A 230,686-nucleotide genomic window follows, 5' to 3' on the forward strand; every position below is an offset into this window, starting at 1 on the left:
TTTACTGTCACTATCTTTAACTCATTGTTTGCTCTTAAAAAATACTACTTGTTCTAATCTTCTTTATTATAACCTATCTTAAGTAGATTGTAAAAATATCTTCTTACTATATTATTTATCTCCTTTATCCATAGATTTTATTAAACTGCGTTTCCTTTATACTCTTATGCTTTAAAGAATTGGTTCGTAAAACTTCGAGGCACTTAATAGGCTGTGCGTGATAATTCAGCAAGCTTGATACAAGTAAGTTTTGTAGGATTCGCCTGTGCTTACGTATTTTATTTTTATATACTGTATAGATTCACCTTTAGATTCATCAAATCTTCCACTTTCTAAATTATGCTGTATATTATTATAAACTTAAAAAGTCTTATTAATTTTTACTAAACAATCTCTCTAATTATAACTTAAAATAATTTTGTTAATAGTCACATATACCCTTGATACTTGCTTATCTCTGGGTCATCAAATTTCTTAGCAATACCAAATTTAACTGCAGAATTTAGTTCTTTTTACTTTACATATGTCATCTTAGGATTATAAATCAATTGTTATTAGCAAAACTGAAAGATTAAGAAGGTTTAGGCAAAATTAATTGTTGCTGCATTGCTTGGGAGTCAAGACATTAAATGTCGTAGATAAAAAACGCGGAAATGATGCTCTATATTTGGTAATTTTAGATAGTTCTGAAAATGATACTGAACTTATTACCTGTCTAATAAAAAATGGCATTAATATTAATCATCACAATTCTTTAGGTAATACGGCTTTATTGACTTCAGGTTATTTATCAGTCGTAAGAATTTTATTAGAAAACGGTGCGGATATAAATATTAAAAATAACGAAAATATCACTTCAGCAATTTTGCTTCAGAATGAAATGTTTAGATACACAATCTTTTTATTAATAGACTTATTACTTTGATTAATAAAAATAGTCTTGCTGTGAAAAAGATATATGAGAAGATAAATAATAAAATTACTAAAGAATTAGCAGAGGCATTAATAAAAAAATATGAAGTTTTTAAATAAACAACAGTATAGAACATATAGGAGAAAATAATGAAAGCTATAGTTTGCTTTAAGTGATGAATAAGGGAAATACTTCTATAGTAAAAAGCGCGGATATAAGTAAAAAAGATTATTATATAAGTAGTACTGACTTTAAAGGACATATTGCAAATTGAGATGTTCAAGAGGTTATATGTTGAAAAATAAGTATTATATCAACTATTACTGGACTCGTTAATAAAGAGTAAGAATTTCCTGAAACACATATGTTGAATTAATACCCTTGAATGATTGTATTAATAAATTTGCTAAGCAGCTTCATAACAAACATAATGCAGAAAATATTTATATTCTTTTGTAATATGCTAACAAGGGTGTCGAATATTGTATAGATTAGTATAGGTATAGATGATTATGGTAATACTAATATCATGTATTAAAGAAAGTAGGTCGCAAGGGTGATCTACTATCTAGACCGTGAATGTTTATTTTTGCTAATATTCATATGTTTTAAAATCTCCACAAATAACTCAAAATAAAGCATCTAAGGAGCTGTTAGATACGTGTTACTCCGAGATGTAGATTCAAAATCATAAATTTTCGCAGTTTAAGCTAGCAAGAAATCTAGATGCAGTACTTTGATTGTAATTGAACAAAATAGTATTATTAAAATTTTCTCGTGGTTTACTATATTCTTGCTACTACCCACTTTAATAGCCAGTATTTACAGTATGAATCTTGCTGCAATGCTTGAATTTAAATCACCGTATGGGTTTTTCTATAGCCTTGTTTTAATGCTATTATCTATAAATTTTTTAAGAAAAAGAACTAATTATAAATTTTTGCTGATAATATATAGTTTTATATGATTTTTCTTTTTTAAATACCTATATAGATATCAATTATTTCTTGACTCTTTTTAAAGATTACCATATTATGCAGTACCGTAAAAATAGTAATTAAATTTATTGTATAGGGATATGCAAAAGATATTGCTTAAAGGCCGTAATGTAAATATAAAAAATCCAAATCCTAATATTAAGGAAATAAAAACCTTAGCTGAATTACCTTCAGGTACAGGTCATGAATATTTTATAAATTCACATGGATTAGAAATTAAATCATTTTTGAAGAAAGACTATTCTTTCTTATACATAACTGGCTTGTCTGCTGAAGATGGAACTAAAATTAGCATTTTAGATATTACGCTGCTTAATAACATACAAAATGGTATCCATGCAGATCAATGTAATATCGTTCATATATACTCTTGTTATTCAGGGGCCGCTCAACATCATTTAAATTGTATACATGGCAATATTGTGTTATGCACTTATAATAAAGCCAGTGATGTAAATGTTATACTATTAGCTCAAAGTAATTATGATGCTAGAATAAAAAATGACTCTTCATTGATCGAATATATAAGAGATAATTTTCATTTATTAGCAGCATCAGATTTTAGTATAAGCTATAAATTAGACGATCAAATTTATAATTTTTCTTTAAGTGCTGATGAAATTAAAAAGATGAAAAGCATTGAGGAGTTGCCAGCTTTTCTACATAAAAAATATGATGCTTTTGTAAAATTTTATACAAAGATTTATGCAGAATATCATGAATCATATCCTGAAATATTTAACTTAAAGATAGAACCAGAGCCGAAAGCACTAACGCAAGCTGACTTAATCAGAGTATTTAATAGAGTTGTAGTCTTAGAAGTCTATAATTTCAATAAATCTTCTCTAAGCAATATCAAGACGATGTTAAATCAGGAAGGATTAAATATTAACATTTGTATAGATAGAGCTATACGGCAAGGGAATTGTGAATTATTAATTTGTTTACTTAATTATTATAATACTAAAGAAGTAGAGCCTTATATTCTTGATAAAGCTATAGAGAGAGGTGATATTAATATTTTAAAAGCTATACTTGAACATAGTACTACCAAAATAGGGTCTTATACTCTTAATCAAGTCATAGAGAGAGGTGATGTAAATATTTTAAAAGCTATACTTGAACATAGTACTACCAAAATAGAGTCTTATACTCTTAATCAAGTCATAGAGAGAGGTGATGTAAATATTTTAAAAGCTATACTTGAACATAGTACTACACAAATGGATTTTTATACTCTTGCTCAAGTCATAAAGAAAGGTGATGTAAATATTTTAAAAGTTGTACTTGAACATAATACTAAAGAAGTAGAGTTTTGTAGTCTTTTTTTGATATATCAAGCTATAGAGAGAGGTGATGTAAATATTTTAAAAGCTATACTTGAACATAGTACTACCAAAATAGGGTCTTATACTCTTAATCAAGTCATAGAGAGAGGTGATGTAAATATTTTAAAAGCTATACTTGAACATAGTACTACACAAATAGAGTCTTATAATCTTGCTAAAGTCGTAGAGAAAGGTGATGTAAATATTTTAAAAGCTGTACTTGAACATAATACTAAAGAAGTAGAGTTTTGTACTCTTTTTTTGATATATAAAGCTATAGAGAGAGGCGATGTAAATATTTTAAAAGCTATACTTGAACATAATACTAAAGAAGTAGATTCTTATAATTTTAATCTAGAAATTCTATTTAATGATCCTACGGTCAATAGCTATAATAATACAGCAGAAGAGACTAATGATGTGGAAAATACTTCTACTATAAATACCATGCTTAATGTAGTAGAAGAAGTAACAATATTAGGAGAGTCGTCAGAATAATCGGTGTAAGTAATAAAAAGTAAACAAAGACTGGATTCTGTAATAATGCCTATAAGTGAGATATAATATTAAATATTTTTTAAGATTATGTTGCTTAATTCATCATTCAAGTGTGAGAAGTTTATCTCTTCAAATCCTTTTCTTGGAATAATAATCATGGCAAGCTTTATAGCCTTAAGCTTAGAATCACTAACGTTCATTCTAATTAGATGTCTTATACGCCTTTTAATTTTATTGCGAACTACAGCCTTTTTATTTAACTTTTTGCTAACTTTGATTCCTAAAAAGATGTTATATTTTGTTTCAAGGAAGATCTTTGGAAGATTTTTGGCTATTACCAAAATAAAATATCTCTCATGGAACTTCTTTCCAAGCTTATTTATAAGTTCAAACTCTTTTTGATTTTTTAAAGAGGTAATAGACAATTTGATAAGTCAGATTATTTTAAGCAGATAATTTATGCCTACCTTTAGCACGGCGTCTTCTTAAAATTGCTCTTCCAGATGGAGTAGCCATTCTAGCTCTAAAACCATGTCTTCTTTTTCTAACTAAATTGCTAGGTTGAAATGTACGTTTCATAATATTTATACCGAACAAAAATAAAAATTAATCATTTATAATAAAAATATAGAGATTTTATCAACTATACACATCATGATTACTGGATTGCTTCATCAAAACTTACAGCTTTTCCTCACAATGACGTGACCTTAAATATGTGCTTTTGCTTTTTCTACAATACTTGCAAATCCGTCACTGTTATTTACGGCAAGTTCTGCAAGTACTTTACGATCTATATCAATTCCTGCTTTTTTTAGAGTTCCCATAAACTGAGAGTAAATAAGCCCATGTGTTCTTACTGCTGCATTTATTCTTTGAATCCATAAACCTCTAAAATTACGTTTACGGTTTCTGCGATCTCTATAAGCATACTGGAGAGCTTTTTCTACTTTTGCAATAGCTACTCTAAAACAGCTATTAGCTCTACCTCTATAGCCTTTTGCTAATTTGAGAATTTTTTTATGTCGATTTTTGGAAATTTTTCCTGATTTTGCACGTGTCATTGCTTTAGCTCCTGATTAATTTGTACCGTACGGTAGAAAATATTTTTTAATATTATATCCTTCTTGATTGCAAAGAATTGTAGTCCCGCGAAGGTTACGAATTTGAGCTTTAGTGCGACGACGCATGAAATGTTTTTTTCCTGCTTGAGATGCAATCACATTGCCGCTTGCAGTAAGTTTAAAACGTTTTTTTGCGGCAGATTTTGTTTTTAATTTAGGCATAATATTCCTTATAAATTGGTATTTCTAGATTTGCCGGTAATATTTAGGCATACCAAAGCCATGTTACCGATGAAACTAGATAATAGTTTTTTTTATTAGTTATTGCAAGATTTTTTTATAATAATGTATTATAATGTGTTTTAGCTGCAAATTATAGAAAAAATGTCATACTGTGGCTTGTTGCGGTATCCAGAAATAATAAAGACTGAATCCTGTGATCAAGTTAACTAGATAACAATTATTTAATTAAAATGACACAGAACCTAATTAATAAGCAAATTTAAAAATGTTCGGACAAAATCCTAAAAGAAGTATATTAAATGGTGACGGTACTAAATTAGAGGTAAAGTCTATTTTTAAGACTATACAAGGTGAGGGAATTTTTGTAGGTAGTCCTGCTATATTTGTAAGGCTTGGGGGCTGTAATCTTGCTTGTCATTTTTGTGATACGGAGTTTGAAGATTTTGATTTAGTAGATATAACTGAGATTTTGAATAAAGTAGAAAGTTTAGCATTAAATTCTAAAAATGAAAAATCAGTGAATTTAGTAGTAATAACCGGTGGTGAGCCGATGCGTCAACCTATAGCATTATTATGTCAGAAGTTACTAGACCGGGATTTTAAAGTCCAAATAGAGACTAACGGTACGTTATATCGTTCTTTGCCAAATGAAGTGTCTATAATTTGTTCGCCGAAAGCAGGACAAACCGGTTATAGTAAAATAAGAGAAGATTTATTGTCTCAAATTAGTGCAGTGAAATTTATCGTTGCTAAAAATATTTTAGAATATAGTTTCATACCGGAAGTAGGACAAACAGCTTATAATATACCGGTTTTTGTACAACCTATGGATCAAAACAATCCAAAGCTTAATGACGAAAATAATGCGTTAGCAGTAAAATTAGCACTAGAAAGCGGGTCGAAGTTATCTTTGCAAACTCACAAATTTTTAGGGATAGATTGAGTAAAGTATATTACAAATATGTCTTGATTTTGTTATTATTCACAACTATTATAACCTATTTAATGTTAGAGTATTTATAGAAATGAGTAAAATATTAGAACTTGAAGCGCAATCCCGCACAGAATTCGGTACGGGAGCAGCAAGAGCATTAAGAAGAGAAGGACGTGTTCCAGCTATTATTTATGGAGCTGGTAAAACACCTGTTAGTATTTCTTTAGAAGAAAAGGAAATAACTAAATATTATAGAAAGCCAGCTTTTATCTCTCAGTTAATTAATTTAACAATTGATAAGAAACAATATAAAGTGTTACCGAAAGCTGTGGAGTTACACCCTGTGACGGATATAGTACGCCATGTTGATTTTGTCTTTTTAGAAGAAAAAAAACAAAAAATGGAAGTACCTGTAGTATATGAAGGGAAAGAACGAGCTTTAGGTGTTAAAAGAGGCGGATACTTTAATATAGTAAAAAGAAGAGTTACGCTGTTATGTGATGTTAATAATATCCCAAGAAATGTAACTATTGACGTTACTAATATGCCTATTGCTACTTCACTAAACTCTTCAAAAATAGTATTGCCAAAAGGATGTAGTTTTGCTTCAAAAAAAGAATTTGTCCTTGCAACTATTATAGGACGTAGAGGAGTCAAAACTGAAGCTGAAGGGGAACAACAAGCAGCTGCTGAAGCAGGAAAGTAGTTATACAGCGTTGGTTGTCTACTCGTGGCATGACCATACAGTATCCGTATCCAGTAAAAATACTAAATTTTTAAAATTTTTAGATCCCGTGATCACGTCACGGGGTGGTATCTGTTTCTGAATTCTGTTTCCGCGGGAATGACATTGTTGTACACTTCTTCCAAATCAATATTTCTTCAAAAATTTTCCATTACATTTATTTTAGGTAAATTATTATGATTTTTGTTATTGGTCTTGGTAATCCAGGAAAAGAGTATCAATATACAAGGCATAATATCGGTTTTATTGTTATAGAGAAAATAGCAAACCAATATAATTTATCATTTAGTACAAAGAAGAAATTCAATTGCGAAATTGTTGAAAGTAGCGTAGAAAAGCAAAAGCTTATTTTTATAAAACCTACTACTTACATGAATTTATCCGGTAAATCAGTGATATCAGTGAAAACATATTATAATATTTGCTCCGAAAAAATTTTTGTTATTCATGATGATATTGATTTAGAAACAGGTAGAATAAAGTTTAAAACCGGTGGTGGTAACGGTGGGCATAACGGTTTAAAATCAATTGACAGGGTTATAGGCAATAACTATAACCGCATTAGAATTGGAGTCGGTAGACCGCAAAATAATCAGGATGTAGCAGATTACGTACTTAATAATTTCCCTAGATCGGAATATGAAATAGTAATTCAATCTATAGATAAAATTACTAATAACTTTGATTTAATATTAGAAAATAAATTAGAAGAATTTAAGAATAAGATTGGATAATGTATAATATCATTCTGGCGAAGGCGTTATTATGTGGGTAAGTTTTTTGTTGTCATCCTACGACTTGATCACGGTATCCAGTAAAAATACTAAATTATTAGTATTCTAAGCTGTGTGTGTGGGGATGCCGTGGTCAAGCCACGGCATTGACACTGAGGGTGCTTTATAAGCGCACAACAATTTTAATTAAAAGAAATATTGATGAAGCAAGACTTTGAAATTGTTTATGACGATGAAATGAATAAACTCATAAATCTATAATTATTGAGGCTTTAAATAAAGATGTTAGAGCAAAAAAATGGGGTAGTAGGAGATGTTGACTTTTTTTCATTTTCCTGTTTCGATCAAAATAAAAATTTTGTTGCAGGCATTAGAGGTATGAATTCTTGGGGTGGATTTGATTCACTCTTTGTTAATCAAAATATAAGAAACCAAAATTATGGTACTTTACTAATTTAAAAGGCTAAGGATTCAGCGCATGAACGAGGCGGTAATTTTATTCATCTTGTTGCTATGGCTTTTCAAGTAAAAACGTTTTATGAAAGGCTAGGTTATAAATTAAATTTGTTATATACGGTTACGATAAAGATTCTATAATGTATTATTTACGGCAAGATTTATGACACTAAAATTAGGAATTGTGGGGTTACCGAATGTCGGTAAGTCAACATTATTTAATGCTTTAACGGCAAGTCAGGCTGCGGATGCCGCTAATTATCCATTTTGTACTATTGAGCCTAATAGTAGTAAAGTTTCAGTACCGGATAAGCGTTTGCATAAACTTGCAAGTTTAACTGGAAGCAGAAAAATTATTTCGTCTTATATTGATTTTGTTGATATTGCAGGGCTTGTTAAAGGAGCAAGTAAAGGGGAGGGACTAGGTAATAAGTTCTTATCTCATATTAGAGAAGTCGATGCAATACTGCACGTACTGCGTTGCTTTGAAGATGAAGATATAATGCATGTACATAATAAAGTCGATCCACTTCATGACCTAGAGATTATTGAAACGGAATTAATACTTGCCGATATAGAATTAGTTGAGAAGCGTTTAGCTACAAGTGAAAAACGCTTAAAGTCAGGCGATAAAACAATGGCAGCGCAGATAGAACTATTAAAAGAGGTTTATAAATGGCTGGCAGACGGTAAACCTGCAAGAGTGTTAAATGAAATTTTAGGACTTGATAAGTTAAAGCAATTGCAGTTAATTACTTTTAAGCCCGTTTTATATGTATGTAACGTTCTTGAACAAGATGCTGTAGACGGCAATGAATTGACAAAATTAGTAGTGGAAAGAGCAAAGAAAGAAAATGCTAAAAGCGTTGTAGTCTCTTCAAAAATAGAAGCCGATATTGCTTTACTTGAAAGTATAGAAGAAAAAGAAGAGTTTTTAAAAGATATTGGCTTAGATGAAACAGGGCTTAGTAAAGTAATTAAAGAAGGATATAATTTATTAAACTTAAAAAGCTTTTTTACCATAGGTCCTAAAGAAGTCCATAGTTGGACTTTTAAAGACGGCACGCTTGCATCTGCCGCTGCCGGTATTATTCATACCGATTTTGAAAAAGGCTTTATTAGAGCAGAGGTTATTGGCTATGAAGATTACATAAGTCTTGGTAGTGAAGCAAAAGCCAAGGCAGTAGGCAAAATGCGTTTAGAGGGTAAAGAATATAAAATGCAAGATGGGGATATAGTACATTTTAGGTTTAACGTTTAAATAATAATCAACTATGAAAACAATTTTACCTAAATGGTCGCTTGAAGTTCAAGATAGGCTTGATTATATAGTGCAGCAAATTTTGACTGGTGCCAAGGATAAAATTGCCATGATTATCTTGTATGGCTCGTATGCTAGAGGTGATTGGGTTAAAGATATGTATAAGGAAGGATCATATTACTTATGTTATATAAGTGCTTTTGACTGTTTAATAGTATTAAAAAAGTAAATTTAAGGAGCATGCTATTTTAAGGGTAGAATCTAATATAGAAAGAAGATTAGAACAAACAGATTTAAGAAAAGCCAAGGTTTTTTTACTAGAACTTGGATATCTATAATATGTGAATCTATAAGTGAGGTAAATGACAAGCTTGAAAAATGGCGTTATTTTTATACTGGATAGCAGTGAATTTTAAAAGATTTACCTTGATAGGAAGTAAGAGAGTTTGTAAAAGAAGATTATGGGCAGTGTTTTTGTAGAGGTGAAGGTTTTCTTTTTGGTACTCCATATATAGAAATCAATGAGTATGCTATAGCGGCTTTTTTGCTCCATCAGGCCTTACCGACAGTTTTTAAATTTTATTAGTTTTCTCTCGTTACAAACTAAAAATATACGATATAAGAAAGCTAGGTGTATATTGTACAAATTATAGCACTGCACTACTTAAAGTATTTTTGCAATCGTCTCCTGAGCAAGAAGAATGCTTGAAATTACTTGAAGAAGCATATGTTAAGGCAAGATATAATAAAAATTATCAAATTAGTAAAGAGTAGTTACTTTACCTGATTGAGAGAGTAGAAAAATTAAAAATGATAACCGCAAATGTTTGGTGACACTAGACAATTCAGAGAATTTGTTGGAAGCGGCTTAATTAATAAAACTCGATGAACCGAAATAAACAAATCATTTATGAAAATTATTAAGCAAATTCCGGCATGGATTCTTCTATGCTTATTTATTTTATCCCCGACTACAGAAACAATTTATACTTCAGGATTGCCGAGTGTCACCAAATATTTTGGCATTGACGGCGGTATTACTCAAATTACCTCTACATTATATTTTTTAGGATTTGCTTTTGGTATATTATCACTTGGGAGATTATCGGATATTTATGGCAGAAGACCTATAGTTTTATTAGGGCTTGTTATTTATGTTATATCTTCAATTATTAGCATTTTTGCAGTTAATATAGAAATGTTGATGATAGCTCGTTTTACTCAAGCTTTCGGTGTAAGTGTTGGGTCGGTTATCGGTCAGGCTATGGCTAGAGACTCCTATCAAGGTTCGGAATTATCATATGTTTATGCTAGCTTATCCCCGTGGCTTTTATTTATTCCTGCTGTAGGTTCATCTATAGGTGGCTATATTATAGAGTATTTAAACTGGCATTATGTTTTTGTATTTTTCAGTCTTACGGGTACTATATTATTAGCTTTATATTATAAAGTACTACCTGAAACAAATTCTTATATCAATTTTTCTCAAAGCAGTAAATATTGTGAGGTTTTGCAGGTAATTATTAAAGATAAAATTCTTTGGTTATATGCTTTTATTATTGGTGCATTTAATGGTATATATTATGGTTTTTATATAGAAGCCCCTTTTATTTTTATTGATAAAATGAAAGTGGCACCTTCCTTTTACGGTAAATTAGCTTTTTTATTATCTTTTGCTGGTATTGTTGGAGGGTTTTTAGGGGGGTATTTGATAAAAAAATGCCACATACACGATAAAAAAGTTATGGGTTTAGGATGTATTTTTAGTCTGTGTGGTTGTATATTATTTGCAATAAATGCTTTTATGTTGGAAGCCGTTCAAACAAGTAAAAACCTTACAATTATTATAATATTTGTGCCTATGATGACGCATATGTTAGGGCATAATTTACTTATTCCTATGACGCTTCGTTATGCACTGGAGGATTATGCTAAAGTAACAGGTACTGCTGGTTCAATATTTGGTGCAATATATTATGTACTAATTGCAGTTATAACATATATAGTGGCTCAGATACATGCTGAAACAATAAGCAATTTTGCTTTATTATGTGTAGCTTTAAGTATTAGCTCTGCTGCTGCATTTTACTATATTTGGCGTTTATATAAGAAAAAGCAATATAGAAAAGTTATATATTAGTTATATCTTATTGCACTCACGCCTTTTTTATTACCTCTCGGCATAGGGTTAGGAGGTGCCACAGGGGGGAGTAGTATTAACCTGTGAATTTTTTGTCAAACTTTCTTGTATTCGAGTTGCCTGCGTTACGACCTTATAACTTGATTTCTCTTCTTCTTTAGAAAAATTAACATAGCGATTATTATTTTTTGTAATCTCAACCTTCATCTAGTCATACTTACTTTGAGTTAGAAGTAGTGTATAGATTTTACCGTCATGTTCTACATAACATAACGCATCTTTGTCTTTACTCTTACTTGTAAACTTGAGAGCCTAGTATAGGCGAGCTTATTTCTTTAAGTACAAAGTGAGCAGTAAAATATAGCTGTACTAGCTGTTGGTTTATTGCCGTTCTCATCCAATGCAACAATAGATAAATCCATTGAACCTACAGCTTTATCAGGCTTTATAGGAAAATCAGTAGTTCTATAAGAATTCACTGTGGCTTCAGTGTCATCTTGCTTAAGTTATATGGTAAAAGGCTGTATTTATGGGTTATTTTAGCTAATGTATAAATTGCTTTAACAGCATCATTTCTAATAATATTTTCTCTAATATTCTCTTAACTTTCCCATTTTAGGTTGTATCTGGTCTCTGCATTTTTCATGAATCTTTTTATAGCCTGATATCTCAATCTTTTCTAACTCTGCTTTTGTTGTTTGCATAGCTTATTCTATTAAAGCTTTATTAGCACGATTTTCTAAACATAATTGTAATTTTAATTATTATTAAGTCTATCTGGAAAATGTGTTTCTAAATATTGTTGCAATATGTCTCTTTGTTGTTTTAAAAGCTCTATTCTGACACGCTAATTATATTTGCTTTAACTTCTTCTCCTGTACATTATTAAGAGAGAGGGAAGCAATAAGCACCGTTTACTACTTCCGGTTCCTTTAGAGCTAGTGAACAGGAATTAGCTTGCACTTTTTTAAAGCCTGCTTTATCAATTTTTCTTTATAGTTATGGTCTTTTTTAATAGGATTTGTGGGTAATTTAAAACTATCGGCTATTTGTTCTACAAATTTTAAGTGTTCTGTGGTCGGGTCGGTGTGACTCCTTCTTCACATACCGATTGTATTTTTACAGTAGTTTCTTTGCCCAATAATTGTAAGGTAAAATGTGGTTTATTAAATTCAATTCTAACTTTATTTCCATTCTGATTAGAAACTTCTGGTGTATCATCCTTAGAAAACTTGCCAGAAGTAATTTCATTTAGTAAACTTACGTCACTAGTGCTTTTATCTGTTAATGTCTTATTGACTACCTCATAACCAATTACAGCATATGCTATTTGCAAAGACTTATTTTTTGATATTATAAATTTCTTCTAAAATTTGTTTATTCTCTTTAGGATTTTTGTATTTGTAATAATTATTACTAAAAGCTTCAACTAATTTAGTTATTTTTTCAACACCTTGCGGAAAATTAAAAGTCTTTAAATAATTATCTAGGTATCGTGTCAATAAAGGTTTCTTATTTGTCTTCTTGTTCAGGCTCTTTATTTATTATTCTAGTAGATATTTCTAAGTGTACTTGAGTAAGCAATAGTTTTAGTACATCTGCATTATCAGCAAGGTACTTTCTAACAAAATCTAAATCTGTTTTTGTTGTTTCGCATAAATTTTGAAAAAAATGAGCAACTCCTTTCGTGCCTTTGTATATATAGTTTGGAGTGTCCATAGAAAATGCCGAACTCACTCTAATACTTTCTATAGTTTTTTAAGGCTCTTTCTTAAAATCTTTTCTTGGTTGTTTTGATGGGCTTCTAGTTGATTATTAATTAATTCTTAATTTTTTATTGCACGTTGCTCTCGTTGAAGCTGTGTTCTGAGTTCAGATTTATTCGTTCCTTATGCTATAATCTCATGATTTAATACTTCATCGTCTATCCCTTCAAGGTTCATTTCTTCCTTTAAGGCTTCCATACTACAGCTACTGAATACATCATGTTTCTTTTGCTCGGCTTGCCATTTTAAACTAGCTTGTTCAAAACTGACAATACATTCTTTAATTTCATTTAATGTATAATTTTCTGCTGTTTGTAAAAAGTTATCTATATCGTTTTTTAATGTCGGATTCTGTTCACTAAATGCATTTAAAAATTTCTTAATACCGGTTAATAATTCTTCTTTTTCATATTCTGTATCTTCTTCAAAGCCTTCATCATCAGGTTCTAGAGCTTGAGTTATCGGTTTATTAATTGTCTCTTGATTATTTTCTATATTCTCTTCTTCTTCAAAGCCTTCATCATCAGGTTCTAGAGCTTGAGTTATCGGTTTATTAATTGTCTCTTGATTATTTTCTATATTCTCTTCTTCTTCAAAGCCTTCATCATCAGGTTCTAGAGCTTGAGTTATCGGTTTATTAATTGTCTCTTGATTATTTTCTATATTCTCTTCTTCTTCAAAGCCTTCATCATCAGGTTCTAGAGCTTGAGTTATCGGTTTATTAATTGTCTCTTGATTATTTTCTATATTCTCTTCTTCTTCAAAGCCTTCATCATCAGGTTCTAGAGCTTGAGTTATCGGTTTATTAATTGTCTCTTGATTATTTTCTATATTCTCTTCTTCTGCAAAACATCCATCTATCAAATCTACAGTTTGATTAGCTGCTTGTTCTTTATTTAAATTATCAAGTAAGTTATCACATAATTTTTGAATTAATTCGTTATTCTCTTGCACATATTTATATCCTATTTCTTCTAATCTTTCAATATTTTTAGGACTTGCATTATCTAAGCTTTTAGTTTCTTTTGTAATAGGTAATCCTACTTCAAAAAATTCATCTTTTCCAGATAAATCATTTTTAACCTCAGTAGTGGAAGAATTTTCCATATTGTGCATAAGTCTGCTTATTAATTTTCCTTTCACAAGCCAACCTATTATTCCGTCAGAGCCGATTTTAGGTATGGAATTTGTAGGTTCGATATTATTACTGAAATTGAATGCACAAACCATAGTATGGTCTAATATCTCTTTTTGTTCTTCACGTGTGAGGTTTTTATCTATGCGTGTATGATTTTGTTCTTTATGTATATAACCTTTTTTAAGCAACTTTAAAACTTCGCTTGCCGGTCTATTCGCATTGAGTCCTCCATCTGCATATGCATAAGGAGTGCCCGAAGCATAATTATATTCCTGTATGGCCGCTTTATCCATAATAGGTTTAAAATAAGTAGGTGCCGCTGTTGTTGCAAGTAATACGTCTTTTACTCTAACATGAGGACTATAACCGTGAAAACTATCAAAAACTTCTAATTTTCCACCGTTAGCAGTTAAATCATTTACCGGAATAACAAGGCGAGAAGTAGTACTGTCCATTCTATTATCACCTAAATATTTTTCTAATAATTCTTTTAAAGGTTTTTGACTATATTTGTGAGTAAATATTTGTTTAACTGAACCTAGAAAGTTATCAGGAAATATATAATTTGCATTTGTTTTAAATATCTCCAAGGCCTCTCTAGCACTATATTTTGCTTCTTTTGCACCTAGTTCTTTTGGAATTGTTAATAAGGCAGCTATAAGACCACCGACACTAGTACCGGAAATAATAGGAAATAGCTCAGAAATAGATTTTCCTGTTTTTTCCTCAATTGCTATAAGCACTATTAATTCGGATATACCTTTAACTCCACCGCCGGACAGTGCAAGTACTCTATTAGTTTTTATATTCGCAATTTTCCCTGTCATCGCAATACCGTAAAGATTTATATTATGCGCAGTATATAATAAAAGTTAATTATTGTCAATAAAACCATCTAGAAATCTTAATTAAGATTTTACTTGTGCAATATAGTAATTATTAGAAAAGATACTTGATTCATGATAATATTTTAGTGTATCGTTAATATTATAACTATTATGTTATAAGATATGTTAGTTGTTAATCCCAGTAATATAGATAGATCCTAAGTTATTAGCTCGAGAAATAAATACAATGATGCCCTTAGTAAGGCAAGATTTAGCTGAGGTTGAAAGATATGATAACTTATGGCAAAGCACAATGACTTAAATTTGTTAAAGATAAGGAAATGATGCAAGCCTTAGCATTTATTATAGATTGCTTTGAGTAGAATACTGGAGAAACTTAAATATTAAAGAATTAAGTACTATAAATAATTTATCATATAGAGAGATAACTTCAGTACTCTTACAGCAACACTAGATACTTTAACTCCTCTCATAGGAATATTTTTTTCTGAATAATAAATTAAATAATAATGCTAAAATACTAGAACTTTGATCGCTCTTCTGATGAAGAGTTAAAAGAAAATTATTTTTACCTCAATACCTTAATTTTTTATTAAGGAATATACTAGAGGTTAATTATATATATAATAACTCTGAAGATTTTGAACTTAAACTAGGTTTAATATTATATAATGTAGCTGATAGATTTTTTAAATATTCTACTATTAGAGTTACTTAATAAAAAAATGGTATGACATTGATGCCCCTGAATATACCAAGGGTGTACCACAAGATATTACCGCATAATTTAACCAAACTACTTCTCCTACCTTGTCTAAAAAGATATTAACACTTTCCTTGTCTACAAAAAGAAATATATATAATGAAAATGATGATAGTAATCAAACTTTGGATGTAAAAACAACTGATATAGACAAGAATATTTTAAACTAATGGGAGAAGTTATATACGATTAAACACAGTATTAATATTATAGTCTTTTTGAGGTCCTAGCAATTGGTAGCGAAGAGTAAAAGAATCAATATTTTAAAATATATAGGTAGCATCATATTGATCTTTATCGCATAAATGGCTACCTATAGCTTTTACATTATCTATAAAATAGATAAAATAAGCTATTTTTATGAGCAATAAAATATTTTGTAACATTACTATTCTTAAAAAGATATCTATATTCTTTATTAGCAGAGATTTGATGATCGTAGTCGTGATAATGAATTTTTAACTCCTCTTTATATATTAATTCATTTAAACTTTCAGGTAGAAAATACGCTACCCACTTACCGTAACCATGATTATCTATAATTCTTTTAATCTGGTACTGTCCAGATAATCTTAAAACGAGTTCTTTTACGAAATAGTTTTTTGAAGGCATTTGGTATAATACCTATGTCCATTCCAGCGTAAGCGGGAATCCAGTAAAACATATAAATTAATTCCTGGGAATGACATTAATACGTTACTGAATGACAACTAAATTTTATTAATTCTGTAATATTTTCATTAGTAAATTTATCTCTTCACGAAGTTCTATATCATTTTCTAGTAATTCTTCTACTTTTTTAATAGCATGCATAACCGTCGTATGGTCTTTTTTACCGAATTTTTTACCGATATCAGCAAGGCTTTTCGGCGTTAATGTTTTACTAAGATACATAGCTATTTGACGCGGTCTTGCAACTTCTCGTAATCTCCGTGACGATGACATATCGGATAATTTAATATTATAACGACTAGCCACTTTTTTCTGAATATCTTCAACGGTAATTATTCTTTCATTAGAACGTAATAAATCTCTTAAAATATTTTGTGTATTTTCAAGCGTAATTTCTTTTAAAGTAAAATTAGAATGAGCAATCACCTTATTTAAAGCCCCTTCAAGTTCTCTAACGTTTGAAACGATTTTAGATGCTAAAAAATCAATTACGTTTTTTGGTATTTTAACATTCATTTGCTCAATCTTAGATTCTAGAATACCTAAACGCAGCTCATAAGTGGTACTATGAACGTCGGCAACTAAGCCCCATCCAAGGCGGGATTTTATCCGATCTTCAATATTATCTAAATCTGAAGGCGACCTATCACAAGAAATAACTATTTGACGGTTATTATCAATCAACGTATTAAAAGTATGGAAAAATTCTTCTTGAGTACTATCTTTGCCGCAAATAAATTGAATATCATCAATCATTAACACATCAACCGAACGAAATTTCTCTTTAAATGAGATTACTTCTTTGTTACGCAGAGCTTTCACAAACTGATACATGAATTTCTCTGCTGACATATATATCACTTTGCGGTTTGGGTTATTCTGCTTTATATACCAACCAATTGCATGCATTAAATGCGTTTTGCCAAGCCCTACGCCACCATATAGAAAAAGTGGATTAGATTCAGAAACTGCATCCGTTGATTCTGCAACCGCTCTTGCAGCAGCATAAGCTAGCTCATTTGGTACTCCAACCACAAAATTATCAAAAGTAAAACGTACGTCAAGAGTTGAAAAGATATTTTCCGCATTAAGCTCACTGCTGCCAATATCGGCAAAAGTTTTAGTAGGTAGTTCTATAACTGTTTTGCTTGTTCCAGGTAACTCTTTAGTAATTATTTCAACCGACTTAATAGTATTATTATAATGTTGAAATAGTTGCAATATGACCATAGAGTACTTGGATTTTATCCAATCTCTAACAAAGTTAGTAGGGGCACAAAGAATAACAGTATTTAATGAAGATTCTATAAAATTGACTTTACTAAACCAGCTATTATATAGAGTTTCACCATAATGATTGTAAAGATCTTGAGCCACATGACTCCAGACATTTAAATAATTATCCCCTTGATCTGTTAAAATTATTTGATTAGTACTCACTTAAAACTGCCACGGTAAGTTATTTTATTTCTAGCCTTTATTTTGATTGTTTCCTTCAAAAAGGTCACTAATATTATAACAATTTTTATAACCTATATTAGTTATAAAATTTGCTGCCGTAAATGACCTATATCCTGAACGAAACAGTAAAAATATCATTGCATGAATTTTATCGTTAATGATAGATAAAAAATTATCTTCAAAATCTTTATTCAATTGCCAACTTAGAAAGATCACCTTATGAGGTATTCCTACTTGTTTCCATTCTTCTCTAGTCCTAACATCTACAAGAAAAACATTATCATTTGAAACCAGTATATTATAAGCTTTTGTACAACAGATATTTTGAACCGACATATTTACGTTTTTTTGCTGTTATTGATAATAAAAATTAATAGAATTACCCATGTAGAATATGGATTTATTAGAGTGCTTATAGCATGTTCAATAAAGTTAATTTAAAACTAATTAAGTTCTTTTTTGCTGCAAATTATAAGATTTTTTTTGAAATATGAGTAACTATTCTTCGAAGAATCTTATTAATTTTCGCTAAAAATCTCTTTAATTATTAATTGAAATAACTTGATTGACCATGCTATATTTAAAGCATTTTTAAAATGATCTTGGTATTTGATAGTTTTAATAATATTATTATAAAAATTTTTTGCAAGGCTTTATATCATGAATAAATTAAATAAAAATTCTTTACAAAAAAAACTTCTTTATCTTAGTAAAAATCGCGGCTGTAAAGAAATGGATTATATACTTGGTAGCTTTACCGAAAAGTATCTATCTTTGATGGATGAGAAAAAACTTGAAAGCTATGCTTTGATACTTGATCAAAATGATAATGATCTTTATAATTGGATTAATAATAAATCTTCTGCTCCTTCTTATCTAGATATTGAAATAATTGATAAATTACGCAAAATAGCTAAAGTATAAATTCCTACCGTAATGTTACAACAAAAATTTCCGGCGGCTGCCAAATCTTTTTTTGCAATTGATAATTTGACTAAGAATCTTAAGCAAGATTTAATCTTGAGTGTAAGCAATGAAGAAGATGTATTACAATTATATAAGCAAGCCTTATTTTTTTCTTCTAATGAAAGTATTTATTATTTTCCGAGTTATGATACTGTACCATATGATCATGCATCTCCAAGCCCTAGTATTGTATCTAAACGTGCAGAAACATTAACTAAGCTAACAACAAATAATAGTAACAGCAAACTACTTATCACTCATGCAGCAAACTTATTAAACAAATTACCCCCGAAAGATTTTTTTTCTAAGTACTTTTTAAAATTATTCCCTAAAATGAAATTTACTACAGATGAACTTGCTATGTTTTTAGTAGAAAATAGTTTTACAAGAAATACGAGTAGTGTTGATGTTGGGGAATTTGTAGTTAGAGGTGAAATCATTGATATAATATTGCCCGGTCCTAAAGCTTATAGAATTAATTTTAGTTGGGATTATATTGAATCGATTAAAGAATTTGATATTGATACACAAATTTCGACTAAATCCTGCACGGAGTTAGTTATTACTCCTGTAAATGAGATAGTTTTAAACAGTGAAACTATAGGTAATTTTAAGAATAATTATTTACGAAATTTTGGAGTTAACTATACTGATAATCCTTTATATGAGGCGGTAACATCGGGAAGAAAATTTTCAGGATATGAACAATTACTTCCGTTATTTTATAATTCCTGCTCTAACTTAGTAGATTACCTAAACGATCCTATTATCATATTTGATAATTTATCAAAACAAGCTATTTTAGAGTTTGAACGTAGTTATAACGATTTTTATTCGGCAAGATCAGAGGCAAATAAATTTAATAGGTTTTATCCTACTCTTGCACCGACTAGGTTATATTTTACCATCTCCGAAATAATGGAATTACTTGAACAAAAAAATAATATATTAATTAGTTATGATAATTCCGAGCAAGCCACTCTAATTGAAAATATTAGATCTACAAGTTTTATAGAAAAGAAAATAGTTTTTGATAAATTATTTGAGATTATTAAAGCTCATTCTTCTAAAAAAATTGTGATAGGTGTAGCTTCTTTAAGCGGTCTTGAGAGAGTGAAAAGCATTATCCAAAATTATGAATATACATATAATGAAATAAATAAATTAGATGAGGCTAAAATAGGCATAATAAATATTGCCATACTACCTTTAAATCAAAGTTTTGATACTAAAGAATATTTATTTATTACGGTAAGCGAACTATTAGAAGAAAAACCTAGTTCTATAAACACTAACAAAAAACTTAAAAATATTTTGCTAGAGCTTGATAATTTAGCTGAAGGAGAATTTGTTGTTCACAAAGATCATGGGATAGGTAAATTTTTAAAGCTGGAAGCTTTAGAAATTAAAGGAAAACTGCATGATTTCTTAAAAATTTTATATGCCGGAAATGATAAATTATATATACCAGTTGAAAATATAGAGGTAATAAAGAAATACGGCAATGATAATGCAGAGCTTGATAAGCTTGGCAGCGTCTCATGGCAAAGAAGTAAGGCAAAACTTAAAAACCGTATAAAAGAGATAGCACTGCATTTAATACAAATAGCAGCGCAAAGAAAACTTAATACTAATGCTTCCATTGAATTTGACCTTGAAGAATATGATAAATTTTGTGCTCATTTTCCTTTTAGTGAAACAGAAGACCAATTAACTGCTATAAACGATATTAGAGAAGATCTAAGAAGTGGTATGTTAATGGATAGGTTAATATGCGGTGATGTAGGTTTTGGTAAAACAGAGGTAGCCATGCGTGCCGTCTTTATGGTAGCAAAATCTCTAAATGAATATTCACCTCAAGTAGCCGTAGTTGTACCGACAACTATTTTATGTAGTCAACATGTTTCAAGATTTACAGAAAGGTTCAAGGGTTTTGGTTTAAATATCAAACAATTATCCAGTATTATTAGTCCTAAAGAAGCAAAGATTATAAGATCGGAACTTGAAAGTGGTAAAATAAATATAATAATAGGTACTCATTCTTTATTACATAAAAATACAAAATTCTTTAATTTGAAATTGTTAATAATCGATGAAGAACAACATTTCGGTGTTAGTCAAAAAGAATTTTTAAAACAATTAAAATCTTCCTCTCACGTACTTGCAATGTCGGCAACACCAATTCCTCGAACACTGCAAATGTCAATGACCGGTCTAAAAGAACTAAGCATTATTGCAACGCCGCCTTTAAACAGGCTAGAAGTTCGTACATCTGTTATGCCTTTTAATCCTGTTATTATTAGAGATGCATTATTACGTGAACATTTTAGAGGCGGCAGAAGCTTTTATGTGGTTCCAAGAATTAACGATATCCTTGATATTGAGAAACAGCTAAAACAAATTGTACCAGAATTAAGCTATAAAATAGTTCACAGAAAAATGCCGTATAATAAAATTGATGAGGTTATGAGCGAGTTTTATGCTGGCAAATTTGATATACTAGTCTCAACTACTATTATAGAATCAGGAATTGATATACAAGGTGCAAATACCATGATTATACATAAAGCCGATATGCTTGGTCTTAGTCAGCTATATCAGTTGCGTGGTCGAATAGGTCGAGGTAAAATGCGAGGCTATGCTTATCTAATAGTAGAAAGTCATAAAAAAATGACTGCGCACTCCTTAAGGCGCTTAGAGATAATACAAAATAGTTGTGCTTTAGGTTCAGGTTTTACTATTGCAAGCCATGATATGGATTTACGAGGTTTTGGTAATTTGATCGGTGAAGAACAATCAGGACAAATTAGAGAAGTAGGTACGGAACTCTACCAAGAAATGTTGGAAGAACAAATAGCTCTTTTTAAAGATGAACCGGTTGTCTCAGAACAACCGTTTATTCCGACTATTAATTTAGGATTATCCGTCTTTATCCCGGATCACTATGTATCTGATTCAGCTCTCAAAATTGGGATATATAGAAGAATAGGTAATTTAAGTAATGAGATAGAAGTAGAGAAATTTAAAGATGAGATGATTGATAGATTCGGCTCACTACCGACTGAATTTAATAATTTACTTGATATTGTAAAGATAAAGCTATTATGCTTTAAGTTAAATATTGAAAATCTAGATTCAGGAGATAATGGGTTTGTGATTAAATTTTATAAAAATGCCGATATGGCTGACAAAATTTTAAAATTCGTGAGTACTTATCATTCTCAAGCTAAAATAAAACCTGATAATAGGTTAGTATTTATCAAGAAATTAGTAGGTAAAAATGTAATTGTTGAGGCAAATCAATTACTTTGGAATTTAGCGGAGATTTGAAGACATTATCATCCCGTGGCGTGCCTCTCTACTGTATGAACATTTAGGATGTCATTCCTGCTTTCGCAGGAATGACATCGAAAATTATAAAACGGCATTTATTAAATTGAAACTATATGCTCTTCAATCTAAAACAATTATTCCAACAACATAACATAAAAGGTTTGTCGACTAACTCCAAAAATATTAAGGAAGGTGAGGTCTTTTTTGCTGTAAAAGGACGAACTGTTGATGGAAATGATTTTATAAATGATGCTTTAAATAAAGGTGCAGTATTAGTAATTACAGATAATGAAAAAAATACTGCTATAAATAAAGTAATTTATGTAGAAGATTTACAAAAAGCTTTATATGAAGTTATAGAAATCTTTTACCCTAAGAAACCAAAGCATCTGATAGCCGTAACAGGTACTAATGGCAAAAGCTCTGTAATATCTTATATAGCTCAATTATATTCATTACTTGGAGAGAAAGCTGCATCTATAGGTACGATAGGCGTAGAAATTTTTGGCTGTGATAACTTTATAAATGATGTACCGGAATTAACCACATTCGATTATTTAAGCTTTAGAAAAATTGCACATAATTTAGCTGAAATAGGTATAGAATATTTAGCTTTTGAAGCTTCTAGTCATGGTCTTGATCAAACAAGACTTGGGGAAAACAAAGTAAATATAGCATGTTTTACTAGCTTTAGTCACGATCATCTAGATTATCACCATACAAAAGAAAATTATTTACTTGCTAAACTAAAATTATTTACCAATCATTTATTACCGAATGCTATTTCCATATTAAATTCTGATATAGAAGAAATAGAGTTTATTAAAGCTTATTTAAATAAGCATAATATTAAATTTATAACCGTGGGAATAAAGGGAGATTTACAAATAACTAGAATTAATAGTTCTTTAAAAGGACAAAATATTGATTTTACATTTAATAATAGAAAATATAGTTTTAATACGCCAATAATCGGTAGTTTTCAGGCTAGCAATTTATTAATTGCTGCTCTTAGTGAGTATTATACCGGTGTTGCTTTTGATGAAGTTATAGGTTCTTTAGTAGATGTTAAACCGGTAAAAGGCAGAATGCAGCAAATAGAAAACACTAATATTTTTGTTGATTATTCCCATACTCCCGATGCTCTTGAAAAAGCTTTACTAGAGCTGAAAAATATTCAAGTACTAGGCAGTAAGTTAAATGTAATTTTTGGCTGTGGCGGCAATCGTGATAAAAAAAAGAGAAGTCTTATGGGGCAAATAGCTGCAAAACTTGCTGATAACGTCATAATTACAGATGATAATCCACGTCTTGAAGATCCAAAGCTTATTAGAGCTGAAATCATAAGCGGTATAGATAAAGCAAATTATATAGAAATAGAAAATAGAGAAAAAGCTATTAAATATGGTATTAATAATTTAAATCAAGATGATATATTATTAATTGCTGGCAAAGGTCATGAAAATTACCAAATTATAGGCAATAAAAAAATACCTTTTGATGATGCTGAAATTGTGAAGAAGTATATAAAGTATCATGCTGTTACTTGATCACGTGAATCAGCTTAAAATACTAATAATTATTAGTATTTTAAATTGTTGTTCTGGATTCCATGGTCGTAAGCCATGGAGTGACAGACTAAAGCCAATAATGCCGAAATATAATAATATATATAATAATATTAATATAAACTAACATATGATTTGGAACTCTGAAACACTAAGTAAAGCACTAGGTATAACAATATCTAATTCTATCAATTGCAATGAAGTACAATTTAACTCCAAAGACGTTAAAAAAGGTGATTTATTTATAGCACTGAAAGGTAATGGCGACGGTCATGATTATGTTCTAGATGCAATAGATAAAGGAGCAAATGCTATTATCGTTAGCAAGCACATAGATATAGTAGACAAAAACAAAATTATCTTAGTCGATGATTGTTTTGAAGCTCTACAAAAAATGGCTTTGTATAAACGCGGCTCTTCAAAAGCTAAATTTATAGCTATTACTGGTAGTGTCGGCAAAACCTCCACTAAAGGAGCTTTAAAAACCTTACTAACTGAGACTAGTGATAAATCATTACACCTCTTATATAACGAAGCTAATAAAGAGGAATTTGAAGGAAACACGGAATATAGCACCACAGAGTACAAAAAAGTATGTGATGCTGCAAGTACTCGATTAACGTACAAATTACCTTTAGAAGTAAGTTATATAAAAGGTCTGGTTTTTGCTAGCCGAGGTAACTTCAATAACCATTTGGGGTTACTTATTAATCTTGCTTCAATGTCTGATGATACGGAATATGCTATTTTTGAGCTTGGTATGAACCATAAAGGTGAAATAAGGGAGCTAGTTCAAATATTAAAGCCGAATATTGCCATGATTACCAATGTTTCAGAAGCTCATTTAGAGTTTTTTAACTCGTTGGAGGATATAGCTGAAGCTAAATGTGAGATTTTTGAAAATTTTAGTAAAAATGATATTGCTGTTATTAATGCCAATACTAATTGCTATAACAAAATATTATCAATATTAAAAAATCTATCTATTGATAAAATATATAATTTCGGTGCATCGTATAATACATCTGCAGAATTAACCTTATATGCAAATCTAGGAAAGCAAGTTCATTTAAAATATAAGATAAATAATAAGACCATAGAGATAACTATACCTTTCATTCCTAGGCATTTTGCCGAAAATTATATAGGTGTACTTTTAATTATCAATATACTAGGTAAAAATTTAGATATTGCTGCAAATCACTTAGCAAATATTTCTCCTACTAAAGGAAGAGGGGAAATGATCAATATACAAAATTGTTGTGTAATTTGTGATTACTATAACGCAAGCCCGCAGTCAATGAAAGCTGCATTAGAATATTTAAAACAAGTACCTGCTGAAAATAAAACCGCTATAATAGGTGATATGCTAGAGCTTGGGCAAAATTCAGAAGCATTACATAAAGAGTTAGTACCTTATATATTAGATGCAGATTGCTCTAAAGTTTTTTTAGTAGGAAAAAATACTAAATATATTTATAATTTACTACCTTTCAAAATAGCTAAAAAATATTTTAAAAATGTTGATGAATTAATTACACATATAACGGTAACAGATTTATTTAAGAATAATGAACTTATCTTAATAAAAGGTTCAAGAGGTATAAAGCTTGATAAGATTGTTGATTGTTATAAATAAATATACTAGGATGTTTCTAGTGCATTTTAAGCCACGCGACAATATCTTTGCAAGCATGACATCAAAATATACTTGGGAATTTAAATCTACAAATGTTATACAATCTTTTACTTCCTCATATTCATAATTCACATATAGCTAATTTATTTCACTATATTACTTTTCGTAGTGGTCTTGCTATTATTATCACTCTAAGCCTTAGCTTTGTCACAGGTCCGATATTGATAAAATTTTTACGGACTCTTCAAAAAAATGGTCAGCCTATACGTTTAGACGGACCTGAATCACATCAAACAAAAGCAGGTACTCCGACTATGGGGGGTATTATGATTATTTTATCTAGTTGTCTTGCTACTTTATTACTTGCTGATTTAACTAATAAATATATTTGGATTACATTATTTGGTTTTATTAGTTTCGGTATTATAGGATTTATGGATGATTATGCTAAGGTAACTAAAAATAACCATTATGGGGTAAGAGGCAAAAGTAAACTTTTACTGCAAGGAATTATTAGTTTAATCATATGTATTTTACTAGAATATACTGACAAAAATCCAAGTCATTTGCTTAATATACCGTTTTTTAAAAATTTAAGCTTGGATCTTGGTTATTTTTATATAGTTTTTGCTATATTTGTTATAGTTGGATCTTCTAATGCTGTGAATCTAACGGATGGGCTTGACGGTCTCGCTACCGTTCCTATTGCCTTTACTGCTGGTTCTTTTGCTTTAATAAGTTATTTAGTAGGAAATCTCATTTACTCGAACTATTTGCAGCTAACTTATATACCGAATACTGGAGAATTAACGGTGTTATGTGCGGGTTTAGTCGGTAGCTGCCTTGGATTTTTATGGTTTAATGCACAGCCTGCAGAAGTTTTTATGGGTGATACCGGTAGTTTAAGTCTTGGTAGTATACTTGGCATTATTAGTGTTATTACTAAGCATGAAGTAGTTTTAAGCATAGTTGGTGGCTTATTCGTTGTGGAAACGACATCCGTAATTTTACAGGTATATTATTTTAAAGCTACTAAAGGAAAAAGAATATTTAAAATGGCTCCATTGCATCATCATTTTGAAAAGCATGGTTGGGAAGAATCAAAAGTCGTAATAAGATTTTGGATTATTTCAGTTATATTTGCTCTGATCGGCTTATCATCTCTAAAATTACGTTAACGATACTCGTTTAATTTGAAACATCTTGCTCTGTTCCAAATTAAACTTCGTCTATCTACTTTTTATGTATCAAGAATAAATATAATATAAATTCACTTTCTATTTGCTTTTGTATAAGAAATGTACTATATAAATAGTAGAATTAATTTATAGTAAGTGTGGATAATGGCAAAAGAAACAAAAGAAACAAAAGAAACAAAAGAAACAAAAGAAACAGATATAAATAAATTATTAACTCAAGAAAATAATGCTTTAAATACGATACTAAGACAAGTAAACGAATTATGCGAACAAAATCAGAAGTTGCAAGGTGTACTCGAAATACAAAATGAAGCTAAAGAGCTAGAAAAAGAACATAACAGATCACTGCCTTGGTTTAAAAAATTTGTAAAAACAGTTTCTAATGTAAAGTATATTTTTATAAAAAGTGAAGAGCAGTTAACACATGAAGCAATAAAGCATAATACCAAGATATTAAAAGATATTGATAATAAGATATATAATATAGTGGCAAAATCTGCACCTTTAAAGCAAGCATTACAAGAAGAAATCAAAAAAAATTTTGAGGATTTAACAAAGAAAGATTTATCTAAAGATCAAAGAGAAAGATTAGCAGAATTATTCTTTAGTTATAAGGATAAACCTGAAAGATTCTCAGCTCTACGTATGACACATCCCTTACAATTTACTAATGCTGCAGTACTAGAGAATCAATATAATGCTTTAAATACTACAAAACAAAACATCCGAAATTTAATATCTGAAAATTCCAATATTAAAGAACTTAAAGAAATACAAAAACAAGTTGCTGAAATTAGGGAAGAAATACCTCATACATTTTTTGAAAAATTAAATAGTATTTGGCAAAATGTTAAAAATGTTTTTATAAATAACAGTGAACAGGTTTTGGCCAAAAACAAAGAAAGTAATACTAGAGCAATTAGAAAGATTGAGGAACAATTATATAGCACAAAGCATCAATTTGAGAAATTAATTGAAAATCAAGAAAAAAATATTAATGATATAATTGGGAAGTTACCGGACAATGAGAAGTTACAAAAGATAGTAAGTAACCTTGCAGATCATATGACTGCAAAAAAGGAACCAATATTAACAACCTCGTCCCTAACTAAACCTTTGGAAAATAATATGCCACCGCCACCGCCGCCGCCACCTTTACCGCAAAATAATATGCCACCGCCACCGCCGCCGCCACCTTTACCGCAAAATAATATGCCACCGCCACCGCCGCCACCACCTTTACCGCAAAATAATATGCCACCGCCGCCGCCACCACCACCGCCTTTACCGCAAAATAATATGCCACCGCCGCCACCACCTATGCCTACTATGGCTCCAGCTCAGACTGAGACATTATTGAAGTCTATAGAAGCTACTACAGTTAAAAACCCGGAAAATCAATCACATCCTTCTATAGATACTTCTGATTTAATGAAAGAAATAGTAGGACCAAGAAATCTAAAAGAAGTTAAAAAAATTGATGCTAAGGCACAAGATCCTAGAGATTTACTACTGCAGTCCATAAGGGGTGAACACAAACTAAAAAAAGTTGAATTTGACCCTAATGGGCGCCCGGTTGCACATTCGCGTAGTAAGCCTGCTCAGAATGTTAACAAATCTAATGAAATTGTAGAAATTTTAGCACGAAGAGTTGCTATGGAGATGAGTAGCAGTGGCAGTGAAAGCGATAGCGATAGCGGTAACTGGAGTGATGTTAGTACTAAATCAAAGGTTCTAAAAACTAAAGGAGAACGAGATGCTAGAAAGGGTATGAATTCTAAACAAGTTGGAAGAAACAGCAAATCATCATTTGTTAGAAGTTAATTAAGACACTTTTTTTTAAAGAGTACTTGTGTTGCATGCTTTCTATCATTCCTGCTTCCGCAGGAATGACATAGTATGCCATACTGTTTTAGATCACCTTGGCTCTTGGGTAGGAGTAATATTAGGGGAGGGTTTATAGTTAGATTGAGTCATAAGCCCTGACCAGTTAACTCCTAGTCAATTATTGTCAGGTTTATTTTATTTTTTGTATAATAGAAACATTTGCTCCTGTTGCTTTTATACACTTTATTTCTTTAGCTACTTTTATGGTATGCTGTATCCACTATAATATACGATGACTACTTTTACCATTTTATTCTCCATATTATAAATTAACTATATACTCAGCTTCGGTTTTAGATCTTATTTCTTCAATAGTAACATTGTCGGCTTTTCGCATGCATACCATTTCATCTTTATTAATATCAAAAATTCCAAGATCGGTAATTATTCTATTAACTACTTTTTTGCCTGTTAACGGAAAGCTGTACTCTTTTCATAATTTAGCTCTGCTGTCCTTTGCGTTATGTTCCATTATTACTACTAGTCTTTTGGTTGTTAGTGGCTAAATCCATAGCTCCTTCCATATCCTTAACCATTTTGCCTGGGAGATAGTTCCAGTTTGGCAAGATCGCCTTTTTGTGAGACTGCATAGCCCCTAAAAGAGTTAAATCAATAGTAGGCATACCTATACTAGATTGATATATAAGCCGTCTTTGAGTTCCTTGCAGTTATTTGGTAAATTTCTTCTTTGCTCCAAGTAATAGTTTATTGTTCTCTTATGGTTAACTGCTCAATACGTTTCTCATATTTTGTACCTACTATTAATCGCTGTATGAAAATATTAGGTGTGTGAATATTATTAGGGTAAAGCTCTCCTACCTCAACTATTGTCTCTACTTCACAAACCGTGACTTTAGCAGCACCTGCCATTACTGCATAAAAATTTCTTACTGTTTTATTATAAATTACATTGCTGCTTTATCCGCTTTCAGCCTTTAATAATAGCAAGGTCAGCTTGAAGTGCTGTGTTTCTATTCTATTATATATTTCTCGCAATTAAATTCCTTTTTTCTTTACCTTCCTCTACAATTGTACCTATACCGATTTTAGTATAAAAAGGTGGGATTCCCATGCAAGCTGCTCTAATTCGCTCATCTAAAGTGCCTTGCGGTTTTAGTTCAAGTTCTAAGATTTTATCAAGATATTGTTGTTCACAAATCTTATTTTCTCCAATATACGAAGAAATCATTTTATAGAGCAGTCCTTCAAGAGCAGTTTCAGCTGAAGGATATATTTTATTTATGAATTTTAAATTATTTAATATTTCTGTTTTAAGAAATTAGAGGGATTTTCAAAAGAAACCAAAGACATACACAAGTTTAGTATATGTACAAATTTAAAGTACTATATATTATGGTTACTTGTGATTAACAAAAATTAATGATTCTATGAAATTAAATAAATTAAATTTAACCATTGCTGTTTGTCTTTTATATTTATAATCAGTATTAACTGCATCAAAATATTGATAATGATATAAAAATTCAAGAAAATTCTAAAAAGGTTATAGCTATGTAGTTACTTATGGTAAAGATATGTCATCAAGGGTAAGTCGCGATGTTGCTATATCATTGATTGAAGGTTACCGTCAATTTGGATGATGCTATATTTGTCGATTCAGATAACTATAAATATATTAAACTATATTACAAGATTTACTGTTACATATTGGCTTATGGTGGTTAATCATAAAATAATGGTTAGTGGTGTGCAGAGAATTTGACTTAAAAGTAATAAAATATGAGTTAGATCCTTTTAAGGACATATTTTAAAGCTAAAGATTTTAATTCTTTGTCATACACCAAATTGCTATAGATACAGGTGGTAATTCAAGCAAGCTATTTGCTATCTGAAAATATTAAAAATTAGATATATGGCAAGTAACAAAATTAATCCTACTTATAGCATAGGTTATTTATGACAAGACTAGGATCAAGTAGGATATATGTTTAGTACTAAATTTAATGATAAAGATAAAAACGGTAATGATATAAATGCATATGTAAAAGTGATGAGCTCCATATACGGTTATATTACTAAAAATAAAATTTGTTCATATGCTTATTTAGATTTATTTGATTCGTTTTTATTCTATTCAGGATATTCATTTATAATGAATACTAACATTAATAATATTACAATGTTTAAGTTGGAAAAATATTTACTGTCTACTAGAGTGATGCTTGCTCCATATGGTTTAGAGTATAGTTTAGTTAACCATTTTTGTTGTGGATAATAAGTTAATATTAATTACAGAAAAAATCAGAAATTTAAGTTTTACAGTGTTGGAATTAAAGCAAATAAATTATAATCGAATTTGATTTTGTCGGTTTAGCTTTAGAAGTGGCATTTTGGAATCAGCCTAAAATATTAACTGCTACTCATTTAAAAGAGAGTTGTAGACAAGGTAGACTTGGGGTAGTTAATTTTGAGCTTAGCTTAAATAAAACATTTAAAATTTTTGGCTCAGGCGGTTATAAAACAGCCGAATTTATAGAAGGTATGACTTTAAAATCTTCAGCTATTCTTAGAGCATGGTTTAAATTAGATTAATTTTAGTCTATTGCTTTTAATAATATATAGTCATATATATACGATAATGATGTATGGCTATATATGTTAACTATTCTAGAAAAATTCTTATTCTCTTCTGTAAAAACGTTTATCAATATACGTGAAGATACCGTATCTGCTCTTAAAAGGCTTGGTATTAATAATATTCGTGATTTATTATTTTATATACCTGTTTCATATCAAAATAAAACATTATCGCCTAATTTAACCAAAGTTAGAGACGGTGAAATAATCCAAACGGAAATTGTAATTGAGAGCATTAGTTTACCAAAAAACAGTAATCAGCCTCTTAAAATTACGGCTCGCAATGATACTGGTTCTTTGTTATTAGTATTTTTTCATAGACCACCTCCATTTATTTTTAATAAGTTAAAGGTTGGTACTTCTCATATTATCAGCGGTAAAGTACAATTTTTTGATCATCATTTACAGATTTCACATCCTGAATTTATTGTGAATCCTACACTCGCAAAAGAAATAGAGCCTATTTATTCTTTAACATATCTCCTTAGTAATAAACAGCTGTATTCATATATCATAAAAGCAATGGATATATTTGAAAGGAAATGCAAGGGGCTAGAAGATAAAGAGGTAAAGGATTATTTAGATTCCATATTGCAGAATTTGAAGGTGTTGCATTCTTTATGTCATTTACGCAAAAGTAGGAATTCAGAAAAAATGGATATCATGGTCAAGTCGTGGGATGATACGAGAGTGTGTTTAAATAATGCCAAAAAACACCTAGCAGCTAAAGAACTAATCGCCAATCAAATATCTCTTTTTAATGTACGTACGCAAATAAGTAGAAGACAAGGTAATATTTTCCCTAAAGCTGCAGGTCCTCAAGTCAATATATTAAATGAGCTAGGATTTGAATTAACACCATATCAAAAGCAAGTTATAGAGGAAATAGAACTTGATCAAAGCGATAAAGTAGAAATGATGAGATTGTTGCAAGGAGATGTTGGTTCAGGTAAAACTTTAGTAGCTCTGCTTACTATGGTAAATGTGGCAGTCGCTGGATTTCAAGCAACGCTTATGGCTCCAACCGATTTGCTTGCCAATCAGCATTACGAGTTTTTTGTTAAAGCTTTAAAAAATACTAATATAAGAGTTGGATTACTTACAGGTAAGATACTAGGGCTAGCACGTAAAAATATAATGATTCAGCTTGAAAATGGTGAAATTGAAATATTGCTTGGTACTCATGCTTTATTTCAAGAAAAAGTAAGTTTTAAAAAACTAGGTTATATAGTTATTGATGAGCAGCATAGATTTGGAGTGCAGCAGCGTTTGAATTTAATAAATAAAGGGGTAAATCCCGATGTTCTAGTTATGACTGCAACGCCGATTCCAAGAAGTTTAGCACTTACCATGTTTGGAGATATGACTATTTCTAAACTTCAAGGTAAACCAAAAAATCGTCTACCTATTGCAACGAATATTATGTCGACTAATAAAATAGAACATGTTATAGAAGCGATAAATAAGAAGCTTATTCTAGGCGAGAGGATATATTGGATATGTCCATTGATAGAGAGGGGAAAGCAAGAGGAGCAAGAAGATGATAGTGTATTAATGGATGTGATGAATCGTTTTAACTCTATAGAAAATATCTATCAAGGTTATACTGGTATTATTCACGGTAAGATGAAGAATGAGCAGAAAGATATCATAATGAAGCAATTTAAGGAAGGTGAAATTAAGATATTAGTTGCCACAACCGTTATTGAAGTCGGAATAGATGTACCGGAAGCCACTTTGATCATTATTGAAAATGCTGAGCAGTTTGGCCTTGCTCAACTTCATCAGCTTAGAGGTAGAGTAGGGCGAGGGAATTTACAGTCATATTGTATATTGTTATATAATCCTAAGCGACTCGGACAAGTTGCACGAGGCAGGTTTGAGATAATGCAACAAACTAATGATGGGTTTTATATCGCTGAACAGGATTTAAAACTTCGAGGTAGCGGTGAGATTTTAGGAGTAAAACAAAGTGGCGAAATCGAATTTTTCTTCGCCGATTTAGCAGAGCATTATGACTTGCTTCTTAAAGCTAATAAATTTGCGGAAATAGGCTCAAAAGGTAATTTGGATTTTATTGACTTTCAGATAAAACTCTTTGCTAAATCGCAAGTAAGCGAGTTTGGTTTAGTTTAAATATGTCATTCCCATTATTATTGGCTTTGTTGCATGGATACCACATAGTCATTGTTAGTGACTAAATGAACGTAATCCATAAAAAATAATAAAAAAATTCTGATTTACAAAATTTTTTTATTGGCTTGCTTAGTCAATTGCTGTGCACATTCATTGCAATGGCAGAAAAACTGATCCATGCAACAATGCCTCCGCAGGAATGACATAAAATGAAAATCTAGAATACTTAAGAATAAAGCTAATCCTGTGTGATTTCAGCAATCCTAGTACACAGAGCTTCAATTATATCCCAGCTTTTTTGAATAGCGAGTAAAGAAGAATTATTAATATTTATTTGTTTTAATAAATCTATAGCGATTTGTTCATGTTCCGGATCAAGAAGCATATGTATTTTGAAATGTTTTTCTGCTTTATGATTAAAAAATATTGAGCCTAATTTTTCATAAAATATTCTTAGCACAAGAGTCTATTACTATACTTCAGCATTAGTAAATTGTAAGGGATGTGTCATACGTAATGGACAAGGACGGTCCGCTCACTATCTCCAAACGTCATCATTGTCTAGATTTTGTGATAATTCTACATATGTGTCCAAATTCAGCGGTGAGATGCTTCCATGCCAGTTGTTTAAATTCTTTTGTTTCCGAAAATACTACTCTTGCTAATATCATTTTCTAAAATTTGTCTGATCAAATCCAAAAATATTTAAGAAATTTATTTTTTTGCATGGTACTATCTAATTGAATTTCACAGAGTTTGTTTTTTCTAAATTGCTCTTTATATTGAGTATTATCTGAAATTAGATAACATATAAGTAATATCAATATTATCTAAATATATTAATCTAGAACCACTGTCACTAAATTTATTAACGGTTACTTACCAATTTTTAAAACTATATGTGTATTTATATATAAATTGTAAAATCATACTGTGTATGCAGTAAATATATAAAATATTTCGACTTATCCATTTTAAATTTATAGCTATTTTTTGTGAATAATCACTTATGATCATTAATATATAGGTAACTGTTAAGATGGTGAGGTTTAAAATTAAATCAGTATTTGAAAAATTAAAATCACTCATGGGAATTGCAAGAGTAAAAAGAGTTGAATGCATGCACGTAATAAAAATGGCTATAAAACAACTAAGTTTTAAATTTGCCTGTTCATGTTGTGCAATAAATCCAAGGATCATTATAGCAATTACAATAGTACCGTAGTCAACTAAATACCAACTAATATGAAATAATATTGCCATTATAATTACATGACAATAACCGCTATAGAAGAAGTGAATTAAAGACTTACGAAAATAGTAAATATAACATTGTCCTAAATAGATTGGTATTAGAATATTTGTAGTAATAAACTGTTTAAATAACACAGTAGTATATATTTGTAACAAAATGCCAGCTATTATTATTTTAGTTTTTGGTTTATCATGAAAATTATAACCGGTAAAAAAGCAAAACACCGGCATGACAGTACGACCGATAACCCGCATAATCGTTAATTCAGGATATAGATATAAACCCATATGATCAATGATCATGGCTATAATAGCTAAGGTTTTTAGCAAATCCTGATAATTTGATTGGTGCTTATTTCTTGTTATTATCATAAAACCACTTTTAATAAATATGCCGTGCCGAAAAATGATCCTATTCCAACTGCAATTGTACTGCCTAGCATGCAGACTTTAATCAGTAAATATTCCGAATAAAAATATTCTAAACAATAATGTTTTATTAAAGCAATTATAACAGACATTATTATGCAGCATAATAAAATTTTACCGCAAAAAAGTTTTATATTGGCTTCTATATGTAGCTTATTTTGTTTTGTAGTATAGCTATATAATAAACCTAGATTATACCAAGCTGCGATAGATGTGCCGACGGCAATACCGATATGTTTTAAAGAATCCATTAGTAGCAAATTTATACCGGTATTAATTATTATTGAAAATAAGGTTATTTTGAGCGGTGTTTTAGTATCTCCATTAGCATAAAAAATAGGGGTTAAAATTTTTGCCAAAATAAAAGCAGGAAGCCCAAGGGCAAATGCAGAAATAGCCTCGGCGGTATTTGTAGTATCTTGGCTTGTGAATACTCCTCTTTCATATATTATGTTAATGATCGGATGAGATAGTATTATAATACCGAATGTAGCAGGTAGTGATAATAATAATCCCATTCTAATAGCATTATTCTGTATTTTTTTTGCAGATACTAGATCATTTGATTTATAGATTTTTGATAGCGTAGGTAGCAATATAGTAGAGAAGCTAGTACCTATTATTGATAAAGGAAATTGATAAATCCGATCAGCATAAGCTAATATTGAAATAGCACCTTCAATAAAGCTAGCAATAGATTGCGATATAAAAAGATTCAATTGTTGAACGCCGGAGCTAATGATCGCAGGTCCCATATTAATTAGAAGCTTTTTTACATCGGGATCGCTTGGGTTAAAAATTATTGGAAAGTTTAAATCCGCTCTCTTAACACAGACAAACATAAACGAAACTTGTAATATTCCAGCAATTATTAAAGATAGACTGATTGAAATGGTAGATTCTATGTAATCATCTAGCATTAAAGTACAGATTATTACGCATACGCTTAAAATCACCGGTGAGAAAGCAAACGCGGTAAATTTTTTTATGGAATTTAATATTCCGCCAAGTAAAGCAGTTAATGAAACAAATATTAAATAAGGTATAGTAATTCGGCATAAAAAGATGGTAAGCTCAAACTTTTCCTTTTTACCATGAAAACCAGGGGCAATAAACAGCATTAATTGTGGCATAAAAATTTGCATTAATGCTATTATGATTATTAATGTCAGAAGTAGAAGAGTAAAAACCGTACCTGAAAAATTATTAGCAGCTCTTTTAGAGATCAGCATTTTTTCATTATAAATAGGAATAAATATGCTTGATAATGCTCCTTCTGCAAAAATTCTTCTAAATAGATTTGGTAGTTTAAAAGCAACATTAATGCTATCGCCCATAGGTGTAGAGCCAAATAGTGATGCGATAAATTGTTCACGCACGAGGCCAAATATGCGAGAAATTAATGTGCAAAAAGCTACTACGACCCCTGAACGAAATAATGTCACTGTTTATTTTTGTGTCCTATTTTTAAAATCGATTGATGTCATTCCCTGTAGATATGACATTGTTGCATGGATACCACATTATCATTGCAAGCGACTGTAGAGAGTATGGCAAAGCCAGAGGAAAGTAATAAAAATATGCTATATAAATTAGCATTTTTTACTGGATTGCTTCGTGAATGACTTTGTAATTTTCCTTGCAATGACGAAAAAATCGATCTACGCAACAAAATGCTACGCGAGAATGATATTGAAAGTCATGTGAGCAACGCCATAAATTCTTACTCCTGACTAGCTCTATCTATACCTTCATTGATTAAAGTGTCTGCTTTTGCTTTATTTCCCCATCCGGTAACTTTAACCCATTTACCTTTTTCTAAATCTTTATAATGTTCAAAGAAATGCACGATACGTTTTCTAAGCATTTCACATAGGTTATCTAGCTCTTTAATATGATCGAAAGTAATATCAAGCCTTGAGGTTGGTACTGCGATTATTTTCTCATCAAGTCCTGATTCATCTTCCATCATTAATACGCCGATGGTTCTACACTTAATAACAGAACCAGGTACTACAGCATGATGAGATACAACTAGTACGTCTACTGGATCACCATCATTTGAAAGAGTATGAGGAATAAAACCGTAATTACATGGATAACTCATAGTGGTTTGCATAAAGCGATCAACAAACACCGCTCCTGATTCTTTGTCAAATTCATATTTAATTGGACCACTATTCATTGGAATTTCAATAATTACGTTTATTTCGTCATTATTTGCTTTTGCTTTTATTTTATCTATAAACATGTTTTTATTTGGTTGGTTGTAATTTTATATAGCTTTGATATTATTCTACATCTGTTTTATTTCGTGCCAGGAGGCATTGTTACATAGATCAGTTTTTCTAGTGTCATCATACAACTTGATCACCGGATCCAAAAAAACAACTTAAAGTGCTATCATAATTTTAGTATTTTAAACTGGACCCCTGTGGTCAAGCTACGTGGGGTAACACAGTCATGATTCATGGCCAGGACACAGAGCTATGAAAATATGGTCACCTCGTAGGTCTGTAATTCTCGTCATGCTTTGTAAGCAATTGTCTTGCCATAAATTTCCCATCCGATAATTGCCCGATGGCGATAATTCCTTGTCCTTCACGAAATAGGGCAGGGAGTATACCTTGGTATAATATCTCTAAATCCTTAATATTATCGGTAATAATAAAACTTATCTTATCAGCAGCAATTTTATTTATTGAGCTTGTTTTAACAAGTCCGCCGACTCTTAACTCTTTGTCTTGTTCTATTGCATTAATTTTTGACGGCGGCAAAAAAAATACTATATTATTCTCTAAATTATAAAGTATTATACCAATTCCTAAAAATGCTGAGCAGAAACAAATAATTATTGTTATTAACCTATTTCTTACTCTCTTTTGCATCCAATTCTTCTTGTTTTTTCAGTGACTTGTAATTTACAAAACTTACGATTAGCAATCTTGCTAAGACCAAAAAGGTAAATAAATATGCTACGGATATATAATTATTCATTTCTTAAAAATTCTATAATTTCCTTAGGCGAAGAATCTAAATAGAAATGTTTCAGATATTTCCCGTTCGTATCCATTAAATAGATAAAAGATGAATGGTCAAACATATAGTTTGGGTCATCATCGTCATTATTTACACGAGCATAGAAAACCTTGAATTTATTAGTTATATCTTTTATCTGTTGCTCGTTACCGGTAAGACCTATAAATTTCGGATGAAAATGTTTTAGATATTCTTTAAGTACTATAGGAGTATCACGCTTTGAATCAATAGTGATAAAAAGAGGTATAATATCTATGTTATGTTTATTTAACATTTCTACAATCTCTGTCATTTTATTTAGAGAGGTCGGACATATATCGGGACAACGAGTAAATCCAAAGTAAATGAGACTTAAGTTGCCTTTTAACTCATCACTATTAAATATCTCCCCATTTTGGTCTATTAACTCAAAATCACCGCCAATTTTTACGTTATCTTCATAGATATTAACTTGACCGGCAAGTGGTTTTGCAGGCGTTCTTAAAGATAGCAATAAATATAATGCTCCCACTCCTATTAGTAAGCTGATTATTATAATTATTTTTATAACATTTGATTGCATTTTCATAGTTTTTACACTAGACCTAACTTTTTAGATTTAAAATATTTTACCCAAATATCTATTAATAATTTAGTAATGATAATCGCTGAAAACATTGAGGATATGATCCCGATCGTTAATGTAATGGCAAAACCTTTGATTGCCCCTACTCCAAATATATAAAGTAAAGAAGCAACGATTAGAGTAGTGAGGTTAGAATCAAGAATAGTAGCAAACGCAGATGCAAAACCGGTTCTAATAGCATAAAGATTAGAAACTCCTTTATGTAGTTCCTCCTTAATTCTTTCGTAAATCAATACATTAGCATCAACAGCCATACCAATAGTTAATATTATTCCTGCAATTCCGGGCAAAGTTAAAGTCGCTTGAAAAAGTGAAAGTAAAGCTAGAATATATAATAATGCAAGGCTTAAGGCTATATTGGCAAATAAACCAAGTACACCGTAAGACCAAATCATAAATATACACACTGCTATAAACCCTATAAGTCCTGCTTTTTTGCCAGACTCTATAGAATCAGCTCCCAAATTTGGACCTATACTTCTTTCTTCAATAATATTAAGTGGGGCAGGAAGAGAACCAGCTCGCAATAATAGTGCAAGCTCATGTGCCGACTCCACGGTAAAATTTCCTGTTATTATACCGCTTCCGCCCATAATTGCTCCATTTATCATTGGGGCACTTAGTAATTTATTGTCTAACACTATAGCAAGGCGTTTACCAGTATTATTTTTAGTTATTTCACCGAATATTTTACTACCTAAATTGTTAAAAGAAAAAGTAACTACTGCTTGTGAATTTTGGTCAAAAGAAACTGAAGCCGTGGTCAGTTGATCCCCACCTAAAACAACTTTTTTCTTTATAACTACATAATACTCTCCATGACTTTCGCTATCTCCCTTAATTAGCATTGAACCTACCGGTACATGTCCTTTTACTGCTTCTTCGATATTAGCATTTTCATCAACTAAATGAAAAGTTAGCTTAGCAGTTTTACCTAATATATTCTTTAGATAAGAAGGATTTTCTTCACCTGGCACTTGCAGTAATATATGCTTATCGCCTTGTTTTTGTAGTGTCGGCTCTTTAGTACCGGTACTATCAACTCTCATGCGAACGATCTCAATAGATTGGTCTACTACCTTGTTAAGTAAGTCATTTAATCTAGAATCGCTGTATCTAAGCTTTATTTTATTTTCATTAACTTCAACTATAATTTCAGAATCGATTTTGTTAATTATTTTCTTTAACTGTTTTAATTCTTTTGATGTTCTTAATTCTAATTGAATGCTATTTTGATTTTGGTTAACTAACAGATTTTTATAGCCGATTTTATCCTCACGAAAATTTTTACGTAAAGTGTCGGCAAGATTTTCCATTGAATCATTTAAGTAGCTCTCAAAATCAACATCGAGTAATAAATGGGCCCCCCCTCTAAGATCAAGCCCTAGATTTACTGAATCATGAGGTAGAAACTTAGAGTTTACCTGCATGAAATTAGGTAAGGCACAAATCGTTGCAAAAACCGTACATATAATTGAAAGAAAAATTTTCCACTTAGGAAGATTTGGCACTGCTTACCTTCTTATCTTTTTTATTATTTTTATTGTTTTCTTTTTTAACCGGAACTTCCTTAGAGTGGCTGGTTATATCGATAATAGTACTTTTTAAAATTTTAATATGTACATCCTTAGCAATTTCAATCTCAATATTAGGATCATTTGCACTAACTTTAGATACAATACCGTAAATGCCGCTATTTGTTAGCACTTCTTCACCTTTTTTAACTTTGTTTGCTAATTTTTCTCTTTCTTTGCGACGTTTTTCTTGTGGGCGTAATAGTAAGAAATAAAAGATGGCAAAAATTAAAATCATCGGTATTAAGCTTGTTAACCCCGATTGTAGAGAATTTGTTTCTACAGGCACTACCTCTGTTTCCTGTATTTCTATAGTGTCATTATGATTTGCCTGATTATCTTGCGTAATTGCTGACATATATAATTTCCTAATTGTTGCAATAAAATAAAAATAGCTGCCTAACGCTTTTAATGCAAGGGTAAAAATAAAAATATAAAGTTAATCAAAGGAATACATTTACTAGTAGTTATAACTGTAATAAAAATAGCCATTTTTCATTAATGCATATTAACATTAAATACATTTAATGTATTACAGTTGATTAACTTTAATTTCTAATGAATTATACTTTCTTATTCTATGCTAAGGGAATCGATAGACCAAAGATTTTAAGAAAAAATATAGTTTGGGAGATTGCATTGACCATAAAATCCATAGCTTAATTGATCTTGTTGCATAGCTTAAAAATTATGATAAACTTACCGATGTCATTCTTGTTGGAAGCAGGAATCTAGAAAAAATAACCTTAATTTTGGTACAAAATACATATTTAAATAAGCATATAAAAATTGTTTTTTATATGCTTTACTGGATTTTTACTTTCGTGGGAATGACATTTTTTAGTATGAAAAGTAATTGGAGCGGGTGAAGGGATTCGAACCCTCGACTTCGACCTTGGCAAGGTCGCGCTCTACCCCTGAGCTACACCCGCTTAAATAAAATAACGGCGTTTTAATATAAAAAGTTTAAGTGGATCCAAATTAATTACATTAAACTGCTTTAGTGTTTTTTAATCTAAGTGAACCTGAATATAAGTAATTATAAGACAAATTGCAAGTATTAAATTAGAAATTTATTGGTATTGCACATAAAGATAGATACTGTCATTGCGAGCAGTAATAATAGGCTAAAATCAAGCCATATTTGGAGTAAAAAATCAATAAAACAACAGCAATAGTTTGCTTTTTATACACTGTGGAGCACCGTTATAGTTTTATATTGTTTATATTTATTGTGGTAATATACTAAAAACTTATTTGTTGATTTATAGTGCTGCTCAATTAATTCATCGAAATTTTATTGTTTGTGGTACAAAATTACAATAATTGTTACTTATTTGGTTTGTATAATAGATCATTTAAAAGTCCTTAAAGTAATAATATTTTTTCCCTATCTTACTAATAATATCTCAATTACTATCGAATTACTTTTATTCCAACTATTTATGTAGTATTTGCACCTACTACTTTTTCGGTAGGTGCAGTGTTTATGCAAGATTTTTGGTATTAAAACGTTTTACATGTGGCAGTTTTATATTTGCTTTATCAAGAGCTTTAATGTTTGCAGTTTCTTCTTTTGAAACAATTTACTGATTATTTTAATCACTGGCGATTATTATTCTTGATTATTCCAATTCTAATTGGTTATACATTTGGAGTAAATCAGTTTGTAAAGTTAGAGGCGGAAATAGCAAGTTATTATTAAAAAAGTTTTGTATCTTTCAAGTTCAATATTAAAGCCTTTAAGACATAATTCAGCAAACTCTTTGTTCTAATTTATATTAGCAGCAACCAAAAGAAAATTTATTAAAGTCTCTTTAATAATTTTCTAGCCTTTTTAGGTGATTTAACTCATCAAGTGTGCACATTATGCATTCGGTCAAATAATTTTATTAATGCTGTATTGTATCTTCTCTCTTTAATTAATAAGTTTAGGTTTTCGCTGCTACTTATTTCCATAAGGTTTAATTCTAGTTAGACCTTCTATGTGTTTTACTACTTCCGGTCCAAAATCGCGGTAATTACTTCTTCAGCTACAAATTCAGCAAGCCTAATTGCTACCTCAATCTGGTACGAATAATAAGGACCCCCTAATTGACGCATTTGAGAACCATTATCTTTACAGGCATAGGTAGATACTTTTTTGATTTTAAGGATATCTATAGGATTTTCTACTTTTCAATATTCGAGTTTATCAAGTAGTTTTTTACTATAAACACAAATTTCAAACTTTATATCTTCCATAAAAGTTATTGTGTATCTTATTACAATTTGTGGCCTATAATTAAAATGAAACTTAAAAATTGCAATGATAAATAGTTTTTAAGTTTAATTATATTAATAAATATTAATAACCTTTGTTTGTCTTGTATTTAGAGGAAACTAAGATTAAACGATAAATAAGAAAACATCATATATAAAGTACATCAATTAAAGATTATATTATTATTGTATATTAGACTTCTTGCAAATGACCCTTAATAAAGAGTAATTCTTCTGGAAACACTACACCTCCACACCGCAGGGTAGTTAACCATACGTGAGGATGAGGCATTAGAATTGATGTTTGACGTACAAATACCTTTAGAAGCAAATTATCCAAGAAGTATTATTTTATCCTAAAGGCAAAATGTAACTATGTCAAATCGTAATAGTTTATATTATGCACACGCTACCTGCTTAAATAATACTAACCTAACTGTGTCACAGGGTGCGTTAATACTTGCTGTTGCAAATTGATTGTTCAAAGAGTCGAATATTAATAATAATCAGAATCAGAATATACATAATAACTCATCTTATGAGAATAACATTACCGACTTTGAAAATTGGGATACAAAGTTGTGGTATATGTAACTATCTTGGAGTTATAGCTACTGCTTGTTGTAATATGTACGTATATTTGAATAAACACTAAATTTACACTAAAAAAATATGAGCAAGGCTTAAGAAAGTTAAGAAACCTAAAGCATCGGTTATGGTTGTTAGAAATACACCGGAGCCTGCAGCGGGGTCTATATCAAAATAATGCAGTATTATAGGAATAGCAGAGCCAAATAATCCGGCTACTAAGAAATTTAAAATAACTGCAATAGCAAAAATTACACTAAGATTTAAGTCAAGTAACATTATAAAGCTAAGCCCTGCTCCGATAATTGCAAGTACAAAACCATTAAAAGCTGATACGGCTATTTCTTTTAATATAACTTTATTGACATTATTATAATGAATATCCTTATTAGCAAGGGCTCTAACCGTAACGGTCATGACTTGTGTTCCAGCATTACCGCCCATCGAGGCTACGATAGGCATAGTGGCTGCAAGCGTTACAAGTTTTGCAATAGTGTCGTTAAAATGGTTAATGATAAGTGAGGTCATGCAGGCAGTGATTAAATTAACAAAGAGCCAAGGAAAACGATGTTTAACAGTATACAATACATTGAAGAAAGTATCTTGAGTATGTACCCCGCTTAATGATAATATATCTTTTCCAGCTTGTTCTTCGATGATATAAATTATATTATCGATTGAAACGCTACCTACTAACTTACCGCTTTTATTTACTACCGGTACAATAGTTAAAGCATATTGTCTAAAAATAAAGCTTAATTCATTTAAGTCGGTAAAAGCATCTGCAAGCTTAAAATCTTTGCTCATCAAATCTTTTATTAATTCATTTTTTTTGCCTTTAATTAGCGTGCTGAGAGAAATAATACCGATAGGACGCAATTTATTATCAGTGACGATCGCAGCATAAAAGTCGTTTTTTACGTTCTTGATAAAATTTAATGATTCCTCTACCGTCCAGTTTTCTTGAAGATTAATAAAATCTCGTTCAATTACTCTACCTACCGTATTTTCGGGGTATGTACAACCTACAGTAATTTGGTGTTTTTTTTCTTTAGTAAGATTACTTAAGATAAGATCTTTTATATCATCGTCTAGATCAATTACTACTTCAATAGCGTCTTCTATAACTAGCTTATTGATTAATTCTGCAGATTTTTTTATACCTAAAGTTTCTATTATTAGAGGCTTACTATAAGCGTTTAACGATACTAACGTTTCAGGCTTAATTTTATCCTGTAATAAAGGAATAATTATTTTATATATTTTATTATTAAGATTATCTAAGAAATCTGCTAAATCGGCATAATGAAGCTCGGCTAGCCTGTTTGCCGCAGCATCATAATTATGATCTTCAAGCAAATCATTAATTTGATCGAAAATCTCGGCAAATTGATCGTGATGATCAGGTAAGATGCGTTTAAATATATTGAAATTAGGCATAACCTATTTATCTAATAGTTTATTATAGACTTAGTTAATTATAATTATTTAAAACTGATTTAGCTAGGTTTGACGCAAGGTGGTGTACAATTTGCTAGTCAATATAAATCATAAAGTACAAATAAGCAATAGTTTTTTATTGGATAATATTGACATAATCATATCTTTACTAGTACTTATAATTATATTAGGGGGACAATTTATACATAATAAGCAAGGATTGTTGATTACTGCAATTGAGGATGAGAATCTAGAAGAGGTCAAAAGTTATTGCAGCAGTGGTTGATCCTAATAATATATTTATTAGATGTGCAAAGTCTTGTATTTACTCTGTTATAATAAATCAATCACTGTCATCTAAGAGATGAAAGTTTGTCTATAGCGACTAGAAGTCGCTGAATCAAGCTAAAGCTTATTCCAGTCTTATATTAGTAGTCATTGCTGGTTCATGAGCATCAGTATGTCTATTAATATATTCATTAATCATGTCATCAGTCACATTACCACTAGTCGCACTAAAGTATTCTCTTACCACCCATAAATGTCTACCCCAATACTTTTTTCTTAATATTGGAAATTCTTCTTGTATTTTTTTGATGATCTCCCTTTGGCTTTTTGCACAAATTCACTCACTTTAATATGAGGTGGTATATTGGCAAATATATGTATATGATCGCTTGATATTACTCCATTTTCTATTTTAACATTGAGTTCTTCTACAACTACTGCAATAATTTCTCTCACTCGCTTTTTGATGTCATAGGTTAATACCTTGTATCGATATTTTGTAATCCACACTATATGTGGATATCGATGATAGTAAACGGTGCGTGATTTGTTGCTATATTGAGTCATGGGGCTTATGATGCTAACACATCATGGCTCAACATGGCAAGCTAAAGCTTTCCCATCTGGAAGATGGAGGTTTTAACCACCAAAGGGACTATAAAAATTTAGATATAGTGATAGTGACAACATTATTAGAATGTGGGTCTGAGCAAAATAAATGCATTGGACGTAGAGTGATATGCTATAATTGTAGGATTGTAGGACAGACATTTGGTAATAAAAGAAAGTTAGAAGTAAAAATAAAATCTAAAGTGCCAAAACAAAAAAAATTTAGAGTAATGGTCTCAGAACAAAGATAAAGAGACAACTAAAGAAAGAGGTTGCTAGTTGACCTTATGAAAAACCGGCAAATGGTGCGGTCGAGAAGACTTGAACTTCCAATCTTGTTACAGAACAGCACCCTCAATGCTGCGCGTTTACCAATTTCGCCACAACCGCTTAAGTTTTACTCTATAACAGATTATGCGTATAATATCAATAGAGTTGTTGTATTTGTCATTCCATGACTTGAGATCACGGGATCCAGAAAAAATAAAATAAAGACTGGCCCTCATGGTCGTCACAAGCTACGGTGTGACATTAAGGATTACTGGATTCTCGCCTATGCCATTAGTATTATGACGTAATCACGATAAACTCAACATAAAATTAGGCATAATCGATTGTTTGATAGCAGATTTCGTTAAACTATCCAGTTTTTCATCAATATTATCAAAATTAATATGATATGCCCTAGAATTTCCGGTTAACACTAGGGCAGAGTCTATACCGAGGCGATTTGCTGCAAGTATATCAGTGTAAAAAGTGTCTCCAATCATTAAAATACGATTCTTAGGTGTATTATGGCATTCTTTAAAAATTTTACTATATATTTCTTCGTACGGCTTGCCGCTATAAATTATTTCCCCACCAAGTTGTTTTATTTTTTCAGCATAATAGCCGCTACAATATCTATAAACACCGTGTTGATTTATTCCAAGATCGGGATTAGCACAGATATTGACCATTTTACGTTCTACAACAATTTTAAATAATTCATCGAACTCGTTTAAGTCTAAATTTTCATTTTCGTCCCTGTAAATAGTCATTAAGAAAATATTAGCTTTTTTAATATCATCGGTGGTAGAATATTGGATTCCGTTTATTATATCATTTTCTAAATGTCCTAAATGATATATTACAGGTTTTTCTATACCGAATCGCTCTTTACTTTCTAGGATCATTTGCACTGCTATTTCACCTGAGCTAATGATCATTTCCGGTTCTGCATTTAATCCCCAAGATTTAATTGTTTGATGCAGTGAAAAAATATTTTGTGGAGCATTAGTGACAAAATATACTTTTTTTCGTTCAATAATTTTATTAATATTTTGTACAACATTTTGGTAGGTATGTCCCCCTTCGATTATTACACCCCAAAGATCAAATAAAAACACGTCATAATTATCAATTATGTCGAAAATATTTTTTAACTTTAATATATTCATATTATCTCGCTAATTTTCAATCAAGAAACTTTACTATTTTAATAAGTTACGTTATAGTAATTTTTATTGTTTCTAGCAACAAATAATAGAGCAAAATATAAAATATTATGTCGGAAATTGAAGAAAATTTTAACAAATCATCATATGGTGCTGATTCTATAAAGGTTTTAAAAGGTCTTGAAGCTGTAAGAAAAAGACCAGGAATGTATATCGGGGATGTTGGAAATGGATCGGGTCTACATCATATGATTTATGAAGTAGTCGACAACGCTATCGACGAGTCGCTCGCTGGTTATTGTGATTTAGTCCAGGTAATATTAAATAAAAACGGTTCAGTAACCGTGTCCGATAACGGGCGAGGTATACCAGTCGAAATTCATGAAGAGGAAGGAATATCGGCAGCTGAAGTTATTATGACACAGCTTCATGCCGGTGGTAAGTTTGATCAGAACTCCTATAAAGTTTCAGGTGGTCTACACGGTGTCGGTGTATCGGTGGTAAATGCTCTTTCTGAGTGGCTTGAGCTGCGTATATGGCGTAATAATAAGGAGTATTTAATTAGATTTAATAACGGTATAACGGAAGCTCCGCTTGCGGTTGTCAAAGAAAATATTGATAAAAAAGGTACAGAAGTTACTTTTTTCCCGTCTGTAGAAACATTTACTAATATAGAATTTGATTTCGGCACTATAGAGCATCGTCTTCGTGAGCTTGCTTTTTTAAATTCAGGCATAAAAATTTTATTAGTAGATAATCGCTTCGAAGAAGCTAAGGAAGCAGAGTTTTATTATACAGGTGGTATAGAAGCTTATGTGAAATATATAGATAGAGCGAAGCACGCTATCCACCCATGTATAATAGTCAATGTAGATAATGCTGAGTCCGGTATAAACCTTGAGCTTGCAATGCACTGGAATGATTCGTATTATGAAAATATTTTATGCTTTACTAATAATATTAGGCAGCGTGATGGCGGAACCCACCTTAGTGCTTTTAAATCAGCTATAACACGTGTTATTACTTCTTATCTTGATACTACGGGTCTTAATAAAAAAGTTAAAAATGACTTTAGTGGTGAAGATACTAGGGAAGGGTTATGTTGTGTACTTTCTGTTAAAGTGCCCGATCCTAAATTTTCCTCTCAGACAAAAGACAAACTAGTTAGTTCTGAGGTAAGACCTGTTGTTGAAAATATTGTTTATACAAAGGTTCTTGAGTGGTTTGAAGAGCATCCGGCGGAAGCAAGGGCAATTATATCTAAGATTATGGAAGCGGCGAATGCTCGTGAAGCTGCTAGAAAAGCAAGGGAGTTCACTAGAAGAAAATCAGCTTTAGAGATCTCGAACTTACCTGGTAAACTTGCAGATTGCCATGCAAAAGATCCTGCAATTTCAGAATTGTTTATAGTAGAGGGTGATTCGGCGGGTGGTACTGCAAAGCAGGGTAGGGACAGTAAGATTCAGGCTATATTACCTCTGCGTGGTAAAATTTTAAATGTTGAGCGAGCAAGATTTGATAAAATGCTTGGTTCTGATCAAATCGGTACGTTAATTACGGCTCTTGGAACCGGTGTTGATAACCAAGAATTTTCTCTTGAAAAGCTTAGATACCATAAAGTTATTATTATGACCGATGCCGATGTTGATGGCTCGCATATTAGAACTTTATTGCTCACGTTTTTCTATCGTAATATGCCGGAGCTAATAAATAAAGGGTATCTATATATAGCCCAGCCCCCACTTTATAAGGTAAAAAAAGGAGCAGCCGAGTTTTATTTAAAGAATGAGCAAGCTTTGCAAGATTATTTGATAAAATCAACTATCAATGATGCAACCTTAATTCTAGACGGTAAAGAGCAGTTAGTAGATGGTAATTTAGAAGAGCTCATTAATACAGTAGTTAAGTTTAACGGGTGTCTTGATCATGCTAGCAAAAAATTTAATCGTTCAATTACTGAAATTCTTGCGATTAATGACTTACTTAATAACAAAATATTTGAGGCTGAAAGTGATTTAAGGTGTAAAAAAGCTTTAGATGTTTTAAATAGCTTAGAAGAGTCGCCTGATAAAACTAATTGGGAAGTTTTAAAACATGAAAATAAAATAGAGTTTTTCCGTTTTAACAGAGGTTTAAAAGAAAGTAAAATATTGTTGAAAGAGCAGTTGGAATCATTTGAGTTTGTACAAATATCAAAGCTTGCTTTAACGATTTTTGATATATTTTGTAAGCAATTAAAGCTTATAGTGAAAAGTCAGGAATGTGATATTTTAACACCAAGTCAGTTGTTAAATACCATTATAGCATGTGGAAAAAAAGGTATAAATATTCAGCGTTTTAAAGGTCTCGGTGAGATGAATTCTAATCAGCTATGGGAAACTACTCTTGACCCCGAAAAAAGAACTTTGCTTCAGGTCAGAGTTGCAGAAGTCGATGAAGCAGAGGGCATTTTCTCTACTTTAATGGGTGATGTTGTCGAACCTCGTAGATTATTTATCCAAGCAAATGCTTTGAATGTTGTGAATTTAGATGTGTAGCTTTTTTGATATTATTCTTGTGATGAGCTTGCTGGATCAGTTATTCTATTGTCATCCGGCTGCAACTTGATCGCGGGATCCAGTCTTTTTAATTTTTTTCTGGATACTACTGTGCTCAAGCCACGGTATGACACCGAGCGTGCTTTCTAATCCATGCAACAATACTTCTAGTTAAGAATGACCTCAATATTTTTATAAAAATTTATGCAGAAATTAATTATTTATGGCGGTAAACCTCTCAGGGGTAGTATTAATATTAGTGGTGCTAAAAATGCCGTGCTCCCTATTATGGCTGCGTCTATTCTTACCGATAAACTGCACATTACTAATGTTCCAAAATTAACAGATGTTAGTACTATGAAAGGTTTGCTAAGAAGTCACGGAGCAGATATTGAAACAATAGAACACCAAGATGAGTTTGAACTTATAATTAATACTAGAAATATAAATAACTTTACCGCAGATTATGACATAGTTCGTAAAATGAGAGCATCGATTTGGGTGCTTGGTCCTTTGCTTACCAAATACGGTAAAGCAAAAGTATCCCTTCCAGGCGGGTGTGCTATTGGGGCAAGGCAAGTAGATCTACATATTGCAGTATTAAAAGCTATGGGGGCTATGATTGAAATTGAAGGTGGTTATATTAACGCTTCAAGTAAAGGACGTTTAAAAGGTACACATTTTATTTTTGATAAAGTTTCCGTCGGTGCTACGATTAATGCAATACTTGCAGCTGTTTTAGCAGAAGGTGAAACACTGCTTTTTAATTGTGGCCGAGAGCCGGAAATAGTTGATTTATGTAATTGCCTTATTAAAATGGGTGCTGATATTATAGGTGTCGGTACTAGTGAAATAACAATTAAAGGTAAAGATGCTTTAAATAAAGTGAGCTATAAAGTACTATCTGATCGTATTGAAGCCGGTACTTATATGTTGGCAGCAGCTATTACTAAAGGTGATGTAAAAATTTGTGGTATTGATTATCATATTATAGAAAATTTAGCTTTAAAACTCATTGAAACAGGTATAAAAGTTGTGCCTATCGATAATGGCGTACAGGTAATTTATGAAGGAAAGTTAAATGCAGTTAATTTAGAAACCAATCCATATCCTGGGTTTGCTACAGATTTACAAGCACAATTTATGAGTCTTATGACGCTTAGTAGTGGTGTTTCAATGATTACCGAGAATATTTTTGAAAACCGTTTTATGCATGTTCCTGAATTATGTAGAATGGGAGCAGATATATTGGTACGAGGTAATAAGGCTATTGTTCGAGGTGTAGAAATGTTAAAAGGAGCAGAGGTTATGGCAAGTGACCTTAGAGCTTCGGTATCACTAATCTTAGCAGGTCTTAGTACTAATAGCAAAACTGTATTACACCGAATATACCACTTAGATCGTGGATTCCAAGATTTAGAAAAAAAATTAAGTAATTGCGGTGCAGATATAAAAAGGGTATAATATACTTGATAAACTTCAAAAATTGGCGTTGTCCGTTCTACAAGAGCTACGGTATTTACACGCGCTCCGTTTCCTCGCTTTGTAAACTCCTAGCTCTTTTTGAAATGGATTTTCGTATACTCATTCCCTATTTATTTGTAGTATAATATTTTAAACGGAGAAGAATTATGGCAAGAGTTACGGCAGAAGATTGTAATAAAATCATACCAGATAGGTTTCGGCTTGTTGTCCTAGCAACAAGATATGCTAAATTATTAAATTATAAAGTAGAAACTAGTTACAGCAAAAAAGAAAAGCGTGATAAGCCTCCTGTTATCGCATTACGTAGAATTGCTGCTGGAAAAGTATCGGTAGCTCAGTTAGAACAAGACTTGATAAACAGTCTATGTACGAGAAATATAATAGAGCCGCTTGCTAATCAAGATGACTTGGAAGATGTAGAAGAAAAATTTGATTATTTACCTGAAGTTTATGTCGGGGAAGATTATTCTGATTTAGATGATCAAATCTTTATTGATGAGAACGGCGAATATGATGAAAGAGATAAGTAAATGCTTGTCGGTATCGGTACTGATATAGTACAAATTCCTAGAATTGAAAAAATATTGCATTTATATCCGCAACTTTTTGCTAAAAAAATTCTAACTTTAAAGGAATTAAAACAATTTGCTTTATTGGATAAAACAAACCGTGCTACTTTTGTAGCAAAGCATTTTGCTGCTAAAGAAGCTGTTAGTAAAGCCTTTGGAGTTGGTATAGGTCAAGGTATAAATTTTAAAGATATTACTATACTAAATGATGATTTAGGCAAGCCTATAGCAGAAGTTAGTTCAAACTATACGAAAAAATACTCTTTTTTAAATATTCACCTTTCTCTTTCTGATGATTATCCTGTATGTGTAGCATTTGCCGTAGTTGAAGGTGGTTATAATGTCATTCCAGTGTAAGCGGGTATTGTTATGTGCATCAGAAAACATATTTGATGTTATATCGTGGCTTGACCAAGGTATCCAAAAAACAATTTAAGGTACTAATGATTTTAGTATTTTGAACTAGATCCCTCGATCAAGTTAGCTAGGATAACCACTATAGGTTACTATATTCTCACTGTTGTTAGAATGACATTAACAATGTTTTCTGATCCAATACACCAAAGCCAGCTTTTTTTTGCAGGAATGATATTAAATGTAATTACTCTCCATCTTTGCTACCTGCTTTAGGTAACATGATTTTTAAATCGGCTTTAGCTTCTAAATCAGAAATATATTGCTTTAGTATTGCTGCAGCTAATATATTATCAATAGTTACTTTTGCGTCTTCTTTTGTTGGTATAGGTACAGGTTTTTTCTCAAGTACTTTGATAATATGCCAACCGAAATCAGTTTTTACAGGAGTTGAAACTTCATTTACTTTTAAAGCAAAAGCTTTCTTTTCAAATTCCGGTACTAACTGTCCAGGTTGATTTAGTATAATGTCACCAATAACGCCGCCATTTGAAGCTGAAGCTTTATCAAGAGATAACTCTTCTGCGAGCTTAGTAAAATTTCCACCTTTGCTTAATTTGGTTTTTATTTCATTAGCTTCTTTTTGGGATTTTACTAAAATATGAGCAACTTTTATTTGCTCTTTACCTTTAAGATTACCAACATATTTATTATACTCGTCATCGAACATCTTATCTGTAATGTTAGATTTTATGTAATTTGCTAGTAATTCTTGTTGAGCTAATTGATTTTTTGCATTTTCAAGTTTTTCTTGGAATTCTTTAGATGCAGTAATGTGTGACTTAGCAACTTCTTCTTTTAACAAAAGATTATTAACATAAATTTTTATTAATTTTTCTTGATCTTGCAGTGAAAAATCATCAAAACTTTTGATTGTTTCACCTGATTGAATATTAAGCTGTGGCTTAAATTCTTTCATAATTTGCGATTCTTTTACTTCACCACCTTTATAGGTAGCAACTACTTTGTCTTTATCAGCAAAAGCAATACTGGAAAGCATGCTAACTGATAAAAATATAACAGATAATTTTTTCATTTATGACTCGTAATTGTGTTAAACATAAGCTTAAATTTTATAAAAATAATATATAACCGTCAATAGCTATTTGAGAATATTTGATTTATTAATAATAATTTACAAATGTTTTGTAGTAAAAAACACCTTTCAATAAAATTATAACATTTGATAATTTTATAAAATATACCTATATTTAAGTACTAAAATACTAAAATTATAAGGATTTTAATGCTTTCTATATTAAAAAAACTTTTTGGTACAGCGAATGATCGTACTGTAAAAAAACTATTTTCCGAGATTACAAAGATTAACTCGCTTGAACCTGTTATACAAAAATTATCAGATGAGGAGTTGAAGAATAAAACTGTAGAGTTTAAAGAAAAGCTTAAAAACGGAGCAACGTTAGATGATATATTATATGAGGCTTTTGCAGTAGTTAGGGAATCAGCTAGAAGAGTTTGCGGTATGCGTCATTTTGATGTTCAGCTTATAGGGGGACTTATATTACATCAAGGCATGATTACCGAAATGCGTACCGGTGAGGGTAAAACATTAGTTGCAACGCTTCCTGCATATTTAAATGCTTTGACCGGAAAAGGAGTGCATGTTGTAACGGTTAATGATTATCTAGCAAGTCGTGATTCTGCCTCTATGGGTAAAATTTATAACTTTTTAGGTTTATCGGTTGGATGTATTGTTGCCGGTATGTCTGATGAGGCAAAACGAGCTGCCTATAATGCCGATATTACCCATGCAACAAATAATGAACTTGGCTTTGATTATTTAAGAGATAATATGAAGTATAGCATACAAGAGCGAGTACTTCGTCCTTTTAATTTTGCTATTATTGATGAAGTTGATTCGATCTTGATAGATGAAGCTAGAACGCCGCTTGTTATATCAGGTCCGGTTAATGATAATTCAGAATTATACACTAAAATTGATAAAATTGTACGGCAGCTTAAAGCAGGTGATTTTGAAAAAGATGAAAAATTAAAAACTATCCACTTAACGGAACTAGGTATTACACATATAGAATCGCTTTTAAGTAACGAAAATATTATAAAGCCTGATTCCGGTTTATATGATTTTGAGAATTTAACTTTAGTGCATTATATTAACCAAGCCTTAAGAGCTCATAATATGTTTAACGTGGATGTAGATTATTTAGTAAGAGACGGTCAAGTAATGATTATAGACGAGTTTACCGGTCGTGTGATGGAGGGACGTAGATATTCGGAAGGGTTACATCAAGCATTAGAAGCAAAAGAAAATGTGAAAATTCAAAATGAAAACCAAACTCTTGCATCCATTACTTTCCAAAACTATTTCCGTAATTATCCTAAATTATCAGGTATGACTGGTACAGCTATGACCGAAGCACCGGAACTAAAGGACATATATAATCTCGATGTAGTCGCAGTTCCAACCCATAACAAAGTAACAAGGGTTGATCTTGATGATGAGATTTACGGTAGTAAAAAAGAAAAATATGATGCTATCTTAAAACTGATTAAAGATTGTTACAATCGTGGCCAGCCTATACTTGTTGGTACGATAAGCATAGAAAAATCAGAAGAACTTTCAAGCGTTTTAAATAAAGAAAAAATTCCTCATAAAATATTAAATGCTAAATTTCATGAGCAGGAAGCTTTTATTATTGCTCAAGCAGGTAGGTTTAGGGCAGTAACGATTGCAACTAATATGGCAGGACGCGGTACTGATATTATGCTTGGTGGTAACCCTGAAATGTTAATAGAGCAGCTTGCTAAAGATCATAGTTATGAAGCTAAAATAGCTGAAATAAAAGCTCAAATTGCTGAAGAAAAGAAGAAAGTTATTGAAGCAGGCGGGTTATTTGTGATAGGTACGGAAAGGCATGAAAGCCGTAGGATAGATAATCAGCTAAGAGGAAGATCAGGACGACAAGGCGATCCAGGCAAAACTCAGTTTTTCTTATCGCTTGATGATGATTTAATGCGTATTTTTGCTTCAGAACGTATATCAGGGGTTCTTAGGACACTCGGATTAAAAGATGGAGAGGCTATCCACCATCCGATGATTAGTCGTTCACTTGAGAAAGCTCAACAAAAGGTCGAAGGTCATAATTACGAGATACGTAAAAATTTATTACGTTTCGATGATGTAATGAATGATCAACGTAAAATAATATATGAGCAACGTACCGAAATTATCAAATCTAAAGATAGTTATGATTTCTTAAATAGTACTACTGCAGAACTAGCCAAAAAGATAGTGCTAACTTTTATGCCGGCAGGATCTTACAGAGAAGATTGGGATATAGAAAATTTAAGTGTAGAATTACATCGTATCTTTTCTATAAAATTTGATCATAATTTAGTAAGTAAAAATGATGTAACGGAAGAAGAGATTACTAAATCCGTTATACAAATGGCTCATGATATATATAAGTCAAAAGAAGAATCGTACAGTAGTGAGTTAATGCATAATGCTGTAAAATATATTTTGCTAACTACGCTTGATCAAGTTTGGAAAGATCATTTATATAGCTTAGATCATTTAAGACAAGGTATATCTCTTAGAGCTTATGCACAACAAGATCCTCTTAGCGAGTATAAAAGAGAAGCATTTAATTTATTTGAGCAGATGCTTGATAATTTAAAAGAATTATTTATTCAAACAGTATATCACTTCCATATCGACTTAAAACACGTTCAAAAAGAAGATGTTTCGCTTGAGCATAAAAAATTCCAAAAAAATATGCAGGAAAGTAGAGAAGATCCGGCATTTAGTAAATATAATGCAGGAAGTAGCCTTGAGATAGACCTTAAACCTGTTGTATCACGCATTGACCCAAAAGACAGAAATCCTGAAGATCCTACCAGTTGGGGTAGGGTATCACGTAATGAGCTATGCCCATGTCGTTCAGGTAAGAAATATAAATATTGTCATGGTGCAAATGCATAGATGAAAACCACTTTACCTGAACGTTCTCTTAAAATTAGTGCTATACTTAATTTTATAGTGCAGCAAATTCTAGATATTGCATCAGATAAAATCACTATGATTATCTTGTATGGCTCTTTTACTAAATTTGAATTAATGGTAAATAGGTAGTTAGAAAAATAACGTTATTTTTACACTGAAAAAAAAGAAGGTATGCTTTTGTATAATAGCAGTGAATTTATTTTAAGCGGAGCTAAGGAGTTACCTTGGAGCGTGATAAAATAAATTGCTAAAGATTAATATGAAGAATGGTTTAATTTTGGGGCAGGATTTCTTATAGATTCTAAAAATAATTTAGGCAGAGCAAGAGTCCTTAGACATAGTACTTTTTATCTTTATCAAGCTATAGCAAGTGTTTACAGTACTATTTTATTAGTTTTCTCAAATTACAAATTGTATAAAAAAGTTAGGTAGTAGAGCAATATAATAGTGAACTATTGCAAGTATTTCCTAAGCAATCAATGCTGGAGCAAAAAGAATGTTTTAGATTACTTCAAAAAGGTTATGTTGATGCAAGATATTATAAACATAAATTACTAAAGAACAACTTTTATATTTAATTGATAGAGTAGAAAAGTTGAAAGAAATACCTGACAGAATCTGCTTGAAGCGAATTGGTCAATAATAAAGAACATTGTAAAATCTAGCTCATTTGTGGGCTTTGTTGTTAGGCTGTCACTGTCATTCCCGCCTACATAGGAATAACAATAAGATCTTTATCACCTTTAAGAAACACAAATTATAAATAAGTAGAATATGATAAAGGAACTATTAAACCGTAATTTAACTCTGTTGCTAAGGTCAAATAAAATAGTGAAAGATGTAGAGTCTTAAGTAAATCAATTTGGTTTTGAAAAGGTTTTAACAGATGCTTTCTCTCTTGATAGAGTGGATGTAGTAAATGGTTTAAATAAATTACGGGCAGTATCTACTACTGAATTATTTTTGGCATCTGCAAATAATGTCATAAAAGTTGCTAAATGGTTAGTTGAAGAAAAAACAGGTGTTAATATGTATAGTGATATGTTTAGGTGCACTCCTTTAAATTCAGTTGCACGTAGTGGATATTATAAAGTAGTGAAATATCTAATATCAAAACAGGAGCTGCAGTAAAACGGTAACGAGGGAGAGTATTACGTGTTGTTAGGATCAGATCACCTTTTTATATGAAGTTGTAAGCGGTAAATACTTGAATGTAGTAAAACTATTACTTGAGACAGGAGCTGCAAGTTGATCAGAGCAAATCCGGAGTAACACCTTGACATGTGGTTGCTAAAAACATTCGGTGTATTTCTGAAAATATTCAAGATGATGAAATATATAAGCTGTTATTATCATGTGGTACTGATATCAGTGCAAAAGTAGAATTTAGAGGAGTGTGGTTTAGTATATATGAATATGATGGAAAAATGGTATCAAAAATAGCAGAATTTAAAATAGCATTAGTTAGTGGTGAAAGTAAAATAATAACATAAATCATTAAGATATTTTAAATGTCTTAAAATATATTTATAAACACGGTAGTTATTGACAAATTTAGGAAAAAGTTTTATATTCTTCACAAGTTTAAGAAAAAGTTAATAGTGTATGTCTAAAGCTAAAGCAAAAACTGCGTCCAAAAATAACCCGACTTCTAGGGAACAAGCTAAAGAATATTTTCATAACGGTCAGAAAATCAAGCCGGTAAAGCTTATTGCTGCTCAAAATTCTTTTTTAGCTGCCGAATATGAATCTTCTGGAGATTTAGTTGTAGGAATTAACGGTCAACCGTTACCTTGGGGACTTGTTAAAAGTTTATCTTAATATTTTTATTGTCTAAATCTCACAACAAATAATTGGGGATGTAGCTCAGGGGTAGAGCATCTGCTTTGCACGCAGAGGGTCAAGGGTTCGATTCCCTTCATCTCCACCAAATATCTTTATGCTTCTCAGCATTGCAAATAAACTAATTTTTCAAATTAAGTAATTTTTTATTTATAGCTAAATATTTTACCATTAATTTTGATGTTATAAACAAACATAATATTTCAGATGTTTTGAATAGCACATTCAAAAAAGTATAAGGATCAACCTTTGAGAGTCTCAACAACAATTAAAACGAGAACAATTTGTAATACTGGAAGATGCAAATTTTTATTATATCTTTATAAAACGAAATAAAAATAATATCGATGCACTTATAAATAAAGCTTTAGAACAAATCGAAGAGAAGAATTCTACCACGTTAAAAGGAATATTTATTAATATCACGCTTTGCTTCAGCTGCAGGCAAAAAAGTTAGTGAATTTTATACTCCTGCTGCCGTATCAACTTTGCTTACAAAGCTTAATGCTTTGGAGGTCTCTAGCAATACAATTTGTGATTGGGCTTGTGGTTTTGGTTTGTGTTTAATGAGAGCAGCTAAAGAAGTAGAGGACCATAATTATGCACTTTATGGTCAAGAAATGATTAATACAATATGTGCATTAGCACAGATAAATATGTTTTTGCATGTGGAAGGCCAGGCACATATTCATTGGGGGGTGATCCACTAAATCATCCGGTGTTACTTGAAAATGATACGCTTATGGATTTTGATATAGTTGTTGCGAGTCCGCTTTTGAGTTTAGAAAAATTGGGGTTGGGCATGAAAAATGCAGCTAACGATGAGTATAATCGTTTTAAATGTGGTACCCATCCTAAAGCTATATTTCTCATATGATTGAAAACTACTAAGCTGCGTAGTAGATGTGCTACTATAGTAGTAGTACCACGGTGTATTATTTTGTGGAGGAACAGAAGGTTTAAAATTCGCCAAAGTTTAAGCGAAGAAAACTTAATAGATGCACTAATAGGCTTACCTGCTAATCTTTGTTAATTTAACTAATATTCTAGTTACTATTTAGTATTTGATCACTTAAGAGAAGCAAAAGGGAAAAGTAAACAACAAAAGAAGGTATTATTTATCGATTATAGTGGATTTTTTGAAGCAGGTAAAGGGCAGAATTTTTAGAAGATGAGCATATTTATTAATAAAATTGTTGATAAAAAATGGAAAAACTATTGAAAAATATTCTCATCTAGCAAGTATCGAAGAAATGCGTAGGAATAAATATAATTTAAATATTCCCCGGTATACGGTATATTGATACATATGAGGAGGAAGAAATTGATGTTACAGAACTGCAACAAGAAATGCAACAACTTCAAAAAGGGTTAGTAAATATACGACCCCAGATGGATACTCATCTAAAAGATTTTGAGATTAATGTATAAGTAATTAGAAGTGGAAACAATGTATAAAGATTGAAAAACTTTGTTATTATTGTATTATAGGGAAAAATTTTTATGGTGCAAATAAATTATGATCCTTTAATACCAAGTTACGTATTACCGATATTGATGAACAAGGTAATTAAATCGTTCATAATGCTAAGAGTATCAATCTTGCAGATGTAAAAAATTATTCTTTAGAAAAATGAGATGTTATTTTTGCACATACAGGCAATACTGTAGGAAAACATATTTACATAGATCGAATGAAGATATAGTATATGCAAGTTACTTCATTCGTTTTTGTTCAAATCAAAAATTATTCTAATTTAATGATAGTTTTGAAATATTTTAAAACAAACAGTACCGTTTCTATTTTCGGCACACTATATGATGTTATCGGAAATATAATAAAAGATTCAAATATACCAACTTTTATAGACTTTAATACTACCGAGGATTGTATTATTAATGCTAACTTTGAAGCTAATTTAAGAAACTTTACCATATGCTTTAGGGCCAACTGTACATACCTGTTGGATTTATAATGTTCAATAAAGCAGAATCAAATATGCTGTCCAGTGATTCGTCAATTGCCTGAACATTTTTATCATTTACTAAAGATGGAGCAGTAACAATTTATAGTGTACTTTTCGCTATAGTAGCTATTTTAAAATTATAGAACATCAATAATATAATAAATTTAATCCTGATAAAGATATTTATGAAAAATATAGTACTACTATTTTAGGCTCTACATAAATTAATTATAGTATATTAAAAAATAATAACCTATAGTGAATGTCATTTAAAAACTTAACCTAATTTATGCTTAAAATACCTGTAAATAATATTATCGTATTCATATACCTAATATCTATTCTACTCATTGGTATATATTACCGAGCTAAAGATAGTAGTTTTAAGAACTATGCAAATGTTGAAAGCAAAGTACGAAATAGTAAACTATTACTAATAGCTACAATATTTGCAAGTTCTGTCGGAGGTGCTACCACCTTCGGCATTATGGAAAAGGTTTTTTTGGGGTATGCATATTATGCTTATGCTCTTATACTTACAATACCGATAGACATATTAATTGCAATCTATATAGTTCCTTTAATTACCAAACATTACGGAGCCGAAAGCATTGGCGATATCCTGAGCACATATTATGGTACTATAGGTCGTTTTATCGGAGGTGTTAGTTCAGTTATTGTTTCAGTAGGGTTTTTAGCTGCTCAAATAAGCGTAAGCGGCTATATTTTTCAATATATCTTAGACATAAATTATGTGAGCGGGGTAATTTTAAGCTATAGTATAGTACTTATATATACTACAATCGGCGGTTTACAATCTATTGTTTCTACTAATTTAGTACAATTTTTGGCAATGATAATTGCTATACCGACTATAACTTTTATCAGTTTAAATAAAATTGGTTTTATAGATTTTATTAATAACTTCCATACAGAAAATGCAAATTTTGATCAGAGCAACTTACTGTCGTATACGATTACGGCAGCTTTAAGCTTTAGCGTCATGAATCTATACCCTACATTTATCCAAAGAGCTTTAATTAATAAAAATCCAACACAAACGACTAAAGCAATATATGCAAAATCCGCTATATATTTATTCTTTTTAATTTGCATCACTTTAAACGGTTTAATTGCTTATAAGCTTTATCCAACCCAACCTTCAAATTTAGTATTACCTTATTTAATCAACAAAATCATCCCACCTTTAATGCAAGGGATAGTAATGAGTGGCCTCTTAGCTGCCGTTATGTCTACTGCCGATTCTGATTTAAACGTTACTTCTATAGCTCTTGTTAAAGACATAATTAACCTTATACTTAAAGTCAAAAATCAGCAGAAGTTATTATTAATTGCCCGAATTATTAACATAATAATAGGAAGTCTTGCGATAATTGTAGCCTTAAAATTTAGTAATGTAATTGACTTAGTAGTGTTCTTCACGGGTTTTTGGGGGCCTGTAATATTAGTGCCATTAATAACAACACTTTTTGGTATCAGAGTATCTGAAAAAATAATGGTCTTATCGTCACTTGGCGGAGCAGCTACTTTCTTAATATGGGAATATTATTCTTTATATCTAAAATATTTTAACCTCAAAGGAGTATTTGTAGGAACAATGACTAGTCTGATAATATTTATTTTAGGGCGGTATTATTCTAATGTTGTTGTGAGAAAAGATTAATAATTAAATTATGAGGATTTTATTGTTTAGACAAAATAGTATCATTTAAGAAGAATAAGGAGAAGATAAATTAATAGCTATTCCCATTAAAAGAGAGGGTGGTGTTATAAGATTTGGATACCGTACAATTTATCAAGTGTGATATATCATTTCTGTGAAAGTGGCTAAAAGAAGTAAAGCAATTTAAACTTTTTAGTTTTAGAAACTAATAGCACCTTATACATTGTGATTACTGGATTCCCGCTTTTGCAGGAATGATATTAACCGTTTTGCAGAACCATACAACTATAAATATTATTTTATAACTTTACCATAATTGTGAGTTATATATACTTTTCTATGTGACACTGATATCTAAGCAAATTATTGCTATTATGTACATAATGTGGTACACTTAAAGCTACAACTTTTTTTAGGGAGCCTATACACGAGTTCGTAAGCGCAAGCTAAATTAATATCATACAAGGACTAAGAAGGGATACAAAAATTATAAAAATACTTTTAACAAGTGGGGACATGATGAGTAAGTCTTTATTAAGACTGATGCAACGTTCTAAAAATCATCTCGGCAAGTGATTTACTAATTCCATGTACTTTAACAAGCTCATCTATGGTTGCGTCGCATACTGCTTTGTATGAACCGAAATAATGCAGTAATGATTTTTTACGAGTCTTACCTATACCCTTTATGTTATCAAGACTTGATAATTTGATGGTACGCGATCTACCTAGTCTATGATTCTTTATGGCAAAACTATGAGCTGCATCTCGTAAGATTTGCAAATATTTCATAACCGGTAAATTCTTATCTAGAGTAAATACTTCCTTACCTACCATATGGAATTGCTCAAGACCGGCATTTCTATCAGGACCTTTTGACATACAAACAAAAGGAATGTTCATTTTAAATTTATCCATTACCTCTTTAACAATGCCTACATGTCCCCTACCACCGTCTATAATCATTAAGCTTGGCAATTTATACGGCTCTTGTTTTAATCTTGTAAGTCTCCTTGTTAGGACTTGTCTGAACATATCATAATCATCACCCACCGTAGTATTATATGTACCATTGGTGTCATACTGTTGCTTGACCACAGGATCTAGATTGTTTGTTAATGTACTAAATCCTGTGATCGAGTCGTGGGATGACAATGAGAAAACACGATATTCTTTTTTATCAAAACCTGACTTACCGGCAACTACCATAACTCCAACCGCAAACTTACCTTGAATATGACTATTATCGTAAATTTCTATTCTTTCAGGAATCTCAGAAAGATCAAATAACTCTTTAATTTCAAGCATAATCTCTTGATTTTTTGCAAATTTCTTCAAATATTGCTCAAGCGAAAACAAAGCATTTGTTGTGGCGTTCTGAACTAGTTTGGCTTTACCTCCACTAATAGGTAGTATAATGTTGAGTTTAGTAATATTATTGATTTTCTTAATTGCTTCTATAACATCCTCTTTATCCTCTACCTCATTATTAATAATAATTTCCGATGGTAGTTGTTGTTTTTGATAAAATTGCAATAAAAAATATTTTAGTATTGCCTCTTTAGTGTTATTTCCCATGGCAGTAGGAAAATAAGGAATAGTACCACATGCTTGTCCTGCCCTATATAAACACACTTCTACACAATAATGTCCGTTCTTTTCTACAATAGCCATTATATCTGCGTCTTTAACAATATCCGAGATACCTGCTTTAAGCTGCACATAACTAAGTGCTTTAATACGATCTCTAATTTCTGCCGCCTCTTCAAAATACATATGACTGCTTAGCTCTTCCATCTTTTTAGATAGGTTCTCTTGGAGTTCTTTAGTGTGACCTTGTAAGAAAGCTGTAACCTGTATTACTAGCTCTGCATAATCTTTTTTATTTATCTTACTGATACAAGGAGCATAACAACGTTTTATTTCATATTGTAAGCAAGGGCGATTACGTGAATTAAAGTAATTATCCGTGCAGGAACGTAATTTAAAAATTTTTTGTAGTTCGGTCAAAGTAGTATTAACTGCCGTAGCCGAGGCAAAAGGACCAAAAAACTTACCATCACTTAGAGTTCGAGTTCTACCACGATATTTTAACAATTGTGGAAAATCATGATCTAAACGTAACTTAATAAAAGGAAAAGACTTGTCGTCCTTAAGAAGAATATTAAATTTTGGCTGAAATTTTTTGATTAACTGTGCTTCTAAAAGCAGTGCCTCAACTTCGGAACTAGTGACACTATATTCTAAAAAGCAAGTATTTGCAATCATCCGAAGTGTCTTATTATCTAAATCTAGTTTAATATAATTAGTAAGACGCTTTTTTAAATTTTTAGCTTTACCGACATAGATAACTTGCTTATTAACATCAAACATCTGGTAAACCCCTGCACATTCAGGAGCATCTACAAGTTTAGATTTAATTAATTCACTTCCGGTAGCATCTGAGGTCATATGTATGGTTTTCCGATGTCATTCCCACGTAGGCGGGAATGACATTACATTATTTGTCAAGCCATGTAATGGATGTTTCTTCTAATTCCCCGCTGTATTATATGGATTGTCATTTGCTACTTTAACATCCACTGTTTTTCGTGTATTGTCATCAAAGAAAAAAGTTATTTTAAAACTACTTCCTACATTTAAAGGTCCTTTTAAATCATAAAGCATAATATGCATACCACCGGGCTTAAAATCAACTTTAATATTATCAGCAATTAAAAACGGGTAATCTACTTTTACCATCTTACTAACACCACTCTCATCAGTGATTGTTTGATGAAGTTCTATTTTATTTGCGATATCTGAAGATATATTCACTAAATTATAACTACTACTTCTACTATTTACTAATGTAAAATACATAGCAGAGTTGCTAACTTTACCTTGTACATCCGTTGTAGGTCTTGCCCAAGGTTGTACAAAGTGAACGGCTAACGCTGCAGGTAATAGATTATTGGACTCATCAGAAGAAGCATTTGTAGAATAATGATTTTGAGCTGTTTGGTTCTCAGCATAGCTTACTGCACAAATTAAAGTTATTAAACTAATTAACAATGTTTTGAGCATAATAAAATACCTTTAATAAATTAAAATAAAACATTAGCATATATTATATTAAATATAAATCTAGTTTTTTAAAAGATATTTTGTATACTTCTTGCTGTAGCCTCTCTATAGTATAACTAACTGTGATTCTTGGCATTTGTAGAGTATAATGATCTAAAAGATCTATTAATATGTTTTTTGTCTTTTTTGCCTGCTTCACGTAGCATCCAACCTACTGCTTGATGCATTAAATTATGTTTATCGTTTAGGAGTAATGTTGCTATTTCAAAACTAAGTAGCAACTATAGCTATGAGTCTTTTCCAAAGAATTCCCGATTTTGTTAATGTAAAACGATCATCCTTTTATTTATCCAATAAATAAGCTCCGATTATATTATGGGCTGAAGCATCTACTAAATTCGAATTATTTACGTGTTTTATATTGTTTAAGTAAAAATTATAAAAAATTCTTTATATTGTGCTTTCTGATACTGCATAATTAAAATCACTAAAAATCTTTCTTCATTAAATGCTGAAGTAATACGCCGACTTGAATCATATCATGCTAAATAATAAATAATAACTTTAGCTACCTTATGTAAAGTTGACATGGTAATCCTAAAAAACGATTATGCTCTCCATACTCTCATTCCCTAGTTTTAAAGAATTAAAGAACAGTGTTCTACGTTCTACAGAAATAGTAGCTGAGCTAAGCAAAATATTTCTAATTTGTTGTAAATGTTCTCTCATGTTCAATAAGCCATTTTTTACGATCTAGCCCTGAACTGTAACAGCCAAGCTCTCCATTATTATTGATGATGCGGTGACACGGAATAATTATAGCGCATTTATTTGCCCCATTAGCATTTGCCACGGCTCTATAAGATCTTTCCCTACCTATTATTTTAGCTTGATCAAAGTAACTTCTTGTTTCACCGTAAGGTACATTCATTAGCTCTTGCCATACTAATTTTTGAAATTCGCTTCCTAAAAGATATATAGGTGTATCAAATTTTTTCAAAGTACCGGTAAAATAAGATTTAAGCTCCTCTTTGATTGATAAAATCGGTTTAGTGCGATCTTCAGTAATAGCTGATTTTGTTTTAATCTTAAGTCTTTTAATTTTATACTCTAATCCTTTACTTTCAGCAAAATCGAGCAAATAAAGTCTCTCTTCGTCACTAATTGTCAGCATGGAACCAATCGGAGTATCAAGCCAAGCTGATTTTAAAACATTATTAATTTTTATATCCATATTATAGACGGTACAAACAAATTAAAATTACATTATAGTCATATTCAACAAGAAATACAAAAAGCCTCAAATAACCTATTATTTTTTATATGCTTTCTTATGAACTAGATACTCTAGATAATAATTTATTAAAACAAAATGTAAAAGCTTATCTACAAGAGCAGAATTATGCTCCAGTGGCAATACTGATAATTACTATAAAATTGTAATAATTGCCTAATATTTCTAGATATTATATAAATGTTGATAGCTTACAAATTCTACGTTATTGCAAAGAAAATTAGACATTGTCGGTATTATTTTTATTACTTAATAATCAATAGCACATTACAAAAGTAAATTGGCTATTTGTGTTATTTAAACCAAATCATTTAGCTTTATGCTTTTTGGTAATATCAACTCAGCTTTCCAAAACATCACTTAAATTTTCAGTATTGAAATTAATTACTATTTCTTTTTTAACAACATCAAAATAATAATTATCAAGTGAATTTCTAATTGAAAATTTTAAATGAACAATTATTTTTTTCTTAATAATCTCATAAGAGTGTTAAGAGCAATTTTAACAGTTGTTTCATGCTGATTTTGATCTATTTGTTCCTGTAAGAAGTTAAATGATTTTCTATAAAAAGCTATTATTGTTTTGTTGTTGCCTCACTCACTCGGCACATCATGTTTAAATTCAGATCTTATTTTTTGAACTCTATTTAAAAGCTCACTATCCGATAAACGTTTATTATGATGCTGTATTTTGTATTATTGTGTTATTTACTAAGGGTAGAAAATTTTTGATAAAGGCAGGATCAATATTGATATAATCCTTAATAGTATCTTGTATTTGATTAGCCGTATCCACTACTGTGATGTCTGTTCTTTTAATACATTCCGAAAATAAAATGCTTATCACGCAACTATTTTTTTATTTGGTTTTTCTTTATAAAGCTTTTAGATCTCTTTGAGATTAGTAAATCTTTTTAATTCATTATGTAGTTCTTTTGAAGAAACTTCAGATAATTTAAAAAATTTATTAGAGTTAGAGGCTATAGACATCAGATTTTTAAATTTATTCAACAAGAAATAAAAGTTATTGCGTTATAGCTTCATCGGCTAAATAAATATTTTTCATTTCTTGTAATAATGGAAAAAGTTCTTTTAACTTATCATCTATAAAAAATATAGCTTCTTCTCAATCTTCTTTATCTAATAGTAATCATGTTAAAATATTTATCAAGCAATGATTCATCTTAAAGATATTGCTGAATAATACGCCCCTCATAAAATAACGGTACGATCATATTATCTTTTAATATAGCTTTTATAGTATATTTATGAATTGATTTACCAAAATTTCTAAATGTATGTTTTTGGTCTTTTAAAATCGGTGTACCGGTAAATGCTATATAAGCGTTAGGCAAAATAGTTCGCATTTTATCTGCTAAGTCACCGTATTGAATACGATAACCTTCGTAAATAAGAGCAAAAATATTATCATTGGAATCTTGACAATTATCTTTAAAAACTATTTTTAATTTATTAAACCGTAGTTATAATAGATACATCACCTCTAATTAATTTAATTAGTTCTGCTGATGTAGTTGCAAGTTTAGGTTCAAGTCCGCAAGCTTTAAAAGTATTTTCAATTTGTCCGTCAGGTTTAATTCTATCGGTTATAATTATGATACGCGTATTAGCAAGATTAGTCGATTTTAGGAGAAATTAGGCAATTATTACCATTTTTAAAGATATGCCTGTACCTTACTATATTATACTTACCTCCCTTTGCTAAGCTTATGCTCTTCACGTGTGTTGTACTATCCTTTTTATAGCTATATGTGTGGTAACAAATTGATGATGATGGGCTATCTTTCTTACATCATTATTCAAAAACACAAAAACGTGTATCAAAATAATTTCTACAAGTAGTAAAAGCACCAGAATAAAGAATATTTTTGAGCTTTTCAGTTAACGACTTGTTCATTAGATTATGTATATAATATATTGATATTTTGTTTTTTTAAAAGCTTAAGCTCTTTTTTGTATGTTTCTAACTCATTACGTCAAGCTATTAAGATAATTTGAACACAGCTTTGCTGTTCAAGCAAAGGTATATTACTGCATTATCCTAAACACGTAAAATGCTAGCTATTTTTTGTTGTTCTAGTAAAGGAGAAACTAAAATAGATAAATTTGAGAATATTCTGCAGCATTTATATTGTGTAATGCTCCTTCTCATAAAATTTTTTAACCCAAGCTTTATATTTATTAGATTGAGTGAACAAAAAAAGATATTCCGCATAAAACTTATTTTGTGTCCGTCTTTATATTATAGAGTTAATAGTATGTTTTAGTTTCTTCCAGACATTATTCTCATTAAAATTCTCGCCCAATGATGAATTCGATAATTTGTGTTTTGGTGTCGTCACATTCCTCAAAATCTACAAGGGTATTAAGTAGTATTATCTTTCATAAATGCATGATAGGGTACAGAAAAGTAAAAAGTTTTGTTATTAAACAAATAAGGCACAGGAAAATTAGGTTTGATAACTTCCTAATAATGATCTCAGTAAAGTAGCTATACATTCAAATTGCAGCATAATTAACCTTTATTTATGTTAAAAATAATCATTAACATAATAAATCAATTTTTTTAAAAATGATCTAATTAATCTTGATTATATTAAAATTGTTAAAATCCTTAATTTTTTATATATCAAGCTTTAATCGTATGTACTGAATGTGAGTATCACAAGTTAGTAAGTTTAAACCTTCTACTATTGCTTGGGCTATTTAATAATCTATCAAACGGGCCTTGTGATATAACAGCAAGTTTTATAAGTGATATGAACTGTAGAAATCGGTAATTTTTGAAATTTATTAAACTCTTTGAAATTTATTAAACTCAATGGCTTTTTTAGGTCATTTGGAGCTTCTAGCTTTTCTAAAGATTTTTTAATAGTAATCTTCTATGTGTTTAAACTGCTTACAAAAATTATATTATCAGAATTAGCTATAGTTGCTTACTATTTTATATGGTAGGGTTTTATCATTATTTGTCACTGCAATAAAATATATGTATCTAAGTATAAATGACTTTTTGCATTGTAAATGTTCACTACTTGCATTTTAAACGTTTAAATTTTTAACTGATTTAAACTAGCTTAGTTAAGTTAAGTTTAAAACATATATCAATATTTTAAATGTTAAGTTATTAAAACCCTTGACTCTGTTATGTTCCTATAATATCCTATAATTTTCCATTAAATCCCAAATTAACCCAAACTATACCAATGAATGTATTTTTATCGAAGTATGTAAATGGTGTTGATAAAAAGAGTAGGGTTTCGGTGCCAGCGAATTACCGTGCGGTACTAGGGCAAGAATTATTTAACGGTGTAATTGCTTATCCATCGATTAGGAATAAATGTATAGAGGCGTGTGGTATTTCACATATCGAAAAATTAAGGCAGATGATTGAAACACTTGATCCTTATTCTGAGGAACGTGATGCATTTGAGACCATAATATTTGGGGAAGCCTTGCAACTTTCGTTTGATAGTGAGGGAAGAGTGATGTTGCCGCAGTCTTTAATGCAGCATGCGGGGATCGAAGAGCAAGCATGTTTTGTAGGTAAGGGAGTGATTTTTGAGATTTGGCAGCCACAGAATTTTGAGAAATATTTAAATTCTGCTCAAAAAATTGCTTATGAAAAGCGCTTAACTCTAAGGAATGCGAATTAATGCAGCAATCTCACATACCGGTAATGCTAAATGAAATGCTAGCAAATTTAGCTCCACAAGATGGTAAGTCTTATTTAGATTGTACGTTTGGAGCAGGAGGGTATAGCAAAGCAATATTAGAAAGCTGTAACTGTTATGTCACAGCTTTAGATCGCGACCCGAATGTGATTAAAAGAGCCGAAAGAATTAAACAAAATTACAGTACGAGGTTTGATTTTATAGAAACGAATTTTGCCGATAGTTTTGCAAAGCTTAAGGAAAAAAAATTTGATGGGATAGTTCTAGACTTAGGTGTTTCATCAATGCAGTTAGATATAGCAGATAGAGGATTTTCATTTTTACATGACAGCCCCTTGGATATGCGTATGAGTGGACAAGGTTTAAGTGCAGAGGAATTTATAAATACTGTAGAAGAAAAGGAGCTTGCTGACATAATTTATAAGTATGGCGATGAAAGTTTTTCACGAAGAATTGCTAAGAGAATCGTAGAATATAGAAAAACTGCCAGAATTAATAGTACAGGCAAGTTAGCCGAGATTGTTAGGAATAGTATAGGATTTCGAAAAGGCAAAATTGATCCTGCAACTAAAACCTTTCAAGCTATTAGGATTTATATTAACGATGAACTTAGAGAATTAGAAAGATTTTTGGCCAATGTGCAGAATATATTAAATAAAGACGGACGTTTAGTTATTGTTTCTTTTCACTCTTTAGAAGACAGAATAGTTAAGCATTTCTTTAAAGAAAATTCGGAAAAGCCGGTAGCAAGATCGAAATATTCTAAAGACAATCCAGTAATTGATCCGAATAAATGGCTTAAGATTATTACTAACAAGGCGGAAGCACCGTCAGATAAAGAAGTAGAATTGAATGTTAGAGCGAGATCGGCAAAGCTTCGGGCAGCAAAAGCGATATATGAGTATTAGTTATGAGTATAAGAAAATTCCATTATTTAACATTATTGATAACAATTATAGCAGTATGTAGTTTGTTTAGCATAAAGGAGCGGGTCTCAACTCTTGATTATCAATTAAATAGCGTTATAAAACAGATCAATAGTGAGAATAATAATATTCATATTTTAAAAGCAGAGCAAGCTTATCTACTTTCGCCTGGTAGACTAAAAAAGCTTGTAGCGGCTTATTTAACATTAGAAACAGTTAAATCTTATCAAATGATAAAAGACCCGTTGCTACCTACCACTAACCAAAATATTAAATTTGCTTATAATATTAGTATTCCTAAGGACAGTAAATGGCGTTACAGAAGAATTACGAATAATAAGTATATACAGACTGTTTCAAGTAAGGTTAAGTGATTGTCATACCGCAACTTGTTAGCGGTATCCAAAAAATTAATGTTTATATATTAGATATCGCGATTAAGTCGCGGGATGACAACTTATTTTATGAAACATATTTTAGAAAAATGGAAACCTGCAATTAAAAGTCTGATAATTTGGAATGTTTGTAGTAAAAATATAAAAATCCGATTATTAATTGTTATTTGTGGCTTTTCTTTTCTTTTTTGTACTTTATCTTATAGGTTAATAATCGTTGCTACGAATGTTTACGATAAAAACCTCAATGCTGTAAAAAAAAATAATCAATTTAGAAAAGAAATAGTTGATCGAAACGGTAATTTATTAGCAGTTAACCTACCTTCTGCGTCATTATTTGCTAATCCACAAATAGTACTTGATCCTGAAACTTCTGTAAAAAAGCTAGCGGAAATTTTACCTGATATTAATAAAGCTAAATTACTTGCGGAACTTAAGTCAAATAAAAGCTTTATATGGGTTAAAAGAGATTTATTACCTAGTCAGCAAGAAAAAATAACTAGTCTTGGGTTACTTGGTTTTGATTTTGAAGAAGAGCAGAAACGAATTTATATCTTTTCTAATTTATTGTCACATGTTATCGGTTATGTAGGTAGAGATTTGGTTGGGCTTAGTGGCTTAGAACTTGCTTATGATAAGTATTTAACTAATTCCGATCATGCATTAAATGAACCCGGGAACTGGAAAGAGCCGCTTAAATTATCGATTGATATAAGACTGCAAAGTATTTTAAGTGAGGAGATTGATAAAACTTTAAAACAATTTAATGCTATAGGAGCAGTAGGAATTATTGCCGATCCAAATAACGGTGAGATTTTAGCATTAGTAAATAAGCCTGATTTTGATCCTCATCATCCTAATTTAGCAAGACCGGAAGAGTTGTTTAATATAGCAAGTCTTGGCCTTTACGAAATGGGTTCAGTGTTTAAGGCATTAACTATGGCAGTTGGTTTTGATACCGGTGCAATAAATATGAATGATGCTTATGACATTAGTTATATGAAAGTAGGAGGATTCCAGCTTAAGGATTATACGCCAAGACAAGGGTGGCATAGTGTACCTGAGATTTTTCTATATTCTTCAAATATTGGTACAAGTCAAATTATGCTTGAAATTGGCAAAAGCAATTTTAAAAAATACCTAAAAAAATTAGGTTTATTAGATCAGTTACAAATAGAATTGCCGGAACGGGGTACGCCATTATTTCCTTCCGAAAAAAGATGGAATGAGTTAACTAGTGTTACTATGTCGTATGGCTACGGCATTTCGATTAGCCCTTTGCATTTTGTTAGAGCAATGTTACCGGTTGTTAACGGCGGTACTTTATATGATCTTACTTTATTAAAAAGAAAGGATGAAAAAGTAATAGGTAGAAGAGTTTTTAGTGAACATACCTCGACCCAAATGAAGAAATTATTTAGATCGGTAGTAAAAGAAGGTAACGGCAAAAGAGCAGAAGTGAAAGGTTATCTTGTTGGAGGTAAGACAGGTACGGCAGAAAAACTTTCACAAGGTGCAGGAGGTAAAAAGAAATATCTAAAAAATAGTAGAGCTTCATCGTTTTTAGGTGTACTACCGGTATCTAATCCACAATATGTTATTTTCATCAGGTTTGATGAACCAAAGCCTACTAAAGAAAGCTTTGGCTTTGCAACGGCAAGCTGGACGGCTGCCCCAACCGCCGGTAGAGTTTTTGAACGTATGATATCTTTATATGGTTTAGAACCGATAGAACACAATGAAGAGGAAAGTTGACAATTAATCTTTTTTCTAAGCTAATAAGGAGTTTTTTATGTCAAAAAATGAAAATATAACGAATAAAAACCTAATCATACTACTTACTATCCCTATTACACCCTATCAGGCGTCTTCAGTCTTTTGATCCCACATTAAAAAGAAAAACACAACAACCGTTTTTCTATATAAGTTTCGATGAATAAGAAGAATTAGAGCTTAGCGGTAATGATAAAAGCACTAACCCTAGTTGTTGTGAGTTATTATAGAGTCTATTAATTGTTTTAAACTGTACAAAAGAGAAAATTAATTTATATTTTGTACAAGGTGGATATGATTGTTAGGTGGATCAGCTTTCTTGTTGTCATCCTGTGATCAAGTCATAGGATAGGATGACAACCTAATTGCCAATCAAGCGGCAGCATGACAAACTATATATAAAAACTATTTATGTTAAAAATAAAACAAGAAATATATAAAAATAGCTTACAAATAATATTAAAATTGCTGTTTGCTTTATTATGTTTGTTAATCATATTATTTCCGTTGGTAAGTTATAAAATAAATATTCAAAGCAGAATTTTTCCAGCGATAGAAATTATATTTATTTATTATTTTATGTCATTATATTCCTTAAATGTTTTTAGAATATTTTTGCTCGGTCTATTAATAGATCAAATAAGTGGGATACCTATCGGTACAAATTCGTTAGTTTTTTTATTGGCATATGTGATTTATAAAGTATCTTCGAAATATTTTGTAACTAAAAACTATTTTATACATTTCATTATTTTTTGCGTTTATTGTTTATTTATATTGAATTTTAAATATTTACTAGTAATAATCAAAAGGTTAGAAGCAGATGGATATTTAATACTTTTCTTGCAATTTTGTACAACTATATTTTCTTATAATTTAGTTTATCTTATACTTGACTCTCCTATGAATTACTTTAAAAAGTATGCTAAATAAAAAAATACTACATGGTGAGTTAATTTCACGAAGGGCCTTTATAATTGGAGTAGGTAAACTCGGATTTTTATCTTTGCTTGGAATAAGAATGTTTTATTTACAGCTTATTAAAAGTGAAGAATATAAGACTTTATCAGATAAAAACCGTATTAATTTTGTTGTGCTTCCTCCTAGTAGAGGAAGAATTTATGATTTAGACGGCAATATTTTAGCTACTAATAAACCATGTTATCAGCTAGTAATAGATCGAAGCATTAATAATAATTATAGGGATGAATTAGAAATAATTAGTAATATTTTAAATTTATCTCCAGAAAAATTTAATTATATTAAACAAAAGATTGAAAAATCTAGTCGTCATGTACCTTTAGTAATATTTGATCAGCTTGATTGGCAGCAAGTATCGGTGATTGAAGAACAAAAACATAAACTAGCTTCAATATTTATTGATGTAGGATATTTAAGGTTTTATCCTTTTTCAAGCGTTACTTCTCACTTAATAGGTTATCTTGGTCAAATAAATGAGCAAGAGAAGCAAGAGTTAAATATATATAGTGTAAGCAATTTTAATATAGGTAAGTCCGGCATTGAAAAATATTATGATAACAAATTACGAGGAGAATTCGGTTATAAAAAAGTAGAAGTAAATGCTTACGGTAAACAGGTACGAGAAATAGCAGGAACCCCTACTAAATCAGGTGAAGATATGCATTTAAATATCGATGCTTCTCTTCAACAAAAGATACGGCAATATTTAAATCCTAAAGGTTCTTCGGCAATAGTTATGGATACTAGAACCGGAAATGTACTAATTTGTGTTTCCACACCAGGTTTTGAATCAAATAATTTCAGTAAATTATCAGAAAATTATTGGCAAAGTTTAACGGGCGATCCTTATAAACCTTTAATTAATAAGGTAATACAAAACTCCTATCCCCCAGGTTCAGTTTTTAAAATAATTACTGTACTTGCAGCCCTTGAAGTAGGTATTAATCCTAATAAAACTGTTTTTTGTGATGGTAGCTCTGTCCTTAATACTAATAGCTTCCGATGTTGGAATCATAGCGGACACGGTACTCTTGATATGATGTCTGCTTTAAAGTATTCTTGTAATATTTATATGTATGAATTAGCAAGAATAATAGGGCCGGATAAAATTCTTGCAGTTGCAAGAGAATTTGGATTTGGCTCAAAGACTGGTATTGATTTAGCTCATGAAAATATGGGGTTCGTCCCTTCCAAAGAATGGAAAAAGAGAAAATTAAAGCTTCCTTGGTCAATAGGGGATAGTTTTAATTTAGCAATCGGGCAGGGATTTTTAGGAGTGACACCGATGCAGCTTGCAAGATTTATTACAGCTATTGCAAGCAATGGCAAGCTATATACACCCAGAGTATTAAAAAATGATCCAGAATTTTATAATGTCAATATTAAACCCGAAAATATCAAAATAATACAAGAAAGTTTGTATAATACCGTTAATGTTGTAGGGGGTACAGCGTACTATAATAGAATTTTAGGCAAAAATAGGCAGCTTGCCGGTAAAACAGGTACTTCTCAAGTACAAGGTAAACTAAATGCTAAAGACGATTTAAGCCGTGATTCTATCGCTTGGGAGAGGCGTAATCATGCCTTGTTCTTAGGCTTCTCTCCTTATCATGATCCTCGATATTCCGTTACTGTTTTTATTGATCATGGGGGAGGTGGCAGTAAGGCAGCCGCCCCAATAGCTCGTAAAATCATGTCGGATGTGCTGGATAAGTATTTATAAACTATATGATGTGCTTATAATTCAATTAAGATAAAATTATGATAGAAGAATTACTAAAATTTCAGTATGGTTATAATGATGAAAAAGTAGCAGCAATAGTAGAAAGGGTTATTGATTATGATTTATTGTACTGTATAAAGTATTTTATTAATAATGGAGGTATTGTAATAGAAAATTAAGGTGCAGAATTTACTATACTTAATGTTGCTGTAAAAAGCGGATCTTTAGATATTATAAATTATCTGTTTGACAAGAATATTTTTACCGTATCTCAAGAGCTTCTCACAATAGTAAAACGCCCTTTCATTCAGTCGTTGCAGGTAATAATATTGAATCTGCAAAGCTTTTACTGTACAAAAGGGGTCAGATGTTAATGCTAAGTTTGAGTATGCAGAGAGTATGCAGAAGGGTAAAAATTTCTTTGGTTTTATATTTTCAATTAATCAATCATATAGAAATGGCTAAATTTCTTCTTAATTAAGTACGAATATGTATGCCTGATACAGATTTATTGGATTTATGTAATGTGTTGAAAATGAGAAGTTTTCTATTGTCTATAAAAGAACTTGATAATTTATACTTATACCCTACCGGTCAAGATAGCGATTTTATTAATGTTTATAAAATCTCAAGTCCAGAAGTTCAAGAAATGTGGGATGTAAGAGTATCGTGATATCATTTAAGCAAACTTGCTGAATTTAATTTATTGAAAAGAAGTTTAACGAAGAAATCATTATAGGATAATATGCTGCTCTTAGCAAACAAATAATAGTAGTTTGACAAACCATAAATATTATCTACAAGGAATTATTAGAAATATAAGTAGATAATAATTGTATAAAAGCTGATTTTTTTGAAATAGCTTGTTATAAGTAAAAATCTTGTTGCTTAGTGCTTTTGAAAAAGTAAGCACAATAATATCTATAATAACTCAGTATCTTCAGTTTGAAGATAGTAGCATTAAAATAATAGGTGTAAGTTCGGAAAATAATAGTGATGGCGATCATTTCTTTATTTATATCTACTATATCCCTACTCATATTAAAAAGTGCTTTATTTTAGTTAGTAGTGTGTGTTATTAATAATTGAGAATTATTACAGAGGTATATATGTCTAAGAAAAAGCAAGACGATCAAATAATAAAAGAATTAGAAGCAAGACTAGCAAAGCTTAAAGGTACTCCTCCAACACTTGAAGAGTTAGAAGAAAGGTTTGCTAAACTTCAAGATAGACCTTATGTTCCCACAAAAAAATCCGGTAATAAAGTAGATGATCTAATTGAGCAGATACGATCTGAGGTTAAACTAGAACAAAAAAGTAGAAACCTTAGTAATCAAAAAGATCAAGAAATATGTGATAGGCTAGATAAATTAAGAGAAGATATCCCTATAATGCAACACAAGACATCTACAGCTCTTTCTTTTAATGATACTAAATCAATCATTACCGATACTATAGATGCTCAGGCAGATATAGCTAGTTTATATGCTAGTCGATCTACCGAGTTAGAGGAGAAAAAAGCATTACTTCATTTAGCTAATAATTTGACTGAAGCTAGTGATATTATTAGAGATAAGTCTCCTATATCTAAAGAATATGAGACTAAAATATTAGATGTTATTGCTAGTGGGTTAAATACAATATATGAAGGAATAAAAAAAATAGTTTCGCCTACAGTGAATATTCTAAAAGAAATAGGCAGTAGTTTTGTTAATTCGATCCAATCACTTCACCAAAAATCTTCCAAACAACAAATAAAAGAATCTAAAATAAAATTAAAGAAGTTATATAAAACATATATTTATTTGAAAGGAGTAAAACCAAAGATAAAAGAAGATTTTCTTAAAAAACATTATGAACGAATTGATCAGCTACAAACTCCTCAGGAAATATTTATAGAAACTGCTAAAATTACTAAATCTATAAAGATAGCCGGAAAACAAAAGATAAATAATCTTAAACAACAACAAATTATTAATAGAATGAAGGAACAAAGCCCTACTGCTTTTATTAATAATAATTTATTTGTACCGTCTAATACTCTTACAACTAAAGTAAGGTCTTTAAAAAAAAGCAACCAAAGGTAATAAGGTAATATGTATACTTGATGAACTTGAAAAAAATTGGCTACATCGTTTTGCAAGTCCTCCGGTGCTCTCATATTAGTATATGCTCTGCTCCTCGGCTTATAGAGTCCTTGCTCTTTTTCAAGTTGATCTTCATCTACTACTTTTTATTTACTTGAAGTATACTAGTGTTACCCTGTTGTTTGATCAGCTTTATTGCATGGCTCATATTTTTTTGTCATTGCGAGGAAAAACTGTAAGTTTTAACGAAGCAATCCAATATAAATATACTATAAATTAGCATTTTTTATTATTTTTTTGGATTTTGCTGCACTCCTTGCAGTTACTTAGCTCATGACGTTTAAATAAATTATTCCACCCCTTTCATTCTGCCTGTCTTAGCCTTATCAAACAAAGTGTTTTTAATTGCTGCATCACTAAAATCAACGTTTGTTAGATCAGAATTATTAAAGTTAGCCTGATCAATTTTAGCTGATTTAAATATGCTATCTGTTAATATTGAGTTTGAAAAATCTGTTTTAGAAATTGTTGTTGCAGAAAAATCTACATTTTGTAAGGAAGAGTTCTTAATTACCGTATTTGTTAGGTTAGCATTCTTAAAAATACTATTTGAAAAATCTACTCTATCAAATATTAAATTGCTCAAGTCAAAATTTGTTAAATTCATATTTGCTAAGTTAGTTATTTTTTGCAGATCTTTTACTGAGTTTATTATTATATTATTCGGTAGGTTTTTACTCGAATTATCGCTATTTAAAATAATATTATTAGAAACATTAGTATTAATAAAACTGGAATATGCTTGGTAGTTAATATTATTTATTTGTGAGTTAGAAATGGCGGAATTAATAACTGCAGTATTTATTAGATTGGAATTTATTAGAGCCACTTGGTTTAAATTGCCTAAATTAATTTTAACATCTGAAAAATTTATATTTTGTATTAAAGTTTTAGAAAAATTGACATTATTAAATTGCCCGTTAGTTATATTTGAGTTTATTATTTCACTGCCGGTTAAATCGGTATTAATTGCTATAAATTGTTTAAAATCATTATTGCTAAAGATAATATTAGCTATGCTAATATTATCTAAAGTAATATTTGAACCTTTAGTTTTATTAATCCTTACAAAATTAGCATTACTATTTTTTATTGATAAATTGTTAAATTTATTATCATTTAGACTCATATTATTTAATATACTATTATCAATTTTAAACTGATTTAAAACTGCACCACTAATTGTACTGTTTTGTAAATCACATTTAGTAAGGCTAATATTTTGTAATGTTGAACCTTGGAAGGAAGCATATGAAAAGTAAGAGTTATTACTTTGTACGTTATTAAAGCTTACTTCATTAAAAATACTTTGTGTGAAATTAGAATCCTTAATTATTACTGCTGTTAATCTAGTTTGACTTAGGTCGCTAGATTCAAAATAATTATTAGTAAAATTGGTATTATTTATTACACTTTTCGCTAAATCCGTACCGTAAAATATTGAATTTGTTATATTAGTATTTTTAAAGCTATTATTCTTTAGGTTAGCTTTTTGAAAATTAACACCATCGATAGTATTATTGTTCCATAATACATGACTAAATTTAGACTTTTCAAAGTTAACATGTTTTATAGTAGTTTTATTAAAAGCAGTATCACTAAAATTTGATTGAACCAAATTTGTATTTTGTAATGTTATGTTATTAAAAATTGAGCCTCGAAAGTCAGAATTATATCCAGAAATATTTTTTATTACTGAATCTGCAAAATTACTTTCTTGAATTATAGCATTTGTTAATATAGCTTTTTCTAAATTGCTACCTGCAAAATCAGTACGTAATATTTCACAGGAAGTTAAATCTATTCCTGATAAATCTTCATTTATTAGCTGGACTCCTATTAATTTTACTCCTTTTAAATTTGAACCAAACTTCTCTTTAAGGTTCACTTTAAGGTTTTTAGAATTTTGTGATACTATATAATGCTGAATTACTGTACTTTGGCTATCTGTAAGTAATCCATGCGCATCACGAGTAGATTCGGAACAGCTGCTTAATAATAAGTAAATAGTAATTATTGATATGACTTTAAGTATTGGCATCCTCATATTCTTCTTCATTTATTTTATTTGCAGGAGGTATATGTAAGCTTAATAATTTTAATTTACGATGCAAAGCTGATCTTTCCATACCAACAAATGACGATGTTTTTGAAATATTGTTGTTAAAACGACTCATTTGTGCCGATAGATATTGACGCTCAAAAACTTCTCTAGCTTCTCTAAGTGGCATAGATAACATATCAACACTATCTTCAAGCTTTGTAAGATTAGCACTATTTGCTAATATTTCCGCAGGTATCATATAAGGTTTTATAATTTCATTATTACCTGTAGTTAACGGATTCATAATTAAAGTCCATTCAACAACATTACGTAATTGTCTAATATTGCCTGGCCATTCATAGGATTGAAGAGCTGCAATAGTGTCATCTGCAAAAGGACGTTCTTTTAAACCTGAAAATTTTGAAAGTTGCTTAACAAAATATTTTATGAGTAATGGTATATCTTCTTTTCTTTCATATAATGAAGGTACTTTTAGAGAGAATACATTAAGACGATAATATAGCTCTTCTAGAAATTTGCCGTTATTAACTTCGTCTTGGATATTTTTAGAAGTGCCAGTAATAATTTTTATATCAACCTTAATACTGTCCCCGCAAGGTTTTGTAATAGTTTGATTTTTAAGAAATTTTAATAATTTTACCTGGATAGGAATAGGAATATTACTGACCTCATCTATATATAAAGTACCGTTATTGGCAAATTCTAAGATAGTAGGACGTTTATTATTATTTTCCTGCTTTTCCGATTCGCCGAATAATTCTTGATCGATTTTTTCTGTAGTCATACAAGTAGGACTGAAAATAATGAATGGATTATTAACCCTTTTAGATTGTTTATGAATTAACCTTGCGGCAAGCTCCTTACCGCTACCGACTTTACCCTGAATCATTATACGACTGCTAGAGCTAGCTGCCTTTTCTATTTCCATTTTATATTTTAACGTTACTGAACATCCTCCTACTAATTCAGTTTTATCTATAACTTTTGATTTTAAATCTATATTTTCACGTTTTAACTTTGTTACTTCACAAGCTCTTTTAAGTAAAATAACCAATTTATCATTATTAAATGGTTTTTCTATATAATCATAAGCCCCCATTTTTATAGCATTTACTGCTGTTTCTATAGTACCATGACCGCTAATAATTATTACCGGCATTAAAGGATAGCGTTTTTTAATTATCTCTAAAATCCCAAGCCCGTCAATTTCACTTCCTTGAAGCCAAATATCAAGTATAACGGCAGAGACTGGTTTTTCGGCAAGTATTTTAAGAGCTTGAGTACTATTAGCAGCAACTTTAGAGTTAAAACCTTCATCTTTCAAAATTGCGGCAATAATATTTCGTATATCCTCTTCATCGTCTACTATTAAAACATCTATTGATGACATTATAATTTACCTTAGAAATATTAATGTTAAGATATACGTTAATGCCGAATGTAAAAGAAAGCAACACTTTTTTATAACATTTTTGTCACAATAGCTATTTATAATGTAAAGATTGGCTAAGATGAAATAATATTAAATTATTTAATGAATTTTATTTGCAGTTTGTAGTATTATATGTGTTGTTATTATAACTTATTTTAAATTATGCTTAATATGCTTAACATTTTTTTAATTATTATTTCGTTATTTATTTGCTTAATAACCTACCTATTTATCAAAAAAACAGATATTTTTACCAAGTTATTAGTGTTAAACAGTTTTACGACTATTGTAAGTTTATTTATTTGTTGTTTAAGCTTATACTCAGGAAATAGTTCATATTTGGATATAGCAATTATTTATTTTCTCCTAAGCTTTATAGCAACAAATGGATATTTAAAATATTTTATAAATGAGTCGAATGAAAACAAAACAGATTAATAGGTATCTTTCTAAATTCGCTTATAGAGAGGACTGTGTAGGAGATACGAAACGCAGTACTGCAGCGTACATAAACGTATGTGAGGATGCGAGGAGTGTCAGGTCTACGCACAAATTACCTCTACAAGTAGAGCTTGGGAAGATGACTAATATAGTAATTTTAGGATGTGGTCTGAGTGGTATGCTGACTGCTCTTTCTTTTGCAAAAAAAGGAATTGAAACTACTATATTTGAGAGTAAGTCGGTAAAAAGTCCGGAGTTTTTTAAAGATATAAGAACAACTGCTTTAACACCACATGCTAAAAATTTCCTATCCTCTATTGATATATGGGAAGAGCTTGAAGAGTGTACTGTAGGAATGCAAGATGTATATGTAGTAGATAATAAGGCATCAGAGATATTAGATTTACGAAATGACAATAATAACTTGCTGGGGTATGTAGTAAAAAACAGCGATTTTAAAAAAATATTATTGTCAAAAATAACTAATCATCCTCTAGTAACATTAATTGATAATTATAAATATCAAGAAGTTATAAGCCATCATAACTATTCTGTTATAAAATTTGATAATGAACAAATTAAATGTAATTTATTAATTATATGTGATGGAGCAAATTCAAAAGCGAGGTCTCATTATTTTGCTAATAAAATTGAAAAACCTTATCAAACCGCTCTTACATTTAATATTAAGCATGAAAAGCCGCATGAAAATAGTGCTATGGAGCATTTCCTGCCGCTTGGTCCTTTTGCTTTGCTCCCTTTAAAAGATCAATATGCTTCTTCCGTAATATGGTCAACGTCTTCTGATCAAGCTGCTTTAATTATGAATTTGCCTGTAGAAGAAGTGAGATTTTTAACTCAAAGGAATGCAGGTAATGCCCTAGGTAAAATTACTATTGATAGTGAAATGAGTAGCTTCCCATTAAAAGCTCGTATGGTAAATAGATATTTTCATAATAAGATAGTACTTATTGCTGATACTGCCCACATTATACACCCGCTCGCCGGCCAAGGACTTAATCAAGGTATAAAGGATATAGAGACTTTAAGCATGGTAATTAGTAATAATAATGGTTCGTTAGAACGATATCAAAAGCTAAGGCAAGATGATAATTTTATTATGTATAAGCTGACTGATGAGTTAAATAATATTTTTTCACATTATTCAAAAAATTTAAGATTTATAAGACAAATAGGGTTTAAGGCGATAAATAACTTTAAACCTATTAAGAATTTAATTATGAATTATGCAATGGGAGAGCGATAAGATATCATATAGGCTTGATCGTGGTATCCAGAAAAAAAATACTAAAATTATTAGTATTGTAAATAATATATTTCTAGACCACGTGGTCAAACTACGGGGTGACAAGATAAATATTGAGCCACGATATGACCCCGAAATAATTATTAGAGATTCGTGAGTAAAGAAAATTTAAGCAGTAATCATCTATTAATACTTCTGAAGAAGAGATAAAAAATGCTAAAGAAAGTAATGCTACTCTGTCTAAATATAAATGAAAATTCCAATATATCTCAACCCCAAACTCAACAATCAGGACAGAAAAAGAATAGAGTACTTACAGAGACCAAAGCAATGTGTGGCTTAAGAGCAGTTACGGCAGCTGCCAGTGCGGTTCTAGTAAGTGCTAAAATTGTTTAGTGCTGCAGCAAAAGTCTGTGCTAATTTTGATATTGTCTGTGTAGCAGATGATTTAAAATCTGAATCTGATATAGCTAAGGGGTGTGACAAGATAAAAACTTTACCGGGGTAAGCTACGGCAAATGTATTAGATTAAATTTTAACCAGTAAGCTGGTATTACATGCAGCAAATGGTAGGGGCAGGACTATAATTTTGATTGCTGTTAAAATCTGACTCCTGTAGGAATTGTTAGTAGGTGCATTGTCTTTAAGTGCTATTGTATTTAATGTTGTGCAAGAAACCTTAGATGTAATAGAAGATCGGCATTTAAATGTTGAGAAAAAAACTTAGAAAGTATAAAAGAAAATAAACAAAAGCAGGTTCAGTAAATAGTTAATAGCTAAAAAGTTATAGCTACAGAAAATCGCCGGCATTACAAAAATTTTTAGATAGCAAGATTTCTGATATTTATCCAACACAACTTTCATCTGATAAGTCTTTTGAAGGTAGTAAATTTAAAGAACTTCCTGGAGCAATTCGTGATTCTATGCTAGAGAATGGTTCTTTAATGCTTGAGAAGGTATTGCAAGCGATACTATGGTTATAGCAGTTGCAGCTGCTAAGGGATTAGTTAATACCGGTAGTACAGCCGATATCGATATTATCCTGTAGATAATTCATTTCTTTAATAATAGGAAAATAGTAAGCAGAAGGCAAAGTTGTGAAACTTATATTGTGACTTTTTAAAACGATAAAATGAGGTAATATATAATTTTCAATAGTCACCTTATAAGTTTGATGAGCTGTAAAATTGCTTTCCAGAGTAAAATTTATTTTATACCACCAGCCAAACCGCTATTCTCGTTTAATATCAGGTGAAATTCCGTTAGTTCTCTTTGCAGTTTTATACACTACTCTTTAATTTTAGAATCACAAAGATCAATATTTAACGAATTCTTACCCGCTAACGGATTTTCATTTCATTAGTTAATTTTAAATATAAAGGTATTTTTTCGTTAAAACTGGTAGCAATTACTTGTCAATTTATTAAACATATTTTTCATATCTATAGTTTATAATTTTTGATAAATTATATATAAATAAAATTAAGTAAAGCAATGAATAAGGATATTTTTATTTAGCAACATTTTTTTATTATTGCACGTGTTGAAGTGGAAGTGCTTGAAGAAATAATAGGAGACAAGCTAAAAAATTGGTTAGGAATATAGTTATGAGCTTATCATAATACTCGGATTTACTATATTTGGGAGGCAACTATATTGCACAAGCTATTTTGTGTATTACTTTTCACATAATTTTATTTTGCTAAAATATACATTTGCAATACCTTTAAATTCTGCTCTAAACGTTAAGGGTTTTATTTTCCCTAGAGGTCATATGAGTAGTAGCATAGTATTTTACGGTTGGTTTTTTGCAAATATTAGACATTATCTTATTAAGAATAATAATAGTAGTGATTTTAACTGGTATTGGATTTTCGTTGATTTATAAGGGTTATCATTATCTATTTGATATTATTGCATCTATAACAATTGGAATAATGGTTATTGCTTTTGTATATAGTGTAACCAAAGAGGATATTGTGCATAAATATCCTTTTATGCTTGGAGCATTTGTGTGGGCGTTTTAACCGTGCCTATGGTAGCTTATCTTAAAATTATTGATCTAAATTGTCTTGTATCGGTATGGACGGTATTTTGGGGATTGCTCGGTTTGACTATTTCTTGGCCGGTTATTTTATCGATATTTGGAACTCTCTCAATCAAAATTAAATTATTTCTTCAACTTAGTTATAATTGTCGTTTTAATAGCGTTGCTTGAATGTATTAATTCCTTATTCAAACAATATTTAGGATATAAATTTTATTTAACTTGGTTCTTAATAGGCTTTAGTTTTCCACTATCGTTAAGATTATGTCATATTCACGTACGATCAACGCATTGATATATGGAGCACATTAAGTTGCACTTCATTGACTTATTTATCGTGTAAGGCGAAATTTTCTATTGACTTTACATATAAAACAGTATAAGTTGCTTTACAATTTAATTTTTTATTTATACAGAATTTATGCTAGGTTATGAAAAAGCACAAACAAGTTTAAATAGAGAACAAAAAGAAACAATACGTTTACTGTCCATAGGTACTTTCCTTGAGTATTTTGATTTAATGATTTATGTACATATGGCAGTACTTCTTAACGAGTTATTATTTCCAAAAGCCGATACTCAGACTGCTGCTATATATTCAGCTGCTGCTTTTTGTTCGACATTTGTTTTTAGAACCTTTGTCGCTCTACTTTTTGGTTGGATAGGTGATAAGTATGGACGTAAATCTACTGTGATTATAACTACTCTTTTTATGGCTTGTTTTTGTGCTTTTATGGCAGGATTACCTACTTATGTACAAATAGGCGTTACGGCTACTTGGATAGTGACTATATGCCGTATTATTCAAGGTATGTCATCTCTATGTGAGATAATTGGAGCAGAACTTTATCTTACAGAAACAATAAACCCTCCTAAACAATATCCCGTTGTATCATTAATGTTTTCTTGTGCTGTTCTTGGAGGTGTTGCGGCTCTGGGTTTAGAATCTATAATTGTTCATTATGGTTTTAGTTGGCGAATAACTTTTTTTATAGGCACATTTATTGCTATAACAGGAAGTTATGCTAGGACTCATTTACGTGAAACTCGTGATTTTATAGATGCTAAACAACAAGTGAAGAATATTTTTAATAAAGCGAGTATAAATATAAAAATACTAGAAAATAATCCAATTTGGAAAGAAAAAGTTCATTGGAAAACTTCTTTATATTATTTTTTAATTCACTGTACTTGGCCTGTTACATTTTATATTACCTACATATATTGTAGTAATATTTTAAAAAGTTCTTTTAATTATACTTCTGAAGAAATTATAACTCACAATTTTATTGTATCGCTAATGCAATTTTTTGGCAGCTTAATTTTTAGAGCTTATCTGAGTGGTATAATAAATCCTTTAAAAATTCTTAAAGGATTTTTAGCTATATTTTCACTATTTATCTTAATTTTTCCTTATTTATTAAATAATCTTCATACTCCAAGAGAATTACTTATTATCCAATCAATTATGGTAATTATCGGCTTAGGAGATGCACCAGCAGTACCAATTTTCTTTAAACATTTTCCTATTTTTAAAAGATTTACTTATTCAAGTTTTTTATATGCTTTATCTCGTGCTTTAATATATGTAGTTACTTCGTTTGGTATAATATATTTAGTAAGCTATTTTGGACACTGGGGAATATTAGTTATCTCAATTCCTTTAAGTATAAGCTATGGATTCGGGATACAGCATTTTGAGAAGTTAGAAAAGAATCGTGAGAACTATTTGAAGAAAAAGCAATTGGCTTAGGAATCAGAGTAGGCTATGTTTAAACATAGTTCTATTAATTTATTCTTTACTTGTGATATTCCTAGATACATACTTAAAATTAGAAATACCTTTAAAGTCTCTTCAATAATCTTTCTGATTTTCTCAGGTGATTTGACTCCTAAAGTTTGTACATTATGAATTCTATCAAAGAATTTTATAAGAGCGGTATCATATCTTTTTTGTTTAACTAATAAATTAAGACTTTCTTCAACACTAATTTTCCCGTATGATTTAATCCTAGTTAAACCCTCGACATGTCTTGCTACTTCTATTTCAAAAATTTCAGTGATCATTTCTTCAGTAAGTTCTGTATCCTCAATAGTATCATGAAGTAGAGCGGCATTTATCATGTTAGTAGTAAAAAGCTTAGGCGCTTCATCTGTTACAAACTCCGCAAGCATAATTGCAACCTCAACTGGATGAGAGTAATAAGGCTCGCCTGATTGACGCATTTGAGAGCCGTGATATTTACGTGCATAATAAATGCCTTTTTTAACTTCCTCTATATCAACAGGGTTTTTTACTTTAGCATTTAAATATTTGAGTTTATCAAGTAGTTTTTTAGCGTAAACGCAAACTTCAAACTTTTCTTGCCAAGAACTTATATCTTCCATAAAAGTCATTTCTTATTTTTGTTAATATATAGTAAAAACTTAAAAGTGCAATAACAAATAGCTTTTAAACCCTAAAGAAGTATTAATAATTTTAATCCTTGAGTGTTTTAACAACTATTATTCTATTTTATTACTTGCTTTAGCATCTTCTCCCTGCTGTAATTTATACTCTGTTGCTTTCTCTTCCATATAGTGAAAAAAGAAATAACAAAATGTTAAAAAACTAGTAAGAATAATAGCAAATATTACAAATATTAACTTAAATTTTTTCCTTGACTCTTGAGCTTTTAAACGTTTTCTTTACGCTTTATCAATATAAGATTCAGAGGTTAAAATTTATTCTTATTTATTTGTCATGTTTTAACTCTTAAAAATTAACTTGAATGATAGAGCTTAATTATCACCTAAGAGAAGTAATTTATAGAAGTAATTAAAATAAGTCAATAATTTTTAATCATTCGTTGTAATCATATTTTGATATAATTTATTTGGAAGTTGTGTAATTGATATAGAGACTTAGTTAGGTAAAGGAAATTTTTATGAATATCGATAGATTAGCTGAAGCTTTAAGTTCGTTTTAGTAAAGTTATTATTAATGTGAAGTTTAGGATAAGTTTTATGTCTTGAAAGTTTTAAAATAACTGGTGCACCCGAGAGGAGTCGAACCCCTAACCTTATGATCCGTAGTCATATACTCTATCCAATTGAGCTACGGGTGCTAGAGCTTCAAGTAAATTTATATATTTAATTTAGAGCTTAATTTCTAAGTCTTATTTTTTGTATCTAACATACGGGAAAGTATATATAAAAGCATAGCATTTGTCAAGAAACATAGAAGGTTCTTATATTTCTCTAAATAATAAAATATAAAAAATTATAATTAATAGTTGAATTATCATATAATATATTGTTAACATGAGAAAAATCAATATAATTTACTTATTTTGTATTAATATGACTGTACAAGCATCAAATATATTGGAAAATACTAAAAAAATTAGAGATAATTAACTCTTGAAATGTTGAGGAAAAATGGTAGAAAGGTAATGTAATAAATTATAAGTCAGAAGAAACTTTATTAGAAAAAACAGAAAAATATAACTCTTCTAAGTTCAAACGTTTGACTCATTGTAGTTATTTTGCGTATGTTGCTAGTGTATCTTAAGTCTTTCAAATAAGTCTCTATTTCTTCATCCTGAAAACGATAAAGAATTTATACCTACTTTATCAAATAAGAAAGCTGAGTGGCTTGAAACATCTGGAATAACACACGGTGGAATTATGTTAAAGCAGGCAATCGTGATGGTAGTTTTATTCAAGCACAAAAGTTTGCTAATTAAGGATATATCCATAATATAAAAATGGGCTAATACAGAGCATATTGCTATTGTAGTACCAAGTTAGTAAGGATATAGAAAAAATAAAAAGGAAGGACCTGACACAGCTTAAGCCGGTAATATTAATTTTTCCTGTAACTCTTTGAAAAAGGGTTTTAGAAGATGCATTTAAAAACAACGCAATTTTATTATTATAAAATATAACAAAAATCAGTAAGGCATTTGGAATTAAATTTTAAAGTGAACTTGTATAGCGTAATTCATAAAACATATGTGATATTGCAATACAAGCTAATTTTGCTAAATTCGCACTTACAGTACTTCCGTATGCTCTGCCTTAAATTCATCAAATCTTCTGCTTTATGAATTTAGCTGTACAGCATAGGTAAAGCTTATAAAATTTCTGTTGTTAAATTCATTAATCTTATTATTAATTGCTTCATTAAAAATTTTTACATTTGCAGGATTCTCGAGTTTAATCTTATCTAAAGTTATTACTTTATAAGGTGTGTCATACTCAGTTTTAAGAGTAATTAGTGGTTTATCAAAAGTTTTTATTTCTAGTCCAATAATATTTTCTGCTAGCTGATCTTTAAGCAAATTATTTCCATTGATAACTATATCTTCATATAATTTGTCAGGTATCTCTATATTTTTATATTGTTCACCAAGTTCTTTTTTCTCCCATATTCATTTGAGTGGCTTGTCCGTCTATTAATGCACTAAAAGGTACAGCTTCATTTATACCTCTTATTTAAAACGATTTTTTATTAAATTATTTATTTTTCACTAGAAGTAATACACTAGAAGTAATAGCTTCTCAAAATTTAGTGGAACACTTTTCCATTTCTTGTTTAAGTCCCTTGAAACTATCAGGTGAGGTTCATTGCTTCTACTGCCCTTTATATTCTTTCATTTATTGCAAGTATTGTTGCCCGAACATTTATAATGTTGTTTTTTATTACTTCTTGTTTTTCATTTATTTCTATTGTAGAAGTTTCATTATGATCAGCCTCAAATATTTCCTTAAAATCTTTGCTATTAATATCAATAGGTTCTTTATCTGCTATTATTTGATTTTTTAACTGTCCTAGAACATAACCTTCTATATCCCTTATATCGTTTCTTGCACCACTAATAATTTCTTTAATTTGCTTCTCAGTAGTAAGTGAGTTAGCTGGTTCGTTGTCTTTTGACATAATAACGTCGCTAACTTAACTTATTTATTAATTCTATTAAACTATTATTTAATTCCTATAAACAAGTTAATTTAAATGAAGCATTATTAAATTTTTACTTAAAAAAGCATAAGTTAAGATTTTTATAAGTTTTTGAGAGCATATTAGGTATTATTGTTGTGTGGATCAATAACTCCAATGTGTCATCGTAGCTTGACCACGTTATCCAAAAAAATAAAAAGACTACATCCCGTAATTAAGTGAGCTAGGATAATAGGGTGGTGATTGATCTGTGCAACAACGTTTTGAATTGTTTGTTAGAGTTTAATATTTACGCTACAGCATTTTTATCCATGAAACTATTTCTGTGCTTCCTGCTCGATCTACCGTTTCCTGTAACTAGGTAAATTATCATAAACAAGATGAGATATGCCGGCTACTCCGTTTACTATACCTGCTGTATTTTCATAAGTGAAATTTGCTGCTTCTATGCTTGGGTATAAACTGCATTTTAGGACATTCCATGGCATTATGCAGAGAAGCCAAACTACTCTGTGCTATAACAAAAGTTACCATATTGATAGTTTTTTGTCTTAGGTGCATTATAAACTAATATGTCATCACATTTCAAGGAGAAGTATTAAATAATTCTGAAAAAATTAATAATTTCTTATTTTATAAGAGTGAAAAATATATCAAAATATAGACAAAGTTTTTACATCCTTTATAATAAATAAGGTGTAGAAATAGAAGATGTATATGGGTGATAAATTAGATTTATATGAACAAGATATTGAAAATAACTTTAAAAAGCAGCAAAAGTTTAATAATCAAAGTGAAATAACTTTATTGCACAAGTCTGCTCAAATATATATGAGTAAAATGTCTATATTGAACGTGACTAACAGAAAAACAAAAAAAGAATTTTTAAAAGGATAAAAAACATTACTATGACCTTTATTAAAGAATTTAGAAACAAAGGATATTTCCATCAATGTACCAATTTGGATCGGTTAACTAGTATAACAAAAGAAACAAAAATAGCTGCTTATATAGGTTTTGATTGTACTGCTACATCACTTCACATCGGTAGTTTAATGCAGATAATGATCTTGCGATTGCTTCAGCAGCATGGTCATAAGCCTATTGTGATTATCGGTGGAGGTACGAGTAAAATCGGTGATCCTACTTGGAAAGACGAAGCACGTAAAATTTTAAGTAAAGAAGAGATAGCTAAAAATGCTGAGGGTATAAAGAAATCACTGTCAAAATTTATCAAATTCGGTGAGGAGAGCAGCGATGCTATTATGCTAGATAATTCAGAGTGGCTAGATTCTCTTAATTATTTAGATTTCCTACGGGATTTCGGTAGCTATTTCTCAGTAAACCGCATGCTCACTATGGATTCAGTAAGATTAAGGCTTGAACGAGAGCAGCATTTAAGCTTCTTAGAATTTAACTATATGTTGCTGCAAGCATATGATTTTTACTATTTAAGTAAGTATTATAATTGTAGTTTACAACTTGGCGGTAGTGATCAATGGGGAAATATCGTAATAGGAGTGGATTTAATTCGTAAAATAAGCAGCAAAGAAGTATTCGGTATGACGACGCCGTTACTTACGACTAGCTCAGGTGCTAAGATGGGAAAGACTGCTGCAGGTGCCGTGTGGCTTAATGAAGATTTATTAAGCCCGTATGATTATTACCAATATTGGCGTAATTGTGAGGATGCCGATGTCATTAGATTTGCCAAATTATTTAGTGAGTTAAACACTAAAGAATTTACAAAATTTGAGAATTTAGTAGCTGAAGATATTAATGCAGCTAAAAAACAGCTTGCTTATGAGTTAACGAAGCTTTGTCATTCAGAGCAAGCGGCAAAATCAGCTCTAGAAACTGCAGTAAAGATATTTGAACAAGGAGAAATCGATGAAAATCTGCATACGGTTGTTTTAGAACTCGAAATATTACAAGCAGGTATTAATGCATATGAGTTGTTTCATGAAGCAGGTCTTGCTACCTCTAAATCAGAAGCACGCAAACTGATAAGAGGGAAAGGAGCTAAGATAAATGATAAGTTAATAGAAGATGAGAACATGATAATTAATACTAATTTCTTACTTGATAAAAGTGTTATAAAACTCTCTGCTGGTAAAAAAAGACATATATTGGTTAGGATTTGAGAAGAATATTTGAATATAATAAAATTTAAGTTATGCTAAATTGAAACTATAAAATTAATTTCAATTGAGTTGATATAGCTGTGTTTCAGCATTTTCTAAAAGTAAGTAATAGAGCGATATTCTAAGTTTTTGCCAGTAGTCGGTACGGTCCTAGACAATCATGCAAAACTACTCTAGCTAAAATGTTATTTCTTTACTTACATTATGTATTGTTAGATATTTATATTAGACTGTAAGTAAAAGAAGATATGCGTGCCTTTTTATCTAGGTATGATGTAGTGCAATATGTGTCTGAGTTATTATCTTATTTACAAGGGTAGTAGATGACTCACCTCAAAAAGAAAGATATGTAATTACCTGTTCTTAAAATTTTGCCCTGAATCCATCATATAATACAATCCCTTGCAGTATTGGGATTGTTACTTTATTATCTCTTAGCCTTGCTGAAATTTAAAAAGTAGCAAATCCTTTAACTTCTATATTTAAGGGTGGTTATCCTTCTTTACATCATCTAAATATATCCTTCCTTGATTTTTATCCAAACTATATCAGATTTATATTGAACGAGATAGATGTCCGGCAACTAAAAATATCAGTGATTAAATCAATTGCATAATTTTTTAATTATGTATATGCAGAATAGGTCAGATTGTGAATTTTCCATCTCTTGCCCAAGATTGCAGTATTTCGTATACTAAGCTAGGCAGAGGATTAACATACTTGAAGTGAACTATATTATTTCTTTTCTTTAGGATTTTATAAAAATTTTAACAAGCAACTTATAAAGATGCCGAAATTGTATTTTTATGATGCCAGTATTGCTTGCAATTTGTTAGTACTTGCACACAAGATAAACCATTAGAAAGTCATTATCTTAAAGGGGTGAAATATTTAGTTATATTAGAACTTTTAAAAGGTAGATTAAATTTAGGATTACCAACAAATTGTTATTTTTGGCGAGATAAAACCGGATATGAAATAGATTGTATTAGTGAGTAGGGCGAAGATCAAAGCGATATAAATTTAATTCCACTCTACTACAGGCAGATTTTATTAAGAATCTAACCTATTTTTCTAAACTTGATCCTAATATTGAAAATTATTTAGTGTATAATGCAGAGCAAAATGGTAGTATTTTTAAATACACTAATTTAATTCTATTAGGACAAATTAATCAAGTAAATATTAAAATGATTAAAGCAATGAAAATAAGGCTTGATGAATATTTACTGCAAAAAGGTTTTGTAACAGATATTACCATAGCACAAAGCTTGATTATCCAAGGTAAAGTACATAATAAGTATGAGCAGTTAATTAAGCCCGGGATACAGGTTAATATAAATGACACCAACATTAAGGTAAAGCTACCGAAGCATAATTATGTTTCAAGGGGTGCATTAAAGTTAATTGCCGCTTTGGATTATTTTAAAATTACTACTGAAAATTTAGTTTGTATTGATATCGGTAGTAGTACTGGTGGTTTTACCCAAGTGTTACTTGAGCGTAAAGCAAAATTAATTTTTGCTGTAGATGTTGGTTATGGTGAGCTTCATCCTAAATTACGCAACAATTTGCAAATTAAAGTGCTTGAGAAGACTAATGCACGATATTTAACCGATAAACAAATAACAATGAAGCCTGATTTAATTGTTTGTGATGCCAGCTTTATTAGTTTAACTACTATATTACCGACTTCACTAAATTTAGCTAAAGAAGATTGTATGCTTATTGCTTTAATAAAACCGCAATTTGAAGTCAAAAAGCATGAGGTTGAAAAAGGCGGTATTATAAAAAATTCTATTCTACATCGAAAAGTATGCAATAAAATCAAAGATTGGCTTGTGAAAGAGCATAATTTTAAAATATTTGGTATAATAGACAGCCCTATACTAGGTGCTAAGGGGAATAAAGAGTTTTTAATATGTGGAAAAAGAAAATGGCTATTTTCCTATAACTTATAGATGTGAAATCGATCCACTTAACAACGCTTTCCCGTGGAAGCGGAAATCTAGAAAATAATCTCTTAATATAGGTATATATTTGATAAAATAAACATATAAAAACAATTTTTTATGTTTTCCTGGATTACCGCTTTCGCGGGAATGACCATAAAGTATGAAAAAGATGAAGTTAAATATTGCTTATATATTCTAATTAGTGTATTTTCATTATGGATAAGCATTATAAAAATTTATAGATGGGTGGGTTTATCCCCACCTTTTTTATTATAAATATTGAATATGCAAACTATTGAACAACAAATAACAAATGTAATAGAAGAATCCTTGATCGATATGGGGTTCGAATTAGTTCTTGTTAAGTTTAAAGGTGTTAACTCTAAAGTAGTTGAGATATTGATTGATAGCTTAAACAGTGAAAAAGTATCTGTAGAAGATTGTACTAAAGTAAGTAGAACTATTCCCGCTATTCTAGATGTTGAAAATTTAATAGAAGATGCATCTTCTTTAGAAGTAGCATCAAGTGGCCTTGAACGTCCATTAGTAAAGTTTGAAAATTATAATAGATTTTTGGGAAGAGAAGTTAAAATCACACTGAAAGAATTATTGAATGACAAAACCAGTTATCAGGGTAAAATAATTAAAGCCGAAAATAAATAATTAAATATATTTAAAATGTGTAGAACAAGCAGTACTAATTGATTATAATTTAATTAAAAATGCTAATCTAGTTTTAACGGAAGAAATATTTAAAAAATTGCTAAAGCAATAAGAGATGATTTATGTCTAATATAGGTAATGTAGAAATTTTACAAATTATAAATTCTGTAGCTCGTGAGAAAGGTATATCAAAAGAAATTTTAATTTCAACGGTTGAACAAGCGGTACAAGTAGCAGGACGCAAAAAATACGGTAATGAATATAATATTAAAGCTCAGATAAATAGGAAAACTGGTGAGATAAATCTTTTAAGGATCTTAAAAATAGTAGAAAATGTAGAAGATTACTTAACGCAAATTTCATTTGAAGAAGCTTTAATAAAAAATCCGGCAGCTAAAATCGGTGATGAGATATATGAATATTTACCGCCGATTGATCATGCTAGAGTATCAGCTCAAGCTGCAAAACAAGTTATAACTCAACGTGTTATAGAAGCTGAACGTGCAAAACAATATCATGACTTTAAAGATAGAAAAGGCGAAATTATAAACGGGATAGTTAAGAGAATAGAATATGGTGATATAATAGTTGATCTAAGTCGTGCTGAAGCAATAATAAAAAAAGATCAATTAATTAAGGGTGAGAATTTTAAACCTAATGATCGTATAAAAGCATATGTACAGGATGTAAGGCAAGAAACAAAAGGACCTCAAATTTTTTTGTCTAGAGTAGATAACCAAATGCTGGTTAATCTATTTAAGCTAGAGGTACCTGAAATTTTTGAAGATATTATTCAAATAAAATCGGTAGCACGTGATCCTGGTTCAAAAGCAAAAATAGCAGTATTTGCTTCGGATAGTAGTATAGATCCCGTAGGATCATGCGTAGGTATTAGAGGTAATAGAGTAAAAGCTGTAACAAATGAGTTAAACGGAGAGAAAATTGATATAGTGTTATGGAGTAATGATCTTGCACAGTTTATAGTTAATGCTCTCGCACCGCTTGCAGCTGCTGCAATCACAAAAATTTTGATTGATGAGGATAGTCATAAGGTAGAAGTAGTAGTTTCGCAAGAAAATCAAAGTATTGCAATAGGTAGAAGAGGGCAGAATGTCCGCTTAGCTTCTAAGCTTACCGGTTGGAATATCGACATAATGACTGAAGAGCAAGAGTCAAAAAGAAGAAATGAAGAATTCTTAACTTCTACGGGATTATTTATGGAGGCTTTGGATGTTGAAGAGGTCATAGGTCAGCTTTTATCGGTAACAGGATTTAATTCGGTAGAACAGATTGCAAATAGTGAGATAAGTACTTTAACAAGAATTGAAGGTTTTGAGGAAGAACTTGCTGTAGAGATCAAAAATCGCGCTATTAATTATGTTAACCTTAAAAATGAAAAGATTATCAAAAAGTTAGAGGAGCTGGGAGTTGAGCAAGAAGTAATAGATATATTAGAATTACCGCTTGAATTAATATTAAAATTTGCCGAATATGGTATAAAGACTATAGAAGATTTAGGAGAGATGAGTGTAAATGAATTTAAAAATTTAGCTCCAAGTGCTAATATAACGGACGAAAATATTAAATTGCTGATTAAAACTGCTAGACAGCATAGCGAATTAAAAAGTAATTAGAGAATTGGGTGTAGGGTGTATGTTATTCTTACGAAAGCAGGAAGTAAGAAAACACCTATAAAAACTTGTTTTTTATAGGTTTGTTTTATCAAGTATGTCCTGTTATTATTAGAATATTTATTCTGGATTCCCGCTTCCGCGGAAATAAGTACAGTATACAATTAGCTTTTCTTCATAATATACAGGAAAAATAGAAATACAAAGGTTTTAAATATGACGGATAACCAGGAAATCAAACCCAAAAAGTTGACACTTGGCAATTCAAAATTATCGCTTAATAAGTCTTTTGATTCTCTTACAGGAGCTCAAAGCTTTGTTAATGCTAAATCTAAAACGCTAGTAGAAGTTAGAAAAAGCTCTATCGGTAGTACTACTACCATTTCATTAAATAAAGAGAGAAATAACTTAGATCAAACTGTTATTGATGCTAATAAGGAAGAATTTAACAGACGTTTATCTATTCTTAAAAAAGCTGCTGAGCAATCTAAATTAAATGACCCTTCACAAATAAGCACTTTAAGTAAACTTGCAAGTATTAACCAGTCTACTAACTTAAAAATAGAAACTCTAGAAACTGATAAAGAAGTTGCACAAAAACGGCAAAATATCACAGAAAATAAAGTAGAAGTTAGTGCTAAAATCGTTCAAGGTGATGAAGATATACTGTCACAAATATATAAAAAGAAAGCAGAAACTTTTGTAAAGTCTCCTTTAGTAGGGATGCGAACACGTTACAGTATAGAATCAGAGAAAGAGTCAGATAAAACAGCAGAGAGTAAAGTAGTTGTACAAAAGATTAAGCTAGAAGAACCGAAAAAATTCAAAAAAGTTGATCTTTTCAATATGCTTAGTGATGATGAGAGTGGTAGTGGTAGAACTAGAACTAGAAGTCTTGCTTCTATAAAAAGAGCAAGAGAAAAAGAAAAACGTAAATTAGTGTTGCAAGCACCTGAGAAAGTATATAGAGAAGTGACGATACCGGAAGTTATCGGTGTTGGTGATCTTGCAAATGCTATGTCTGAAAGAGTGGCGGATGTGATTAAAGAACTAATGAATCTTGGTATTCTTGCTAATGCCAGCCAAGTAATAGATGCCGATACAGCGGAACTAGTTGCAACAAATTTAGGCCATAAGGTAAAAAGAGTCCAAGAATCAGATGTTGAAAATGTTTTAATTAGTGATGATAAGGTTGAAGATTTAAGAACACGTGCACCGGTTGTGACGGTAATGGGCCATGTAGATCATGGTAAAACCTCATTACTTGATGCTCTGAAATCTACAGATATTGCTGCAGGTGAGATAGGCGGCATTACTCAACATATTGGTGCTTATAGAGTAACTCTTGCAGATGGTAGAGCAATTACTTTTATTGATACTCCCGGACATGAAGCTTTTTCGGAAATGCGTTCAAGAGGTACTAAAGTAACGGATATAGCGATTATAGTAGTCGCAGCAGATGATGGAATCAAAACACAAACAGTTGAAGCAATTAATCATGCGAAAGTAGCTGGTGTCCCTATAATTATTGCTATTAATAAGATTGATAAGCCTAATATTGATATTGAGCGTGTCAAAAACGAGTTATATATTCATGAAATTATTGGTGAAGAAGCAGGGGGTGACGTTATGGTTATTCCTATCTCGGCACTAAAGAAAATTAACTTAGATAAACTTGAGGAAGCAATTTTATTAATTGCAGAAATGCAGGATTTAAAAGCAAGCCCTTTCGGTTCGGCTGCTGGTGTTGTAATCGAGTCAAAAATTGAAAAAGGAAGAGGAACGCTAACGACTATATTAGTTCAGAGAGGTACTTTAAAAAACGGTGATATTATAATAGCTGGTACTTCTTACGGTAAAGTTAAAAAGATGACTAATGATAAGGGACTAGAAATAGCGGAAGCAACTCCGTCTGTTCCTGTAGAAATTCAAGGTTTAAATGAAGTGCCTTTTGCTGGTGTTAAATTTAACGTAGTACAAAATGAGAAACAAGCAAAAGATATAGCTGAATATAGAATGCGTCTTGCTAAAGAAAAGAAAATATCTATTGCTCCACGTTCAAGTTTAGAAGATTTATTTTTGAAAGCTTCCGGTAATAGTAAAATTAAGGAATTACCTTTAATTATTAAAGGTGATGTTCATGGTTCAGTTGAAGCAATTTTAGGTAGCTTATTAAAATTACCGAGTGATGAGATAAAACTGCGTATACTTCATAGCGGTGTAGGTCCGATAACGGAATCCGATATATCTCTTGCACATGCTTCTTCCGCTATTATTGTTGGCTTTAATGTTAGAGCAGGGGTAAATGCCTTAACTGCCGCAGAAAAAGCAAAAATTGATATTAGATATTATAGTATAATATATAATTTAATTGATGATGTGAAAGCTATTATGAGCGGTATGCTTGATCCGATTGTCAGAGAGCAATATATAGGCAGCGTAGAAATTAGACGGGTATTTAACGTTACCAAAGTTGGAAAAATTGCCGGTAGCTATGTAACTAAAGGGATTATTAAGAAAGGAGCGGACGTACGCCTATTACGTGATAATATAGTCATTCATGAAGGAAAACTCAAAACCTTAAAACGCTTTAAAGATGAAGTTAAAGAAGTTAGAGAAGGATATGAGTGTGGTATAGCATTTGAAAATTACGAAGATATTAGAGAGAATGATGTAGTTGAGGTTTTTGAGTTAATTCAAGAACAGAGACAATTATAGATAATGTTAGTATTTTAACTCGATTCTGCTACAAGCTCATTGTTGTTGCGGTAATACTCTTTATGTCATTGCAGGAATCCAGTAGAACCTATAAAAACTTTCACGGGAATGACATCTAGTACCATAACAAATTCTAGTTTTTGCGCGCATGACATTTAGTAAGATATCCTCCATTGATACATTTAATCATTTAAGTAAAATATAATAATAAACAAAAGTTAATAATTATTAGTATTTATCTTGACCTCCTTATATTATTTTATTACAATGCAGCGCTAATTATTATAATAAAACATGAGGAAGCATTATGGTAATAATGTCAATTTTTAATAAGTTACAAAATTTAATCACACCTAATATTGCTTCAAAACCAGCCTCCTATCCTGCTAATAGTGAATTTTATTTTATAACTTTTCCAAAGAAAACTACTGATAAAGAACAAAATGCTGAAAATACTGAATTTTTAGTAGTGTTAGATAATACGATTAAGCAGTATGACAAAGAAAGTGTAAGATGTAATAAAAAAATAATAGAAGCTCAAGCTAAATATCCTGTTTTAAGTTCTAAAATAGACTCCCAAGAAGCAGTAAAAATAGTTTACGATTTTGGAGTTAATAGTTTTAGTGAAGTTAAAAAGACAATAGACACGAAATATAAAACTATTAAAGAATCAATAAAGCCTACAGTTAATAAAGTTTACGATTTTGGAGTTAATAGTTTTAGTGAAGTTAAAAAGACAATAGACACGAAATATAAAACTATTAAAGAATCAATAAAGCCTACAGTTAATAAAGTTTACGATTTTGGAGTTAATAGTTTTAGTGAAGTTAAAAAGACAATAGACACGAAATATAAAACTATTAAAGAATCAATAAAGCCTACAGTTAATAAAGTTTACGATTTTGGAGTTAATAGTTTTAGTGAAGTTAAAAAGACAATAGACACGAAATATAAAACTATTAAAGAATCAATAAAGCCTACAGTTAATAAAGTTTACGATTTTGGAGTTAATAGTTTTAGTGAAGTTAAAAAGACAATAGACACGAAATATAAAACTATTAAAGAATCAATAAAGCCTACAGTTGATAAAGTTTATGATTTTGGAGTTAATAGTTTTAGTGAAGTTAAAAAGACAGTAGACACGAAATATAAAACTATTAAAGAATCAATAAAGCCTACAGTTGATAAAGTTTATGATTTTTGGTTTAAATTTAAATTTAATTTATCATTTCAAAAAGTTTCTAATAATGATCAGGTAGAAGAAATTTTAAACACACCTGAGAATGAATTAGATGAAATTTTTGAAAAGATGACATATGAAAAATTGGCAGAATTAATTAATAATATTGCCAATGAGCAAGCACAAAAATTAGTTAATTATATTATGCCTTGTCATTTTGAAAAATTGATGCAATTTATTCCATTAGATACATTAAATATGTATATAGATCAAACCCTTTCTTTAGATGAACTCGTTGAGCAGAAACTAAAAAAATTATCAAATGATGATATTACTGATGAACAGCTTGAAAATATAATTATTTTAGTAGGAGAAGAAAAACTTGTAGAAAAGCTTGATATTATTCCAAATGAAAATTTAGTAAGAATCATGAGTAATATTTCAAATAATAAGCTAGCAACAATAATTTATCATGCCTCAGATGAAAGTCTAGTAAGAATCATTGATATTATTAACTCGGATAATCATCATTTATCAGAATCATTAGTTGGGGAAATAATAACCTTAATACATGACAAGACGTGTGTAAAGCAAGAAGTAGAACCGTATAATGTTAATTATAATATGAAATTATCAGGAGCATTATCAGATTCTAATAATAATTATGGGTTCAGTTTTAACTTAGAAGATGAAATAATAGAACTCTAAATAAAAAAGGATAAGATTTAAGAAAATCTTATCCTTTTTTAGCTATTTTAGCATCAGGAGGGCGTATATAAAGTGGTTCGATAGAGCTATTTAACTTTATAACGCATCGACCCTTACTAGCAATATATCTACAAATGACCCATGCTTTAACTCGTGCAAAACGCGGCAAGGTTATTATACTCGGTAAATGCATAATTTGATTATATATAAATTCAAGTCCACTACCGCAGCAAACTATACTACCTTTGTCATTTGTAAGCAACTTTATAGCATACTTGAAATCTATCAATAACGGCTCTTCTATTTTTCCCGATTTATGAAAAACTTGCATATAAAGCTGTGAGCGGTAAGCGTTTAAAAAGACATATATCTTATCGTACTTTTTAACTTGAGTTATGGCTCTAAAATAAGCATATTCAAAATTGTTAACTGCGACTGCTTTAATATTTTCCTTGGCAAATAATATACCTTTAGCACTAGCTAAACCTATTCTAATACCGGTAAAGCTACCGGGACCGGTAGTGACCGCTAAATAATCTAGATCATCATATGAACATTTAGCTGCTTTCATTACGTCTTCTATCATGGGCATTAGATTTTCTGCTTGCATAGAATGGTTTAATTCTTCTATATATGCAAGAATATTTTCATTTTCAGATATTGCTACCGATGCAGTATTATTTGCTGTGTCAAATGCTAGTATTTTCATAAACTATTCTTTGTAATGCCGTTACTTGATCACGACATTTAGTAAAAAATGTATATTATAAGTTATTTTTTGGATACCGCGATTAAGTCGCGGGATGACACCGATGAAGAATATACTCCATAAAAGCTTGGCGTGCTTCAGCGTGTCTATTATTATGAAATAAATATCTATTAAAAAAATAGTTTGTTAGAGTTAAAGCTTGTCTTTTTTCTTCCAGTGTAATCTTGCTATTATCTGAAAGTAAAAATTTTGGTAAAATCAATAATTTATCTTTATAAGGTTTTCCTACTTCATATGATAATGCTCTACCTGATTTAGGTGATACATAGTATAAATCTTGTTTTACATTACTAACGGCACACTTGCTAAGATCGAGTTTATAACCTGCTATGTCAAGTAAAGCCAGCTCAAAATTAATATAATCACGAAAAAAAAATTTTTTTGATAAATTATCTAAATAGTTAATGAGAAATGAAAAAAAATTAGAATATTCTTCTCTTTCATGCAATAACTCTTTGATTAAAGATATAATGGAATTAAAGGCATATAATTTAGTTTTATTTGTAATAAAATAACCGGTGTAAGATTTGATGAGTTCACATTTAGCTATGCCAATATGTTCATGCAGCCTTGCCATCCAAAGAAAATCTACAATATTACCTTCTTGATATATAAATTTGCTTTTTTTAGAAGATGCTTTTACAACTCCCGAATATAAACCATAATTTTTCGTAAAAACTGTGATAATAAAGGTATTTTCTTTTAAAGGTTTTTTAGCAACTATTACTCCTATATCTTTGATATTCATGTTTTTTTAGTTAATACTATGTTTTTACTTGTATATTTTAAGTTTTCTTTTGTATCATTTTTTCAACTCTCGAGGTCATTTTCGCGTAGGCTGGAATCTAGGTTTTTAAACAAATTGTATACTAAGTTTTAATTTGCATTGTTTTTATATTATTTTTTCTGGATTCACTCATACCTACGTGGGAATGACATGCGTATACTACTTGGTCAAGCTACGATATGAGATAGTTGGCGCTTTGCCAATTCTACGTAATAATGCCCTCACTTCATTTGAATTACCTGTATATATTATATTCTTATACCCTAGTTTGATTGCAGTAAATAAAGCGGCGTGATCATCTCTTACATCTACAGTAAGATCTAAAACTTTCTCAGGAAATTCTTTGCTTAAAGTTTTAAACATATAATCAATTGCTAGCATACCGTAATATTTTACGCTAGAGACATGATTTGTTAACATCAGCTTTTGTTCTACACTAGATAAAAAATCACGTGCTTCTTCTAAATTTCTTATTTCATAAACTATAATCATTTAATTATCTCTTTTAGGTCCTTTAAATGTGAGACGGAAGATATAAATTTATAAGTTAAATTCTCAAGTTTAGAGCAGATAATCTTATTAAATCCAAGTTTTACGGCTTCTTTTACTCTCATTTCTGCTTTTGCAGTTTTTCTTATTTCACCCGATAAGCTTATTTCACCGAAGAAGATGCTTTGCTCAGGTACAGGCTTACCTGTTGCGGCAGATATTAAGCTCGCTGCTACTGCAAGATCCGAAGCAGGATCGGTAATTTTAAGTCCCCCCGCAATGCTTAAATATACTTCATAATTAGCAAAATTCAGTCCTATCTTACTAATAAGTACGGCAAGTATCATTGATAACCTGTTAGCATCCCAACCAACTGCAGAGTGTCTAGGAGTTACCATATTTGATGGTACTATGAGGGCTTGTACTTCCATAAGTAAAGGTCTTGAACCTTCAATTCCTGCAAAAATAGATGTACCTATAACATTCTGCTCTCGCTTCATTAAAAATAGTTCAGACGGATTTGTTACTTCAATAAGTCCGCTACTGCTCATCTCAAATACTCCTATTTCTCCCACACCGCCAAAACGATTTTTGTATGAGCGTAAAATACGGAAATGATTATTATGCTCTCCCTCAAAATATAATACGGTATCAACTAAATGCTCAAGTATTTTAGGACCTGCTAGCTGCCCGTCTTTAGTTACATGGCAGCTTAGCAGGATAATTATATTATTTTGCTTAGCATAATTAACGAGTTCATTTGCACATGTACGAATTTGTGAAACAGTGCCTGGAGGTGAAGATAATTCTTTTGTTGTAATTGTTTGAATAGAATCAATCACTACTAAATCAATATTATTTTTATTAGCTTCTATACTTGTAATAATATCTTCCAAATTAGTAGCTGCTAAAATCTTTGTATTATAATTAGTTAGATTTAGTCTTATAGCTCTTAATTTTATTTGGTTTAATGATTCTTCACCTGTGATATATAAGCAATGTACCTTTGATGCAAAATTACTTGCTGCTAACTGCAGTAACAAAGTAGATTTGCCTATACCAGGGTCGCCTCCTATTAATATAGCAGCGCCAAGCACTAAACCACCACCAAGTACTCTATTAAATTCGCCTATAGGGGTAGGGATGCGTACCTGCTCGGCTACGTTACCAGAAAGCTTATCAAAATCTTGTTTGCTACCTGTTTTAATAATTGTTTTATGTGAACTTACTGTCTCTTCAACAATACTACCCCATACACCGCAATCAAAGCATTGCCCTGACCATTTAGGATTAATATTTCCACAATTAGAACATGTATAATGCTTTTTGTCTTTAGTCATTGTATACTCAGCTAGAACTTCAAAAATTGGCTATGTCGTTCTATAAGTTCTACAGTGCTCACTATTAAGTATACGCTCCGCTCCTCACCTTGCGAACTCCTTACTCTGTCCCCAAGTTGATCTTCGTCTAACAACCTTTTATTTTGCAAGGGCATATCTTAAAATCAATAATTTACTCTTACTATATAGTTTTTTACGTATAATTTCAATATTTTCATCTAAAAAATAGTCATCTAGTTTAGCCATCTCAATAACTATGATAGAACCGTCTTTAAGCCAGTTATTTTTTACCAGTAACTTCATTACTTTAGGTACTATATCCTTATGATAAGGGGGATCGATAAATACAAGATCAAAAGTTTTATTTGCTTTTGGTAGATTTAAGGAATTAAGATTAACAAAATTAATTTTATTTTCAATATTTAGAGATTTAGCAAATCCTTCTGCTATTTTTAGTGAAGACGGATCAATGTCAATTAAGGTAGCAAGACCTGCTCCTCTTGATAGGCTCTCAAAAGCAAAGTTTCCGCTACCGGCAAATAAATCGAGTATGTGAGTATTATCATTAAATAATTTATTATCGGTAAACTCACCGGAGGTTAATATACTAAATATTGCCTCTTTGATCTTACCAGTGGAAGGTCGATATTTGATATTTTTAGCGGTATGTATAATTTGGTTTCTATATTTACCAGATATTATTTTTAACACTTATTTAGTTATATGTTTCTTTTATGACCTTGATTTTTTTGTTCGTCTTTTATTGTTGCAGCGAATCCTTTGTTCTTAGTGTTAGGCTGAACTTTTGCTGCGAATGTACTAGATTTTGTTTGTTGTTTTTCTACAGTTTTATCTTTCTTTTCTTTTATTTCTACTTTTGGCGTTACATTTTGTACACGTTTTAAAATATCTTGTTCTTTAGCTTTATCAATATTATTATTTACATTATTGAAATTTTCTTCTCTTGTTTTAGATTTTTCTGCTTCGGCTTTTTGTCTTGCTTGTTGCTTTTCTGTTACTAACTCATCAATATTTTCAGGAGGTGGTGAGATATATTTATCTATGCTGCTAGTCAAATTTTGAAATGATTTTTGAATATTGCGTAAAGGTTTTTGAATAAATTTATAAGTTCCGGCAGCAACTGCTACACCGGCCAAAATACTTGCTCCTAGAATGATAGCTTTAGTAGTTAGTGCCGTACCAGTGACTAATAACATAGGCATTGCTACAAAAGGTACAGCTGCTAATGCAAGCCCTGCTACTATTGCAACCCCTACTAAAAATTTTTTACTTGCTAAAAAATTTGTTATGCTGCTCATGCTTGATGTAGTACTTTTAGCAAGCTTTGTACAAAACTGTCCCACTTCGGTTTTCAGGAACCAACCACTTTTCTCTCTTGCATGAATTTTGTCTTGTAATTTATCATGTTCGTTATTAACATTTACAGATGTTATTTTATCGTCTTTATCATGATGTTCTAAATGCCCTTTAGCGTCACCTTTAGTATAATGCATCTTTGTAGCATCGTCGACCTTTGCTTGATCAAAATCTGCTCCTGCTTTATTTATTCTAGCTAGATTTGCTGCTTTTAGATTAGCTTGTTTTAGATTTGCTTCTTTAAATATAGCATCAAGTGCTTCTGCTGCTTGCATATCAGCATTTTCAAGTATAGCTTTTTCTAAATTCGCTTTTGTAAGGTCAGCTCGTTTCATTATTGCGTTTTTAAAATTAGCTTCCTTAGCATTCATATTTTTAGCAATAGCATCGGCAATATTTAATCCTTCAGCTTCAGCTTTTTCTAAAGTAGCATTACTTAACTTAGCAAATTGTGCACTTGCATCAGTAAGTATAGCACCGGTAAGGTTAGCATATTCAAGATTTGCTTTATCAAGTAAAGCCTTGTTCATATTAGCATTAACAAGATTAACTCTTTCCATAATAGCATTTCTTAAATCTGCTTCTTCTAAAGATAATATATTTTCAAATTCAGCATCACTAAAATAGGCATTTCTTGCAGTGATGCTTTTCATGTTACATTGCTTCTTGAATTTTGCTTCTAACGCATGTGCATTATGCATAAAAGCATTTTCAAGATTAGTAGAAATGATATTTGCTTGATCTAGAAGTGCATTATTTAAAACCACTCCCTGCATTTGAACTCTTTGCATATCTGCGTAAGCAAGCGATATACCGGTAAGATTAGAATTTTTCCATTCTGAATCTTTAATAACTAACTTTTCGGCATCGGCATTAACCATCATAACCGCATTAAATTTGCTATTTGTTACCTCTGCTTCAGATAAATCTATTTTAGGCATATAGCTTCTCGACATATCACTATTTTTAATTTTGCTATTTTTAAGATCAGCAAAAAGAAATCCTGCGTTACGAGCTGTAACATTTTGAAAAACAGCATTTTGTAAATTAGCTCCTTCAAAATTAGTAAAATCTAGGTTACAATTTAAGATTTTAATATTTTCTAAGTTAGCTGCAGCAAATAATGTATTCTTCAGGTTAAGATTAGTAAGAGTTTTACCTGATAAATCAATTTCTGAAAGATCAGGAATTATATGTATATCTTCTGAAAGTTTTTTGTGCTTTCTAACAAATGCAGTAAGAGATAATTTTGTATCAGATTGTTTTGCTGCTTCAGCTAAATATAGATCAAATTCTTGAGAAGTTAATTTTATATATTTTTTTGATATATCTCGTTCTTTGGCAGTTGAACCTATAATATATGATGGATCTAGTGTTATTTGTATTTTTTCATCTTTTAGCTGTTCAAGAATACTATCTAGACCCTTACCACAGAACATTCTAAGATTATCTAAAACATGTACCTCAGTTTCTAATTTATTTACTTGTTGCTGTAATAGGTTGATTTTCGCTAGTTTATTTTGTTGGTTTTGAGCAATAGTTTCTGCACTATTCCAAAAAGCATTTAAAAAATTGGTAACAATTCCAGGATTATCTAAGTTTTGCTTTAAATCTTCTAACTCTGCTTGCTTAGTTTTTAGCTCTTTTGATTTAACTTCCCATAAAGTTTTTTCGTCTTCCCCAGCCAAAATATATTTCTTTCTGTTTGTAACTTCATCTATAACTATTTCTTTAATACGTTCTTTTTCTAAATCTTTATCTATGTATTTATTTAATCTTTCAAGATCTGAAAAAGATAGTTTTATATCTCGTATTTTATCTTTTAGATTAGGGATTTTATAGTTATCATAGTCATAATCTTTATAATTAAAATCTGTATAATGAAGATTTGCCCCTCTAAAGTCAGTACCGATAAATTTACAATCATTAAATTTTACATTTGTTAAATCTGAATCACATAATATGGTATTTGTGAAATCACAATTATTAAATACGGTGTCTATTAGTATTGTACCTTGAAAATTAGCATTCATTAAATCTTTATCATTGATCTCTTGATCTGCTAAACTAGCAATAACAATTTTGTCCTTATCATTAGAGAAATAGGTTTTTTTGATAAAATCATTTAGTGAAACATTAGGGTTATCTTTTATATAATCAAGGTAATCATTTAAGTCTTTTTCTTCACATTTATATATATTAAGGTTTGTCATATGTTTTTATATGATTCGTTAAAACATATTAATTAGTAACACATTATTAATTATTTTTCCAGTATTTTATTATTTATTTCTTTATAATCTCCAGGTTTTAGATTACCTATTGTAAAACTACCATATTGAACCCTAATTAATTTGTTAACTTTTAGTCCAAAATACTCGAATATTCTTCTAATTTCACGATTTTTTCCTTCAAATAAAACTATTTCAAACCAAGCGTTAGTATTATTTCCCCTTAGTAATTTTATTGAATAAGGATTATACAATATGCCGTCAATTTCTAAATTTTTATATTCACTTTTTAGTAGAATATCAGGATTTCCGTATGCCCTGACATGATATACTCGCTTTAACTTATTTGAGGGTAATTCAAACTGTCTTGCTAAATCACCGCTATTAGTTAGTAATAACAAACCTTCACTATTTAAATCTAATCTACCTATTGAAATCACACGAGGTAAACTGGTTAAGTCCTCAAACACGGTTTTACGAGATAAAGGGTCTTTATGAGTGGTAATTAAACCGACAGGCTTGTAATAGATCCAAAGCCTTGGTTTTTGCGATTGATTGATTAATATGCCTGATACTTCAATTTGATTACTAATATCAACATTTGTAGCCGGTGCTAAAATTGTAATGCCGTCTACTTTTACCTGCCCTTCAGCTATCAGCTTTTCAGCATCACGTCTAGAACAAACTCCTGAATTACTAATTACTTTGGCTAACCTCTGCATTGTGAAATATAGTAAATTTTAATAAAAAAATATAAAAATGCCATTAAAAAGCAATATTAATTTGATATAAATCTATTAATAATGTTAATTATACTGATCAAAACTTTTTATTCTTTAAAATTCTTATCTTTTTTAGCTGATTTTCTTTTTAGCGAAAATTAAGTCTTTTTTCTTTAATCTAAATTTCATTAAATGATGCAAAAACTTATTGGTTCAAACCTGTTAATTTTAGGTACTTGTATAGGTAGCAGTATGATAGCACTGCCTATGGTATTAGCAAAATTAGGTATAGTTTATAATTTGGTTTATAATATAATTATACTTCTTGAATTAATTTAGAGCTTAACCTTCAAGCTGGTAAAGGCTTCACACTTGGAAAATATTTTTCAGGACATACTGCTCAAATCATCGGTACGGTGCACGGTAAGCCTTAAGCTCCTTTCATATGCGTTACTTGCAGTATTTATATACAGATGTTCTTCAATATTACAGAAGTTATTAGCTTTAAATACGAGTATAATTTATATAGGCGCATGGTATATTATTATTAGCATTCTCATTACCTCTAAAGTTAGTAGAGTATATAAATTGTGTGCTATTTATCGGATTACTTAATAATTGCAATTTTATTACTGGTGTAGCTGTTATATAAAGCAAAGATAAAAAATTTTTATTATCCTAAGTTGTAAAAATATCTAATTATTATATATTTAATTGTCGGAGGATTATGAACTTGTTAATAGTAACTAAATTAACTATTAAATATTATGATAGTAGAATATAATATAAAAACAATGAAACAAGTGGGAAATAATGAGCAAATATTTCTAGTAAAGAAATATGTAGGAAAACAGATAAAAATTTTAACCTTAAATGATGGTACTAGTAATAAAGCCTGGCAGATTTGTTCCTGATAATGGATATGGCTTTATAGTAAAATAATAATAAGCTACTTGATAAAGTAATAAGATGGGTAGAAAAAATAAGAGACGCAAAAATTTTAATGAAATAATTTAAACAGCATTAAAAGTCCTGTGCTCTAAATTACTAAATTTAGAATATTGACTATCATAGTAAAGCGAAACATTTCCAATCGGTCCGTTACGATGTTTTGCAACAATTATATCAGCAATGTTATATACTTTGTTAAGCTTATTTAACCATTCGGCATGTTTAGCATCGTCTGCTGCCGGTTCTTTTCTAGTTAGATAATATTCTTCACGGTAAATAAACATTACTATATCTGCATCCTGTTCTATAGTTCCTGATTCTCGAAGATCGGATAGCATAGGTTTTTTGTCCTCACGCAGTTCTACTGCTCTTGAAAGCTGAGATAATGCAATAACCGGAATATTTAACTCTTTTGCTATTGCTTTTAAACCTTGGGTTATTTCTGCAATTTCGCTAACTCTATTTTCAGCTTTACTGACTCCTCTAATTAATTGTAAATAATCGATAAATAATATACCGAGATTATGCTGGCGTTTCATTCTTCTAGCTCTTGTTCTTATAGTGGTAATAGATAGAGCAGGGGTATCATCGATAAAAAATTGTAATTCCGATAAAGTATTTGCTTCCTTGCGCAGACGGTTATATTTTTCTTCACCTAAAACCCCTGTACGCAAAGAAGTAGAATCAATTTCTGCACACATTGAAAGTAGACGCGTGGTTAGCTGTTCTGAGGACATTTCTAAAGAGAAAAAACCTACGGACTGAATTTCTTGATTATCACGAATATTCTTAAGACGCATATTATTACAGGCATTCAGTGCAAGATTTATAGCAAATGCTGTTTTACCCATCGATGGCCGTCCTGCAAGAATTATAAGGTCAGAATTATGAAAGCCAAATAATTTATTATCTAGATCAATCAAACCGGTAGATATACCGATTACATGATCATTATTTTTCATAGCTCTATTGATGTTAGCTAATGACTCTGAAATAGAAATACCGATTTTGGTAAAACTCTTTTCGTTTAAGCCTTTGCTAGCTAAATTGTAAAGTTTAGCTTCGGCATATTCAATCTGTTCCTTTGCTTCAACTTCTAATGAAGAATTATAAGCATTATTTACTACTTCTTCACCGATATTTATTAAATTACGCTTTATTGCTAAATCATATATTATTTTACCGTAATCAATCGGATTTATTACCATCATTGACATGGTTATCAATTTTGCTAAATACTCTGATCCTTCTATTTTTTGAAAGAGTTCATCTTGAGTTAACATACTACGTAAAGTAATAGGTGTAGCTATAAGCCCTTTTTCGGTAATTGCTTCAATTGCATTATAAATTTTTTGATGAATCGGTTCAAAGAAATGCTCTAAACGTAAAAATTCCGATACGTAATTTAGTAATTCGTTATTGGTTAGAATTGCCCCAAGTAGCATTTGCTCTGCTTGAATATTTGAAGGTAATACCCTTGGTATGGGAATATCTGCTTCTTCCTTAGTATCTATATTTTTATCGTTGTTTATTTTATTACATGCCATTTTGGTTGATTTATATAATTAACAAATAAGTATAATTTTACAATTTTATTGTACATTAGTTCAAGCTTTATCTGCAGTATATATAGGATAGCCTGTAGTTAAACCAAGCTTAATACAAGTTCAATCTTCAAGTGATCAACCTAAGTGGTTGGTTTGCTTTTTAATATCAACAGTAAGAAAAGCGTGTTCTTGATTGAAGTGAATAAAGGAATTAATCAACAGTTCTATAGCACCTTTACATTCGTAAAGTTCATTTCAGATTTTAGCAAAATTCCTGCTACTTCAGACACATTAATATATACATTTCCTAAGCATTTTTATTCTATATTAACATTTTCATTTTAATTACCGCCAAGAGAGAAGAAGCATCAAATATTACCTTATAACCTTCTTTTAAATGTAATTATTTTTGATATGAAGCCGGAAGAGACATTTTACTTCCTTATCATAATAATAGTACCGTTGTCATTTTAGTAACTAATTTTTATTAAACACTACCCCAGCGTTTAATTAAATTAGTTTCAATATCAAAACAATCTAAAATTCTAGTAACGGAATGATTTACTATATCATCTATACTTGCAGGGTTATTATAAAAAGCTGGCACGGGCGGTGCTATAATGCCACCGTAACTCGCTACTTTTAGCATATTTTCTAAATGTCCGATATGGAGAGGAGTTTCACGAGTCATTAAAATAAGTTTTCTTCTGTCTTTAAGTACAACACCTGCTGCTCTACTAATTAAAGTATCCTCAATTGAGTGAGCAATACTTGCTAAGGTCTTCATACTACAAGGGGCTATTATAATGCCTGAAGTTTTAAAAGAGCCGCTAGAGATAGTAGCTCCTAAATCTTTATCGTCATAATAATAATTTGCTAAATTTTTTATTGCTTCTATAGAATATGTAGTTTCAGCTTTTATAGTAAGAGCCGCTCCATCTGAAATAACTAAATGAGTTTCGATATTTTGCTGCTTTAGTATTTCAAGTAAACGAATACCGTATATTGCTCCTGAAGCTCCGGAAATTGCTATAATAATCTTTTTTTCTTTATTCATCTCGGTTCTATAATTTATAAGTTTAGTATATAATAAAAAAAATTTATAAAATACATTTATATGCAAATAGCAAAAATATTATTACCGGTAGCAAAATTATTTCCGCTAGATTATTTAATTCCTAAAGATTTATCTGTAAATATAGGTGATCTTGTCATAGTGTCTTTTAGAAATAAGGAATTAACCGGTATAGTATGGGAGCTTGTATCAGATTCTGAAATACAAAAATTAAAAACTATTCATAGGAAAGTATCGCTAAACTTAAATATTACTCCAGAAGTTTTAGAATTAATTAAATGGATGAGTGTTTACTATATGTCAGAGCTTGGTAGTATAGCCAAGTTAGTATTACCTATAGATATTGCTGCAAAACCTATAAAAATTAAAGAACAAAAAGTAAATAACGATTTTATATTACCTGATCTATCAGAAGAACAAAAACAAGCAGTAACAGTCTTAAATGAAAGTAATAAGCCGGTAATTATAAAAGGTGTTACTGGTTCTGGTAAAACAGAAATATATTTTCATTTAATAGCAGATTACTTAGTAAAAGGTAAACAAGTGCTTATTATGCTTCCTGAAATTGCACTTAGTACACAAATTATTAATCGTTTTATAGAGCGTTTTGGGTTTGAGCCTATAATATGGAATTCTAGTGTTACGAAAGCTCAAAAGCAAATGATTTTAAGAGGCATATTAATTGATAAAGTTAAAGTAGTAATTGGGGCTAGAAGTAGTTTATTTCTGCCTTTTAAAAATTTAGGTCTAATAGTGATTGATGAAGAGCATGATGAATCTTATAAACAAGATGATGGGATATTATATAATGCTAGGGATACAGCTATCGTCAGAGGTACATTTGATAAAGCACAAATTGTTTTGTGTTCGGCAACACCATCTATTGAAACAATGTATAATGTAGATTTAGGGAAATATCGTTTAATTAATTTAATTAATAGATATAAAAATGCTCATTTGCCGAATATAGAAGTGATTGACATGACTAAAGAGAAGTTACCTAAGAATTCCTATTTATCTAAGATTCTTATAGAAGCTATAAAAGCTAATTTAGCTAATAAAAAGCAAACATTATTATTTCTTAATAGGAGAGGTTATGCTCCACTAATGCTCTGCAAAGCTTGCGGTTACAGATTGACCTGCAAATATTGTTCTAGCTGGATGGTAGTACATAAAGCGAATAAAAAACTTGAATGTCACCATTGTGGTTATCAAAGTAAAATTTTTAGTGTTTGTCCTGAATGTCTAGAAGATGCAACATTAACTATTTGCGGTCCAGGTATAGAGAGAATAGAAGAGGAAGCAAAAGCGCTCTTTCCTGAGAGGAAAATTGCAGTTATAAGCAAAGATCATGCTAAAAATACTGAAAAAATAGCACAGATTTTGCATCAAATAGAAAATTTAGAAATTGATATATTAATAGGGACACAAATGATTACTAAAGGTTATCACTTTCCAAATCTTACTTTAGTGGGAGTAATAGATGCCGACCTTGGAAGTAATAATGCCGATCTTAGAGCATCTGAGCGAACTTTCCAGCTACTACATCAAGTAGGTGGTAGAGCGGGGAGGGGTGATAGTAAAGGTTTGGTATATTTACAAAGCTATTGTCCTAATAATATAATTTTTAGTTATGTTAAAGTCAGTTATGAAGATAGTTTTTTTGCACATGAACTTGAAATAAGAAAGTCAGCATATATGCCACCGTTTTCCAAAATGGCATCGGTAATTTTATCAGGTGCTAGTGAACATAAAATTCTAGCAATTGCTAAGAATATGGTCAGAATTGCACCAAAAGCAAACGTGAAAATTTTAGGACCGGCAAGCTCATTAATGTCAAAGCTTGCCGGTAAATATCGCTACCGAATACTTATTATAGCCGATAAGAAATTTAATTTACAGAAATATTTAAAATTTTGGCTCAGCCTTATAAAAATTCCTTCTTTTTGTCAGATAAAAATAGATATTGATCCTAAGAGTTTTTATTAAATTTTGTGCACAGAATCTAGCTTCTATATTTTTCGCCTTTATGCTTATTCGACGGTGGAACATTAGATGAATGAGCAGAAGGATTAGTAAGAGATTTTTGTATTTTTGCTATAGCTTGTTTAATATTTTGAGTAGAATTTTTATAGCATCTTTATAAAAAGCATCTTTCACTTTATAAAAGAATTTTTGATAAAATAACCTCTTTTTGAGGTAATCCTGACTTGTTTTATTAGTCGTCCTAATGATTTTTAACAGTAACGTCAAGACACTTTCCCTGCAATAGAACCGCTTAATTCTATATAGTGGCTCAATTCCGGAATACAATAATCTTTGATATCAATATGATTGATTTTTTAAAAAATTCTCTATTTTTTTCTTCGGTTAAATTAGAGTGTTTGTTTGTTATGTGTTTCTTCTGGTATCTTTGTTTAGTCCAGAGCCGGTTTTGAAAGAATAATAGGCTTTAATTTGCAGAGAAGGGGTATCGAAACTATATTAAATACCTTGGGCTGCAGTTAAATCAGTATGTTTTTTATATGCCTCGTCCCATGCCTTGATTTGCTCAGAAGTAGGTTTTGTAGGAACAACTGGTTTTATATTTTCTTGTGCCATATTAAACTCCTATTATTTATTTACATAATTAAACCATATTTTTATTTTCGTTATAAATTTGCTTAAATTTTTATAGATTGTAAGCAAAATTTCTTTTTGTATTGCAATATTTTTACTATAAGATAAGGCTTATTAATTAAAATGAGATATGAATTTTATGTATCCTCTTGTTAGACTTAGAAGAAATAGAAAAGCATTTTGGCTTAGAGAGTTAATAGCTGAAAGTAATTTATCGATCAATGATTTAGTGCTACCTTTATTTGTTGTTGATGGGCATAATGAAAGACAAGAAATTAAGACTATGCCTGGTATATATCGTTTACCGATCAATCAAATAGTAGAGACCGCTAAAAGAGCAGCAGAGCTTGGTATTAATGCTATTGCATTATTTCCTAGTATTGATCAAAGTCTAAAAAGTAAAAATGCCAACGAGGCTTATAATTTAGATAATTTGATATGTAGAACTATTAGAAGCATCAAAAACGCTAATGTTGATATTGGTATAATATGCGATGTAGCACTAGATCCTTATACCACACATGGTCATGACGGTATTGTGTATCACGGGGAAGTTGATAATGATAAATCAGTAAGAGCCTTAAGTAATCAAGCACTAGTGCTTGCAAAAGCAGGGGTAGATATTGTTGCACCTTCCGATATGATGGATGGCAGAATCGGAGCTATAAGGAAATACCTTGACAAAGAGGGGTTTATAAATGTCGGAATTCTTGCTTATGCAGCTAAATATGCTTCAAGTTTTTACGGTCCGTTTCGCGATGCAATTAGGAGTAACAAAAGGAATTATTTAGATAAATCAAGCTATCAAATGGATGTACGTAATATTAAGGAAGCAATGCTTGAAATTGAACACGATATATCTGAAGGAGCTGATATGGTAATGGTTAAACCAGGTATGCCGTTTTTAGATGTTATTCGTGAAGCAGCAAATAATTTTAATGCTAAAATTTTTGCATATCAGGTTAGCGGAGAATATGCAATGTTAAAATTTGCAGCTGAAGCAGGGGCAATTGACTGGGAGAGTACCATAATTGAATCATTAACTAGTTTTAAACGTGCAGGAGCAACTGCGATATTGACCTACGCAGCTCTTGAAGTAGCTGAAATATTAAAGAACAATAAAATTAAGTAGCAAAACGGCTTCTGCCCTGGCTTATGCCCTCGCTTCTGCCCTTGATATAAAATAAATAATATGTATTTATATCAAAATTATCAATTTTATATAAATCATTATAAAGAGGCGAGGATGAGGCAAAATAAGAAATCAGTATTTAAAGGTTGGAATTTTTTAAGGCCTAAAGTAGGTGGAGCTAATGATGTAGGAGAGCATGGTGGAGTATATCAAAGCTCAGACGGTAAAATTACGGCGATGATAAAAAAAGAGACTTCAATCTCAAAAAATATAGCCGAGTTTTTAGGATCTCAAATTTTTGAAACTATAAGTCCTGGAAATGGAGCAAAGGTTAATTTAATTAGTCCTGATCATTTTAATAAATCTAAAGTCTTTGATTCGCAAATATATGTCAAATCTGAGTTTTTTGAGAATTATATTAGCGATATGTATGTGGACATGGATAAACATATGTCTGCTACAACTAAACCAAGTTCTTGGTTTAGAAAAGACGGTGGTAGACCGCTTTTTATGGGGACTCGAAATAAATTATTTAGAACCTTAGAAAATGCTTTTAAGGAAATTAAGTATCAGAACTTTGAAAATATTATGCCGGCAAGTTTATTGATCGGCGATTTTGATATACATGTTGGAAATATAGGAGTTATCAGAGACCAAAAAAATCCAAAAACTTTACCTAAATTAGTAAGAATTGATTTTGCCGGTAGTTTTAATAATTTAACAAATAATATCTACCCTAATTCAAGAGCTAAACATTTGCCGTGGTTTGGGCCTACTAATCATTTTAGAGAATTTCCTTCTAGTTTTAGAAAAAAAAATCCTAAATTTGCCGATAGCTTACTTGCAGTTTCTAAAATTGATTTAAGTAAAACTATTGATAAAAGTTTTGATGAATTAACTAAATATTATAGTAATGAAGCAATTGCAGAATTTGCAAAACAAGCGATACCAAAGAAATTTAATAATACAAAATCTAAAGAAATAACGCCTGAAGAAATTAAGACTAGTTTAATAGATGTAATGCAAAAAAGGCAAGAATCCTTAAAGGAATACGGCTTAGAAATTAAAATAAATAGTTTAATCTCTAAAAAATATAGTTTTCCTTATTATGAAGTGAAAGAGCAAGAATTAAAAACATTAATGAGAGAATATCCTGATTATTTTGAGAAAATTCTTAATTATAAAGCAAGTAAAAAAGGAGGACAAAAAATTAAATTAAGAAATAAAGTTACTACTAATGTTACAAGAATTTTAGAAATACTCGGTGTTAGGGATAGTGCAAAAAAACATTTAATAAAGACAATAAAACGTTTAAATGAAGATATTAAATATGAAAGAAATTTAACTGATTCTTCTGATAAAGTAAAAATAAAAAAAGAACCAGAACAAAAATTGGTAAAGACAAATGTAGATGCAAATAGAGAATATGTAGATGCTCTAGAAAAATTCAAGAAAGAAGTTGAAACGGATTATATTGTTAGTGTTACTCCAAGTCAATTAGGTCTAACTAAAAAAGCTAAAACGAAAGACCAAGATTTATTAAAATTAGATGAAGAAGATCTAAAACATATAAAGAATCTAAAAGAAAAGATTATGAAACCGACAAAAACTACTTTAGTTGATGTTGATAACAAAAAACCTTTTAAATCTAAAGCAAGCAAAGCTGAAATTAGAAAATAAATGAACCAAGCAATAAGAAGCCTACAACTAAGTAATTAATCAGTAAAAGCCCATATTGAATCGGCAGGTTCATTAGCTCAATCTTTTTAGAAAAATACATGGCTTTTACTACTTTAAGATAATAAAAAGCAGCAACTATACTAGTAAAAATACCACAATAAGCTAGTGCAAATTCTCCTTGATTAATTGCTTGGTAAAAAAGGTAATATTTACCGAAAAATCCTGTAAGAGGAGGGATGCCAATCATTGAAAACATAACTATGCTAATTACAGCCGCTATAGTTTTATGGTTCTCTGCAATTCCTTGTATAGTTTTAAAACTAGCTTTATCGGCGTCTTTACCAAGTAACATAATTAAGCAAGTAAAAAATCCTATACTCCCTACCGCATATATTAGAATATATAGTAGAGCTGTTTTATATCCGTCTTGATTATGTAGAAGCACGCCTATTAATACATAACCGATATTTAAAATAGTGCTATATGCCATTAATCTTTTTAGAGAAGTTTGACGAATAGCTCCAAAAGATCCAAATAGCATAGATAATATAGCAATGATCTTTATTAAATTATAATTAATAGGATGATAATCACCTATAATAAATTTGCTGATATTTAATAAAACGGCAACCATACCGATTTTAGAAGCAGCAGTAAAATAAGTAACTGACGCTATCGGGGATCCTTCATATACGTCAGGTGCCCAAAAATGAAGTGGAACGCTTGAGAGTTTAAAGAAAATACTGCTTAAAAATAATACAATACCGATTATTAAACCAATGTTTGTTGAAGAAGAATTATTGAGCTTATATAAAATGTCTTCAAATTGTACGCTTCCCCCAAATCCATATATAAACGAAATCCCGAATAATGATAAACAACTTACTAAACTACCCAAGATAAAATATTTTAAAGCACCTTCCGATGATTTAATATCATTTAATTTGAATCCTGCAAGTGTATATGAAGTTAAAGCAGTAAGCTCCATACCGCAGAATAATAATAGAAAATTCTGTGATGAAATGGCAACAAAAATACCTACAGTCGATAATAACATTAAAGTAATAAATTCACACTTTAATTTCTCGTTGGCAAGAATAGAGTAACCACGGTATATAATAATGGATATAATAGTGAATAGTAAGACTATGCTTTGACTAATACCAATATTTATTCCGGTAGCAAATGAGTGCCATACTCCTTCATAGCTTGAATAATGAAAGGTAAGAAAAATTGATAATATGCATAATAAAATAATTATATTAGAAATAATTCTATTTTTATTTGGTATCATTACAGCAAAAAACTGCCCTAAAAGGGCTATTATAATTAAAGTTATTTCAGGAAGTAGCAGTAGCATATAAACTAATATTATTTATGGAAATATGGATATTAGTAAATAAATCATTTTTTATCAACAAACTTATATATAATTATTGTACTTTAAAACTGCATCTAATTAAAATTATTTTCTTTTATACACTAATAGTAGAAAAATTTAATACTAAAAATTATTTTATGCAAAAAAAGAAAAAACTTTAAAATGATGAGATTGTACGTAGTGCATTTGAAAAATCTATAGTTGCTAAAGAGTTTTTTGAAATGCATTTACCACCATTATATAAAGGATAGTTTTATAGAGCCTAATTTTAAGAAATCTATATCGGATATTTTATTTTCTAATTTGACAGTGAAATCGGCTATTTATTTTTATTGTTATTACATCAAAGTAAACCTAATTATTATATGGGCTTTTCGCTTGTTCAAGTATATGTTAAATATTGCAGAATATCATATGAAAGTACTAAAAAATAAAAAATTTCCTTTCATATATCCTTTAGTGTTTTATAATGGCATACAAAAATATAATGTTCCTTTAAATTTATGGGCATTATTTGAAAAGAGTGAATTAGTACAAGCTACTTGGATTAATGATTGTCAACTGAATTAATATTCATGAAATTTTTGATGAGAAATTAAAAGTAAATCCTTGTCGGAATGTTATAATTTTTTATGAAGCATATTCATAAACGAGCATTGATAAAAAAATAGCAAGAAATAGCCGATCTTTTAACTACATTTGCTGAAATTAATATAGGGATTGATTATAGAGTTAATTTTATAGTCCCTTTGGTGGTTAAAACCTCCATCTTCCAGATGGGAAAGCTTTAGCTTGCCATGTTGAGCCATGATGTGTTAGCATCATAAGCCCCATGACTCAATATAGCAACAAATCACGCACCGTTTACTATCATCGATATCCACATATAGTGTGGATTACAAAATATCGATACAAGGTATTAACCTATGACATCAAAAAGCGAGTGAGAGAAATTATTGCAGTAGTTGTAGAAGAACTCAATGTTAAAATAGAAAATGGAGTAATATCAAGCGATCATATACATATATTTGCCAATATACCACCTCATATTAAAGTGAGTGAATTTGTGCAAAAAGCCAAAGGGAGATCATCAAAAAAATACAAGAAGAATTTCCAATATTAAGAAAAAAGTATTGGGGTAGACATTTATGGGTGGTAAGAGAATACTTTAGTGCGACTAGTGGTAATGTGACTGATGACATGATTAATGAATATATTAATAGACATACTGATGCTCATGAACCAGCAATGACTACTAATATAAGACTGGAATAAGCTTTAGCTTGATTCAGCGACTTCTAGTCGCTATAGACAAACTTTCATCTCTTAGATGACAGTGATTGATTCTATGCTTTGACCAAAGCTAGTCAAAATGATATAATAGAAATAGAAAAAATACTTGAAATCCTGAAACAGGACAAGAAATTATGGGAAGTATAATACATTACTTGGAAAAGCAAGGTATTGAAAAATTTATACATATCCGGTGTAATGAAATTAAAAGTAAAAGAAAAAAATCCTTACAGCCACAAATTTAATTAAGGTTGGTTTAAAAACTGACTTGATAGTTACCTCAACCAGATTAAAGAAGGAAGAGGTTGAAAAACTTAAATAAATTATACATGTATTTATTATCATTTATATTAAAAGGAGTAACTACATTATTCCGTCAATTATGGTTATCTGTTAGCTCTATAGAGTTTTATACAGACGTATATAGAAACTATCAAGGATATGGAATAAGATATTTATTTACTGTATCTTTTATTCCATCAATAATTTATTGTATTTTTATATTAAATTACATAATAACTTTAAAAGATTATTTTAACGGAATACAATCATCAAAAGTTACAGATAATATTGAATATATTATCAATCAATTACCGGAAATTAAATATAATAATTCAAAAATTTTAGTTGAAGAAGTAGAGCCTATATATTTATATAGTAAAAATAACAATAAAATAGTAGTTATTGATACAAAAAATCAAGTTTCTAACAAAGAAAAAAGCAAAATACCCTTTGTACTTGAAGAGAATAAGCTTAGGATAAATTTAATTGTGGCCAATACTAAGAAAAATTTTCCAAGTACTGTTAACTATTCTGAGATATTCAAACAAAATGAAGTAATTTTAACTCCTGAAATAATAAAAAAATATTTTGCCAATAATTTACTATATGTAGCAAATTTATTTATTTATTTTGGTATGCCGGTTATTATATTATTTTGGTTTGTAACATTCTTATTAGAAAGAAGTATTATAGTGTTGTTAGTGTATAGCTTAGCTAATTTACTTACTACTAAAACTTCAATACAAACTTCTATAAGGTTAGTAATGTTTTCAAGCGGAGTACCGATAATATTACAACCGGTTATTATTATATTAATACCAGAATTAAGTATATTATTACAGCTACTACAAATGCTTACAACTTGTTTAGTATTTATCGCTATTTGGCAAATTAACAAGAGCCTGTCGAGTTATATATAAGAAAAATCGATTATCGTATTATATGTGATTTTAAATCCTCAATTTACTAAAAACAGTCTGTTATTAAAAAGTAAAAGTTTTTAGTTTTTATTGTAAAAATGAGAACTAAAATTATTTTTTTATAAACTTAGAGTATTTAAATGGGTACAGAAAAAAAGAAAGTAAGGTTTGCATAGGAGCTTGAAGTTAAAGAATTTGCTCAAAATCAAGAAGCAACAGAAGTAAACCTTATAAAAGGAAGAGTAATTAATATTGATGCTAAAGGCTGCTTATTTAAAGCCGGATCAATTAGTAATTCATGAAAGAAAAGCTACTGGAGTAAGAAAGATTGAAGTAAAGAGAAACCTAAATTTCTTTTAACAAATTTTCGCTGTAGTAGGTCTTATAAAAGATACAAAAATAATTAAAGAAGATTTACTTATACTGCCGGTGATATAAAGGAATATTAAAGGATAACGGTCAATTTCTAATCCTATAGAAAATTTGTTGATAAAATAGAGATCTTCAAATTTGTTTTATATTAACAAGCTAATTATTTATTAATTAAATAATATATTACTTGACTAAATTACTTAGGTATTGTAAACATTAAAATTTAAGTTTTATAAAGTGAATAGCAAAATTACTTAAGTCATTTGCTATTGGCAATTAATAGGTTGGTCATATGATGCTGACGATGAAAGGAAGATATGCTGTAATGGCAATACTTGAAATTGCTTTAAAATCAAGTGCTGCACTGGTTCACTTTTGAATGAAATTTCCATAAAACAAAATATATCGCTTAACTATTTAGCGCAAATATTTTCTAAACTTAAAAAAGCTAATTGAGTTAAGGCCATTAGAGAATTGAAAGGTGGGTTTAATAGTTTAATAGGTAACCTTGAAGAAATAAAAATCTACTATTATAGACACCGTTAACGCAAACTTTATAATGACTACCTACTATAAGAAATCAGTTAAAACTTGCATACCTAATACAATAAAATGTAATTCGCATAAATTATGGACAGGTCTTGGGAAGTATATTAGAGATTATTTTGAAAAATATCTATTAAAGATGCCTTGAATTTAAATATATGATATATTTAGACCATAATGCCACTACCGTTATTGACTTTAGAGTTAAGGAATTCATAATAAGTTTAATGGATATGGAGCTTAACCCTTCATCAGCACATAGCTCAGGTAGATTTGCTAAGAATATCATAGAAATAGCACGCTCACAAATAGCAACGGCTCTTGGTATAACCTTATCATCTAGAGAATACGATATTGCTTTTACATCGTCAGGTACTGAAAGTAATAATTTAATAATGAAAAATTTTTATGACGGCGATATTTTTATTTCAGCTATTGAACATTTATCAATCTATAGCCATATAAAATATGCTCCAAATATTAAAATTATAAAAGTTGATAATCAAGGTTTAGTTGATTTAAAACATCTAGAAGAATTATTATCTCAAAGTAGTACTGCTAAAAAACTAGTTTCCGTAATGATGGCTAATAATGAAAGCGGGGTTATACAAGATATAGCTGAGATAAGTAAAATAACTAAAAAATATGAGGCAAAATTTCATAGTGATTTAATCCAATCATTAGGAAGAATACCTATAAATATTAAAGATTTAGGGTTAGATTTTGCTACAATTTCAGGACATAAAATAGGAGCAGGGCAGGGTAGTTCTACTTTAATTTCTAACTCTAACTTTCAAGTTACTCCAATGATTATAGGGGGAGGACAAGAAAAAGGGATAAGATCAGGCACCGAAAATGTTTTAGCTATTGCAGGGCTTGGTTTAGCTGCTGAATTAATAACAAAAGATATCTCAGAGAAATATATAAAAATTAAAAGCTTACAAGCAACCTTAGAGAAAAAACTAAAAGAATATCCAAAAGTAAATATTATTAGTGAAAATGTTTCAAGATTACCTAATACTAGTTTGTTTACTGTGCCTGGTACGGATGCACAGATAAAATTAATAGGGTTTGATTTACGTAATATTTGTGTAAGTTCTGGGTCTGCTTGTTCATCAGGAAAAATATCTAAATCACACGTATTAACCAATATGGGTGTAGAGGAAGAAGAGGCAAAGTCTTCGATTAGGGTATCTTTAAGCCATAACAATACAATTGAGGACATAGAAGCTTTTATAAAAGCTTTTGAAGAGGTATATGACTGACGATGTCATTCCTGCAATAGTAACAATTTGATTGTTACCTCAGGTTTGACCACGGTGGCCAATAAAATTAAAAAAGACTGTATGATACAGTTGTGAGAGAATTAACTATATGAACCCACAATTACACAACATAATTTTGCCGATATATATGGATTATCAGGCAACAACGCCTCTAGATCCACGGGTCATGGAAGCAATGCTGCCGTATTTCACTACTAAATTTGGTAATCCGCATTCACGCAGCCATTCTTTTGGTTGGGAAGCAGAAAACGCTGTTGAAGAGGCAAGAAGTAGAGTAGCAAAGTTAATAGGAGCAGATGCTAAAGAAATTATTTTTACCTCCGGTGCAACCGAGTCTAATAACCTTGCAATAAAGGGAATAGCAAAATTTTACGGCAATAAAAAGAATCATATTATTACCGTAGTCAGTGAGCATAAATGCGTGCTTGATGCTTGTAGGCATTTAGAGCAAGAAGGTATAAAAATTACATACTTACCGATTAACCCAAATGGAATAATCGATTTAGAAATATTAAAAGAATCTATTACCAATCAAACTATGTTAGTTTCGGTTATGGCGGTTAACAATGAAATAGGCGTGATCCAGCCTTTGAAAGAAATCGGAAAAATTTGTCGTGAAAGAGGTGTTTTCTTGCATTCTGATATTGCTCAAGGTTTTGGTAAAATTCCAATTAACGTTAACGAGTTTAATATTGACCTTGCCAGTATCTCAGGACATAAAATTTACGGTCCAAAAGGAGTAGGTGCATTATATGTAAGGAAAAAGCCTCGTATACGTGTTACACCCCTTATAAATGGTGGTGGTCAAGAACGTGGTATGCGTTCAGGTACGCTGCCGACTCCTTTAATCGTAGGGCTTGGCATGGCTGCTGAAATAGCGTATAATGAGATGGAAAAAGATAATAAGCATGTAAGTTACTTATTTGACAGATTTTTAAACAATATAAAACAAAAAATTTCGGAAGTTTATTTAAACGGTGATAAAGATCAAAGATATAAAGGTAATTTAAATTTAAGCTTTGCTGGAGTAGAGGGGGAGTCAATTATTCTTGCCATTAAAGATTTAGCAGTTTCGTCCGGTTCTGCTTGTACTTCTGCGTCACTTGAACCGTCATATGTTTTACGTTCAATGGGAATCGGTGAAGAACTTGCCCATACTTCAATTAGGTTCGGCATAGGTAAATTTACTACCGAACAGGAAATTGATTATGCAGTAGATTTAATATGTTCAAAAATCGATAAACTAAGAGAATTAAGCCCTCTTTGGGAAATGATGCAACAGGGTATTGATTTAAAGAAAATAAAATGGGCATCTCATTAAAGTCCTTAATGTTCATTCCTGCTTCTAGCTAGGAATGACATATACAACGGGGAATGACACATTAAAAATTAAATTTTAGAGAATAACAATGGCTTATAGCAAAAAAGTGATAGATCATTATGAAAATCCTCGTAATGTCGGGTCGCTTAATAAAGAGAGTCAAAATGTCGGTACGGGACTTGTTGGAGCTCCTGCTTGCGGTGACGTTATGAAGTTACAAATCGAAGTTGATGATAATGGTATTATTACAGATGCTAAATTTAAAACATTCGGCTGTGGTTCGGCTATTGCTTCAAGTTCTTTAGTAACGGAATGGGTTAAAGGAAGATCGATAAATGATGCTGAAACTATTAAAAATACTGAAATAGCAAAAGAATTATCGCTGCCGCCGGTAAAATTACATTGTTCACTACTTGCAGAAGATGCAATAAAAGCAGCTATAGCTGATTATAAACAGAAAAAGCAAGCAAAAAATACTCTTAAAACATGAAAAATGTTATTTCATTAACCGATTCTGCTGCAAAGCAAATAAAGTTGCTAATAGCAAAACGAGACAAGCCTACCTTTGGTATTAGGGTAGGGGTTAAGTCAGGCGGTTGTGCAGGTCAAACTTATTACGTTGAATATGCAGATAGTAAAAATCAATTCGATGAAATAGTTGAAGCAAAAGGTGTGCGGATACTAATTGATCCAAAAGCGTTAATGTATATTCTAGGTTCTAAAATGGATTATGTAGAGACTAAATTCAAATCTCAATTTACTTTCACCAATCCGAATGAGAAAGGTAATTGTGGCTGCGGCAAATCTTTTAGTGTGTGATAATCCCGCTTGATTGATTGTATTATTCTAGTTTTAGTTTAGCAATTACAGCACATCCATAATTTTAAAGTTGCATAAAATCGTTTTGATAGCTATATTAAAGCCAATTAAAATTAAAACAAAAAATATATGTCGCAAAAATTAGGTTTCTGGGCGGTATTTGCTTTAGTGACTGGAAGTCAAATTGGTACTAGCGTTTTTATATTGCCGTTAAGTTTAGCTCCATTCGGTGTATATAGCATTTGGGGTTGGGTGCTGTCACTATTTGGTGCTATGAGTATAGCACTTGTATTCTCGTGTTTATGTGCAAAATTCCCTAAAACGGGTGGTCCTCACGTTTATGTATGGGCAAGTTTTGGGGATAAAATAGCCTTCTTTACCGGTTGGACTTACTGGGTTATATCCTTTGTTAGTACAAGTATCGTTGTTATCTCAGCGATAGGTTACCTAACACCTTTTTTTAAATCACAAGCGGTTTTGGATTTAATATTACAGATAATATTATTAAGTGCTATTTTGGTTTTAAATTTAAAAGGTCCTGAAGTAGCAGGAAAAGTAGAGTTTTATTTAACTCTCTTAAAATTTGTTCCACTGCTTGTAGTAGGTTTAGCTGCATTATCTCATTTTAATATAGATAATATTGCTATAGCTGAAGAAGTAGAGAATTTAAGTATTCCAACTATAATGGGTAGAGTTGCACTTCTTACTTTTTGGGGATTTATTGGGGTTGAGTGTGCCACTACTACGGCAGGGGCGGTAACAGATCCGGCAAAGACCATTCCAAGAGCCATAATGCTCGGCACTCTCTGCGTAGCGGCGTTATATATTATAAATAGTATAGGTATAATGGGATTAATTCCCGCTGCTAAACTTATTGGTTCTAAAGCTCCTTATGCTGATGCTGCCACATTATTATTCGGCGGTAAATGGTCAAGCGTTATTGCAGTTATAGCCTCGATTATATGTATAGGTACACTCAATGCTTGGGTACTAACTAGTGGACAGATTGCTCTTGGTCTCGCTGAAGATGGATTACTACCAAAATTTTTTGCTAAGAAAAACAGTAATAATGCCCCAACTTACGGAATTATTGTAAGCTGCCTTGGTATTGTGCCGTTATTAGTCTTTACGGCAAATGATAATTTGGCTGCGCAGATCACACAAATAATAGATTTCTCGGTAATAGCATTTTTATTTGTTTATTTAATTTGTAGTTTAGCTTTTTTAAAAGTAATTCTTAGTTCAAAAGAAAAATGTTCTTATTATTATGTACTTATAGCTATAATATCTATTATCTTTTGTAGTTGGGTCATCTATACAACGCCTGTTAAAACTATAATTATAGCTACCTCCTTTACTATCCTTGGTATTCCTTTATATTACATGTGGTATAGAAGTAGTAAACAGTACGTTGCAAAGTCCTCAGTGTCACCTCCCGTGACTTGAATCACGGGGGGCGCGTTTTTCTCCCCCCTTAGTTATTTTATGGATACCATGGTCATTAAGCCACGGTATGACAGGTAAACATGATAAAAGAGAGAATTACTCTACTTAGAAGCTTGTTCACAGAATATAATATAGACGGTTATATAATCCCGTCTAATGATAAATATATGAGTGAATATGTACCGGATTATGCTAAAAGACTTGAATATATTACAGGTTTTACCGGCTCAAACGGTATGGTTATCATATGTAAGGATGTAGCATTATTTTTTACGGACGGTCGCTATTTAGAGCAAGCAAACAAAGAACTTGATTTAGAGCTTTTTAAGATTTTTGATTTAAAAGATATATCCACATTAAATAAAGATAATTCAGAAAGGTTTAGGCAAGACCTACAAAATTCGCTTGTATCAAGCTTTCTAAATTATGTTGTAGGTTATGATTCTGAATTATTTACTTATCCTGCTATATCAAATTTAAAGTTCAAGTTTCAGAAAATTAACGGTAATTTAGTTGATAAGATTTGGCATAATCAGCTGCTAGAGCCAAATTCTAAGGTATATTTACATGATATTGAATTTGCCGGTAGTAGTCATCTAGAGAAAATAAAGCAGTGTCGTAAAACTTTGGATTCCCTCTGTCGTGTTAATGACAATAAACAGGGCTGGCATCATACCACTGTATCAGCCTTGGTCATTCTCGATAGCTCTTCTATATGCTGGTTACTAAATTTGCGGTCTAGTGACGTTGCTTATACACCTTTAATGTTTGCTAAAGTTATACTCACTTCTACAAAATTATATCTATTTATCGCTCCATCAAGAATTGATGCTGACATTATTAATGCACGCCCTGAAATAACAATTTTACCTGAAAAAGAATTTGAAAAGATTTTAAGAGATAGTGAGAATATTTTTATTGATGCTAATATAGCTTCTGTGTATATCATGGACTTAATAAGTGATAAAAAAGTACACAAAATTACTGACCCCTGCCTAATACAAAAAGCCTGTAAAAATGAGATCGAAATTAAGTATGCAATCGACTTTCATATTAAAGATGCAGTAGCTTTGTGCGAATTTTTTGCTGATTTTTTTCAATGTCATCCCTGTGAAAGCGTGGATCCAGGAAAAGATAGTATGGATTACCGCTTGTGCGGGAATGACATAGGGGAAAACTGGAATGATTCAATAACAGAATACACCATCGGGTTAAAACTTACAGAGTATCGAGCTAGACAAGAGGGTTATGTTTCGGATAGTTTTCCTACTATTTGCGGGTTTCAGGAAAATAGTGCAATTATTCATTATAGAGCTGACCCAAAAACTGCTAAAAAAATTATAGAGCAGGGGATATTACTCATAGATTCCGGTGGTCAATATAGAGGAGCTACCACCGATATAACTAGAACGATCGTAATAGGTACACCAACCGATGAGCAGAAAAAGCGTTATACGCAAGTACTTAAAGGACATATTGCTTTAGCAAGAGCAAAATTCCCTAAAAATATCGTTGTAGGAGCTAATCTTGATATACTAGCTCGGCAATATTTATGGCAAGAAATGCTAGATTATCCGCACAGTACAGGGCATGGGGTAGGGAGCTTCTTGAGTGTTCATGAAGGACCGCAAAGTATAAATCTTCGTAATAAAACCGTACTTAAAGCAGGTATGATCTTATCTAATGAACCGGGTTTTTATATTCCTGGAAAATACGGAATTAGAATTGAAAATTTAATGTATGTAAAAGAAAATAGCGGATGGCTTGAATTTGAGACCTTAAGCTTAGTGCCTTATGCTAGTAAATTAATTGATGTGAAACTACTTAATATTGATGAAATAAACTATATCAAAGAATATTATAATAAAATTAGAGATAAAATTTATGATTTATTATCTACGCAAGCGAGGAATTGGCTTAATAATGAAATAAATTTATTTTTACAATCATTATTGTAATTGACGTTTCCACTATTTATTGATATAAAGTCTATACAAAGTTAATGTCATACTTCTGCTTGATCAAAGTCATGGGATGATGCAGTCAATATGGGACGTCGCCAAGTGGTAAGGCAACGGTTTTTGGTATCGTCATCCGGAGGTTCGAATCCTCCCGTCCCAGCCATTTTTTAATTTCCGATGCTTTAAGTTTAAATCAATTCAATAATTCAATGCAAGAAAGGAAACTCTCTTGCAATAAAAAGTTCTATAATCCATATTATGGAAAATAATATATATTGAGTGGTGCATTCGATTGGATTTGAACCAACGACCTTTGCCTTCGGAGGGCAATGCTCTATCCAGCTGAGCTACGAATGCAAAAAGCTTTCCTTGCAATGACGATTTTAATAAGAACGATCTAAAATAAATCTCATAATTGAAAACAAATAATCTTTATAAATATTCTGAACCGGAATTTTATTTAATAACTTATTTGTTTCATTTTCTAAGTTACTCAAATAATTAACTGTTTCATTGTAAATTTCATGCTCAATCATCAAATTACGTACTTTAATAAACTCTTCATTAGTACGCTTATCGCATTTAATTACATTTTGAAGCCAAAGCTGCTTATCTTGCTCTAACGTATTATATAAAAAGATCAACGGTAATGTCACTTTTCCTTCTAAGAAATCATCACCGATATTTTTGCCTACCTGTTTGTCATCACCTAAATAATCAAGTAAATCATCTATAACCTGAAATATTGTTCCGAGTAATTTTCCAAAGTCCTGCATATCTTTAGAAACATGGTCTACCTGCTCTGCTATAATTGCCCCGACTTTGCAAGAAGCTCCAAATAGTTCGGCAGTTTTAGATTTAACTATTTGCTGATATTCGTCTATAGTTATAATACGTCGCTCATTTAACTTAACTAGCTGCACTACCTCTCCTTCGGAGATAATCGCCGAAGCTTTAGCTAAAATATTCATAGCTTTAATAGAGCCGGCAGCAACCATCAACTTGAAAGACTGACTAAATAGGAAGTCCCCAACTAAAATACTTGTTTTACTTCCCCAAATAACGTTAGCCGTAGGTTTGAATCTTCTTAAAGTACTGTCGTCTACCACATCATCATGAAGCAATGTAGCGGTATGAATGAATTCAACAGCACTTGCAAGCTTTATATGATTATCGCCTTTATAATCAAACATTTTAGCGGTTATTATAGTTAAAAGCGGACGAATTCTTTTACCTCCTGCTTCCAGTAAATATTTACCGACTATTTCTATTAATCCTTCATCACTTTTTAAACAGCTAATAATCAGATTATTTAACTTAGTTACTTCCTCTTTTAAATCTTGCTGTATTTTTACTATAATATTCATGGTATCTTTTAATTGCGATTGTCATCCCGCCACTTGGTCGTGGGATCCAGTCTTTTTAAAGTTTTTCTGGATACCGTGATTAAGCCACAGTATGATACCGAAAAATAATTTTTAAAGTTCAAGTTCATCGAGTATACATTGTTCTAATATTTTTTGATTAGCATTAGGAATTAATTCCATAATTTTGTCTTTTATATTTTCTCCTGGTTTCACTTTTTTTGCTGCCGCTTGATATAAAGATAAATAATATAAAGGTATAAGTTTATTTATATCATCTATAGTACCTATTTTAGCTTTGTTTAAGTCAGATAAATCAAATACATACTCAATGCTAGCATCAATTAAATTAGATGAATTCGGGTGATCGGAAATAGTTTTTAAAAATGATTTTAAAGTATCGCCGTATACTTTCTTACTCTCTTCCGAAAAGTTTTTAAAATTCCCTACCCCATATATATATGGGCTTATAACATCTATTATTTTAGCATAGTTATTAATTATTATTACGCCTTTACTGTAAGAATCTTTAAGAGCATTGATGATAGTTTCATTTGTTATATTAAATCCCGATGCGTTTGAATATAGACTTAAGCTATTTATCTGTGCTCTAGTTAATTTGTTTAATTCAGTAACTAAATTAATATTTAAATGAAAATTATATTGCCTATCTTCAAGGATACTAAAATTATATTGTTTATTATTATTCAAAATATAGCTTAGTTCATTATGCAAACCTTGATATATCTTATTATCAGAAATTTTAAACAAATAGTCCTGCTTATCATAATATTTCTTTATAACCTCTAATAAGCCAATTATAAAACCATGTTTTAGCTTAAATTTCGTATCTAATAAAAGATCAATATTATTATTGCCGAAATCGTTTAACTTACCTTTATATAATAAATTAATATTGTTTTCAAAACCATTACTATTTATTTTTGCATTGGTAACTTCAATTATTAAATCTTTAGCAATATCTTTAAAATGCAAACTACTAGTACTAATCAGGAAATTACCGGAAAATTTGAAATTATTATTCCAAGCAAGCCTATATAATAATAAGCCGGCAGGTATTATTCTATCTTCAAGGTTGCTTTGTATTATTTCGGTTTCATAGTAAATTTCTAATTTTTGTGGTATGTTTTCAAGAAAATCCTGTTTATTTGTATAATATTTACTCTTGTCAAATAACATAGTAAATATAGTATGACCTTCTTCATATAATTTTTGATTATCGACTAAGTCAAAAATTTCTGTTTTACCCGAATTAAATGTAATTTTTTTAATAAAATTTATGATTTCAAATAAATTTTTTTTTGACCACACTATTTTAAATAATTTAAAATTTAACGGTATTTTTGCTGATAATATGCAGTTATCATTATAAAATCTTACTCCAAATCCTCTTTGAACCGGCTTAAATCTTCCGAATGCTTCTCCAGAAAAATGTATAAATAAATTCTGCTTAAGTAAATTATAACCGATATTTATCGGGGAGGTAAATTCAATAGCTCTATTAATACTCTCTTCTTGCCAATTAATTACCGAAATACCCCATTTAAAAGGAAAACCATAGGGCTGAACTTTAGAAAATTTAATAAGATATTGCTGATTAGGATTATTATCAGCCTCTTCTATATTAAGATCGGTACCGGCATATTTTTGGTTTATAGAGTGTGATACAGAGAGCATAATAGCAAACCACAGTCCACTATATGCGAGTATAATAAAGATAGATATAAATAATATTATTTTAAAAGTTTTTTTCATTTTAAATCGGCATTATTGTGTGATTTTCTAAGTCATCATTGCGAGCGACTGAAAGGAGCGTGGCAATCCAGCAAAAAATTAAAAAATGCTAATCTTTCGCATTTTTTACTGGATTGCTTTGTCAATTATTTACGTAATTTTCTCGCAATGATGTTTTTCTCATGTACATAATTCTATATATTCCTTATTCAATTTTATAACGTTCCAAATCCATAAACTCATCATAACTATAAAAATTACTAATAAATATATTATAATAGAATCAAAGGTAGCATTCGGAATAATAATAAATATCAAAGACTGGATAAATGCTCCAAGCGATTTACCGAATTTAGTACCTATTACTTCTACGGCAGCTTTACCCTTAGTTCTAAGCTCTAAAGATAAAGGAATATACGCAATTTCTTTTGTTGAATCAAATAATGAATATTTGGATGATTTACTAAGTATATTCTGAATCGCTCCAACAATAATCGCTGCATATAGAAGATTAAAATCACCGACACCGAAATATGAGGGTATTTCTTCAATAAATATTATAAAGATAAAAAATATTAAGCCGGTAATAGACAACATAATAGGAGTTAATAATGCAGAAATAAGCCAACCGAGTCTTCTAAGAATATTGCTGCCTATTACCATGAAAGTAACGCATGATATTCCCATCCAAATATTAAACCTACCCATAAAATTAACATAGTCCACGGTATTTGGATATAGTGCTTTTATTTTGGCTTTCCACGGTCCTTCGACTATATTTATTAATAATCCATAACAAATTATTAATAAAGCAATACGACCTATATATTTTGATTGAATTACTAATTTGATACTTTCAATTACCGAAAGTTTGGTTTTCGTTTTAGCCGTAACTTTTTTTACATCTAAAACATTTATGGAATCTGTTAAAATCAATCTATTTATTATCCTAAATAGAAGAATAGCAATTATTCCTGCAGTAACAATAATTGACATGATCGGCTGAAGCATTATAGCATTTTGATAAGATGAATTAAAAGAATCCGGTAATAATTCTGAATCAATAATGCCATGACCGCTTGAGAAAAAGACAAGTACACTGCCTGCTATTATAAGACCGATATTGCCGACCATACCAAGAACAGGATAGAATCTTTTAGCTTTAGACGTATCAAAAATGTGATTGGCAAACTGCCAAAACATTAAGTTTATTACTACTGCACTCCATAATTCTGAGAAAATATACATCAGTGCATAACTCCATTTACTACCTATCTTAATGAACCATTTAAAATTAGGGTATGAAGCAATTAAATTATTTATCATTTCATCATTAGGATGGTAAATATCTTGATTTGGATAAATAATATAGGCAAATAATAAGAAAAATAGTAGAAAACTGCCTACTATAACATAGAAAATATATTCAAAATTTAATTTATTACTAAGCTTAACGTAAAGTATGGTAAAGATTACACATGAGGGTAATACTAACCATAATTTTAAGAAGCTAATAATTTCAGCACCCATAGATGGCACTACTAAACTATCTTTGATAGATCTTAAAGCCCCAAAATTAAAAAGAATACATAACATCATTAAAGCCATAGGTATAAATAGCTTTAATTCGTTCCTTTCTATAGGCCAAATGATCTCTTTAACTTTTTCAAAAAAGATTTTGGGCGATAACATTTTTATTATAACATTACATAAAAATTAAAATTTTTAAATCTCTTAAGTGCTAAAGTCAATTAAAATAATCAATTTATATTACTTCAAGGCGTTATTCTCTATATCACCAGTAATATTTTGTGATTTGATCTAACTTGTCCTGGTTTGTCTCCCATACTTTTATAATATTTTATGAAATCATCATTTTTTATTTCTAATATTTCTTTTACTTGCCCTTAATGACAAAACTATCAAAACTGATTGGATAATTAGCCTAAATTAACTGAAGCTTTTTTTCGTACAAGACATTTGCATGTTAAAAAATTAATATTAGTAGTCATTACTGGTTCATGAGCATCAGTATGTCTATTAATATATTCATTAATCATGTCATCAGTCACATTACCACTAGTCGCACTAAAGTATTCTCTTACCACCCATAAATGTCTACCCCAATACTTTTTTCTTAATATTGGAAATTCTTCTTGTATTTTTTTTGATGATCTCCCTTTGGCTTTTTGCACAAATTCACTCACTTTAATATGAGGTGGTATATTGGCAAATATATGTATATGATCGCTTGATATTACTCTATTTTCTATTTTAACATTGAGTTCTTCTACAACTACTGCAATAATTTCTCTCACTCGCTTTTTGATGTCATAGGTTAATACCTTGTATCGATATTTTGTAATCCACACTATATGTGGATATCGATGATAGTAAACGGTGCGTGATTTGTTGCTATATTGAGTCATGGGGCTTATGATGCTAACACATCATGGCTCAACATGGCAAGCTAAAGCTTTCCCATCTGGAAGATGGAGGTTTTAACCACCAAAGGGACTATAAAAAGAGTAATAATTATATTAGATTCTTTGCTTATCTTCAGTTATTATAGGATTTATGTTAAATAATTCTTGTTTATGTATTATTTGGTTGTTTGGATTTATTAGCGGTTTTAATCTAATGATTACTGGTAATACTTTAAATTATTGGCTTGCTAGAGAAAATATAGCCCTGCAAACAATCGGTATATTATCGTTCATAACGCTTCCCTACTCTATTAATTTTTTATTAGCACCGGTTTTTGATGCTCTGCAAATTAAATATTTGAATAAAATATTCGGTCATAGATTATCTTGGATTTGCTTAACTAGTAGTGCATTAGTATTTCTTGTGTATATTTTTAGTTTTTTAGATCCTCGTACTAATCTATTATTATTTGCTTTCACAGCTTTAATTATCTCTTTTTTTAGTGCCGTACAAGATACTATATTAAGTGCTTTAAGAACGGAAATAGTACCTAAAGAATCGCTTGTGTTTACTTCAGGAATATATATATGCGGTTATCGGGTCGGTATGCTTCTTGCAGGTTCTGGAGCTATTTATTTATCTATTTATTTAACATTTAATGCAATATATAAAATCTTTGCCGGTTTAGTATTTATTTATTTAATTTTATTGATTGTAGGAATTAAGTATTGTTATTTAAATGAGAATAATATACAGATAATCAAGAATGATATAAAAAATAATCAAAATAAAAAGAACATCATAAATTTTATATATAATGCGTTACAACCTATAGGTTCTGTTTATTTCATTATTCTTATATTAATTTTCCTAGTATTATATAGATTACCTGATAACTTAATTAATGTTATGATTAATCCGTTTTTGCTTCATCTTGGATATGATGCTTTTGAAATAGCAAGTGTTGGAAAGTTTTGGGGTGTTGTAGGAGCTATAATCGGCGGATTAGTCGGCGGTGTTATTATGAAACATAAAAATATATTAAATAGTATATTGTTATTTGGTATTATTCACGCTTTAGGACATATTGTATTTATTTTTCTTGAAATAAACGGTAAAAGTTCTTTATTATTATTTATTACAATAGGAATAGAAAGTATTACCGGCGGTATGACAATGACTACTTATATCGCTTTTATTTCTTCGCTTTGCCAAGGTAAGTTTCGCGCTACTCAATATTCTTTTCTTTCATCAATGATGGGGATTTCACGCTCAATTTTTCCTATAATTTCAGGCTATATAGTAGTAAATTTTGGTTGGCAAAATTTCTTTTTATTTACTACAATTATTACTATTCCCTCTTTGCTAATATTATTGAAATTAAAAACTAAACTACAATGAATGATGTCTTCAATACTTTTTTACATATAATATTTTAATACGATATTTGGCTATTGTATTTCATTATATACCGAGTATTTTTTATATTAAATTAAAGTGCAAAATATCGTAGTATTAAGAAAGTTCTACCAAGTGTAAGTACTGCTTGGGCGTGTATGTTATCGTTTTATTATACGTATGGTCGCTACCACAGGTTTATAGCCATTATTGTGGCTATCACACTTATTATAGGAATCGTTGCACTTATTTTTTATTTAGATGAGATATAATTTTAGTTTCTATATTGATATCAATATTATCTGCTTAAATTCGTATAGAATGTTATATATTTATTTTGGTAAATATCACTCAAATAACATTGGAATTCTAATATATTCATAGGTATATGGTTTTGATCATTGGCAATGAATGAGCGGTTCTAATATTAGAAAATGTTATTATATTAAAAATAATTAATAAAATAGAATGAATAACGATATATTAAGTGCTTTTTTACATGGCATTGTTTTAGCGCTTGGTTTAATAGTGCCACTCGGAGTACAAAATATTTTTATATTTAATCAAGGAGCAAAACAGCCAAAGTTTAGTAAGGTTTTACCTAGCATAATTGCGGCCTCAATATGCGATACTATTCTTATATGTATGGCAGTGCTTGGTATATCTTTGTTAATTCTTGAAATTTCTTGGTTAAAATTATTTATATTTATTGTTGGATTTATTTTTTTAATTTATATAGGATATAATACTTGGAATCAACTTCCTATTGATCTTACAACGAATTCTCAAGCTTTTTCAACTAAAAAACAAATTTTGTTTGCTATATCGGTGTCAATATTAAATCCCCATGCAATTATGGATACGATTGTAATAATAGGTACTAGTGCTTTAAAGTATAACGGTAGTGCAAAAATTATATTCACCTTAACTTGCATACTTATATCTTGGATATGGTTTTTTTCTTTAGCAGTTGCAGGTTATAATATTACCAAATTAAATAAAAGTAGTACGATTTTAATTATGATTAATAAAATAGCGGCTATTATTATTTGGGTAGTTGCTGTCTATATAGGAGTGCAGTTATTGCATGAAATCGGTTTTATTAACTAGAAGCTTAGAAGAAAATAGGAAAATTATTAAAGAAATGAGTAAATCTAATTTAGATTTACATTATATTCATTGTCCTTTAATTAAATATAAAATATTAGATTTTAATGTTAATATTTTAGCTAATTACTCAAATATAATAATCACTAGTAAATATGCTGCTATAATTATTACAAAACATTACATCAATCAAAATATTTGGGTAGTAGGTAACACATCAAAAAAATTGTTAGAAAACAAAGGTTTAAAAGTAACTTATACCGCTAAAAACTTGGAAGATTTGATTGAGCATTTTCCACCTAAGTTATATGAGCAGACTATATATTTATCTTCAAATGAAATTACTAAAGATTTACCTAATGAAATAGCTAGACATATCATTTATAGTGTAGAATATTTAAATGAGCTACCCGTATCTATTATAAAAGAATTTGAAAAAAATATTGATTTCATATTATGTTATTCTCAGAATAGTGCTAAAACTTTAGTAAAATTATTACTTCAGAATAATTTACTCCAATATGTACAAGAGAGTTTAGTTGTAGCTATAAGTTTGAAAGTCGCAAATATAGTGAGACCTTTTACAAAAAATGTGGTTTATTGTGATGATCAAAACCCTAACGATATAATCAAGTTATTATCTGACAATGCAAAAATTTAATAGTTTATTTAAAAGTAAAAATATCTTTTTTACAGCAATAGTAATATTTGTCTTATCTTTTTCTACTTTTTATCATAATAGAGCCGATATTTTAAAATTATTTAAAAGTGATGCCAAAGATTTAAGCCAAACGTTTTATACGGTAGAAGAAAGTAAATTAAATATTAGTGAAGAAAAAAATGAAGCGCCGCTATTATCTACTCAGTCTCTTTTAAATTATGTAAGTTCTTTAAAATTCCCTGAAGCATTATTGCCCAAACAGAAAATAGAAACTATAGTTAATGCAGCCTTATCCGGATACAAGGAACAAGGAGCAAAGCCTATAACTAATAGAAAAGTGACGAATGGCACAATAGGTATGCTCAAATCAATTGACTATACCGCAGATACTTCAAAAATATATACTATAGGTTATATTCATTACTTATTAAACGTAAATTTATTAGTATATAATTTTATGCAAGATAAAGATTATAGTAAAGAACTAAGAATAGTAAAATCCCATCTACTACCTCAAGATATAAGGAATATTTTAAATAACTTAGAAGCATATAATAACAATTATCTTTTCTCTAAATCAAGTAGTACGCAAGTAATTTTTCCTACACATCATAAATGGCTGGAAAAATTTATCAAAATTGAGAAAAAATCTTCTGTTATGATAATAAAAGAACAAGATAAAAATCTAATTTTAGAGAAATTAAACTATCTAATTGATTTTCTTTATTCAGAAAAATTTATGCAGGAGTTCATAAATCAAGATGTTTAGGTTATTATTAATATGTGCTACTTTTTTACTATTTTATTTTGGGTTTACTTTAATAGAGAGCTTTGATTCAAAAGTTTTTATTAGTTTGTACGATTATAATATTGAAACTACTTTGTTCTTTAATCTTATTTTAGGGCTTGTATTACTAATTTCTTGTTTTATTGTCATTAGATTTCTAATATTAATTATCGAGTTACCGTCTAAAATACATAATATTTTTCATAAACGAAAAGTTAATCATGATAGGTATGCTTTAATTTTAGCTTTTGCAGAATATATTATGAGTAATAAAGCTAAATCTGCTTCTATTGCCCGCACAAATTTATCTTCTGAAGATCTAAAAGACTCACAAGAATTTCATAATTTAATCTTAGCTGTAACTGAAGAGGATATAGATACAAAAATTTCTTATTTTCAAAAACTTATGAAATCTAAAGAATTCGCTTTTTACGGTAGCAAAAACCTAGCAAAACTTTATTATGATAAATCTTTGTATGAGGAAGCACAAAATTATGCAATAAAGGCTTATAATTTAAATGAACTTGATAGTGACAATTTAATTACTTTAATGCATTGTTACGGAAAGCTTTCTCTATGGACCAAATTTACTTTTATAACGAATAAACTCACAAAATTTCATAAATATGACTCTATAAAACAAATGCACGCAATTGTCGAGTATTACTTACTCGCAGCGAAGCAAGAAGTAGAAAGTAATAATATTGCTCATGCTATAGATTATTTGGAAACAGCTATAGATTTAAATTTTTATAATGGCGAGTTGTTAGAATTTTATTTTACTTTAAATAATAAGCTTAATGTTAATAAAAAGACCAAAATATTAAAAGATGCTTTTCGTATTGTTCCCTCTTTAAAGTTAGTACAGCTATTTAAAAAATTTACATCTCTATCAGATAGGCAAATTTACAAAGAATTAACTCAAGAGTTAGATGCTAAAAAAGATGAAATATTAATTTTGGCAATAGAAGCTTATTTAGAATTGTAGGTGTTGTTACATCCACGTCATTCCCGCAAAAGCTGGAATCCAGAAAACTATAATAAAAAACTTGTTTTTTATTATATCAAATAATGTAAATTACCTATATTAAGGTTATTTTTTTGGATTCCTACGATCAACGGAATGATAACCGTCCTGTGTTCCAAGTCATACAACAAAAACTAATATAAAAATAGTTTTTTTTGATTCTTACTAGTTTCTTCATTTATATTATTATTATGATGATGATAATTAGATTGGATTGTTATTAAATAATCCTTTATTGCTTTAGCAAATTCTTCAGTTTTATAACGAAAGAAATGGTCAGCACCGGTGATAATTTTATAATCAACTTTAATATGGGATTGTTGTTTAGATAATCTATTTGCTAGATTTTTTACATCATCTGCCGATACTATACTATCATTATCTCCCTGTAATATAAACCCTGGGATAGGACAAGGTGAAAGGAATGAAAAATCATATTTATGAATTGTATTAACTGGTGGTGAAATAGCAATAAAGTGATTTATTTCAGGACGTCGCATTACAAGCTGCATAGCTATCCATGCTCCGAACGAAAATCCTAATATTAGACTAGACTGAGCATTTGGGTTATTCTGCTGTAACCAATCGAGAGCTGCACCCGCATCAACAACTTCACCGACTCCATTATCAAATTTACCTTGCGATCCCCCTACTCCTCTAAAATTAATACGTAAGACGGTATAACCGTTATCTGCTAAAATTTTATAGGCATTATAAACTACTTTATTATTCATATTACCCTCATATAAAGGATGAGGATGAAGCACTAATGCAATAGGGGCATTAGGCGAGGTAGCTTTTGCATATCTTCCTTCAATTCGTCCTTCCGGACCATTAAAATAAACTTGCGGCATAATTATTCATAATATTTAATTTGTTCGATATTGATATTTTACCACTTTTTCTTATTAGTGCAACTATTCTTATATTTTAAGCCACTAGCATTAAAATACGATTTATTGACGTACGCTGCCATGTATACTAAAATAAATTCTTTTGATATAAAAATCGTAATTACAAGAGGTCAAGGTTTTAAAAAGCTTATCGAATTATTATCTACTAAAAGCCCTTTTGTAAAATATAGAGATCATAACTTAATTGGCAATTTTTGGGTATAAGAATGTCATATAGAGAGCCTGATTAGCTCTTAATTTATAAAATTGATGAAGATTTAATTATTTTTGAGCGTACCGGGACTCATTCAGATTTATTTTAAACCATATTTATAGCACCAGTAGCAAATTACTTTTGTAATTTGCTATTTACTATGATCTAAGCAAATACTGCTCGCTCAACTGCATCTACGCTATGTTGTACTAAACCCTTAGCGATTTCTTTAGTAATCATCTTTTTTAAACCGTTTTTTAGTTCTTGTCTAATACATCCAAGTATTTGCGGTTCTGCTACAATAATCAATTCCTTATATTTAGCTTGATTATTCCTTGCTATTTTTTCTAAATGCTTAATAACACTTTTTGCTGCTTCTTTATGTTCTATTTCTCTGAGAGAAGTATGAGGCTCAAATAATGATCCTGGTGTTGATTTATTTTGGTAAAAGCTTTGTCTTTTTTTTCTATGGTGGTGATGTTCCTCTAAATATAAAGATAATTTTAAAGGTTTATTAGTAGTAATTTTCACTCCTTGAGCGTCGTAAAGCATCATGTGCTTACTATCGATAACCGCAATTAATTTTAACGGTGCTGTAATTACCATAAATACCTCCATAAAAACTAGTTAGTAGTTTTATGATAATACTAATTATTTTTAAAACCTAATAATTTTTGTTTTTCACTATTAATTATTTGTTCAACCTTATCATTAAGTATACGTACATCTGTTTGCTCCACCTCTTCTTTTGCTATTACGCCAATAATTTTTACCTTTATAGTTCCAGGTTGCTTAAACCAAAAACCTCTAGGCCAAAATAAACCGGCATTATGAGCCATCATCACAATTGGAACTTTAGTAATTGAAGCAAGCTTTACAGCACTTGGCTTAAATTTTACTATTCTATCAGGCGGGACTTTGGTTGATTCTGGAAATATTATTAACCATAATCCTTCTTTTATTTTTTCCTGACCTTCTCTTAAAATCTGAGCAACCGAGCTATTAGTACCTCGATCCACCGCAATCGGTTTTACCATACGAAGCCCCCAACCAAGCAAGGGTATATTAAATAATTCACGCTTTAATACCCAAGAATGTTTAGGAATAATCAACTGCATAAACATTTGATCCCAAAAGGATTGGTGATTAGATACAACTATTGAGATTGTTGTCGGTAATTTCTCCAGCCCCTCTACTTCATATTTAAGACCGCAACAAATTTTTGCAAGCCACACAAAAGCATAAGAGAAGATAAGGGCAATTTTATATCTTATTTGATAGTTGACATTGAAATATGTTACTGGTATGTAGCATATAAGAAAGACAATAAATGTAAATAACGATAATAATCCATAAAATGATAAAATTCTTAAACGCCAAAGCATAATTATTAAAATAATTATATTAATTAAAATGGTACTTATAACATAATTTTACAATGAGTAAAATAAAAAGGCATTAAATGAAAAAAACTGTTCTTTCCGGTGTGCAAGCAACCGGTTCTTTGCATCTTGGTAACTATTTAGGTTCAATTAGAAACTGGGTTAAAATGCAAGAAGAATATAATTGTTTTTTCTTCTTAGCAGATTTGCATTCTATCACAGTTGATATTAAGCCGTCAGAACTTAATAATTCAATTATGGAGGTTATTGCACTCTATATAGCAGCAGGGTTAGAGGCCGATAAAGTAACAATTTTTGCACAAAGTATGGTAAAAGAGCATAGTGAGCTTGCTTGGCTACTAAGCTGCGTTACATCGCTTGGCTGGTTAAAGCGAATGATACAATTTAAAGATAAAGCAGGTAGCGATCAAGAAAAAGCTTGCCTTGGATTATTTTCCTATCCGGTACTTATGGCAGCGGATATTTTAATATATAAAGCTGATATAGTGCCTGTCGGTGAAGATCAAAAACAGCATCTAGAGTTAACAAGAGATATTGCAGGTATGATAAATAGGAAATTTAACAAAGAAATTCTAAAAGTACCTGAACCGCTAATTAATGGCTCAGGCACAAGGATCATGAGTTTGCGGGACGGGTTAAAGAAAATGAGTAAATCTGATATTTCGGATTTTTCGCGTATAAATTTGAAAGATGATAACGATCTTATTCATCAAAAAATAAAAAAAGCTAAAACTGATCATTTAAGCTTTGTGAGCTATGATAAAGAGACAAGACCTGAAATTAGTAATTTATTAGATATTTATAGAAGTTTATCCAAAGAAAGTTTGGAAAAAATAATCGCTAATTATCAAAATCAAGGATTCGCAAAATTTAAAGAAGATTTAGCAGAAATTATTATTACAAATCTACAACCGATACGTGATAAATATTTAGAATTAATGAATAATAAAGAGTATTTATTAAAAATACTTCACAAGGGAGCAGAAAAGGCAAGAATTAGAGCCTCTGAAACGGTAAATGAAGTGAAAGAACAATTTGGATTTATAATTTAAATTTATATATTTCAAGATTTCCATTGAAATATACAAGATTATTTGCTATGAATCTTCTTGGATAGGTGGCCGAGCGGTTTAAGGCACTAGTCTTGAAAACTGGCGTACGGGGAACCGTACCGTGGGTTCGAATCCCACCCTATCCGCCAGCTCATATTCTGCTTAAAATCAAGTTACTTCCAAAAAAGTATAAACAGTAATAACTTAGTATAAAGTATTTATAGTGATATTATATCTGTAATATTGCTAAAAAGTTATTCTGATGAATAAAGAAGATTGATTGTACATTTAAAATACTAGAATTACAAATTAAAGATACTAAATCTAAAGTTATAACAAGTAAAACTAGGTTATTACTGACATGATAGAGAAAAAAGCTTTAGAATCCAAGCTTTTGACAGTTCTAAAAAGAATAACAAAATATAACTTTATTCCTCATATTAATTCAGGTGATTCACTTTTTATTTGGAGAAGGAAATTTAAGCTTTTCTATTAGCTTAATGAAAAAATTATAACAACTACTCAGGTGTATTATTACTTCTACATATGAAGATTATGGTGATGAAGCCGCTTAATTACATGCATATAAACTTAGAAAAGTTGTATTACATATAATGTAAATGCAACTAAATTACATAAAACTTTTAATCACAATTTTTTCCGCTATCTTATTGTTGCCTTGCTTAATGTATTGATACTAATTCTCATTCTATATTACCCAATTTAATGATGCTAAACTAAATTAGTTTAGCATCATTAAATTTGAGAAACTGCCCTGCTACTATATTTGCATAATTAGGAATTATAGTAGGAGTAGTATATGGAGTCAACTCTTCCTCATGCCCGTTGAATATTTTATCACTTCTTACAAAGAATTTATTTACTTATATAGTTTATATATATCATTCATTGCCTGATTAAGGTTAATATATATACCTGCTCCAGTAATAAATTTGTACCTATAGTAACTTTGCTTGAAGATTCATCTCAAATCATTACTACGCTAGATTTAAACTTTCTAAGGCTGCTCCTCAATAACTTTAAATACACTTTTTCTCCAAATACAAAATGTTCAAATATTGGGTTTACTCCTTCTGATTTAACCCTATCTAAGAATTTTTGATTAACTTTATCTAATTGATCTTCTTTTTTATGTACCGAAAGTTTTTCTTTAGTTTCCGGATTATATTGACAAGTATCATATTTTGATCTTTATGTACTTGTGCATTAGTATATCGTCTGTCAAACAAGTAATTATACAACCGTTAGAAAAAAGAGGAATTTTTTATCATTTTTTAAATTATTATAATCTTTTATACATTCTGCTTTTGTAAGATTATGAGGTATAGCTGTAGTGTCTATTAATTTCATTTCGGGGTTTGCATATTTAATTTGTTTTCTTTGCTCTTAGTAAATTTGCCTTTACTTCCGTTGGTAGCTGATGCCCACTCCAAATAAATTGACTACTGTTTTTCATTGATTTTAAAATGTATCCTTTAATCCTATCAATCACTGCACCTATAAAATGACTTGCTTTTGTATCTGATTAGTATTTATTTGACTATGACTTAATTCTTCAATGTTTATATCAGCATTCTCAACTTTCAAGCCTTCTTTTTCATAGTCTTTCTGCAATGCTACTCTAATTCCCAATGTATTACTGTTGTCACCGATACATTAAAAACTAAGCAATGCTACAAGTCAATTGTTTTCATATAATTCCTCAATTAATTTAGATATTATTTGCTATTATCGTTCTAATTCACTCAACATTATTTTAGCAGCTTTTATGCCTGCTTCTTTTGAGGTTTTTATATTAGTAGTTTCAGTATGGAAAGTTATTTTACTACTTTCAAGGTTACCGAGCATGAAATCGGTTTCTATATTATCTTTATCTAAATATTTAGAGTAAGCAGCAATCGGCGTGCGACAATTAGCATCTAGATATTCTAAAAATGCTCTTTCAGGCTTTATTAATTCAAAGGTAGTAAGATGATTAATTTGGTTGCATGTCTCAAGCATAGCATTATCGTCTTTTCTAATCTCAACTGCAATGACTCCCTGCCCTATACACGGCAACATCTGTGAATACTCTATCAAATGACAATATTGAGGATTAAATGCATTAAGTCTTTTTAACCCTGCATATGCTAAAATCGTTGCATCAACTTCACCATTCATTAGCTTTTTTATTCTTGAGTCAACGTTCCCTCTAAAAACTGTTACCTTTAAATCAGATCTTATTTTTTCGATAAATGTTTTTCTTCGTACTGCCGAGCTACCTATTATGGCATTTTGCGGCAGCTCTTCTATAGATTTATATTTTAGACAAACAAAAACATCTCTAGGGTCTTCACGCTCTAAAACGGCAGCAATTATTAAATCTTCAGGAATCCTTCCAGGCACATCCTTTAAAGAATGAACAGCTAAGTCAATTTTTTTATCAAGTAAAGCTTGCTCTATTTCCTTTAAAAATAAGGCTTTACCGCCTATATCGTATAAGGGTTTATTTTGGATTAAATCACCGCTAGTAGTAATAGGCACTATTTTATAATTAATATCAGGAACAAATTGTTTAATTTGCTGAATAACTAAATTAGTTTGAATTAAAGCAAGTGGACTTTTTCTTGTACCTATTCTGATAGAATGTGTCATTTATTTTCTATTATTTCAAAAGGACTAGTAAAACTTAAAACACTATCGCTTATCGTTACGTCATGATTCATAATAATTGGATGATTTATTTCGCTATGCCCTATTCCTTCAGCTGTATAAGCTTCTATATTTTGGATATGCTTTAAGCAAAAATCTTTTATAATCAGCCCTATTATTTTACCTGTTATATTTCCTCCACTAACTTTACTTATATTCACCATTATTGCCTTTAAAAATATTTATTATAGGTGTAATAGCCTGCACTGAACTGTGAATAGTTGGGATATTATAGTGGTTGTTTAGTAATAAATATAAAACGGTAATATTGCTATAGTCTATCAGGATTTTATTCTATTTTTGTTTTATATTAAAACAATTTTCTACAAATTCACCGTAACTGTATCCACTGTTACCAGTCCAAATTATTTTAACCTGTGCCTTTTCCAAGGCTTTCTTTAAAGATGCTCTCCCTTTCTGCTTTTGTATCGACAAAAAATGCTAATGCTATCACCTGAAAAACATCGACTAAAGTTTTAAATCTTTGTAAAGGTAACATTAATAGCTTCCTTTAATTTATCCTGTGCATCATCCGGATAACCCTGACCGTAGGAGTTATTATCTGCTTCCGTTAACTCTCCATTAAGCATTTGTCGGTTATCATGTCTTATGGCATAATCTATAGCATTCAATAGATATTAAATCTTTTTAATGTTGTTTGTTAAAAATAATTATTTTCATAGATAAGGATGCTAATTTATGGTTTGATTTTACGTCATTGCAAGGAAAAATTGTAAATTTTGACGAAGCAAGGAAGAATAAAAATGCTAATTTAGCATTGTTTGATTTTTTTAGATAATCAGTAAATGCTGTAACAAAAAGTACTATATACTTACTGTTCCTGCTTATCGTTTTCTGCCCAAATTTTTCCAGCATACAGTTCTATTATTATTTTCTTATATAATGCAAGCCCTACCCCTCTCTGCCTCCTGCCGGTGTGCGTACGTGTTTTAGAGCTTACAACAAATACACCGATATAGGTTGTAATTCTTCCTTTGGTACTCCTATGCCATTGTCCTTTATAGTGAAAATATTATCTTCCTGTATGTATAGATCAATTTTTATTATTCCTGACTACAATAGTTTATAGCATTAATAATTCAATTATTGAATGTGTGTTTAATATAATGAGGATTACAGTTAAATATTATATTTTCTTCAATATTAGGTGTAAAATTTAGGGTTTTACTGTTTAGATATAGTTTCTTAGATATTTGAATTCTTTTGTATAGCAATTTGCTTAAGTTTATATTTTCTTTATAATTCAGACTGGATAATTTTGAAAAATCTAGAATATTATTTATTAAGCTATTTAATCTAATAGAGCTTGTAGCTATAATTTCTAGTGTATTGCAACGCTGATCTTCATTAAATCTTATCATAATTATCCCATAAGGTTTCACAAAGGCTAATAATACCCGGTTATCGGTGTATTTATTTCATGGTTTATTTTACGTAAAAATTCATGTTTCAACTCAAGTAATTTTTCAAGTTCTTTGTTCTCGATAATTAACTCTAGTGCCTCTAAATGAGCATTGTACAGCTTTAATTAATCTTTCTTGCTCTTGCCTTGGTTTTAAGAATACTATAAAAAAAGACTACTAAATAATGTTAAGAAATATCTTACTTTTAAATGGAAGCTATATATACTAATTAATAACTTATCATCCATAAAATAATTTATAAAACTTTGCAAGTATAACTTTGCAATTATAAGTAAGTTAATTATCAAACTCATTAATTGCAACTGATCAAAACTACTTGATTTAATAAGTAAATTACTAATAACAAACGTAGCAATAAACCAAGATAAAGATATAATATAATTCTTTTTAAATTTTAAAGACCATAAAGGATATTAATATTGTGGTAGTTATAAGTGTGGTATGGTAATAAATGTTATATATCTCCAAATGGTTCCTTATTCTATATAAGGATGAGAACATTGATATTAAAATAAAACCGACCTAAGTAAAGTCACAAATGTTCTTTTTCTCTCTTTCCTAATTTATTTTAACTGCTAACGGTTCTTTTAAAGAACTCAAACCACCTAGTTACTTTAAAATATAATAACTTCCAAGGAAAAAGTAAATTTACGATAGCGGTTAATATTCGATTAATACTTAAAACCACTCTTAAAGAAAATATTTGCCACAATATAATAAATAGTTAATATTGCAGCAATTATACCAATAAAAAAACTTTTTGATATTTGTTTTGTATTTTTGCCATCAATATTCTTTGCAAGATTGAAGGACTAAGTGACGTAAAATATATAAAAAATAAAATATCCCAAATTTAGGACTATTATAGTGAAACAATCCTTGTAAATCAGTTAGACGAGTTTGTATATTTGAGTCTAGAATATGTTGGTCGCTAAAAATATGCAATACAATAATTCCTATTACCGGAATAACGCTACTATAGGTAAAAAACTGTACCTTTTTAGTAAAAGTAACCGATTTTACACCACCAAAAAAGCAGAATAGCTTATTATTACGGTGGTTATATATAAATCTATGTAGAATTTGCAATATTAAATGAATAGCTATAATATTAAGCTTGCTACATGGAATTGCATAGCAATCATCCTACCTATAGTTATTAATATACTAACTTTGTGGCCCGGGGTACGCCCTTCCCTATTATTTCCGCTGCCGATAAGCTACCCAAAAAATTCTCAAAACTAGGAGTTATAAAGTAACTAATTAATTCCCAACTAACGACGTTACCAAATATACTAGGTAATAAAGTAAAACAAGCAATCCGTATATATTCTTAAATTATCAATTAAAAAAGTACTAGTAACGATCGAAGTAGCAATAAGAGTTGCAACTATTGTAACTGTGGCAAAATCACTTTGCCCTAATCTATATATTCACAAATATTGTTTATATTTAGAAGTCCAACTAGCACATTAATCACTAAAAGCTAGTAAAAACAATGATATCTATATTTGGCATAGAATTAAGTTATCAGGTAGCAATAAAGATAAATGATAATAAAGATAAAAAACAAACAATATTTTTGTAAAGTTAAAGAATATAGGCTTTGTTGCATGACTTGTTTTATGTCATTCATTTCCGCCTAGGCAGGAAGAAAAACTTTATATATATTTATTTTATCAAATTAATAAACCTTAACATCATTAATATTACTTCCGTTTAATATAGCCAGCCGGTATTTGCTGTATGTTTTGTATATTTCCTGAATTTAGTAATTGAAAAGGTGTATACATAAAAAAAGCTCCAAAATTTATATTATATTTTACAATAAAATTACCATGAAACATGGTTTTTCATTTACGCTTTTAAAATATATAAAAAGTTACTAATATCAATAAATTATTAAATTTAATACCAAGGTGCTAATGATAGCTCTATGCTAATCCCTTTAACGCTAATACTAGATTCTTTAACGGCAAGATATTTTTCTACTCTAATTAAAGCAATTGCTTTATTATGGTAACTTGAACATATTATACCGATTGTATCGTTATCTGCAAGTATTTCTTCATCTTTAACTAATGAGGATAAATCTTCATCTGCTATAACTTTATATATCTTTCTTCTTATAATCCCTTGATATTTAGCTCTTGAAATGACTTCTTGTCCTACATAACAACCTTTATAGTAGCTAATCCCGTTTAATTCTTCACCGCCATATAAAATTGGGATAGATTTATTGAAAGATAAATCTTCTACACCGTCTATTATTGCAAAATTATATTTATCTTCTAGATATATTGGATTCTTGTCTTCACGGGAATGACATAAAGGGTCGAGAGTATCTTTTAATGTTCTATTTACTATTGAACGAAAACCAAGCTTAGTATAGCGAGGATCACGAGATGTCACTAGTGTGTCTATATCTAATTTTTGATGTGAGTAGATAACTTTATATTTGTCATGGCAGTCTATTATTTGTATTTTGGAACGAAATTTATAGAAATTTAAATGATCTATTAAAGTAGCTTTATTACTTTTATCAATATCAAGGTAAAGTTCCTCAAAGTTATGAATATACACAAAAAAATCAAATAGGTATTTTCCTTTATTGTTAAGTAAATAAGTATAACAGTATTTACTTTTCTTTATATCATTAGTAACAAGATTTTGTAGGAATTTTACAGAATCTAAACCTATTATTTTAATAACCTCTCTATCACTTAATATTTCATACATAGTTATAATATTATTGACTTTATACGTTCCTATAACTACTATACTCTAAATTTATATTAAATTAAACTTAATAATCATGAGATGTTCATCTTACTGTACTTCTACCGAATATAAGATGATTGATCTAGTTACTAATTTAAAAAAGATTGGTCTTGAACCTCAACATTTTGACGATGTTTTATATATTCGGAAAGAGATAAATAAAGATTCTGATTTTATAGAGATATTTTTCTTTCCGTTTGGTTGTGTAACTATTTGGGGCGATGATGAAATTCAAGAAAAAATAATTTTAAGTGATACTGATTTAGTAACAGTAAATAAGCTTAAAGAACCGGTATCAGATTATATTTATTGTGAATATAATACGGAGGTTGAAAAAACCTTTATTGATGAAGAAAAAAATAAAATTATCTTAGCTGATAAATCGATTTTTGTTAAACTCTCTATTTCTTATGCTCTTGCACAATCAGTTAAACTTAGCGTTCTTGAGCAATCTGTTAGTAACTTGATTATTCAGACAACTCCTATACAGCAGGAACTCGCTAGAACCGGTAGCGTATCACTTTCTAAAAAGGAAATATTACAGCAAATAGGTATATTATTTAACGAACGTTATTCAATTAGTCTGCATAGTGATATATTCGATACTCCGGAATTCTTTTGGCGTCGCCCGAGCTATGAGCCTCTATATCTTATGACGGCAGAGTTTCAAGACATAGAAATACGGCAAAATATAATGAATCATCGTCTTAATATGATTCATGAGCTTTTGAATATTCTTTCAAACGATCTTAATTATAAACATTCTACCAAACTTGAGTGGATCATTATTATTTTAATCGGTCTTGAAGTTGTTTTATCTTTATCTCATACTAATCTTTTCTTAAAAATTATCGGAGCTTTATAGAATCCCTTCTATGCAAATGATCGATAATCAAAAAACATTAGAAGAAGTTTGTAAACAGTTAGCAAGTAAGACATGCTTAAGCATAGATACAGAATTTGAGCGTCGCTATACTTATTATGCTCAGCTTAGTATAATTCAAGTTAAAGCAGAAAATTATTGCGGAATAATTGATGCATTAAGCAATGTGGATCTAAATATTTTTAATAAGCTGCTTGCAGACAATAATATTACTAAAATATTTCATGCTCCTCGTGAAGATTTAGAGATTTTCTATAACTTGTTTAAAACACTACCTTCTAATGTTTTTGATATACAAATTGCAGCGAATATTTGTGGATTCGGTAAACAACTAAGCTATGATGATCTTTGTTATAAACTATTCGGTATTGCTATTGATAAAACTCATCAAAAATCTAACTGGTTAAAACGTCCTATTACTAGTGATATGTTAAATTATGCTATGTTAGACGTTGAGTATTTATATAAGATATATAAAGAGTTAAATAATATAATTATTAGAAGTAATTTAGTTAATAAATATCAAACTACTCTTGGCTCTTTATTAGATGTTAGAAATTATAAGGTTGAGCCAAAAGATGCTTGGAAAAAAATAAAATATAGAAGTGATGATAAGAGCTTTAACCGTAGAATTCAAATACTTGCAGCTTATCGCGAAAAGAATGCACAAACTATAGATATTCCTCGTAAGCATTTTATTTTAGATGAAGATTTAATAAAGTTGTGTAAATACTCGCCGGTAACAAATAAAGATTTTAAAAATCTAAATTTAAAAAGCAAATATTTGTATAAACAAAAATATAAAGATGAAATAATAAGTTTGTGTAATAACTTTTTTATGTTATAATATTATTATAGCCCTTATTGTAGGGCTTCTATGTCATTCCCACTTTGCCGGTATGACATAGAGAGCATTGTTCAAGCCATGCCACATATTATAAATCATACCGAGATCACAAATTTAAGCTTAATATCATGAGATTCAACTGGAAAATTATTGATTAATTGTTCTTTTAAACAAACTCCGGCGGTTAATATATTTGGGTTATTATTTAAATATTGATCAAAATGTCCTTTGCCGTATCCAAGCCTATAACCATCACTACTAAATGCAAGACCTGGGATAATAACTAACTCAGGAATAAAAAGATCATTATTGATAGGCTCAAAAGTTTTAAAATTACCTAAAGCTAATGAGTCCTTATAATGATAAGGACAATATTGTATCTCATTTTTTATAATTTTTGGTAGGAAAAATTTTATTTCAGGATGTAAGTTTGTTATTTCAAGTAAATTAATTTCATATTTTAGAGGGTAATAGAGACCAACGGTTTGGATTTCTAACTTCTTTAATAAATGGCTAATTTTACTTATTAAGGAGTGTCTGACCAAGCCGGAAGTAATTTTTTCTTGGGTTTTTATTAAAAGATCTTTGAAATAAATACGCAGTTCTTGCTTGTTCATTATTACTGTCATGCCCATACTCTTCTATGCCCCAGCTTTTGCGAGAATTATCACATATTGATCGTTCTTTTATCCACACTAAGAGCTGCTTCTTTTATAGCTTCGCTTAATGTTGGGTGGGCGTGGCAGGTTCGTGCTATATCTTCCGCTGCTGCTCCGAATTCCATATAAGCGGTAAGCTCGGCAATTAATGTACCTGCATCTGCTCCTATAATATGTGCTCCTAATACCTTATCGGTTTTACTATCGGCAAGAATTTTTACCATACCTTCTGTACTACCGATCACTCTTGCTCTACTATTTGCTAAAAACGGAAACTTACCTACTGTATAATTAATGCCTTTTTCTTTTAGCTGCTCTTCCGTTTCACCGACACTTGCTACTTCAGGATAAGTATATATCACGCTTGGAATCAAATTATAATTCACATGCCCTGTGTGCCCTGCAATAATTTCCACGGCAGCTACTGCCTCTTCTTCGGCTTTATGAGCAAGCATCGCTCCTTTTACAACATCACCGACTGCATAAATATTTGAAACAGTTGTTTGGAAATGATTATTAATCTCAATTCTACCTTGCTTATCTGTAATAATACCAACAGACTCAAGCCCCAAATTTTGCGTATAGGCTTTTCTGCCTACTGCTATTAATACCACATCGCTCGTTATTACCACGTTTTTACCACCCTCCTCTATTGTCAGATTTACTTTTCCTGATTTTACTTCTGCAGACAATACTTTAGTATTTAGTTTAAACTGTATACCCTGTTTTTGCTGTAACTTCATAAATTGCATAGCAATTTCTTTATCAAGCATAGGTACAATACTTGCTGCATACTCAACAACTATTACTTTAGCTCCTAGGCGACGCCAAACTGAACCAAGTTCTAATCCTATATACCCCCCACCGACTACTATTAAGTTCTCAGGTACTTTAGAAAGCTTCAAAGCACCGGTAGATGAAACAATAAATTCCTCATCAATTTTAATATTCGGTATTTCTATGATGCTAGAGCCTGTAGTAATTAAGATATTTTTAGCTTTAATTTGCTCATTATTTACTTCAACGATGTTGTTAGAGATAATTTTAGCTTCACCTTTTATTCTAGTAACCTTATTCTTGGCAAATAGGCTTTCTATACCTTTTGTAAGATTAAGGACTAACTTATCTTTATTAACAAGCATTTTTTGTAAGTCTAATTTTATCTCTGCAGTAATACCGATACTTTCAAAATGCTTTAAAGCTTCTTCATATTTTTTAGAGGAATGAAGTAAAGCTTTTGATGGTATGCATCCTATATTTAAACAAGTGCCGCCAAGAGCATCGTTTTTCTCAATGCACGCTACTTTCATATTGAGCTGAGCAGCTCTAATACTGCCTGTATAACCTGCTGGACCGCTACCTATTACCACTAAATCAAATTCTTGCATACTTGTACCTTATATTATTATCAATTTGTCATACCGTGGCTTTGACAACGGTATCCAAAAAAATTAAAAAAACTCGATCCTGCGATCAAGTTGCGGATTGATAAATTGTATTTTCTCAGTTACACGGGAAATGAAATAAATCATACACCACTATTACCTCTATAACAACTTTAATCTTATACTATTCTTATTTGGTGAAGCAATAAAACTAATTAAATTAATATTATCTTTAAAAAAGTTTGTATAATTTTGTAGTAAAAAGAACATCTTTTTAGAAATAGTGTAATTATGACGAAGATTTAGTGAATTTGACTCACCAATATTTTTTATTTCTCTCATTAAAGCTAAAGGATTATCAAACTCAAGGCTAATATTTTCATAATCAACAATTACTTCGGCAAATCCTGTCTGTGAAAATAAAATCGGAACATGATCAAAATGAATAAAAGGAGAAATATGAGGAGAATGTGCAAAATTACTCATTATTTCTGCCTCTATCAAAACTTTACGTAAGTTTTTTAGACTATCACCACCGACAAAATTACCGATAAAAATGCCCTCAGGTTTTAAAAATGTTCTAATATTAGATAGAAAACGTTGTACATCATTTATCCAGTGTAATCCTAATGAATAAACAATTAAATCAAAAGAATTTGAAGGAAATTCTAAATCTTCATCATCAATTAATAACTTACGATCATGATTAAATGAATCAAGCAACAAAGGAGACATATCTATTGCGGTAATATCGGCATTTCGATAAGTATCTTTTAGTAAACCTGTAAGATAACCGCACTTTGCAGATATTTCTAGAATATCAGAAAAATTGTTATTAATCAGCTTTAACCTATCAATTAGGTCACCCTCTGCATATTTGATAAATAAGCTGTTACTTATTCCCTCTACTGCATTATTTCGGTGATTTTTTAGTTTTGATCTGTTGAATATATAATTCTCTCAATTTATAAGTTTTCTTTCTTTTTCTATATTACTCGATTCCCTGGGAGCTTTATATAACTACTTATACACAATAATACTAATATAAATTAAATAATATATGAATCAAGCATTGAAATTATTTCTAATGATATCATTCTTATATTTCTTTCGATAATATATTTTATAATTCTCATTCTGCATATCATTAAACCACTGCTCTTGTTGTTTTTTAATATGATAATTTAAGGAATTAGATTTGCTATTACTAGTTTGGAAATTATCTTTACAAAATTTTAAAAAACCTGAAATTAACGTTTCTACTGCATTAGTCTCAGATTTTTTCTCAAGAAATTGCATAGAAAAATTAGCACGATTATTATGTTTTAAATAAAATTGTTTATATTTCTCATGAATTTTCTTTTCTTTTTTTATTTGTTGTTCTGAAAAAGATAATTTTTCTTCTAATAATTTATGAATTTTGGTACAATCACTCCAAGGTAATTTTATTATTACCTGCGCTTCTTGACATTCAAAATTTTCCTGAATATTGTTAAAATCAGCATTTGCTACTGTACTTACTAATATTAAAAAACATACTATTAACTTAGGTTCTATGAACAAAAATTTTAAATAATCTATTTTAGCTCTTTTTAGCTGCAAATTATAAGATTTTTTTGAAATAGAAATAACTCTTCCTGTAAAAACCTTATTAATTTTTGCATAACAATATCTTAATATATAAATATTAAAATTTTTGTTCATAGAACCTAATATTCATAAATTTAATTAATTTTAGCAGGAATCGGTATCATAATACTACTTCTGTATCTTTGATTGCTACTAAAAAGTGACTTTTTTTGAACTTTGTTATTATTTACCGAAATTTTGTTTTCTACAACTACTTCATTATTCTTTAGATAACTATGTAAGGATGCTTTATAAAGTGCCATGTTACTTGCTATTTTAACTACATCTTGCTTATATTGAAACCCTAAAGAATAATTGGCTGAGTGGTAATGTGCTATCGCTTTGTGCCAGCTACCTAGTTGGTCATATTTTGAACGCAAAAATTTTGCACCATAACGAATGTTATGATTTGGATCAAATGCCTGTTCAAGAGAATTAAAAGCCTCTAAATGATGTCTTAAGTTAATCTGCATGCATCCGACGTCAATACTCTCGTTCCCTTTTATAAGCTCTATTCTAACAAAACGTACAGCTTCTCTTTTATTGTTAAAATAATAGCCTTTCCCTCGGACATTTACTGTCCAAGGCCATACTACTCTAATTTTATGGGTTGTATGTTGTTTACCCGATTCTTTTAAAGCTATTGAATGTAGTGTATTAGATGGGATATTAAATTTTTTTTCAAAATAAGGAAAAAGCTTAGAGCATTTAAAAGATTCAGCTATTTCAGGATCAGCAATAGCCGGCTTAGAAAAGAAAATAAAGGAAAATAATAGAATTAGTATGATTATTGTGTCATGCACCCATTTTCTTACATTATTCCTCACCTCTCTTATGTCATCCCCGCGTAAGCCGGAATCCAAAAAAAAAATAATATATTTTGCTTTGACGTTTTTGTTGGATCCTGTAGCCCCGCCACGGGGATGACCTATTGTTTTTCCAAATCATACCGGCAACGCTAAAATAACTTAAATTAAGATAAATTAGCGTATCATAACTTATCTTATGAGACAAGGAAAGTTATAATATTATTAGGTTAGATCGTTAATATCATAATTATTTTCAGCAATACCTAACATTTTAATATATTCATTTATAACTTCCGTAAAATATTTTGATATTGATTTATTTTGCTGAAAAAATATTTCATCTTACATCAATTTCTTTAAGCCATTGATATGTATGTCGTCATTATTTCTATAATAAATCAATACAATCGTTTAGTAACGCCTGCAATATTGTTGCTTTTAATAGATCACTTTTAGTTGCCAGTAAATTTGGGGCAAGTATAACTCTAATATTTCCTTACCTTTTATAATAGCTTCATTCTTATTTTTTGCTTCTTGTGAAACTGTTCTAAGGATAATAAACCTTTCTCAATAAAATATGTGTTTTGAATTTTTGAAAACGGAAATATATAGAATTAGTAAAATAAAATATAAGATTTTGTGTAGAAATTATTAATTTTTTTTAAGAAAAAAATAAGCTATCATAACTCCTCTTATGAAATCAGACGAGTTATGATATTTAAGATGTAAAGACTTAATCTAAATTTGAACTAAAATCTTCAAAAATTGTTTCAGCTGCTACAAAGTCAATTTCTCTGTTAACTACAAACCGGAGTAGGATTTACTTATTAATTGTATTAATACTTGCCTTAACCCACTCTACTAGAGCTAGCAGTATTCGAACTAGTAGAAGGTTGTTCACCTCATAAGGGTCGTTGCTTGATTAAATAAAGCGGTAAGTTGCTCAGGATTATTAAGGTCTATATATTTTGGCATTCCTGTAGGTGGAGTAAAATCATTATAAGAAATATTTGATTTTTCATCAAATTTGAATGTTCAGTAGGCTTATGCTATTCTAGCTAACTCCAAAAGCTCATCATCAACAAATTCTTGATGTTTTGCAGTTGCATATTGTGTACATTTGGATTATTTTATAATTACCTGGAATAGCATATAAACCGTATTCTCCTTGATTTGCTTCTTCTAATACGAGATTAAATATTTCTGATTTAATTTCATATTTTTTGTTGCCTATAAATTGTTCTCTAGAAGTTTCAGTATCCCTTGTGCTGTATCTTAATTTTTTAGTCTCTTTTTAAAACTACAAAAATCTATAATTGATGTTTTAGCATGCTCTAATACGGCTTTTATAGCTTTTCATTGATTATTAGCTTTTTCATAGTGTTTTTTACATTGTCCTTAACTTAGCATTTTATTTTTACATTGCTGCTCATCTTTAATAGCATTCTCAGCCTATTTAGCAAGTTGAGTATATGGTTCTAGGTCTCCTACTGCATTAAATATGGATACATGTTTACCTAGATAATCTACTTTTATCATTATTTCAGATAGATCAAATTTTTGCACTAATTTCGGTAATGCAACAAAAAATTCATCATAATATGGTTTTTCTAAATTCCATTCACTTGCATTTTGTTTGATTTCATTTATAGTGTCTTGACTAAAGTTATATAATGAATATTTATTCATAATTTGACCACTTTGTAATTATTGGTTTAATTTATATTTAAAAACCACAAAATGTGGTATTGTTTTAAAATGCTTTAAATACTGATAATAAACATTTTTTGATAATTGACTGAATAAATAAAAATGTTTATTATCAATTAAAATTAATATGTAATAAGTATATTTTATGAAAGTCGTTAGCTCATTAAAATCATTAAAAAAACGTGATAAAGATTGTCAGATCGTTAAAAGAAGAGGAAAAATTTTTGTGATAAATAAAAAGAAAAAAAGATTTAAAGCAAAACAAGGTTAATACTATGTATATTTAAAATTTAAAGAGTTATTGTTGCATTTTATTATGGATTAGTGTACTCACCAATCAAAATAAAATCTAATTCCTAAAATATACACAATATAATAATAGCAAAATGGCCGGTCACTCAAAGTTCAAAAATATTCAGTATCGTAAAGGTGCTCAAGATAAAAAAAGAGCAAAAATTTTCACTAAATTAATTCGTGAAATAGTTACTGCAGCTAAAACCGGTTCTTCTAATAACCCTGAAAATAATCCACGTCTTAGGAATGCTTTAACTGCTGCACGTAGTCAAAATCTCCCAAAAGAAAGAATCGACAAAGCTATTAATAGTGCTAATGATGCTTCTAATACTGAAAATTATATGGAAATTAGATATGAAGGTTACGCACCTAGCGGTATTGCTATAATAGTTGAAGCTTTAACCGATAATAAAAACCGTACTGCTGCTGAGGTACGCTCTAGTTTTACTAAATATGGTGGGAGTTTAGGTGAAACCGGTAGTGTTAATTATTTATTTAAACATTGCGGCGTTATTCAATATCTAAGTAATATAGTATCGAGTGAAAATATTTTAGAAGCGGTTATGGAAGTAGATGTAGACGATATTACATCTGATGATACCATCCATACAATCTATACGGATATTGAAAATTTTTCTAAAGTTCTAGAATTTTTAACTGGCAAATATGGCATACCTGAAGACTCTTATATAGGCTGGATTCCATTAAATACAATAATTATAGATGATAAGGAAAAAGCTGAAAAGTTACTAAAGCTTGTGGAAGTTTTAGAAGAAAGCGACGATGTGCAAAGAGTTTTCAGTAATTATGAGCTATCTGATGATGTTTACGCAATAATACAAGGAGCATAATGACTTATAACAATGCAAATTATCAAATAATTATTTTAGCAGCCGGTAAAGGCACTAGAATGGAGTCCAGTTTACCGAAAGTAATGCATAAAGTCGGTGGAGTTCCAATGCTTGAAACGGTATTACAGAATTCGCTCGAAGTAACAAATAATGTAGTTATAGTTTATTCAGAGGAACTTAAAAAATATTTAACGCCCTATGAGAATATGTGTCGCTTTGTACTGCAAAAAGAACCTAAAGGTACAGCTCATGCTACTTATGCAGCAATAGATTTAATTGATGAAAATAAAATAATATTAGTTTTATATGGTGATCATCCCCTTATTACTCCAAAACTTATGCATGAATTAATAGCTTATTTAAACCTTACTAATTCTGCATTAGTGACTTTAAGTTTTGAGAGCAAAAATCCTACTTGGTATGGTAGAATAGTTACTGATAAAAACGGTGATTTTTTAGAAATAATCGAGTATAAAAATGCAAACGAAGAAGAGAAAAAAATAAAGCTTTGTAATTCGGGTATTATGGCTTTCAGTAGAGGCATTTTAAATCAATACTTACCTTTGTTTGCTACTAATACTACCGGTAATAAGGAAGTTTATTTAACTGAAATAGTAAAAGTATGTAAAAATCACGGTGAAAAAGTTTCATATTTATTATCTACTGATCATGATTTAATTGTTGGTGTTAATAATAAAAATGAGCTAGAGAAAGCCAATAATATTTTTTCTAAAAATAATTGTTAAAAAAGTCTTAAAAAGTGTTCTATGTCATTTCTGTGGAAGCAGGAAGCCAGCATTTGTTTTTGTGTCATCACGTGTGGGCTTGACCACAAGGATTTCGCATCACATGCTGTGTCCTAAGATACCGCGATCAAGTCGCGTGTGATGTAATTGGATTTTCACTTTAGCGGGAATGATATAGAAGCCATGCAACAACACCACAAATCTTGGAGAGATGGCCGAGCGGTTTAAGGCGCATGCCTGGAAAGCGTGTTCACGACAACGTGTCGGGGGTTCGAATCCCCCTCTCTCCGCCAACTCTAGAAAAAGTTTGTCACTTCTTGCAGTTTATCGAACGGAAACGCCAAGGAAGGAGTAATCAAGGTGTCCGCCTCTCGAACTTAGGTTCATAAAATATAAAATTTAAACATTCTCTTTTTTTGTCCATTGTCCATTGTCCAACCTGTAAAGGTTTCATCACATTTGTCGTTACATGTATAAAATCTAAAAGCTTCTTAGAAAGCTTATCATTTATAACGTCATAACTACTCATTAATTGATTCAACTCATATTGACGATCTTTTAGCTCTGTTTTTATAATAAAAATAGTTGTATTATTATCCATTTCTCTATTATAGCTACAATTTTATCTAATATAACAGATAATCAACTAATCTATATAAGCTATGGTTATGATGTGTAATAAGTGGAAATAAACTAAATGAATTATTTATTAAGTTAAAGAGTAGCAATTATAAATATTATGGTGACACTGGTTTTGATTTATTTTGTCCTATATGTACTCATAAAGATAACTTTAGTTGTTCATGTGATAATTGCAAGAAAGCTATAAAACTGCAAAAACAAACTAAAGAAAAAATAAAAGAAACCTTATTAAAGGTCTTGTAGTAATTAGTTCTTCAAGTCCTCTTGATACCTTTAAGTTTTATGAAAAACAAGAATTACAAATATATTCCATAGAAAAAATAGTATGGGAGCTTTTACCGTACATAAATATTAAGGCAAAGCAACAATATTTAGATGATGTAAAAAATCTTGTTAAAGGTGAGTGGTCTTTATCATGGACAAATGGTATTGCTGAGATGTGGCAACCAATTGCTAGCTATAATAGGAATGATTATATTTCTGCAAAAAGAATAAATTACTCGCATGAAAGAAATATGTTTATTGGCAGTATTTTAAAGAAAAGCTAATAAAGCAATTGCAGAAGATTTGATAATCTAATTTAGAATTAGGAGATGAATATTATGAAAATGTTATGTCGACTGAGTATAGTAAATGATTATAATAAATATTCTTTTTTTATTTTTTATTAGTTATCTCTTTTACTTCTTTCCAAAGTTGCAATATAAACTCTACTGATTAACCTTACAGATTTGGTAGGTGATGCTTTTCGGTAAGCATTTTTATTGCTTTCATACGCTTACTAAATTTTTCATTTGTTAGCTTAAGCGTTTCTTCTACGTCAAACCCTGAAAAATACATAGTAAAATTGTCGTATGGAACATCGCCTATTTTCTTCCTATACTCTTTCCAGTGATTCGGCTCTTTTATCTCTTTGCACTCATTTATCACCTGCTCTAATTTTAATATTATATCATAATCAGACCAATCAAAACCATGTAGCCCCATGCATCTTTTTCAAGCAGAATTTTGTATAGGAAAAAATTGATAAAATTATATTGGAATAATCAGGTTTAAAATAATTAAACGTAAAAGTTGGAATAATGGGGAGTAAAAGTTATAGAAAATTTTTCTAAAGATTTATAAAAAGAATTACCTGAAATGAAAGGATTATATTATCAAAATATTTCTTATATGAGGCAATTTGTTGAAGAATATCAAGAACAGTAAAGCCTCCAACAGGCTGTTGGAGCAATTTCTTGGGGACATAATATAAACACATGAAAAGCACAACATTAGTTTAGCAACTCTCAGTAATATCACAAATATTTTACCTTTGATGACTTAACTTGAGCCTTCTAGTTTAGAAGAATAAATAGTACGTTTTAAGAATTTTATATATGATATATATGTCAACGTTATTGTGGTTTTGCAGCAGATGAATATGATGAGGCGTTGCAGCAAGATGGTTTATATGAAGCTGATAATTATCGTGAAGAAGTTAAACTTGTTCAAGTGAGTGATTATAAAGCCGAAAGAATTATTTTTGAGTTTAGTACTTAAATATACACTACTACAACTTTATCTCGGCTTTTGTTAGGTCTTTTAAAGTACGCGATCCAGTGCATAGCATGGTAATCTTAAGCTGCTTAATTATTAATTGTATCTCTTCGGACACTAAGTATTCCGAATTATCTACCGCTTTTAATAATTGACCGGCAAGTCCAAAAATATTAGCTCCCATACGAATTGCTTTTGCACCGTCAATACCCGATTTTAATCCACCGCTAGCAATAATTGAAACATTTTTTGAAATTTCCCGTACCATCTTAAGAGAATCTAAAGTCGGGATTCCCCAGTTAATAAAGCTACTAGCAATACGGTTCTGTAATGAATTTTTAGCACGATAAGCCTCAACTTGACTCCAGGACGTTCCTCCGCTCCCTGCAATGTCAAGAGTTTTAACTCCTACATCAATAAGGCTTTTAGCAACTTGTTTAGATAAACCGTATCCTACTTCTTTAACAATTACAGGGACAGAGAGGTAATTAATCACTTCTCTTATCTTAGGTAAAAGATTTGCCCAATTTCTATTACCTTCTGGCTGAGTTAGCTCCTGCAATACGTTCAGATGCAGGATTAAGGCATCGGCTTTGGTCGCATCAACTAAATACTGACATTCTTTCGGTGTTACTCCATAATTAAGCTGTACTGCTCCGATATTGGCTAATAAAAGGATATCAGGAGCAATATGCCTTACTGCAAATGTCTTGATCGTATCTGCTGCTGCTAACAGAACCCTCATAGAACCGAGTCCCATAGCAATACCGGCTTTTTGGGCTGCTTCTGCAAGTCGATAGTTAATATCTCTAGCTCTAGCCGTGCCTCCAGTCATACTAGAAATGAGAATAGGTGCTTGTAAAGCTTTTCCGAGGAAAGTAGTAGTCGTATCTATATTATCGTAGTTAATTTCCGGTAATGCGTTGTGAATAAATTGAATAGATTCAAAACCGCTTTTAAGTGTAGATTCAATGTTTTTTGTAAGATTAATTTCAATATGCTCTTGTTTTCTTTCTATGTCTAAATCCTGATTTTTTAGCATTTTACTCACTAATTCTTTTTTATATTTAATCTATATTAATATATCTAGTTTTGCAAAATATATTTGATATTACCTAAAAAAATGTGGTTTTATAGATTTATTACTTTATCCTTAGCAACTAGTTTTGCTTTATCAATAATCTTATTGACTAATAATGGTAGATTAAATTTCTTTAACTCTATAGAATAAAGGTCTGTACTACTATGTAAATTTTACTTAATTTAATAACTTAGCAGGCTTTGTGTATTATCTATATAATTCTTTTTTTGCAAGTCATCCTCTTAACTTATGCAGTACTGCTACTAATGCACAGATTGTATTAAAGGGTATCTTTAAATTATATACTATATTTTGTATGAGATTATTATTAATGTATTCCACTTGGCTTAACTTATCTGTTGTGTTTTGTAGTTTTGCTTTACACCTATATTGTATCATAATAATTTCCTGCTAAATGGTTTATGTCATCTTTCTTATTAGATTCTGATACAAATGATGGCATTAATGTAACAGATATTGGTGATAATTGGATTTGCCAATTATGTTTGCGAGTATTCTCAAGCTGATTGTTATCTTGTGTTTGATCTTTGTTATCAATTATTATAATGTACCCCTTGCTATTTTGGTTATAAAAATGTTAGCATAGAGGTTAAATGTTGGGATTTCATAGTTTTAACTTAATCTCTATGCTTGATACTATACTTATGTAACATCACCTAACAGATATCCTAACTATTTTTGGAAGTACAGAGGATCTAAGAGCTTTTTTAACAGATTTTTATACAATTGGGGTAAACAGCTGCATAACTAAGACACTCCTAAATTACACTGTGTTGGTTCAACTCTTGATCCAAAGTAGTATTAATTACAAGACATCATAAATACCTTTGAATACAGCATTGTGTTGGCATTTAAGCCTACTTTTTGATATAATTTTTAGTAGAAATAAAAAGATAAATTAATGATTATATCAATAAAGAATTTATATAAACCATAACCATTCTTGCAATGGGTTGGTGGTAAAAATCGTTGATCAACTAGTTAAATTTATTCCTGCGAATTAAGTAACTACTATGCACCATGCCTTGGTGGTGGAATGGCCTTATGCTTTCACATTAGGGATAAGTTTAAACAATGCTATTTACCTGATATTAATCTAGAGCTAGTTACCAGCTACAACATGATAAAGAAGAATCCTGATGAAATTAGTAAATTACTAGACTCCCATAAAGAACGACATTCTAAAAAGCATTATTACCAGGTTAGAAGTAACAATGATAGTAATGATCCAGTAACCACTACTACAAGATTTATATTTATCTATCTTAATAGATATTCATTTTAAAGGCATTTACCAGGTTCATATCAACGGGAAACCAGCTCAAACTGTCTCTGGCAGGAATTATAGTAAATTTGATATTGCTTCTGTGGATGATGGTAGCTCATCTTGATCAATTTTGTTAAAAATTTCACTAGATCTAGATTTATTAGATATACCTTTATCATCTATATATATTATATATATTTTGTCATCCAAATTTTTTTGGGGTTGACACCAAATTTCTTTGGGCTTTACCCTAAACTTTCTTGGAGCTAAAAAAATCTTTATCATTTCCGTGTGGTATTTTGCTAGCAGCAGCTTGAAAATTTCTAACTAGCTTAATATAAGAAGTATTATAGCATTTAATGCCATATTTATAACTATCGTCGCTCTCCTTTGTACACTTCAATAAAAAGCCACTCTTTTTAACTAGTAAGCATTGTCTTACAGACATACTCCTAGAGACTCTTTAAAGAACTGATATGTTTCTTGGAGTTCAGCGATACTATTGTTTTAATAGATTTACATGTGAAAGAGTATTAGAGATAGAAGCTGCCTTAAGGATTACTTAATATCTACCATTATGAGATGCAAGATAACCCCATTCAGTGGAGATAAGGTTATTTCATGTGGTGGAGCCAGGGGGGATCGAACCCCCGACCTCTTGAATGCCATTCAAACACTCTACCAACTGAGCTATGACCCCAATAACAGATTAATTGCCTTATACCATAATAATCAAATTAAATCTATAATATTTTTTGTAAAATCTAATTTTGACCTTTTAATATGGGACTATTAATAATTGATAATTAAAGAGATTTATAGACAAAAATTAGTAAGATGTTTGCAGCTAAAAAGCATGTAATTAACTTTAAAATTATTTTGTTAATAATCCCGTAGCATTTCTAGAAGAAATTATATTATCTACTATTCCAAATTTTTTTGCTTCTTCCGGTGACATGAAATTATCGCGTTCCATGCTTTTTTCGATATGTTTTACATCTTGTCCGGTATGTTTACTGTATAATTCGTTAAGTAACCTTTTGATTTTTAGGGTTTCTTGAGCATGAATTTCTATATCGGTAGCTTGTCCTTGATAACCTCCTGACGGTTGATGGATCATAATACGGCTGTGAGGTAAACTATAACGCATTCCCTTTTCGCCCCCGCAAAGTAAAAATGAACCCATAGAACAAGCTTGACCTATGCATAGTGTAGCCACTTTAGGCTTTATATATTGCATTGTGTCATAAATAGCAAGACCTGCGGTTACAACGCCTCCAGGGGAATTGATATACATATATATATCTTTTTTAGGATTTTCTGCTTCAAGAAACAGTAATTGTGCAACGATTAAGTTTGCCATATGATCTTCAACAGTACTACATACAAAGATTATACGCTCTTTTAACAATCTTGAATATATATCATAAGCACGTTCACCACGTGATGTTTGTTCAATTACTATCGGTACATACGACATTAATATTTTCTCCTGAAATTGATGAGTTAAATTAAAAGTGTGTCATATCGTGATTTATTCACAGGATTCAAAGAAAGATTAAACAAAACTGGATACTGTGCTCAATCCACAGTATGACAAATTGGACAAAAAAGCTTCTACTTCTTATCTTCTAAAACATTAGCAAGTATATCTCCCATATTGGTAGTATTATCACTGGAACCATATTCTTTGAGAACTGTTTGACGTTCTGCTATTTTATGAGCTTTTACCGATAATAAAATTCTATCGGTTGATTTCTCGATAGAAATAACTTTTGCTTCTATTTCTTCATCTACTTTAAACATTTCAGGTTTCTGCTCATCTTTTTCATCTGATAATTCAGTACTTTTAATAAAACCTGCTACTTCATTGTTTAATAGTACTTCGAGTCCATCATCTTTAATTGCTGTTATCAAACCTTTAACTATTGTGCCTTTCTTATATTTGTCACTGATTTCTTGATATGGATTTTGTGACAATTGTTTTATACCTAAACTTACTTGTTCTTTTTCAATATTAATAGCTAAAACTTTGCATTCTATTTCATCACCTTTCTTATATGATTTTAGCAGGTCCATTCCCTTATTGTCCCAGCTAATATCACCTTCATGAATCATGCCGTCCATATTATTACCAAGTGCAACAAAAATACCGAAATCCGTAATATTTCTAATCGGTGCTTTAATTACAGTACCGACAGGATTATTTTCGGCAAATTTTATTAAAGGATTTTCTTGGCATTGTTTAATACTTAAAGAAACACGATGCTTTTCAGTATCAACCTCTAAAACTACAAATTCTACTTCTTGTCCTATAGTTAGAGTTTTTCTAGGATTTTGATTACATTTTAACCAACTAATTTCACTTGAATGTACAAGCCCTTCAAGTCCGTCTTTTAATTCTATAAATACGCCGTAATCAGCAAAATTTGTAACTTTACCGGTCATTTTTTTACCGACAGGGAATTCTTCTTTAATTACTTCCCATGGATTAGAATCAAGTTGTTTTATACCAAGTGATATCCTTTTGGTTTTTTCATCAAACTTAATAACCATTACTTTAACCTTTTGATTAAATTCTAACACTTCTGAAGGATGGTTAACCCTTCCCCAAGAAATATCGGTTAAATGTAATAAACCGTCAACGCTGCCAAGATCGATAAATGCACCGTAATCAGTAATATTTTTTACGGTTCCTTCTAAAATCATTCCTTCTTTAATTTTAGACAACATCTCGTCTCTAGCTTCAGCACGTGACTCTTCTAATATGGCTCTTCTAGAAACGACTATATTACCAAGCTTTTTATCCATGCTTAAAATTTTAAACGGTTGCTTGATATGCATTATAGAAGTAGGATCTTTAATAGGTCTCACGTCAACTTGGCTTCCCGGTAAAAATGCTACTACACCGGATAAATCTACGGTAAACCCTCCTTTCACGCGACCGAAAATCGTACCATCGACAAACTCGCCCTTAGAACACATAATTTCTAGTTGTCCCCATAATTCTTCTTTAACTGCTTTTTCACGGCTCAATATTGTTTTACCGTTACGTCCCTCAATTTTCTCGATGTAAACTTCCACTACGTCCCCAACTTCAGGTAAAGATAGAAATTCAGACTTAAGTATTCTACCTTCATTCTTTAATCCAACGTCAACAATAACCATATCGTTTTTTATTTCGATTACTTGACCTTTAACTACCGTTTTTTCTTTTATATGACTTGTATCAACGGTTTCAAGCATTTTAGACAAATCTTCTGCAAATTCGTAGTTAATTGCTGCAAGTTGTGGAACAAATCGTTGTTTTAGTTTTATTGACATATTTTTCTCGTAATATTAGCTAAAGTGCTAAACTAATACAAATTTTTAAAAAGGTTAATAAAATGATATTGTAAAATAAATAATGACTATAATATATAATTTATTTGGCAATACCAATAAAATTGAATAAAACAACCTAGCACTTTTTCAAGTTATTTTATTATTTGCATATAATGAGTTATTTCTTCTACGACTTCTATAGCTGAAAGCTTTGAAGTATCGATAATTAAAGCATCTGAAGCTGGTAATAACGGTGCTACTTTTCGTTCTTTATCTCTTTTATCCCGCAAAATGATTTGCTGTAAAATCTCATCGAGTATACATGCTTTTCCTTTTGCTTGCAACTGCTTATATCGTCTTTCAGCCCTGATGTCCGGATTTGCAGTTATAAAAATTTTTAAATCGGCATCAGGTGCAACAACGGTTCCTATATCCCTACCCTCCATAATAATTCTTGGCGTTGTTTTTACTAGATTAATCAGATATTTGTTTAGATTATTTCTAACTTCACTTATTACGGCAATTTGCGATGCTATATCTCCTATATTCTCGTTCTCTAAATCAAGATTATTATCGAGTTTTAATCTTTTAGATAAAGCAATTACTGCATCGATATCAGTGATATCTATTTTTTGACTAATACAGTCAAAAGTAAGCTGCCTATAAACAATACTTGATTGAAAATATTTAAGAGAAAATTTCTTTGCAAGCATTAAACCGATAGTCCCTTTACCTGAAGCAGCAGGACCATCAAGAGAAATAGTAAAATTTTGAGAAATATCAAAGGCTTTAGTTTTTAAATCCATCATAAAATTATAGGCTATCCACACCAATGGCAAATTATATTTGTTAATTTGCTACCACATAAAAATTGTAAAAATTGTGGGTTGATACTAGTCTTTATCCCGATTTCAAAATAATATATTAATATTCAATATTTTAATCGAATAGCGCATTATTGCATAATCCACTATTCACATAAATTCAATTCAATAATAAAATATTATAAGTAAAGCTTGAAATCTAGTACATTATGCAATAAATATAGAATTTAAGGGTGATTAGCTTAGTTGGTTAGAGCATTACGTTGACATCGTAAAGGTCAGAGGTTCAATCCCTCTATCGCCCACCACCTTATCTCCTAGCTTTTTTTAATATACCGATTTTGCCTCCATACTCCTTATGCTCACTATATGCTCATCGCATTTTACTAATGATTGTGCAACACATAATTTTGATTATCAAAAGCAAATAATTTTCTATAATTTTGTTGGCAATTTTATTCCTCCTGAATGGAGTAATCTCTCATATCATAACGGAAAAATATTAAGTAAAACTGCAGACAGCTTCTATCTCTAATAGTCTTTCGCTTGCAAATCTATCATAATAATAGCATTGATGAACTTAAGGAAACTTATCATTTCTTTCAAGAAGAACACTTAGGTGTTTGTCAAGAACGTGTAAGACAATATATATTTGAGTTACAAAAAAGTGGCTTTATTCAAGTTTACAACGCAACAGTTGTTAAATATGGCATTAAATGCCGTAATAATCCTTGTATTAAGCTAGCTCGAAATTTCCAACCTGCTTCTAATAAAATACCATCTAAAAATGAAAAAATTTTGACTCAACCCCAAAAAAGTTTGGACCACTCTCTATATATAGATAATAATAAAAATATATCTAATAAATCTAGATATACTGAATCTACAATTTTGCAAAATGAAAAAGATAAATGCAGTCAAAATGCAGAAAATTAGTTACAACAACAAAAACTTGAAGCAAATTCACAATGTAATAGCATAAAACCAGTACACGATGAACAACAAGGCGATAATATTAGTGCATATCTAGAGCACTGATAGCATACCAGGAGCTACACAAATTAACACTACACTGCAAGTAGTTATTGATAAAATCTCTAAACAATATAATTCTACTTCTACAGAATCAAGCACTAATAATAATGCTGGTTCAAAAGACAAAAATTAATAGATTTTTATCCATTAAGTCGTCAATAAGATGGCAATTTACTCTAGATAAAATCAAATAGAGCATTTAATCTTGATTCTATCAATCAATTGCTCTTAAAGCTTGCAGGAAAATATTCTCATCATCATTTTGGTCATAAGAAAGTCCTGATGGATTATATGGCTAAGGCGTTATTGCAAACAAGCACAACTGAAACGTAAAATAATCGGCGTTTTTGATTCTGATATAGCTTATGAATTACTAAGCTCTTGCTGCTTTATTGGCATAGTTGATAATTAATATAAGATAAAACTGTTAAACATATTAAGCTTTCAGAAAATACACAAGATCAGATACTACAGCAAGTACAAATGATCTATGGCAATAGTATTGGAAAGTTGCACATTATAGCATTTACTGAGCTTGAGGCAAAGCAGAATAATACTGAAGATGAAACGCAAAATTATTTATCACAGCTCAGTAAACAATTTAATCCTGATACAATATGGTACAGGGTGCGGTATTCAGTGTTATAACAAACATATTGATTCTAGTGTATTCAGTAAATTAGTAGTGACAGAAGAAGATATAGATAATAAGAAACTAATCCTTAAATTTCCACATCAGCTTTCTATGATTACTATGTGAGAAATAATTGTATGCAGGATTTAGATAAGGCTTTTAAGGCTCAAGTTTTTACTTTTGAATTGATGAAATTTCAAAATAATTAAAGCTGTTTTATAATTTAGAAAATAATAATAGCTAACTGATTGAGTTATGGTAGATTTCAGTACTTACAGATAGAGGAACAGAATATTGTGGAAAGGTAGAACGTCATGCTTTTGAGTTATATTTGGCTATAGAAAATATTGATCATACTAAAACTAAAGCTCGTTCCCCTCAAACTAATGGAATATGCGAAAGATTACATAGAACTTTGAAAGATGAGTTTTATGATATTGCATTCTGTAAAAAGATTTATAACTCATTAGAGGATTTACAGATTGACTTAGATCAATATTTAAACAAATATAACAATACTAGACCTCATTCTGGAAAGTTCTGTTACGGAAAAACTCCTATGCAAACTTTTAAGGATAGCATCAAAATTGCTAAAGATAAGTCTATTAATTCTTACTTATCTGACAGCTCTTTTGCTGCTTAATCAATCCGTGTCTATCAGATCAAGTATATGGGCTGTTGAAAAGTATTGTTATACCCATATTTTCCATAGTTCATCACTGAATTTTGCTAAATAAACTCATGTTAATATAAAACAAGAGTTTATGTTTTATAATACATTTAAATCATTTTAGAGTTTTTCAACAGTCCGTATAGTGTTTTACACATTATACTTGATTACTAATGATTTAAACTTAGAAGCTTCATGTTTCTACGAACTATACCAAGTTTTAGGAGTAAGATTCTTTCAAATTATCTATGTGAGTACTTTAGTAAAAAGTACATTGATAGTAGAATTTTAGTTGTTGCTAAACAAAATATCAAATTGGCTTAATTAATCCTTGAATTTACCTTTTAGATAATGGTAAAACAAAGATTGATAACAATGTTATGTTGCTGAACAAGCACAGTGGTAGGTATGAAGTACTAGCTTTTGTTTGGTGGGTCATACGGTGGTGGGAAAATCACAGATGATATATATTATATATCGAAAGATATAGTATTACTTAGGAGTCTGTCTTGGCAGTAGATTGATAACAAAAATAATGCACTAATTCATAACATGAAGTTTAAAATCTACATCCAAAAACAGTAATTTTTTCTAAAACTTATAAATTTTTAGACATTAAATACCTCAAAAGTGACATGTTTAAGTACTATCTAATTATTCAATTAGTCTTTTAAGACAGGTTCTTAGAAAATTTAGGTAAAAAGTATTAAAAATAATTAAGGTTGATAATTATTATGAAAGATTTAAAAAATTGGCAAGATGAGTTTGAGGTATGTATTTATGCTAAGAAGCTACTGGATAAAGTAATATATTTAAATAGTATAGTAAAAGTACCACCAGTGGATGTGTTGGAGGTAAAGAAAGCTATATACTATGCAAGGAAATATCATGGCGGTCAAATGCGTCAATCAGGAGAGCTATTTTACTCACATCCGATAGAAGTAGCATATATGGTATCTGATTACTTATTTAGAACAGATATATTAGTAACTAGTATATTGCATGATACTATAGAGGATACAGAACTTACCAAGGAGAAAATATTACAAGAATTTGGAAAGAATATAGCCAATCAAGTAATGGATTTAACGAGGATTAAGGAGAATGGTATAAAGATTAGTTCTGCTGAAATGGTAGAGATGTTATACAAAGAGAAGAAACATGATGTACTTCTGATTAAGCTATTTGATAGACTGCATAACATACAGACAATAGGTGCTAAATCTCCTGAAAAAGCTAAGAAAATTGTAAATGAAACTTTAATAAGTTTTATTGTTTTGATGCCTTACCTTGGAATTCCATCATTAGAAAAACACTTTTATCGATTATGTTTACATGCTACACATAAAAATAGATTAAAGGAAAATACATTATTTACTAATAATCTTAGAAAATTTTGGAGTTATTTTAAACACAACACTGAATCTATAAATATAATTTAGCATACTACTTGATTATTTATAGAGTAGATTATTTTGGTAGCAATTGAAATACTTTATGCTTTAGGTTAATTCTATTAAACGTATATATTACATGAATTTCATTGTTATCAGGACTCATAATAATAGCAGGATATGAATATTCTTCAGACAGGATGTTACTATATTCTATATCCCCTTCAGGATAGATAGAATTTCTAATAGTGATAGGGCGCCAATTCAACCCCTCATCATAGGATGTAGCTACACTTAATATATTTCGTGATTTATGATTATTGATTACTCGATTATATGCAAGTAGCAATACGTCACTACTTAAATTAATAGTATCAATAGCACTATCAGGATTTAATAAATTTACTGGTTCTAAATTACTCCAATATATTCCTTTATTTATAGATATTGATCTGTGTATGTAAGTAGAAATTAAGGAATCAGTTTTTCTAGGTCTTACTAACATTATGATTTTATTTGGTAAATTACTACTAACTAAAGTTGGTTGTATAAAACCTCTGTAACCTTTTTGAAAAATTTGAGGGTTGAATGGTAATATAGGATTACTTAAATTCCATGTATGTAAATCTGATGAATATTCTATATATGAAAAGTCATCAATACAACTTTCTCGAGAACATGGAGATAAAATATTATTTTCATAAATTAGTGGTTTATTACGTGCTGGTCCTAGAATACCATGTAATAGTTCTGGTTTTTGCCATGTTAATCCTCGATCATAAGAACGAGATAGTATTCCACTCCATGTTCTTGGATAAGGTCCGATTTTACTAAAAATTAGCAACTGATTATTAAAGAAAGTTATTACTGGATTTCCACAACTGATTATCCCATTATCTTGTTTAAGAGGAATATGATGATCACGAAAATATTGCGGTGAAATAATTCTTTCTGGAGTAGTCCATTGATAATGATTTTTCTTTTTAAATCCTAAACTAATCCAAATACTGTTATTTTCTTCTGACTTACCTGATTCAGATTGTGTTTTACCAAAAAATGATATTATTAATTTTTGATCGTCAAAAGCAAATATGGTTGCAGCATGAACATCTTTTAGATCTGAATTATTTAAAATAAATTCTTCTATTTTTGTTTCTAAAATAAACATGATGTTTTATTTTTTTTCTAAATTATTGAAATAATTTAATCCAAGTGTAAATCCTATTATTATTGGGAATAGTATAATTTGCATTCCCCAATGGCTAAAATATTTTGTTAAATATACAAGACCAAAAGATATAATAATATTCATGGAAACAGTCGATAAAGCAAAAATTATACTTGCTGTTCTAAAGCGTTTAAAAACTGGAAAATGTTTTAGAAAAATTGGCATAGCTGGATTTGCACTAAGAAAAAATAACATTACAAATGATTGAATTAAGAATAAATGAACAGAAGTAGTAATATTATTTAGTAAATAAGGACAAATGAGAGCAAAAATAAAAAATATTACTAATTTAATCTTAAGAATTCTTAATGGGTATATAATATAACTTAAATAAGTTAATATTAAATAAGCACAAAAATTTACTATTGCTACAATAAAATTGTTATGAATAACTGCTTCTGCTGTAAAATTAAAAGAATTTTTTAAAATTTCACCACAATAAATATAAGTAAAATAAAAACATATTGGCCAACCACATGATATTAATAATAAAAAGAAGAATGTTTTTAGATTGACCCTTTCATTGTAAATAAGATTATCTTTTAATGGATTATCTGTAGTTTTTTGTATTAAAGTGATATTTTTCTTAACACGACGTTTTGCATCAGCAAATTCAGGAGTTTCCCGTAAAGCAGTTCTGGCAACTGCTCCAACAATTGCTATTATAGTTCCAAGCCAAAACGCTATACGCCAATTAAATCCAAATGAGGTGACTAAAGATGCAACAGCTAAGGCTATCATTCCTCCTAAATTAGCAAATACTGATGTCATTAAAACAATAGGATATTGTATAGGAGGTTTTGTTATTTCTAGTAAGTATAGTTGTGCTCCAACTATTTCACCCATAGAAGATAGACCTTGAATAATACGGCATGTTATAACTATCACAGTAGCAATGAGTCCTTTTTCAGCATAAGTTGGGACAAGGGCCATTGCAAGACACGAAGACGACATTAAGAATGTAGTAATAATTACAGTTGCTTTACGACCAATTATGTCACCAACTAAGCCAAAAATTATGGCTCCAACAGGCCTCATCACATAAGTAGAACAAAATGCAAAAGCAGAGTAAATAGCTTGAGTATGCGGGTCTGCCTTAGGAAAAAATAATTCATTCAGTAAAACTGTCATATGAACATATAGCATCAGATCAAAATATTCTAAAAATGTTCCAATTGATAATAATCCTACAGCTTTTTTTTGTTCTGTTGTTAATGAAGTAAATGTTCCTTCATTATGTTTAGTATATTCTATCATTACTTGACCGTTTTAAATACCATATAATAGTATCAGATGATATACAATTTATCTACTCTTAAATATTAAAAATTTTTATATATGATATTAATATTAAATTATCTTAATTCGTGATTATCAAAAATATTTTTGCCGATTTGAGTCCATTGATCTTGTATACTTGGGTTTTCAGTCAATTCACTTTGCAGAGAAACCAAAGCTCCAAGTAAGCTACTAGTTGGTAAACAGTCAAGTTTTACTTTTACAACTAAACCTCCCATTTCAATCAAATGACGAGTACGAGTTTTCCTTTCCTGAATTTTAAGTTTAGCCTCTTCCATAACTACTTTAGCTTTTTTTGTTCTAATTTTAATCTTTGTTTTATGACATTATCCATATAAATAGTTTTAACTTTTTATTGTTACAATCATCATGAATGCTCAATAAATTTTGGGAGTCAACTGCTTAATTATAAGTGCTAAGGAATTCTGCAAATTTTTTCTTGAACAGATCAATATTGGATACAACTTTTAAGTTTGCAAAGTCTAGTATAATGGTGAAATAGAAAGCTATTCAAAATCAAAATATCCCCATACCTACTAAGATCAATAAAAAAACAAATAAAGATGATTACCATTGATCAAGCTTGAATTATAAGGAACGTACAACAAAGGTTTAACCCAGCTCTTTAGAGTGATGTTAACGCAGCATATAAACCTAAAGGTTTATTTTTTGCTTTCTGTTTCAAGTAATTCTGGATTTCTGTGGATGATTTTAAGATTGCATGGGTAATGTCAATGATGGATTAAACATTGTTACAATTAACAAACCATGGTGATACAGTTTGCAAGAATAGAAATAGTAAGTAGGAGTTCAGGAGGAAATGCTTGTCTGAAAGCTTCTTATAATGTAAGGATAGTTATAAAAGATAAGAGGAGCAATTCTACTTACAACTTTAGGAAGAAAGGAGATATACCATACAGTATTGTTGCCTGCTCATGTAGATCAAAAATTCAAAGCCCAAAGGGTTTTGATGAATAAAGTAGAACGTCTAGAGACAAGAAAAAATAGTCAATTATTAAAAGATGTAGTTTATAGCACTACCTGATGATAAAATTGGATTTAGATGATAGAATAGCAATTACTCATGAAATCATTGAAGAGATGGGGTGGGTAAAGAATGGACTTGGAGTTCAAATTGATATTCACCAGCTACATGATGGAGAAAAGAATTGGCATGCCCATGTGCTTGTTACTACCAGAAGATTCACAAAAGATGTAAGGCAGTAGATTTAAATCCTAAATTTGCCAAAGTTAAGGGCAAAGCGTTCATTATCCCAGAAGATCAGATAATTCATGAGAGAGCTCAAGAAGTAAATATTTTGTTAAGTTAGGCTTAGAAATTCGAATAGACCTGATAAGTTTTATGCCTCAGCAGCATGTCGGTCCTACTAGAATAAGAAGTATTATCAATGCAATATCTGAGCAAAATAAAATATGCAGGCTTGCCCATCTTGAAATCATCAAAGGAACAGATGGGGTACTTGATTGCATTATTCATCATCAAGCTATTTTTACTAAATTGGATATAGAAAAAGCAGTCAAAGAGATGCTAGCAGAAGCAGAAAAGTCAAAACTAATAAGGGAGGTATTAAATTCTGATAGATTAATCAAACTATAATAATGAAGATGGCACGAATACTAAATACTATATTACTAAAGGTGTGCAAGCAGAAGAGTTAAGGATACTTAGAATAGCAGCTAAGATCAATAGCTAGATTCATTTTAATAAAGTGCTATCGATAATCTTGCAAGTGTTAATGAAACACAAAGAGAAAGTCTAACATCATATTTTAATTAATAATCAAGGGATTAGGATCTTACGAGGTAGAGCCGGCACTGGTAAGTCACAAGTACTTGCTGAGACTTTTATAAAGTTGTCACTAATCATGGACGAAATATTATAGGACTCTCGCTCCTACTCATAAAGCAGCATCAGATCTTAAAAGTAAAGGCTACCAGCAATGTCATACAGTAAAAGGGTTTTTATTTAAATTGTATAATGGCAAAGCTGAGCTACCAAGAAATACTACGCTAGTAGTAGATGAAGCAGGGATGGTAGGTAATAGTGATTATTTAGAATTATTGAAAGTAGCAAGGAGTAACAATTGTAATGTGATACTGGCTGGAGGTGAGAGATAACTCACTTCAGTTGAGCGAAGAGGAATATTTGCAGTATTTGCAAGTAGGTTTGGCTCAAGTAACATTAGAAGACAAAGCAAGGTATGAGCAAAAGAAATGGCTTCATGCTTTGCAAAATCAGATATTATTGGGTGGTCTGTAGTTACTAGAACAGCATAACGGTTTAAAGATTGGTCATACGCTAGAAGAATCAATGGCAAGATTAATTAATGATTGAAGTAACAGCAAATTTGCTCTAAATGAGCGTTTAATAATTACCATGCATAATATTGAAGTAGATAGTATTAATCAAGGAATCAGGAAGTTACTAAAAGCTAAAGCCTTACTCACTGGTCAAGAATATAGACGCTATGTATCGCCTAAGAAGTATGAAGATTATATGGCAGGAGATCGTATTTTGTTTAATATAACTAATAAAGATTTACAAATAGAAAATGGCGAATTTGCAACGATAACTTCAGTAAGTAATGATAAGTTTGTTGCTAAAAGATAGCGGAAAAGAAATAGAATTTATCTTCAAGATGTAAGCTTTAAACATGGCTATGCTTCTACAGTGTATAAAGGCACAAGGAGCCTCAATTAAAGATGTCTATGTATTAACATAATCTAGGAGGAAATAGCAGCAATTCCTATGTTGCAATGACTAGACACATATAGAAGAGGTAAAACTCTGCTATAGTAGGGAGGTTACCAGGAGGAATATAGCAAGTTTAATATCGCAACTTAGCAAAATAGATAGTAGGCTATCTAGCATTAATTTTAAAACTTTAGAAGAATTAGTAGCGATTCAAGATCAAGAAAATACGAGTCCTAATATTATAAATAAAGTAGATAATTGGTTTAAAGGGGTAATAGAAGATATTCAGGATAGATTATATCAATGATAACTATTACCGTTTAAGAGTCAAATTAGAACCAGTTGAAATAATAAAGTCAGAACCACCTGCAACAGTTAGCAGCAATTGTTAGAAACGCCAGTGTAAATCCTGCAACAAGCCATCAAAGTCAAGAAGAGCAAAAAAGCTCTGCTGATAACCTCAAGAATTATAATAAACAAGATACAATAATAGGTGTTACATTACAAGAGCAGGTGATGGCAAAGAATTAAATAGATTATCATGCTATTAACAAACAAGAGACAGTAGAATTAAAGCAAAAATTATCATTTAAGGCTGCAGAAATAGGTATAAACTTACTAGGCAGTCCAAATAAGCATTTATCAAATAGCCAGTTACTCCGCTGGGAGAAAGATAGTAAAATAGCAATGAAGATCAACGGTAATAAAGCTGGCATCTGGCATGATTTTAGTACAGGAAATGGAGGAGATTTATTTACCTTAGTACAAAGAGAAACAAATTGTGATTTTGTAGAAGCTAAGAAATATTTACAAGATATGGTTGGTATATCATCAACCAACAAAAGTAAAGATATAGCAGTAAATTTAGCAGCAAATAAAAATCAACAAATTAAAACCCCAGCAGCGCAAGGTGATAAAATAGTAAAAATTAAGAGAGCAGAAATATTATATGAAAAATCAGATGCTTTAAAATATGTCATGCCAAGTCATGTAGCAAAAAGATATTTATCAGAACATTGTGAAATTAAAGAAGTATTGACAAGATACCAACTAAGCTTTGATCTTAGCACCAATATGATGTGGGACAGTCATAGCAAACAATATTATCCTGTCTTAATTGCTTTTGCTAGAAATAAAGATGGTAATATTACTGCTGGACAATCAATTTATTTAAACAAAGACACAAATAATAAAGCTGATATTGATGTTAATAAACGTTCATTTGGTAGAATCAGAGGTTCTTTTGTCGAGATTAATAAAAATAACGAACAGCAGAACGTACAAATCAGTAAAGATGGTAGCAATTCAACAAATAATGTAACGATTATAGCCGAAGGGTTAGAGACGGCTTTAAGCATTGTGGAAGCTGGTATTAAAGGCAAAATTCTTTGTAGTTTAGGTGTAAGTAACATCAGGAACTATAAACCTCTCAAAGGTGAGAGAATAATAATTGCTGCCGATAATGATGCTAAAGAAGCAGTATCAGTTTATACCATAATTAAGGCTCAGGACGAATTAATTAGCAAAGGAGCAGCGGTAGCAATAATATATTAGTTTTACTGCTACCAGTAGTGCCAGTAATAAGAATGTGTGTTCTTTCGCTATCTTTAAGAAGCGGCAAACCAGAAAAACAAATATTAGAAGCTTTGTTATTTTTATAAACCATTTTTGCTAAAGCTTTAGCTTCTATAAGATTTGCTCCTCTGATCTTATCTTTTATAATCGCTTACTTAACTCGATAAATAAAAAAGATAATAACTGTAAATATTCCGATAGTAAAAGCGACCACAGCTTCTTGCAAGGCTGGATGCAATAAAAATTGCTCAAATTCATTTATATTATGCGAATGCAGTGTAACATGCCAGAATTTATGAATAAATTCCTTAGCATTACGGTAACCCCAAGCTTTTTGTTCTATATAATAAAATTTGATTCCTATTTGCTCTAATGGATAAAAATACTGTCCTATCGCAAGTTTTAATTGTACATATCGCTCTATAATAAAATAATATAGACTTAGCAAAGATAATTTCTGAAATGTACGCAACATCAACCACGCTAAAACAGATACCACGCCAATCATTAAAGTATTAATACATGCCTTACACGAGCATTCTCCTCTGATGAGCAAAAATTTGTGAACCACGAGTAAAATTATTTTGGTTTTTGTAGCTCATGAGTAATTAACTATAGTAAAAATTATTGCTAACACTAACAAAAATAATCTTCATTTATTTCAACCTATAAATAATTCTTTAGTATTTTTAATTTTTCTTCAAATTCATTAGCCCTCAGATTATTACCAAGTTTTCTTAGAGCATTAATTATTGCTTCATATTCTACTATAAGATTTGGTTTGTATTTAAGAGCTAAGTTAAAATTTTCTTTAGCCTCTTTATGTTTATTTAAATTCACTACAGTAATAGCTTTTTCTAAGTAACTATTAGGCATAATCTTGTTTATATTTAATTGCTAGATTTAAATTTCTTATTGCTTCCTCGTATTTACCTAATTTATATAACGATTTACCAATATTAAAATATTCTTCAGCTAAAAATATTTGGATCTTGAATTTTACTCTGTGGATCTATTTGTGGTTGCTTATTAACAGAATTAGTTGAGTTGGCTGCAGAAGCAATGTTAAAAAACATTAATGGTAAAATAAATAAAACTGCTGATTTTTTAATGTTTTGCATAAATTGCTTCTCAATTATTTTCATTTTTATAGCATAGTAATTTAATATTTCTTTTCTTTATGGCATTATCACTCATACCAATATTATCTGCTACTTGCTTGCCAGTTCTTACAATTGTTGATTCAGGAATATTATCAAATTCATCTTTAATTTCCTCTTCTTATCCTTTACTGTAGCAGATAACTGATCAAGCAGCTTTACTTTTTCTACCTCATTATTATCTACGCGCTGAATTAGCATGTGTTCTACATTTTTATCAGCAATATCATTTTTGCTGTTATTATTACTATAGCAGCTTGATCATTTAATTGTTTGTGATTTTGATCAAAACTTGATCTCAAGCTTTCTTTAGATGGGATATTGATATTACTAGCAGAATTTAAGCGTTGCGGTTATAGTGTTATTAATTTTAGCTACGCTCTGCCTCTTCTTAATGAGAACTAAGCCCATATAGATGCTTGCTCTTTACACTACTTACGCCAGGAAATTTTTAGCAACTATTGCGTTTAATACTGGTTCGTTTAAATTTCGATCAATAGATGTGGAATTTTGTAATATATAATTCATGTTATAACTTAACTGCTCCATATTTTGTTTGGTTCTAGCTATTTCTTGTCCAATGGATTCTCAGAAAAATTACTATTTAGATTGTTGCTCAATGATTGTACGTTGCTGCTTGCATTACTTAATCTACCATCTTTAGTAGCAGTTGTTAATTTAGATAATGCTTCATTATATGATTGTTGTTGATTAACTGATGTTCCTTGTTCTTTGCCTTGATCATTTATCTGCTCGTACTGTTAACTTCGCCTATACTAGGTATCTTTAAGCCTATATTTGCACTAGTACCAGTGTTTTTCTTAATTTCAGTTGCTATAGAATTACCTGTAGTAGTTAAATCACTGTATCGATTATTTAATGAGTCAAGATAACTTTGTAAGCTCATAAACTGAGATTGATAACTATTATCCTGCAATAATTTAGAAGAGCGGTAATTATTAATCAGCGAGTTAGCTGCTTGAGTAAGTACCTGCCTACCACTCATACCTCCAGCATCAATAATTCCGCCTACCATTTGCAATGTTGGGGCAAGATTCTGCTGAGCAATAGATCTATTACCGATACTATAATTATCCATAGCAAGGTTATTATCAGTAATACTTGCCCCGATATTACTTGCAACTGGTACCAGAGAAAATTGATTAGCTAAAGTAGTTGTTGCATATGCGCACAAGCCTTTAATACTTGCCAATATTAGCAATAGAAGTTGTCTAATGAGCTTTTCTATGTGGTTATTAATGTATTCATTCATTACTAAATATGATCACTCGTTTTACTAAAATAGCCTCTTCCCAAAAAATGTTGTCCCCAGTATCTCTCGTTTTCAGTTCAAAAAATTCCTTTTATATCCTTCTTGACGATCTACCTTTCGCTCTTTGTACAAACTCACTTTACTATTCGGATATTCATTTCTTCTGCAACTTGAGCTATTATTTCTCGAACCATCTGTTTTATAAGTTTTTTAAATACTTTGTATCGGTATTTTGTTATCAATACTATTGGTACCTATGACAATATACCGTATCTTTCCTTTCACATATTTTGTTATAGTCATCATATACAATAAGTATTCTTACTTATTGTATACTGGATGACTATGACTTGATTAAACTAAAGTTTGTCCATCTGAAGATGGATGCTACAACCATCTGATCGATAGTAAAGAGCAGCAAGAGGAATGAGTATAATTTGTTGCTTAGAAATTACCAGATAACTAAAGACTGATGTCTTAACAATGTCATAGACTATCAGTATGCTTGTGCTATTTAAAAAAGCATTGGCTGTAGACATTATGAGTACTCTACAATCACTATTCCTTTTGTATCAATATTCAAATAATTGGCAACAAAATATATCAATATCATGTTAGGATTGAGACCTGATGCTTTGGCTTTGACAACAAAGCCTTCTCATTAGTTTTGGTTCTTAGAGAATAAATTATATTGCTATACTTCCTCTTTAAATTATCCTCCACAGATGATTCTCTATGGTAAAAATAATCTCAAAACTTCTGCGACTCTATTCTCAGTGAGAATCTTCCTTAATCAAAGCATCATGTTTTAATTTCTTTATCATTTTACTCTATACTCTTATTTCTTGATTTATCTTCATCTCAGAACATTTATTTATCTTACTTTTATAGCTTTGCCTATTTCTGAGCTTGGGCTTATAATACTGCATTACTTGTTTCTCTTTTCCTATAGCTGCTAAATAATCTTCTGGCATAGCATGGATTCTTCCCTTTAAAATCCTCAACCAATATATCACAAAATAGTTTATTACCATAATTATAATTAGGATCAAATTTATTATGTATGATTTGTACATCATCTTATATCTTCTTCTTTATTCTTGTAGAACAAGCCTATGTACTACTATAACTAATCAAAGACTCTATACCTTTTGTTTTATGTATTTGTATTACAGTCCTGATATCTTCTCCTTACTTCCAAGTCGTATTAGTGCTTTTATTGCATTTTGTACTTCCTGTAATATTATATATTATAAGTATCACTAGTCCTAATATTACTGATATCACTATCATGACTAATACTCACCTGTTGCAAATTTAACTATCTATTATCTATTCAATTTTGCTATTTCAGGCTCTATAAGTTTTCTTACTGATTTTGCTCACTTGCTTTTTAACACATCATTAAAATCTCCTTTATTAGGTGGCATCACTACCGATACTATTTCTCCCTTATCAATTAAAATTTATCCTTAGTTTTCATGATGTTATTAGGGTATTGCTGCTTCTTTGCCATCATTATCAGCTGCAATGATAATTTTTTTTCTCCACTTTTGCAGAGGGATATATTATTAATGCCTAAACTACACAGAATGCTTCCTTTTATATCATTCTGTAGCTTTCGTAATTTTAACTTTTTTCAGTTTTTTGTTGCTTATTTAGTTGTAAATCTAGATTTATCACTTCTTTCTCATTGTTACTGAAAAATGTTTCTTGCAAATATTTTTTAGCTTCAGCAAAATTATAATTTTTGCTCTATGTACTCAAGTAAACAAATCTTCTCCTTTAATAAAATCACACCATTTGTCTATATGATTTTCTTTTATTCCCATTACTATTTGTTCATCTTCTTCCCCAGTGCAGGTAATAATTATTTGATAAACTATCATTTGGCCTACCAAGAAGAGCAGTACCTATTTCCGTAGCCTTGTAAGATAATTTTTTCTTTAATGCAGTAATATCTTGCTTACTATAAATCTTGTTTTGATCATTCATAGCTTCCTCTTTCAACTTTATTGTTGTATTTCCTACTAAACTATAGTATATTTTTTTATATATCATTGTTTAAAATAAGTTTTATTTATAATAATTAATACTACAGTAGTATTAATTATTAAATTAATCTAAGAGGTAATGTTATGAGTAAAATTTTAAATAACGATAGGCTGTATTTATTATTAACTTTTGTGTTATTTGTATTAACATTATTACTTAACTTTTACAGTAAGATATCTTACTGTTCTTTAATATTTACTTTTTTAGCGTTTACGGTAAACATTATATCAGAATCACAAGGTTATAAAAAAGCAATCAAAAGTGTAATACTATGCACCAGTGCCAGCTTTGCTTTTGCTATACTATATAACATGAAATACTACATTTACGGTGAGCCATTAACAGGCTTAATATTTGCTTCTCTATTATCAGTATTTATATCTTCATATATTAGCTTAATTTTTTTTCTAAAGCGCAAATTACAACATAGCTTCTTAACAAGGAATTTTAAAAGTTTGTTATCACATGCTTTTATTGATGGTTTAGTAATGTCAATATTTTTCACAAGTAAGTTTCCTATGCATAGAGTGCTGTCTATTTTTTATAAAGAAACAGCGTATAAATTGGTTTATTCATGCTTATTGCATTTGTTTATACTAACGACATTTTACTTACTGAAGCAAGTTAAAGTGTCTAGAGAATATCTTAGTGGTTTAAATATAACGCAACTAAATAACTAAAATATGTAATAATGTTAATATATCAGTGATGGAGTAAATATGAGTCTTCCATAGATAGTTCTGGAACATGCCCTATCTTGTTTTGGTATAATTATTATTTACCAAGGAAAATATGCTGTGGCTATGATAGCAAATCATATCAGCATAATCACCAAAATTAGGTAATAGTTTATGATATTAATGCTCCATATGTTCTCTTGTTGGCATAAGTTATGAGTATATGTTAATAAGTGACAGGTCATTCAAGTTTAACTACATTGAGGTTATTCCTGCACACATTAGAGAGTTAGAGCTATGAATAATAAGGGTTGCATCAAGCATGTGGTATCTGAATCAGATTCTAACCATAAGTTAATTATATCATCAATCTTAATATTAGAAGAATTAGTCCTGCCGATTGTTGATATATGATCTTTTAGATCAGCGCTTATTACCCAATATGATTGAAACATTGATTTGACTTCAGACCATAAATCGTATTGTAACGTACATAATTTTGTTAAACTAGTAATTTGCCCATACCCTCTTGGATCATCTGCGATGATGGTAGTCTCTTTATCCTTTATATCGTTAATAAAATCCTTTTCTAAAGTTTGTTTGATACTTTTTTCATGATCGATATGTTTACACAAATTATCTAATGTACCACGAGATTTAATCAACACTATCTGCATATTACCATTATTTTGTTATATATTTAACCAATGAATAAGTTTTTTATATTGTGTGCTACTAATTGATCAAACTGTGATTCTCTATTACTCTCGTTTGCTATTATTACACTTGTATAATAACCATCCATATTTTGTGTGTTAATGTTCTGTTATATGCTGGAAAAGCTTTAACAAATCGTCTTGGTTATCCACACCAGTAAATAAAAATATATCACTCTTTGGTTGTAATTTATATCATCTTTAATAATTTTTTAAATGATTAAATTGTCTATCTACATAAAAATCAGGATTATAAATTTGTTGTAAAAGAAATTGTGATGCATTATCACTGCAATCTTTTAGACTTAGACTAATCCAATAAATTTTCTTATTTGAATTCACTCGACATAGTTGTTTAAAATGCTTGTCTTGCAATTGATCATCATCTAGTAATATTCTGGTATTATGTTTAGTATCTGGATGAAAATCACTTATCTGATTTTGGTCGATATTATGAACCTGTAGCCCTGTATCAAAAAATGATTTGAGTTTATCAATAAAACTTTTACTTTTCTCCGATCCATTTGTTAATCAATTTTTCTATATTAATATCTTGATATAATTGTGCATATGCCCCTGCTAAATCACTTGTGTCTGGTGCTGCGACTTCCTATCGTAACTTCTTCATTCTTAATAAGTTGTACTAATGTTTCTATAGGGATTATTTGATTTATGTTATCTTGGTTTTGTACTCTAATACATTGTTCTAGATCACTAATGCCCACTAACTCATATTAATTTGTCTAAAAATTCGTCAATATCTTTTTCTAATTCACTATCACCTAAGTGACATAATGTAGTTAATTTAACTTAATTATCTATTTTGATGCAGCTTTAAACACTTTTATTAGTTCATTTTTTATATTACTATGAGGTTTATATAATTTTCTATTACCAATTAGGTAAAATTTTATGAATTATAGAGTTCATCTGCTCAACTAATGCTTTTTGTCTTGGTCTAATGGATCACAGAAGAATATTTTAAATCAAGGATAAAACATTCTGCTAACAATAAGCTTTAAACTAAGGTTTTTAGTGATATTGACTGTGGGTATAACGTGTAGGGGAAGTCAAGATTTGCTATACAATCTTCATATCTTACTATGATGATGAATCAGTCGTATATCTAATACAATTATATCCTAATTATTTTTCTGATATGCTGTGTTGATATATTAAGCAATATTCATTACACCATTTTTAACACATTATGTTGCCTACTAGATATGTTAATCTAACATTTTAAAAGTTTTTATTAGTTCTTTAGAGTAAACAATATTTCTTGTAAATTGTAAAATTTACTGTGCTATTTAGAAATTTATATAAAAATTCTGAAATAGTAAAAAAATTTATTACATACTACTTACATGCAAAACTTATAATCCTCAATGAGCGATTTTAAGGGGTATTATAATAAGATTTTTCGTATTTAGTTAAATTCTTTTAAAATCTTTTAAAAGTGCTATTAAAATAGCTTTTTATATTTTTGCATTAAAATCAAGTTTGTAGATTTATTTGTAATTTAGTAATCGGAACATTACCTGCAAGGTTTACATAACATGTAAGATCTGGTAAATTCATAATTTCAGATGGCATGACTAATAATTTTCTTCTCTCTAGGTGATTCATATTAACTCCATCACGCATGGAGGTTAGTTCCGTATGAGATGATTTTTCTTGGGTTTCAATAATTTCTTGCTTACCAAGCATTAAAGCTGATTTATGAGCTGTTTGCTGGTCACTTACACTCGGAAGATAAATTTACTGTCAAATAGATCAAGCATTAAATTACTTCCTGGAAAACCATATATTTCATCTAACTGATAAATATTCTGCACGGCAACAACAAAACAACCACCATATTTTTTTCCGCTAAGGGTACACCCCTGCTTTTAATGCGTACTGAGCTTTGAGAGCATTTTGTTGACCGGGGTCATTGACGATATTGGAAAAATACCATTAGTTGCTTGATTCTGAAAAAACTGAGCTATGCTGCCAAGTACCCCATTAAGTACTGCCATTCTTGCGATATCTGAGGAATTTATCAACTACTATGCCCTTTACCATATCTTCTCCCTATTAGCCAGCCTTCTACATTCTTTTTTATAATCTCTCCCTTATTATTTATAAACGATACTGTCTCTAAGTAACATTTAGCACGCTCTGATGAAATATCTCCACTACATGAACCAATTAATATTACTTCTTTTATTTGCTTTGTTTTATAACGTTTAGAAAAATTTGCCGTATCAACAAGCCTGATCATGTAGTATTTATACCGATTGTTGATAGTTTTCTGTTTCTATTTTCTTTTAAATGAACATTAACTAGTTGATATTTAAGTTTATTTAGATTTATTACAGATGAATTATTAATGCTAAATTGAGTAAAGATTTATTTTCATGCCTAGCAAGGACGTTATTAATATAATCCATGATTTCATCATACCAAAAAGCTTGTTAAATTTATTTCATTTAGAAATATAAGAGAAGTTACAGCGTCATCTCAATCACTTGATATAGGTGAATTTTGCAAAACAAGCCTGTGGTTCCACCACACAAGCCTTACCTTTTAATTTATCTTGTCTAAAGTGATTGAGATTTAGCTGTAACCCTAAAAAGCTAACGACTCAAAATTAAGAGATAATAAAAAGCCTTCCTATGCTAACTGGAGTACTTGGAATCTGTGAAGTAGTATTATAAATATTTCTATTAGTATTATCTATTGTTTTCATAATTAAATAGTTTGGATCACCGTCAAGTTCTACTACTTCTTTTGATTGAGTAGTTTTTTGACCGTTACAGCCAATTAAAGCTATAGAAACAAATAAAACTATTAAATATCTTATCATAAATTACCCTATTTTAATTTTATACTTATAAGATATTTACCTATTAGTATAATGTCAAGTGAGATGTAAATTTTATTGCCCTATATAAACCTCTAAGTAATAATCTAAAGACTCTTAATAAAAATTCAATTTGGCATAATTTAAATTAAGTCCATCTTCGCTTCTTTCTATTTTAGCCTTTTAGACTTATCATAATTCTAAAGTGTCTTAATATCCCCCTCTACGTAGAGGTTGATCATTAGATCGTTTTTTTTAAATATCTTCTCAATATAGCATATACTTCTTGATAAAAACGATAGTATTCACCCATACTTTTTGTTAATATTACTAGGCATGAAGTGCATATTGAGTTTATTATCATTTAAGTAATTATATAATTCTTGAAAAAAGGAATTATATTGCCCATTGGCCATAGAGTGTTTGGATAATAAGCTTCCCATTGACAATATTTTTTAAAAGAGTTCTAAATCTTGACTATGAAGGGCTATGGAAAAAATATTATTATGTACTATCATGTTTTTATTATTGTCAACTTCTCTATAGTACTAATATTTAGACCATGATATCACTTTAAATTTTTAGGCATTTGGTAATAAATTTTGCATATGGAGACATTACTGAAATTTCTGATTGCGATACGTTTTTGATCTTGAAAAGATAAATAATCCAAAATTAAATCTACTGACTTTTTAACATCTTCTTTTGTAACCATTATTGAAAAATTGCTTTGATTCCGTTTAAATTGTTTTTAAAAAAGTTAGGAGTGATACTACCAAAATCTTCAAAAATCATTTCCACTAATTTGGGTTTTGCTTTTAATGGATAATCTTTAACTAGTAAATTAGTATTAATTTTCTTAACTTCCTGTAGCCACTTTAATGCAGTATCTTCTGAACCTATGCTATCCACAAGTTTTAACTTTAAAGCTTGACGACCTGAATATACCCGTCCATCTGCCAGTTTTTTTACTTCTTCTATAGGAAGATTACGTCTTTCTGAAACAAGTTCAAGGAAAAAATCATATGTATCTTCAATATTTTCCATAATAGCTATGCGTACTGCTTGTGTCAGTTTTTCGGTAGGATTTGGAGCAGCTTTTAATTCACCTGATTTAAAATTATTAAACTTAATCCCTAACTTTTGAGCAAGCTCCGTTATCTCGGCTGTTTGTAATATTACACCGATTGAACCTGTAATAGTTCCGTTATGGCTAATAATATAATCACCTCCGAGAGAGATTAAATAACCGCCACTTGTTGCCATCGTCCCCATAACTATTACTACCGGTTTTTTTTCAGATATTTTACGCAGAATATTATAAATTTTTTCAGAACCGACTACTGTACCGCCAGGAGAATTTACATTAACTATTAACGCTTTAATATGAGAATCATCGATTATTTTTTTGAGCTTCTTGTCACGCTTTTCATCCTCAAAAATTATTTCGTCTATTAATATAGAAGCTATATAATCCTCATTACCGGTAATAGGAAAAATCTCTTTTGGAGCAAAATCTTTACCGACTAGTAAGAATATGATAGCAATCAAAATAATAGCAGCTAACTTCCAAATTAACAGACGGGATTTTATTTGTCTTCTTTCAATTAAATAATCAGATGATATATTCATGATTTTTTATATTTTTTATTAGTACAATCAATGTCATTGCAAGGAACAATTGGCTTTATTGCATGGATCGAAAAACAAGTTTGGTGTCATATAGTGCAACTCCAAGGTATATAAAAACAACTTAAAATACTATTATTGAATTCCGTGATCAAAGTTGCAGGATGATGATCAGGCAATTGATCAACATAACAATGACTGCTCACAATGACGATTTGATATCTGCAACAATACCGTTATAAATTAATTATAAACCATTCTTAGGACGCTCTGGGCTCTTCATCATCTCAAAAAACTCACCGTTAGTTTTAGTGTTTTCAAGTTTTTTGAGTAAAAATTCTATTGCTTCACTGCTACCCATTGGATCGATAATACGACGAAGAACCCACATTTTATTTAATATTATTTTATCTACTAGTAAATCTTCTTTTCTAGTTCCTGATCTAGTTATATCAATTGCCGGATAAATACGCTTATCGGCAATCTTACGATCTAGAACTATCTCGGAATTACCTGTACCTTTAAACTCTTCAAAAATTACCTCATCCATACGAGAACCGGTTTCAATTAGAGCTGTACCGATTATAGTAAGTGAACCGCCGTTTTCAATATTTCTTGCTGCTCCGAAAAATCTTTTTGGTCTTTGTAGTGCATTAGCATCAACACCGCCAGTTAATACTTTTCCAGATGACGGTACTACGGTATTATAAGCACGAGCAAGACGTGTTATCGCATCTACTAAAATTACTACATCTTTTTTATGTTCTACTAAACGTTTAGCTTTTTCAATAACCATTTCTGCAAGTTGTACGTGCCTACTTGCTGGTTCATCAAAAGTAGAGCTCACAACCTCACCACGTACCGAACGCTGCATATCTGTTACTTCTTCAGGTCTTTCATCTATTAGCAGCACTATTAAAAATACTTCAGGATTATTAGTAGTAATAGCGTGTGCTATATTTTGTAATAATACGGTTTTACCTGTACGAGGTGGTGCTACTATTAATGCACGCTGCCCTTTACCCATAGGTGCGACGAGTTCAATAACCCGTGTACTAAAATCCTTAGTATCTTTACTATTGTTTTCAAGTTCTAATCCTAATTTTTTATCAGGATATAATGGGGTTAAATTATCAAAATGAACACGATGATAAGCTTTAGAAGGGTCTTCAAAATTTACTCTATTAACTTTCAGTAAAGCAAAATAACGCTCTCCAGCTTTTGGTGCTCTGATCTGACCTTCTACCGTATCACCGGTACGAAGACCAAAACGACGAATCTGACTAGGAGAAATATAAATATCGTCAGGACCTGCTAGATAGTTTACTTCCGGCGAACGTAAAAAACCAAATCCGTCAGGTAATACCTCAAGTACTCCTTCTCCAACTATCAAACCACCCTGCTCTACAGATTTTTTTAAAATTGCAAAAACTAATTCTTGTTTAAGTAATGAATTAATATTTTCAATTTTCAACTCCTCTGCTTGAACTTGTAGTTCCTCTGGTAATTTACGTTTTAATTGTTTTAAATTAATAATATTACCATTTTCTGCAAAATTATTATGATTGTTATTGGATTCCGAATTATTAAGTTCTTCTGTAGATTTTTTGTTAGTTGTGTTCATTATTTTATTATTAATAGATTATAATTGAAAGAGTTGAGTTAGCAAAACTTTAATGACCTTAAGTTTAAAGGAAGTAATAACTTATTTAAATTAGGGATCAAATTAGATTTTTAGACAAAATTTATTTATTCTTGCGGTTTGAAGAATTATTTATTCTGTTAGTTTTAAAAGCCTAGGTTCTATAAAAACTCCTATTTGATTTAGTTTTTTTAACAAAAATTAAATCTTTTAGAATGTTTACAGACCCTATAAAAATGTATGTGAAAGCATATTAACAATGTAATAGCCCATTGTCAAGTTATTTGAACATAATAGGTTATGATTTGTTTCCTCATTTGTTTCCTCGTTATTACCAGGAAAATACTGTAAGTAATTGACAAAGCAATCCAGTATAAGCAATACTGAAAATCAGTATTGCTTTATTATTGGATTGCAACACGTTGCCTATGGATCATCGCAATGATGACTTGGGTAATCCATGCAACAATGCTAATTAAATCTTAGTATAATAAGTTTTACAAATCCTTTGATTTTAACAATAACAAATTTGTATTAAGTAGTGGAGTGAATACATTTTTAACTTCGTTTAATAATGCTTCATTGCTTATTTCTTGATTTAATTCACTACGTACTGCATCAAATATTTCTCTTAAACTTTTCTCTTCTGCTATATATTTGAAAATATATTTAGTACTTCTAAATATTGACATTGAGATATTAACATTATTTAACACTCCGTTATTAATAGTAAAATTAATAGCACCATTTATTGTTGAAGGATTTGCTTCTAAATGTTCATAAATTTGTTTAGCAAAATTAGCAATATTGTAAAAATAAGGTGTATTATCAAGGTCATCAAGCGAGGCTACACTATCTTTTTGGTTTGATACGTAAAATGAATGTTTAATAATATTGCCGGTAAGTATTTCAGAAATTGCTTCCCTAGTTACTTTATCCATCTTTTTAACTTTTTGTAGAAGTGAAAAATCTTTTATGTAATTTTCCGGTCTTAATAAAATTTTCTCCAAAGGATCAAGATAATCAACAAAATTTAAGCCTGCTTTTTCTACGAATTCATATAACTCAGGAACGGAATATGCTCTATCCTGCTTATGCAGGAACATATCATAAACTCCAACGTCACCGAAATTTTGGTAATCAGAAAATAACTCACAACCTCTTTTATACCAGTTAGTAGCAGGCAGGTTATCTAGAATTAATTTCCCATTCATTACTTCTTCGACACGGCTTTTAGTATCTTTATTTATCATTTTCATTAAATCCTGAATTTGATAAACACCAGTACGTCCGTATTTAGCATACACCATTAAACCCATACCACCGGTTGGCTTTAAAGAGTCTTTTAGATTTTTTAAACCTGCATCAGGATTTACTAAATGATGAAGTACGCCGGTACAATTTATATAATCAAATTTGCCAAGTTTTAGATTAGGTATATTTAGTATGGAATCATTAATCCATTGAATATTTTTAAGACCTCGTACTTCTGCACGTTTTTGTGCTACTTCCATACTAGGTTTACTAAAATCTAGATATATTATTTCGGCATTCTTATCTTTTAACTGCTCAGCAAGGTAAATAGTTGAATCACCTGTGCCGCCGCCGGCTATTAAGCATCTAAAATTATTATTAAAATTTTCTTTTCCTTTATATAGAAAATGGTTCAATTCTCCTAGAAATTCACCGCAAATAACAAGTAAACGTTCTTTTTCTTGATTAGGATCCCTAAACGGATATGGATAATCTTGATAATGTTCTTGTACTTCTGCTAAATCTTTAGAAATTGTAGTATTTTTTGTTTTCTTTGTATTGTGCATAAATATTATTTAAGTTGTTATTATATCTTTTATAATTAATTGAATAGTATAATTATCTTGCCAGTTACTTGTTCTTAACGTTCCTATTGCGGCAATATTTTTTGCTTTAGGACTTAATAACACTTCTTCAAAAGCAGTGCCTACCGAATTAAAAGCGATAGCAGATAAAGCTTTACTACCAGAACCTTGTGTATTATGAACAAGCAAGGCTTTAATATGTTTACTTCCGACAATATATGCTTTTAATACAAATAAATTATCAAATTTAAATATAGGCTCATGGTTACCTTGTCCAAAAGGTTCTATACTACTTAATTCTTCCATTAAATGTAAATTAATACTATTGAGACTCAGGTCAAGATCATATTCTACTTGCTTATAATTTTCTAGCTTATTTATACTAGTTCTAAAGGCGTTATTTAAAAATTCCTGTAATTCTTGTAATTTTTCAGCAGTTACAGTAAAACCTGCTGCCATAGTATGTCCGCCTCCTGCTATTAGTAAACCATGGTTTTTAGCATTGATAATTTCAGCTCCAAAATCAATACCTGTAATAGAACGGCATGAAGCTTTACCAATTCCGTCATTTAAAGCCACAACCGCTACCGGCTTATCAAATTTTTCTTTGAGCCTACCAGCAACGATTCCTATAACACCTGGATGCCATCCTTCTTTTACAATAAATAATAAACTACTATCTTGTTGTGTCCAAGCAATTTCCATCGCTTCTTCTATCATTAATAACTCAATGAGTTTACGCTCATTATTATGCTTTTCAAGTTCTTCAGCTAATTTGCTTGCTTCATTAGAACAGCTAGTAGATAAGAGATTAGCACCTAAACTTGACTTCCCTACTCTACCGCCTGCATTGATACGCGGACCTAAAATAAAACCTAAATGATAACATTTCGGTATTTCATTAAGCCCTACTATATCATATAATGTTTTAATCCCTATGTTCTGCCTTTGTTGCATTACTTTCAATCCGCTTGCTACAAACGCACGATTTATCCCTGTTAGTTTTACCATATCACAAACAGTACCAAGAGCTACTAAATCTAAATAGTTTATTAAATTAGGTTGAGGAGATTTTGTAAAATAATTCTGCTGCTTTAAGTTCGATAATATGGCAGTTGCAAATAAGAAAGCAACTCCTACGGCTGCCAAATGTTTATATTCGCTTTTTTCATCAATACGATTTGGATTTATTATAGCTACTGCATCTGGTAATATTTCCGTAGCTATATGATGATCGATGACTATAACATCAAGGCTAATGTCTTTTGCATATTTTAGGGCTTCATGTGCCATAGTACCACAATCAACCGTAATTAATAATTCAGTGCTGTTATCTTTAATTTTTTGTATAGCAAAAGGAGTTGGACCGTATCCTTCAGCTATACGATCAGGAACATAAATATCACATATTATATTTAAATCTCTAAAGATATTTTTAAGTAAAGCAGCTGAAGTAGCACCGTCCACATCATAATCGGCAAAGATACATATTTTTTGGTTATTTAAAATAGCTTTAACAGTTCTATCTACTGCTTTAGCCATATCAAGTAGATGAAAAGGATCAGGTAATAAATTTTTGATTTTCGGTATCAAAAAATTTTCTACTTCTGCTAGATTGTTTACTCTTAATGATACTATTCTAGCAAGTAAATCACTAATTTTAAAACTCCGACATAATTCCATGACTATATCTTCGTTAATCACTTTCTGCTGCCAGATTTTACCGTTTATAGATGCTCGTGGTTTCATTTTACATTGTCATACCATGGTAAAAGCCACGGTATCCATTTTTTGATAATAAAAAACATCTAGGTGTCACCTAGTTCGCTTGACCACGGTGGTTCAGAAATATAACTTATATAATAATCTTTTTCTGCTTTTTCCTGGATGCCAAGGTCAAGCCGCAGTATGACATCGAGCTAAACTTATATCTCCGCAAGTTTCTTAGCTTCATCATCTGCAATTAAAGCGTCAACAAACTCATCTAATTGTCCATTTTTAACTACTTCGTCTATTTTATAAAGTGTTAAGTTTATTCTGTGATCGGATACTCTTCCTTGAGGGAAATTATAAGTACGTATCCGCTCCGAACGATCTCCCGATCCTACCTGCCCTCGTCTATTATTGGCTCTTTTTTGTTCCTTTTTACGTCGTTCTTCTTCATAAATTCTAGCACGTAGAATTTTTAATGCCTTTGCTTTATTTTTATGCTGCGACTTCTCATCTTGCAAAGCTACAGTAATACCGGTAGGGATATGGGTTATACGTACGGCAGAATTGGTAGTATTAACGTGCTGTCCGCCAGCCCCTGAAGATCTATAAGTATCGATTCTTAAATCCTTATCTTCAAGCTTAATATCAACATCTTCTACCTCAGGAAGGACGGCAACAGTCGCAGCTGAAGTATGGATGCGTCCGTGCGATTCAGTTTCAGGTATTCGTTGTACTCTATGAACTCCTGACTCACATTTAAGCTTAGAGAATACATCTTTGCCTTTGATTGATGCCGATGCTTCTTTATAACCACCTATACCTGTATCTACAATTGCTAATATCTCAAAATGCCATCCTTTTAACTCTGCATATCTTTGATACATATTAAAAAGTATGGCAGCAAAAAGTGCTGCTTCTTCTCCGCCGCTTCCTGCTCTAACTTCAATAATAGCACTTTTACTATCCGCCTCGTCTTTCGGTAATAAAGCAATTTTTACAGCTCTTTCAAGTTTTGGTAACGAATTTTCAAGAGTGTGTATTTCGTCTTCAATCATTTCTAAAGTGGCATTATCAAGTCCCACTTCTAGCTTAAAATTATTTGCTTCTTCAAGCTCAGATTTAGCCTTATTATATTCTTTAATTTTTTCTACAACCTCTTCAAGTTCGGCATATTCTTTAGATGCTTTAACAAATTCATCTCCCATAATACCGGAAGATAGTTTTTTGCCTAAATTTTCATATTTATCTACAATTTTTGCTAAGTTATCTGAAAAACTCATATTATTTTTTATGTATTATTGTGATTTATTTAGAGTGAGAATATTTACTGCTGTTGCATGACTCAAAAAAGTACTGAGTGTCATACTGTAGCCTCTCCACAGTATCCATAAAAAAATTTAAAAAGGCTGAAAATCCCGCGATTGAGTCGGCTTTGTTGCATGGATTAGTTTCCCTTCTATCACCCCACCGTAACTTGATCATGTGGTCCAGCTTAATTAGTATTATAAATTGTTTTTCTGGATACCGTGATCAAGCCAAAGGGTATGACACCTAAGCTTTGATTATAACAACATCAAAGCGGGTCTTTCTATGAACTTCTTAAATGCTGCCAAGAACTCGGCACCGACTACTCCGTCTATTACTCGGTGATCAGCAGAAAGAGTTACGTCCATAATTGTTGCTATATTTATTTGATCATTTTTGACTATAGCACGTTTTGAGCTACTACCAACCCCCATTATACAACTTTGCGGTGGATTTATTATAGCATTAAAATTCTTAATACCGTACATACCGAGGTTAGAAATAGTAAATCCTCCACCTTGAAACTCTTCAGGGGTTAATTTATTATCTTTTGCTTTCTTTATTAATTCTTTCATTTCATGAGATAGCTCGATAATATTTTTTTGATCAGCATTTTTAACTATCGGCGTAACAAGCCCATTCTCAATTGCTACTGCTACCGCAATATCCACATTATTGTAATATCTAATCGCATCTTTCCCCCAACTAGCATTAGCATTCGGCACTTCTTGCAAAGCTTTGGCTATTGCTAAAATAATAAAATCATTGACCGATATCCTTGTTGAATTATCTTCAGAAAAAGATTTATTAATGTCTTCTCTTATTTCTAATAATTTATCAACGTTACATTCTATCGATAAATAGAAATGTGGGACTGCTTGTTTAGATTCAAGTACACGTTTAGCTATAATCTTGCGAATATTATTATTTGGTACTAAATGATATTCTTCGGGATTCCTAATAACTATTTTATTAGGAACAGTGCTAGGAGTATATGATAAAATATCTTGTTTGATTATTCTACCGTGCGGACCACTACCTTTTACACTCTCAAGTCTAATATTTTGAATTTTTGCAAGCCTTTTCGCAAGGGGTGAGGCGAATATTTTACTTTTGTTATGATTTGTAACTGCTACCTGCTCTTCTACATTAGAATATTGCACAGCTATATCCTCAGTGGATTTTAGAAGATTAGCATCTGCATCTGCTTTCAGTGATGGTAATACACTACTATTTTTTGCAATAAACCCATTAATATCATCTATGTCTTCTCCCTCTTCGCTTAACACAGCAATTAAAGAGTTAACAGGTACATTTTGACTATTTTGTGGAATAACTATTTTGGCCAGTATACCTTCGTCTACTGCTTCTACTTCCATCGTTGCTTTGTCGGTTTCAATTTCGGCAATTACTTCCCCGGGATTAACTTTGTCCCCTTCATTTTTTAACCACCTAGATAGATTTCCTTCCGTCATAGTTGGAGATAAAGCAGGCATTAAAATTTTAATCGGCATAATTTATTTAAATTTTATTTTTTATTATTGTTATTTAACAACAATTGATTTCCCTCAGAAGCTCGAATCCAGTACCCATAGTTGTTATTTCGTGGCTTGAGACCACGGAGTCCAGTAATACAACCCAGAATTAGTAGTCTATTTTTAATCCTGCGATCAAGTTGTGGGGGATGACAGGGGTAAAATTGACCTATGCAACAACGTTGTAATTTTCTTGCAATGACCTCCCAAGTATCTATTACACCTTAATATCAGGGCTAATTATCATTATCATCTGTTTACCTTCCATTTTAGCATGCTGATCAATTTTAACGAGTCCCTCTAATCCTATTTCTATACGTTTAAATAGCTCTTGACCGACTTCTTTATGTAGGATCTCTCGCCCTTTAAACCATAAAGAAATTTTTACTTTATTTCCGTCCTTTAAAAACTCTTTTATTTTTCTTAGTTTAGTTTCAAAATCACCTATACTAATATTAGGTTTAAATTTCATTTCTTTAAGTACGACGATTTTGTGCTTTTTGCGTGCTTCATGTAAACGCTTTTTGCTTTCATACTTAAACTTACCGAAATCTAAAATCTTACATACGGGAGGTTCAGCATTCGGTGATATTTCAACTAAATCAAGACCGACTTTGTCAGCCATGTCTAATGCTTCTCTAATATTTACGATGCCGTGCATTTCACCGTTTTCGCCTACTAGACGAACTTCTCTAACTCTGATTTCTCTATTAGCCTTAGGAAAATTATTTTTAGAAATACAATTTCTCCGTATTATGTTTATAAATAAATATACATTAGCATTTAACTTATTTTATTTAAAATTACAAGTAAATAAAATATTTTATCTTTAATTTTATGTAGAAAGTTTTAAAAAAAATATTGAAACTACTAGGCAAATTCCAAATATTAATAAACAGATTCGTGTTAATTTAACGACTCTTTCCTGCATTTTCAAGTTTTTTAGATCTATAGCATGCTTATGAGCTTGTTCTTTTTGCGCCATATGTATTAATTCCTGTAAAGTACCAGGATAAATATTCTCATACTCGCTGATTAAATCAATTGGCGGTAATATATGTGCAAATTTTTTATGGTAAAAATTATTATCGGGCTCGTTTACACTAAAAGTCTTAGCATAACCTTTATTTAATCTATTATTTTTGTTAAAAAAACGTTTAGTCTCTTTCATATTCCTTTTTTATTTTTTGAAATGTATATAATATATTACTTTCAACTACTTTAAAATAATCAATTAATTGCGTTTCTTTTTTTTGCTGTTGTTTGGAGCTTTTTATATTTATGATATTCTTTAGCTCTGCATATACTAGTTTTATAAAATTTTTTTTCATTGATTATACTAAAAATTTATACAATCTTTTTCCCGTATTAGTAGTTCGTATCTAAAATTTAAAGCATTATTAAACTTATTGCAATAGGTTATAAAATTTTTATCGCAGCTGGCAGTAAATGTTTACTTCTTCAGCATCTTTAACCGAGTCCAATATAATATCCTGTATATAATCAAATCACTAAAATTACCTAGAACTCTAATACTAAAACGATTCTCGCCGAATATGATTTGACCGCCGTTATAATAGCTGTTTTCTTTACTAAAGCTAGTATTCTTAAACTTTTCTTGAGTATTTCTTTAACCTTATATAGGCCTATATAAACTTTATCTATGTTGCATTTATTATCTCTGAAAATTGCTCTACATGTTTTACTATAATTATATTTTACCGTTTCAGGTTTTAAATGTATTTTCAAGCTTAAATCATAATTTTGTATATACAAGTGCAATAATATCTAACAAAATGCTCAAAAACACCGTTAGTATATATTATTATTTTAACAATAGCATTATTTAAATTCATATCAGATCTAATACTTTTTTCTTCAAAAATACCATCAATAATTATATGATTTTGTACAAAATCGTTACTATAATTGCGAAAGGATTTTCACTAATTTTTCTGTTGACATATTTTAACTTCTACGTAAACAATAACATTTATACATTTTGCATTCTCAAGTTCCTAATATTTTATCATTAGGTATTTTTTCTATTACTTCGTCATATAGTTCTATTAAACCTTCAAATTATTAACAGTAAATAATGCACATTTAAAAGTTTTGTCAACTTTATTATTACGATCTTCCATTAATGTACGAATATTATTCTCATAAGAAAGCTTTTTAAATTCGTTTAATTGCTCATATGCATTTTTTAAAAATGCTTGAGACATATAACTTGGGTTGTTATTCTCTTGGGACATATTAATATTACCTTGTTAATTTTATAGCTTAAGTAATGGTAAACAATAGTTAAACCAATAGTTAAAATTTAGTAAAATTTTTGCTAAAAAGAAAGTTCGGCAGTGGAAAAAGACATTATTTTTTTGGACGGTAGTTGCAATATTATTCTGCCAGTATTATCGATATCTTTAAAAAGACCGGTTACTATATCATTTTTCTGTTTAATGCTAATATTCTCATGTAACTTATAGGCATGTTCTAACCATTTTTCTCTAATAAAAGAAAAACTGTTGTTATCCCAAATTTGATAATATTTTTCAAAATTCTCTATTAATATCTTAAGTAAAGCTTGCGGCTCTATAAGCGGTAGATTTTCACTTATTAAGCTAGTAGTAGGTTGGTCTATATCTATAGGATGATAAGTAATATTAATACCTATACCGATGATAATATAATAATTATCCCCTACTTTAACAGATTCAAGAAGTATACCAGCGATTTTTCGACCGTTCACCAAAACATCGTTGGGCCATTTTAGTTTCAAACTATCATACCATGGCTTGACTAAGATATCCATATAATTACTGGATCCCGCGACTCGATCGCGGGATGATGACATACTATCATAAACGGCAAGTGCTGTAACAAAAGATAATTGCGATAATAATTCTAGCTCTTTATCAGGTTTTATTAGTAAACTGACATGTAAGTTACCTGATCTAGACTGCCAATTTTTACTACTTCTTCCTCGTCCTTTGGTTTGAGATTTGGCAAGTAATGCATAATTTGAATCAACTTTGTTACTCTTAGCAATTCTTATAGCCTCAGAATTTGTACTATCTATTTCGTCAAAGACAATTAGTTTAAATTTACCTATGTTCATTTTTAGAATTAATTTTGTTGAAACCGATGTCATTCCACGTAGATATGAATCCAGTAACCTGTATTGTAACCTAGTTTGCTTGACCATGGGAATCAAAATAAAAATATTATTTTGGATACTGTGGTCAAACCGTGGTATGAAACTGGAAAAATTTGGATTTCCGCTTTCGCTGGAATGTAAGAATAGCTAACTCATCCTCTACTTGCATGAGTTCTAGTTACACTATGTTTGTTTTGAATTTTTAGTGTTTCGCTTTTACTTTTATTTATAAAGCTTTCTAAAGCTTGTTTAGTAAACTTAAACTTAGCAATGTTTTCATCAAAGGTTTTAGTGTTATTAAATCTTACATCTTTGTTTTTATCTATTCCAAATACCTTAATCAAACTATCTTTTACTTTACTTGGAGCAGTAGGATCATTTAATGTGTGCAGCACAAAGCTTTTAATGACTTTGTATCTGCTTTTAATGTATTATTACTACTAGTAACCGCAATAATTACATATTCTTTAAGGTTTTCTTGTAATTCTTTTTCATTTAATGCTCCGGTTTTACAAAATGATAATAGTATGTTTGCTTTATCGTCATGATTTTCGATAACTCCATCCTGCCATTTAGAGAAAGATTTTGCTTCTGAAGAGTCAAACATCTCTAATAGTTTAGTGCCAAAAGTTTTATGTAGATTTTTATTATTATAAACTTCATAAACATTTAGCAGAACAGTATCCTTTAATATGCAAGTAATCAGAATATTTTTGTGCATCTTTGAAATCTAAAGTACTTATTCCAGAAGTATCTAAAACAACAGTGTTTAAAGCATTTTCACGTAATTGCTCATTAGTTTCTTTTAGAGTGGTAGTATATTTAAATTTTCCTCCCACTTTTGCAAGCATTTTAAATAATACGTCAGCTAAAAACTTTACGATTGCACTTGGATTTTTAAATTTTTTTGCACTATATATAGCAATATTAGCATTAGCTTCCATTCCACTACCAAAAGCCATAGCTAGAGTCCTACCTTGCTTTTTAGCTATAAGATAATCTCCTCTATATCATCAGTGACTTCTTTTGTGTTAAATTCTGGTTCATTATCTTTAAAATATTTTGTAGGTATATTATCTAAATACCCACCATCAATATATTGCTTACCGTTAATTTCTACCGGTTCAAAAACGAGAGGTATAGAAACAGAAGCACGGCATGCTAAAGCGATTTCAACATTAGGCGTATAAAGCTATTGAAAATAGTTAGCTCGCCTGTATCTTGTTGAGTTGCTGTAATTACTAAATCCTTATACTGCACGGGGATCGTATTTTCAGAGTAGTGCTATATCCTTAAAGGATATTTAACCGTCTTTTTGGTTGTAACTTCCTCTTAATTCATAGAGCTTCATCACCTTTAACATTTACTACTAATATCTGATCTCTGAAAAAAATTTCCTATATTTTCTTTAATAACAAGTTCTAATGGATCATATAAAGGTTTACCATCTTTATCGAACTGTACTATACCAGCAGAAAATCCTTTATTCCCAAGTAATGTTTGTAAATTTGTATTCTTAGAAATTTCTTCACATCGCTCAGGCAGTGTCCCAAGAGCTACCACTAATGCCATTATAGCACCTGCGGAAGAACCTGTTACTAACGCCTTGGCATTATCCAAAATACCAGCTTTTTTTGCTGCCTCATAAGTACCAGAATATATTGCTCCCTTAGCTCCCCCTCCACTAAAAGCTATATATTCAATAGGATTTTTTTTGTGCTTGCTCTAAAGCCTGTAATGTTTTCATTTGATTGTTAACAATAAAATCTTTCTGATTTTTTTAGTTCTTCTACCATTTTAATACCTCAGCCTTCTAATTAACTACAAGAGTGTTTAATTCTTTTTTAGATTATTGATAATAGGATTTTTTATTACAGTCATAAGATTATTTTATTAAGTTATCTTCTACAAACTGCCAGTTAATCATATGCTTAATAAATATGTCAACATAATCAGATCGTTTATTATGATAATCAATATAATAAGCGTGTTCCCACACATCACATGCAAGAAGCGGCTTCATACCGTTTGCTATAGGCGTGCCGGCATTAGCAGTTTTTATAATTTGTAACCCATTATTGTGATATACAAGCCATGTCCAGCCGCTACCGAACTGCCCTACTGCATCTTGCTTAAATTGCTGACAAAATTCTTCAAAACTACTGAAATCTTTATTAATTTGTTCTAATATTTTACCGCTTGGCTTACCTCCACCCTGCGGCTTTATTGAATACCAAAAAAAGGTGTGATTCCATATTTGAGCTGCGTTATTAAAAATAGCTGTATTTGAGTTTTGAGATGACCATTCTATTATTTCTTCTAAATCTTTTTTTTGTAATTCTTCTTTATCTTTGAGTAAATTATTTAGATTTTGTACGTATGCATTATGATGTTTACCATGATGATAATCAAAAGTCTCGTGAGTAAAATGCGGCTTAAAACTCTCTTTATCATAAGGTAAATCAGGCAATATAAAAGGATATGAAGTTTGATTAGATTTGTTGCAATAAACCATATTTATTTTCTCCTATGTTAGTTTTTATACTCGGGTTATACTTTAGCTTGACCACTGTATCCAAAAAAGACAACTCAAAAGATATCACGGTCAAGCCGCGGTATGACATACTCCACGCAACAATTTATAAAAATCGGAAGCTAAAAGAAGCGATCCAGTTATTATAATATTTGCTTTATTATCGCCATTTATTTTCTTTATATCACTAATAGCTTCTTCGATGGAATCACTTGCACTAAAATCAATACCGCTCTTTTTACCTTCGGAATTTATTATTTCTGCACTATGGCTTAGAGGTTCAGAGAGAACTTTAATACCATACCCTTTAATTTTCAAACCCCTAAAGTAAGAACAAAATTCTTCAACATTTCTATTTTTAGTCATACCGAGTATTAAATATATAGGCGGTTTTAAATTATAGCGAATCCAACTAGCTAGAACCTGTGCTCCACTATTATTATGGGCTCCGTCTACCCAAATTTGAACATTATCACCTATTAATTTAGAATATTTTTTCGGTTCTATTTTTTCGATTCTTGCAGACCAAACAGTATTTTGCAATCCTTTAGCGATAATTGTGTTGCTGATATTAAATTTTTTATTTATCAAACTTATTAAAGCAATAACGCTTGCCGCATTTATTAATTGATGATCACCAAGCAATGAAGGAATCGGGAATTCATAAGTAACATTTTGTGATGAGTAAATAAATCCGTTATCCGTCTTTTTAATACCAAAATCATATTCATAACAGAAACTCGGCACTTCTAGCTCTTCAGCCTTTATAAATAAAGTTTCATAAACTTCCAAAGCTTGTATACTTATAACACAAGGAACAAACCGTTTCATGATACCTGCTTTTTCAACTGCTATTAAGGATAATGTATTACCCAGCACATTCATATGATCATATGAAATAGGTGTAATTAAAGTGATTAATGGTCGTTCTACTATATTTGTTGCATCTAACCGTCCGCCAAGTCCAGCCTCTAAAATTAATATATCAGCTTTAGTACCTGCAAATGCTAGAAACGCTGCTGCCGTAGTACCTTCAAAAAAGCTAGGTTCGATATTAAATTTTTCGCTTGCTATCCTCACCTGCTCACAAACCTGCCATAATTCATTATCCGAGATTTTCTCACCTGCTACTACGATTCGTTCATTAAATTCTAATAAATGAGGAGATGTATAGCAATGTACCTTATAATCGTTAAGCGTAAAGATGCTTTTGAGCATAGCGGCACTTGAACCTTTACCATTTGTACCTGCTATATGTATAATGGGAGGAAGTCTTAAATGAGGGTCACCTAAGGCTTTTAAAAGTCTTGCTATATTTTCAAGATCATATTTAATGTTATTTTTCCAAGTCGGTACTGGAAAATGTGGCATTAACATTTTATTTATTTCTATTGCTTCCTAATTTATTTGATTTTACTACGTTAATAAGTCCAATTAATAAGACTGATTTTATTATACCAGGTATAATAAAAGGTAATACTCCACCGTAAAATGCAGCACTTGCTCCTAAGAATTTAGAAAGCCAAACCCAGCCAAAACTCATAATAATTATATTACCGATCAAACATAAAGATATCTGATTTAAACATTTATTAGAAGTAAAAATTTTATCTTTTAATCTAGCCATCACATAAACAGCAAGTAAAAAACCTACTAGATATCCTCCGGTAGGACCAAATAATGTTTGTAAACCACTTGAAAAGTTTCCAAACACAGGGATTCCTATTACTCCAAGAGTTATGAAAGATAATATTGTTAAAGGTGCAGTAGTCTTATTATATGTAAGTCCGATGAACATCACTGCAACGGTTTGCAATGAAATAAATATAGGCTTTATAGGTATAATTATTTGTGAACAAATAGCAAGTAATGCAACTCCCAAAACTATTTCTATTGCTTGCCTTTGGATGAAAGGTAGTGAGATTAAATTAAGTTGCATAAAATTACCTCATAATTTATTTTTTAAATCACTACACTAAATTTAGAATTATATAATGTTCTTGTCAAGAATATATGAAAATAAAAATTTATAATAATCTAGGAGTTTCAAAAGAAAGTATTAAACATTGCGCATATACCATAAAACTTTACACTTTAACTTATAAAGTAGAATATAATTTCTGCACAAGAAATTATAGACGTGAGGTGGATTTAAAATACCTTATTACTTATTTTATTCGGAGGAAGAGACTTGTATTATGTCCAAAAATTACAAGGAAAAGGTAATGCTAGAATACAAAGTTATTTAAAAAACGGCGGTGATTTTCTTGGAATATGTGCCGGTAGTTATTATAGCGGTAATTATTTGGAATTTGCTAAAGGAACAAATATAGAGGTTATATGTGAAAGAGAATTAAAGATTTTCAATAGAGCAGTTAGAGGACTATTGCTTGCTCCTTATTATTACAATTCACATAAAGGAGCAAGAGCTGCTTATTTGAAAATAAACTCTAAACTTAAGTTAAATATAAAGATAAAGGACGGTTATATTTTTTATAACGGTGGAGGATATTTTTGTTGACGTAGAAAAATACCAAAGATACTGAAATAAGAGCAAATTATGAGGATTCTAAGCCTGCAATAATAAGATGTGCAATATGGATAATGGAACAGATATTATAAGTGTGGTTCATCTTGAATATGATCCTGCACTTATAAAAAATCAATCTCTTAATAAGATTTGTAAAATACTAAAAGCCATAATACGGAAAGAATAAAATTATTAAATTATATATTCAAAAATCTAAATCTATATAATAGCTCGGAGGGGTAAAACCCGGGATTCTATCTTGTAATAATAATCTAAAAGAGGGTCTTGATTTTATTAGAGAGTACCAATGTTTGATAAGCGTCCATTTATCCCAAAAAATCTCACCAAAATAATCGAGTACCGATAAGTGACAGCTTGCGGCAATATCGGCAATAGTTAGTGAATCCGATACAATATAGCTTCTTTTTTCTAGTAAAGAAGTTATATATTCTAAATGATAGTTTAAATTATTTTTCGCGGCACGTAAAAACTCGGTTCGCGGACTGCTAATTTTAGCAATTGATCTTATAACTTTTTCGTCGATAATAATTTTAGTAACTTCACGATAAAACTTATCGTTAAACCAAAAAAATAATCGTCTAATTTCGGTACAAATATCAATATTTTCATCTAAAAAATTAAAATTCGGATATTTGCTATTAAGATATTCGACAAAAGGATAAATTCCTATTACGAATAAGCCGTATGATTCTTCTAAAACAGGTAAAGTTCCAGATGGGTTTATTTGTAAGAAATCTTTATTAAATTGCCAATAATCTTCTTTAATCGTAGTAAATTCTATCTCTAATTCTTTTAAGAAGACACGAGCTTGTCTTGAAAGAGGACAAATAGGATAATGATATAACTTTCTCATTAAATTTATGTCATAGTAAGTTCGTTGTTATCCTGTGGTTTGACCCCGGGATGACTACTTTAGGATTTTTAAGGTCTATAAGCCGGATTCTGTATGAATAGAAATTCATTGCAGTTATTTATCTAGGATAAACGTTACCGTTTACCTCAAGCGATCTACCCACATTACAAGCCGGTTAGAGATAACCCGGGAACTTGGAAACACAAGTTCTGTAATGCCTATTTGATCTTGCTCTTGGTGGGGTTTACCATGCGTAATTTGTTACCAACTTACCGGTACGCTCTTACCGTACCTTTTCACCCTTACCGAAATATTGCGGCGGTATATTTTCTGTGGTACTTTCCCTAAAGTAATAATACTCTGCCGGAGATTAGCCGGCACCATACCTCTATAGAGTCCGGACTTTCCTCGTGATCTATAGCTTTGCTATATCATCACGCAACTGCATGACCATTTAGAATTATGGTCAATTTTCTTAAATTAGTCAATAACATTTAGAAGCAACTCATTAACTTATCAGGGTTCTGCGGATAAAATTTATTATAATATTTGACTTTTGTATACAAAACCTAATTAAATTAATAAGTATAATAACAAATTAACAAATTTAAAATTTCAACTCTTTTATTAAAGAGATTCTTAATTTAACGTTGCTACTATTTTTTTCATACTGTATAAATATGATTTAATGCTCCTAAACACATAAATTGTTAGCAAATTTTGATATATAATATGAAAAAATTAATTTATTATTTTGGCAGTAATGGTAGTGATGGAAATGCTAGCATGAAAAATATACTTGGTAACAAAGGTGCCGGTCTTGCCGAAATGTCTAACCTAAAATTACCTATTCCCGATGGTTTTACAATAACTACGGAGCTATGTAATTACTTTTATACCCACAATAATAACTTTCCTAAAAATTTTCAAAGTGACTTAAAAAAAGCTATAACCGAGCTTGAAATAACTACCGGTAAAATTTTCGGCAGCACAAGCAATCCTTTGTTATTATCGGTGCGATCGGGTGCTATGGTTTCAATGCCTGGAATGATGGATACTATCCTTAATCTTGGAATGAATAACGAAGTGTGTAATGCTCTTGCCAATTCCTGTGGTAATAAACGATTTGCTCTTGATAGTTACAAAAGATTTTTAGAAATGTACGGTTCAACGGTATTATCTATACCTAGTGATCTATTTGAACAAATTTACGAAAAACACAAGATTCAAGCTGATATTTATAAAAATAGTGACATTACCATAGAATTATTAGAAAAAATTATTGATGATTTTAAACGGTTACATATTAAGTATAATAAGCAATTAATTAATGACCCTTATGAGCAATTAGAATCGGCAATTAAAGCGGTACTACATTCTTGGATGAGTAATAGAGCTGTGATATACAGAAAAATCAATAATATTTCAGAGGACTGCGGTACGGCTATTAATATCCAAGCAATGGTTTTCGGCAATTTAGGTAAAAATTCAGCTACAGGAGTTGCTTTTACTAGGTCGCCTTCTACAGGAGAAAAAAAGCTCTTTGGAGAGTTTTTGATAAATGCTCAAGGTGAAGACATAGTATCGGGAACTAGAACACCTATGCCTATTATTGCAGCCGATGCAAATTCTATGCAAACAATGATGCCAAAAGTTTTTAAGGAATTATCACAAATTGCGAAAAAGCTTGAAGAACATTACTTAGATATGCAGGATATAGAATTTACCATAGAAAATAATAAGCTATATATCTTGCAAACACGTACCGCAAAAAGAACAGCCATTGCTGCTATTAATATTGCTGTACAAATGGTGGAAGAAAAGCTTATTTCTAAAGAACAAGCCTTAATGCGAATAGATCCGGAATCATTAAATCAATTATTACATACAAGAATTGATTATAGTAAGGGGATTACTTCTATTGCCGAGGGGCTTCCTGCTTCTCCAGGTGCTGCAACGGGTATTGTAGTATTCTCACCTTATGATGCCGAAAAATTATCTCATCATCATAAAGTAATTTTAGTACGCCATAATACCAGTCCCGAAGATATTAATGGAATGTATGTTTCTTCAGGTATTTTAACTATTAGAGGGGGAATGACTTCACATGCCGCAGTTGTGGCCAGAGGTATTGGAAAACCTTGCGTTTGCGGCACAAGTAATTTATCTATAGATGAGAAAAAGCAAATACTAACAGCAGGCAACATAGTTATTAAACAAGGTGATATTATAACAATTGACGGAGGTAGCGGTAAAGTCTTCTTAGGTGAAATGCCGTTAATTCAGCCTACTTTCAGTGAGGAATCAAAGTTAATTTTAGATTGGGCAGATGAAATTAGCAGCTTAAAAGTTCGTGCAAATGCTGAAACGGTTAATGATGCTTTAGTATCTATAAAGTTTGGGGCTCAAGGTATAGGTTTGTGTCGTAGCGAGCATATGTTTTTTGATAAAAATAAAATTCCTTTAGTAAGGGAAATGATTATTGCTCCCGATATAGAACGACGAAAGCTTGCCGTGCAGAAATTATTACCTCTGCAAACTGAGGATTTTAAGGCCTTATTTAGAGTAATGAATGGAAAACCGGTAAATATTAGATTACTTGATCCACCGTTGCATGAGTTTTTACCTACCACCGAAGAAGAGAAAAAGAATTTGGCAAATAGCTTAAATTTACCTTTATTCATGATTAATCAGCGCCTTCATGCTATGCATGAAGTAAATCCTATGCTTGGTCATCGTGGATGTAGACTTGGTATATGTTCACCAGAAATTTACCAAATGCAAATAGAAGCAATTTTTACAGCTATTTTTGAGCTACATACACAAGAACATATAAAATGTAATTTAGAGTTAATGATTCCTTTCATTAGCAATGTAGGTGAAATAAAAAAGCTTAAAATGGATATTTATGAGGTAATAGAAGAATTAGAGCAACGTTATAGTTATAAGTTTGCCTTTACGCTCGGTACTATGATAGAACTACCAAGAGCAGCACTTAGCAGTAAGAAAATAGCTGAGGAAGTTGACTATTTTAGTTTTGGTACTAATGATTTAACTCAAACTACATACGGAATTTCTAGAGATGATATTACTTCTTTCCTTCCATATTATTTACAAGAAAAGATTTTTGATTCCGATCCGTTTACTAACCTCGATGAAGAAGGAGTAGGAGAACTAATTGAAATTGCTATAAAACGAGGAAAAAGCAGTAATGCTAATTTAAAACTAGGAGCTTGTGGAGAACATGCAGGAAATCCTGTCTCTATAGAATTTTTCCATAGGGTGAATTTAAACTATGTTTCTTGCTCTCCATACCGAATCCCTATAGCAAGAATCGCCGCAGCACAAGCTAAAATTAAACATGGGTAATAAAGTATAATACAGGAATCTAAAGATTCCTGTATTATAATATTAACTCTTCAAATGTTGATGATGCACTTGTAAGATTACTATAACCCTATTATATCCAGCTCTGTGTATTTATTAACAACATTAGATACCGCTTTATGATTTCCTTTTTTCTTAAATATGATTAAATGTTTATCACCGTTTTACTGTATTAGTATATAACCTGTTATCTTAATTAATTTTTTAATTCTACTAAATCATCAAAGAATTTGATGCCATTTTCACCTTGGTTCCTATGAGTAACTCCTTTTGTAAAGCTTAAGAAATATATCAAATGTTGATTTATCAAGCTTGAGGTTAGAATCAATTACTACATACCAATTTTTCTGAACTTTTATCACTTCTTCTTATGCTGTTATACAATTTTCTTCATCACCAATATGCAAAGAAATCGCTTTTTTAACACCAAGTAATTTTTGTATTTGTTGCTTTTGTAACGCTTCCTTTTGATATGCGCAATATTTTTGCACTAGTTTTTGATCAAGTTGAGTAAGAGTAGCATGATCTCCTGCAATTTATTATTGCTTCTATTTTTTAAACACTATCTTTATCCTTAGCTGCTTCAGATCCTGACCTAACAAGCGGCTCATATATCATTTTATTAGAAGAAGCCATATAGGTTGCTCTTTAGTTTCAATTATTTCTATTTCTTTTAGTGTAGAGTACATTAGGAACTTCGTTAAGTCAATGATCTTGATTACTACTAAATATAGCTTGTATAAATGTTCATCTTTTTTTAAATATAGGAGTTGCTCTCTAGTTTTAGCAGGTACTTTCCAAATTTTTTAAAGAATCACCATATAATTTGTTCTATAATTCTGTATATAAATCGGTAGTTTCTCTTTTATCTTTTGATTAGAATTTGCTTTTATAAGTTGTCATTATAGATAAATTTTCTTGAATTATTTTATCATATTTTATACTCCCTAAATATGGTCTTCCCTTGCTTATAAATTTCTTTCATCAAACGTGAACAGAACACTAATAATATATCTGATTTTCTAAATAGAATCTTCTAGTTTTGTCTTTTCATTAAATTTAAAAATTTTATGAACACTAATGGCTGATACAATTGCATCAGATATATTATAATATCCTTGCTAATCTCACCAGTATATTTGGATATGGAACTAATTTTACTATCAATAAATTGTTTCTGATTTTCTATTACTGTAGGAAGTAGATCATATTCTTTACCCAATACAAGCTTATAATTAATTACTGCTATAGTGTTCAATTTTTCCAAAAACTTTGCATAATGTGTTTTTATCTCACTAGACAAACTAGAGTTGCTTTTGACACTAGGATAATTTCTTGCTTTTACATAGTAGTATGTAACTATTTAACTTTATCAAGTGATCAGGTATAGCATCTAATAGTTTAATAGCCTCATCATACTTAATATGCTATTGCTAAATATGTAATACAGTTTTTAGCTCCATGCATTGCAGAATTGTATTTCTTCTTTTAAAAGTTGTTCATTGGCTTTAACTGAAAACTTTACTAATACTAATATTATTGTTACTTACTACCTTTTTAACTTGTTTCTACCACATATATTTACTCAAATCAATCAATTGAAGTTATTAAGAAATTATGCATTATAATTTTTTTAAGAAGTCGTAAGGTTTACATTTTTATATTTGTTGGGTAGAATTAAGGTTCCGTAAAGATTGCTAAAATAAGGTATATTATCATGCTTTTTGCTGTCAATTATAAGATTTTTTTGAAATATGAATAACTATTTCAAAATTTTATTAATTTTCGCTAAAAAATAACTAAAAATATAAATTAATTAGAAATCTTTATAGAACCTAATTATTATTTTAAAACGTATATGATCATAATACCTATACTAAGCATTTTTGGATTTTCGTCTTTTTTTGCAAAATATTTCAAAACAAAATTGACTTTTGCTATTCCTCCAACAATCAGCACATTAGTAACAATTTTATATTGCTTTGCTATGTTAAAGCTATTATCGACTACAACATATATAAGTTATTTCATCGGTATATTTTTAGCTCTTAGAAATTTGCATATTCTATCTAAAGAATTTATTGTCCTCACTTTACTAATTTTCATATTTTTTCTTTATACACGAGATGCATCACTGCATGCTTATGATGATTTTTCGCACTGGGGGATATTTACTAAAGAATTGCTATATTTCGGCTTTTTTGAAAATCAAAGCTCATTAACTTCTATCATTACTACTCACGCTCATTATCCACGAGGTGCTGCAGTTTATCATTATTTTATGCTTTTACTTTCAGGTTATTCTGATGGTAATGTATTATTTGCACATTTCTTATTACATTTAGCATTTCTAGCTCCTTTAGCTGCAAATAAGAAATTTTGGCAAACCGGCGTGTTGTTTTCACTTTTACTTTGCAGCGTAGTATTATATACGACAGGGATTCGCTCTATATATAACGATAGTACTATCAGCTTAATGTTTGGAGCTATTTTTACAATCTATATATTTGAGGAAGATAAACAAAAAGCGTTACTGCTTATTTTGCCTATCACGATATTGCTTGCTTTATTTCGAGAAATTGGAACATGGCTTGCTAGTTTTGCTTCGATAATTCTTATAGTTCATTATACAATTTTTGATAAAAAACCTAAAAAAACAAGTGATTATATTATATATCTAATTCTACTTACTTTACCAATTCTATATAATTTTATTTGGATGAGTTATTTTAAAAACACTCATGATTTTTTTGACAGAGGCGAACATAGCTTTAGTAATTTAGTATATATTGCTGAAAATTTTAATGAACGGCATAAGTTATTATTACTAAATTACAGTAAATTTTTTCTATTATTCTTAGTAAAAGAAGGAAGTTTAGTTGTATATACTATTTGTATAGCAGCATGGTACGGAATTCGTAAATATAAACCGGATTTGCTGAAAGAATATAGATTTTTTCTGATAAGTACATTTATTTGCTTTGTAATTTTTGCCTTGTGGCGATTATATTTATATTTCTTTAACTTTAGTGCTGAGGAGGCAATTAGAGGAGCATCGTTACTTAGATATCTAGGATGTTATGTTATCGGTATCGGAATGATGGCCGCTTCATATGTTAAAAGTAGTATTTTCTTAGGTAAGCAAAACAATAACGAATTATTTATATTTCTTCTACTGTTTGCTGTTTCTACGTGTTCCATAGTAAAAAACATACTAAAAATCACACACTTAAACTTAGAACAAAAGGCTTTTATCCAACAAACAACAGAAGTTAAAAAACTATTAGAGCAAGGCAATAAAATTGAATTTAATTTTAGTGGTAAGAAAGATAATTTACAATGTTATATATTGAATTATAATCTAGCACCGTATTTAGATAAAAAATATTTACAAGAATGTATAAAAACCCCTAAAGACATGATGATAGAGATAAAAAAAGAAGCAGTACATATGCCTTTTAAATAGCCCTTATGTTATTCCTAGATAAAAGGGATTTTTGTATCTCTTATGTTATTTCCGCCTTACCACCCTGGGGCATGACATCGATGAGGTTTTCTAATCGATACAACAACGTCATTCCAACTACAAAACCAATATAGATTTTAACAATAATGAATATACAATAATTATTTAGCTGCTACTTACCAAATAATGGCATATTTATCGCTGGATGATCAACTTATACACGCATTTTCCACAAGACCTACAGAGGCTGATTTTTACTAAATTTATCCTTTTGGACTACGATTTGAAGATTTAACTACGGATAAACTTTAAAAGTTAGGTTAGATTTTAGCAGGGGGAAAATATCAATATAATAAAACTGGTTACTTTATTCATGGTAGTATTTACAAAGTACGCCCTGGTATTTCTGCTATTTTTCATTATCATACTCCTGAATGTATTACAGTTTCTACTTTAAAAGATCGACTTTTACCAATCAGCCAGTGGGCCTTATCATATCATGATTATAATTCTCTAGTGCTAGATGCTGACAAACAAAGCACTAGACTTGTTAATGAGCTTAAGCAAAATTATGTGATGTTACTTTGTAATCGCAGTGCTATTACCCTGTGACAAAACTCTTCATGAAGCTATATTTTATACTTACCATTTAGAACAGGTATGTGTAAAACGCAAACCCTACTACATTCTGTAAAACAACAAGATCTTATAGTGTCTTCCGTAGAAATATGTAAACAAACAGTGCAAGATTTGCTATCATTTTAAGAAGATTTAGGCAAACGTGAATGGGAAAGCTTGGCCTACACACGTCTTTTGTGAAAATGTGATTTTATCCTACAAATTGATCGGCGTTGTTGCATGGATCAATTGCTTTGTCTGAGCCAGGGAAAATTACCGAGTAATTGACGAAGCAAGAAAGAAAAAAAATGCTAAATTAGCACTTTTTTATTATTGCTTTGGATTGCTGCACTTTTTGCAGTCGCGTACAATGACGATTTGTGATCCATGCAATCAAGAACCTCATGCAATGCCTACAACCGCTACAGTGAATATGTGGAAGATAGAGTGTTATATGCTTTAGCATCTTTTTAAGAAGTGTATCACGCTTAAGTTTTAATAAATAATCTATTTCATGCTGAATCACGTTTGCTAGAAAGCCCTTCTACTTCTAATTTTTGTTTAGTACCGTTATTATAATCAAGATACTTCATCTTGATTGCTTTTGACCTGTAATAAATAGATGCTTCAATGCCTGAAAAGGATAAGACACGCTCAATAAAAGTCTATGTTTCTTTAGAACAATAAGTTATTTCCAGATTAATAGGAGATGATTTATTATTTGCATGTAGCTCAACTACCGCTATACGCTTTAATAGTCCTACCATATTAGCACTAATTCCAAACTGCCCTTTCTAATATGCAAAGTCTAAAGCATTTTATCGAAAATAACGAATACTATCATCAACAACATCTATATATTCTGCTTGTTTTTTAAAAAATTATTTTATTACAATTGCTGATAATATATTCTCATTATAAGGTTCTTGCAAATGAAACGCGCGTCTTCTGCTTGGATATTTTAACGGATTTGTGTAAGTATCTTCACCAATATTTTTTATGTTTTTAACCCCTACTTCTTTAAGCTTTAACTGTACAAAAGCTGGTAAATCAAACATATAATTGTTTTCTCTTTTTGAGTTTATAAAAAATTGTTTATTGTTAATATCCTTACTTAAGAAAGTTTTATAATATTCATTATCAACTTCATATGAACTTTGAGCTATAGCAGGACCTATCACTGCTATTAAATTGTTTGCTCCTTTTTCTGTCATTTGAGTAACTATATTACTAATAATATTATTTATACTTCCTTTCCAACCCGCATGTGCTGCTCCGATTATTTTACCGTCACCGCTTGCAAGTAGTACCGGTACACAATCTGCCGATTGTACCGCTAATACTAAATTTTTCTTAGTTGTAATGCTTCCATCTGCCTCAGGTACAGCAATTATGAAATCATCAGCATTAACAATTTGGTTGCCATGCACTTGGTTTAAAATTAAAATATCTTGTGCTTTAAAATAAGTAGTAATAGATTTTTTGTTTTCAACTATTTCCGTTTCATTTATAGAGTTATTTTTTTTTATATATCTATGACTAGAATTATTGAATGTTTTATCAAAAATTTTATAATAAACTGATCCGTTTATTAATCCTTCCATGAAAATACCCTATATTAATTATAATAGTTTTATTAATAGTTTATCTGGCCATTTACAAAAAAATAAACAGCTAGAAAAAATAATATCACAATTTTACCAAGACTATAATCTAATTCCTATTATAGGCGTAGAAATAGAGTTTTATTTAAGTCACAATATTGATATAGCTAAATTTGAAATACTTTTAAGCAAATACTTAGCTAGATTTAAAATTCCTAAAATGAAAAAAGAAAAAGGTAATAACCAATTTGAAATAGACCTACCTCCTTCTGCAAACTTAATACAATATATAAAAAATATATTAGAGGTTAAAACTATTTTAAAAAAAATGGCACAGCAGTTAAACGGTTATATAGATTTTTCTCCTAAGCCGTTTTTAGATGATTATGGTAATAGTATGCATTTTCATATTAATTTTAATTCTAAGTTCAATGATTATTACATAATTTTAGCAGCACAAGGGCTATGTCACTATATGTTAGACACCCTACTCGCTTTTATGCCAAGCACTATAGATTATTCACGGATAAATAAAAATTTTATGGCTCCTACGCATATATCGTATGGTGGAAATAATAGAAGTGTAGCCGTACGAATTCCAAATTCTTTTCCTCAACGTGTAGAACATCGCTTGTCTTCTCCTGAAACTGATCCGTATATAGCAATTTTCATTATTTTAAAATCAATATTATTGGCTTTAAAATCTCCAAATTCGCTCCAAAAAATAGAAAAAATTTATGGAAACGCTTTTGACCCGCAATATAATTTAACTCCATTACCGACATCATCTCATGAGAGCTTTATGTTATTTAACCCGGAATTTTTTAAATAATTTATACTAAAAATTAAAAAAATAATTGTTTATATAACAAAAATAAATGTGGATATAAAGTGTTAAATATAAAACTGCTGAAATTATTTCAATTAATTATTTTATTTTTGTAAAACTAAATACTTATGAAGTGCTTTAAGCCAAGCTTCACTCTATATTTTCATAATTTTTCATTAGATAATTAAATTCTGCACCATAGATAAATATCATATTTATAATATAGAAGAATATTAATGTAACTATTATACTACCAAGGGAACCATACATTAAATTTAATTGATTATAGTAGACTATATAAGTTGAAAGCAAATAGCCGCTTATTATCCATAATATCACAGTTAATAAAGCTCCTGGAAATACATCAACAAAATTTAGTTTTACATTAGGTAATATATAATACAAAGACGAAGATCCTAAGAATAATAAAATTAAAATTAAAGAATATCTTATGACATTTAAAATGATCTTATATTTTTCAATAGTCTCTAATATTATCGGAATTTTCATAAAAATTATTGGAATCACAACTAAAAGAAACATAGTAAATGTAATCACAGCACTAATTATAAGAAACTGTATAATACTAAGTAATCTTCTTCTTATATAAGGTGGCGGAGATTTTATTTGATATACACGATTTAAAATAGTTCTTAAACATTCTACAAAAGAAGAAGCAGTCCAAACACTGCCTACAATGGCAAGATTCATTAAACTTTGAGGAGGAGCGCTTAGTAATTCTTGAATTCTCTTTTTTATTGATTCCGTTGCTTGTTCAGGAAGACTTTCTAGAAAAATCTGTATAAAATTTTGACCAAGTTCTGAAGCTCCTAAAAAACTTGTCAAAGCTAATAAAAATACTAGGAAAGGGAAAATAGATAAAAGTATCATAAATGACATATATCCGGAATGTTCAACACCATCATCTTCTATTGTTCTAAATAAGGCTACATAAAGACAATGAAAAATTTTTCTCATTATAAGCTTAAGTTTTTATTATTAATTAAAATAGAGGTTGATTTCGAAAATAATCTAATTAATTTTCGCTAAAAAATAACTCAAAATATAAATTAATTAGAAATCTTTAGAGAACCTAATGTTATATTTAATCTTAAATAAGTTCACTGTAAATAATTAATTTATAATTAAAATGACACTAATTTTATCCTTGATTTGAAATATTAACTTAGAAATGAAATTTTCCTTTGCATTAATTTTATATTTTTCTATAATATACAAAAATTTTATTTTTTTATAAATTGTAATTTATGTTTCAGGTCAATAAATTTTTAAAACATAAGATATTCACATATTATCTTTAAAATAGTATTTAAATAAAGTGCTTATGATGTTTTCATTTGATAAGAAATAATTTTGTACAATTCTTTAATAATTATTTACCAAATGATTACAAAAAACTTAAAAATATTATTTTATAGTTGCTTATAATGTTAAGTTATGGTATTATTTCTACTTAAAATTGGTTAAGTTTAATGGTATAAAATTATTAATAACCACGTGTTTTCTAATAATATAGGATAATATCATTTTTGTTCAAAGAAAATTTTAAAAAAATATATAGTAACCAAGGAGAAGATAATGGGTAGAAAAAACGATATTATACAAAAAATCGATAGTTTTATCGGCAAGAAAATTTATTCTTTAAGACTCGCTAAGGGTTTGTCTCGTCAACAACTTGCTGAAGTAATTGATGTGACGCATCAACAATTACAAAAATACGAAAAAGCAATTAATAGAATTTCTGTAGGACGGCTAGTACTAATCGCAGAAGCTTTAGATAGAAATATTGATTATTTCTTTGAAGGTTTAGAAGAAGCTAATAAACCTCAACCTGTACATACTCAACATCAACGTATGTGCATTGAAGTTTCAAGAAATTTTATGAAAATTAATAGTACGGAAGAACAACAAGCCATTAATAATTTAGTAAAATGTTTAGCTGGAAAAGAAAAGCTAAAAGCTAAAAGCTAATGCATAAAACATACAATTTTGTGAACATTATTATTTAAGCAGCACGTAACAGTTTTTTTGTTATTGTAAAGAAAGTTAGGAGATAATTGATGAAATAAGGAAGCAAAAAATGTTAATCTTTAGCATTTTTTATTATTTTTCTAGGTTGCAACGCAAGCACTACCTACGACTACTCACAATGACGATTTAGTATCAATACAAACAAAAACTGCTTTTAGCTAGAATGACATTTTAATGTACTCTTCCTGTATTCTTGCGTGGTTTTAGTTGAGCATCATAACCTAATTTTGATTTATCTTGAATTGCAACTTTTGCTTCAAGCTTTGTTCGATTTTCTGTTAACATTGTTATATTATTAACGGTACCTTTTTTCTTATTTTGTGCTTCATTTTGAATTAAGGTACTAATCAATTTTATTTTTACTTTATCTTCTAATTTTAAATTTTCAATAAATAATTTTTTCTCTTCTAATTCTTTAGTGTTATTATAACTGCCTTGTTGTTGTTCATATTGTACTTTATATTTCTCATCTATAGCTTTATAAGCATTAACTATTTTACTAATTTCTTGCTCTGATTTAGCTCTTTTTGCTTCAAGAGTATTAAGATTACCATTTGGAGAAAGCATAGCACGAAAATTATTGACTTTCTCAACTGCAAGCTTTGAAATATCACTTAATATACTAGAAGTTTTTTGTACAACTTCTTCTTCTGAAACTGCATATTTGTTATATATATCGTCACGAGGTTTAGTTTGTTCTACAGTTTGAGATAAATCTTTATTTAAATTTTGAGTTTCTCTATCTAACACTGCTTCAAGCGCTGCATCTTTAAGTGCTGGTTTATCTTCCAGTACACTAGTACTATTATCAATCCCGTTAGAAACAGCTTTGGTTATTGCAGAAGTTATTTCAGGATCTGCTTTGCTTTCATACACACCTTCTACTAACCCTTTAGTCATTAACTCTCTAACAGGTAAATCAGTCTTACCTTCTGCAATACCTTGTTCTGCAAAGTCCATAATAGTGACTTTATACGTTAAGAATGTATTACTATGGCTAGTTATAGTCTCACCTACCCCTTGAACAATATCTGTTTTATCTTTAGCATCAAGTGAGCTTTCTGCAATTGTTTTAGTAATTCCCTCAATTATGTGACCTTTTACCTCTGCTTTAACTGGAGCATCTAAGACCTTTGTAGTAATATCTTGTATTTCTTTCGTTTTAGCAATAGTATTAAATGCAGGATCAACCAAAACGCTTAGCACTGCTGCTACTTTACTTTCTTTCTCTTGTTCCACTGTTATCTTATCTAAATTCTGCCGCATCAATTGTTGTTGCTCTTCACTAAGAACTGCAGCTTCTACACCTATCTTTAATACAGAGCCTAATAATTTTTGTTTTTCTGTGTTACTTAGTTGAGCAGTATTAACCTTATCACCTACTGCCATAAGCATTGTCTCTTTATCTTCAGTAGAAAGGTTACTTTTTATTACAGCATTTGTAATACCATCAATAGTATTAGCTCTAGCATTTGCATCATTAAGCCCTAATCCTAAATCTCCTGCCTTTTCTACTATGTGTAGCTTATATTTTGACTCAAGATTCTCTGAATTTAAAGCAATAGCTACTATAGCTTCAAGCATTTTTGATTTTTCGGGATTTGATAAAGCATTATCACTTTTTATAATTTCTAATATACTGCATACACCCGCTACTTTTACGTCCGGTACAAGATCTTTATTATTGACCATATTTTCAGCTAAAGTAATGACATGAGCCTGCTTTGCAACGAGATCACTTTTCTCATTGTTCAGAATCGCCGCACATGCTTCTTTAATTAAGTCAATTTGTTTATTACCCTCTATTTCTTTTGTTAAACCTGCATTTACATAATTTAATAAATCGTGCATGCTGCCTGATAAAACTGTAACTGCGTTAAGTACCAAATTTGGAATTCCTGAAGATTCTTCTTGTTGCGGCTGTAACATTTGTGTAGTTTGAGTAGCAGTAGGCTTTGCAATAGATGACTTCAATCCTTGATTTGGAGTTATTATTGGTTGTGGTATTTCCTGAGCTCTACCTTGTACCTTTGTTAAATCTTCAGCTATAGTTTGTGATAAATCAATCGCTTGCCCTTTGTTTAGCTCTACCTCTTTCATCATTTCGTTATATTTACCACGTGTTACCGCAAGTGTATAAATTTCGCCTCCATGTTCAATATAAGCTACCGCATCCGGTCCGTCTCCGGCAAATTTTAAAGGCTGTGGTGAGCTTATTTCTTTAAGTAGAGGTTTACCATTTGGTCCTTCTTCATAGTGAGCAGTGAAATATACTGCTTTATTTTTAGAGGGTTTGGTACCATCAGCTTTTAATGCGACCATCGATAGATGCATCGACCCATCGGCTTTATCAAGTTTTATAGGAAAATCTATTTCTCTATATGAACTAACCTGAACCTGAGTACCGTCTTGTTTAGCTACGATAAAAGGTTTAGTGTTATGGGTCGTTTCATTTAAGGTACAGAGTACATCACCTGCATCATTTTCAACTACTGTTGTTCTAAGACTGCTTGCACTGACTTGATTTTTCCACTGTATTGGTTTGAATCCACCTTTATAATTTTCAGCACTATATATTGAGAAAACATTTCTATAACCTTGTATTTCTGCTGCTTCTAGCTTCTTTTTAGTTTCTGAATCTTCAAAAGCTTTATCAATCAACCCTCGATGATCCGGATTACTTAAAAAAGCACGTAATCTTTTATCTTCTTCTTCCTTTGCTATTTGTGCAGCTAATTCTGGATTTGTATTGATAAAATATTCTCTTAATATATCTCTTTGTTTCTCTAGAATATCTTTTCTAATTGCTTCGGTTATTGGGTCTAATGTTTGACCGTCAGCCAATATACTTCCCGATAAAGCACTAATTGAAGAAGTAGATTGAGTAGAAGATGCAGCAGTAATGATCAAACCATCATCAGCTACATCTAGTGTAGTTTGAGAAAAAAATTCTTGTTCTTGTTTTGCTTGTTGTTGCTTTTCTTCTTCTGTAAATTCTCTATTTGCTAAAGGATCAAATTCACTTGTATCCGGGTTACCATCTTTACTCATAAAACCTCTAATTGAATCAAAAATTAATTAGCATAAATTGCAAATAATGAAGATTCTGCGTTGATACTGATGTCATTCCAGCAACGGGTGGGAATCCAGTGTCGCTTTTTTTATTATACCTTATCCCCTACACAGTATCTAGTCTTTTTTAATTTTTTTTAGATCCTACGATCAAGGCTCAGGATGAAACTGCCAAAAATTAGCTTCCCGATTTTGCAGGAATGACATAAAAACCCCATCTTTTTTGCAGTTTGCGTTATACTGTCAAAGATAGTTAGATTTTAGGAATATCAAGAAAAAACTGATATCTATTACTGCGAAATTTTAATAGAATTTTTATATTCTTTATTGAGTTCTTTAGTTGCCCAAAGCCAGGTTAAGCAAGTCATTATAAATATAATCATTAAACAGATGGAAATAGATTGATAACTAGTGTAAGGTAACATTATAAATACTAAGGATTGTAAAAATGCACTACCTGATTTACCGAGTTTTGTACCGATTACATCAGCAGCGGCTTTACCTTTTATTTTTATTTCCAGATCTAAAGGAACATAAGCCATTTCTTTTGTTGAATCAAATAAGGTATATTTGCTTGATTTACTAAGCACATTTTGAATAGCACCGATTGTTATAGCAATTAAAGCAGGGTCAGTTAGAATAAAGTTTGCTATCATGAGAGCTGCAAATCCTTCAAAATTATTAACTGTAAAAAATAATATACCGGTAATAAATACTATTAAAGGTGTAATAACAGCCGCCGTAAACCAGCCAAGTCTTCTAACTATATTTGAACCAAGCACGACAAATAAAATAGTAAATACACCGGTATAACTTAAATAACTTCCTATAAAAGCAGCATATTCTGTTGGAGTTTTATAAATTTTAGTAGCTGCTGCTTTCCAAGGACCTTCGACTAAATTTATTGCAACGCCGTAGCAAATTAGTAAAGTTGCGATTAATCTGATATGTCTTGAAGAGAGAATCATCTGCACACTTTCAGCAATCGTCATTGATTTTTTCTTTACTTTAAACTTGAGTAATACCATATGCTCTTTATCTAGTACTTTATGATTAAGCAGCCAAAAAGTTTTAATAGCTATTATACCTAAAATTAATACTATGCTTAGTATAATTTGTATAGAAAGCGTATGAAAAGACGAGTGTAATGCAAATTTATTAGTTATATATTCATTAATATTACTTAGATTTTCTAAAAATTGTCCTGCAAAATAAATGCCTGTTTGACTAAATAAACCGAATAACGGATAAAATCTTTTAGATTCTTCAACTGTAGTAATATTATTAACAAACTGCCAAAAAAGTAATGCAAAAACTACATTTGGCCATAATTCAGCTATTATATAAAATAGAGAAAAACTCCACTTTGATAAAAGCAATATAAACCATTTTAAATTAGGTACACTGACTGTTAAATTGTGAATGGTGACAGGGCTTAAATGTAATATTTCATGATTTGGGAAAATAATATAAGCAAATAAAGCAAAGAATGCCAAAAAAATTGATATAATAAGGTAAAATATATTTTCTGCTTTTATCCTATTAACAAGCTTTACATAGATAGCAGTCATTAAGAAAGCAGATGGCATTACTCCCCAAAATTTTAAAAACGAGATAGTCTCAGCACCGATCATAGTGGTAACAATACTATCTTTTAAAGCTCTGATTAAATTTTGGATAAATAAAATACAGAACATTAATAGGGTAATAAATAAAAATTTAGAAACTTCGCGGCGTTTTATAGGCCAGATATAATCGATAAGTTTTGAAAGATGAATATTGATTTTAGAGGAAGAGTTTTCTATATTATTGAGGTTAATCGTCATTATTTGGTCTAACCTAATCTTGTTATTGGTTAGGATTATATATTAAAGATTTTCTAAATTTCAGTCAAGTTAAAATCAAATTAAAATGAGTAATTATTGGTTAAATATTTATAAACCAAGAGGTATAAGTTCTGCTAAACTTGTTAGTATAGTAAAAACAATACTCGGTAAAGTTAAGATAGGACATGCCGGTACTTTAGACGTAGAAGCGGAGGGGGTATTACCGCTTGCCGTAGGCGAAGCAACAAAATTAGTTCAAATTCTTATTGATGCGAAAAAATCTTATATTTTTACCGTACAATTTGGAAAACAAACTGATAGCGGTGATTATGCAGGCAAAGTAATAGCAACAAAAGATTATATACCGTATAAAGAAGAAGCTTATGCCGTGTGTTCTAAATTTATCGGTAACATAACCCAAATACCTCCTGTTTTTTCTGCTCTAAAAGTTAACGGTGTAAGAACTTATAAGCTAGCAAGAGTTGGGACAGCAGTAGAGTTAAAGCCACGCAATATAACTATTTATGATCTAAAATGTTTAAATTTTGATGAGAAAAATGCTACCGCTACTTACTATACGGAATGCTCAAAAGGTACTTATATCAGGACTTTAGCAGAAGATTTGGCATTATCCTTGCAAAGTTTAGGATTTGTGATAGAATTACGCCGTACTCAGGTTGGAATATTTAAAGAAAAAAATGCTATCCGAATTAAATCGTCTGACGCAATTATCAAAAATTCCCTAGAGGAAAAAAGTATAAAGATAGAAGCAATACTGGACGACATCCTGGTTCTTGATGCAACAGATCAGCAAGCACAACAAATTAAATATGGACAGAAATGTTTATTTAATTATGAAAAAGACATTAATCTTTTATGGGTTCGCTATAAAGGTGTTGTGCTTGCAATAGGTAGCTTAAACAAGAGTTGCTTTAATTCTTTACGAGTATTGAATTTAACACAATAGACTTCTTGCATAACTTGTTTCTAAAGATAATTTGTATATCACACCCGATGCTCGAATCCTCACGTACTAGTACTATGTGCGGTTCTGCGCTTCGTGTTTCCTTCAAGTTCCTCTTTATTAACTCCGTTATGCAAGAAGTATAATCAATTAAGGAGAAATTATCGATGTCGATTACTACAGAACGTAAACAACAATTAATTAAAGAATATGCTATAACGGAAAATGATACCGGTTCAAGTGCAGTACAATGTGCCATCTTAACTGAAAGAATCAATAATTTAACCGAGCATTTTAAATCTAACCATAAAGATCATGCTTCAAGGCGTGGATTATTAATTTTAGTCGGGCGTCGCCGCAGATTACTTAATTATATAAAAAAGAACAATATTAGTGAATATTTAGAGTTAATAAGTAAACTCGGTATTAGGAAAGTGAAGTAGTATACTTGATCAAAGATCAACTTCAAAAATTGGCTATGTCGTCTTATAAGTTCTCTGGTGCTCACGTATTAAGTATATACACTCTACTCCTTAACTTAAATAGACTCCTTACTATTTTTGAAGTCGTATAGCAATTTTTCATTTACTTAAATTATATAAACTTACATAATGACCTAAATCGTCATTGCGAACGACTAAAAGGAGCGTGGTAATCCACAAAAAGTAATAAGAATACAAAAATATAAATTATGAAATGAGATAAATAGATGTTTAACGAAATAACTAAGAGTGTTACATGGAATGGGAAAGTTCTTGAGCTTAGTACAGGTAAAATAGCACGGCAGGCTGACGGCAGCGTTACAGTAAAAATGGGTAATTCCGTTTTATTATGTACGGCAGTAGTAGCTAACACAGCAAAAGAGGGTATCGGTTTTTTTCCTTTAACAATTAATTATAGAGAAATGGCATATGCTGTCGGTAAAATACCTGGTGGTTTTTTTAAGCGTGAGGGCAAAGCATCAGAGAGAGAAGTTTTAGTATCTCGTTTAATAGATAGACCGATTAGACCATTATTTCATCCGGCTTTTGTTAATGAAACACATGTAACTTGTACCGTGCTTTCGTATGACCCTGAAACTCCAGTAGATATACTTGCAATTATTGGTGCATCAGCTGCACTTGCTCTATCCCCTGCCCCTTATCTAGAAATAGTTGCTGCAAGTAAAGTTGGTTTAATCAACGGTGAATTTGTTTTAAATCCAACACTTGAATTATTAAAAACCAGTCAGCTTGATTTAGTAGTTGCAGGAACAACAGAGTCAGTAATGATGGTTGAATCGGAAGCTCATTTACTCTCTGAAGCACAAATGCTAGAAGCTGTAAAGTTTGGATTTGAAAGCTTCCAGCCAGTAGTAAAAATAATTAAAGAACTAGCAGAAGAAGCTAAAAGACCGAAGCTTGAAATGCAAGATTTATACCCTTCTGTATTAAAGAACGAAATTGAACAGTTATTTGCAAAAGAAATTGAACAAGCTTTTGCTATAAAATCTAAACAGGAACGTAGCACTAGTTTAGACTTAATTTCTGAAAAAGTTATTACGCATTTTATAAGCAACATAGAAAATAAAAAATATAATAATTATCAAATAGAATCAGCTTTAAAATCTGTTGAATCAGATATATTACGCAAAGAAATTTTAGAAAAAAATAAACGTATTGATGGCAGAAGTACCATGGATATAAGACAAATTGCCTGTGAAGTAGGTTTATTACCTTCTGCACACGGTTCAGCTTTATTTACTAGAGGCGAAACACAAAGCTTAGTCAGTAGCACACTTGGAACTAGTTTAGATGAACAAATAGTTGATAATTTAGAGGGTGAATATAAAGAGCGTTTTATGCTTAATTATATCTTCCCACCCTACTCCGTAAATGAGGCAATGCCTATGAAAGCACCTAGTCGTCGTGAAGTCGGACACGGTAAGCTCGCATGGCGTGCTATTAATCCAATATTACCTAATAAAGTACAATTTCCTTATTCTATAAGAGTTGTAGCTGAAACTACAGAATCTAACGGCTCTTCTTCAATGGCAACCGTATGTGGTAGTTCTCTTGCTTTAATGCAAACCGGTATTCCAATAAAAGCACCAGTTGCAGGTATTGCTATGGGGCTTGTTAAAGAGGGTAAGAAATTTGCCGTATTATCGGATATTCTTGGAGATGAGGATTATTTCGGTGATATGGATTTTAAGGTTGCAGGCACTAGTGAAGGAATTACTGCATTACAGATGGATATTAAAATATCCGGAGTAGATTTTAAAATAATGAAAGTAGCTTTAGAGCAAGCACGACTCGGTCGTTTGCATATACTTGAGCAAATGAATAAAGTTATCAGTAAACCAAATAGCGAACTAAGTAAAAATGCTCCTTCTACTACTACTATAAAAATAGATAAAGATAAGATTAGAGATATTATAGGGCCAGGCGGTAAAATAATAAAGGAAATTTGTGAAACTAGCGGTGCTAAAATAGATATAAGCGATGACGGTACAGTTTCTGTTTATGCTGCAGATAGAGATAAGCTAAAAATTGCCTCAGATAAAATTAAAGCTATTGCTATCGAACCTGAGATCGGTGAAATATTTAACGGTACTGTAACGAAAATCTTAGATTCCGGTGCTTTTATTAATTATTTAGGTAATAAAGACGGTTTTGTTCATATTAGTGAAATTTCAGAAGAAAGAATAGACACAGTTAGCAGTGTTATAAAACAAGGCGATATAGTAAAAGTTAAGCTAATAGGTTTTGATAATAAAGGCAAAGCAAAACTAACTATTAAAAATGCTGATAAAGATAAATCTCTAAATAATCCAAAGCCACAAAATAGTATTAACAATGCTAAGGAAAATTCAGAACATGTGAGATGTGATTCTATTAAAAAACGAGCTTGGAATGAAGATAATAATGCTGAAACGGCTGAATTCATTACAGAACGTAAGTATTTTAATTAAATGTTATTACCGCTAAAGCGGTAATCGAGTAAATAAAAAGCATATAAACTAAATTTTTAAAACTAACAACTCAATGAGTTGCGCTTTTCTGGATTTTCGCCTTTATGGAAATGACATAAATACAGAGCCAATAATAACAATGACCAACACAAATAATTACCGCACCATCGCCAAGAGAGTTATTTCTAGTGAAGCAAGTGCTTTAGAAAAATTATCTGAAAATATCCCTGAAGACTTTAACACAATTATAGAATTTTTATTATCTTTTACAGGACGGGTAATTTTCACAGGTATAGGTAAAAGTGGTTATATTGCAAGAAAAATAGCTGCTAGTTTTTCTTCTACCGGTATGCCTGCTTTTTATTTACATCCGGCAGAAGCAAGTCACGGCGATTTAGGTATGGTGACAAGAGATGATCTAGTAATTATGATATCTAATTCTGGTGAAACTAAAGAATTATTTAATATAATTGAATATTGTAATAACTCTTCAATAAAGATTGCTGCAATGACAATGAATAAAAATTCCACTTTAGCTAAAAGAAGTGATTTTTTATTAATAGTACCTGAATATTCAGAAGCTTCCGTAATCGGTGTTCCTACTATATCATCTTTAATAATGTTATCACTCGGTGATGCTTTAATGACTGTTATACATGAAAAACGAGGCTTTACCAAAGATGATTTTAAGGTTTATCATCCGGGCGGTACAATCGGTGCTAATTTAACAAAAATTAAAAACCTAATGCGTAGCGGTGATGAAATACCTTTAGTATATGAAGATACTTCCTTTGCCGAAACTATAATTGTGATGAATAAAAAACGTTTAGGTTGTACACTTGTCACGGATAAAAACCAAAATTTGGTAGGAATTATAACTGACGGGGATTTACGTCGTCATATTAACGCTCAAATCCACTTAAAAACAGCATCAAACATTATGACCAAAAATCCTATTCATATCTCATCGGAAATATTGGCAAAAGAGGCTTTAAATTTAATGAAAGCCAAGAATATCACTAATGTACCGATTATTGATGCTAATATTATTACGGGCATTATTCATATTCATGATTTACTTCGTATCGGAGTTAACTAAAATCTATGTCCTCTTCTTATAAACGGCGGAAAAAATTTTTGAAATCCATCTATCTTTTAATAATACTTGGAATTTTGTATATAGGATATATACTAATTAAAAGCGGTTATATTAATGAAGAAAACGATATTAATGTTACAAAAAAAAGTTTAAAATATAATAAAAATTTTGATTTAAAATATAATATTATATTGAAAGATTCAATTTTTGAGGGAGTAAATAAAAATTTAAATGCATATACGATTAAAACTGAGCGCGCTACAAAAGAGTCGGATAACAAATATAAATTAGATATAATCAATGCTATTTATAACGTAAATAAAGACCAACATCTGATCATACATGCACAAGAAGGCTTTTTAGACGAAGAATCAAACATATTAGATTTAAAAAACGATGTAAAATTTTTTTTTGATAAGATCATATTTAACACTAACAATGCAAGGATTGATTTAGTAAATCAGAATATAACCGGGAATTCCTCTGCTACGTTATTTTACAACAACTCTTCAATTACTTCAGATAGTTTTAATACAAGAGATAAAAATAATATTATAATTTTTAAAGGCAATGTCTCTACAATCATCAATTTATCGGATTATTAAACTTTTAGTATTTCTTACTATTAGTATATCTATATATGCTAGTGATAAAGATATTTCAAATTTACATATTACATCTGATACTTTAATTATTGATAAAACTAAACAAAAGGCAGAATATCTTGGAAATGTTGTTGTTTACTTTGATAATGCGATACTTAGAACGGAAGAATTATATATTTTTTATAAAACAATAGATGAAAAGCAAACTATTGATCATATAATTGTTCCTACTAAATTGAATGTAGAAAGAAAAATAAATAATGAATTATTGCTTGCAGATTCAGCTAAATATTTTTTTGATAATAAACAACTGATTCTAATTGGTAATGTAATATTACAACGTGACGATAATGTTTTAAAAACTAACAAACTAATCTATTATGTAGATCATGTTAATAAATAGCATTGGCATTGTTTATACCATGGCTCTTCCATGGTATCCAGAAAAATAACTTAAAATACTAATAATTTTAGTATTTTAAACTAGAACTAGTGATCAAGTCACGGGATAACAGTGGTAGAATTGATCAACAAAATACAAATAAAAAAGATGGACATCTTACAAGTTAACAATATATCAAAATCCTATATAAAAAAGAATATATTAAGTGATGTATCTCTTAATATAAAACAAGGGGAAATAGTTGGTTTATTCGGTCCTAACGGAGCAGGTAAAACAACTTGCTTTAATATTATTATCGGTTTAATAAAACCAGATTCCGGACAATTACTTTTAAACGATATAAATATTACTAACTTACCTATTTATTTACGAGCAAGACTTGGAATCGGTTATCTTCTTCAAGAACCATCAATATTTCGTGGATTATCGGTTGAAGATAATATTAAAGCTATAATTGAAATATCTAAAAACGATAAGGAAGTAATTGAACAAAAAACCCATGATTTGTTAGAGAAGTTTTCGATAATGCATTTAAAAGATCTGTCTGCCGCCAGCTTATCGGGCGGTGAAAGGCGTAGGCTTGAGATTGCACGCTCACTTGCAATAGAACCTAAATTTATCATACTTGATGAGCCGCTTGCCGGTATTGATCCGCTTGCTATTTCCGATATCAAAAACTTAATTACTTATTTACGGGAGTTCAATATAGGTATTTTAATTACCGATCATAACGTGCGTGACACTTTAGATATTGTTGACCGTGCTTATGTTGTTTTTGAAGGCAAAGTATTATTAGAAGGAAACGCTAAGGAAATAGCAAATAGCAAGAAAGTTAAGGAAGTGTATTTAGGCGAGAGTTTTAGTTTTTAGGCTGTATACTTGATCAAATTCAAAAATTTACTATGTCATTCTACAAATACTGCTGCAATACTCACGTATTAATAAGTATACGCACCATTCCTAGTCTTGTGAACCTTGCTATTTTTGAAGTCGATCTTCGTATACCTTATTCTTTATTGTTTCATTATACCAGATTCCTGTTTTTGCAGGAATAATACAAAAGGTTTTCTATGCAAATTAACAAAGAAATTTTTAGGGCTTATGATATAAGAGGCAATAGCCTTAAGGATTTAACAGAAGAAGTAGCTTATAAGATAGGATTTTGTTTTACCAAAATGAGTATAAGCAATGATAATAACAAAATTTGTGTTGGTTTAGATGGTCGACTTAGCTCACCTACAATTTGTAAAGCGTTAGAATTAGGATTAACTGATGCAGGTGCTAAGGTCATAAATATTGGCATAGTTCCAACGCCTGTATTATATTTTGCTGATAAAGAATTCACACCTAGCGGTAGTATTATGATTACGGG

At 30.3% G+C, this 230,686-nt stretch carries 190 protein-coding genes, 10 tRNA genes, 1 other RNA gene and 32 pseudogenes (1 of these 233 running past the window's edge); 107 read left to right on the top strand and 126 right to left on the bottom strand.

Annotated elements, in window-relative coordinates; translation table 11 throughout:
- The first annotated feature begins 610 nt into the window (after positions 1-610).
- The 3 genes and pseudogenes from A1E_RS01600 (at position 611) to A1E_RS01605 (ending at position 3,737) form a co-directional block, all read left to right on the top strand.
- Positions 611-925, top strand: coding sequence for an ankyrin repeat domain-containing protein (locus A1E_RS01600; protein WP_012148486.1), 315 nt, complete (start codon positions 611-613; stop codon positions 923-925).
- A gap of 236 nt (positions 926-1,161) precedes the next feature.
- A pseudogene (locus A1E_RS07235) lies at positions 1,162-1,880 on the top strand (CorA family divalent cation transporter); the annotation flags it as partial.
- A 111-nt stretch (positions 1,881-1,991) separates the two neighbouring features.
- Entirely contained in the window at positions 1,992-3,737 is a 1,746-nt protein-coding gene (locus A1E_RS01605; protein ID WP_012148490.1) for a hypothetical protein, read from the top strand.
- Positions 3,738-3,805: 68 nt separating this feature from the next.
- On the opposite strand, the gene rnpA is transcribed toward A1E_RS01605, so the two are convergent.
- The 4 genes from rnpA to rpmI all read right to left on the bottom strand — a co-directional run bounded on the left by rnpA (position 3,806) and on the right by rpmI (position 5,023).
- Positions 3,806-4,162 carry a ribonuclease P protein component gene (gene rnpA, locus A1E_RS01610; RefSeq protein WP_012148491.1) on the bottom strand — a complete coding sequence of 119 codons (357 nt, stop codon included), beginning with the start codon at positions 4,160-4,162 and terminating at the stop codon, positions 3,806-3,808.
- 19 nt (positions 4,163-4,181) lie between these two features.
- Positions 4,182-4,316, bottom strand: a complete 135-nt coding sequence (gene rpmH / locus A1E_RS01615) for a 50S ribosomal protein L34 (RefSeq protein WP_012148492.1) — start codon at positions 4,314-4,316, stop codon at positions 4,182-4,184.
- A 131-nt stretch (positions 4,317-4,447) separates the two neighbouring features.
- The gene (gene rplT / locus A1E_RS01620; protein ID WP_012148493.1) at positions 4,448-4,801 is read right to left on the bottom strand and encodes a 50S ribosomal protein L20; all 354 of its coding nucleotides are present in this window, start codon (positions 4,799-4,801) and stop codon (positions 4,448-4,450) included.
- 15 nt (positions 4,802-4,816) lie between these two features.
- Positions 4,817-5,023: a 50S ribosomal protein L35 gene (rpmI, locus tag A1E_RS01625; protein WP_012148494.1), complete on the bottom strand. Its 207-nt coding sequence runs from the start codon at positions 5,021-5,023 to the stop codon at positions 4,817-4,819.
- A gap of 286 nt (positions 5,024-5,309) precedes the next feature.
- Here rpmI and A1E_RS01630 point away from each other — a divergent pair, with 286 nt between their 5' ends.
- From A1E_RS01630 to A1E_RS01660, 7 genes are all read left to right on the top strand, one after another.
- Entirely contained in the window at positions 5,310-5,987 is a 678-nt protein-coding gene (locus A1E_RS01630) for a 7-carboxy-7-deazaguanine synthase QueE (protein WP_012148495.1), read from the top strand.
- Between the two features lie 82 nt (positions 5,988-6,069).
- On the top strand, positions 6,070-6,684 hold the full coding sequence (locus A1E_RS01635) for a 50S ribosomal protein L25/general stress protein Ctc (RefSeq protein ID WP_012148496.1): 615 nt from the start codon (positions 6,070-6,072) through the stop codon (positions 6,682-6,684).
- 215 nt (positions 6,685-6,899) lie between these two features.
- Positions 6,900-7,457, top strand: coding sequence for an aminoacyl-tRNA hydrolase (gene pth, locus A1E_RS01640; RefSeq protein WP_012148497.1), 558 nt, complete (start codon positions 6,900-6,902; stop codon positions 7,455-7,457).
- A 282-nt stretch (positions 7,458-7,739) separates the two neighbouring features.
- Positions 7,740-7,916, top strand: coding sequence for a hypothetical protein (locus tag A1E_RS06760; protein ID WP_012148498.1), 177 nt, complete (start codon positions 7,740-7,742; stop codon positions 7,914-7,916).
- A 160-nt stretch (positions 7,917-8,076) separates the two neighbouring features.
- Positions 8,077-9,174 (top strand): redox-regulated ATPase YchF, encoded by a 1,098-nt coding sequence (gene ychF / locus A1E_RS01650; RefSeq protein WP_012148499.1) that lies wholly within the window; start codon positions 8,077-8,079, stop codon positions 9,172-9,174.
- A gap of 13 nt (positions 9,175-9,187) precedes the next feature.
- Positions 9,188-9,403 (top strand): nucleotidyltransferase family protein, encoded by a 216-nt coding sequence (locus A1E_RS01655; RefSeq protein ID WP_012148500.1) that lies wholly within the window; start codon positions 9,188-9,190, stop codon positions 9,401-9,403.
- A 681-nt stretch (positions 9,404-10,084) separates the two neighbouring features.
- Positions 10,085-11,314 carry a Bcr/CflA family efflux MFS transporter gene (locus tag A1E_RS01660; RefSeq protein WP_012148501.1) on the top strand — a complete coding sequence of 410 codons (1,230 nt, stop codon included), beginning with the start codon at positions 10,085-10,087 and terminating at the stop codon, positions 11,312-11,314.
- A 335-nt stretch (positions 11,315-11,649) separates the two neighbouring features.
- Here the strand turns inward: A1E_RS01660 and A1E_RS05405 are convergent.
- The 5 genes and pseudogenes from A1E_RS05405 to A1E_RS01675 form a co-directional block, all read right to left on the bottom strand.
- Positions 11,650-11,805: pseudogene (locus A1E_RS05405) on the bottom strand (Sca4 family protein); the annotation flags it as partial.
- 572 nt (positions 11,806-12,377) lie between these two features.
- A complete protein-coding gene (locus A1E_RS01665) occupies positions 12,378-12,650 on the bottom strand; it encodes a hypothetical protein (protein ID WP_012148504.1) in 273 nt (90 codons plus the stop codon).
- Between the two features lie 4 nt (positions 12,651-12,654).
- Entirely contained in the window at positions 12,655-12,816 is a 162-nt protein-coding gene (locus A1E_RS06455) for a Sec7 domain-containing protein (protein ID WP_012148505.1), read from the bottom strand.
- A gap of 10 nt (positions 12,817-12,826) precedes the next feature.
- Complete coding sequence (locus A1E_RS01670) at positions 12,827-13,051, bottom strand: hypothetical protein (protein WP_231259248.1); 225 nt, start codon at positions 13,049-13,051, stop codon at positions 12,827-12,829.
- A 152-nt stretch (positions 13,052-13,203) separates the two neighbouring features.
- Entirely contained in the window at positions 13,204-15,045 is a 1,842-nt protein-coding gene (locus A1E_RS01675; RefSeq protein WP_012148507.1) for a patatin-like phospholipase family protein, read from the bottom strand.
- 247 nt (positions 15,046-15,292) lie between these two features.
- Between A1E_RS01675 and A1E_RS06765 the strand changes: the two are divergent.
- Positions 15,293-15,561, top strand: a pseudogene (locus tag A1E_RS06765) (hypothetical protein).
- A 14-nt stretch (positions 15,562-15,575) separates the two neighbouring features.
- A pseudogene (locus tag A1E_RS07240) lies at positions 15,576-15,775 on the top strand (hypothetical protein); the annotation flags it as partial.
- A gap of 381 nt (positions 15,776-16,156) precedes the next feature.
- On the opposite strand, the gene A1E_RS01680 reads toward A1E_RS07240, so the two are convergent.
- From A1E_RS01680 to A1E_RS01690, 3 genes are all read right to left on the bottom strand, one after another.
- Positions 16,157-16,441, bottom strand: coding sequence for a DUF6314 family protein (locus tag A1E_RS01680; protein WP_012148508.1), 285 nt, complete (start codon positions 16,439-16,441; stop codon positions 16,157-16,159).
- Between the two features lie 108 nt (positions 16,442-16,549).
- Positions 16,550-17,941 (bottom strand): chromosomal replication initiator protein DnaA, encoded by a 1,392-nt coding sequence (dnaA, locus tag A1E_RS01685; RefSeq protein WP_012148509.1) that lies wholly within the window; start codon positions 17,939-17,941, stop codon positions 16,550-16,552.
- A 30-nt stretch (positions 17,942-17,971) separates the two neighbouring features.
- Complete coding sequence (locus A1E_RS01690) at positions 17,972-18,298, bottom strand: rhodanese-like domain-containing protein (protein ID WP_012148510.1); 327 nt, start codon at positions 18,296-18,298, stop codon at positions 17,972-17,974.
- A gap of 324 nt (positions 18,299-18,622) precedes the next feature.
- On the opposite strand from A1E_RS01690, the gene A1E_RS01695 reads away from it, so the two are divergent.
- From A1E_RS01695 to A1E_RS01720, 6 genes are all read left to right on the top strand, one after another.
- Positions 18,623-18,886 (top strand): succinate dehydrogenase assembly factor 2, encoded by a 264-nt coding sequence (locus A1E_RS01695; RefSeq protein WP_012148511.1) that lies wholly within the window; start codon positions 18,623-18,625, stop codon positions 18,884-18,886.
- A 12-nt stretch (positions 18,887-18,898) separates the two neighbouring features.
- Positions 18,899-22,258 (top strand): transcription-repair coupling factor, encoded by a 3,360-nt coding sequence (gene mfd / locus A1E_RS01700; protein ID WP_012148512.1) that lies wholly within the window; start codon positions 18,899-18,901, stop codon positions 22,256-22,258.
- Between the two features lie 116 nt (positions 22,259-22,374).
- Positions 22,375-23,811, top strand: a complete 1,437-nt coding sequence (locus A1E_RS01705; RefSeq protein ID WP_012148513.1) for a UDP-N-acetylmuramoyl-L-alanyl-D-glutamate--2,6-diaminopimelate ligase — start codon at positions 22,375-22,377, stop codon at positions 23,809-23,811.
- A 148-nt stretch (positions 23,812-23,959) separates the two neighbouring features.
- Entirely contained in the window at positions 23,960-25,468 is a 1,509-nt protein-coding gene (murF, locus tag A1E_RS01710; protein WP_012148514.1) for a UDP-N-acetylmuramoyl-tripeptide--D-alanyl-D-alanine ligase, read from the top strand.
- A 92-nt stretch (positions 25,469-25,560) separates the two neighbouring features.
- Complete coding sequence (gene mraY, locus A1E_RS01715) at positions 25,561-26,646, top strand: phospho-N-acetylmuramoyl-pentapeptide-transferase (protein ID WP_012148515.1); 1,086 nt, start codon at positions 25,561-25,563, stop codon at positions 26,644-26,646.
- Positions 26,647-26,811: 165 nt separating this feature from the next.
- Positions 26,812-28,491 carry a hypothetical protein gene (locus tag A1E_RS01720; RefSeq protein ID WP_012148516.1) on the top strand — a complete coding sequence of 560 codons (1,680 nt, stop codon included), beginning with the start codon at positions 26,812-26,814 and terminating at the stop codon, positions 28,489-28,491.
- Between the two features lie 325 nt (positions 28,492-28,816).
- Here the strand turns inward: A1E_RS01720 and A1E_RS01725 are convergent.
- Positions 28,817-29,256: pseudogene (locus A1E_RS01725) on the bottom strand (CoA-transferase).
- 3 nt (positions 29,257-29,259) lie between these two features.
- A pseudogene (locus A1E_RS07420) lies at positions 29,260-29,797 on the bottom strand (CoA transferase subunit A).
- Between the two features lie 702 nt (positions 29,798-30,499).
- Here A1E_RS07420 and A1E_RS06770 point away from each other — a divergent pair.
- The 3 genes from A1E_RS06770 to A1E_RS01745 all read left to right on the top strand — a co-directional run bounded on the left by A1E_RS06770 (position 30,500) and on the right by A1E_RS01745 (position 33,288).
- A complete protein-coding gene (locus A1E_RS06770; RefSeq protein WP_012148520.1) occupies positions 30,500-30,790 on the top strand; it encodes a hypothetical protein in 291 nt (96 codons plus the stop codon).
- Between the two features lie 107 nt (positions 30,791-30,897).
- A complete protein-coding gene (locus tag A1E_RS01740; RefSeq protein ID WP_012148521.1) occupies positions 30,898-31,107 on the top strand; it encodes a hypothetical protein in 210 nt (69 codons plus the stop codon).
- A gap of 63 nt (positions 31,108-31,170) precedes the next feature.
- Entirely contained in the window at positions 31,171-33,288 is a 2,118-nt protein-coding gene (locus tag A1E_RS01745) for an ATP-dependent DNA helicase RecG (protein WP_012148522.1), read from the top strand.
- 238 nt (positions 33,289-33,526) lie between these two features.
- Here the strand turns inward: A1E_RS01745 and A1E_RS07425 are convergent.
- From A1E_RS07425 to A1E_RS01790, 9 genes and pseudogenes are all read right to left on the bottom strand, one after another.
- Positions 33,527-34,109 (bottom strand): annotated as a pseudogene (locus tag A1E_RS07425) (hypothetical protein).
- 58 nt (positions 34,110-34,167) lie between these two features.
- Positions 34,168-34,914, bottom strand: a complete 747-nt coding sequence (locus tag A1E_RS01755) for a TraX family protein (RefSeq protein ID WP_012148524.1) — start codon at positions 34,912-34,914, stop codon at positions 34,168-34,170.
- Positions 34,895-36,416: pseudogene (murJ, locus tag A1E_RS01760) on the bottom strand (murein biosynthesis integral membrane protein MurJ). The gene A1E_RS01755 and the pseudogene murJ overlap by 20 nt, the downstream one beginning before the upstream one ends.
- Positions 36,417-36,694: 278 nt before the next feature.
- Complete coding sequence (ppa, locus tag A1E_RS01765) at positions 36,695-37,222, bottom strand: inorganic diphosphatase (RefSeq protein WP_012148527.1); 528 nt, start codon at positions 37,220-37,222, stop codon at positions 36,695-36,697.
- Positions 37,223-37,472: 250 nt separating this feature from the next.
- On the bottom strand, positions 37,473-37,859 hold the full coding sequence (ccmE, locus tag A1E_RS01770) for a cytochrome c maturation protein CcmE (RefSeq protein ID WP_012148528.1): 387 nt from the start codon (positions 37,857-37,859) through the stop codon (positions 37,473-37,475).
- A 101-nt stretch (positions 37,860-37,960) separates the two neighbouring features.
- Positions 37,961-38,578, bottom strand: coding sequence for an SCO family protein (locus A1E_RS01775; RefSeq protein ID WP_012148529.1), 618 nt, complete (start codon positions 38,576-38,578; stop codon positions 37,961-37,963).
- Positions 38,579-38,583: 5 nt separating this feature from the next.
- The gene (gene secD, locus A1E_RS01780) at positions 38,584-40,146 is read right to left on the bottom strand and encodes a protein translocase subunit SecD (protein WP_012148530.1); all 1,563 of its coding nucleotides are present in this window, start codon (positions 40,144-40,146) and stop codon (positions 38,584-38,586) included.
- The gene (gene yajC, locus A1E_RS01785; protein ID WP_012148531.1) at positions 40,130-40,567 is read right to left on the bottom strand and encodes a preprotein translocase subunit YajC; all 438 of its coding nucleotides are present in this window, start codon (positions 40,565-40,567) and stop codon (positions 40,130-40,132) included. The genes secD and yajC overlap by 17 nt, the downstream gene beginning before the upstream one ends.
- 499 nt (positions 40,568-41,066) lie before the next feature.
- Positions 41,067-41,141: transfer RNA gene (locus A1E_RS01790), tRNA-Gly, on the bottom strand.
- Between the two features lie 405 nt (positions 41,142-41,546).
- On the opposite strand from A1E_RS01790, the pseudogene A1E_RS07245 reads away from it, so the two are divergent.
- Positions 41,547-41,914, top strand: a pseudogene (locus A1E_RS07245) (proline/betaine transporter).
- 149 nt (positions 41,915-42,063) lie between these two features.
- Here A1E_RS07245 and A1E_RS07250 read toward each other — a convergent pair.
- Positions 42,064-42,453, bottom strand: a pseudogene (locus tag A1E_RS07250) (HD domain-containing protein).
- Positions 42,454-42,846: 393 nt separating this feature from the next.
- Between A1E_RS07250 and A1E_RS06465 the strand changes: the two are divergent.
- Positions 42,847-43,126 (top strand): annotated as a pseudogene (locus tag A1E_RS06465) (hypothetical protein).
- A 2-nt stretch (positions 43,127-43,128) separates the two neighbouring features.
- Here the strand turns inward: A1E_RS06465 and mgtE are convergent.
- From mgtE to A1E_RS01820, 4 genes and pseudogenes are all read right to left on the bottom strand, one after another.
- Positions 43,129-44,499 (bottom strand): magnesium transporter, encoded by a 1,371-nt coding sequence (gene mgtE / locus A1E_RS01795; protein WP_012148532.1) that lies wholly within the window; start codon positions 44,497-44,499, stop codon positions 43,129-43,131.
- Between the two features lie 412 nt (positions 44,500-44,911).
- Positions 44,912-45,291: pseudogene (tnpA, locus tag A1E_RS01805) on the bottom strand (IS200/IS605 family transposase).
- 408 nt (positions 45,292-45,699) lie between these two features.
- Positions 45,700-45,786 (bottom strand) — tRNA-Leu (locus tag A1E_RS01815).
- A 188-nt stretch (positions 45,787-45,974) separates the two neighbouring features.
- Positions 45,975-46,835 (bottom strand): TIGR01459 family HAD-type hydrolase, encoded by an 861-nt coding sequence (locus tag A1E_RS01820; protein ID WP_012148536.1) that lies wholly within the window; start codon positions 46,833-46,835, stop codon positions 45,975-45,977.
- 107 nt (positions 46,836-46,942) lie between these two features.
- Here A1E_RS01820 and gyrB point away from each other — a divergent pair, with 107 nt between their 5' ends.
- From gyrB to acpS, 4 genes are all read left to right on the top strand, one after another.
- Complete coding sequence (gene gyrB, locus A1E_RS01825) at positions 46,943-49,369, top strand: DNA topoisomerase (ATP-hydrolyzing) subunit B (RefSeq protein WP_012148537.1); 2,427 nt, start codon at positions 46,943-46,945, stop codon at positions 49,367-49,369.
- A gap of 204 nt (positions 49,370-49,573) precedes the next feature.
- Positions 49,574-50,833, top strand: a complete 1,260-nt coding sequence (gene murA, locus A1E_RS01830) for a UDP-N-acetylglucosamine 1-carboxyvinyltransferase (RefSeq protein WP_012148538.1) — start codon at positions 49,574-49,576, stop codon at positions 50,831-50,833.
- A 167-nt stretch (positions 50,834-51,000) separates the two neighbouring features.
- The gene (gene rpoZ, locus A1E_RS01835; protein WP_012148539.1) at positions 51,001-51,384 is read left to right on the top strand and encodes a DNA-directed RNA polymerase subunit omega; all 384 of its coding nucleotides are present in this window, start codon (positions 51,001-51,003) and stop codon (positions 51,382-51,384) included.
- Entirely contained in the window at positions 51,385-51,780 is a 396-nt protein-coding gene (gene acpS, locus A1E_RS01840) for a holo-ACP synthase (protein ID WP_012148540.1), read from the top strand.
- 244 nt (positions 51,781-52,024) lie between these two features.
- Here the strand turns inward: acpS and A1E_RS01845 are convergent, their stop codons facing one another.
- Positions 52,025-52,873 (bottom strand): peptidylprolyl isomerase, encoded by an 849-nt coding sequence (locus tag A1E_RS01845; RefSeq protein WP_012148541.1) that lies wholly within the window; start codon positions 52,871-52,873, stop codon positions 52,025-52,027.
- Between the two features lie 210 nt (positions 52,874-53,083).
- Between A1E_RS01845 and secA the strand changes: the two genes are divergently transcribed.
- The 9 genes from secA to A1E_RS01895 all read left to right on the top strand — a co-directional run bounded on the left by secA (position 53,084) and on the right by A1E_RS01895 (position 61,318).
- Positions 53,084-55,804 (top strand): preprotein translocase subunit SecA, encoded by a 2,721-nt coding sequence (secA, locus tag A1E_RS01850; RefSeq protein ID WP_012148542.1) that lies wholly within the window; start codon positions 53,084-53,086, stop codon positions 55,802-55,804.
- Positions 55,805-55,954: a hypothetical protein gene (locus A1E_RS01855; protein WP_012148543.1), complete on the top strand. Its 150-nt coding sequence runs from the start codon at positions 55,805-55,807 to the stop codon at positions 55,952-55,954.
- 777 nt (positions 55,955-56,731) lie between these two features.
- Positions 56,732-56,956, top strand: a complete 225-nt coding sequence (locus A1E_RS01860) for an ankyrin repeat domain-containing protein (RefSeq protein WP_012148544.1) — start codon at positions 56,732-56,734, stop codon at positions 56,954-56,956.
- Positions 56,957-57,108: 152 nt separating this feature from the next.
- Positions 57,109-57,318, top strand: coding sequence for a hypothetical protein (locus A1E_RS01870; RefSeq protein ID WP_012148545.1), 210 nt, complete (start codon positions 57,109-57,111; stop codon positions 57,316-57,318).
- Between the two features lie 112 nt (positions 57,319-57,430).
- The gene (locus A1E_RS01875; protein ID WP_012148546.1) at positions 57,431-57,646 is read left to right on the top strand and encodes a hypothetical protein; all 216 of its coding nucleotides are present in this window, start codon (positions 57,431-57,433) and stop codon (positions 57,644-57,646) included.
- Between the two features lie 34 nt (positions 57,647-57,680).
- Positions 57,681-57,755, top strand: a tRNA-Ala gene (locus A1E_RS01880).
- 331 nt (positions 57,756-58,086) lie between these two features.
- A complete protein-coding gene (locus A1E_RS05460; protein ID WP_081422192.1) occupies positions 58,087-58,377 on the top strand; it encodes an N-6 DNA methylase in 291 nt (96 codons plus the stop codon).
- Positions 58,302-58,544: a hypothetical protein gene (locus tag A1E_RS05090; RefSeq protein WP_012148548.1), complete on the top strand. Its 243-nt coding sequence runs from the start codon at positions 58,302-58,304 to the stop codon at positions 58,542-58,544. Before A1E_RS05460 ends, A1E_RS05090 begins: the two co-directional genes overlap by 76 nt.
- A gap of 1,379 nt (positions 58,545-59,923) precedes the next feature.
- Positions 59,924-61,318, top strand: a complete 1,395-nt coding sequence (locus tag A1E_RS01895) for a sodium:solute symporter family protein (protein ID WP_012148550.1) — start codon at positions 59,924-59,926, stop codon at positions 61,316-61,318.
- A gap of 534 nt (positions 61,319-61,852) precedes the next feature.
- Here the strand turns inward: A1E_RS01895 and uvrC are convergent.
- The 6 genes and pseudogenes from uvrC to A1E_RS07095 form a co-directional block, all read right to left on the bottom strand.
- Positions 61,853-63,769, bottom strand: coding sequence for an excinuclease ABC subunit UvrC (gene uvrC / locus A1E_RS01900; RefSeq protein WP_012148551.1), 1,917 nt, complete (start codon positions 63,767-63,769; stop codon positions 61,853-61,855).
- 81 nt (positions 63,770-63,850) lie between these two features.
- Positions 63,851-64,384 (bottom strand): copper chaperone PCu(A)C, encoded by a 534-nt coding sequence (locus A1E_RS01905; protein WP_012148552.1) that lies wholly within the window; start codon positions 64,382-64,384, stop codon positions 63,851-63,853.
- Between the two features lie 116 nt (positions 64,385-64,500).
- Positions 64,501-64,665 (bottom strand): DNA alkylation repair protein, encoded by a 165-nt coding sequence (locus tag A1E_RS07085; RefSeq protein WP_269146062.1) that lies wholly within the window; start codon positions 64,663-64,665, stop codon positions 64,501-64,503.
- Positions 64,666-65,087: 422 nt separating this feature from the next.
- Complete coding sequence (locus A1E_RS01915) at positions 65,088-65,618, bottom strand: methylated-DNA--[protein]-cysteine S-methyltransferase (protein ID WP_012148554.1); 531 nt, start codon at positions 65,616-65,618, stop codon at positions 65,088-65,090.
- A 1,244-nt stretch (positions 65,619-66,862) separates the two neighbouring features.
- Complete coding sequence (locus A1E_RS01920; protein WP_196792442.1) at positions 66,863-67,141, bottom strand: hypothetical protein; 279 nt, start codon at positions 67,139-67,141, stop codon at positions 66,863-66,865.
- 10 nt (positions 67,142-67,151) lie between these two features.
- Positions 67,152-67,310: pseudogene (locus A1E_RS07095) on the bottom strand (restriction endonuclease subunit R); the annotation flags it as partial.
- A gap of 1,595 nt (positions 67,311-68,905) precedes the next feature.
- On the opposite strand from A1E_RS07095, the gene mraZ reads away from it, so the two are divergent.
- The 9 genes from mraZ (at position 68,906) to A1E_RS01960 (ending at position 77,258) form a co-directional block, all read left to right on the top strand.
- Positions 68,906-69,355: a division/cell wall cluster transcriptional repressor MraZ gene (mraZ, locus tag A1E_RS01925; protein ID WP_012148556.1), complete on the top strand. Its 450-nt coding sequence runs from the start codon at positions 68,906-68,908 to the stop codon at positions 69,353-69,355.
- Complete coding sequence (rsmH, locus tag A1E_RS01930; RefSeq protein ID WP_012148557.1) at positions 69,355-70,281, top strand: 16S rRNA (cytosine(1402)-N(4))-methyltransferase RsmH; 927 nt, start codon at positions 69,355-69,357, stop codon at positions 70,279-70,281. The genes mraZ and rsmH overlap by 1 nt, the downstream gene beginning before the upstream one ends.
- Before the next feature lie 2 nt (positions 70,282-70,283).
- The gene (gene ftsL / locus A1E_RS01935) at positions 70,284-70,673 is read left to right on the top strand and encodes a cell division protein FtsL (protein ID WP_012148558.1); all 390 of its coding nucleotides are present in this window, start codon (positions 70,284-70,286) and stop codon (positions 70,671-70,673) included.
- A 90-nt stretch (positions 70,674-70,763) separates the two neighbouring features.
- On the top strand, positions 70,764-72,449 hold the full coding sequence (locus A1E_RS01940; RefSeq protein WP_012148559.1) for a peptidoglycan D,D-transpeptidase FtsI family protein: 1,686 nt from the start codon (positions 70,764-70,766) through the stop codon (positions 72,447-72,449).
- A 429-nt stretch (positions 72,450-72,878) separates the two neighbouring features.
- Positions 72,879-73,400: a hypothetical protein gene (locus A1E_RS01945; RefSeq protein ID WP_012148560.1), complete on the top strand. Its 522-nt coding sequence runs from the start codon at positions 72,879-72,881 to the stop codon at positions 73,398-73,400.
- Entirely contained in the window at positions 73,390-75,171 is a 1,782-nt protein-coding gene (mrdA, locus tag A1E_RS01950; protein WP_012148561.1) for a penicillin-binding protein 2, read from the top strand. Before A1E_RS01945 ends, mrdA begins: the two co-directional genes overlap by 11 nt.
- Positions 75,172-75,209: 38 nt before the next feature.
- Positions 75,210-75,350: a hypothetical protein gene (locus A1E_RS06130; protein WP_012148562.1), complete on the top strand. Its 141-nt coding sequence runs from the start codon at positions 75,210-75,212 to the stop codon at positions 75,348-75,350.
- Positions 75,351-75,664: 314 nt separating this feature from the next.
- Entirely contained in the window at positions 75,665-75,844 is a 180-nt protein-coding gene (locus tag A1E_RS01955; protein ID WP_012148563.1) for a hypothetical protein, read from the top strand.
- A 436-nt stretch (positions 75,845-76,280) separates the two neighbouring features.
- A complete protein-coding gene (locus A1E_RS01960; protein WP_012148564.1) occupies positions 76,281-77,258 on the top strand; it encodes a hypothetical protein in 978 nt (325 codons plus the stop codon).
- A 349-nt stretch (positions 77,259-77,607) separates the two neighbouring features.
- On the opposite strand, the gene A1E_RS01965 is transcribed toward A1E_RS01960, so the two are convergent.
- Positions 77,608-79,353 carry a pentapeptide repeat-containing protein gene (locus A1E_RS01965; RefSeq protein WP_081422213.1) on the bottom strand — a complete coding sequence of 582 codons (1,746 nt, stop codon included), beginning with the start codon at positions 79,351-79,353 and terminating at the stop codon, positions 77,608-77,610.
- A complete protein-coding gene (locus tag A1E_RS01970) occupies positions 79,346-80,773 on the bottom strand; it encodes a sigma-54-dependent transcriptional regulator (protein ID WP_012148566.1) in 1,428 nt (475 codons plus the stop codon). The genes A1E_RS01965 and A1E_RS01970 overlap by 8 nt, the downstream gene beginning before the upstream one ends.
- A 213-nt stretch (positions 80,774-80,986) precedes the next feature.
- On the opposite strand from A1E_RS01970, the gene A1E_RS01975 reads away from it, so the two are divergent.
- The 3 genes from A1E_RS01975 (at position 80,987) to A1E_RS01985 (ending at position 82,919) form a co-directional block, all read left to right on the top strand.
- On the top strand, positions 80,987-81,253 hold the full coding sequence (locus tag A1E_RS01975) for a monovalent cation/H+ antiporter complex subunit F (RefSeq protein ID WP_012148567.1): 267 nt from the start codon (positions 80,987-80,989) through the stop codon (positions 81,251-81,253).
- Positions 81,234-82,523: a 2-octaprenyl-6-methoxyphenyl hydroxylase gene (ubiH, locus tag A1E_RS01980; RefSeq protein ID WP_041405236.1), complete on the top strand. Its 1,290-nt coding sequence runs from the start codon at positions 81,234-81,236 to the stop codon at positions 82,521-82,523. Before A1E_RS01975 ends, ubiH begins: the two co-directional genes overlap by 20 nt.
- Before the next feature lie 213 nt (positions 82,524-82,736).
- Positions 82,737-82,919 carry a hypothetical protein gene (locus tag A1E_RS01985; RefSeq protein WP_012148569.1) on the top strand — a complete coding sequence of 61 codons (183 nt, stop codon included), beginning with the start codon at positions 82,737-82,739 and terminating at the stop codon, positions 82,917-82,919.
- A gap of 631 nt (positions 82,920-83,550) precedes the next feature.
- Here A1E_RS01985 and A1E_RS05480 read toward each other — a convergent pair.
- Positions 83,551-83,932 (bottom strand): annotated as a pseudogene (locus tag A1E_RS05480) (hypothetical protein); the annotation flags it as partial.
- A 290-nt stretch (positions 83,933-84,222) separates the two neighbouring features.
- Here A1E_RS05480 and A1E_RS06780 point away from each other — a divergent pair.
- From A1E_RS06780 to A1E_RS02000, 4 genes are all read left to right on the top strand, one after another.
- A complete protein-coding gene (locus A1E_RS06780) occupies positions 84,223-84,411 on the top strand; it encodes a hypothetical protein (protein WP_231259283.1) in 189 nt (62 codons plus the stop codon).
- Positions 84,374-84,550, top strand: a complete 177-nt coding sequence (locus tag A1E_RS06785) for a phosphatase PAP2 family protein (protein ID WP_231259273.1) — start codon at positions 84,374-84,376, stop codon at positions 84,548-84,550. Before A1E_RS06780 ends, A1E_RS06785 begins: the two co-directional genes overlap by 38 nt.
- Positions 84,538-84,741 carry a hypothetical protein gene (locus A1E_RS06790; protein ID WP_012148574.1) on the top strand — a complete coding sequence of 68 codons (204 nt, stop codon included), beginning with the start codon at positions 84,538-84,540 and terminating at the stop codon, positions 84,739-84,741. The genes A1E_RS06785 and A1E_RS06790 overlap by 13 nt, the downstream gene beginning before the upstream one ends.
- Positions 84,742-84,991: 250 nt before the next feature.
- The gene (locus A1E_RS02000; protein ID WP_012148575.1) at positions 84,992-86,323 is read left to right on the top strand and encodes an MFS transporter; all 1,332 of its coding nucleotides are present in this window, start codon (positions 84,992-84,994) and stop codon (positions 86,321-86,323) included.
- Here the strand turns inward: A1E_RS02000 and A1E_RS02005 are convergent.
- The 5 genes and pseudogenes from A1E_RS02005 to A1E_RS02020 form a co-directional block, all read right to left on the bottom strand.
- The gene (locus tag A1E_RS02005) at positions 86,320-86,958 is read right to left on the bottom strand and encodes an HD domain-containing protein (protein WP_014363812.1); all 639 of its coding nucleotides are present in this window, start codon (positions 86,956-86,958) and stop codon (positions 86,320-86,322) included. The genes A1E_RS02000 and A1E_RS02005 overlap by 4 nt on opposite strands.
- 117 nt (positions 86,959-87,075) lie before the next feature.
- Positions 87,076-87,294 (bottom strand): annotated as a pseudogene (locus A1E_RS06795) (hypothetical protein).
- Between the two features lie 306 nt (positions 87,295-87,600).
- Positions 87,601-87,677 (bottom strand) — tRNA-Arg (locus A1E_RS02010).
- Positions 87,678-88,655: 978 nt separating this feature from the next.
- On the bottom strand, positions 88,656-88,895 hold the full coding sequence (locus tag A1E_RS02015) for a hypothetical protein (protein ID WP_012148577.1): 240 nt from the start codon (positions 88,893-88,895) through the stop codon (positions 88,656-88,658).
- A 302-nt stretch (positions 88,896-89,197) separates the two neighbouring features.
- Entirely contained in the window at positions 89,198-89,494 is a 297-nt protein-coding gene (locus A1E_RS02020) for a hypothetical protein (RefSeq protein WP_012148578.1), read from the bottom strand.
- Positions 89,495-90,232: 738 nt separating this feature from the next.
- Between A1E_RS02020 and A1E_RS02025 the strand changes: the two genes are divergently transcribed.
- The 7 genes and pseudogenes from A1E_RS02025 to A1E_RS07430 all read left to right on the top strand — a co-directional run bounded on the left by A1E_RS02025 (position 90,233) and on the right by A1E_RS07430 (position 100,514).
- The gene (locus A1E_RS02025; protein WP_012148579.1) at positions 90,233-90,412 is read left to right on the top strand and encodes a hypothetical protein; all 180 of its coding nucleotides are present in this window, start codon (positions 90,233-90,235) and stop codon (positions 90,410-90,412) included.
- Between the two features lie 11 nt (positions 90,413-90,423).
- The gene (gene tyrS / locus A1E_RS02030; RefSeq protein ID WP_012148580.1) at positions 90,424-91,659 is read left to right on the top strand and encodes a tyrosine--tRNA ligase; all 1,236 of its coding nucleotides are present in this window, start codon (positions 90,424-90,426) and stop codon (positions 91,657-91,659) included.
- A gap of 1,202 nt (positions 91,660-92,861) precedes the next feature.
- The gene (locus A1E_RS02040; RefSeq protein WP_041405271.1) at positions 92,862-93,620 is read left to right on the top strand and encodes a TlyA family RNA methyltransferase; all 759 of its coding nucleotides are present in this window, start codon (positions 92,862-92,864) and stop codon (positions 93,618-93,620) included.
- A gap of 279 nt (positions 93,621-93,899) precedes the next feature.
- Positions 93,900-94,389, top strand: a pseudogene (gene rimP / locus A1E_RS02045) (ribosome maturation factor RimP).
- Positions 94,390-94,399: 10 nt separating this feature from the next.
- Positions 94,400-95,911 (top strand): transcription termination factor NusA, encoded by a 1,512-nt coding sequence (nusA, locus tag A1E_RS02050; protein ID WP_012148584.1) that lies wholly within the window; start codon positions 94,400-94,402, stop codon positions 95,909-95,911.
- A gap of 213 nt (positions 95,912-96,124) precedes the next feature.
- A complete protein-coding gene (gene infB / locus A1E_RS02055; RefSeq protein WP_012148585.1) occupies positions 96,125-98,626 on the top strand; it encodes a translation initiation factor IF-2 in 2,502 nt (833 codons plus the stop codon).
- A 307-nt stretch (positions 98,627-98,933) separates the two neighbouring features.
- Positions 98,934-100,514 carry a hypothetical protein gene (locus tag A1E_RS07430; protein WP_012148586.1) on the top strand — a complete coding sequence of 527 codons (1,581 nt, stop codon included), beginning with the start codon at positions 98,934-98,936 and terminating at the stop codon, positions 100,512-100,514.
- Between the two features lie 28 nt (positions 100,515-100,542).
- Here A1E_RS07430 and tsaB read toward each other — a convergent pair whose 3' ends face one another.
- The 7 genes from tsaB to A1E_RS02095 form a co-directional block, all read right to left on the bottom strand.
- Positions 100,543-101,223, bottom strand: coding sequence for a tRNA (adenosine(37)-N6)-threonylcarbamoyltransferase complex dimerization subunit type 1 TsaB (gene tsaB, locus A1E_RS02065; protein ID WP_012148587.1), 681 nt, complete (start codon positions 101,221-101,223; stop codon positions 100,543-100,545).
- A gap of 82 nt (positions 101,224-101,305) precedes the next feature.
- The gene (gene recO, locus A1E_RS02070; protein WP_012148588.1) at positions 101,306-102,031 is read right to left on the bottom strand and encodes a DNA repair protein RecO; all 726 of its coding nucleotides are present in this window, start codon (positions 102,029-102,031) and stop codon (positions 101,306-101,308) included.
- 198 nt (positions 102,032-102,229) lie between these two features.
- Complete coding sequence (locus tag A1E_RS02075; protein ID WP_012148589.1) at positions 102,230-102,562, bottom strand: hypothetical protein; 333 nt, start codon at positions 102,560-102,562, stop codon at positions 102,230-102,232.
- Positions 102,559-103,899, bottom strand: coding sequence for a DNA repair protein RadA (radA, locus tag A1E_RS02080; RefSeq protein WP_012148590.1), 1,341 nt, complete (start codon positions 103,897-103,899; stop codon positions 102,559-102,561). The genes A1E_RS02075 and radA overlap by 4 nt, the downstream gene beginning before the upstream one ends.
- A gap of 138 nt (positions 103,900-104,037) precedes the next feature.
- Positions 104,038-104,610, bottom strand: a complete 573-nt coding sequence (locus tag A1E_RS02085; protein ID WP_012148591.1) for an RsmD family RNA methyltransferase — start codon at positions 104,608-104,610, stop codon at positions 104,038-104,040.
- 8 nt (positions 104,611-104,618) lie between these two features.
- A complete protein-coding gene (locus A1E_RS02090) occupies positions 104,619-107,489 on the bottom strand; it encodes a pentapeptide repeat-containing protein (protein WP_012148592.1) in 2,871 nt (956 codons plus the stop codon).
- A gap of 50 nt (positions 107,490-107,539) precedes the next feature.
- Entirely contained in the window at positions 107,540-108,229 is a 690-nt protein-coding gene (locus A1E_RS02095) for a pseudouridine synthase (protein ID WP_012148593.1), read from the bottom strand.
- 192 nt (positions 108,230-108,421) lie between these two features.
- On the opposite strand from A1E_RS02095, the gene A1E_RS02100 reads away from it, so the two are divergent.
- Positions 108,422-108,568: an aromatic amino acid transport family protein gene (locus A1E_RS02100; RefSeq protein WP_012148594.1), complete on the top strand. Its 147-nt coding sequence runs from the start codon at positions 108,422-108,424 to the stop codon at positions 108,566-108,568.
- Between the two features lie 674 nt (positions 108,569-109,242).
- Here the strand turns inward: A1E_RS02100 and A1E_RS02105 are convergent.
- Both A1E_RS02105 and A1E_RS02110 read right to left on the bottom strand, forming a co-directional pair.
- The gene (locus A1E_RS02105) at positions 109,243-110,727 is read right to left on the bottom strand and encodes a replicative DNA helicase (RefSeq protein ID WP_012148596.1); all 1,485 of its coding nucleotides are present in this window, start codon (positions 110,725-110,727) and stop codon (positions 109,243-109,245) included.
- A 487-nt stretch (positions 110,728-111,214) separates the two neighbouring features.
- A complete protein-coding gene (locus tag A1E_RS02110; protein ID WP_014363833.1) occupies positions 111,215-111,784 on the bottom strand; it encodes a UbiX family flavin prenyltransferase in 570 nt (189 codons plus the stop codon).
- 60 nt (positions 111,785-111,844) lie between these two features.
- Here A1E_RS02110 and A1E_RS02115 point away from each other — a divergent pair, with 60 nt between their 5' ends.
- The 3 genes from A1E_RS02115 (at position 111,845) to A1E_RS02130 (ending at position 117,233) form a co-directional block, all read left to right on the top strand.
- A complete protein-coding gene (locus A1E_RS02115; RefSeq protein ID WP_012148598.1) occupies positions 111,845-113,791 on the top strand; it encodes a primosomal protein N' in 1,947 nt (648 codons plus the stop codon).
- Positions 113,792-114,560: 769 nt separating this feature from the next.
- On the top strand, positions 114,561-115,553 hold the full coding sequence (gene hemB, locus A1E_RS02125; protein WP_012148600.1) for a porphobilinogen synthase: 993 nt from the start codon (positions 114,561-114,563) through the stop codon (positions 115,551-115,553).
- 114 nt (positions 115,554-115,667) lie between these two features.
- Entirely contained in the window at positions 115,668-117,233 is a 1,566-nt protein-coding gene (locus A1E_RS02130; RefSeq protein WP_012148601.1) for a hypothetical protein, read from the top strand.
- On the opposite strand, the gene nuoN is transcribed toward A1E_RS02130, so the two are convergent.
- On the bottom strand, positions 117,223-118,593 hold the full coding sequence (nuoN, locus tag A1E_RS02135) for an NADH-quinone oxidoreductase subunit NuoN (protein WP_012148602.1): 1,371 nt from the start codon (positions 118,591-118,593) through the stop codon (positions 117,223-117,225). The genes A1E_RS02130 and nuoN overlap by 11 nt on opposite strands.
- A 324-nt stretch (positions 118,594-118,917) precedes the next feature.
- On the opposite strand from nuoN, the gene A1E_RS05520 reads away from it, so the two are divergent.
- The 11 genes and pseudogenes from A1E_RS05520 (at position 118,918) to A1E_RS02185 (ending at position 129,023) form a co-directional block, all read left to right on the top strand.
- Positions 118,918-119,184: an Rpn family recombination-promoting nuclease/putative transposase gene (locus tag A1E_RS05520; protein WP_410524328.1), complete on the top strand. Its 267-nt coding sequence runs from the start codon at positions 118,918-118,920 to the stop codon at positions 119,182-119,184.
- A 262-nt stretch (positions 119,185-119,446) separates the two neighbouring features.
- Positions 119,447-119,889: pseudogene (gene tnpA / locus A1E_RS02145) on the top strand (IS200/IS605 family transposase).
- Between the two features lie 347 nt (positions 119,890-120,236).
- On the top strand, positions 120,237-121,109 hold the full coding sequence (locus A1E_RS02150) for a DUF1189 family protein (RefSeq protein WP_012148606.1): 873 nt from the start codon (positions 120,237-120,239) through the stop codon (positions 121,107-121,109).
- Positions 121,110-121,773: 664 nt separating this feature from the next.
- Positions 121,774-122,189: pseudogene (locus A1E_RS06800) on the top strand (Rrf2 family transcriptional regulator).
- The gene (locus tag A1E_RS02155) at positions 122,186-123,292 is read left to right on the top strand and encodes a cysteine desulfurase family protein (RefSeq protein ID WP_012148608.1); all 1,107 of its coding nucleotides are present in this window, start codon (positions 122,186-122,188) and stop codon (positions 123,290-123,292) included. The pseudogene A1E_RS06800 and the gene A1E_RS02155 overlap by 4 nt, the downstream one beginning before the upstream one ends.
- 109 nt (positions 123,293-123,401) lie before the next feature.
- A complete protein-coding gene (locus A1E_RS02160; protein WP_012148609.1) occupies positions 123,402-124,634 on the top strand; it encodes an IscS subfamily cysteine desulfurase in 1,233 nt (410 codons plus the stop codon).
- Between the two features lie 88 nt (positions 124,635-124,722).
- Positions 124,723-125,124 (top strand): Fe-S cluster assembly scaffold IscU, encoded by a 402-nt coding sequence (iscU, locus tag A1E_RS02165; RefSeq protein ID WP_012148610.1) that lies wholly within the window; start codon positions 124,723-124,725, stop codon positions 125,122-125,124.
- Positions 125,121-125,453: an iron-sulfur cluster assembly accessory protein gene (locus A1E_RS02170; protein WP_012148611.1), complete on the top strand. Its 333-nt coding sequence runs from the start codon at positions 125,121-125,123 to the stop codon at positions 125,451-125,453. Before iscU ends, A1E_RS02170 begins: the two co-directional genes overlap by 4 nt.
- Positions 125,454-125,582: 129 nt before the next feature.
- Positions 125,583-126,899 (top strand): APC family permease, encoded by a 1,317-nt coding sequence (locus A1E_RS02175; protein WP_012148612.1) that lies wholly within the window; start codon positions 125,583-125,585, stop codon positions 126,897-126,899.
- An 80-nt stretch (positions 126,900-126,979) separates the two neighbouring features.
- Positions 126,980-128,857 carry an aminopeptidase P family protein gene (locus A1E_RS02180; RefSeq protein ID WP_012148613.1) on the top strand — a complete coding sequence of 626 codons (1,878 nt, stop codon included), beginning with the start codon at positions 126,980-126,982 and terminating at the stop codon, positions 128,855-128,857.
- 91 nt (positions 128,858-128,948) lie between these two features.
- A tRNA-Gln gene (locus A1E_RS02185) sits at positions 128,949-129,023 on the top strand.
- 117 nt (positions 129,024-129,140) lie between these two features.
- Here the strand turns inward: A1E_RS02185 and A1E_RS02190 are convergent.
- The 5 genes from A1E_RS02190 to tnpA (A1E_RS02210) form a co-directional block, all read right to left on the bottom strand.
- Positions 129,141-129,217: transfer RNA gene (locus A1E_RS02190), tRNA-Arg, on the bottom strand.
- Positions 129,218-129,243: 26 nt separating this feature from the next.
- On the bottom strand, positions 129,244-130,227 hold the full coding sequence (locus A1E_RS02195) for a polyprenyl synthetase family protein (protein WP_012148614.1): 984 nt from the start codon (positions 130,225-130,227) through the stop codon (positions 129,244-129,246).
- A gap of 111 nt (positions 130,228-130,338) precedes the next feature.
- Positions 130,339-132,000, bottom strand: a complete 1,662-nt coding sequence (locus A1E_RS02200) for a hypothetical protein (protein WP_012148615.1) — start codon at positions 131,998-132,000, stop codon at positions 130,339-130,341.
- Positions 132,001-132,159: 159 nt separating this feature from the next.
- A complete protein-coding gene (gene tlc3 / locus A1E_RS02205; protein ID WP_012148616.1) occupies positions 132,160-133,671 on the bottom strand; it encodes a nucleotide exchange transporter Tlc3 in 1,512 nt (503 codons plus the stop codon).
- Between the two features lie 248 nt (positions 133,672-133,919).
- Positions 133,920-134,408, bottom strand: a complete 489-nt coding sequence (tnpA, locus tag A1E_RS02210; protein WP_049749254.1) for an IS200/IS605 family transposase — start codon at positions 134,406-134,408, stop codon at positions 133,920-133,922.
- 148 nt (positions 134,409-134,556) lie between these two features.
- Here tnpA (A1E_RS02210) and A1E_RS02215 point away from each other — a divergent pair, with 148 nt between their 5' ends.
- From A1E_RS02215 to A1E_RS02235, 5 genes are all read left to right on the top strand, one after another.
- Positions 134,557-135,807 (top strand): AmpG family muropeptide MFS transporter, encoded by a 1,251-nt coding sequence (locus tag A1E_RS02215; RefSeq protein WP_012148618.1) that lies wholly within the window; start codon positions 134,557-134,559, stop codon positions 135,805-135,807.
- A 465-nt stretch (positions 135,808-136,272) separates the two neighbouring features.
- Positions 136,273-136,914 carry a LysE/ArgO family amino acid transporter gene (locus tag A1E_RS02220; protein WP_012148619.1) on the top strand — a complete coding sequence of 214 codons (642 nt, stop codon included), beginning with the start codon at positions 136,273-136,275 and terminating at the stop codon, positions 136,912-136,914.
- Positions 136,892-137,572, top strand: a complete 681-nt coding sequence (locus tag A1E_RS02225) for a uroporphyrinogen-III synthase (protein WP_012148620.1) — start codon at positions 136,892-136,894, stop codon at positions 137,570-137,572. The genes A1E_RS02220 and A1E_RS02225 overlap by 23 nt, the downstream gene beginning before the upstream one ends.
- On the top strand, positions 137,559-138,341 hold the full coding sequence (locus A1E_RS02230; protein WP_012148621.1) for a palindromic element RPE2 domain-containing protein: 783 nt from the start codon (positions 137,559-137,561) through the stop codon (positions 138,339-138,341). The genes A1E_RS02225 and A1E_RS02230 overlap by 14 nt, the downstream gene beginning before the upstream one ends.
- Positions 138,334-139,347, top strand: coding sequence for a tetratricopeptide repeat protein (locus tag A1E_RS02235; protein WP_012148622.1), 1,014 nt, complete (start codon positions 138,334-138,336; stop codon positions 139,345-139,347). Before A1E_RS02230 ends, A1E_RS02235 begins: the two co-directional genes overlap by 8 nt.
- 173 nt (positions 139,348-139,520) lie before the next feature.
- On the opposite strand, the gene A1E_RS02240 is transcribed toward A1E_RS02235, so the two are convergent.
- The 3 genes from A1E_RS02240 to A1E_RS02250 form a co-directional block, all read right to left on the bottom strand.
- Positions 139,521-140,240, bottom strand: a complete 720-nt coding sequence (locus tag A1E_RS02240) for an alpha/beta hydrolase (protein ID WP_012148623.1) — start codon at positions 140,238-140,240, stop codon at positions 139,521-139,523.
- 418 nt (positions 140,241-140,658) lie between these two features.
- Positions 140,659-141,099, bottom strand: a complete 441-nt coding sequence (locus A1E_RS02245; protein WP_012148625.1) for a host attachment protein — start codon at positions 141,097-141,099, stop codon at positions 140,659-140,661.
- A gap of 41 nt (positions 141,100-141,140) precedes the next feature.
- Positions 141,141-141,878: a lysophospholipid acyltransferase family protein gene (locus A1E_RS02250; protein WP_014363858.1), complete on the bottom strand. Its 738-nt coding sequence runs from the start codon at positions 141,876-141,878 to the stop codon at positions 141,141-141,143.
- A gap of 77 nt (positions 141,879-141,955) precedes the next feature.
- On the opposite strand from A1E_RS02250, the gene trpS reads away from it, so the two are divergent.
- Together trpS and A1E_RS02260 are read left to right on the top strand one after the other, a co-directional pair.
- On the top strand, positions 141,956-142,948 hold the full coding sequence (gene trpS, locus A1E_RS02255; RefSeq protein WP_012148627.1) for a tryptophan--tRNA ligase: 993 nt from the start codon (positions 141,956-141,958) through the stop codon (positions 142,946-142,948).
- A gap of 59 nt (positions 142,949-143,007) precedes the next feature.
- A tRNA-Ser gene (locus tag A1E_RS02260) sits at positions 143,008-143,097 on the top strand.
- A gap of 1,600 nt (positions 143,098-144,697) precedes the next feature.
- Here A1E_RS02260 and hemC read toward each other — a convergent pair.
- From hemC to ygfZ, 3 genes and pseudogenes are all read right to left on the bottom strand, one after another.
- Positions 144,698-145,603, bottom strand: coding sequence for a hydroxymethylbilane synthase (gene hemC, locus A1E_RS02265; RefSeq protein ID WP_012148629.1), 906 nt, complete (start codon positions 145,601-145,603; stop codon positions 144,698-144,700).
- Positions 145,600-146,190, bottom strand: a pseudogene (locus A1E_RS06805) (LD-carboxypeptidase); the annotation flags it as partial. The pseudogene A1E_RS06805 and the gene hemC, both read right to left, overlap by 4 nt.
- A gap of 2,823 nt (positions 146,191-149,013) precedes the next feature.
- On the bottom strand, positions 149,014-149,844 hold the full coding sequence (gene ygfZ / locus A1E_RS02285) for a CAF17-like 4Fe-4S cluster assembly/insertion protein YgfZ (RefSeq protein ID WP_012148636.1): 831 nt from the start codon (positions 149,842-149,844) through the stop codon (positions 149,014-149,016).
- Between the two features lie 115 nt (positions 149,845-149,959).
- Here ygfZ and A1E_RS02290 point away from each other — a divergent pair, with 115 nt between their 5' ends.
- Both A1E_RS02290 and A1E_RS02295 read left to right on the top strand, forming a co-directional pair.
- The gene (locus A1E_RS02290; RefSeq protein WP_012148637.1) at positions 149,960-150,751 is read left to right on the top strand and encodes an RMD1 family protein; all 792 of its coding nucleotides are present in this window, start codon (positions 149,960-149,962) and stop codon (positions 150,749-150,751) included.
- 10 nt (positions 150,752-150,761) lie between these two features.
- Positions 150,762-151,616, top strand: coding sequence for a ribonuclease D (locus tag A1E_RS02295; RefSeq protein ID WP_012148638.1), 855 nt, complete (start codon positions 150,762-150,764; stop codon positions 151,614-151,616).
- A 95-nt stretch (positions 151,617-151,711) separates the two neighbouring features.
- Here the strand turns inward: A1E_RS02295 and A1E_RS02300 are convergent, their stop codons facing one another.
- The 6 genes from A1E_RS02300 to A1E_RS02325 all read right to left on the bottom strand — a co-directional run bounded on the left by A1E_RS02300 (position 151,712) and on the right by A1E_RS02325 (position 157,787).
- Positions 151,712-152,233 carry a 5-formyltetrahydrofolate cyclo-ligase gene (locus A1E_RS02300; protein ID WP_014363866.1) on the bottom strand — a complete coding sequence of 174 codons (522 nt, stop codon included), beginning with the start codon at positions 152,231-152,233 and terminating at the stop codon, positions 151,712-151,714.
- A gap of 50 nt (positions 152,234-152,283) precedes the next feature.
- Positions 152,284-153,663 carry a dihydrolipoyl dehydrogenase gene (lpdA, locus tag A1E_RS02305; RefSeq protein ID WP_012148640.1) on the bottom strand — a complete coding sequence of 460 codons (1,380 nt, stop codon included), beginning with the start codon at positions 153,661-153,663 and terminating at the stop codon, positions 152,284-152,286.
- 159 nt (positions 153,664-153,822) lie between these two features.
- Positions 153,823-154,518, bottom strand: coding sequence for a methyltransferase domain-containing protein (locus A1E_RS02310; RefSeq protein WP_081422197.1), 696 nt, complete (start codon positions 154,516-154,518; stop codon positions 153,823-153,825).
- Between the two features lie 207 nt (positions 154,519-154,725).
- Positions 154,726-155,217, bottom strand: coding sequence for a DUF2532 domain-containing protein (locus tag A1E_RS02315; RefSeq protein WP_049749258.1), 492 nt, complete (start codon positions 155,215-155,217; stop codon positions 154,726-154,728).
- Positions 155,218-155,384: 167 nt separating this feature from the next.
- A complete protein-coding gene (locus tag A1E_RS02320) occupies positions 155,385-156,152 on the bottom strand; it encodes a lytic transglycosylase domain-containing protein (RefSeq protein ID WP_012148643.1) in 768 nt (255 codons plus the stop codon).
- 1,398 nt (positions 156,153-157,550) lie between these two features.
- Complete coding sequence (locus A1E_RS02325) at positions 157,551-157,787, bottom strand: hypothetical protein (RefSeq protein ID WP_012148644.1); 237 nt, start codon at positions 157,785-157,787, stop codon at positions 157,551-157,553.
- Between the two features lie 166 nt (positions 157,788-157,953).
- Between A1E_RS02325 and ykgO the strand changes: the two genes are divergently transcribed.
- The 4 genes from ykgO to A1E_RS02345 all read left to right on the top strand — a co-directional run bounded on the left by ykgO (position 157,954) and on the right by A1E_RS02345 (position 159,992).
- The gene (gene ykgO, locus A1E_RS02330; RefSeq protein ID WP_012148645.1) at positions 157,954-158,079 is read left to right on the top strand and encodes a type B 50S ribosomal protein L36; all 126 of its coding nucleotides are present in this window, start codon (positions 157,954-157,956) and stop codon (positions 158,077-158,079) included.
- Between the two features lie 115 nt (positions 158,080-158,194).
- Positions 158,195-158,953 (top strand): YebC/PmpR family DNA-binding transcriptional regulator, encoded by a 759-nt coding sequence (locus A1E_RS02335; RefSeq protein WP_012148646.1) that lies wholly within the window; start codon positions 158,195-158,197, stop codon positions 158,951-158,953.
- The gene (locus tag A1E_RS02340; RefSeq protein ID WP_012148647.1) at positions 158,953-159,699 is read left to right on the top strand and encodes a sugar phosphate nucleotidyltransferase; all 747 of its coding nucleotides are present in this window, start codon (positions 158,953-158,955) and stop codon (positions 159,697-159,699) included. Before A1E_RS02335 ends, A1E_RS02340 begins: the two co-directional genes overlap by 1 nt.
- 205 nt (positions 159,700-159,904) lie before the next feature.
- Positions 159,905-159,992, top strand: a tRNA-Ser gene (locus A1E_RS02345).
- 62 nt (positions 159,993-160,054) lie between these two features.
- Here the strand turns inward: A1E_RS02345 and A1E_RS02350 are convergent.
- The 3 genes from A1E_RS02350 to fni all read right to left on the bottom strand — a co-directional run bounded on the left by A1E_RS02350 (position 160,055) and on the right by fni (position 162,922).
- The gene (locus A1E_RS02350; protein WP_012148648.1) at positions 160,055-160,300 is read right to left on the bottom strand and encodes a hypothetical protein; all 246 of its coding nucleotides are present in this window, start codon (positions 160,298-160,300) and stop codon (positions 160,055-160,057) included.
- Positions 160,301-161,064: 764 nt separating this feature from the next.
- Complete coding sequence (locus A1E_RS02355) at positions 161,065-161,328, bottom strand: nucleoside triphosphate pyrophosphohydrolase family protein (RefSeq protein WP_012148650.1); 264 nt, start codon at positions 161,326-161,328, stop codon at positions 161,065-161,067.
- 565 nt (positions 161,329-161,893) lie between these two features.
- Positions 161,894-162,922: a type 2 isopentenyl-diphosphate Delta-isomerase gene (gene fni / locus A1E_RS02360; RefSeq protein WP_012148652.1), complete on the bottom strand. Its 1,029-nt coding sequence runs from the start codon at positions 162,920-162,922 to the stop codon at positions 161,894-161,896.
- A gap of 1,003 nt (positions 162,923-163,925) precedes the next feature.
- Between fni and A1E_RS07435 the strand changes: the two are divergent.
- Positions 163,926-164,349: pseudogene (locus A1E_RS07435) on the top strand (DNA adenine methylase); the annotation flags it as partial.
- On the opposite strand, the gene A1E_RS06145 reads toward A1E_RS07435, so the two are convergent.
- The 5 genes from A1E_RS06145 to cmk all read right to left on the bottom strand — a co-directional run bounded on the left by A1E_RS06145 (position 164,325) and on the right by cmk (position 168,382).
- A complete protein-coding gene (locus A1E_RS06145) occupies positions 164,325-164,534 on the bottom strand; it encodes a hypothetical protein (RefSeq protein ID WP_012148654.1) in 210 nt (69 codons plus the stop codon). The pseudogene A1E_RS07435 and the gene A1E_RS06145 overlap by 25 nt on opposite strands.
- A 339-nt stretch (positions 164,535-164,873) precedes the next feature.
- Positions 164,874-164,949 (bottom strand) — tRNA-Ala (locus A1E_RS02370).
- 174 nt (positions 164,950-165,123) lie between these two features.
- Entirely contained in the window at positions 165,124-165,729 is a 606-nt protein-coding gene (clpP, locus tag A1E_RS02375) for an ATP-dependent Clp endopeptidase proteolytic subunit ClpP (protein ID WP_012148655.1), read from the bottom strand.
- Positions 165,730-165,866: 137 nt separating this feature from the next.
- Positions 165,867-167,573, bottom strand: coding sequence for a 30S ribosomal protein S1 (locus A1E_RS02380; protein ID WP_012148656.1), 1,707 nt, complete (start codon positions 167,571-167,573; stop codon positions 165,867-165,869).
- A 152-nt stretch (positions 167,574-167,725) separates the two neighbouring features.
- Complete coding sequence (gene cmk, locus A1E_RS02385; protein ID WP_012148657.1) at positions 167,726-168,382, bottom strand: (d)CMP kinase; 657 nt, start codon at positions 168,380-168,382, stop codon at positions 167,726-167,728.
- Between the two features lie 246 nt (positions 168,383-168,628).
- On the opposite strand from cmk, the gene A1E_RS02390 reads away from it, so the two are divergent.
- Both A1E_RS02390 and A1E_RS06810 read left to right on the top strand, forming a co-directional pair.
- A tRNA-Val gene (locus tag A1E_RS02390) sits at positions 168,629-168,705 on the top strand.
- 238 nt (positions 168,706-168,943) lie between these two features.
- Positions 168,944-169,333: a hypothetical protein gene (locus A1E_RS06810; protein WP_012148658.1), complete on the top strand. Its 390-nt coding sequence runs from the start codon at positions 168,944-168,946 to the stop codon at positions 169,331-169,333.
- 90 nt (positions 169,334-169,423) lie between these two features.
- On the opposite strand, the gene A1E_RS07100 is transcribed toward A1E_RS06810, so the two are convergent.
- A complete protein-coding gene (locus A1E_RS07100) occupies positions 169,424-169,558 on the bottom strand; it encodes a hypothetical protein (RefSeq protein ID WP_269146063.1) in 135 nt (44 codons plus the stop codon).
- A gap of 770 nt (positions 169,559-170,328) precedes the next feature.
- Here A1E_RS07100 and A1E_RS02400 point away from each other — a divergent pair.
- Positions 170,329-170,694 (top strand): annotated as a pseudogene (locus tag A1E_RS02400) (integrase core domain-containing protein); the annotation flags it as partial.
- Positions 170,695-171,470: 776 nt separating this feature from the next.
- Entirely contained in the window at positions 171,471-172,178 is a 708-nt protein-coding gene (locus tag A1E_RS02405; RefSeq protein ID WP_012148662.1) for an HD domain-containing protein, read from the top strand.
- Positions 172,179-172,206: 28 nt separating this feature from the next.
- Here A1E_RS02405 and A1E_RS02410 read toward each other — a convergent pair whose 3' ends face one another.
- From A1E_RS02410 to A1E_RS02420, 3 genes and pseudogenes are all read right to left on the bottom strand, one after another.
- Positions 172,207-173,298, bottom strand: coding sequence for an exo-alpha-sialidase (locus A1E_RS02410; protein ID WP_012148663.1), 1,092 nt, complete (start codon positions 173,296-173,298; stop codon positions 172,207-172,209).
- Positions 173,299-173,304: 6 nt separating this feature from the next.
- Complete coding sequence (locus A1E_RS02415; protein ID WP_012148664.1) at positions 173,305-174,615, bottom strand: MFS transporter; 1,311 nt, start codon at positions 174,613-174,615, stop codon at positions 173,305-173,307.
- Between the two features lie 98 nt (positions 174,616-174,713).
- Positions 174,714-174,991: pseudogene (locus A1E_RS02420) on the bottom strand (conjugal transfer protein TraD).
- Positions 174,992-175,425: 434 nt separating this feature from the next.
- On the opposite strand from A1E_RS02420, the pseudogene A1E_RS06815 reads away from it, so the two are divergent.
- Positions 175,426-178,921: pseudogene (locus tag A1E_RS06815) on the top strand (AAA family ATPase); the annotation flags it as partial.
- On the opposite strand, the gene A1E_RS07440 reads toward A1E_RS06815, so the two are convergent.
- The 36 genes and pseudogenes from A1E_RS07440 to A1E_RS02570 form a co-directional block, all read right to left on the bottom strand.
- Complete coding sequence (locus A1E_RS07440) at positions 178,893-179,039, bottom strand: type IV secretion system DNA-binding domain-containing protein (RefSeq protein WP_012148673.1); 147 nt, start codon at positions 179,037-179,039, stop codon at positions 178,893-178,895. The pseudogene A1E_RS06815 and the gene A1E_RS07440 overlap by 29 nt on opposite strands.
- 60 nt (positions 179,040-179,099) lie before the next feature.
- Positions 179,100-179,456, bottom strand: a complete 357-nt coding sequence (locus A1E_RS06820; RefSeq protein WP_012148674.1) for a TraD N-terminal domain-containing protein — start codon at positions 179,454-179,456, stop codon at positions 179,100-179,102.
- Positions 179,457-179,614: 158 nt separating this feature from the next.
- Positions 179,615-179,824, bottom strand: coding sequence for a hypothetical protein (locus A1E_RS06825; RefSeq protein WP_012148675.1), 210 nt, complete (start codon positions 179,822-179,824; stop codon positions 179,615-179,617).
- Entirely contained in the window at positions 179,817-179,960 is a 144-nt protein-coding gene (locus A1E_RS07270) for a tetratricopeptide repeat protein (protein WP_330932948.1), read from the bottom strand. Before A1E_RS07270 ends, A1E_RS06825 begins: the two co-directional genes overlap by 8 nt.
- The gene (locus A1E_RS06160; RefSeq protein ID WP_012148676.1) at positions 179,920-180,093 is read right to left on the bottom strand and encodes a hypothetical protein; all 174 of its coding nucleotides are present in this window, start codon (positions 180,091-180,093) and stop codon (positions 179,920-179,922) included. The genes A1E_RS07270 and A1E_RS06160 overlap by 41 nt, the downstream gene beginning before the upstream one ends.
- A gap of 84 nt (positions 180,094-180,177) precedes the next feature.
- Positions 180,178-180,309, bottom strand: coding sequence for a hypothetical protein (locus A1E_RS07105; protein ID WP_012148677.1), 132 nt, complete (start codon positions 180,307-180,309; stop codon positions 180,178-180,180).
- A gap of 544 nt (positions 180,310-180,853) precedes the next feature.
- Positions 180,854-181,321, bottom strand: coding sequence for a hypothetical protein (locus tag A1E_RS06495; protein WP_231259249.1), 468 nt, complete (start codon positions 181,319-181,321; stop codon positions 180,854-180,856).
- A 30-nt stretch (positions 181,322-181,351) separates the two neighbouring features.
- A pseudogene (locus A1E_RS07550) lies at positions 181,352-181,684 on the bottom strand (transposase); the annotation flags it as partial.
- Between the two features lie 1,539 nt (positions 181,685-183,223).
- Entirely contained in the window at positions 183,224-183,376 is a 153-nt protein-coding gene (locus A1E_RS02455) for a hypothetical protein (RefSeq protein ID WP_231259251.1), read from the bottom strand.
- Positions 183,377-183,761: 385 nt separating this feature from the next.
- On the bottom strand, positions 183,762-183,941 hold the full coding sequence (locus A1E_RS06500) for a hypothetical protein (protein ID WP_196792434.1): 180 nt from the start codon (positions 183,939-183,941) through the stop codon (positions 183,762-183,764).
- Positions 183,942-184,394: 453 nt separating this feature from the next.
- On the bottom strand, positions 184,395-184,790 hold the full coding sequence (locus A1E_RS02465; RefSeq protein WP_012148682.1) for a hypothetical protein: 396 nt from the start codon (positions 184,788-184,790) through the stop codon (positions 184,395-184,397).
- 1,536 nt (positions 184,791-186,326) lie between these two features.
- A pseudogene (locus A1E_RS06840) lies at positions 186,327-186,697 on the bottom strand (type IV secretion system DNA-binding domain-containing protein); the annotation flags it as partial.
- A 10-nt stretch (positions 186,698-186,707) separates the two neighbouring features.
- Positions 186,708-187,095 (bottom strand): annotated as a pseudogene (locus A1E_RS05585) (TraB/TrbI/VirB10 family type IV secretion system protein); the annotation flags it as partial.
- 5 nt (positions 187,096-187,100) lie between these two features.
- Positions 187,101-187,307 (bottom strand): annotated as a pseudogene (locus A1E_RS05590) (YaaA family protein); the annotation flags it as partial.
- A gap of 157 nt (positions 187,308-187,464) precedes the next feature.
- The gene (locus tag A1E_RS02480) at positions 187,465-187,680 is read right to left on the bottom strand and encodes a hypothetical protein (protein ID WP_012148685.1); all 216 of its coding nucleotides are present in this window, start codon (positions 187,678-187,680) and stop codon (positions 187,465-187,467) included.
- 565 nt (positions 187,681-188,245) lie between these two features.
- Positions 188,246-188,392 (bottom strand): HU family DNA-binding protein, encoded by a 147-nt coding sequence (locus A1E_RS07555; RefSeq protein ID WP_012148686.1) that lies wholly within the window; start codon positions 188,390-188,392, stop codon positions 188,246-188,248.
- A complete protein-coding gene (gene sppA / locus A1E_RS02490; protein ID WP_012148687.1) occupies positions 188,392-189,309 on the bottom strand; it encodes a signal peptide peptidase SppA in 918 nt (305 codons plus the stop codon). Before sppA ends, A1E_RS07555 begins: the two co-directional genes overlap by 1 nt.
- A gap of 244 nt (positions 189,310-189,553) precedes the next feature.
- Positions 189,554-190,930 carry a transcription termination factor Rho gene (gene rho, locus A1E_RS02495; RefSeq protein WP_012148688.1) on the bottom strand — a complete coding sequence of 459 codons (1,377 nt, stop codon included), beginning with the start codon at positions 190,928-190,930 and terminating at the stop codon, positions 189,554-189,556.
- A 515-nt stretch (positions 190,931-191,445) separates the two neighbouring features.
- The gene (locus tag A1E_RS02500) at positions 191,446-192,768 is read right to left on the bottom strand and encodes a class I SAM-dependent methyltransferase (RefSeq protein WP_012148689.1); all 1,323 of its coding nucleotides are present in this window, start codon (positions 192,766-192,768) and stop codon (positions 191,446-191,448) included.
- A gap of 9 nt (positions 192,769-192,777) precedes the next feature.
- Positions 192,778-194,535 (bottom strand): single-stranded-DNA-specific exonuclease RecJ, encoded by a 1,758-nt coding sequence (gene recJ, locus A1E_RS02505; protein WP_012148690.1) that lies wholly within the window; start codon positions 194,533-194,535, stop codon positions 192,778-192,780.
- Between the two features lie 176 nt (positions 194,536-194,711).
- Positions 194,712-195,779 (bottom strand): peptide chain release factor 1, encoded by a 1,068-nt coding sequence (gene prfA / locus A1E_RS02510; RefSeq protein WP_012148691.1) that lies wholly within the window; start codon positions 195,777-195,779, stop codon positions 194,712-194,714.
- Positions 195,780-196,061: 282 nt separating this feature from the next.
- The gene (locus A1E_RS02515; RefSeq protein ID WP_012148692.1) at positions 196,062-197,318 is read right to left on the bottom strand and encodes a pyruvate dehydrogenase complex dihydrolipoamide acetyltransferase; all 1,257 of its coding nucleotides are present in this window, start codon (positions 197,316-197,318) and stop codon (positions 196,062-196,064) included.
- 238 nt (positions 197,319-197,556) lie between these two features.
- Positions 197,557-198,102 (bottom strand): translation initiation factor IF-3, encoded by a 546-nt coding sequence (gene infC, locus A1E_RS02520; protein ID WP_081422199.1) that lies wholly within the window; start codon positions 198,100-198,102, stop codon positions 197,557-197,559.
- Positions 198,103-198,174: 72 nt separating this feature from the next.
- A complete protein-coding gene (locus A1E_RS02525; protein WP_012148694.1) occupies positions 198,175-198,510 on the bottom strand; it encodes a DUF2335 domain-containing protein in 336 nt (111 codons plus the stop codon).
- Positions 198,497-198,670, bottom strand: a complete 174-nt coding sequence (locus tag A1E_RS06505; RefSeq protein WP_012148695.1) for a hypothetical protein — start codon at positions 198,668-198,670, stop codon at positions 198,497-198,499. Before A1E_RS06505 ends, A1E_RS02525 begins: the two co-directional genes overlap by 14 nt.
- 8 nt (positions 198,671-198,678) lie before the next feature.
- Positions 198,679-198,838: pseudogene (locus tag A1E_RS07275) on the bottom strand (phage BR0599 family protein).
- Between the two features lie 570 nt (positions 198,839-199,408).
- Positions 199,409-199,567, bottom strand: a complete 159-nt coding sequence (locus A1E_RS02535; protein WP_231259252.1) for a hypothetical protein — start codon at positions 199,565-199,567, stop codon at positions 199,409-199,411.
- A gap of 113 nt (positions 199,568-199,680) precedes the next feature.
- Complete coding sequence (locus A1E_RS02540) at positions 199,681-200,460, bottom strand: biotin--[acetyl-CoA-carboxylase] ligase (protein ID WP_012148698.1); 780 nt, start codon at positions 200,458-200,460, stop codon at positions 199,681-199,683.
- A gap of 191 nt (positions 200,461-200,651) precedes the next feature.
- A complete protein-coding gene (locus A1E_RS07110; RefSeq protein WP_269146064.1) occupies positions 200,652-200,894 on the bottom strand; it encodes a hypothetical protein in 243 nt (80 codons plus the stop codon).
- Positions 200,879-201,106, bottom strand: a complete 228-nt coding sequence (locus A1E_RS07115) for a hypothetical protein (protein WP_269146065.1) — start codon at positions 201,104-201,106, stop codon at positions 200,879-200,881. The genes A1E_RS07110 and A1E_RS07115 overlap by 16 nt, the downstream gene beginning before the upstream one ends.
- Before the next feature lie 52 nt (positions 201,107-201,158).
- A complete protein-coding gene (locus tag A1E_RS07120) occupies positions 201,159-201,461 on the bottom strand; it encodes a hypothetical protein (RefSeq protein ID WP_041405240.1) in 303 nt (100 codons plus the stop codon).
- Positions 201,462-201,487: 26 nt separating this feature from the next.
- On the bottom strand, positions 201,488-201,670 hold the full coding sequence (locus A1E_RS07125) for a patatin-like phospholipase family protein (RefSeq protein ID WP_155799180.1): 183 nt from the start codon (positions 201,668-201,670) through the stop codon (positions 201,488-201,490).
- Between the two features lie 185 nt (positions 201,671-201,855).
- Entirely contained in the window at positions 201,856-202,203 is a 348-nt protein-coding gene (locus A1E_RS07130; protein WP_330932949.1) for a patatin-like phospholipase family protein, read from the bottom strand.
- Between the two features lie 181 nt (positions 202,204-202,384).
- Positions 202,385-203,014 carry a superoxide dismutase gene (locus A1E_RS02560; protein ID WP_012148700.1) on the bottom strand — a complete coding sequence of 210 codons (630 nt, stop codon included), beginning with the start codon at positions 203,012-203,014 and terminating at the stop codon, positions 202,385-202,387.
- A gap of 90 nt (positions 203,015-203,104) precedes the next feature.
- Positions 203,105-204,409, bottom strand: coding sequence for a folylpolyglutamate synthase/dihydrofolate synthase family protein (locus tag A1E_RS02565; RefSeq protein WP_012148701.1), 1,305 nt, complete (start codon positions 204,407-204,409; stop codon positions 203,105-203,107).
- Position 204,410: 1 nt separating this feature from the next.
- The gene (locus tag A1E_RS02570; RefSeq protein ID WP_012148702.1) at positions 204,411-204,971 is read right to left on the bottom strand and encodes a biotin transporter BioY; all 561 of its coding nucleotides are present in this window, start codon (positions 204,969-204,971) and stop codon (positions 204,411-204,413) included.
- 74 nt (positions 204,972-205,045) lie between these two features.
- On the opposite strand from A1E_RS02570, the pseudogene A1E_RS02575 reads away from it, so the two are divergent.
- Positions 205,046-205,805, top strand: a pseudogene (locus tag A1E_RS02575) (BPL-N domain-containing protein).
- On the opposite strand, the gene A1E_RS02580 reads toward A1E_RS02575, so the two are convergent.
- Together A1E_RS02580 and rnpB are read right to left on the bottom strand one after the other, a co-directional pair.
- Positions 205,768-206,436 (bottom strand): glutathione S-transferase family protein, encoded by a 669-nt coding sequence (locus A1E_RS02580; protein ID WP_012148705.1) that lies wholly within the window; start codon positions 206,434-206,436, stop codon positions 205,768-205,770. The pseudogene A1E_RS02575 and the gene A1E_RS02580 overlap by 38 nt on opposite strands.
- A 64-nt stretch (positions 206,437-206,500) precedes the next feature.
- Positions 206,501-206,894, bottom strand: an RNA gene (gene rnpB, locus A1E_RS05130) — RNase P RNA component class A.
- A 274-nt stretch (positions 206,895-207,168) separates the two neighbouring features.
- On the opposite strand from rnpB, the gene ppdK reads away from it, so the two are divergent.
- Positions 207,169-209,805, top strand: coding sequence for a pyruvate, phosphate dikinase (gene ppdK / locus A1E_RS02585; protein WP_012148706.1), 2,637 nt, complete (start codon positions 207,169-207,171; stop codon positions 209,803-209,805).
- Positions 209,806-210,191: 386 nt separating this feature from the next.
- Here ppdK and A1E_RS07135 read toward each other — a convergent pair whose 3' ends face one another.
- A complete protein-coding gene (locus A1E_RS07135) occupies positions 210,192-210,314 on the bottom strand; it encodes a hypothetical protein (RefSeq protein WP_012148707.1) in 123 nt (40 codons plus the stop codon).
- A 1,367-nt stretch (positions 210,315-211,681) separates the two neighbouring features.
- On the opposite strand from A1E_RS07135, the gene A1E_RS02595 reads away from it, so the two are divergent.
- Together A1E_RS02595 and A1E_RS05605 are read left to right on the top strand one after the other, a co-directional pair.
- Positions 211,682-213,289, top strand: coding sequence for a hypothetical protein (locus tag A1E_RS02595; protein ID WP_012148710.1), 1,608 nt, complete (start codon positions 211,682-211,684; stop codon positions 213,287-213,289).
- 186 nt (positions 213,290-213,475) lie between these two features.
- Positions 213,476-214,054 (top strand): annotated as a pseudogene (locus A1E_RS05605) (class II aldolase/adducin family protein).
- 262 nt (positions 214,055-214,316) lie between these two features.
- Here the strand turns inward: A1E_RS05605 and A1E_RS07280 are convergent.
- Both A1E_RS07280 and pgeF read right to left on the bottom strand, forming a co-directional pair.
- A pseudogene (locus tag A1E_RS07280) lies at positions 214,317-214,785 on the bottom strand (peptide deformylase); the annotation flags it as partial.
- A 3-nt stretch (positions 214,786-214,788) separates the two neighbouring features.
- Positions 214,789-215,511, bottom strand: coding sequence for a peptidoglycan editing factor PgeF (gene pgeF, locus A1E_RS02605; protein ID WP_012148714.1), 723 nt, complete (start codon positions 215,509-215,511; stop codon positions 214,789-214,791).
- Between pgeF and A1E_RS02610 the strand changes: the two genes are divergently transcribed.
- Complete coding sequence (locus tag A1E_RS02610) at positions 215,510-216,343, top strand: type I glutamate--ammonia ligase (RefSeq protein WP_012148715.1); 834 nt, start codon at positions 215,510-215,512, stop codon at positions 216,341-216,343. The genes pgeF and A1E_RS02610 overlap by 2 nt on opposite strands.
- A gap of 147 nt (positions 216,344-216,490) precedes the next feature.
- Here A1E_RS02610 and A1E_RS02615 read toward each other — a convergent pair whose 3' ends face one another.
- Positions 216,491-217,318, bottom strand: coding sequence for a YihY/virulence factor BrkB family protein (locus A1E_RS02615; protein WP_012148716.1), 828 nt, complete (start codon positions 217,316-217,318; stop codon positions 216,491-216,493).
- 621 nt (positions 217,319-217,939) lie between these two features.
- Here A1E_RS02615 and A1E_RS02620 point away from each other — a divergent pair.
- Positions 217,940-218,332: a helix-turn-helix domain-containing protein gene (locus A1E_RS02620; protein WP_012148717.1), complete on the top strand. Its 393-nt coding sequence runs from the start codon at positions 217,940-217,942 to the stop codon at positions 218,330-218,332.
- A gap of 231 nt (positions 218,333-218,563) precedes the next feature.
- On the opposite strand, the gene A1E_RS02625 is transcribed toward A1E_RS02620, so the two are convergent.
- On the bottom strand, positions 218,564-221,443 hold the full coding sequence (locus tag A1E_RS02625) for a Sca4 family spreading effector (RefSeq protein WP_012148718.1): 2,880 nt from the start codon (positions 221,441-221,443) through the stop codon (positions 218,564-218,566).
- Between the two features lie 311 nt (positions 221,444-221,754).
- Positions 221,755-223,290: an NTP/NDP exchange transporter Tlc4 gene (gene tlc4, locus A1E_RS02630; protein WP_012148719.1), complete on the bottom strand. Its 1,536-nt coding sequence runs from the start codon at positions 223,288-223,290 to the stop codon at positions 221,755-221,757.
- Positions 223,291-223,375: 85 nt separating this feature from the next.
- Here tlc4 and truB point away from each other — a divergent pair, with 85 nt between their 5' ends.
- From truB to A1E_RS07445, 8 genes and pseudogenes are all read left to right on the top strand, one after another.
- A complete protein-coding gene (truB, locus tag A1E_RS02635) occupies positions 223,376-224,257 on the top strand; it encodes a tRNA pseudouridine(55) synthase TruB (protein ID WP_012148720.1) in 882 nt (293 codons plus the stop codon).
- Between the two features lie 164 nt (positions 224,258-224,421).
- Positions 224,422-224,697 (top strand): 30S ribosomal protein S15, encoded by a 276-nt coding sequence (rpsO, locus tag A1E_RS02640; RefSeq protein WP_012148721.1) that lies wholly within the window; start codon positions 224,422-224,424, stop codon positions 224,695-224,697.
- Positions 224,698-224,963: 266 nt separating this feature from the next.
- Positions 224,964-227,207, top strand: a complete 2,244-nt coding sequence (pnp, locus tag A1E_RS02645; protein WP_012148722.1) for a polyribonucleotide nucleotidyltransferase — start codon at positions 224,964-224,966, stop codon at positions 227,205-227,207.
- Positions 227,208-227,346: 139 nt separating this feature from the next.
- On the top strand, positions 227,347-228,306 hold the full coding sequence (locus A1E_RS02650; RefSeq protein ID WP_012148723.1) for a KpsF/GutQ family sugar-phosphate isomerase: 960 nt from the start codon (positions 227,347-227,349) through the stop codon (positions 228,304-228,306).
- Between the two features lie 5 nt (positions 228,307-228,311).
- Positions 228,312-228,911, top strand: a complete 600-nt coding sequence (lptC, locus tag A1E_RS02655) for an LPS export ABC transporter periplasmic protein LptC (RefSeq protein WP_041405242.1) — start codon at positions 228,312-228,314, stop codon at positions 228,909-228,911.
- A complete protein-coding gene (locus tag A1E_RS02660; protein WP_012148725.1) occupies positions 228,877-229,314 on the top strand; it encodes an LptA/OstA family protein in 438 nt (145 codons plus the stop codon). The genes lptC and A1E_RS02660 overlap by 35 nt, the downstream gene beginning before the upstream one ends.
- Positions 229,315-229,461: 147 nt before the next feature.
- On the top strand, positions 229,462-230,184 hold the full coding sequence (lptB, locus tag A1E_RS02665) for an LPS export ABC transporter ATP-binding protein (protein ID WP_012148726.1): 723 nt from the start codon (positions 229,462-229,464) through the stop codon (positions 230,182-230,184).
- Positions 230,185-230,384: 200 nt separating this feature from the next.
- Positions 230,385-230,686 (top strand): annotated as a pseudogene (locus A1E_RS07445) (phosphohexomutase domain-containing protein); its annotated part runs 343 nt beyond the window's last position; the annotation flags it as partial.

This window comes from Rickettsia canadensis str. McKiel (assembly GCF_000014345.1).
Taxonomy (GTDB): domain Bacteria; phylum Pseudomonadota; class Alphaproteobacteria; order Rickettsiales; family Rickettsiaceae; genus Rickettsia; species Rickettsia canadensis.

Excerpts from the sequence above, each read along its gene's own strand:
- A1E_RS02180 (WP_012148613.1), top strand. The coding sequence starts at position 126,980 with ATGATAAAAGAGAGAATTACTCTACTTAGAAGCTTGTTCACAGAATAT.
- A1E_RS01705 (WP_012148513.1), top strand. The coding sequence starts at position 22,375 with ATGCTCTTCAATCTAAAACAATTATTCCAACAACATAACATAAAAGGT.
- A1E_RS02455 (WP_231259251.1), bottom strand. The coding sequence starts at position 183,376 with ATGAATGATCAAAACAAGATTTATAGTAAGCAAGATATTACTGCATTA.
- lptB (WP_012148726.1), top strand. The coding sequence starts at position 229,462 with ATGGACATCTTACAAGTTAACAATATATCAAAATCCTATATAAAAAAG.
- mrdA (WP_012148561.1), top strand. The coding sequence starts at position 73,390 with ATGCTAAATAAAAAAATACTACATGGTGAGTTAATTTCACGAAGGGCC.
- A1E_RS02660 (WP_012148725.1), top strand. The coding sequence starts at position 228,877 with ATGTCTCTACAATCATCAATTTATCGGATTATTAAACTTTTAGTATTT.
- A1E_RS02245 (WP_012148625.1), bottom strand. The coding sequence starts at position 141,099 with ATGGTAATTACAGCACCGTTAAAATTAATTGCGGTTATCGATAGTAAG.
- A1E_RS01635 (WP_012148496.1), top strand. The coding sequence starts at position 6,070 with ATGAGTAAAATATTAGAACTTGAAGCGCAATCCCGCACAGAATTCGGT.
- A1E_RS02335 (WP_012148646.1), top strand. The coding sequence starts at position 158,195 with ATGGCCGGTCACTCAAAGTTCAAAAATATTCAGTATCGTAAAGGTGCT.
- A1E_RS02025 (WP_012148579.1), top strand. The coding sequence starts at position 90,233 with ATGGGTGATAAATTAGATTTATATGAACAAGATATTGAAAATAACTTT.
- A1E_RS01680 (WP_012148508.1), bottom strand. The coding sequence starts at position 16,441 with ATGCCTTCAAAAAACTATTTCGTAAAAGAACTCGTTTTAAGATTATCT.
- A1E_RS02195 (WP_012148614.1), bottom strand. The coding sequence starts at position 130,227 with ATGAATATTATAGTAAAAATACAGCAAGATTTAAAAGAGGAAGTAACT.
- A1E_RS07430 (WP_012148586.1), top strand. The coding sequence starts at position 98,934 with ATGGTAATAATGTCAATTTTTAATAAGTTACAAAATTTAATCACACCT.
- mraY (WP_012148515.1), top strand. The coding sequence starts at position 25,561 with ATGTTATACAATCTTTTACTTCCTCATATTCATAATTCACATATAGCT.
- tlc3 (WP_012148616.1), bottom strand. The coding sequence starts at position 133,671 with ATGTTATCGCCCAAAATCTTTTTTGAAAAAGTTAAAGAGATCATTTGG.
- A1E_RS02175 (WP_012148612.1), top strand. The coding sequence starts at position 125,583 with ATGTCGCAAAAATTAGGTTTCTGGGCGGTATTTGCTTTAGTGACTGGA.
- ykgO (WP_012148645.1), top strand. The coding sequence starts at position 157,954 with ATGAAAGTCGTTAGCTCATTAAAATCATTAAAAAAACGTGATAAAGAT.
- A1E_RS01940 (WP_012148559.1), top strand. The coding sequence starts at position 70,764 with ATGAAACATATTTTAGAAAAATGGAAACCTGCAATTAAAAGTCTGATA.
- A1E_RS02250 (WP_014363858.1), bottom strand. The coding sequence starts at position 141,878 with ATGCTTTGGCGTTTAAGAATTTTATCATTTTATGGATTATTATCGTTA.
- A1E_RS02115 (WP_012148598.1), top strand. The coding sequence starts at position 111,845 with ATGCAAATAGCAAAAATATTATTACCGGTAGCAAAATTATTTCCGCTA.
- lptC (WP_041405242.1), top strand. The coding sequence starts at position 228,312 with ATGTCCTCTTCTTATAAACGGCGGAAAAAATTTTTGAAATCCATCTAT.
- A1E_RS07555 (WP_012148686.1), bottom strand. The coding sequence starts at position 188,392 with ATGGTTACAAAAGAAGATGTTAAAAAGTCAGTAGATTTAATTTTGGAT.
- infB (WP_012148585.1), top strand. The coding sequence starts at position 96,125 with ATGACGGATAACCAGGAAATCAAACCCAAAAAGTTGACACTTGGCAAT.
- yajC (WP_012148531.1), bottom strand. The coding sequence starts at position 40,567 with ATGTCAGCAATTACGCAAGATAATCAGGCAAATCATAATGACACTATA.
- A1E_RS01945 (WP_012148560.1), top strand. The coding sequence starts at position 72,879 with ATGTTAAAAATAAAACAAGAAATATATAAAAATAGCTTACAAATAATA.
- A1E_RS02090 (WP_012148592.1), bottom strand. The coding sequence starts at position 107,489 with ATGACAAACCTTAATATATATAAATGTGAAGAAAAAGACTTAAATGAT.
- iscU (WP_012148610.1), top strand. The coding sequence starts at position 124,723 with ATGGCTTATAGCAAAAAAGTGATAGATCATTATGAAAATCCTCGTAAT.
- tyrS (WP_012148580.1), top strand. The coding sequence starts at position 90,424 with ATGACCTTTATTAAAGAATTTAGAAACAAAGGATATTTCCATCAATGT.
- truB (WP_012148720.1), top strand. The coding sequence starts at position 223,376 with ATGAGTAATTATTGGTTAAATATTTATAAACCAAGAGGTATAAGTTCT.
- A1E_RS02160 (WP_012148609.1), top strand. The coding sequence starts at position 123,402 with ATGAACCCACAATTACACAACATAATTTTGCCGATATATATGGATTAT.
- A1E_RS02230 (WP_012148621.1), top strand. The coding sequence starts at position 137,559 with ATGCAAAAATTTAATAGTTTATTTAAAAGTAAAAATATCTTTTTTACA.
- A1E_RS02565 (WP_012148701.1), bottom strand. The coding sequence starts at position 204,409 with ATGTTAATGCCACATTTTCCAGTACCGACTTGGAAAAATAACATTAAA.
- A1E_RS02500 (WP_012148689.1), bottom strand. The coding sequence starts at position 192,768 with ATGCACAATACAAAGAAAACAAAAAATACTACAATTTCTAAAGATTTA.
- A1E_RS02300 (WP_014363866.1), bottom strand. The coding sequence starts at position 152,233 with ATGAACAAGCAAGAACTGCGTATTTATTTCAAAGATCTTTTAATAAAA.
- rplT (WP_012148493.1), bottom strand. The coding sequence starts at position 4,801 with ATGACACGTGCAAAATCAGGAAAAATTTCCAAAAATCGACATAAAAAA.
- clpP (WP_012148655.1), bottom strand. The coding sequence starts at position 165,729 with ATGTCGTATGTACCGATAGTAATTGAACAAACATCACGTGGTGAACGT.
- A1E_RS06760 (WP_012148498.1), top strand. The coding sequence starts at position 7,740 with ATGTTAGAGCAAAAAAATGGGGTAGTAGGAGATGTTGACTTTTTTTCA.
- sppA (WP_012148687.1), bottom strand. The coding sequence starts at position 189,309 with ATGAATATATCATCTGATTATTTAATTGAAAGAAGACAAATAAAATCC.
- ubiH (WP_041405236.1), top strand. The coding sequence starts at position 81,234 with ATGAAAACAAAACAGATTAATAGGTATCTTTCTAAATTCGCTTATAGA.
- A1E_RS02580 (WP_012148705.1), bottom strand. The coding sequence starts at position 206,436 with ATGAGAAAGTTATATCATTATCCTATTTGTCCTCTTTCAAGACAAGCT.
- recO (WP_012148588.1), bottom strand. The coding sequence starts at position 102,031 with ATGAATATCAAAGATATAGGAGTAATAGTTGCTAAAAAACCTTTAAAA.
- A1E_RS02625 (WP_012148718.1), bottom strand. The coding sequence starts at position 221,443 with ATGAGTAAAGATGGTAACCCGGATACAAGTGAATTTGATCCTTTAGCA.
- acpS (WP_012148540.1), top strand. The coding sequence starts at position 51,385 with ATGCTTGTCGGTATCGGTACTGATATAGTACAAATTCCTAGAATTGAA.
- A1E_RS02380 (WP_012148656.1), bottom strand. The coding sequence starts at position 167,573 with ATGTCAATAAAACTAAAACAACGATTTGTTCCACAACTTGCAGCAATT.
- A1E_RS02105 (WP_012148596.1), bottom strand. The coding sequence starts at position 110,727 with ATGGCATGTAATAAAATAAACAACGATAAAAATATAGATACTAAGGAA.
- A1E_RS02595 (WP_012148710.1), top strand. The coding sequence starts at position 211,682 with ATGATCATAATACCTATACTAAGCATTTTTGGATTTTCGTCTTTTTTT.
- A1E_RS02620 (WP_012148717.1), top strand. The coding sequence starts at position 217,940 with ATGGGTAGAAAAAACGATATTATACAAAAAATCGATAGTTTTATCGGC.
- A1E_RS01915 (WP_012148554.1), bottom strand. The coding sequence starts at position 65,618 with ATGGATATAAAAATTAATAATGTTTTAAAATCAGCTTGGCTTGATACT.
- ccmE (WP_012148528.1), bottom strand. The coding sequence starts at position 37,859 with ATGCAAAAGAGAGTAAGAAATAGGTTAATAACAATAATTATTTGTTTC.
- A1E_RS05090 (WP_012148548.1), top strand. The coding sequence starts at position 58,302 with ATGTGCATTAGCACAGATAAATATGTTTTTGCATGTGGAAGGCCAGGC.
- cmk (WP_012148657.1), bottom strand. The coding sequence starts at position 168,382 with ATGATGGATTTAAAAACTAAAGCCTTTGATATTTCTCAAAATTTTACT.
- A1E_RS02615 (WP_012148716.1), bottom strand. The coding sequence starts at position 217,318 with ATGAGAAAAATTTTTCATTGTCTTTATGTAGCCTTATTTAGAACAATA.
- ychF (WP_012148499.1), top strand. The coding sequence starts at position 8,077 with ATGACACTAAAATTAGGAATTGTGGGGTTACCGAATGTCGGTAAGTCA.
- A1E_RS06770 (WP_012148520.1), top strand. The coding sequence starts at position 30,500 with ATGTTTAGTACTAAATTTAATGATAAAGATAAAAACGGTAATGATATA.
- A1E_RS02515 (WP_012148692.1), bottom strand. The coding sequence starts at position 197,318 with ATGCCGATTAAAATTTTAATGCCTGCTTTATCTCCAACTATGACGGAA.
- A1E_RS02405 (WP_012148662.1), top strand. The coding sequence starts at position 171,471 with ATGAAAGATTTAAAAAATTGGCAAGATGAGTTTGAGGTATGTATTTAT.
- A1E_RS02410 (WP_012148663.1), bottom strand. The coding sequence starts at position 173,298 with ATGTTTATTTTAGAAACAAAAATAGAAGAATTTATTTTAAATAATTCA.
- trpS (WP_012148627.1), top strand. The coding sequence starts at position 141,956 with ATGAAAAAAACTGTTCTTTCCGGTGTGCAAGCAACCGGTTCTTTGCAT.
- A1E_RS02235 (WP_012148622.1), top strand. The coding sequence starts at position 138,334 with ATGTTTAGGTTATTATTAATATGTGCTACTTTTTTACTATTTTATTTT.
- A1E_RS02215 (WP_012148618.1), top strand. The coding sequence starts at position 134,557 with ATGTTAAATAATTCTTGTTTATGTATTATTTGGTTGTTTGGATTTATT.
- A1E_RS01690 (WP_012148510.1), bottom strand. The coding sequence starts at position 18,298 with ATGTCGGTTCAAAATATCTGTTGTACAAAAGCTTATAATATACTGGTT.
- tsaB (WP_012148587.1), bottom strand. The coding sequence starts at position 101,223 with ATGAAAATACTAGCATTTGACACAGCAAATAATACTGCATCGGTAGCA.
- rho (WP_012148688.1), bottom strand. The coding sequence starts at position 190,930 with ATGAACACAACTAACAAAAAATCTACAGAAGAACTTAATAATTCGGAA.
- A1E_RS02200 (WP_012148615.1), bottom strand. The coding sequence starts at position 132,000 with ATGAAAAAAACTTTTAAAATAATATTATTTATATCTATCTTTATTATA.
- A1E_RS02240 (WP_012148623.1), bottom strand. The coding sequence starts at position 140,240 with ATGCCGCAAGTTTATTTTAATGGTCCGGAAGGACGAATTGAAGGAAGA.
- A1E_RS02350 (WP_012148648.1), bottom strand. The coding sequence starts at position 160,300 with ATGGATAATAATACAACTATTTTTATTATAAAAACAGAGCTAAAAGAT.
- A1E_RS02340 (WP_012148647.1), top strand. The coding sequence starts at position 158,953 with ATGACTTATAACAATGCAAATTATCAAATAATTATTTTAGCAGCCGGT.
- murA (WP_012148538.1), top strand. The coding sequence starts at position 49,574 with ATGCAGAAATTAATTATTTATGGCGGTAAACCTCTCAGGGGTAGTATT.
- A1E_RS02570 (WP_012148702.1), bottom strand. The coding sequence starts at position 204,971 with ATGCAACTTAATTTAATCTCACTACCTTTCATCCAAAGGCAAGCAATA.
- A1E_RS02220 (WP_012148619.1), top strand. The coding sequence starts at position 136,273 with ATGAATAACGATATATTAAGTGCTTTTTTACATGGCATTGTTTTAGCG.
- rpsO (WP_012148721.1), top strand. The coding sequence starts at position 224,422 with ATGTCGATTACTACAGAACGTAAACAACAATTAATTAAAGAATATGCT.
- ygfZ (WP_012148636.1), bottom strand. The coding sequence starts at position 149,844 with ATGTATGAAATATTAAGTGATAGAGAGGTTATTAAAATAATAGGTTTA.
- recJ (WP_012148690.1), bottom strand. The coding sequence starts at position 194,535 with ATGAAACCACGAGCATCTATAAACGGTAAAATCTGGCAGCAGAAAGTG.
- A1E_RS01975 (WP_012148567.1), top strand. The coding sequence starts at position 80,987 with ATGCTTAACATTTTTTTAATTATTATTTCGTTATTTATTTGCTTAATA.
- A1E_RS02150 (WP_012148606.1), top strand. The coding sequence starts at position 120,237 with ATGTATTTATTATCATTTATATTAAAAGGAGTAACTACATTATTCCGT.
- A1E_RS01905 (WP_012148552.1), bottom strand. The coding sequence starts at position 64,384 with ATGCTCAAAACATTGTTAATTAGTTTAATAACTTTAATTTGTGCAGTA.
- A1E_RS02295 (WP_012148638.1), top strand. The coding sequence starts at position 150,762 with ATGCAAATGATCGATAATCAAAAAACATTAGAAGAAGTTTGTAAACAG.
- A1E_RS06505 (WP_012148695.1), bottom strand. The coding sequence starts at position 198,670 with ATGAAAAAAAATTTTATAAAACTAGTATATGCAGAGCTAAAGAATATC.
- A1E_RS01755 (WP_012148524.1), bottom strand. The coding sequence starts at position 34,914 with ATGATAATAACAAGAAATAAGCACCAATCAAATTATCAGGATTTGCTA.
- A1E_RS02130 (WP_012148601.1), top strand. The coding sequence starts at position 115,668 with ATGAGGCAAAATAAGAAATCAGTATTTAAAGGTTGGAATTTTTTAAGG.
- A1E_RS02355 (WP_012148650.1), bottom strand. The coding sequence starts at position 161,328 with ATGGGGCTACATGGTTTTGATTGGTCTGATTATGATATAATATTAAAA.
- rpoZ (WP_012148539.1), top strand. The coding sequence starts at position 51,001 with ATGGCAAGAGTTACGGCAGAAGATTGTAATAAAATCATACCAGATAGG.
- A1E_RS01720 (WP_012148516.1), top strand. The coding sequence starts at position 26,812 with ATGGCAAAAGAAACAAAAGAAACAAAAGAAACAAAAGAAACAAAAGAA.
- murF (WP_012148514.1), top strand. The coding sequence starts at position 23,960 with ATGATTTGGAACTCTGAAACACTAAGTAAAGCACTAGGTATAACAATA.
- A1E_RS02610 (WP_012148715.1), top strand. The coding sequence starts at position 215,510 with ATGAAAATACCCTATATTAATTATAATAGTTTTATTAATAGTTTATCT.
- A1E_RS02465 (WP_012148682.1), bottom strand. The coding sequence starts at position 184,790 with ATGCAGATAGTGTTGATTAAATCTCGTGGTACATTAGATAATTTGTGT.
- nusA (WP_012148584.1), top strand. The coding sequence starts at position 94,400 with ATGTCTAATATAGGTAATGTAGAAATTTTACAAATTATAAATTCTGTA.
- A1E_RS07115 (WP_269146065.1), bottom strand. The coding sequence starts at position 201,106 with ATGTTTGACTCTTCAGAAGCAAAATCTTTCTCTAAATGGCAGGATGGA.
- A1E_RS06145 (WP_012148654.1), bottom strand. The coding sequence starts at position 164,534 with ATGATAAAGATTTTTTTAGCTCCAAGAAAGTTTAGGGTAAAGCCCAAA.
- A1E_RS02040 (WP_041405271.1), top strand. The coding sequence starts at position 92,862 with ATGAAAATAAGGCTTGATGAATATTTACTGCAAAAAGGTTTTGTAACA.
- A1E_RS01655 (WP_012148500.1), top strand. The coding sequence starts at position 9,188 with ATGAAAACAATTTTACCTAAATGGTCGCTTGAAGTTCAAGATAGGCTT.
- hemB (WP_012148600.1), top strand. The coding sequence starts at position 114,561 with ATGTATCCTCTTGTTAGACTTAGAAGAAATAGAAAAGCATTTTGGCTT.
- A1E_RS06130 (WP_012148562.1), top strand. The coding sequence starts at position 75,210 with ATGATAGAAGAATTACTAAAATTTCAGTATGGTTATAATGATGAAAAA.
- A1E_RS02100 (WP_012148594.1), top strand. The coding sequence starts at position 108,422 with ATGATGCAAAAACTTATTGGTTCAAACCTGTTAATTTTAGGTACTTGT.
- A1E_RS02000 (WP_012148575.1), top strand. The coding sequence starts at position 84,992 with ATGCTAGGTTATGAAAAAGCACAAACAAGTTTAAATAGAGAACAAAAA.
- ftsL (WP_012148558.1), top strand. The coding sequence starts at position 70,284 with ATGAGTATAAGAAAATTCCATTATTTAACATTATTGATAACAATTATA.
- A1E_RS02170 (WP_012148611.1), top strand. The coding sequence starts at position 125,121 with ATGAAAAATGTTATTTCATTAACCGATTCTGCTGCAAAGCAAATAAAG.
- gyrB (WP_012148537.1), top strand. The coding sequence starts at position 46,943 with ATGTCGGAAATTGAAGAAAATTTTAACAAATCATCATATGGTGCTGAT.
- A1E_RS02020 (WP_012148578.1), bottom strand. The coding sequence starts at position 89,494 with ATGTCAAAAGACAACGAACCAGCTAACTCACTTACTACTGAGAAGCAA.
- fni (WP_012148652.1), bottom strand. The coding sequence starts at position 162,922 with ATGCTAAAAAATCAGGATTTAGACATAGAAAGAAAACAAGAGCATATT.
- A1E_RS01820 (WP_012148536.1), bottom strand. The coding sequence starts at position 46,835 with ATGAATATATTAAAGTTAAAAAATATTTTCGACATAATTGATAATTAT.
- rpmI (WP_012148494.1), bottom strand. The coding sequence starts at position 5,023 with ATGCCTAAATTAAAAACAAAATCTGCCGCAAAAAAACGTTTTAAACTT.
- rsmH (WP_012148557.1), top strand. The coding sequence starts at position 69,355 with ATGCAGCAATCTCACATACCGGTAATGCTAAATGAAATGCTAGCAAAT.
- A1E_RS02005 (WP_014363812.1), bottom strand. The coding sequence starts at position 86,958 with ATGGAAGATATAAGTTCTTGGCAAGAAAAGTTTGAAGTTTGCGTTTAC.
- A1E_RS02480 (WP_012148685.1), bottom strand. The coding sequence starts at position 187,680 with ATGATAAGATATTTAATAGTTTTATTTGTTTCTATAGCTTTAATTGGC.
- A1E_RS01745 (WP_012148522.1), top strand. The coding sequence starts at position 31,171 with ATGTTAACTATTCTAGAAAAATTCTTATTCTCTTCTGTAAAAACGTTT.
- A1E_RS02110 (WP_014363833.1), bottom strand. The coding sequence starts at position 111,784 with ATGAATAAAGAAAAAAAGATTATTATAGCAATTTCCGGAGCTTCAGGA.
- A1E_RS01605 (WP_012148490.1), top strand. The coding sequence starts at position 1,992 with ATGCAAAAGATATTGCTTAAAGGCCGTAATGTAAATATAAAAAATCCA.
- A1E_RS02560 (WP_012148700.1), bottom strand. The coding sequence starts at position 203,014 with ATGGTTTATTGCAACAAATCTAATCAAACTTCATATCCTTTTATATTG.
- pnp (WP_012148722.1), top strand. The coding sequence starts at position 224,964 with ATGTTTAACGAAATAACTAAGAGTGTTACATGGAATGGGAAAGTTCTT.
- A1E_RS02290 (WP_012148637.1), top strand. The coding sequence starts at position 149,960 with ATGATTGATCTAGTTACTAATTTAAAAAAGATTGGTCTTGAACCTCAA.
- A1E_RS07105 (WP_012148677.1), bottom strand. The coding sequence starts at position 180,309 with ATGCTAATTCAGCGCGTAGATAATAATGAGGTAGAAAAAGTAAAGCTG.
- hemC (WP_012148629.1), bottom strand. The coding sequence starts at position 145,603 with ATGACACATTCTATCAGAATAGGTACAAGAAAAAGTCCACTTGCTTTA.
- A1E_RS01970 (WP_012148566.1), bottom strand. The coding sequence starts at position 80,773 with ATGTCATCAATAGATGTTTTAATAGTAGACGATGAAGAGGATATACGA.
- A1E_RS02325 (WP_012148644.1), bottom strand. The coding sequence starts at position 157,787 with ATGAATAAATATTCATTATATAACTTTAGTCAAGACACTATAAATGAA.
- mgtE (WP_012148532.1), bottom strand. The coding sequence starts at position 44,499 with ATGCCTAATTTCAATATATTTAAACGCATCTTACCTGATCATCACGAT.
- A1E_RS01875 (WP_012148546.1), top strand. The coding sequence starts at position 57,431 with ATGTCTAAAGCTAAAGCAAAAACTGCGTCCAAAAATAACCCGACTTCT.
- A1E_RS02095 (WP_012148593.1), bottom strand. The coding sequence starts at position 108,229 with ATGCAGAGGTTAGCCAAAGTAATTAGTAATTCAGGAGTTTGTTCTAGA.
- A1E_RS01630 (WP_012148495.1), top strand. The coding sequence starts at position 5,310 with ATGTTCGGACAAAATCCTAAAAGAAGTATATTAAATGGTGACGGTACT.
- pgeF (WP_012148714.1), bottom strand. The coding sequence starts at position 215,511 with ATGGAAGGATTAATAAACGGATCAGTTTATTATAAAATTTTTGATAAA.
- tlc4 (WP_012148719.1), bottom strand. The coding sequence starts at position 223,290 with ATGACGATTAACCTCAATAATATAGAAAACTCTTCCTCTAAAATCAAT.
- A1E_RS01955 (WP_012148563.1), top strand. The coding sequence starts at position 75,665 with ATGCCTGATACAGATTTATTGGATTTATGTAATGTGTTGAAAATGAGA.
- A1E_RS06825 (WP_012148675.1), bottom strand. The coding sequence starts at position 179,824 with ATGCCTAATAGTTACTTAGAAAAAGCTATTACTGTAGTGAATTTAAAT.
- mraZ (WP_012148556.1), top strand. The coding sequence starts at position 68,906 with ATGAATGTATTTTTATCGAAGTATGTAAATGGTGTTGATAAAAAGAGT.
- pth (WP_012148497.1), top strand. The coding sequence starts at position 6,900 with ATGATTTTTGTTATTGGTCTTGGTAATCCAGGAAAAGAGTATCAATAT.
- A1E_RS01895 (WP_012148550.1), top strand. The coding sequence starts at position 59,924 with ATGCTTAAAATACCTGTAAATAATATTATCGTATTCATATACCTAATA.
- ppdK (WP_012148706.1), top strand. The coding sequence starts at position 207,169 with ATGAAAAAATTAATTTATTATTTTGGCAGTAATGGTAGTGATGGAAAT.
- A1E_RS01660 (WP_012148501.1), top strand. The coding sequence starts at position 10,085 with ATGAAAATTATTAAGCAAATTCCGGCATGGATTCTTCTATGCTTATTT.
- tnpA (WP_049749254.1), bottom strand. The coding sequence starts at position 134,408 with ATGACTCAATATAGCAACAAATCACGCACCGTTTACTATCATCGATAT.
- A1E_RS01695 (WP_012148511.1), top strand. The coding sequence starts at position 18,623 with ATGAATAAATTAAATAAAAATTCTTTACAAAAAAAACTTCTTTATCTT.
- A1E_RS02535 (WP_231259252.1), bottom strand. The coding sequence starts at position 199,567 with ATGTCTCAAGCATTTTTAAAAAATGCATATGAGCAATTAAACGAATTT.
- A1E_RS02155 (WP_012148608.1), top strand. The coding sequence starts at position 122,186 with ATGATATATTTAGACCATAATGCCACTACCGTTATTGACTTTAGAGTT.
- A1E_RS01855 (WP_012148543.1), top strand. The coding sequence starts at position 55,805 with ATGAAAACCACTTTACCTGAACGTTCTCTTAAAATTAGTGCTATACTT.
- uvrC (WP_012148551.1), bottom strand. The coding sequence starts at position 63,769 with ATGACCTCAGATGCTACCGGAAGTGAATTAATTAAATCTAAACTTGTA.
- A1E_RS01960 (WP_012148564.1), top strand. The coding sequence starts at position 76,281 with ATGTCTAAGAAAAAGCAAGACGATCAAATAATAAAAGAATTAGAAGCA.
- A1E_RS01675 (WP_012148507.1), bottom strand. The coding sequence starts at position 15,045 with ATGACAGGGAAAATTGCGAATATAAAAACTAATAGAGTACTTGCACTG.
- A1E_RS02075 (WP_012148589.1), bottom strand. The coding sequence starts at position 102,562 with ATGATTATAGTTTATGAAATAAGAAATTTAGAAGAAGCACGTGATTTT.
- A1E_RS01845 (WP_012148541.1), bottom strand. The coding sequence starts at position 52,873 with ATGAAAAAATTATCTGTTATATTTTTATCAGTTAGCATGCTTTCCAGT.
- A1E_RS02525 (WP_012148694.1), bottom strand. The coding sequence starts at position 198,510 with ATGAAAGAGACTAAACGTTTTTTTAACAAAAATAATAGATTAAATAAA.
- A1E_RS02225 (WP_012148620.1), top strand. The coding sequence starts at position 136,892 with ATGAAATCGGTTTTATTAACTAGAAGCTTAGAAGAAAATAGGAAAATT.
- radA (WP_012148590.1), bottom strand. The coding sequence starts at position 103,899 with ATGACTAAAGACAAAAAGCATTATACATGTTCTAATTGTGGAAATATT.
- A1E_RS06160 (WP_012148676.1), bottom strand. The coding sequence starts at position 180,093 with ATGAAAATAATTGAGAAGCAATTTATGCAAAACATTAAAAAATCAGCA.
- A1E_RS06820 (WP_012148674.1), bottom strand. The coding sequence starts at position 179,456 with ATGATTGGCGTGGTATCTGTTTTAGCGTGGTTGATGTTGCGTACATTT.
- mfd (WP_012148512.1), top strand. The coding sequence starts at position 18,899 with ATGTTACAACAAAAATTTCCGGCGGCTGCCAAATCTTTTTTTGCAATT.
- A1E_RS02540 (WP_012148698.1), bottom strand. The coding sequence starts at position 200,460 with ATGAACATAGGTAAATTTAAACTAATTGTCTTTGACGAAATAGATAGT.
- A1E_RS02650 (WP_012148723.1), top strand. The coding sequence starts at position 227,347 with ATGACCAACACAAATAATTACCGCACCATCGCCAAGAGAGTTATTTCT.
- secA (WP_012148542.1), top strand. The coding sequence starts at position 53,084 with ATGCTTTCTATATTAAAAAAACTTTTTGGTACAGCGAATGATCGTACT.
- lpdA (WP_012148640.1), bottom strand. The coding sequence starts at position 153,663 with ATGCAAGAATTTGATTTAGTGGTAATAGGTAGCGGTCCAGCAGGTTAT.
- A1E_RS01985 (WP_012148569.1), top strand. The coding sequence starts at position 82,737 with ATGCTAAAGAAAGTAATGCTACTCTGTCTAAATATAAATGAAAATTCC.
- A1E_RS07120 (WP_041405240.1), bottom strand. The coding sequence starts at position 201,461 with ATGGCTTTTGGTAGTGGAATGGAAGCTAATGCTAATATTGCTATATAT.
- A1E_RS02415 (WP_012148664.1), bottom strand. The coding sequence starts at position 174,615 with ATGATAGAATATACTAAACATAATGAAGGAACATTTACTTCATTAACA.
- rpmH (WP_012148492.1), bottom strand. The coding sequence starts at position 4,316 with ATGAAACGTACATTTCAACCTAGCAATTTAGTTAGAAAAAGAAGACAT.
- nuoN (WP_012148602.1), bottom strand. The coding sequence starts at position 118,593 with ATGCTACTGCTACTTCCTGAAATAACTTTAATTATAATAGCCCTTTTA.
- A1E_RS01775 (WP_012148529.1), bottom strand. The coding sequence starts at position 38,578 with ATGAAAATGCAATCAAATGTTATAAAAATAATTATAATAATCAGCTTA.
- prfA (WP_012148691.1), bottom strand. The coding sequence starts at position 195,779 with ATGAGTTTTTCAGATAACTTAGCAAAAATTGTAGATAAATATGAAAAT.
- ppa (WP_012148527.1), bottom strand. The coding sequence starts at position 37,222 with ATGTTTATAGATAAAATAAAAGCAAAAGCAAATAATGACGAAATAAAC.
- A1E_RS07440 (WP_012148673.1), bottom strand. The coding sequence starts at position 179,039 with ATGGTTTATAAAAATAACAAAGCTTCTAATATTTGTTTTTCTGGTTTG.